The 230,686-nt window shown below is 65.8% G+C and carries 190 protein-coding genes, 2 pseudogenes and 1 riboswitch (1 of these 193 cut by a window edge); of the genes and pseudogenes, 96 read left to right on the plus strand and 96 right to left on the minus strand.

The features are described from left to right. Window positions 1-836, plus strand: a pseudogene (locus tag U5760_RS11110) (hypothetical protein); the annotation flags it as partial. Between the two features lie 200 nt (window positions 837-1,036). Here the strand turns inward: U5760_RS11110 and U5760_RS11115 are convergent. Then, a complete protein-coding gene (locus tag U5760_RS11115) occupies window positions 1,037-1,954 on the minus strand; it encodes a LysR family transcriptional regulator (protein WP_322012241.1) in 918 nt (305 codons plus the stop codon). 212 nt (window positions 1,955-2,166) lie between these two features. Here U5760_RS11115 and U5760_RS11120 point away from each other — a divergent pair, with 212 nt between their 5' ends. Beyond that, window positions 2,167-4,452 (plus strand): NADP-dependent malic enzyme, encoded by a 2,286-nt coding sequence (locus U5760_RS11120; protein ID WP_322011747.1) that lies wholly within the window; start codon window positions 2,167-2,169, stop codon window positions 4,450-4,452. Window positions 4,453-4,554: 102 nt separating this feature from the next. Here U5760_RS11120 and U5760_RS11125 read toward each other — a convergent pair whose 3' ends face one another. Next, window positions 4,555-6,261, minus strand: a complete 1,707-nt coding sequence (locus tag U5760_RS11125) for a hypothetical protein (RefSeq protein WP_322011748.1) — start codon at window positions 6,259-6,261, stop codon at window positions 4,555-4,557. Between U5760_RS11125 and U5760_RS11130 the strand changes: the two genes are divergently transcribed. Both U5760_RS11130 and U5760_RS11135 read left to right on the plus strand, forming a co-directional pair. Further along, on the plus strand, window positions 6,260-6,658 hold the full coding sequence (locus U5760_RS11130) for a hypothetical protein (RefSeq protein WP_322011749.1): 399 nt from the start codon (window positions 6,260-6,262) through the stop codon (window positions 6,656-6,658). The genes U5760_RS11125 and U5760_RS11130 overlap by 2 nt on opposite strands. A gap of 525 nt (window positions 6,659-7,183) precedes the next feature. After that, complete coding sequence (locus U5760_RS11135; RefSeq protein ID WP_322011750.1) at window positions 7,184-7,612, plus strand: MarR family winged helix-turn-helix transcriptional regulator; 429 nt, start codon at window positions 7,184-7,186, stop codon at window positions 7,610-7,612. A 44-nt stretch (window positions 7,613-7,656) separates the two neighbouring features. On the opposite strand, the gene U5760_RS11140 is transcribed toward U5760_RS11135, so the two are convergent. Beyond that, a complete protein-coding gene (locus U5760_RS11140; protein ID WP_322011752.1) occupies window positions 7,657-8,427 on the minus strand; it encodes an enoyl-CoA hydratase in 771 nt (256 codons plus the stop codon). A gap of 237 nt (window positions 8,428-8,664) precedes the next feature. On the opposite strand from U5760_RS11140, the gene U5760_RS11145 reads away from it, so the two are divergent. The 3 genes from U5760_RS11145 (at window position 8,665) to U5760_RS11155 (ending at window position 19,528) form a co-directional block, all read left to right on the plus strand. Next, window positions 8,665-9,864, plus strand: a complete 1,200-nt coding sequence (locus tag U5760_RS11145; protein ID WP_322011753.1) for a DUF1176 domain-containing protein — start codon at window positions 8,665-8,667, stop codon at window positions 9,862-9,864. Window positions 9,865-10,112: 248 nt separating this feature from the next. Beyond that, on the plus strand, window positions 10,113-19,181 hold the full coding sequence (locus U5760_RS11150) for a hemagglutinin repeat-containing protein (protein WP_322011754.1): 9,069 nt from the start codon (window positions 10,113-10,115) through the stop codon (window positions 19,179-19,181). An 11-nt stretch (window positions 19,182-19,192) separates the two neighbouring features. Next, a complete protein-coding gene (locus tag U5760_RS11155; RefSeq protein ID WP_322011756.1) occupies window positions 19,193-19,528 on the plus strand; it encodes a DUF2489 domain-containing protein in 336 nt (111 codons plus the stop codon). 53 nt (window positions 19,529-19,581) lie between these two features. Here the strand turns inward: U5760_RS11155 and U5760_RS11160 are convergent, their stop codons facing one another. After that, the gene (locus U5760_RS11160) at window positions 19,582-19,776 is read right to left on the minus strand and encodes a SymE family type I addiction module toxin (RefSeq protein WP_322011758.1); all 195 of its coding nucleotides are present in this window, start codon (window positions 19,774-19,776) and stop codon (window positions 19,582-19,584) included. A 434-nt stretch (window positions 19,777-20,210) separates the two neighbouring features. Between U5760_RS11160 and U5760_RS11165 the strand changes: the two genes are divergently transcribed. The 5 genes from U5760_RS11165 to U5760_RS11185 all read left to right on the plus strand — a co-directional run bounded on the left by U5760_RS11165 (window position 20,211) and on the right by U5760_RS11185 (window position 24,279). Continuing rightward, window positions 20,211-20,609 (plus strand): DUF6984 family protein, encoded by a 399-nt coding sequence (locus U5760_RS11165; RefSeq protein WP_322011760.1) that lies wholly within the window; start codon window positions 20,211-20,213, stop codon window positions 20,607-20,609. Between the two features lie 134 nt (window positions 20,610-20,743). Then, on the plus strand, window positions 20,744-21,142 hold the full coding sequence (locus U5760_RS11170; protein WP_322011762.1) for a hypothetical protein: 399 nt from the start codon (window positions 20,744-20,746) through the stop codon (window positions 21,140-21,142). An 89-nt stretch (window positions 21,143-21,231) separates the two neighbouring features. Next, a complete protein-coding gene (locus U5760_RS11175) occupies window positions 21,232-21,435 on the plus strand; it encodes a hypothetical protein (RefSeq protein ID WP_322011764.1) in 204 nt (67 codons plus the stop codon). Window positions 21,436-22,021: 586 nt separating this feature from the next. Next, window positions 22,022-23,767 (plus strand): ShlB/FhaC/HecB family hemolysin secretion/activation protein, encoded by a 1,746-nt coding sequence (locus tag U5760_RS11180; RefSeq protein ID WP_322012243.1) that lies wholly within the window; start codon window positions 22,022-22,024, stop codon window positions 23,765-23,767. Between the two features lie 182 nt (window positions 23,768-23,949). Continuing rightward, window positions 23,950-24,279: a DHCW motif cupin fold protein gene (locus tag U5760_RS11185; protein ID WP_322011766.1), complete on the plus strand. Its 330-nt coding sequence runs from the start codon at window positions 23,950-23,952 to the stop codon at window positions 24,277-24,279. A gap of 18 nt (window positions 24,280-24,297) precedes the next feature. Here the strand turns inward: U5760_RS11185 and U5760_RS11190 are convergent, their stop codons facing one another. The 3 genes from U5760_RS11190 to U5760_RS11200 form a co-directional block, all read right to left on the minus strand. Further along, the gene (locus U5760_RS11190; protein ID WP_322011767.1) at window positions 24,298-24,744 is read right to left on the minus strand and encodes a copper chaperone PCu(A)C; all 447 of its coding nucleotides are present in this window, start codon (window positions 24,742-24,744) and stop codon (window positions 24,298-24,300) included. Window positions 24,745-24,900: 156 nt separating this feature from the next. Then, complete coding sequence (locus U5760_RS11195; protein ID WP_322011769.1) at window positions 24,901-25,281, minus strand: DUF2946 domain-containing protein; 381 nt, start codon at window positions 25,279-25,281, stop codon at window positions 24,901-24,903. Window positions 25,282-25,377: 96 nt separating this feature from the next. After that, on the minus strand, window positions 25,378-27,333 hold the full coding sequence (locus tag U5760_RS11200; RefSeq protein ID WP_322011770.1) for a TonB-dependent receptor domain-containing protein: 1,956 nt from the start codon (window positions 27,331-27,333) through the stop codon (window positions 25,378-25,380). Window positions 27,334-27,423: 90 nt separating this feature from the next. Continuing rightward, window positions 27,424-27,624, minus strand: a riboswitch (cobalamin riboswitch). Window positions 27,625-27,890: 266 nt separating this feature from the next. On the opposite strand from U5760_RS11200, the gene U5760_RS11205 reads away from it, so the two are divergent. From U5760_RS11205 to U5760_RS11240, 8 genes are all read left to right on the plus strand, one after another. Next, window positions 27,891-28,439: a DUF2946 domain-containing protein gene (locus U5760_RS11205; RefSeq protein ID WP_322011771.1), complete on the plus strand. Its 549-nt coding sequence runs from the start codon at window positions 27,891-27,893 to the stop codon at window positions 28,437-28,439. 183 nt (window positions 28,440-28,622) lie between these two features. Further along, window positions 28,623-30,110: a cytochrome c gene (locus U5760_RS11210; RefSeq protein ID WP_322011772.1), complete on the plus strand. Its 1,488-nt coding sequence runs from the start codon at window positions 28,623-28,625 to the stop codon at window positions 30,108-30,110. Window positions 30,111-30,112: 2 nt separating this feature from the next. Beyond that, entirely contained in the window at window positions 30,113-31,339 is a 1,227-nt protein-coding gene (locus U5760_RS11215; RefSeq protein ID WP_322011773.1) for a hypothetical protein, read from the plus strand. 16 nt (window positions 31,340-31,355) lie between these two features. Next, a complete protein-coding gene (locus U5760_RS11220; protein ID WP_322011775.1) occupies window positions 31,356-32,054 on the plus strand; it encodes a c-type cytochrome in 699 nt (232 codons plus the stop codon). A 110-nt stretch (window positions 32,055-32,164) separates the two neighbouring features. After that, a complete protein-coding gene (locus U5760_RS11225) occupies window positions 32,165-33,064 on the plus strand; it encodes a DapH/DapD/GlmU-related protein (RefSeq protein ID WP_322011776.1) in 900 nt (299 codons plus the stop codon). 265 nt (window positions 33,065-33,329) lie between these two features. Continuing rightward, window positions 33,330-33,668: a PadR family transcriptional regulator gene (locus U5760_RS11230; RefSeq protein WP_322011778.1), complete on the plus strand. Its 339-nt coding sequence runs from the start codon at window positions 33,330-33,332 to the stop codon at window positions 33,666-33,668. Continuing rightward, a complete protein-coding gene (locus tag U5760_RS11235) occupies window positions 33,665-34,918 on the plus strand; it encodes a DUF1700 domain-containing protein (protein WP_322011780.1) in 1,254 nt (417 codons plus the stop codon). Before U5760_RS11230 ends, U5760_RS11235 begins: the two co-directional genes overlap by 4 nt. Before the next feature lie 83 nt (window positions 34,919-35,001). Continuing rightward, the gene (locus U5760_RS11240; RefSeq protein WP_322011781.1) at window positions 35,002-35,793 is read left to right on the plus strand and encodes a BPSS1780 family membrane protein; all 792 of its coding nucleotides are present in this window, start codon (window positions 35,002-35,004) and stop codon (window positions 35,791-35,793) included. Between the two features lie 57 nt (window positions 35,794-35,850). On the opposite strand, the gene U5760_RS11245 is transcribed toward U5760_RS11240, so the two are convergent. From U5760_RS11245 to U5760_RS11295, 11 genes are all read right to left on the minus strand, one after another. After that, a complete protein-coding gene (locus tag U5760_RS11245) occupies window positions 35,851-36,585 on the minus strand; it encodes a metallophosphoesterase family protein (protein WP_322011783.1) in 735 nt (244 codons plus the stop codon). Window positions 36,586-36,612: 27 nt separating this feature from the next. Next, complete coding sequence (locus tag U5760_RS11250; RefSeq protein ID WP_322011785.1) at window positions 36,613-37,497, minus strand: alpha/beta hydrolase; 885 nt, start codon at window positions 37,495-37,497, stop codon at window positions 36,613-36,615. After that, a complete protein-coding gene (locus U5760_RS11255) occupies window positions 37,494-38,738 on the minus strand; it encodes an MFS transporter (protein WP_322011786.1) in 1,245 nt (414 codons plus the stop codon). Before U5760_RS11255 ends, U5760_RS11250 begins: the two co-directional genes overlap by 4 nt. Before the next feature lie 85 nt (window positions 38,739-38,823). Beyond that, window positions 38,824-39,651, minus strand: a complete 828-nt coding sequence (locus U5760_RS11260; RefSeq protein ID WP_322011787.1) for a M55 family metallopeptidase — start codon at window positions 39,649-39,651, stop codon at window positions 38,824-38,826. Beyond that, the gene (locus U5760_RS11265) at window positions 39,648-40,769 is read right to left on the minus strand and encodes a P1 family peptidase (protein WP_322011788.1); all 1,122 of its coding nucleotides are present in this window, start codon (window positions 40,767-40,769) and stop codon (window positions 39,648-39,650) included. Before U5760_RS11265 ends, U5760_RS11260 begins: the two co-directional genes overlap by 4 nt. After that, window positions 40,766-41,671 (minus strand): glutathione ABC transporter permease GsiD, encoded by a 906-nt coding sequence (gene gsiD / locus U5760_RS11270; RefSeq protein ID WP_322011790.1) that lies wholly within the window; start codon window positions 41,669-41,671, stop codon window positions 40,766-40,768. Before gsiD ends, U5760_RS11265 begins: the two co-directional genes overlap by 4 nt. A gap of 7 nt (window positions 41,672-41,678) precedes the next feature. Continuing rightward, the gene (gene gsiC / locus U5760_RS11275; protein WP_322011791.1) at window positions 41,679-42,599 is read right to left on the minus strand and encodes a glutathione ABC transporter permease GsiC; all 921 of its coding nucleotides are present in this window, start codon (window positions 42,597-42,599) and stop codon (window positions 41,679-41,681) included. A 74-nt stretch (window positions 42,600-42,673) separates the two neighbouring features. Beyond that, window positions 42,674-44,236, minus strand: coding sequence for a glutathione ABC transporter substrate-binding protein GsiB (gene gsiB / locus U5760_RS11280; protein ID WP_415914093.1), 1,563 nt, complete (start codon window positions 44,234-44,236; stop codon window positions 42,674-42,676). Window positions 44,237-44,292: 56 nt separating this feature from the next. Continuing rightward, window positions 44,293-46,218: a dipeptide ABC transporter ATP-binding protein gene (locus U5760_RS11285; protein ID WP_322011792.1), complete on the minus strand. Its 1,926-nt coding sequence runs from the start codon at window positions 46,216-46,218 to the stop codon at window positions 44,293-44,295. Window positions 46,219-46,256: 38 nt separating this feature from the next. After that, the gene (locus U5760_RS11290) at window positions 46,257-47,285 is read right to left on the minus strand and encodes an isoaspartyl peptidase/L-asparaginase (RefSeq protein WP_322011793.1); all 1,029 of its coding nucleotides are present in this window, start codon (window positions 47,283-47,285) and stop codon (window positions 46,257-46,259) included. Beyond that, a complete protein-coding gene (locus U5760_RS11295; protein ID WP_322011795.1) occupies window positions 47,282-48,223 on the minus strand; it encodes a MurR/RpiR family transcriptional regulator in 942 nt (313 codons plus the stop codon). Before U5760_RS11295 ends, U5760_RS11290 begins: the two co-directional genes overlap by 4 nt. A 245-nt stretch (window positions 48,224-48,468) precedes the next feature. Between U5760_RS11295 and U5760_RS11300 the strand changes: the two genes are divergently transcribed. From U5760_RS11300 to pstS, 3 genes are all read left to right on the plus strand, one after another. Then, window positions 48,469-48,864, plus strand: a complete 396-nt coding sequence (locus U5760_RS11300; protein WP_322011796.1) for a nuclear transport factor 2 family protein — start codon at window positions 48,469-48,471, stop codon at window positions 48,862-48,864. Between the two features lie 242 nt (window positions 48,865-49,106). After that, window positions 49,107-50,594 (plus strand): MFS transporter, encoded by a 1,488-nt coding sequence (locus tag U5760_RS11305; protein ID WP_322011797.1) that lies wholly within the window; start codon window positions 49,107-49,109, stop codon window positions 50,592-50,594. Window positions 50,595-50,681: 87 nt separating this feature from the next. Beyond that, complete coding sequence (gene pstS, locus U5760_RS11310; protein ID WP_322011798.1) at window positions 50,682-51,773, plus strand: phosphate ABC transporter substrate-binding protein PstS; 1,092 nt, start codon at window positions 50,682-50,684, stop codon at window positions 51,771-51,773. A gap of 21 nt (window positions 51,774-51,794) precedes the next feature. Here pstS and U5760_RS11315 read toward each other — a convergent pair whose 3' ends face one another. From U5760_RS11315 to U5760_RS11350, 8 genes are all read right to left on the minus strand, one after another. Next, complete coding sequence (locus U5760_RS11315) at window positions 51,795-52,535, minus strand: transporter substrate-binding domain-containing protein (protein ID WP_322011799.1); 741 nt, start codon at window positions 52,533-52,535, stop codon at window positions 51,795-51,797. Window positions 52,536-52,561: 26 nt separating this feature from the next. Then, window positions 52,562-52,858: a hypothetical protein gene (locus U5760_RS11320; RefSeq protein WP_322011800.1), complete on the minus strand. Its 297-nt coding sequence runs from the start codon at window positions 52,856-52,858 to the stop codon at window positions 52,562-52,564. Between the two features lie 76 nt (window positions 52,859-52,934). Beyond that, window positions 52,935-53,081 (minus strand): hypothetical protein, encoded by a 147-nt coding sequence (locus U5760_RS11325; RefSeq protein WP_322011801.1) that lies wholly within the window; start codon window positions 53,079-53,081, stop codon window positions 52,935-52,937. Window positions 53,082-53,182: 101 nt separating this feature from the next. Beyond that, the gene (locus tag U5760_RS11330) at window positions 53,183-53,326 is read right to left on the minus strand and encodes a hypothetical protein (RefSeq protein WP_322011802.1); all 144 of its coding nucleotides are present in this window, start codon (window positions 53,324-53,326) and stop codon (window positions 53,183-53,185) included. A 527-nt stretch (window positions 53,327-53,853) separates the two neighbouring features. Then, a complete protein-coding gene (locus tag U5760_RS11335) occupies window positions 53,854-54,615 on the minus strand; it encodes a GGDEF domain-containing protein (RefSeq protein WP_415914094.1) in 762 nt (253 codons plus the stop codon). An 11-nt stretch (window positions 54,616-54,626) separates the two neighbouring features. Next, window positions 54,627-55,013: a DUF1987 domain-containing protein gene (locus U5760_RS11340; protein ID WP_322011803.1), complete on the minus strand. Its 387-nt coding sequence runs from the start codon at window positions 55,011-55,013 to the stop codon at window positions 54,627-54,629. A gap of 18 nt (window positions 55,014-55,031) precedes the next feature. Further along, window positions 55,032-55,595, minus strand: a complete 564-nt coding sequence (locus U5760_RS11345) for a SiaB family protein kinase (protein WP_322011804.1) — start codon at window positions 55,593-55,595, stop codon at window positions 55,032-55,034. 14 nt (window positions 55,596-55,609) lie between these two features. After that, window positions 55,610-56,842: a SpoIIE family protein phosphatase gene (locus tag U5760_RS11350; protein WP_322011805.1), complete on the minus strand. Its 1,233-nt coding sequence runs from the start codon at window positions 56,840-56,842 to the stop codon at window positions 55,610-55,612. Window positions 56,843-57,145: 303 nt separating this feature from the next. Here U5760_RS11350 and U5760_RS11355 point away from each other — a divergent pair, with 303 nt between their 5' ends. From U5760_RS11355 to U5760_RS11390, 8 genes are all read left to right on the plus strand, one after another. After that, window positions 57,146-57,967, plus strand: coding sequence for a hypothetical protein (locus U5760_RS11355; RefSeq protein ID WP_322011806.1), 822 nt, complete (start codon window positions 57,146-57,148; stop codon window positions 57,965-57,967). Between the two features lie 583 nt (window positions 57,968-58,550). Next, a complete protein-coding gene (locus U5760_RS11360) occupies window positions 58,551-59,939 on the plus strand; it encodes a class I SAM-dependent methyltransferase (protein WP_322011808.1) in 1,389 nt (462 codons plus the stop codon). Window positions 59,940-59,961: 22 nt separating this feature from the next. Then, complete coding sequence (locus U5760_RS11365) at window positions 59,962-61,296, plus strand: sensor histidine kinase (RefSeq protein WP_322011809.1); 1,335 nt, start codon at window positions 59,962-59,964, stop codon at window positions 61,294-61,296. 10 nt (window positions 61,297-61,306) lie between these two features. Then, window positions 61,307-62,428, plus strand: coding sequence for a hybrid sensor histidine kinase/response regulator (locus tag U5760_RS11370; RefSeq protein ID WP_322012247.1), 1,122 nt, complete (start codon window positions 61,307-61,309; stop codon window positions 62,426-62,428). Beyond that, window positions 62,428-63,429 carry a response regulator gene (locus U5760_RS11375; RefSeq protein WP_322011811.1) on the plus strand — a complete coding sequence of 334 codons (1,002 nt, stop codon included), beginning with the start codon at window positions 62,428-62,430 and terminating at the stop codon, window positions 63,427-63,429. The genes U5760_RS11370 and U5760_RS11375 overlap by 1 nt, the downstream gene beginning before the upstream one ends. Window positions 63,430-63,620: 191 nt before the next feature. Further along, entirely contained in the window at window positions 63,621-64,484 is an 864-nt protein-coding gene (locus tag U5760_RS11380; RefSeq protein ID WP_322011812.1) for an alpha/beta hydrolase family protein, read from the plus strand. 233 nt (window positions 64,485-64,717) lie between these two features. Next, a complete protein-coding gene (locus tag U5760_RS11385) occupies window positions 64,718-65,095 on the plus strand; it encodes a hypothetical protein (RefSeq protein ID WP_322011813.1) in 378 nt (125 codons plus the stop codon). A 208-nt stretch (window positions 65,096-65,303) separates the two neighbouring features. Then, the gene (locus U5760_RS11390; protein WP_322011814.1) at window positions 65,304-65,468 is read left to right on the plus strand and encodes a DUF1328 family protein; all 165 of its coding nucleotides are present in this window, start codon (window positions 65,304-65,306) and stop codon (window positions 65,466-65,468) included. A gap of 88 nt (window positions 65,469-65,556) precedes the next feature. Here the strand turns inward: U5760_RS11390 and U5760_RS11395 are convergent, their stop codons facing one another. The 13 genes from U5760_RS11395 to U5760_RS11455 all read right to left on the minus strand — a co-directional run bounded on the left by U5760_RS11395 (window position 65,557) and on the right by U5760_RS11455 (window position 76,342). Beyond that, on the minus strand, window positions 65,557-66,729 hold the full coding sequence (locus U5760_RS11395; protein ID WP_322011815.1) for a porin: 1,173 nt from the start codon (window positions 66,727-66,729) through the stop codon (window positions 65,557-65,559). Between the two features lie 228 nt (window positions 66,730-66,957). Beyond that, window positions 66,958-69,096 (minus strand): phosphocholine-specific phospholipase C, encoded by a 2,139-nt coding sequence (locus U5760_RS11400; RefSeq protein ID WP_322011816.1) that lies wholly within the window; start codon window positions 69,094-69,096, stop codon window positions 66,958-66,960. A gap of 88 nt (window positions 69,097-69,184) precedes the next feature. Continuing rightward, window positions 69,185-69,487 carry a hypothetical protein gene (locus U5760_RS11405; RefSeq protein WP_322011818.1) on the minus strand — a complete coding sequence of 101 codons (303 nt, stop codon included), beginning with the start codon at window positions 69,485-69,487 and terminating at the stop codon, window positions 69,185-69,187. Window positions 69,488-69,498: 11 nt separating this feature from the next. Then, window positions 69,499-71,631, minus strand: a complete 2,133-nt coding sequence (locus U5760_RS11410; RefSeq protein WP_322011819.1) for a LamG-like jellyroll fold domain-containing protein — start codon at window positions 71,629-71,631, stop codon at window positions 69,499-69,501. Window positions 71,632-71,715: 84 nt separating this feature from the next. Then, the gene (locus tag U5760_RS11415; protein ID WP_322011820.1) at window positions 71,716-72,624 is read right to left on the minus strand and encodes a LysR substrate-binding domain-containing protein; all 909 of its coding nucleotides are present in this window, start codon (window positions 72,622-72,624) and stop codon (window positions 71,716-71,718) included. Between the two features lie 150 nt (window positions 72,625-72,774). Next, the gene (locus U5760_RS11420) at window positions 72,775-73,281 is read right to left on the minus strand and encodes a PRC-barrel domain-containing protein (RefSeq protein ID WP_322011822.1); all 507 of its coding nucleotides are present in this window, start codon (window positions 73,279-73,281) and stop codon (window positions 72,775-72,777) included. A gap of 114 nt (window positions 73,282-73,395) precedes the next feature. Continuing rightward, on the minus strand, window positions 73,396-73,611 hold the full coding sequence (locus tag U5760_RS11425; protein ID WP_322011824.1) for a hypothetical protein: 216 nt from the start codon (window positions 73,609-73,611) through the stop codon (window positions 73,396-73,398). A 26-nt stretch (window positions 73,612-73,637) separates the two neighbouring features. Next, on the minus strand, window positions 73,638-73,760 hold the full coding sequence (locus tag U5760_RS11430) for a hypothetical protein (RefSeq protein ID WP_322011825.1): 123 nt from the start codon (window positions 73,758-73,760) through the stop codon (window positions 73,638-73,640). Window positions 73,761-73,919: 159 nt separating this feature from the next. Beyond that, window positions 73,920-74,270, minus strand: coding sequence for a response regulator (locus U5760_RS11435; RefSeq protein WP_322011826.1), 351 nt, complete (start codon window positions 74,268-74,270; stop codon window positions 73,920-73,922). A 164-nt stretch (window positions 74,271-74,434) separates the two neighbouring features. Then, entirely contained in the window at window positions 74,435-74,776 is a 342-nt protein-coding gene (locus U5760_RS11440; RefSeq protein WP_322011828.1) for a DUF3175 domain-containing protein, read from the minus strand. Between the two features lie 23 nt (window positions 74,777-74,799). Continuing rightward, complete coding sequence (locus U5760_RS11445) at window positions 74,800-75,066, minus strand: DUF2795 domain-containing protein (protein WP_322011829.1); 267 nt, start codon at window positions 75,064-75,066, stop codon at window positions 74,800-74,802. Between the two features lie 65 nt (window positions 75,067-75,131). Further along, on the minus strand, window positions 75,132-75,773 hold the full coding sequence (locus tag U5760_RS11450; protein ID WP_322011831.1) for a DUF1109 domain-containing protein: 642 nt from the start codon (window positions 75,771-75,773) through the stop codon (window positions 75,132-75,134). Next, the gene (locus U5760_RS11455) at window positions 75,770-76,342 is read right to left on the minus strand and encodes a sigma-70 family RNA polymerase sigma factor (protein ID WP_322011833.1); all 573 of its coding nucleotides are present in this window, start codon (window positions 76,340-76,342) and stop codon (window positions 75,770-75,772) included. The genes U5760_RS11450 and U5760_RS11455 overlap by 4 nt, the downstream gene beginning before the upstream one ends. Window positions 76,343-77,025: 683 nt before the next feature. On the opposite strand from U5760_RS11455, the gene U5760_RS11460 reads away from it, so the two are divergent. Genes U5760_RS11460 through U5760_RS11470 form a run of 3 tightly spaced genes read left to right on the plus strand, consistent with a single transcriptional unit; the run spans window position 77,026 to window position 78,972 of the window. Then, complete coding sequence (locus U5760_RS11460; protein ID WP_322011834.1) at window positions 77,026-77,292, plus strand: DUF2282 domain-containing protein; 267 nt, start codon at window positions 77,026-77,028, stop codon at window positions 77,290-77,292. A gap of 22 nt (window positions 77,293-77,314) precedes the next feature. Then, entirely contained in the window at window positions 77,315-78,157 is an 843-nt protein-coding gene (locus U5760_RS11465; protein WP_322011835.1) for a DUF692 domain-containing protein, read from the plus strand. After that, a complete protein-coding gene (locus tag U5760_RS11470) occupies window positions 78,154-78,972 on the plus strand; it encodes a DNA-binding domain-containing protein (RefSeq protein WP_322011836.1) in 819 nt (272 codons plus the stop codon). The genes U5760_RS11465 and U5760_RS11470 overlap by 4 nt, the downstream gene beginning before the upstream one ends. Before the next feature lie 226 nt (window positions 78,973-79,198). Here the strand turns inward: U5760_RS11470 and U5760_RS11475 are convergent, their stop codons facing one another. After that, window positions 79,199-79,327 (minus strand): hypothetical protein, encoded by a 129-nt coding sequence (locus U5760_RS11475; RefSeq protein WP_322011837.1) that lies wholly within the window; start codon window positions 79,325-79,327, stop codon window positions 79,199-79,201. A 643-nt stretch (window positions 79,328-79,970) separates the two neighbouring features. On the opposite strand from U5760_RS11475, the gene cqsA reads away from it, so the two are divergent. Next, window positions 79,971-81,272 carry an alpha-hydroxyketone-type quorum-sensing autoinducer synthase gene (gene cqsA, locus U5760_RS11480; protein ID WP_322011839.1) on the plus strand — a complete coding sequence of 434 codons (1,302 nt, stop codon included), beginning with the start codon at window positions 79,971-79,973 and terminating at the stop codon, window positions 81,270-81,272. 46 nt (window positions 81,273-81,318) lie between these two features. On the opposite strand, the gene U5760_RS11485 is transcribed toward cqsA, so the two are convergent. Together U5760_RS11485 and U5760_RS11490 are read right to left on the minus strand one after the other, a co-directional pair. Continuing rightward, a complete protein-coding gene (locus U5760_RS11485; RefSeq protein WP_322011840.1) occupies window positions 81,319-82,344 on the minus strand; it encodes a response regulator in 1,026 nt (341 codons plus the stop codon). Then, entirely contained in the window at window positions 82,341-83,690 is a 1,350-nt protein-coding gene (locus tag U5760_RS11490) for a HAMP domain-containing sensor histidine kinase (protein ID WP_322011841.1), read from the minus strand. Before U5760_RS11490 ends, U5760_RS11485 begins: the two co-directional genes overlap by 4 nt. Before the next feature lie 230 nt (window positions 83,691-83,920). On the opposite strand from U5760_RS11490, the gene U5760_RS11495 reads away from it, so the two are divergent. Further along, on the plus strand, window positions 83,921-84,826 hold the full coding sequence (locus U5760_RS11495; protein WP_322011842.1) for a LysR substrate-binding domain-containing protein: 906 nt from the start codon (window positions 83,921-83,923) through the stop codon (window positions 84,824-84,826). A 111-nt stretch (window positions 84,827-84,937) separates the two neighbouring features. Then, window positions 84,938-86,203: pseudogene (locus tag U5760_RS11500) on the plus strand (MFS transporter). Between the two features lie 14 nt (window positions 86,204-86,217). On the opposite strand, the gene U5760_RS11505 reads toward U5760_RS11500, so the two are convergent. Beyond that, on the minus strand, window positions 86,218-87,048 hold the full coding sequence (locus tag U5760_RS11505) for an alpha/beta fold hydrolase (protein ID WP_322011843.1): 831 nt from the start codon (window positions 87,046-87,048) through the stop codon (window positions 86,218-86,220). 307 nt (window positions 87,049-87,355) lie between these two features. Between U5760_RS11505 and U5760_RS11510 the strand changes: the two genes are divergently transcribed. Continuing rightward, the gene (locus U5760_RS11510; RefSeq protein WP_322011844.1) at window positions 87,356-87,805 is read left to right on the plus strand and encodes a PaaI family thioesterase; all 450 of its coding nucleotides are present in this window, start codon (window positions 87,356-87,358) and stop codon (window positions 87,803-87,805) included. Window positions 87,806-87,809: 4 nt separating this feature from the next. On the opposite strand, the gene U5760_RS11515 is transcribed toward U5760_RS11510, so the two are convergent. The 3 genes from U5760_RS11515 to U5760_RS11525 all read right to left on the minus strand — a co-directional run bounded on the left by U5760_RS11515 (window position 87,810) and on the right by U5760_RS11525 (window position 90,032). After that, the gene (locus U5760_RS11515) at window positions 87,810-88,118 is read right to left on the minus strand and encodes an EthD family reductase (protein WP_322011846.1); all 309 of its coding nucleotides are present in this window, start codon (window positions 88,116-88,118) and stop codon (window positions 87,810-87,812) included. A gap of 117 nt (window positions 88,119-88,235) precedes the next feature. Then, a complete protein-coding gene (locus tag U5760_RS11520) occupies window positions 88,236-89,147 on the minus strand; it encodes a 2-dehydropantoate 2-reductase (protein ID WP_322011848.1) in 912 nt (303 codons plus the stop codon). Window positions 89,148-89,183: 36 nt separating this feature from the next. Continuing rightward, window positions 89,184-90,032 (minus strand): NADPH-dependent oxidoreductase, encoded by an 849-nt coding sequence (locus U5760_RS11525; RefSeq protein WP_322011850.1) that lies wholly within the window; start codon window positions 90,030-90,032, stop codon window positions 89,184-89,186. 258 nt (window positions 90,033-90,290) lie between these two features. Between U5760_RS11525 and U5760_RS11530 the strand changes: the two genes are divergently transcribed. Further along, window positions 90,291-91,169: an oxidoreductase gene (locus U5760_RS11530; protein ID WP_322011851.1), complete on the plus strand. Its 879-nt coding sequence runs from the start codon at window positions 90,291-90,293 to the stop codon at window positions 91,167-91,169. Between the two features lie 28 nt (window positions 91,170-91,197). On the opposite strand, the gene U5760_RS11535 is transcribed toward U5760_RS11530, so the two are convergent. Both U5760_RS11535 and U5760_RS11540 read right to left on the minus strand, forming a co-directional pair. Then, a complete protein-coding gene (locus U5760_RS11535; RefSeq protein WP_322011854.1) occupies window positions 91,198-91,836 on the minus strand; it encodes a hypothetical protein in 639 nt (212 codons plus the stop codon). Between the two features lie 14 nt (window positions 91,837-91,850). Beyond that, entirely contained in the window at window positions 91,851-93,254 is a 1,404-nt protein-coding gene (locus U5760_RS11540) for a selenium-binding family protein (protein ID WP_322011855.1), read from the minus strand. 273 nt (window positions 93,255-93,527) lie between these two features. On the opposite strand from U5760_RS11540, the gene U5760_RS11545 reads away from it, so the two are divergent. Next, window positions 93,528-93,860: a DUF4148 domain-containing protein gene (locus U5760_RS11545; protein ID WP_322011857.1), complete on the plus strand. Its 333-nt coding sequence runs from the start codon at window positions 93,528-93,530 to the stop codon at window positions 93,858-93,860. A gap of 111 nt (window positions 93,861-93,971) precedes the next feature. Here the strand turns inward: U5760_RS11545 and U5760_RS11550 are convergent, their stop codons facing one another. After that, entirely contained in the window at window positions 93,972-94,532 is a 561-nt protein-coding gene (locus U5760_RS11550; protein ID WP_322011859.1) for a helix-turn-helix domain-containing protein, read from the minus strand. Window positions 94,533-94,645: 113 nt separating this feature from the next. Between U5760_RS11550 and U5760_RS11555 the strand changes: the two genes are divergently transcribed. After that, on the plus strand, window positions 94,646-95,437 hold the full coding sequence (locus tag U5760_RS11555) for an SDR family oxidoreductase (RefSeq protein WP_322011861.1): 792 nt from the start codon (window positions 94,646-94,648) through the stop codon (window positions 95,435-95,437). Window positions 95,438-95,488: 51 nt separating this feature from the next. Here the strand turns inward: U5760_RS11555 and U5760_RS11560 are convergent, their stop codons facing one another. After that, window positions 95,489-95,791, minus strand: coding sequence for a hypothetical protein (locus tag U5760_RS11560; protein ID WP_322011862.1), 303 nt, complete (start codon window positions 95,789-95,791; stop codon window positions 95,489-95,491). 298 nt (window positions 95,792-96,089) lie between these two features. On the opposite strand from U5760_RS11560, the gene U5760_RS11565 reads away from it, so the two are divergent. From U5760_RS11565 to pbpC, 4 genes are all read left to right on the plus strand, one after another. Beyond that, window positions 96,090-96,791: a response regulator transcription factor gene (locus tag U5760_RS11565; protein WP_322011864.1), complete on the plus strand. Its 702-nt coding sequence runs from the start codon at window positions 96,090-96,092 to the stop codon at window positions 96,789-96,791. A 173-nt stretch (window positions 96,792-96,964) separates the two neighbouring features. After that, window positions 96,965-98,674, plus strand: coding sequence for a 7TM diverse intracellular signaling domain-containing protein (locus tag U5760_RS11570; RefSeq protein ID WP_322011865.1), 1,710 nt, complete (start codon window positions 96,965-96,967; stop codon window positions 98,672-98,674). 124 nt (window positions 98,675-98,798) lie between these two features. Then, window positions 98,799-104,882, plus strand: a complete 6,084-nt coding sequence (locus U5760_RS11575) for an alpha-2-macroglobulin family protein (RefSeq protein ID WP_322011866.1) — start codon at window positions 98,799-98,801, stop codon at window positions 104,880-104,882. 11 nt (window positions 104,883-104,893) lie between these two features. Then, a complete protein-coding gene (gene pbpC / locus U5760_RS11580) occupies window positions 104,894-107,146 on the plus strand; it encodes a penicillin-binding protein 1C (protein ID WP_322011869.1) in 2,253 nt (750 codons plus the stop codon). 6 nt (window positions 107,147-107,152) lie between these two features. On the opposite strand, the gene U5760_RS11585 is transcribed toward pbpC, so the two are convergent. From U5760_RS11585 to U5760_RS11610, 6 genes are all read right to left on the minus strand, one after another. After that, a complete protein-coding gene (locus U5760_RS11585; RefSeq protein ID WP_322011870.1) occupies window positions 107,153-108,634 on the minus strand; it encodes an efflux transporter outer membrane subunit in 1,482 nt (493 codons plus the stop codon). After that, entirely contained in the window at window positions 108,631-109,623 is a 993-nt protein-coding gene (locus U5760_RS11590) for an HlyD family secretion protein (RefSeq protein WP_322011871.1), read from the minus strand. The genes U5760_RS11585 and U5760_RS11590 overlap by 4 nt, the downstream gene beginning before the upstream one ends. 5 nt (window positions 109,624-109,628) lie before the next feature. Next, entirely contained in the window at window positions 109,629-109,841 is a 213-nt protein-coding gene (locus U5760_RS11595; RefSeq protein ID WP_028225273.1) for a DUF1656 domain-containing protein, read from the minus strand. Between the two features lie 36 nt (window positions 109,842-109,877). Next, a complete protein-coding gene (locus tag U5760_RS11600) occupies window positions 109,878-112,019 on the minus strand; it encodes an FUSC family protein (protein WP_322011872.1) in 2,142 nt (713 codons plus the stop codon). A gap of 8 nt (window positions 112,020-112,027) precedes the next feature. Continuing rightward, complete coding sequence (locus U5760_RS11605; protein WP_322011874.1) at window positions 112,028-112,492, minus strand: MarR family winged helix-turn-helix transcriptional regulator; 465 nt, start codon at window positions 112,490-112,492, stop codon at window positions 112,028-112,030. A gap of 172 nt (window positions 112,493-112,664) precedes the next feature. Continuing rightward, entirely contained in the window at window positions 112,665-113,357 is a 693-nt protein-coding gene (locus tag U5760_RS11610; protein ID WP_322011876.1) for an HAD family phosphatase, read from the minus strand. A gap of 178 nt (window positions 113,358-113,535) precedes the next feature. On the opposite strand from U5760_RS11610, the gene U5760_RS11615 reads away from it, so the two are divergent. Next, window positions 113,536-114,294, plus strand: coding sequence for a class I SAM-dependent methyltransferase (locus tag U5760_RS11615; RefSeq protein WP_322011878.1), 759 nt, complete (start codon window positions 113,536-113,538; stop codon window positions 114,292-114,294). A gap of 54 nt (window positions 114,295-114,348) precedes the next feature. Here U5760_RS11615 and U5760_RS11620 read toward each other — a convergent pair whose 3' ends face one another. Further along, window positions 114,349-115,497, minus strand: coding sequence for an alanine--glyoxylate aminotransferase family protein (locus U5760_RS11620; protein WP_322012249.1), 1,149 nt, complete (start codon window positions 115,495-115,497; stop codon window positions 114,349-114,351). A 557-nt stretch (window positions 115,498-116,054) separates the two neighbouring features. Between U5760_RS11620 and U5760_RS11625 the strand changes: the two genes are divergently transcribed. Next, a complete protein-coding gene (locus tag U5760_RS11625) occupies window positions 116,055-116,642 on the plus strand; it encodes a DUF4337 domain-containing protein (RefSeq protein ID WP_322011880.1) in 588 nt (195 codons plus the stop codon). Between the two features lie 36 nt (window positions 116,643-116,678). Here U5760_RS11625 and U5760_RS11630 read toward each other — a convergent pair whose 3' ends face one another. Then, on the minus strand, window positions 116,679-117,134 hold the full coding sequence (locus U5760_RS11630) for a hypothetical protein (protein ID WP_322011882.1): 456 nt from the start codon (window positions 117,132-117,134) through the stop codon (window positions 116,679-116,681). Between the two features lie 142 nt (window positions 117,135-117,276). Then, window positions 117,277-117,732 carry a DUF2501 domain-containing protein gene (locus U5760_RS11635; RefSeq protein WP_322011883.1) on the minus strand — a complete coding sequence of 152 codons (456 nt, stop codon included), beginning with the start codon at window positions 117,730-117,732 and terminating at the stop codon, window positions 117,277-117,279. Between the two features lie 564 nt (window positions 117,733-118,296). Between U5760_RS11635 and U5760_RS11640 the strand changes: the two genes are divergently transcribed. After that, window positions 118,297-119,433, plus strand: a complete 1,137-nt coding sequence (locus tag U5760_RS11640; protein WP_322011884.1) for a transposase — start codon at window positions 118,297-118,299, stop codon at window positions 119,431-119,433. A gap of 99 nt (window positions 119,434-119,532) precedes the next feature. Here the strand turns inward: U5760_RS11640 and U5760_RS11645 are convergent, their stop codons facing one another. Then, entirely contained in the window at window positions 119,533-121,053 is a 1,521-nt protein-coding gene (locus U5760_RS11645) for a mannose-1-phosphate guanylyltransferase/mannose-6-phosphate isomerase (RefSeq protein WP_322011886.1), read from the minus strand. A 493-nt stretch (window positions 121,054-121,546) separates the two neighbouring features. Here U5760_RS11645 and U5760_RS11650 point away from each other — a divergent pair, with 493 nt between their 5' ends. The 10 genes from U5760_RS11650 (at window position 121,547) to U5760_RS11695 (ending at window position 134,464) form a co-directional block, all read left to right on the plus strand. Continuing rightward, a complete protein-coding gene (locus tag U5760_RS11650; protein WP_322011887.1) occupies window positions 121,547-122,926 on the plus strand; it encodes an undecaprenyl-phosphate glucose phosphotransferase in 1,380 nt (459 codons plus the stop codon). A gap of 57 nt (window positions 122,927-122,983) precedes the next feature. Continuing rightward, window positions 122,984-124,435 carry a UDP-glucose/GDP-mannose dehydrogenase family protein gene (locus U5760_RS11655; RefSeq protein WP_322011889.1) on the plus strand — a complete coding sequence of 484 codons (1,452 nt, stop codon included), beginning with the start codon at window positions 122,984-122,986 and terminating at the stop codon, window positions 124,433-124,435. Between the two features lie 32 nt (window positions 124,436-124,467). Next, on the plus strand, window positions 124,468-124,932 hold the full coding sequence (locus U5760_RS11660; RefSeq protein WP_322011891.1) for a low molecular weight phosphotyrosine protein phosphatase: 465 nt from the start codon (window positions 124,468-124,470) through the stop codon (window positions 124,930-124,932). Continuing rightward, entirely contained in the window at window positions 124,920-126,095 is a 1,176-nt protein-coding gene (locus U5760_RS11665) for a polysaccharide biosynthesis/export family protein (protein ID WP_322011893.1), read from the plus strand. Before U5760_RS11660 ends, U5760_RS11665 begins: the two co-directional genes overlap by 13 nt. Before the next feature lie 61 nt (window positions 126,096-126,156). Continuing rightward, the gene (locus U5760_RS11670; RefSeq protein WP_322011894.1) at window positions 126,157-128,385 is read left to right on the plus strand and encodes a polysaccharide biosynthesis tyrosine autokinase; all 2,229 of its coding nucleotides are present in this window, start codon (window positions 126,157-126,159) and stop codon (window positions 128,383-128,385) included. Between the two features lie 74 nt (window positions 128,386-128,459). Further along, window positions 128,460-129,386, plus strand: coding sequence for a glycosyltransferase family 2 protein (locus tag U5760_RS11675; protein ID WP_322011895.1), 927 nt, complete (start codon window positions 128,460-128,462; stop codon window positions 129,384-129,386). A 33-nt stretch (window positions 129,387-129,419) separates the two neighbouring features. Then, window positions 129,420-130,568 carry a glycosyltransferase gene (locus U5760_RS11680; protein WP_322011897.1) on the plus strand — a complete coding sequence of 383 codons (1,149 nt, stop codon included), beginning with the start codon at window positions 129,420-129,422 and terminating at the stop codon, window positions 130,566-130,568. A gap of 2 nt (window positions 130,569-130,570) precedes the next feature. Beyond that, window positions 130,571-132,070, plus strand: coding sequence for a glucose-6-phosphate isomerase (locus U5760_RS11685; protein WP_322011899.1), 1,500 nt, complete (start codon window positions 130,571-130,573; stop codon window positions 132,068-132,070). Next, window positions 132,067-133,263, plus strand: a complete 1,197-nt coding sequence (locus tag U5760_RS11690) for a glycosyltransferase family 4 protein (protein ID WP_322011901.1) — start codon at window positions 132,067-132,069, stop codon at window positions 133,261-133,263. The genes U5760_RS11685 and U5760_RS11690 overlap by 4 nt, the downstream gene beginning before the upstream one ends. Window positions 133,264-133,294: 31 nt before the next feature. Continuing rightward, window positions 133,295-134,464, plus strand: coding sequence for a glycosyltransferase family 4 protein (locus U5760_RS11695; protein ID WP_322011902.1), 1,170 nt, complete (start codon window positions 133,295-133,297; stop codon window positions 134,462-134,464). A gap of 51 nt (window positions 134,465-134,515) precedes the next feature. Here U5760_RS11695 and U5760_RS11700 read toward each other — a convergent pair whose 3' ends face one another. From U5760_RS11700 to U5760_RS11710, 3 genes are all read right to left on the minus strand, one after another. Further along, entirely contained in the window at window positions 134,516-135,448 is a 933-nt protein-coding gene (locus U5760_RS11700; RefSeq protein ID WP_322011903.1) for an NAD-dependent epimerase/dehydratase family protein, read from the minus strand. Next, the gene (gene gmd / locus U5760_RS11705) at window positions 135,435-136,478 is read right to left on the minus strand and encodes a GDP-mannose 4,6-dehydratase (RefSeq protein WP_322011904.1); all 1,044 of its coding nucleotides are present in this window, start codon (window positions 136,476-136,478) and stop codon (window positions 135,435-135,437) included. Before gmd ends, U5760_RS11700 begins: the two co-directional genes overlap by 14 nt. Before the next feature lie 70 nt (window positions 136,479-136,548). Further along, on the minus strand, window positions 136,549-137,631 hold the full coding sequence (locus U5760_RS11710; RefSeq protein ID WP_322011906.1) for an acyltransferase: 1,083 nt from the start codon (window positions 137,629-137,631) through the stop codon (window positions 136,549-136,551). 418 nt (window positions 137,632-138,049) lie between these two features. On the opposite strand from U5760_RS11710, the gene U5760_RS11715 reads away from it, so the two are divergent. From U5760_RS11715 to U5760_RS11725, 3 genes are read left to right on the plus strand one after another with little or no spacing between them, the layout of a single operon-like run. Next, window positions 138,050-140,209 carry a hypothetical protein gene (locus U5760_RS11715; RefSeq protein WP_415914095.1) on the plus strand — a complete coding sequence of 720 codons (2,160 nt, stop codon included), beginning with the start codon at window positions 138,050-138,052 and terminating at the stop codon, window positions 140,207-140,209. A gap of 46 nt (window positions 140,210-140,255) precedes the next feature. Continuing rightward, the gene (locus tag U5760_RS11720) at window positions 140,256-141,722 is read left to right on the plus strand and encodes a flippase (RefSeq protein WP_322011907.1); all 1,467 of its coding nucleotides are present in this window, start codon (window positions 140,256-140,258) and stop codon (window positions 141,720-141,722) included. Continuing rightward, a complete protein-coding gene (locus U5760_RS11725) occupies window positions 141,719-144,199 on the plus strand; it encodes a glycosyltransferase family 4 protein (protein ID WP_322011908.1) in 2,481 nt (826 codons plus the stop codon). Before U5760_RS11720 ends, U5760_RS11725 begins: the two co-directional genes overlap by 4 nt. Before the next feature lie 91 nt (window positions 144,200-144,290). On the opposite strand, the gene U5760_RS11730 is transcribed toward U5760_RS11725, so the two are convergent. Beyond that, a complete protein-coding gene (locus U5760_RS11730; RefSeq protein ID WP_322011909.1) occupies window positions 144,291-145,472 on the minus strand; it encodes an acyltransferase in 1,182 nt (393 codons plus the stop codon). A gap of 265 nt (window positions 145,473-145,737) precedes the next feature. Here U5760_RS11730 and U5760_RS11735 point away from each other — a divergent pair, with 265 nt between their 5' ends. Continuing rightward, entirely contained in the window at window positions 145,738-145,881 is a 144-nt protein-coding gene (locus U5760_RS11735; protein ID WP_322011910.1) for a hypothetical protein, read from the plus strand. 288 nt (window positions 145,882-146,169) lie between these two features. Further along, entirely contained in the window at window positions 146,170-147,060 is an 891-nt protein-coding gene (gene galU, locus U5760_RS11740) for a UTP--glucose-1-phosphate uridylyltransferase GalU (RefSeq protein ID WP_322011911.1), read from the plus strand. A 70-nt stretch (window positions 147,061-147,130) separates the two neighbouring features. Here the strand turns inward: galU and U5760_RS11745 are convergent, their stop codons facing one another. Next, window positions 147,131-148,240, minus strand: coding sequence for a BMP family ABC transporter substrate-binding protein (locus U5760_RS11745; protein ID WP_322011913.1), 1,110 nt, complete (start codon window positions 148,238-148,240; stop codon window positions 147,131-147,133). 311 nt (window positions 148,241-148,551) lie between these two features. Here U5760_RS11745 and U5760_RS11750 point away from each other — a divergent pair, with 311 nt between their 5' ends. The 3 genes from U5760_RS11750 (at window position 148,552) to U5760_RS11760 (ending at window position 156,064) form a co-directional block, all read left to right on the plus strand. After that, window positions 148,552-150,141: a S53 family peptidase gene (locus U5760_RS11750; RefSeq protein ID WP_322011915.1), complete on the plus strand. Its 1,590-nt coding sequence runs from the start codon at window positions 148,552-148,554 to the stop codon at window positions 150,139-150,141. Window positions 150,142-150,255: 114 nt separating this feature from the next. Continuing rightward, a complete protein-coding gene (locus U5760_RS11755; protein WP_322011916.1) occupies window positions 150,256-151,935 on the plus strand; it encodes a S10 family serine carboxypeptidase-like protein in 1,680 nt (559 codons plus the stop codon). A gap of 1,336 nt (window positions 151,936-153,271) precedes the next feature. Further along, complete coding sequence (locus U5760_RS11760; protein WP_322011918.1) at window positions 153,272-156,064, plus strand: autotransporter outer membrane beta-barrel domain-containing protein; 2,793 nt, start codon at window positions 153,272-153,274, stop codon at window positions 156,062-156,064. A 199-nt stretch (window positions 156,065-156,263) separates the two neighbouring features. On the opposite strand, the gene U5760_RS11765 is transcribed toward U5760_RS11760, so the two are convergent. After that, window positions 156,264-156,797 (minus strand): nucleoside 2-deoxyribosyltransferase, encoded by a 534-nt coding sequence (locus tag U5760_RS11765; RefSeq protein WP_322011920.1) that lies wholly within the window; start codon window positions 156,795-156,797, stop codon window positions 156,264-156,266. 162 nt (window positions 156,798-156,959) lie between these two features. On the opposite strand from U5760_RS11765, the gene U5760_RS11770 reads away from it, so the two are divergent. Then, window positions 156,960-158,267, plus strand: a complete 1,308-nt coding sequence (locus U5760_RS11770) for an MFS transporter (RefSeq protein ID WP_322011922.1) — start codon at window positions 156,960-156,962, stop codon at window positions 158,265-158,267. Window positions 158,268-158,440: 173 nt separating this feature from the next. On the opposite strand, the gene U5760_RS11775 is transcribed toward U5760_RS11770, so the two are convergent. Next, window positions 158,441-159,004 (minus strand): cytochrome b, encoded by a 564-nt coding sequence (locus U5760_RS11775; protein WP_322011924.1) that lies wholly within the window; start codon window positions 159,002-159,004, stop codon window positions 158,441-158,443. A gap of 287 nt (window positions 159,005-159,291) precedes the next feature. Between U5760_RS11775 and U5760_RS11780 the strand changes: the two genes are divergently transcribed. The 4 genes from U5760_RS11780 to U5760_RS11795 all read left to right on the plus strand — a co-directional run bounded on the left by U5760_RS11780 (window position 159,292) and on the right by U5760_RS11795 (window position 163,705). Continuing rightward, window positions 159,292-160,533, plus strand: coding sequence for an NAD(P)/FAD-dependent oxidoreductase (locus tag U5760_RS11780; protein WP_322011926.1), 1,242 nt, complete (start codon window positions 159,292-159,294; stop codon window positions 160,531-160,533). Between the two features lie 247 nt (window positions 160,534-160,780). After that, window positions 160,781-161,662, plus strand: a complete 882-nt coding sequence (gene ugpA, locus U5760_RS11785) for a sn-glycerol-3-phosphate ABC transporter permease UgpA (RefSeq protein WP_322011928.1) — start codon at window positions 160,781-160,783, stop codon at window positions 161,660-161,662. Continuing rightward, a complete protein-coding gene (ugpE, locus tag U5760_RS11790; protein ID WP_322011930.1) occupies window positions 161,662-162,507 on the plus strand; it encodes a sn-glycerol-3-phosphate ABC transporter permease UgpE in 846 nt (281 codons plus the stop codon). The genes ugpA and ugpE overlap by 1 nt, the downstream gene beginning before the upstream one ends. A gap of 115 nt (window positions 162,508-162,622) precedes the next feature. Beyond that, entirely contained in the window at window positions 162,623-163,705 is a 1,083-nt protein-coding gene (locus U5760_RS11795) for a sn-glycerol-3-phosphate import ATP-binding protein UgpC (RefSeq protein ID WP_322011932.1), read from the plus strand. Window positions 163,706-163,750: 45 nt separating this feature from the next. Here the strand turns inward: U5760_RS11795 and U5760_RS11800 are convergent, their stop codons facing one another. Continuing rightward, window positions 163,751-166,555 carry an EAL domain-containing protein gene (locus U5760_RS11800; RefSeq protein WP_322011934.1) on the minus strand — a complete coding sequence of 935 codons (2,805 nt, stop codon included), beginning with the start codon at window positions 166,553-166,555 and terminating at the stop codon, window positions 163,751-163,753. Between the two features lie 446 nt (window positions 166,556-167,001). Between U5760_RS11800 and recC the strand changes: the two genes are divergently transcribed. Genes recC through recD form a run of 3 tightly spaced genes read left to right on the plus strand, consistent with a single transcriptional unit; the run spans window position 167,002 to window position 176,653 of the window. After that, window positions 167,002-170,589 (plus strand): exodeoxyribonuclease V subunit gamma, encoded by a 3,588-nt coding sequence (gene recC / locus U5760_RS11805; RefSeq protein WP_322011936.1) that lies wholly within the window; start codon window positions 167,002-167,004, stop codon window positions 170,587-170,589. Then, window positions 170,586-174,419: an exodeoxyribonuclease V subunit beta gene (gene recB / locus U5760_RS11810; RefSeq protein WP_322011937.1), complete on the plus strand. Its 3,834-nt coding sequence runs from the start codon at window positions 170,586-170,588 to the stop codon at window positions 174,417-174,419. The genes recC and recB overlap by 4 nt, the downstream gene beginning before the upstream one ends. Continuing rightward, a complete protein-coding gene (gene recD, locus U5760_RS11815; RefSeq protein WP_322011938.1) occupies window positions 174,416-176,653 on the plus strand; it encodes an exodeoxyribonuclease V subunit alpha in 2,238 nt (745 codons plus the stop codon). The genes recB and recD overlap by 4 nt, the downstream gene beginning before the upstream one ends. Window positions 176,654-176,744: 91 nt before the next feature. Here the strand turns inward: recD and U5760_RS11820 are convergent, their stop codons facing one another. The 4 genes from U5760_RS11820 to U5760_RS11835 form a co-directional block, all read right to left on the minus strand. Beyond that, window positions 176,745-177,170, minus strand: coding sequence for an organic hydroperoxide resistance protein (locus U5760_RS11820; RefSeq protein ID WP_322011939.1), 426 nt, complete (start codon window positions 177,168-177,170; stop codon window positions 176,745-176,747). A gap of 325 nt (window positions 177,171-177,495) precedes the next feature. Continuing rightward, window positions 177,496-178,065 carry a TetR/AcrR family transcriptional regulator gene (locus tag U5760_RS11825; protein ID WP_322011940.1) on the minus strand — a complete coding sequence of 190 codons (570 nt, stop codon included), beginning with the start codon at window positions 178,063-178,065 and terminating at the stop codon, window positions 177,496-177,498. A gap of 102 nt (window positions 178,066-178,167) precedes the next feature. Continuing rightward, window positions 178,168-178,914, minus strand: coding sequence for a glucose 1-dehydrogenase (locus tag U5760_RS11830; protein ID WP_322011941.1), 747 nt, complete (start codon window positions 178,912-178,914; stop codon window positions 178,168-178,170). A gap of 389 nt (window positions 178,915-179,303) precedes the next feature. Beyond that, a complete protein-coding gene (locus U5760_RS11835) occupies window positions 179,304-179,672 on the minus strand; it encodes a BON domain-containing protein (RefSeq protein ID WP_322011942.1) in 369 nt (122 codons plus the stop codon). 193 nt (window positions 179,673-179,865) lie between these two features. Here U5760_RS11835 and U5760_RS11840 point away from each other — a divergent pair, with 193 nt between their 5' ends. The 5 genes from U5760_RS11840 to U5760_RS11860 all read left to right on the plus strand — a co-directional run bounded on the left by U5760_RS11840 (window position 179,866) and on the right by U5760_RS11860 (window position 183,658). Continuing rightward, entirely contained in the window at window positions 179,866-180,531 is a 666-nt protein-coding gene (locus tag U5760_RS11840; RefSeq protein WP_322011943.1) for a glutathione S-transferase, read from the plus strand. A 50-nt stretch (window positions 180,532-180,581) separates the two neighbouring features. Next, complete coding sequence (locus U5760_RS11845) at window positions 180,582-180,797, plus strand: DUF3820 family protein (RefSeq protein WP_322011944.1); 216 nt, start codon at window positions 180,582-180,584, stop codon at window positions 180,795-180,797. An 89-nt stretch (window positions 180,798-180,886) separates the two neighbouring features. Next, window positions 180,887-181,093 (plus strand): hypothetical protein, encoded by a 207-nt coding sequence (locus tag U5760_RS11850; protein ID WP_322011945.1) that lies wholly within the window; start codon window positions 180,887-180,889, stop codon window positions 181,091-181,093. Window positions 181,094-181,107: 14 nt separating this feature from the next. Then, complete coding sequence (locus U5760_RS11855) at window positions 181,108-182,694, plus strand: serine hydrolase (protein WP_322011947.1); 1,587 nt, start codon at window positions 181,108-181,110, stop codon at window positions 182,692-182,694. A 208-nt stretch (window positions 182,695-182,902) separates the two neighbouring features. After that, the gene (locus U5760_RS11860; protein ID WP_322011948.1) at window positions 182,903-183,658 is read left to right on the plus strand and encodes a hypothetical protein; all 756 of its coding nucleotides are present in this window, start codon (window positions 182,903-182,905) and stop codon (window positions 183,656-183,658) included. A 138-nt stretch (window positions 183,659-183,796) separates the two neighbouring features. Here the strand turns inward: U5760_RS11860 and U5760_RS11865 are convergent, their stop codons facing one another. From U5760_RS11865 to U5760_RS11885, 5 genes are all read right to left on the minus strand, one after another. Further along, window positions 183,797-184,105 (minus strand): hypothetical protein, encoded by a 309-nt coding sequence (locus U5760_RS11865; protein ID WP_322011950.1) that lies wholly within the window; start codon window positions 184,103-184,105, stop codon window positions 183,797-183,799. Between the two features lie 11 nt (window positions 184,106-184,116). Next, complete coding sequence (locus U5760_RS11870) at window positions 184,117-184,293, minus strand: hypothetical protein (protein WP_322011953.1); 177 nt, start codon at window positions 184,291-184,293, stop codon at window positions 184,117-184,119. A gap of 335 nt (window positions 184,294-184,628) precedes the next feature. After that, a complete protein-coding gene (locus tag U5760_RS11875) occupies window positions 184,629-186,179 on the minus strand; it encodes a rhomboid family intramembrane serine protease (protein ID WP_322011954.1) in 1,551 nt (516 codons plus the stop codon). 146 nt (window positions 186,180-186,325) lie between these two features. Beyond that, window positions 186,326-186,961, minus strand: a complete 636-nt coding sequence (locus U5760_RS11880) for a LysE family translocator (protein WP_322011956.1) — start codon at window positions 186,959-186,961, stop codon at window positions 186,326-186,328. A 95-nt stretch (window positions 186,962-187,056) separates the two neighbouring features. Then, window positions 187,057-187,776 (minus strand): CerR family C-terminal domain-containing protein, encoded by a 720-nt coding sequence (locus U5760_RS11885; protein ID WP_322011957.1) that lies wholly within the window; start codon window positions 187,774-187,776, stop codon window positions 187,057-187,059. Between the two features lie 94 nt (window positions 187,777-187,870). Between U5760_RS11885 and U5760_RS11890 the strand changes: the two genes are divergently transcribed. The 4 genes from U5760_RS11890 (at window position 187,871) to kdgT (ending at window position 193,306) form a co-directional block, all read left to right on the plus strand. Then, complete coding sequence (locus U5760_RS11890; protein ID WP_322011958.1) at window positions 187,871-189,007, plus strand: HlyD family secretion protein; 1,137 nt, start codon at window positions 187,871-187,873, stop codon at window positions 189,005-189,007. After that, window positions 189,000-190,610 carry an MDR family MFS transporter gene (locus tag U5760_RS11895; RefSeq protein WP_415914085.1) on the plus strand — a complete coding sequence of 537 codons (1,611 nt, stop codon included), beginning with the start codon at window positions 189,000-189,002 and terminating at the stop codon, window positions 190,608-190,610. Before U5760_RS11890 ends, U5760_RS11895 begins: the two co-directional genes overlap by 8 nt. 17 nt (window positions 190,611-190,627) lie before the next feature. Next, on the plus strand, window positions 190,628-192,115 hold the full coding sequence (locus tag U5760_RS11900; RefSeq protein ID WP_322011959.1) for an efflux transporter outer membrane subunit: 1,488 nt from the start codon (window positions 190,628-190,630) through the stop codon (window positions 192,113-192,115). A gap of 174 nt (window positions 192,116-192,289) precedes the next feature. Beyond that, the gene (gene kdgT, locus U5760_RS11905) at window positions 192,290-193,306 is read left to right on the plus strand and encodes a 2-keto-3-deoxygluconate transporter (protein ID WP_322011960.1); all 1,017 of its coding nucleotides are present in this window, start codon (window positions 192,290-192,292) and stop codon (window positions 193,304-193,306) included. Window positions 193,307-193,354: 48 nt separating this feature from the next. On the opposite strand, the gene U5760_RS11910 is transcribed toward kdgT, so the two are convergent. Continuing rightward, the gene (locus U5760_RS11910) at window positions 193,355-193,900 is read right to left on the minus strand and encodes a cytochrome b (RefSeq protein WP_322011961.1); all 546 of its coding nucleotides are present in this window, start codon (window positions 193,898-193,900) and stop codon (window positions 193,355-193,357) included. Beyond that, on the minus strand, window positions 193,897-194,955 hold the full coding sequence (locus U5760_RS11915; RefSeq protein WP_322011963.1) for a catalase family peroxidase: 1,059 nt from the start codon (window positions 194,953-194,955) through the stop codon (window positions 193,897-193,899). Before U5760_RS11915 ends, U5760_RS11910 begins: the two co-directional genes overlap by 4 nt. A 335-nt stretch (window positions 194,956-195,290) precedes the next feature. On the opposite strand from U5760_RS11915, the gene U5760_RS11920 reads away from it, so the two are divergent. Further along, window positions 195,291-195,689: a GFA family protein gene (locus U5760_RS11920; protein WP_322011965.1), complete on the plus strand. Its 399-nt coding sequence runs from the start codon at window positions 195,291-195,293 to the stop codon at window positions 195,687-195,689. Between the two features lie 48 nt (window positions 195,690-195,737). On the opposite strand, the gene U5760_RS11925 is transcribed toward U5760_RS11920, so the two are convergent. The 3 genes from U5760_RS11925 to U5760_RS11935 all read right to left on the minus strand — a co-directional run bounded on the left by U5760_RS11925 (window position 195,738) and on the right by U5760_RS11935 (window position 200,106). Beyond that, on the minus strand, window positions 195,738-197,180 hold the full coding sequence (locus tag U5760_RS11925) for an NAD-dependent succinate-semialdehyde dehydrogenase (RefSeq protein WP_322011967.1): 1,443 nt from the start codon (window positions 197,178-197,180) through the stop codon (window positions 195,738-195,740). A 248-nt stretch (window positions 197,181-197,428) separates the two neighbouring features. After that, window positions 197,429-199,591 (minus strand): phosphocholine-specific phospholipase C, encoded by a 2,163-nt coding sequence (locus tag U5760_RS11930; protein WP_322011969.1) that lies wholly within the window; start codon window positions 199,589-199,591, stop codon window positions 197,429-197,431. A gap of 74 nt (window positions 199,592-199,665) precedes the next feature. Then, complete coding sequence (locus U5760_RS11935) at window positions 199,666-200,106, minus strand: hypothetical protein (protein ID WP_322011971.1); 441 nt, start codon at window positions 200,104-200,106, stop codon at window positions 199,666-199,668. Window positions 200,107-200,382: 276 nt separating this feature from the next. Here U5760_RS11935 and U5760_RS11940 point away from each other — a divergent pair, with 276 nt between their 5' ends. Next, window positions 200,383-200,847 (plus strand): RbsD/FucU family protein, encoded by a 465-nt coding sequence (locus U5760_RS11940; RefSeq protein WP_322011973.1) that lies wholly within the window; start codon window positions 200,383-200,385, stop codon window positions 200,845-200,847. Window positions 200,848-200,914: 67 nt separating this feature from the next. On the opposite strand, the gene U5760_RS11945 is transcribed toward U5760_RS11940, so the two are convergent. Continuing rightward, window positions 200,915-201,253 carry a DUF1330 domain-containing protein gene (locus tag U5760_RS11945; RefSeq protein WP_322011976.1) on the minus strand — a complete coding sequence of 113 codons (339 nt, stop codon included), beginning with the start codon at window positions 201,251-201,253 and terminating at the stop codon, window positions 200,915-200,917. A 217-nt stretch (window positions 201,254-201,470) separates the two neighbouring features. On the opposite strand from U5760_RS11945, the gene U5760_RS11950 reads away from it, so the two are divergent. Then, window positions 201,471-201,689: a hypothetical protein gene (locus tag U5760_RS11950; protein WP_028225197.1), complete on the plus strand. Its 219-nt coding sequence runs from the start codon at window positions 201,471-201,473 to the stop codon at window positions 201,687-201,689. 19 nt (window positions 201,690-201,708) lie between these two features. On the opposite strand, the gene U5760_RS11955 is transcribed toward U5760_RS11950, so the two are convergent. Next, complete coding sequence (locus tag U5760_RS11955) at window positions 201,709-203,844, minus strand: tetratricopeptide repeat protein (protein ID WP_322011977.1); 2,136 nt, start codon at window positions 203,842-203,844, stop codon at window positions 201,709-201,711. A 288-nt stretch (window positions 203,845-204,132) separates the two neighbouring features. Here U5760_RS11955 and U5760_RS11960 point away from each other — a divergent pair, with 288 nt between their 5' ends. Next, the gene (locus U5760_RS11960; protein WP_322011978.1) at window positions 204,133-205,503 is read left to right on the plus strand and encodes an LLM class flavin-dependent oxidoreductase; all 1,371 of its coding nucleotides are present in this window, start codon (window positions 204,133-204,135) and stop codon (window positions 205,501-205,503) included. 33 nt (window positions 205,504-205,536) lie between these two features. On the opposite strand, the gene U5760_RS11965 is transcribed toward U5760_RS11960, so the two are convergent. After that, window positions 205,537-206,589 (minus strand): alcohol dehydrogenase, encoded by a 1,053-nt coding sequence (locus U5760_RS11965; RefSeq protein WP_322012253.1) that lies wholly within the window; start codon window positions 206,587-206,589, stop codon window positions 205,537-205,539. Window positions 206,590-206,894: 305 nt separating this feature from the next. Between U5760_RS11965 and U5760_RS11970 the strand changes: the two genes are divergently transcribed. Beyond that, window positions 206,895-208,502: a Na/Pi symporter gene (locus U5760_RS11970; RefSeq protein WP_322011980.1), complete on the plus strand. Its 1,608-nt coding sequence runs from the start codon at window positions 206,895-206,897 to the stop codon at window positions 208,500-208,502. 49 nt (window positions 208,503-208,551) lie between these two features. Here U5760_RS11970 and U5760_RS11975 read toward each other — a convergent pair whose 3' ends face one another. From U5760_RS11975 to U5760_RS11995, 5 genes are all read right to left on the minus strand, one after another. Further along, window positions 208,552-209,196 (minus strand): DUF2894 domain-containing protein, encoded by a 645-nt coding sequence (locus U5760_RS11975; protein ID WP_322011982.1) that lies wholly within the window; start codon window positions 209,194-209,196, stop codon window positions 208,552-208,554. Continuing rightward, the gene (locus tag U5760_RS11980) at window positions 209,189-209,836 is read right to left on the minus strand and encodes an OmpA family protein (protein ID WP_322011983.1); all 648 of its coding nucleotides are present in this window, start codon (window positions 209,834-209,836) and stop codon (window positions 209,189-209,191) included. Before U5760_RS11980 ends, U5760_RS11975 begins: the two co-directional genes overlap by 8 nt. Continuing rightward, on the minus strand, window positions 209,833-212,424 hold the full coding sequence (locus U5760_RS11985) for a DUF802 domain-containing protein (protein ID WP_322011985.1): 2,592 nt from the start codon (window positions 212,422-212,424) through the stop codon (window positions 209,833-209,835). Before U5760_RS11985 ends, U5760_RS11980 begins: the two co-directional genes overlap by 4 nt. Before the next feature lie 12 nt (window positions 212,425-212,436). Then, window positions 212,437-213,249 (minus strand): DUF3348 domain-containing protein, encoded by an 813-nt coding sequence (locus U5760_RS11990; RefSeq protein ID WP_322011986.1) that lies wholly within the window; start codon window positions 213,247-213,249, stop codon window positions 212,437-212,439. Between the two features lie 153 nt (window positions 213,250-213,402). Then, on the minus strand, window positions 213,403-215,325 hold the full coding sequence (locus tag U5760_RS11995) for an acetoacetate--CoA ligase (RefSeq protein WP_415914096.1): 1,923 nt from the start codon (window positions 215,323-215,325) through the stop codon (window positions 213,403-213,405). A gap of 296 nt (window positions 215,326-215,621) precedes the next feature. Between U5760_RS11995 and U5760_RS12000 the strand changes: the two genes are divergently transcribed. From U5760_RS12000 to U5760_RS12010, 3 genes are all read left to right on the plus strand, one after another. Beyond that, window positions 215,622-216,038: a MarR family winged helix-turn-helix transcriptional regulator gene (locus U5760_RS12000; protein ID WP_322011988.1), complete on the plus strand. Its 417-nt coding sequence runs from the start codon at window positions 215,622-215,624 to the stop codon at window positions 216,036-216,038. Between the two features lie 105 nt (window positions 216,039-216,143). Then, window positions 216,144-216,278 carry a hypothetical protein gene (locus U5760_RS12005; RefSeq protein ID WP_028225187.1) on the plus strand — a complete coding sequence of 45 codons (135 nt, stop codon included), beginning with the start codon at window positions 216,144-216,146 and terminating at the stop codon, window positions 216,276-216,278. 87 nt (window positions 216,279-216,365) lie between these two features. Further along, window positions 216,366-217,691: a hypothetical protein gene (locus U5760_RS12010; protein ID WP_322011989.1), complete on the plus strand. Its 1,326-nt coding sequence runs from the start codon at window positions 216,366-216,368 to the stop codon at window positions 217,689-217,691. Window positions 217,692-217,763: 72 nt separating this feature from the next. Here U5760_RS12010 and zwf read toward each other — a convergent pair whose 3' ends face one another. Together zwf and U5760_RS12020 are read right to left on the minus strand one after the other, a co-directional pair. Then, entirely contained in the window at window positions 217,764-219,239 is a 1,476-nt protein-coding gene (gene zwf, locus U5760_RS12015; protein ID WP_322011990.1) for a glucose-6-phosphate dehydrogenase, read from the minus strand. 253 nt (window positions 219,240-219,492) lie between these two features. Continuing rightward, complete coding sequence (locus U5760_RS12020) at window positions 219,493-220,809, minus strand: Nramp family divalent metal transporter (RefSeq protein ID WP_322011991.1); 1,317 nt, start codon at window positions 220,807-220,809, stop codon at window positions 219,493-219,495. A gap of 275 nt (window positions 220,810-221,084) precedes the next feature. On the opposite strand from U5760_RS12020, the gene U5760_RS12025 reads away from it, so the two are divergent. The 3 genes from U5760_RS12025 (at window position 221,085) to U5760_RS12035 (ending at window position 224,479) form a co-directional block, all read left to right on the plus strand. Next, window positions 221,085-222,053 (plus strand): YncE family protein, encoded by a 969-nt coding sequence (locus U5760_RS12025; RefSeq protein WP_322012255.1) that lies wholly within the window; start codon window positions 221,085-221,087, stop codon window positions 222,051-222,053. Window positions 222,054-222,103: 50 nt separating this feature from the next. Next, complete coding sequence (locus U5760_RS12030) at window positions 222,104-223,108, plus strand: sterol desaturase family protein (protein WP_322011993.1); 1,005 nt, start codon at window positions 222,104-222,106, stop codon at window positions 223,106-223,108. A 246-nt stretch (window positions 223,109-223,354) separates the two neighbouring features. Then, entirely contained in the window at window positions 223,355-224,479 is a 1,125-nt protein-coding gene (locus U5760_RS12035; RefSeq protein WP_322011995.1) for a 3-deoxy-7-phosphoheptulonate synthase, read from the plus strand. Window positions 224,480-224,508: 29 nt separating this feature from the next. On the opposite strand, the gene U5760_RS12040 is transcribed toward U5760_RS12035, so the two are convergent. Beyond that, entirely contained in the window at window positions 224,509-225,546 is a 1,038-nt protein-coding gene (locus U5760_RS12040; protein WP_322011996.1) for a helix-turn-helix transcriptional regulator, read from the minus strand. A 145-nt stretch (window positions 225,547-225,691) separates the two neighbouring features. Next, entirely contained in the window at window positions 225,692-227,233 is a 1,542-nt protein-coding gene (locus U5760_RS12045) for a methyl-accepting chemotaxis protein (protein ID WP_322011997.1), read from the minus strand. A gap of 409 nt (window positions 227,234-227,642) precedes the next feature. Here U5760_RS12045 and U5760_RS12050 point away from each other — a divergent pair, with 409 nt between their 5' ends. Continuing rightward, complete coding sequence (locus U5760_RS12050) at window positions 227,643-229,031, plus strand: tetratricopeptide repeat protein (RefSeq protein WP_322011998.1); 1,389 nt, start codon at window positions 227,643-227,645, stop codon at window positions 229,029-229,031. 4 nt (window positions 229,032-229,035) lie between these two features. Here the strand turns inward: U5760_RS12050 and dapA are convergent, their stop codons facing one another. Both dapA and U5760_RS12060 read right to left on the minus strand, forming a co-directional pair. After that, window positions 229,036-229,920, minus strand: coding sequence for a 4-hydroxy-tetrahydrodipicolinate synthase (gene dapA, locus U5760_RS12055; RefSeq protein WP_322012000.1), 885 nt, complete (start codon window positions 229,918-229,920; stop codon window positions 229,036-229,038). Further along, entirely contained in the window at window positions 229,921-230,265 is a 345-nt protein-coding gene (locus U5760_RS12060; RefSeq protein ID WP_322012002.1) for a hypothetical protein, read from the minus strand. A 217-nt stretch (window positions 230,266-230,482) separates the two neighbouring features. Between U5760_RS12060 and U5760_RS12065 the strand changes: the two genes are divergently transcribed. Then, window positions 230,483-230,686 carry the 5' portion of a hypothetical protein gene (locus tag U5760_RS12065; RefSeq protein ID WP_322012004.1) on the plus strand. Its footprint extends 15 nt past the window's final position, so only the first 204 of its 219 coding nucleotides appear in the window; the start codon lies at window positions 230,483-230,485; its stop codon lies off the right edge, out of view.

Here is a 230,686-nt window from a genome sequence, read left to right on the forward strand (position 1 = left end):
GCTCGGGAGGCTCGGGAGGCTCAGGCCAGGGTGGCCACGGCGGTTGGGGCGGTTCAGGTGAAGGTGGCCACGGCGGCTGGGGCGGCGGTTCGGGAGGCTCCGGCGGGTCCGGCGGTCAGGGAGGCCAAGGCGGTCAGGGCGGCTCCGGCACCGGTGGCCACAGCGGAGGCACGACGGGTTCCGGCAACGGCAACCAGACCTCGAGCGGCCTGCTGAGCCCGATCGTCGACCTCGTCCTCAACGTGGGCGCGATCAGCGTGCCGATCGTACCGATCACCATCGGCAACAACAGCGGCAGCGGCAATGGGAACGGCGTCGGCAACGGCTCGACGGGCGGTTCGAAGGGCACTGGCGTTTCGTCGGGCAGCCACAGCTCGGGCGGCCTGCTGGCGCCCGTGACGGCATTGCTGGGCGGCACGTCCCTCGGCTCGGTGAGCACCGGTGGCTCGAAGGGCGGTTCGAAGGGTGGTTCGAGCGCTTCGTCCAGCCCGACGGCACCGTTGACCGGCCTCGTGACCACGCTCACCAGCGCGGTCAGCGGATCGAGTAGCGGTTCGTCGCCGCTTGCGCCGGTGACCAGCCTGCTCGGCGGCCTCGCGGGGGCAACCGGCGGCGCGGCGTCGGGCGGTTCGTCGAAGGGCAGCACCGGTTCGGCCGCGAGCCCGGCGGCACCGCTGACGACCCTCGTCAGCACGCTCACCGGCGCGCTCAGCAGCGCGGGCGGCAGTTCGTCGCCGCTCTCGCCGGTGACGAGCCTCCTTGGCGGACTCACGGGTGCGACGGGCGCAACGGGCAGCGGCAGCAACCCGCTGACTTCGCTGCTTCCCAAGCACTAAGCCGCAAGACGGGGTGCCTGCCAGGCAGACTGGCGGGCACCCCGACGGCTACCCCCATGACCATGTGCCGGACCGCGATGAACACAGGGCATTGCAGTCAAGTCCGGCACGAGCATCCCGCGCGGGAACGCAATGGCGAAATCGCCTCGCAATCCTGTTCTTCTGCACTCCAGATCAATTACCTGGCGCCGGGCAGCCGTTCAGCCAATGCTCCGGCTATCCACAGCCTGATAAAGCTCGCGCAGCGACTGTCCGAAGGCCGCATCGACCTCGCGCGAAACGCCGGCGCGCGTGAACATCGCGATAGGCGGCAGGGTCCAGTCGAGCGTATAAGGCACGATCGCCACGCCCGCGAAATGCACGAGTTCCTCCGCGATATCGGCGGGCACGATCGATACTGCATTCTCGTTCGCCACGATCATTTCGCCGATCAGCCGCGAGGTGTAGCTCTCCACGATCGGCACGGGCGGCGCAACGCCGGCCTGCAGGAAGAGGTCGGCGATCTGCTCGCGCATGGGCGTGTGCGGCGCGCCGAGAATCCAGTCGAGCTCCCCCAGTTTGTCCCAGCTGAGGCGCACCCGCGCGAGCCGCGCGGCAAGCCGCCGGCTCGCGATCAGCCGCGGCTTCTGCTGGTACAGCACCTCGAAGCGCAACTGCGCGAGATCGACCGTGGCCGAAGCGCGCCCGATCACGATGTCGAGCGTGTGATCGCGCAGGAGCGGCATGAGCGCGTCGCTCGTGCCTTCGTGAATCGTCATCGTGACGCGCTGGGGCAGGCGCGCCTGCGTGAGTTGGATCGCCGAAGCGAGCGTGCGCCCCGAGATGAACGGAATCACGCCCACGTGCAGCCGCGTGGCGTGCCCCGCGACCACGGCTTCGATGTCGCGGGCGAGGTGGTCGAGGTCGTGCAGCATGGCCTGGGCACGCGTGAGCACGACCTTGCCGAGCGCCGTGGGCGTCATGCCGCGCGACGAACGCTCGAAGAGCGGGCCGCCGAACATGCTCTCCATTTCGGCGAGCGCGTTGGTCACCGCCGGCTGGCTCGTGGCGACGTGCTCGGCCACGCGCGTGAGCGACCCGTACTGGCGGATCTGCAGAAGCAGCACGAGGTGGCGCATCTTCAGGCGCGTGGTCAGGCGCCGGGCGACTTCGTCGGGGTTGATCGTAGACAAAGGGACGGATCATGAGGCCGATTGACCTCAAGGGTATAAGAGAAAAGTGATGGTGCCATACTAAATCAAAATGGGCAGATTATGGCGTCTGCCTAAAATCGCCTCATTCGAACACCGCCGGGCTCTTCCCGGCGCCAAAAGAGGACGAGTGAGGAAACATGAACAAGACCGATCGCGAGGCAGCTCTCGAGTATCACCAGTACCCCACCCCCGGAAAAATCTCGGTGACGGCGAGCAAGCCGCTCGTCACGCAGCGCGATCTGGCGCTCGCCTACACGCCGGGCGTGGCGGTGGCCTGCGAGGAGATCGCTGCCGACCCGCAGAACTCGTTCAAGTACACGAGCCGCGGCAACCTGGTGGGCGTCATCACGAACGGCTCGGCGGTGCTGGGCCTCGGCAACATCGGCGCGCTGGCGTCCAAGCCGGTGATGGAAGGCAAGGCGGTCCTGTTCAAGAAGTTCGCCGGCATCGACGTGTTCGACATCGAAATCACCGAATCCGACCCGGACAAACTCGTCGAGATCATCGCGAGCCTCGAAGCGACCTTCGGCGGCATCAACCTCGAAGACATCAAGGCGCCGGACTGCTTCACGGTCGAGCGCAAGCTGCGCGAGCGCATGAAGATCCCCGTCTTCCACGACGACCAGCATGGCACGGCGATCACGGTCTCGGCCGCGTTCCTCAACGGCCTGAAGGTGGTGGGCAAGGACATCCGCGAGGTGAAGGTCGTGACTTCGGGTGCCGGCGCGGCGGCGCTCGCGTGTCTGGACCTGATCGTCGATCTGGGGCTGCCGCTCGAAAACATCTGGGTGACGGACATCGAAGGCGTGGTCTACAAGGGCCGCAAGGAACTGATGGATCCGGACAAGGCGCGCTTCGCCCAGGATACGTCGGCGCGCACGCTCTCCGACGTGATCGACGGTGCCGACGTGTTCCTCGGCCTTTCCGCGGGCGGCGTGCTCAAGGCCGAGATGGTCAAGACGATGGCCGCGAAGCCGCTGATTCTCGCGCTCGCGAACCCCACGCCCGAAATCTTCCCGGAAGTGGCGCTCGAAGCGCGCGACGACGTAGTGATGGCCACGGGCCGCTCGGATTTCCCGAACCAGGTGAACAACGTCCTGTGTTTCCCGTATATCTTCCGCGGGGCGCTGGACGTGGGCGCGACCACCATCACGCGCAACATGGAAATTGCCGCGGTGCGCGCGATCGCGAAGCTCGCCGAAGAAGAGCCGAACGACTCGGTGGCGGCCGCCTACGGCGCCTATGACCTGCGCTTCGGCCCGAAGTACCTGATTCCGAAGCCCTTCGATTCGCGCCTGATTCTGCGCATCGCGCCGGCGGTGGCGAAGGCCGCAATGGAAGACGGCGTGGCCACACGCGTCATCGACGACTTCGAAGCCTATACGAACGAACTCCAGCAGTTCGTCTATCACTCGGGCGCCTTTATGAAGCCGGTCTTCGCGACGGCCAAGCAATACGTGCGCGAAGGCGGCAAGTCGCGCATCGTGTTCGCCGAGGGCGAAGAAGAGCGCGTGCTGCGCGCGGTGCAGGTGATCGTCGACGAGAAACTCGCGCGCCCCATCCTGATCGGCCGCCCCGAGGTGCTGCTCGCACGCATCGAGAAGTTCGGCCTGCGCCTGCGTCTGGGCGAAGACGTGGAAGTCACGAACCCCGAGTACGACGAGCGCTTTCACCAGTACTGGACCACCTACTGGGAACTGCGTTGCCGCGACGGCATTTCGAAGGAGATGGCGCGCGTGGAAATGCGCCGCCGCCTCACGCTGATCGGCGCGATGATGGTGCGCCTCGGCGACGCGGACGGCATGGTGTGCGGCACCGTGGGCGCGTACCACGACCATCTGCGCTTTGTCGACGAGGCGATCGGCAAGTTGCCGGGCGCGAACCTCTATGCGGCGATGAACATCCTGCTGCTCGACAAGCGCACGGTCGCGCTCGTCGACACGCACGTGAACGACAACCCGGACGCCGGACAGATTGCCGAATTCACGATTGCCGCCGCGAAGCAGATGGCGTGGCTCAATCTTTCGCCGAAGGTGGCGCTGCTCTCGCGTTCGAACTTCGGCTCGGGCAGCTCGGCTTCGGGCACGAAGATGCGCGAGGTGCTCAAGCTCGTTTCGGCGCAGGCGCCGGACCTGGAAATCGACGGTGAAATGCACGGCGACTGCGCGCTCGACGAATCGCTGCGCGAGCGCATCCTGCCGCACTCGCGCCTGAAGGGCGCCGCGAACCTGCTGGTGTGCCCGAACGTGGACGCGGGCAACATTGCCTACAACCTGCTCAAGACGGGCGCGGGCAGCAACGTGGCGGTGGGGCCGTTCCTGCTCGGCGTGAATGCGCCGGTGAACATTCTCACGTCGAGCTCGACGGTGCGCCGGATCGTCAACATGGCCGCGCTGACCGTGCTGCAGGCCAATCGCGACTGATTCAGATTTAACCAGTAGTCTTAACGAAAAAACGGCGGTCCGCGCAAGCGGCCGCCGTTTTTCTATTGCGTGCCCCCGGAGGGCGGCAACGCAGTCAGGGAATCAGTTGGGTACGTAGCCCGCGGGCAGCGTGGAATTCGCGCTGGCGACCGAGGCATTGTGCGAAATCACGTACACCGGCGATTCGGTCAGGCCCAGTGCCACCGTCCCGTTGCTGTAGTTCAGCGTCGAGGGATTGCCCATCTCGTCGAGCATGGTCACCGTGCCGCTCGTGCCCGGCGCATCCACGGCGAGGCTGTACGGCACGCTATACGTCGAGCTGAAGCCGCTGCTCGTGCTCCACACGCTGTTGTTGTGCGTCCACAGCGCGGTAATCACGGCGCCGTTGTTCAACTGCTGGAATGCGTAGGCATAGACGCCGGTGGGCGTGCCGTTCACCGGGCCGAGCGTGTTGGTGCCGTCCAGAATGCGCGTCATCGCGGCGACGGCCATGGCGGCCGGCTTCGGGCTGATGTTCGTGGCGCCGTAGGCGCCCTGCGGATCGGCGAGGTCGAAGAACGTGCCGTAGCCCACCTTGCCGGGGAAGTCCGCGCCATAGAACACCCACGTCTGGTCGGCGCCTTCGCCCAGAATGATCAGGTGAGAGCGCGCGACCACGGCGCCCTGCGCATACAGCACATTGGCCGTGGGGTAAGTGGCGCTATAGGACGTGCCGTTGTCGTACATGATGCCCACTTCGGTCTGGAACAGCTTCATGCCGGGCTTGTACTGCGAGGCCATTTCGCTGCGCAGGCCGCGCATTTCGCCGATCAGCGATTGCGAAATCGTGGACGGATCGCTTGCGAGGCGTTCGGGCGGATACGAAGGCGAGGTCCCGTTGATGTCGTAGTAGCCGTGCGTCGTCACGCCGTCGATGTACTGCCCGTAGCCGAGCGGCTGGAGCGTGGCGAGCTGGCTCGCGGTCGTGTCCGGGCCGGAGTCGGTCGGACCCATCACCACGGCGTCCGGATCGGTCGAATGCAGGCCTTGATAGACGGTCTGATAGAGCTGCACGAACTGCGCGTTGGTGCCGGCCCATTGCGCGTCCGGCTCCCACGTGACCTGGTAGTAGTTGGCCGACTGGTTCGGGAAATACGTGGTGCGAATGAGGTTCGACTCGGTGCCTACGCGGCCCATATATCCCTGGTAGTACGTGAGATTGGTCGGCGGCAGCGTTTCGTCTTCGAACGCGTTCGTCGGGCTGGCCCACGCGGGAATGCCGTCGAGACGGATGAAGCGCATCACGTTGCCCGACGTATAGAACGGGTCGAGGTTGTTGGCGTTCGGGTTGAAGCTGTTGGCGGCATTCGGCTCCATCGTCGCCATCGAGCGGTCGTCGAGCGTCCACGCAATGCCGAGTGCCGAGAGCACGGGTCCGTTGTCGTTCTCGCCCTGCATGCCGAAGCGGTGCAGGTCCTGACGCGCGTAGGCGACGGCAGGCACGATGCCAGCAAGATTCGGTAGTACTCCGAAAGTTGCGTTGCCGGCGGGACGCGTGCCGGCTTCGGGAATCTGTCCGCCGTTGTTCGAGAGCGTGGCGGAGAGCCCGAAATAGCCCGCGAGCGTCGAGGCGCAAGTGAGCGTGGTGGTGACGGCACCCGCTGCGACGGGCAGGCTGCCGCCGGCCACCGCATGGCCGAATTGGTCGGTGATCGACCAGTTCAGCGTATCGGGCGAAGGGGCGTTGGTGACGAAGGCGACAGGGAAGGCGGCGCCCGAGGCGTAGATGCGGCCGCTCGATGCGTTCGGTGTATCGGCCGAGACGAGCATGCTGCTGGCCGTGGCGCTAGAGGTGACCGGGGCATTGCAGGTCAGGGTGCCTGCGAGGGCTGCCGTGTTCGGCGGTGTGCCGTTGCTGTTCGTCGAACCGGGGCTTGCGGAGTTCGACCCCGTGGCGCCGGGCGTGTTGCCGCCCGCATTTTGTGCGGTGGCGGGACTGTTGCCGTTGGCGGCCTCGGTGCCGGCGCTGCCGCTGCTGGAACCACCGCCGCCACAGCCCGCGAGGATCAACAACGAGGACAGTAATAAGGGAATGAGTTTCATCGATCTGGAAAGACAAAGCGACGCCCTGCCGCGGGGCGCCTGGAGCGCCGCCGGCGGGCAGGAAGACGTGAATGTGGGTGACCGGCTGGCGTCGCGCACCGATGCGATGCGTAAAAAGGGTTGACGTCAGAATTGCCGGATCTGTCACTGGAATTGCGATGGGCCGATCGCGAGACCCGGTGCAGTTGACGGCTATAACGGCGAGGCTCGCGCCGTCTGAAGGCCGTCAGGCTGACTTTAATTTCGGGTCGAAGCGCAATGGGTTTCCTCGCGAGACGCGCAATTTTACCGGCTCCGTTTGACCGCTAACTGGGACCGATCCGTTTTCGTTATCGGCTCATGCGTCTTTCGGATTGTTCGGGTATCGGGGCGCACCTATATATAGTCGGCGGGCAGGGCTCGATTCGAAGAAACCAGGAGACACGCCGTATCCGGCGAGGAGGCGCGATGAATCAGCTCGATCTCAGGAACCGCGTGATGGCGGTCACGGGCGGCGCACGCGGCTACCTCGCGGCCCACGCGGCGGCGAATCTGGTCTCGGGGACGGCCGCCGACCACGTTCGGGCGACGATCGATGTTGCGGAAGACCGGACTGCCCATGATATTATTCGCATGCGAAATAAATACTGCGGCATGCCAAAGGCCAAAAATGAACCATCGTCTCGTCTATCTCCTGAACGTCGGGCAGCGCCGGCTGCAGCGCTGGACCCAGGCGCGTACCGCGGTCGGGGGCGTGACCGCGTCGCAGGCCGGGCTGCTGTTTTTCCTGGCGAAGCACGACGGCGCGCTCATGAGCGAGGCGGCTGCGGCGCTCGACGTCGGCGCGTCCGGCATGAGCGGACTCGCGGACCGCACCGAGCGTGCCGGCCTGATCGAACGTTACGCCGACGAAACCGACCGCCGCGCGTCGCGGCTCTGGCTGACCGCCGAAGGGCGCGCCGCAATGAAGCGCTCGCGCTCCGGCCTCACCGAGTTGAACGCACGGCTGACCGAAGGCTTTAGCGAAGAAGAGATCGAAGTGGTCGCCCGCTGGCTGGAGAGCCTGCAGGAGAAGTTCCCGGCGGTGGACGAGGCTTGACATTGCCTCGCCCAGCCCGATAGTGCGACCAGGCGACCAGACGATCAAGCGATCTTCGAGAAGTCCGGCTTGCGCTTTTGCGCGAAAGCCAGAAATGCTTCGCGTGCTTCGGCGCTGGTCAGACGTTGCGCGAAGCTCACGCCTTCGCGGTCCATCTGTGCGGAGAGCGTTTCCGCGTCCCGCATCAGCCGCTTCGTTGCCGTTAACGCCCCGCGCGGTTTCGCGGCGATGGCTTCGGCTATCTGGCGAGCCTGTGCGTGCAACTGCGCGACCGGCACGATCGCGTTGGCGAGTCCCCATGCCAGCGCGGTCTGGGCGGGGAGCGGCTCGCCGAGCGCAAACATCGAAAACGCCCTCACGTAGCCGATGCGCGCAGGCAGCAGCAGGCTGGACGCCGCTTCGGGCACCAGGGCGAGATTCACGAATGGTGTGACGAGTTGCGCATCCTCGCCCAGAATCACGTGGTCGCAGTGCAGCAGCAGCGTGGTGCCGATGCCTACGGCCTTGCCTTGCACGGCGGCCACGATCGGTACCGTCGCTTGCGCGAGGGCTTTGAGAAAGCGCACCACGTGGCGTTCGGCAGGACCGTTGCCGCTGCCTTGCGCAGCGAATTCGCCCATGTCGTTGCCGGCCGTGAACATGTCTCCATCGCCTTGCACCAGCACGACGCGAATCTCGGTGTCGGTCTCGGCGCGCTCGATTGCATCGGCAAGGACGCCGTACATCTCGTTGCTCAGTGCGTTCTTCTTGTCGGGGCGGGATAGCGTGAGGGTCAACACGCCGCCGGTAAGGTCAACCTTGACTTCGGAAATCACGGGTTTGTCTCCTGTATGAGGAAAAGCGAGGTTTTCGCTGACGAAAATTAAGTTCGCATGTGAAGTATATAGATGATTCGCGTGCGAAGTAAACGGTGGTTGTGGAGGAGACTGTCGGTATGGCATGGGGACGGAGCTGCCACCGACGTTGCGTGTGCAGCGGTGCGGTGAGACACTGCCGGGGTCGTGGAATAGCGTGTACACAGCGCCGTGAACAAAACCAAAGGAAGACCCGGCATGGCATGCCTTGAATCGAATCGAGAGAACGTGGACACGAGGGCGCGTTGGCGTATTGCGATTGGCCTGCTTGGTGCCGCTGGGCTAATCATTTCCTCGGTGGCGGCAACGGCGCCCACAGCCACCGCTGCCACCATTAAGAGGCCCTGGTCTTACTACCGCTCGTTCAAGGATTGGGAAGTCGCCTGCGACAACGTCAAGCGCTGTATCGCAGTGGGTGCGCTCGACACCGACACGAATCTCGTGGTCTGGCTGACACGCGAGGCCGGGCCCGACGGTGGCATGAGCTTGCGGATGGCGACGGCCAGGCCGGCGGCTGCGGCGCAAATGCGCATCGACGGGCGGCCGTTCGATGCGACGCCCGCGAAATGGAAGGCACTGCCGAACCAGCCGGATTCGGCCTATCCGTCGCGATTCGCCACCGACGATGTCGCCGTGGTGAGCGCATGGGTCGAGGCCGCGAGGAATGCCACGACCTTGAGCTTCGGCGACCCTGCCGGGGCCGATACGCCGAAGACGTCGCTCGCGGGACTGAGCGCCGCGCTACTTGCGATCGATGCGGCACAGGGCAGGGTGGGCACGGTAACGGCGTGGGTGCGCAAGGGGACTGCGAGCGCCACATCGGTACCGGCGGCGCAGCCCTTGCCGGTTGCGCCGCGTGCGGCGGCGGCTTCGCCGGCTTTGCCGGCTGCGGAAGCGCGGCGCCTCATCGCTGCGACCCGCACCCAGTTTCGCGCCGACATCAAGAAATGCGCGTCCGATGACGATAGCGACCCGGACGCGAAGGCGCAGCGAAGCCGCGACAACTCGGCAGAGGCGCTCTCGGACAAGGAAGCGCTGGTGGCGCTGGCGTGCGACGAGAGTGGCGCGTACAACCACACGTCGCTCTGGTATCGCGTGCAACGGGCCGCGCCGTATAAGGCTGTGCCCGTCGATTTCGGCGCCAATGCGAGTGCCGGTATCGGATCGTCCGATTCGCCAGCGCCCGCGAAGAACGAACTGTCTGATGCGGCCTTCGATTCCAGGTCGGGGCAACTCGAAAGCCTCACGCGCGTGCGCAGTCTTGGCGATTGCGGCGACATTACGCGCTGGATTTTCGACAGTTCGGCATTCGTGCTCAAGGAGGAGCGGACCGAGGGATCGTGTATCGGCCTCGATAACGACGAGTGGCCGTGGTTGTATCGGACGAAGCCGCGATAGTGGCGCAGGATAATGGCGATGTCGAATCGGCCGATTATTGAAATGTCCGTTGCCGGTGCGGCTTTGCGATTTGGGCCGGTGGCAATGGGTTTTGTGGCATCCGATCGGTTTAATATTTGATATATCGCAAGCGGACAGGTCGTATTACCCGCCTTCGTCGTATTCATCCGACAAGTTTACAATCCTTGACTTTATAAAATCCGGTTTGCTAAGAGAATCGGCGGCAGTAAATTCTGCTGACCGAAAAAATGAATAACCGGATGTATCGGCTGGTGTTCAGCCGTGTCAGGGGCATGCTCGTTGCCGTCGAGGAAACTGCCGCCGGCACGGGCAAGGCAGGCCAGGGAGAAACGTCTGCGGCCGGGGGTGCGAGGGGGGTAGGGCGTATCGCGACGCCGACCCTCCGGCTTGCGGCGTTTGCCGCCATGCTGCTGTTCGGGGCGATGCCGGTGCTGGCCGAGGCACAGGTGGTCGCCGGCGGTGCCCACGCGCCCTCCGTCATCCAGACGCCCAATGGCCTCCAGCAGGTGAACATCAACGCGCCGTCGGGCGCGGGCGTTTCGCAAAACACCTATTCCCAGTTCAACGTTCCGGGTTCTGGGGTTGTCCTGAACAATTCGCCGACGATGGTCAGCACGCAGCAGGCGGGCTACATCAACGGCAATCCGAACCTGGGCCCCGGCCAGTCGGCGAAGATCATCGTCAACCAGGTCAATAGTCCCACGGCAAGTTCGATCAACGGCTACATCGAGGTGGCCGGCCCGAGGGCCGAGGTGGTGGTGGCCAACCCCTCCGGGATCTCGGTCAATGGCGGCGGGTTCATCAATACATCGCGTGCGGTTCTGACGACCGGGACACCTAACTATAATCCGGACGGCAGCCTCGCGAACTTCAGTGTCAACGGCGGCGCCATCACGGTCCAGGGCGCGGGCTTCAATGCTGCGAATGTCGACGAGGTCGATCTCCTCGCGCGCGCCGTACAGATCAACGCGGCGCTGTACGCCAATAACCTCAACGTCGTCACCGGCGCAAACCAGGTGGACCACAACACGCTGGCCGCCACGCCGATCGCGGGCAACGGGCCGGCTCCCGGCTACTCGATCGATGTGAGCCAGCTGGGTGGCATGTACGCGGGCAAGATCGTCCTGGTGGGCACCGAGCAGGGCGTCGGCGTGTCGAACGCCGGGGTCGTCGAGGCTCAGGCGGGGGACCTGACGCTGACGAGTTCGGGCCAGCTCGTGCAGAGCGGCCGGATGACGGCGAGCGGCAACCTCGGCATCAACGCGGGCAGCGTGGCGAACAGCGGCACCGTCTACGCGAAGCAGAATACGTCGATCGGTACGTCGGGTGCGCTTACGAACAGCGGCACGCTTGCCGCACAGCAAAATACCAGCGTCACCGCAGCGAGCGTGGCTTCGACCGGCACGCTTGCCGCCGGGGTGAACAACAGCGGCTCGGTCGGTGCTGGCGGCGATCTGTCGGTCGGGGCATCCGGTCAGATCGAGGCGACGGGGGAAAACGTCGCGGGCGGCAACGCGACGCTTTCGGGCAGCGGAGTCAATCTCTCGGGCAGCGAGACCGCGGCTAACGGGAATCTGTCGCTGACGGCGACCGCGGGCAACCTGAATCTCGCGAGTGCGACGACGAGCGCGCACGGGACCCTCAACGCGCAGGCGGCGGGCGCGCTGGTCAACGACCGAGGCACAGTGTCCGGCGGCAACGCCGTCACCCTCACGGGCGCGAGCATTTCGAATCAGGGCGGTAGGATTTCCGCCCAGGGGCCGCTTGTGGCGCAAGCTTCGGGGCAGATCGCGAACCAGGGCGGCGAGGTGGTTTCGCAGGGCTCGATGCAGGTCAACGGCGGTGCCATCGCGAACAACCAGGGCACGCTGCAGAGCGCTGCCGGCATGACGGTGACGGGAGCGTCGCTGGACAATACGGCGGGCCGCATTACGTCGCTCAACGCCGATGGACTCACGGTGAGCACGAGCGGCCAGCTCACGAACGCCGCGGGAACCACCGCGGCCGGCGGGCAGGGCGGCGTGATTGGCGGCAACGGCGCCGTCGCGTTGCAGGGCGGGAGCATCGCCAACCATGGCACGGTCACGGCACAGACGAACCTGCAGGTGACGGGACAATCGGTCGACAACAGTGGCGGATCGCTGAAGGCGGCGGACACGGCAACGATCCATGCCGGCACGCAACTGACCAACAGCGGCGGGACGATTGCGGCGGGCCAGAATGCCACCGTGAGCGCCGCGACGCTCGACAACAGCGGCGGCACGACCCAGGCTGCCCAGCTGTCGCTCAACGCGACGAACCTCGTCAACCACGCGGGAACCATCACGCAGACAGGCAGCGGCCCGATGAACGTGGCGGTGTCGGGCACACTCGACAACTCGGCCGGCGGCACGCTGCAGTCCAATAGCACCAACCTGACGCTTTCCCCCGTTACGCTCGACAACGACGGCGGGACGATCACGCACGCCGGGACCGGCACCCTGACGCTGGCTCCGGGCAGCGGCGCAGGATCGCTGTCGAACGTTGGCGGCACGATTGTCAGCAACGGGCAGATCGTCGCCCACGCCGGCACGTTCGATAACGCGGCGGGTTCCGTGACCGGGCAGGCCGGCTTGACGGCCAGCGTGGCGGGTGCCGTGGACAATGCGAACGGCAAGCTGCTTTCGAATGCGGCCCTGAGCCTGGCCGGCGGTACGCTGAACAACGACGGCGGCCAGCTGGGCGCCGGCTCGAACGAGACCATCCAGACGGGATCGCTGACGAATAGCGGCGGATCGATCGTTGCCCCGAACCTCTCGGTGACGGCCGGCACCACACTCGACAACAGCGGGGGCAAGCTCGAAGCCAACCAGCTCGCGCTGAGCGCATCGAACCTGCTGAACCGCGGCGGCACGATCACGCAGTATGGCGCGGCGCCGATGAGCATCGATGTCGGCGGCATGCTCGACAATTCGGCGGGCGGCACGCTGCAGACGAACAGCACCGACCTGACTCTTGCGCCCGAGACGCTGGACAACGACGGCGGCACGATCACGCACGCCGGAACCGGCACCCTGACGCTGGCTCCGGGCAACGGCGCAGGATCGCTGTCGAATGCCGGCGGCACGATCATCACCGCCGGCCAGCTGGCGGCGCAGGCCGGCAGCCTGAACAACGCGAGCGGCGTGCTCGCGGCGAAGGGCAACCTCAACGCCGCCGTTTCCGGCGATATCGACAATACGCAGGGGGCGATCCGCTCCCTCGCGTCCCTGTCGCTGACGGCCGGTGGCGCACTGACCACGACGAACGGCCAGATCCAGTCGGGCACGGGTACCGTCGGGGGCAATGCCAGCGACACCAGCACGCTCGCCATCCAGGCCGCCTCCATCGACAACACGGGCGGCCTCGTCAGCAACCTCGGCACGGGCAGCGAAACCGTGCAGGGCGCAGGCCAGGTCGTCAACAGCGGCGGCGCGATCACGGGCAACGGCAGCGTGACCGTCAATACCGCTGCGCTCGCGAATACCCAGGGCGCCCAGCTGAGCGGCGCCGACGTTACGGTTCAGGCGGGCACGGTCGATAACACGGGCGGCAAGATCGGCAACCTCGCCGGGTCGAACGGCGACGTCACGATCACTGCGACGGGCGCCGTGACCAGCACGAACGGCGAGATCGGCGCAACGCACGACCTGAGCGTGAGTGCGGCAACGCTCACCGGCGGCGGCGCGTATAGCGCGGCCGACAACGTGACGGTAGCCGTGCAGGGCGATTTTGCGCCGACGCCCGCGTTGCAGTTCAGCGCCGGGAACAACCTGACCTTTACGCTGCCCGGCACGTTCACCAATACCGCCACCCTCGACGCCGCCAACAACCTCAGTGTGAACGCGGGCGACATCGCCAACAGCGGCACGATGATGGCGGGCGGCACGCTCGCCACGCACTCGAATACGCTGGAAAACACGGGCACGATGGTCGGCGGCAGTGTCTCGCTCAACGCCACGCAGACGCTGTCGAACGTGGGCCCGACCGCGCTGATCGGCGCGACCGACAGCAGCGGCACGCTGGAACTGCTCGCGCCCGACATCGAGAACCGCGACGACACCACGGCCACCGACACGCAGGCGACCACCGCGATCTACGGGCTTGGCGCCGTCGTGCTCGCGGGCGGCAAGGATGCGAACGGCAACTACACGAATGCGAACCTGATCGACAACCGGTCGGCGCTGATCCAGTCGGCGGGCAACATGACGCTCGACGCGAATCAGGTCACGAATACGCGCACAACGATGACCACGACCGGCCTGAACCAGCCGGTCGATCCGTCGCTGCTGACGCAGCTCGGCATCAGCCTGTCCGGGTGTACGGCCATCGACATGGCCGCCTGCGGCCCGGGCAATCCGTATGTCGGCTGGACCACGCCGGATAACCCGGCTTTCCTGACCATGATTGGCGGCGTGTACACCACGCCGCCCAGCGGGGGCCAGTGGAACAGCGGTTACCAGTACACGACCTATACGGGCGTGGCGCTGGCGAACCTGATCGCGTCGATCAGCCCGCAGGCGCAGATCATTGCGGGCGGCAACCTGGATGCGTCGAAAGTGGGCCTGTTCCAGAACGACTGGAGCGCGGTCGCGGCGGCGGGCAACATTGCCGCGCCCACGACGCTCGACCAGAACAGCTGGCAGGGGCAGACCGCGCCCGAAGTGCAGGTGACGTACTCCGGCTACTACCACTACACGAACTACGATCACAGCATTGGCGACTGGACGCTGCCGTTCGGCAATGCCACGTTCAGTGGCTCAAATCCGGGCGGCTACACGCAGGCGGCGCCGGCTGATATCCGCACCTACACGCTGCCCAGCTATGAATCGACCTTCGTGGCGGGCGGCACGCTCTCGGGTACGGGCGTCAACATCGAGAACACGGCGGGCAATGCGGGCATTCCATCGCTCGGTCTGGTGCCCGGCCAGTCGCTGGGCGGCGTGACGGTCGGCGGCCTGAACGGCAACGCGAGCGGTGCGAAGTCGGGTGCGGCTTCGGTCAACGGCAGCGCGGGACTGGTCAATCCGGTGATTGCGAGCGCAACGGCGGTCAACGTCCTCAGCAACCTGACGATTCCCCAGGGCGGCCTGTTCAAACCGGACACCGCACCGAATGCGTCGTACCTGATCGAGACGAACCCGGCCTTTACAAGCCAGACATCGTTCATTTCGAGCAACTACTATTTGCAGCAGCTCGGGCTGAATCCGCAGACGGTCGAAAAGCGCCTGGGCGATGGCCTGTACGAACAGCAGCTCGTGCAGAACCAGATTACGTCGTTGACCGGCAAAGCCGTGCTTGGGCCCTATACCGACACCCAGTCGATGTACGAGGCACTGATGGCCGCGGGCGCGTCGCTGGCGCAGTCGCTGGATCTGCCGCTCGGCATGAGCTTGTCGCCGGCCCAGGTGGCGGCGCTCACGACCAACGTCGTCATCATGCAGACGGAGGTGGTCGACGGGCAGTCGGTGCTGGTGCCGGTGGTCTATCTCGCGAAGGCCAGCCAGCAGGACATGAACGGACCGCTGATCGCGGCAAACAATGTCGACCTGCAGAACGCCCAGACCTTCAACAACAGCGGCACGGTGCAGGCGAGCAATACGCTGTCGATCCAGGGGCAGCAGATCGACAATGCGTTCGGCGCGCTGAAGAGCGGCGGACTGATGTCGCTGACGACGACGGGCAATGTCGACCTGACCTCGGCCACGGTGAACGCGGGCAGCCTCGCGCTGAACGCAGGCGGCGACCTGATTCTCAACACGGCGGTCAACACCGTCAATCAGGTCAGCGCGACGGGCGCAACCCGCACCACGACCACGCTCGGGCCCATCGCGAACCTGAACGTGGCCGGTAACGCCTCGATCGCGACGGGCGGCAACGTCGAGCAGAACGGGGCCAATCTCAATGTCGGCGGCAACCTGGGCCTGTCGGTGGGCGGTAACTACGACATCGGTTCCGTGCAGAGCGGCGAGCACAAGGTGGTCGAGCGCGCCAACGGCATTTCGAACACCAATATCAACCAGGCGAGCGGCAGCACGGTGAGTGTCGGCGGGGTGTCGGCAATCGGCGTGGGCGGCAACCTGACGGCGACGGGTGCGAATATCGACCTGGGTGGCGGGGGCGTGATCGCCGCGAAGGGCGACGTCACGCTGCAGGCAGCCACCACGACCTCGACTGTCGACAGCAGCAGCTCGGGCAGCGATCACCACGGCAGTTATTCGGAGTCGTCGCACACGTCCGACGATGTGCTGACTGCGACCACGCTGAACGCCGGGAACTCGCTGACCGTGGCATCGGGCAACGATATTAACATTATCGGCAGCACGGTCAATCTGGATAAAGGGACGGCGACGCTTGCGGCCACGAACGACGTCAATATCGGTGCGGCCACTGCGACTTCGGTCGATAACTCGCAGGAGCAGCATAGCCATAGCAATGTGGTGAGCGGCAAGGAGGTCAGGAGTTCGAGCGATACGACGACCACCGTGAGCCAGGGCAGCACGGTTTCCGCCGATACCGTGTCGATTTCGGGCGGCAACGACATCAACGTGGCGGGCAGCACGATTGTAGGGACGAACGATGTGTCCTTGAGCGCCGGGCACGATGTCAACATCACGACGACGCAGAACACCATGCAGTCGTCGGGCACGTATCAGGAGAAGGATTCGGGCCTGGGGACGAGCGGCCTGAGTGTCACGATCGGCAGCAGCAAGCTTGCGACGACCAGCAACGAATCGAGCGTCACGAACAACGCCAGCACGGTCGGGTCGCTCGACGGCAACCTGTCGATCCAGGCGGGCAACACGCTGCACGTGACGGGCAGCGATCTCGTTGCCGCCCAGAACGTGACGGGTACGGCGGCGAACGTCGTCATCGATTCGGCGACCGATACCAGTTATACGAGCCAGACCCAGCAGACCAGCAGTAGCGGTTTGACGATTGGTTTGTCGGGGAGTTTGGGGGATGCGATCAACGGTGCCTATGCGCAGTCCCAGGCGCTTGCAAGCGGCAACAGCAATGGCCGGGCGGAGGCGTTGCATGCGATTGCGGCGGGGGGCGATGCGGCGATGGCGGGATACGGCGCGTACCAGATGGCGACGGGCGCGGCAACGACTCCGTCAAGTGCGCCGAGCATCGGCGTACAGGTGAGCGTTGGGTCGAGCCACAGCCAGAGCCAGTCGTCCGAGGACCAGACGACCCAGCGCGGCTCGACTGTTCAGGCGGGTGGTACCGCAACTTTCGCGGCGACGGGCGACGGGACGGCGGGCAGCGGCAATCTGACGATTGCGGGCTCGACCGTGAGCGCGAACGATGTCGTGCTGGCTGCGAAGAATCAGGTCAATATCGTCAACACGACGAACACCGATGTTACGCAGAGTTCGAACAGTTCGAGCAGCGCGAGTGTCGGCGTTTCGCTGACCACAAACGGTTTCGGTGTGTCGGCCTCGATGCAGAACGCACACGGCGACGGCAACAGCAGCGCTGCGATCCAGAACGCCTCGAACGTGAACGGCACGAACAGCGTCACCGTGATTTCAGGCGGCGATACGAATATTATTGGCTCGCAGGTCAACGGCGGTCAGGTGAGTGCGAGCGTCGGCGGGGACCTGAATATTGCGAGCGTGCAGGATACGACAGTCAGTACTGCGCATCAGAGTAGTGCGGGCGGAGGTTTCAGCATCAGCGAGGCAGGCGGTAGCGCGAGTTTCAGCGCGCAGAACGGCCATGCTGACGGCACCTATGCGCAGGTCAATGAGCAGGCGGGTATCAATGCTGGCAATGGCGGCTTCGATGTGAGCGTCAAGGGCAATACGGGCCTGACGGGAGCGGTGGTTTCCAGCACGGCGGATGCGTCGAAGAACAGTTTGACAACGGGCACGCTGACCTACTCCGATGTCCAGAACCAGTCACACTACGACGCGACTAGCAACGGGATCAGTGCGGGTGTCGGCGTGGGAAATACCGGCAAGGCTATTGGCCCGGGCTCGGTGAGCGGTACGGGTGGCGTATCGCCGATGATTTCGCAGAACGAGAGCGGCGACCAGAGCTCGACGACGCGTAGTGCGGTCAGCGCAGGCACGATTACTATTACCAAGCCGGACGCGCAGACGCAGGACATGGCGAACCTGAGCCGCGACACGACGAACACCAACGGTACGGTGTCGAATACGCCGGACGTGGACAACCTGCTGTCGCAGCAGGCCGACACGATGCAGGCGGCGCAGGCAGCGGGCCAGGTTGTGGCGCAGGGCATCGGCGCATACGCGACCATGAAGCAGCAGCAAGCCGAAGCTGCAGGCGATACTGCGACGGCTGACGCATGGGATGAGGGTGGGACGGACCGCACCTTGCTGCATATCGCGGGCGGTGCGCTGGTAGCGGGGCTGGGTGGTGGGAGCATAGGCAATGCGGCAGCGGGCGCGGCGGGGGCGGGATTTGCGTCGGCGTTCGCCGGGAAGCTGAACGGATTGGCTGACCAGATCGGTGACGCAACGGGCTCGATGACGCTGGGTAACGTGGTGTCGAACGTGCTGGCGGGAACTGGCGGTGCGCTGGTTGGCGGCAGCGCCGGCGCGTTCACGGCGTCGAATGCCGATCTGTACAATCGCAGCACGGGCAACGGCGATGGCAAGGGCGGCACGGGCAGCGACTTCCTGGATCGTCTGGGCGATGCGCTCGTATCCACGGCGACAGACCCGCTCGGCGCGTTGAATCACGCGCTGAACAGCATCGTTCCTGCGCCGGGACAGCAGCCGGACGCCGACCCCAATCCTCTGGTACAGGCCAATGACAACGGCAAGCCGCCGGCTACGGGCGGGGCGGTCGTGACGCCACCTGCGGTGGTTTGTACGCCGAATGCTGGCTGTGTCATGACGCCTGCTGTGGCGGCGCCGGGAATGCCGGGGTATGCGCCCGGTAATGCGACGCTCAATAGCGGTGGGAACGATGACGGCAACGGACAGGCATCGAGTGGTGGCATGTCAGAGGGTGCTGCTAATGCTGTCAGCGGTCTAAATCTAAATAAATCGCTGGCGAGCCAGCAGCAACTCTCGGATCTGGCTGCAGGAAATGGCACCAATATCGCTGGCAATGGAACAAGTGTTCCTTTGCGTGACGCTTCCCGTTTGGTATCTGAGTATGGGGGCCAGCCAAGTGATTGGAGTAAGGTTAGTAGCTCAAGCTATACAGCTGCCGATGGAACGCAGTTTGAAATCCACGCCTATCGCAACACGGCGACTGGTCAGGTTGTGGAGCCAAAGTCAATTCCCCTGAAATAAGGGTTTCTGAAATGAGCGAAATAGAGATTCGGGCGCGTCACCATCTTGTGGCGGTGGCGCAAGACATGCTGGATGGCAAGTTGTTCTTCCTCGAAGGCGCGGCTCAGGTGCTTGCCATTCGGAGCCAGTTGAGTGAAATAGCAGATCGTGACCCAGACTTCGATGTATTCGTGGTCATTCGATCGGAGACAGATCATCTTCCACTCGAAGAGCAGAGGCCGCTATGGTCGCCAGAGGCGCTTGCTCGTCTTGAACCAGAGCTTACGAATGCAGAAGAATGGGCTGGATCATTTGCGCAGCAAGCGTGTAGGAACCTGATAGACCGATTTGGTAATCGGAAGACATGAAAAACCAAACAACAACAAACCCGGCGTGCCGGGTTTGTTGTTTGTAGAGTTGTTCAGTCCGGCGTGATGACGAGTCTGCCGTGCTGGACCTCGATTCTCACGCGCTGTCCGGGTGGGAAGCCGGCGTGCTCAAGCCACTTGCCGGCAATGCGAAGCCAGGGAAAGAACGTGGGTGTATGCCAGTCCCTGCCGGGTTTGGGCCGAAGGGGGCGATAACTGTGCGATGTTGCATGCTGCGGGCGGTGCAATAATTGGCGGGCTAGGCGGTGGGAGCGTACTTACGGCGATCGGTGGTGCGGCTGGCACGGGCTTTGCCTCGAAAATGGCGAACCAACTGGACAGTCTTTCGAAGAACGTAGCGTCGGGAACGGGCTCGGCCCTACTGGGCAACCTGGCCGCGAACGTAGCGGCAGGTGTGAGCGGTGCGTTGGTTGGCGGGACGACGGGAACTGCCACGGCATCCAATGTCGAGCTCTATAACCAGCAGGTACATTGGGGGCATGGAGATCGTCATGTTTCTGATCCTGCTGCGGCTCGCGCAGAGATTTTGGGAAATTTGCCGCCGCTAAACATTATTTGTAGGCTGTTTTGGGGGCAAACTCAGAATTATCTTTATAGAGCGTATTTGTTACCCAACGGCGACGTGAACATTGGCACGTACTTCTACAAGTAGGCGGATTTTATGTTAGAAAAAAATTTCAGACCTCTTGCCACAATAGAGAAAAATATTGTGATGAAGCTAATTTCGGTGGTGGATGATAGCGAGAATTTAACAAGGCAAGTCGAGTCTGCTTATGTGAAAAAAATTGACGAATACGGTTCCCTTGAGTTTTATGTTTCTGAGGCAGTCTCGTATGGCAACGTTAGCGGCCCGCTGGTAACTGGACAACAAGAAGACATCGACACTGCTGCGATTTCAGGGCCATATATTAATTTCATCCTAATTCTAAAAGCTGGCATGATATCCGAGCTTGATATTTACAAGGATGACGGAGAAAAGGCTGTGGCAACGTACGATCCGGAAAAATTCTTTCTTAGTCGAGGGTTTCCACCTAACAATCAGAAAGACGCGATGGACTAGCAATAAACCCGGCCGTAGCCGGGTTTATCGTTTGTGGTGGACTATCCGTGGTCAGGCGAAATGGTGAGGCGGCGAGTGCGGTAAGCCCTGGCGCACTACAATAATGTCGATCCAAAGAATTGATGGTGATAAAAATGCAGATGAAAGAATCGACTATCGTTGGTTGGCTGTCCGAATCTCAGGTTGCTGAAGATGTAGAGTTTCGGCTCTCCGGTGCATTGTCTGAGTGGCTGTTTGCGACACATTTCTGGCGTGATTTCAATTCGTCACACGGCACGATGTTCGACCAATTTGAAGAGGATGAAGTTGGTCAGAATGTTTTAAAAGAAATCGCCGCATCGATCAATGTAAGGATCGACCAGCTTCGAAGCGGTCACGAACAATCAATCGAGTTCGTTTATCGGCGCTTACGTGACGGTTCTCCGGTTACTGCTACGGTAACCAGGAGTGACGTGATTGAAGAATTGACCAAGCTACATGGATTTTTGCTCGATGTATCGAGAAAATGTACTGTCGTTTCCGTCAATCTATGAGTGCTTAGAGATTGCCGGAGCAGCGGGCGCTAGTCACTTCAACGTCGGCTACGCTGGATCTCGGAACTCGCACGCTCAACAACCTGAGCATGTCGATCAATCTGGCCAATACCAACTATACGTTGACAAATACGCAGGCTCCGCTGAACGGTGTTTCGACCACTGGACAACTGACGATTCAGTCGGTTGTCGTCGGACATGACGCGACGCAGCCTCTTGTGGCGCTCGGCTATTCGGCAACGCTATCGAACGCGCTGGCCATTGGCGGTGTCGTGGTGCTGTCGTGCAAATAGGCACGTAGCGTAGACATAGGCGAGACCGCCGGCAGGGCCGCTTCCATAATGCTTGCGCTTCGTATGAGCAGAGTATTGGTCGGTGATTTGTTACGGCGTTTCTGGCTATTGAATAATATTCAAAACATAAAATATGAGATATAGAACCGGAAACGCCATATTAAATTTAAATAATTCAATATCAATTGTTTGGCGCAAAGCAATAGGAGGAACCATATTCTCCGCATTTGTCGCATTCCCCCGACAACTTCACAATCCTTGACTTTCCCAAACCTGTTTTGCCAAGAAAATCGTCGGCAGTAAATTCTGCTGACCGAAAAAGATGAATAACGGACAAGGCCTGTTTGTAGCGCAGGGCTCCGGGGAAAACGCGAACCAGGGTGGCGAAGCGGTCTCGCAGGTTGCAATGCCAACACCGACGGCGCTCACTAAACGGTCTTCACCTCCAACCAGGGACGGTGCGTGCGATGGGTACGCACAAACCGGCAATACGCTTTCGCACTCAAAAGATTTGCACTTGCCGAAACAGCAAGTGCATCGTGATCTGGCGCCGTACAGACCCAAGCGCCTCACAAAACAGTCCGCATTGGAAAACAAAAAGAGATTTGCCGCATTACCTCTCGCCGTTCTTGCCCCGCTCGTCGTCCACGCGCAGGCCTCGCCCGACATTGCCGCAGCCGCCCGCACAAACGCCGAGCAGCAACAGCAGGTTCAACAGCAACGCGACGCGCAGCAGCGTGCGGCCACCATTGCCGCACCGGTTGTCCGCTCGAGCGTTCCCCAAGTCTCTGGCTGGCCGGTGTTGCCCGCCGAGCAACCGTGTTTCCCGATCCACTCGTTTGCGCTCGACGTCCCGGCCACGTTGCCCGACGTAGCTCGCAAACAAGGCGCATCGGCATTGCCGCAGGATCGCTTTGCGTTCGCGCGGGAATGGCTCGATCACTATCAGGGCGAATGTATCGGCAAGCAGGGGCTCGATATCATCGTCAAGGGCTTGCAGCAGGAAATCCTGAGCCGGGGCTACATCACCACACGCGTGTTATTGCCGCAGCAGGACCTCTCGTCGGGCACGCTGAAGCTGGCGCTGGTCCCGGGCGTGATCCGCCAGTTGAAGTTCGCCGATCCGTCGACACGCGGCACCTGGAAAACAGCGTTTCCCGCCCGCGACGGCGACGTGCTCAACCTGCGGGATCTCGAACAGGGCCTCGACCAGATGAAGCGCGTCAGCAATCAGGATGCCGAAATGAAGGTGGTGCCAGCCGATGTCCCCGGCGAGAGCGACGTCGTGATCACCGTGAAGCGCACGAAGCCGTGGAGTCTCGTCGCTTCGATCGACAACGCCGGCACGCGCGCCACCGGCAAGCTGCAGGGCAATCTGAGCCTCGGCCTCAACAACGCGCTCGGCCTGAATGACATTCTCACCCTCGGCGCGAACCAGGACCTGGAATTCGGCGACAAGGATCTCGGCTCGCACGGCTTCAACGGTTCCTGGTCCGTGCCGTGGGGGTATTGGACAGCAACGCTCTATGGCAATACCAATACGTATTACCAGCAGATCGCCGGCGTGAACCAGACCTTCGTGTCGAGCGGTAATCAGCAGACGGCCGGCATCAAGCTGCAGCGGGTGCTCCGGCGCAGCCAGGACGACATATTCGGGATGGAGTTCCAGCTGTCCAAACGCTGGGGAGCCAGCTTCATTGACGACACGACCATTCCCACGCAGAACTACAACAACACCTTCATCGAGGGCGGCTTCACGGATCGCCATTATTTCGGCACTGCGCAGTTCGACGGTACGCTGGCTTACCGCCAGGGCATCGGCGGTCTGGGTGCGACACCGGATCCGTATAGCACCGGTCCGACCTATCGATTCCACATGGGGGTTCTGGACGCCAACCTGTCCGTGCCTTTTGCGATCGGCACGCAGCCCCTGCAATACGTGACGACGCTGCATGGCCAGTACACCGGCGACACGTTGTTCTACATCGACGACCTCGCTATCGGAGGCCGCTACACGGTACGTGGTTTCGATGGCGAAAAGATGCTTGCTGCCGAGCGCGGGTTCTACTGGCGCAATGAACTGCAATTACCGGTCGGGCATACAGGGCAGACGCTTTATGCCGGGGTCGATTACGGCCACGTGTTTGGGCCGAACACGGCCGCCCTCGCGGGCACGCAACTGGCCGGCGCCGTGATCGGGGTTCGTGGCGGCATTCCTGCGCGCATCGCGGGCCTGTCGTATGACCTGTTTGCCGGCACGCCCATCTACAAACCGGCTGGACTCGATACGTCGCGCGTGACGCTGGGTTTCCAGGTGATGGCGCAATTCTGAGTAGTCTGGTTTGACGAACGTATCCGTGCTTGAAAACAAGAAACGACATATTGGCTCGGCTTTTCGTCTTATCGGAGCCTCATCACGATCTGTAGCGGTCATAGCAAGGCTCAGTTGTATCTGCCAATGCGAATTCAAGTGCTTTATCGTTGCGCTACGCGAGGCACAACGAGGTGGCGGCAATGCAGCTTTCGGGCTTTCCCTTCGGCATAACCGATTGGGACACGATAGAAGAAACGGAGCACCGCGGCGAACAAGGTGTGGCGCGCTGGAAGACGCGCTGCTTCGGCTCGGTCCGCGTCCGGCAGGTGATCTACTCCGCCGGCTATCTGGCGGACCACTGGTGCGTGAAGGGGCACATCCTGCTATGCCTCGAAGGCGAACTGCGCACGGAGCTTCAGGACGGACGCGAGTTCGTCCTGAAGCCCGGCATGAGCTACCAGGTTGCCGACGACGCCGAACCGCATCGCTCGTCCACGCGGACGGGCGCGACGCTCTTCATCGTCGACTAGCGGCACGCTCACGCCCGCTCACTGCCCCGCCGCATTCTTCACGGCACATTGCGCATCGATCTTCTCGCCGTCGCCGAACTTGAACGTGACGGGAATCGTCGAGCCGATGGTGAGCGGTTTCTTCGCCTTTTCGAACATGACGTGATAGCCGCCTGGCGCGAAGGCGAGCGTGCCGTTCGCCGGCACCGTCGCCTTGTCGACCATCACCATCTTCGAGGTGCTGCCGCTGCTCTGCGTTTGATGCAGCATGGCCATGCCGAAGGCTTCCGTGTCGATGCTATCGAGATCGATGGACTTGTTGCTGGCGTTCGCGAGCTTGAAGTAGCCGCCCGAGGGGGTGTCGCCCGGCATCGAGCGGATCCAGCAGTCGGACACCGTGATCGCGCCCGACGAGGCAGCGAAGGCGGACAGCGAGGCGAGGGCGAACGGCGCGGCAACGGCCAGGTGGCGGAAGGTACGGCGCATGAGGTGATCTCCTGGGTTCAGGGTAATGAATGTCGCCTGCGGCGGCGGTCCATACGAGGCCGCGCCGCGAAGTGCGAATACATGACGGTTGCGTATCCGGCGTGTTTCCGGATGCGTGGATCGAGAGGGGCTTGGAGCCGAAAGACCGGTTTGCGCTCAGACCGGCGGGGCCCGCGGGCGCCCCGACGCGAAGGCGCCGAACGGCACGAACCGGGAGAGGAGCGGCGCGACGGCGCTGGGTGCCGTCACGGCGAAGAACAGGAACGGGACCGCCGGCGCGGGCGGCATGACCGCATGATTGATCAGCAGGTCGCAATATCCGCACGCCTGGTCGAGGCCGGCCGCGTCATGCTTGTAATGCCGGTTTTGCAGAAGCGCGCTTGCCGGCTGCTGGATTGCCGAGCACAGCACATCTTCGGCAGGGTTGTCGCGATGCGCCGCTGCGACCGATTGACTCACGAGCGGCGCGAGCACGATCAGCCACATGGCGACGAGGCCAAGCCATGCGGTGAAGTGCTTGCGGGTGTGAGCGGACATGATCGGAGCGGTAACTTGCGCCGTCAGTCTATCACTCGTTGCGGGAAGCGTCGCCGTTCGGCGGCGGGACCTCCGGCCGCGCCGCCATCGGCACGCTCAGAACGTATAGCTGACCTTACCGAACGCCGTCCGCCCGAGGCTGTTATATCCGTACGCCGTCATGTATTGCCGGTTGAACAGGTTCGAAAGCGTCGCCGAAAGCGTGACATGCGGATTGACCTTGTACGCAGCCCGCAGATTCACCGTCGTCCACGAAGGCAGATAGATGGTGTTGAACTGGTCGTCGAAGGTCGAGCCGTTGTAAAGCACCGAAATACCCGTGCTCAGCGCGTGCAGGTGGAATTCGTCCCACGTGTGATCGACACTCAGATTGACGGTCTGACGCGGGCGGCGGTTGAGCCACGTATCGTCGGTTACGTCCTTCGGGTTGATGAGGCCGATTGTCAGGCTGACCGGCGTGGACTGCCCGATCGTGCCTTTATACGAGAGGTCGATCCCCTGGATATGCGCTTCGCCCACGTTCACGGGCAGGAAGGTCTGCGAATCGTAGGTGATCAGATCGTGAACGCGCGTGTCGTAGATCGCCGCGGAGAACGTGCCGTACGAGGTCGTCGCATCGAACGCTGCTTCGATGGAGTCGCTGCGCTCCGGCTGCAGATTCGGGTTCGAGTAGCCGGGATAGTAGAGGTCGTTGAACGTCGGCAGCCGGAATGCGTTGCCGTAAGACACGCGTGCCGTGTAGATCGGCGTGATCGCCCATGCGAGCGCGGCATTGCCTGTGTTGACCGACTGCCCCTGCACGATTTCGTGGCGCCCGGCGAGGAACAGCGTCCAGGGTCCGAGCGTAGCCGATTGATGCATCGACACGGCCGAGTCGTTGCGCGTGGGCACGCCGCTCGGGATGTCGACGGGCAGGAAGGCCTGCTCGCGCGTGAAGTCGTAGGCGAGCTTCGTTTCGCCGTTGAGCGGCATGCCGAACAGCGTGTGCCCTGTCTCCTGATGCGTGAGCGAGGTGGACGTGCTAAAGCGCGTCGAGTCGATTTCGTCGGTGGGAATCGTCGGGTCGTTTGCGTAGAGGAACTGACGATCGTTCGCGTAGCCCACCGACTGGTCGAACTGCGTGGTCGGCGTGATGTCCAGGTGAAACGCAATGCCCGTGGTCAGCTGATGGTCGAGCTGCCGGTCGGCGCCGCCCAGATTGTCGTACGAGAGATCGGCGCGGTGGTACAGCACGAAGGTCGAAATCGACCAGTTGTCGCGCGCGTAGCCGAGGCGTCCGTCCACGTCCTGCGCGTGGTACGGGTTGCGGCCGTCTTCGTGGCCGTAGGCCCACGGCTGGGTCGCGTCGATGCCGGCCGTGTTGTAGTCGTGCAGCCCGAGCGAATAGGTCAGGCCGCCCAGCGCGGCGAGCGGCCCGGTGGAGGGCACCGTGCCCGAGGTGCGCAACTGCGTGTCGAAGGTCTTGTTCGAGCCGCCGCCGAACGATGCCGTGGTCTGGTTCGGCAGGTTGGACGCGTGGCGCGTGAAGAGCTGCACGACGCCGCCCACCGCATCCGCGCCGAACGAGGCCGCAGCCGGTCCCGAGATCACTTCCACGCGGTCGAAGGCTTCGGTGGGCAGGTCGGCCCATTCGGCTTCGCCGGTCGTCGCCGAGCCCACGCGAATGCCGTCGATGAAAACCGCTACCTGGTTGCTCGCCGAGCCGCGAATGCTGACCGAGGCCGAGGTGCCCGGCCCGCCGTTCTGCGAAATGGTGACGCCGGGCAGGGTGGCGAGCGCCTGGGTGATGCTGGGGTCGGCGGGAGAGAGGCGATCGAGATCGGCGCGCGTGAGGACCTGGGTGGTCGCGTAACGCTGGTCGAACGATTGCGGCAGGTGCTGCGTGTCGCCCACCACGAGGATGTTGGGCAGCGCGTTGTCCGGCTGAGCCTGGGACTGCGTTTCCGGTTGAGCCGGGTCTTGCTGGGCGAGCGCGCTGTCGTCGGCGGCTTGTGCGCCATGCCATGCGCAGGCCGTCATGGCCGACGCGACGAGGATAGGTTTGAGTTTCATAGGCGGGGCTGAGGTCGGGGCTGTCCCTGCAACGAGCGGCCGCTTCAGGAAGCGGCGCTGGCGCATCGGGACACCCCGCCCGTTGCGGCTGCATGGACCTCGGTCGATGGCAGGTCTCCTGGCTCGCGGGTTGTCGCCCGTGCCTGCCTTCCCGGATTGACCAGTGGCTTCGTTAGGCACGGACTCGCCGCTCACAGTTGCGGGGGCAGCCGCAGACTCGAGGCGCGTTCGCCTCTTTCACTGCGTTCCCTTTTGATCCCGTTGCCGGGAACCATCAGCGCGAGAGCGTAATGGGCCATGCTCGGCCACGTCAATTGTCCCGTGGCGTTTGATGCAAAAAAGGCACGAAAGAGGGCTTCCGGAGCGGCGCGCGGCCGTCTGTAATGGCGGCGAAAGCCGGCCGATGTTTCGTCTGAGCGATGCCGGACATAACCAGCACGCAGCGTACTTTCGGCGAGCCTTTGCTAGCATGGCCCTCCCTGAAATTCACGTTACGGCCCGAACCGGCCATGGACGCGTCCTGCGCGTCACGCGCCGGCGCAATGCAAAGTTCCTCCATGTCTTTCGTCGTTGCCGGTTCCCTTCGTCTTGCGCAGCCCGCAAAAGCCGGGTTGCAGGCCGGCCTGCGCGCAGGGCGTCGGGCTGTCTCGACACGCGGGCAGCAGGTCGCGGGCCGTCACGGCGGTGCAGGGCGAACCATGAAGCAGGGCGGCTCGCTCTTCAGGCAGTTCACGTGGCTCGCGCTGTTCGGCCTCGTATTCGGTTGCTTCGCGCCGGCCATTTCGGGGCTGCTCGCCTCGGCCGAAGCGGCGCCTTCCGCGGTGATCTGCGGCGCGGGCGGCACGGCCGGCTCGCGCCTTGCCGCGGCGCAGCCGGAAACGAAGCGTTCGCCGATCCCGGCTCCGGCCGATGGCGTGCGCTGCGGCTATTGCCTGCTCGCGCATCACGGGCCCGCACTGCCTTCGATCGCCGCGGCATGGGTCGTTCCCGATGCGGCCGGTGTGTCGGCGTCCGGGGCCGGTTTCGAGCGCGGCTTCATCCAGCCGGTGCACCGGTATGCCCACGGCAGCCGCGCGCCGCCGTTCTCGTTGTCCGCCATCGCCTGAGCGGCGCAACGCAGCGCATGTGTTTCCGTCACAGGCGTTCTGCCGCAGTCATCCGCCAGTCCGGCCGTCCCTTGGGGGATGGCGGGCGCGCGTTCGTTCGTGCCGCGAGGCGCGCGGGCCGCGCTCGTCCGGGCTCGATCCGTAGAAAGTAAAAGAAGGGGGAGACGTATGGACATGCTCGGCATGTATCCGACGTTTTACGTCCCGGGCATCGGCACGGCCTGGGTGATGGGGATCATCGGCGTGATACACGTCGTCGCGTCCCATACATCGGTGGGCGCATCGTTTCTGTTCGCGCTGCTCGAAACGCGCGCGTATCGCGAGAACAAGCCGGAGCTGATGGCGTTCATCAAACGCTATGGCATGTTCCTGCTGGTGTTCTCGTACATCATCGGTTCGATCACCGGGCCGGGGATCTGGTATGCGATCACCGTGGCGAGTCCCCGCGGCGTGAGCGGGCTCATTCATAACTTCGTCTGGATCTGGGCGAGCGAGTGGGTGTACTTCACGGTCGAAGTGATCGGCGTGTATGCACTCGTGTATCTGATCGGCAAAGTGGACGCCCGCACCCATCTGAAGCTCACCTGGTCGTTCGCGCTCGCTTCATGGGCCACGATGCTGCTGATCGTGGGCGTGCTGTCCTTCATGATGTGGCCGGGCCACGACAGCTGGTATCAGACCGGCTCGACGAGCGAGGCCTTCTATAACGTCAACTTCTTCGCGCAGCTCGGCACGCGCACGGGCGGGATGCTCGTGATGGCCGCACTCGTGGGCCTGCTGGTGGCGAGCCGCGTGAAGGACCTCGCGCTGCGCCGCAGCGTCGTGCGCTTCATCGCGCCCGTGGGGCTGATTGGCGGCGCCGTGGCCGTGGTGATGTTCTTCTACTACCTGCGCACGCTGCCGCCCAACGCACTCGTGATGCTCGACACGCATCTGCTGCCGGTCTACGCGAAGGGCATGGTGGCGGTGTTCCTCGTCTCCACGCTCTGGCTCCTGTTCGCGTGGGCCTTTCCGCAGCGCGTGTACACGTCGCTTGCCATTTCGCTCTTTACGTTCATCGCGATCGTGGGCGTATGGCCCGAAGAGCGCATGCGCGAGTCGATGCGCAAGCCGTATGTGGCGGGCCAATACATCTACGGCAATCAGGTGATCGCGCGCGACGTGCCGGGCAAGGGCATTCATTCGGAAGTCGAGCGCATTGCCGAACACGGTCTGCTGCAACTGCATCCGTTCGTGCCCGAGCAACTGAGGACCGTGACCGACGCGAACGAACTGGAAGTGGGGCGTCTGCTCACCAAGGTGGCGTGCGCGAACTGCCACTCGCTCGAACCGGGCGGCCCGTTGCGCAGCCTGCCGGACAAGCTGCACCTCTCCACCGACGAGGACATGATTGCCGCCTTCCTGCGCGGACCGCTCAAGTACGGCACGCAGCCGTACATGCCGCGTATCGACCTGCCCGACAACGAGATCCGCGCGATTGCGCATTACCTCGCGGCCGTTGACAGCGGCAAGAACGTCGATCATCTGATCGCCGAACAGCACGCGGCAGCACAGCAGGCACAAGCCGCCGCGAACGAGGGCAAAGGGGGCAACGACGGCGCCGGCAAGAGCGCCGATCCGCTGATCGCAGAACAACACACGGCGGGGCAACCGGCGCCGTCGAGGAACTAGCCATGGATATTGGTGCCGTGATGAACACGATGCGCGACCCCGCCGGGGTTCCCGCGTATCCCGTAGTGTTTCAGATCCTGATGGTGATCACGTGGGTGGTGCACATCGCCTTCGTGCATCTCGCGCTCGGCTCGGCGGGCCTTGCGATTGTCGCGTTTCATCGGCGCGGGGCGGGGCCTTACTGGGAGCGTCTGTCGATGGCGATGACCAAGGTGGCGAAGGTCTCGGTTTCGCTGCTGATCGTGCTGGGCGTGGCGCCGCTGCTCTTCACCCAGGTGATCTACGACCCGCAGTGGTACACGTCGAACGTGCTGTCCGGGCGTTGGGCCATCGCCTTCATCTTCACGCTGATCGTGGCCTACTGCTGCTGGTTCGCCTTCTATCACGCGAATCACGAAGGCGCGAAGAAGCACGTGGGGCTCTACGCGTGGGTGGCGTTCGGACTTTTCTGTCTCGATGGGCTGATCATGCACGCGCTCTCGTATCAGGCGCTTCTGCCCGGGCAATGGATGAACTGGTACGCGCCCGGCGGTATGGTCGACACGCGCGGCGCGGCGCTGCACGCAATCCAGTGGCCGCGCTATGCCTTCATCATGGGTCTTGCCGTGCCGGCCGTGGGTGTCTTTTTGCTGGCCTATGCCCATTACTTTGCCGGCCGCGAAGACCGCGAGCCCGCCTACCGTGCCTTCGTGGGCGCGCTCGGCAGACGGATCGCACAGTGGGGCTACGGCCTCGCGCTCGTGCCGATGCTCGTCTGGCAATTCGACTTCCCTGCGGGATCGGGCCTCGTGCTGCATCCCGTGGGCTGGTTCATCGTGGGCGCGCTGGCCACCCTGGCGCTGTGGATGCGCCAGCTCGGCGACGATACGCACGGCTATCTGCCCGCTACCTGTGGCTTCGGCTTGCTGGCGGTGCTCGCGGTATGGCGCGAAGTCATACGCATTCACTATCTGCGCCCGTTCGGCTACACCATCCAGACCTACACCGTTCACGCGGACTGGCCTTCGACCGTCCTGTTCTTCGCGACGCTGCTGGGCATCGGCGGCCTGGTTGGCGGTTTCTACCTGACGCTGCTCTACCGCGCAGGCCGCACGCGCGGCGTGTATCAGGCGGACCGCACGGTGTCGCGTCTGGGCACCGGCGCGGTATCGGTGCTGGGCGTGTGGATCGCCGTGTTCTTCGTGTACGGGATTGCGATCTCGATGCACGACAGCTTCAACTTCAACTGATAGAAGAGGACTCCCGATGAATTTCATCATCCGGATCGGACTGGCGATGCTGGCGTTGTTCTATACGGCGGCGCATGCGCAAAGCACGGGACTCGCGCCCGATACCGGCGCGGGCAAGCGGCGCGCGGCTGTCTGTTTCGCATGCCATAACGTGGACGGCGTGGCGAAGATCCCCGGCGTGCCGAATCTGGCCGGGCAGCATCAAGCCTACCTGGAGAATGCGCTGCATGCTTACCGCGACGGCAAGACGCGCCAGAACGCAGCGATGAACGCGATGGCGGCGCCGCTTTCGGATCGCGACATCACCAACATCGCCGCGTACTTCAGCACGCTGAATGGCGTGAACGGTGTGAGCGCGGGCGCGGTGGCGGCGAACGAGGGCGGAGCGACTCCGATTCCTTCGGGCACCGCAGGCGCCGAGCACCAGACGGTGGCGGCCGCCGCGCCCGCGGCACCGGCTGCGGCCAGTCCGGCGCGCTCCGGCGAATCGGTCTATGGTTCGGTCTGCTTCGCCTGTCACGGCACGGGCGCGGCGGGGGCGCCGAAGCTCGGCGACAAGGCGGCCTGGCTGCCCCGGATCTCCGAAGGCGACGCCACGCTGCTCCATCACGCGCTGCTGGGCTTCAAGGCCATGCCGCCGCGCGGCGGCTGTTCGGACTGCTCCGATGCCGATATCAAGGCGGCCGTGGCGTACATGACGGCGAAATCGAAGTAGCCGGTTGCACGAGGGGTTTGTCCGCTGAAAGCGGCTGGCCCCTCGGCTATCATTGACGGCTTCACAGTTCGCCTCACAGACCGCGCTACCTTGCGACAAAGGAGTCTTCGATGACCATTCAGCGATCGGGCCACCGATACAGCGACACGGAAACGGGCAAGACGCTCGATGTCTGGTTTCCCGCCTCCGGTGCCGGCAAGAAGCGCAGTTGCCTTGCCGAGAAAGTCGGCCTCATTCGCGGGGACTTCGTCGAAGTTACGATCGATTCGCTCGATGCGCCGCCGGTTTCCACCGAAGAGGCGTATCTGCGTTTGCATCTGCTCTCCGAACGATCGGTCCAACCGAACGCAATCAATCTCGAAGGCATCTTCGGCCTGCTGCCCAATATCGCGTGGACGTCGGCGGGGCCCGTGCTGCCCGGCAACGTCGATACGCTGAGAGACCGGTTGGCCGCCGAATACCATCACCTCACGGTCTCGTCGGTCGACCGCTTCCCCCGCATGACGGACTACGTGGTGCCCGAGGGCGTGCGTGTGGCCGACGCGGATCGCGTTCGACTCGGCGCGCATCTGGCCGCCGGGACCACCGTGATGCACGAGGGCTTCGTCAACTTCAACGCAGGCACGCTGGGCGAATCGATGGTCGAAGGGCGCGTGACGCCCGGCGTCACGGTCGGCCGGAATTCGGACGTCGGCGCGGGCGCCTCGATCATGGGGACGCTCTCGGGCGGCGGCAAGACCCGCAACGCCATTGGCGAGCGCAGCCTGCTGGGCGCCAATGCGGGCATCGGCATTTCGCTCGGCGACGAGTGCATCGTGGAAGCCGGTCTTTACGTCACGGCGGGCACCAAGGTCAAGCTGCCGGACGGCACTGTCGTGGCGGCCCGGCAGTTGTCCGGCCGCTCCGGCCTCCTGTTTCGCCGCAACAGCCAGACCGGCGCCGTGGAAGTGCTGCCCACCGACGCATCCCGCTGGGGCGGCCTGAACACGAACCTCCACAGCAACGACTGACGTACCCGCAGGTCCCCTGGACCGGCCGCCCGGCCGGTCTGTCCGCCTTCCCGTCTTCCCGCCTTCCCGTCGTAACCCGCCCCATGCAGGCCGCATGACCCTCCAGAACCTTTCGGTTCGTAATGGGAGTCGTGCATAAAACAGTACCTTGCATAAAACAATACCGGCTGCTACAGTTCGCACCATGACGTGACGGCACAAGGTGCGTCCCTCATTCGTGCATAGCAAGGTACTGTGCCATGCATATTAGATAGAACGGATTGGCATGAAAACCCAGCTCAAGAAGGGAACCCTCGATATGTGCGTGCTCGCCGTGCTGGCGCGCGGGGACAGCTACGCCTACGAACTCGTTTCAACACTCTCTGAAACGATGGAGATCAGTGAAGGAACAATCTATCCGCTGATGCGCCGCCTGCAGGCCGAGGCATGGGTCTCGACCTATTTCGTCGAATCGAGCTCGGGGCCGCCGCGCAAGTACTACTCGCTCACGTCGGCGGGGCGGGCGAGTCTCGCGGAGATGGAAGAGGAATGGCGCAGTTTCGTCGATGAAGTCAACGGCGTGCTGGGATTGCCCGGCATGCCCTCCACAGGGGACAAGCAATGACGCAGGACGCATTCATCCAGCAGTTGCGGCATGAACTGCGAAGTTTGCCGAAGCAGGTTGTCGATGAAATCGTGGCCGACTACCGCGAGTACATCGGCGACGCACTGGCGGCCGGCCGCAGCGAGGCCGAGGTGGTCGCCGCGCTGGGCGACCCGGTGCGGCTCGCACGCGAACTGAAGGCGCAGGCCACGTTCCGCCAGTGGGAGACGCGCCGCTCGTTCGGCAACCTGATGCGCGTGTTCCTCTCGATCGCGGGGCTCGGGCTTATGCAATTGCTGCTGCTCGTGCCGTTCATGTTCTATCTGCTGTTCCTCACCATGGGCTACGTGATTTCGGGCGCGCTGGTGGTGACGGGGCTCGCGACCGTGGTGCTGCTCGGCAGCCATCAGCTGTTCGGCTGGCCGTCGGTCGAGCAGATCCCGTTCAGCTTCGAGCACAGCAGCGGACACGGCGTGAGCGCCCAGGCCGGCAGCCGTCCCGACGCCGATAGCGACGATGACGACGACGATGATGACGACGACGGCAAGGCGAAGAAGCCCGCCGCTGCCGCGAACAATCAAGCCGCAAGCGATCAAGCCGCAAGCGACCAGGCCGCCGGCAAGCCGACCCAGCCGGCCCAGGCGGACAGCCAGCTCGCCCAGGTGCACATCCCCGACTTCCGGGTCGACGGCGAACGCTTCGAACTGCGGCCCCAGCCCGGCACGCGCATTTCGATCGTGACTGCGGCGGGCCCGCTCGAAATCCGCAACCGCGACGGCAAGCTGAAGATCGAGTCCGTGGGCGGCGCGCGCGAGCTCTTCACGGTGACGGGCGATACGTGGTCGATCCGGCGTGCCGACGTGGTGGCGCTCGACCTGAAGACGGACAACGGCGACAAGGTGTCGGCGGCCCGCGTCGGCAGCGCGCCGAACGCCATGGCATGGGACATCTCGGACGGCGGCGATCGTCTCTCGTTCGTCGAGGGCGGCAGCGGCGGTCCGCATCTGGCAGTGCACAGCGGCGAGGATTCGGTCGAAGTGGACCGCAACCACGTGTCGATCGCCAGCGGCTCCGACAAGATGCTGATCGTCGGTCCGCACGGTTCGAACATCGGCACGCTGCTGTACGGATTTGCCATGCTGGTGGGAGGCGCGTTCGGCCTGTGGCTGTGCGTGAGGCTCACCTGCATGACGTGGCGTGGGCTCGTGCGCTACGTGCGTCGACAAGCTGAACGGCTCACCGAAAAACTCGAGCTGGGCGGCCTCGGCTGACGCGGTACTCACGAGGCAAATGCAAGGCAAATACAGGACTTTTTCGCGGTTTCGATCGTGGTTTTCACAGTAAGGAAACGGCCATGAATCTGCATCTTCTTTCCACCTCGTCGCCGGCGGCGCGCGGTTTCGAACATACCCAATCCGGCGAGGGCCGCCGCGCGAGTCTTGCGCGACTGCCTGGCTGGCTGGCCGACGGCGTGGCCGTGGCAAGGCTGCACCCGCTGTGGTGGCTCGCCGCGCTGCTCGTGTGCGCCGACTTCGCCACGCTGCTGGAACTCGTGCCGCGTTTTGCGGTGCTGGCGCCGCTTGCCGTGCCCTTTGCGGCAGGCCTGCTCGTGCTGATGCAGGAGCGCGCGAACCGGGCGCGGCCCTGGTCGGCGGGCGAAGCGCTGGCCGCCGTCCAGAGCCATCGCAATGCGCTCGCGGCCATTGGCCTCGGCGCCTGCGCGCTGATGGGGCTCGGCTATCTGGTGCAGGTCGCGGCGTTTCATCTGAGCGTGACGCCGGTGGGCGCGCCGGGCGAACTGCGCGGCGTATGGATCGTTTTCGACGCGCATCGCGAGGCATGGGCCGGGTTCGAGCCGCTCGTCGCCGTGCCGTTCTATGCACTCGGCGTCGCGGCGCTCTGGTTTGCACCGGCGCTCGTCGTCCTGCGCGGTCTCCCGGCGCTCGATGCCATGCTGACGAGTCTGCGCGCCGTGCTGCGCAACTGGCGCGTGGCGCTCGTGTACGCCGTGGCGATTGCGGCCGATCTGCTGCTCGCGCCCGTCGTGCCGATGCTGGTGCGCGGTCTCGTTGTCACGCCGCTCGTCAGCGCGCTGATCGTGCTCTCGATGTACGGCAGCTATCGCGATGTGTTCGGCGAGCGTTGAAGTCTTTTTTGCTGAATCCAGCGATCAGGACTGCAGAGGATAGGCGCCGGTGCCGATTCAGCAGTGCCCGGTGCGTAGCGCGACCGCCCACTCCGGGCGGCCGTTCGCGGCAGCCAGGTTGGCGGCGGTGCTCCAGTCGTAGGCCACGGAGCGAAACTCGACGTCCCAGCCCAGCGCGGTTCGGGTGACGTTGGCATAACGGGCGTGCGGCGAGCCCATTTCCATGCGGTGAGGGAACGGGCGTTCGTCTTCATAGGCCTGCAACCCGACGCTGCCGGGATTGACGACGAGGCGCCCATCGGCCAGTTTCATCGAGCGCTGCAGATGCGTATGGCCGCAGAGGATCAGCGCGGCATCGGTATCGCCGGCACGCCGTCTGACCTCGTCGTGCGTGGCTGTCCGGCATCCGTTCGAGGTGACGGTGTCGAGGAAGTAGGTGAGGTCGTCTTGCGGCGTGCCGTGCACGAGCAACACGTCGTCGTCGAGCTGCAAGGTGGCGGGCAGGGCGTGCAGCCATGCGAACTGGTCGCTGCGCAGCGTGGCATGGGCGAAGCGATCGGATGCGCCCATGCGGGTGGGATCGGTATCGAGCAGTTGCCGTTCGTGATTGCCTTTGATGGTCGGCCATGCGAGCGGGATGAGCAGGTCGGCGGTTTCGGACGCGTGAAGCGGGCCGGAGAGGATATCGCCCAGGTTGACGATGACGTCCGCCCCCTGCCGGCGGATGTCGTCGAGCACCGCGTTCAGCGCGGCCAGATTGCCGTGAATATCGGAGAGGGCTGCGATTTTCATGTCGATGGCGTCCCGCGGGTCTTCAGGTCATGCCGTATTCTGCTTCAGAAACGGCACGACCACACGGGCGACGGCTTCGGCGCGCTCGATATGGCAAAGATGACCTGCTTCGGGGATCACGCTGAGCGGAATGGCGGGCAGCAAACGTGCGAGTCGATGCGCGAGTTCGACGGGGGCAACGCCATCGCGCTCGCCCCACACGAATTGCATGGGTACGCGGGTATCGGGCAATCGCTTGTCGATCATGAAGGCCGCTCGCGCTGCTTCGTCGCGGGCGCGCGCATTGAGCGCAGCGACGAAGGCTTCGGTCGCTTCGCGCACGCCGGGCCGCTGCGCCGCGAGGACGCGCGCTTCCAGCAGGGCTTGCGGCAACGCCGCCGGATCGTTGAATTGCGTGAGCAGGTGTTGCCTAATGCCTTCGCGATGCCAGTCCTCTTCGTCCGGCATCCGCGGCGCGGGCGTGGGCACGAGCCCCAGCGCTGCCGCGAGCGTTCTGCTGCCGATCAGCGTGGCGGCGCGCACCCTGTCCGGATGATCGAGCGCGAGGCGCGCGCTCAGGTACGCGCCCATCGAATTGCCGATGAGCAGCGCCTGATCGATTCGCATCGCGTCGAGAAAGGCGAGCAGGTGCGCGAGCAGGCTCTCGTAGCCCTCGGTGGGCCAGGCGTGCGGCCGCAGATCGGTCCAGCCCATCGAAAGATGGTCGGGCGCATAGGTCCGAAAGCCGGCTGCGGCGAGGCGCGGCAGGAGCCCGTGCCACTCGGTCGCGCCGGACGCGCCGATGCTGCGCCCATGCACGAGAAGCACCGCCGGGCCCTGCGTGCCGGCAGTGGCGTAACGCGTGACGATGCCGCCGGCCAGCACCTCGGCTTCGCGGACCGGCGACTCGTTCGCGCTTGCGCTCGTGCTCACGCGGTGCGGCCCGAAGCGAGCGCCGTGGGCTGCTGCGAGCGCATGAGCGTGTGCAGCAGCAGGAAACACACCGCGGCCACGGCCAGCGCGACGTTCATGAAGATGAAGCCGCCGGTAAACGATGCGGTCTTGCCGACGATCCAGCCCACCACGATCGGCGCGAAGAAGCCGCCGATCTGGCCGCCGCAGTTCACGAAGCCCGAGAACGCGCCGCGGCTCGTTTCGGGCGTGAGATCGAGCACCACGGACCAGAGCGGGCCGAATCCGCCGTACAGGAAGAACCCGGCCGCCGAAAGGCCGATGATGCTGTTGAACGCGCTATCCACGTTGTAGGTCACGTAGAGGCAGACGGCGGTGCACAGATAGATGGCCGCGATCAGCACGCAACGCTGGCGGTACAGCACGGTGCTGCCGAGCCAGCCGAACACGAACATGCCCACGGTGCCCGCGAAGTACGGAATCGAGGCCGCGAAGCCGAGCGTCTTGATGTCGATGTGGCGCGCCATCGAAAGATAGCTCGGCATCCAGCCCAGGTAACCCCAGAACGCGATGTTGAAGGCGAGGTAGGCCGTGAAGATGATCCACGAGCGCGGCAGACGCATGACTTCGCCGAATCCCGATCCCGATCCCGAATGCGAGGCGCTCTCTGCGGAGTCTGCGGCGGCAAAGGGGCGCGGCGCTTTGGCCGAGGGGATCAGGAACACCACGAGGACCGCCATGGCGAGGCCCGGCAGCGCGAGCCAGCGGAACATGCCTTGCCAGCCCGTATGAATCAGGAACCAGACGGCGATCGGTGCCACGAAGGCCGGCCCGAGCGCCAGCGCGGAAAGATAGGCGCCGTTGGCCGTGGAGCGTTCCTGCGGCGGGAAATAGTCGCCGATCGACTTGAAGCTCGCGCCGTTCGAGAGGCCTTCGGAGAAGCCGAACAGCACGCGCACCACGATCAGCGCGAGCACGGTGGAGACGAAACCGGTCGCGCCGGTGAAGAAGCTCCAGAGCACCGGGCTCACGATCAGCATGCATTTCGCGCCGAAGCGGTCGGCCAGTGCGCCGCCCGGAATCTGGGCGACCGCGTAGCCGAAGGTGAAGGCCGCGAGCACGAAGCCGAAGAGACCGGGGCTGATCGACAGCTCCTTCATCATCGTCGGCGCTGCGATCGAGAGGTTGATGCGATCGAGGTAGTTGACGAACTGGAGCAACCAGACCATCAACAGCACCCGGTATTTGTCGGGGAAATTCATCTGTCTCCTCGTTGCCGGTTATTTTTTTGCGGGAAGGGTGCCAGTCTAGCAAAAGCGCGGCACGGCTCCCCGCCGCTCCGGCAACTTAGCGCAGCATGAACGACATCGCGGAGAGACAGTTCAGCATCCGGACCGTGTGCTCCGCGCTGGCGGCCTCGAAACGCAGCGTCACGGCGTCGATCCGTTCGAGTGCCGGCCATTGGCAGAAGAGGTCGGCATAGGCCGGCGTCGTGGTACGGAGCTCGCATAGCACGGGAGAGGGTTTGCCCTGGGAGGCGGGATGGGATGCATCGGCAGCGCGCTGCATGGCTTCCTGCGCGGCATGGCGAATGGCGGCGCAGGCCCGCTCGGGCGAGTCCGAAATGCCGCTCGTCTGCCCCGTGGCCTCCTTGACGACGACGAAGCGCGCGTCGGGAAAGCGCGGCTGCGTTTGCGCGGCGAACACGTCGTCGCCGGAGAGCAGCGCCACGCGTGCGCCGTACTGCCCGGCGACGGCGCCATACAGTTCGGCTTCGCCCACCTCGGCGCCGTCGATGCGTATCTGTGCGAACGCCCCGCTATTGATGGTATGCGCGAGGATGCCGCGGCTCTGCGCTCTCGCGTGATAGCCGATCATGAACACGAGGGCGGCTCCGCATTCGAGGCCCGCCATCATGCCGAGCGTGCGCGGTTTGCCGAGCACGACCCGGGCGCGGGCATCGAGCCGGTCGGGCAGCAGGTTGCGAAAGCCGCCGTGCGAGTCGTTGACCCAGACTTCGCTTGCGCCGCCCGCGAATGCGCCTTCGATGGCGGCGTTGGCTTCGGCCGTCATCCAGCGGCGCGCGCGTTCGTATTCGGCGTTGCCCACGCGTGTCTGCTCGGGGTGGAACACGCCCGCCACGCCTTCGATATCCGTCGAAACGAGGACTTTCATGATTGCCCCGGCGCCAGCCGTTGCGCGAGATCGGGTACGGCTTCGTGCAGCGCGAGACGGGTATGGCCGTCGCGGCCCACAACCGATGTCGCGCGCCATAACGCGTCGAGAACGCTCTGCTCCACACAGTCCGCACAGGCCGCGAACAGGGGATCGAGCCGCGCGTCGGCAAGACGCGGCGGCGCCGCGATGCGCTCGGCGTCGTGCGGGACGAACGAGGCTGTCGAGAAGGCGAGCGCGATATCGCCGCTGCCGTGGCCGTACACCGAGCCCGTGCGTGCGAGTCCGGCGGCCGCGCGCAGTGCGCAGCGTTTGAGCTGGCGCGCATCGAGCGGCGCATCGGTCGCGAGAATCATGATGATGGAGCCTTGCTCCGGGGGCGATTCGTGGCCCGCTTCGTGGTCCGCTTCGTGGCCCGTTTCCCGGTCCACTTCCCGGTTTGCCTGAAAGCGCCTCGCGAGCATGCGCCCGATCGGCCTGCCCGCAATCGTCAGCATCGGCAGGCGGCCGAAGTTGGCCAGCACCAGCGCGCCCACCGTATGGCTTTGCCCGGCGGCCATGACGACGCGCGAGGCAGAGCCGATGCCGCCCTTGAGATCGAACGAGGCCATGCCGCGCCCTGCGCCGATCGATCCGCGCGCGACCTCGGCGCCGGCATCGGCACAGGCGCTGAAGTAATGCGCGTCTTCGACTGCCAGCGCCTGAATGTCGTTCAGGTAGCCGTCGTTGCACTCGAAAACCAGCGGATTCACCGTAGGCCATTCGCGGCCGATCTGCAGATTGGCGGCCACGGCCCCGCGAATCTGCGCACGGGCGACCGCGCTCACGGCGAAAGTATTCGTCAAGGCGATGGGCGTTTCGAGCACGCCAAGTTCTTCGACCTGAACGAGCCCGATGCTCTTGCCGAAGCCGTTGATCACGGCGGCCGCGGCAGGCACCTTGCGGCGGTAGAGGTCGTCGCCGTGCGGCAGGATCGCGGTGACGCCGGTCTGCACCGGCCCGCGGTCGAGTGTGCAATGCCCCACGCGCACGCCGTCCACGTCGGCGATCGTTCCTTTGGGGCCCGAGGGCAGCACGCCGACGTGCGGCATGGGAAATCGTGCGGGAGGCAGGGTCATGGGCGGTCGAGTTTCGGGTCGAGCGCGTCGCGCAGGCCGTCGCCGAGCAGGTTGAAGGCCAGCACGGTGAGGAAGATGGCGAGGCTCGGGAACAGGGCGATGTGCGGCGCCGTCACCATGTCCGCGCGCGCCTCGTTGAGCATGGCGCCCCATTCGGGCGTGGGCGGCTGCGCGCCGAGCCCGAGAAACGACAGGCTCGCCGCCGTAATGATGGAGGTGCCGATGCGCATGGTCAGATAGACGACGACCGAGGACACGGTGCCCGGCAGGATATGACGCATGATGATGGTCCAGTCCGAAGCGCCGATGCTGCGCGCCGCTTCGACGTAGGTGAGATGCTTGAGCATCAGCGTGTTGCCGCGCACGAGCCGGGCGAAGGCCGGGATGCTGAAGATCGCCACGGCGCAGATCACGTTGATCATGCCGTTGCCCAGTATCGCCACCACGCCGATGGCGAGCAGGATGCCGGGAAAGGCGAAGAGCACGTCGGCCACGCGCATGGTGATGCGGTCCCACCCGCCTTCGTAATAGCCCGCGAGCAGGCCGAAGAACGTGCCCACCACGGCGCCGAGCGCGACCGAGAGAAAGCCCGCGGCGAGCGAGATGCGCGTGCCCGCGAGGATGCGGCTGAAGATGTCGCGGCCGAGCGCATCGACACCGAACCAGTGGGCGGCGGAGGGGCCGGCATTGAGCGCATCGTAGTCGAAGTAGTTCTCCGGATCGTAGGGAACGATGTGCGGCGCGAGCAGCGCGAGAATAACGAGCAGGAGTACGAAGAGACCGGCGGCGAGTGCCACGTGCTGCTTGCGGAACTTGCGCCAGAACTCGCTCCAGGGCGAGCGAACCGCTTGCTCGCCGCGCACGGGCGAAGCGGCGCCCGGGTGGCCGGTGGTCGTGTTCATGCGGTCCTCACTTGAAACGGATGGTGGGGTTGATGACGGCATAAAGCACGTCGACGATGAGATTGATGACGATGAATTCCAGCGAGAACAGCAACACTTCCGCCTGGATCACCGGGTAGTCGCGCATCGACACCGAGTCCACGAGCAGCCGCCCGAGCCCCGGCCAGTTGAACACGACCTCGACCACGATCGAGCCGCCGAGCAGGAAGCCGAACTGCAGGCCCATCATCGTGACCACGGGAATCATGGCGTTGCGCAGGCAGTGGCGCAGCACGACGAGCGGTTCCGCCACGCCCTTGGCGCGCGCCGTGCGCACGAAGTTTTCGCCCAGCACCTCGACGAAGGACGCCCGCGTGAAGCGCGCCATCACGGCAGCCACCGCGGCGCCCAGCGTGAGCGAAGGCAGCACGTAACTGCGCCAGGTGCCGTCGCTCACCACCGGCAGCCAGCCGAGCTCGACGGAGAACACCTCCATGAGCACCATGCCGAGCGCAAAAGCCGGAAACGAGATGCCGGACACGGCAATTGCCATGCCGAGACGATCGGGCCAGCGATTGCGCCACACCGCAGAGACGATGCCGATCGTCATTCCGAACACCACGGCCCATGCCATGCTCACGAGCGTCAGCATGAGCGTGGGCATGAAGCGCTCGCCGATTTCGACGGCAACGGGGCGCTTGCTGCGCATCGAGGTGCCGAAGTCGCCTTCGAGAACGCGCGTGAAGAAATGCACGAACTGTTCGGGCAACGGTTTGTCGAGACCGAGGTCCGCCCGCACGAGCGCGACCGTGGCGTCGTCCGCCTCGGGCCCCGCAGCGAGGCGCGCGGGATCGCCCGGCAGCAGATGCACGAACAGAAACACCAGCACCGCGACGATCAGGAGAGTCGGCAGGAGGCCCAGCAGGCGTCTGAGCAGAAAATTCAGCATGGCAGGAAAGTCCGCTTGGTGGCGCAGGGTCCGGTTCGCACTGCTTACGGCTGGGGCGGATCGGACCGGCGCCGTTACTGGAGGGCGATATCGTCGAAGTTGAACGAACCGTCCGGCGCCACGTAGGCGCCGGAAAGACGCTTGCTGTGCGCATAAACGACCTTCTCTTTCACGAGGAAGATCCACGGCGCGTCGGCCCAGACGCGTTTTTGCGCATCGGCATAGAGCGCGGCCTTCTGGGCGCGGTCCGTCGTTTCGAGCGCCTTCGAGAGATCGGTGTCCACGGCGGGGTTCGAGTAGTAGGCCGTATTCATCTGTTTGGGCGGCTGCGAGACCGTCGCCAGCAGCGGGCTGATGCCCCAGTCCGCTTCGCCGGTCGAAGAGGACCAGCCGATGTAGTACATCCGCACGGGCGCCGTGGCCGGATCCTGGGCGCTCTCCACGCGGGCCACGCTCTGGCCCGTTTCGAGCGCTTCGACATTCGCCTTCACGCCCACCTGCGCGAGCTGCTGCTGGACGAACTGGATGACCTTCTGCGAAGTCGAGTTGTTATAGGCCGACCACAAGGTGGTTTCGAAGCCGTTCGGGTAGCCCGCCGCCTTCAGCAGTTCGCGGGCCTTGGCGGGGTCGTAGGGCCATGGGCCGAGCTTGACCGAATAATCGACGCCCTGCGGCAGCACACCGTCGCTCGGGATGGCGTAGCCGGAGAAGGCGACCTTCGCGAGCGCGTCCTTGTTGATGGCGTAGTTCAGCGCTTCGCGTACTCGCAGATCGTCGAACGGCTTCTTCGACATGTTGAGGCTCACGTAGCGCTGGATGATCGACGGCGTGGCCACCACGTCGACTTTCGGGCTCGACTGCAACGCGGCCGCCTGTTCGAACGGAATGCGGAAGGCAAAGTCGGCCTCGCCGGTGCGCATCAGCGCCGAGCGCGTGTTGTTGTCCACCACGGGCTTCCAGTCGATGGCGTCGATCTTCGGATAGCCCTTCTTCCAGTAGCCCGCGAACTTCTTCACGACCAGGTCGCCGGCCGGGTCCCATTTGACGAACGTGAACGGCCCGGTTCCCACCGGATGAAAGCCGATGTCCTTGCCCCAGGTTTTCATGGCGGTGGGCGATATCATCACGGCCGACGGGTGCGCGAGCACGTTGACGAAGGCCGAAAACGGCGTTTTCAGCGTGACCTTCACGGTGTATGGGTCGATCACTTCCGTCTTGTCGATCCGGCTGAACATGTTGTAGCGCTTGAGGTGGTTCGCCGGATTGGTGATGCGGTCGAAGTTGGCCTTGACGGCGGCCGCGTTGAAGTCGGTGCCGTCCTGGAACTTGACGCCGGGGCGCAGCTTGAACGTGTAGACGCGCGCATCGGGGCTGGCTTCGTAGCTCGTGGCCAGCACGTTCACGAGCTTCATGTCCTTGTCGAAACCGAAGAGCCCTTGATAGAACGACTTCGACACCGCCTGCGAAAGCGTGTCGTTGGCGTCGTACGGGTCGAGCGTGGAGAAGGTGGCATCGACGGCCATTACCGCCGTTTGATCGGCGTGCGCCGTGCCGCTCGCGAGCGTGGCGAATACCATGGCGCTGCCGGCGATCCATGTGCGCAGGCCGGGTGGGGAAGACAGCCAAAGCGGGTTCATCATTCAGGACTCCTGGTTGATTGAGCGAAGCTTAAGTTCGAATTTCCGTCGATACGTCAGTAGATGCCGCCTACGCGGTGCCGGGCCACGAAATGCTGCGGGCCGACGGCGACGAGGGGCGCCAGTTCGGGCTCGTCGCCCAGCGCGCGGATCGGGCTGGGCAACTCGTCCACGGCGATCGTGCGCTGCACGTGGCGCCGCGCGGGATCGGCAACCGGCACCGCGCCCATGAGCTTTTTCGTGTAGGGATGCTGCGGCGATTCGAAGATCGAGCGGCGCGGGCCGATCTCGACGATCTGGCCGAGATACATCACGGCCACGCGATGACTCACGCGCTCGACCACGGCCATGTCGTGCGAAATGAACAGATACGCCACCCCCAGTTCGCGTTGCAGATCGAGCATGAGGTTGACGATTTGCGCCTGCACGGAAACGTCGAGCGCGGAGACCGATTCGTCGGCAATCACCACTTTGGGATTCAGTGCGAGGGCGCGCGCAATCGCAATGCGCTGGCGTTGACCGCCGGAAAATTCGTGCGGATAGCGGCGCGCCGCCTCGGCGGGCAGTCCGACTCGCTCGAGCAGCCACCTCACGCGGGCCTGGGCCTGCTCGCCGCTCGCGACACCGTGCACGAGCAGCGGTTCCATGATCGAAAACCCGACGGTCAGCCGCGGATTGAGCGAGGCGAACGGATCCTGGAAGATGAACTGGATATCGCGCCGCAGCGCCTGCAGCGCGCTGCCTTGCAAGGTGCCGATGTCCTTGCCGGCGAACTCGATCGAGCCGCTCTGGCTTTCGACGAGGCGCAGCAGCGAGCGGCCGGTGGTGGACTTGCCGCAACCGGATTCGCCGACGAGGGCGAGCGTTTCGCCCGGATACAGATCGAAGCTCACGCGTTCGACGGCATGCACCTGGCCCGTGACCTTGCCGAACGGGCCGCTCTTGACGGGAAAGCGCGTGATGAGATCGCGCACGCGCAGGACGGGGGTGTCCAATGTGCGCGGTTCGGGGTCCGTGCCGGCGGGGGCGTCGTCATGCGTGGCTTCGTTGGCAACGGGTGCGGCGCCTGCCTGGGTCGCGCCATACGCGAGCACCGGGAATTTCGCGGGAGCGTCGGTGCCCGTCATCGAGCCGAGTCGCGGCACCGCGGCAAGGAGTGCGCGCGTATAAGGATGGGCCGGCGTGTCGAAAATCTGCGCGGAAATGCCTTCCTCGACCTTCTCGCCGCGATACATCACGAGCACACGGTCGGCGACTTCGGCCACCACGCCCATGTCGTGCGTGATGAAGATCACGGCCATGTTCATTTCGTTTTGCAGGCTGCGAATCAATTGAAGAATCTGTGCCTGGATCGTGACGTCGAGGGCGGTGGTCGGCTCGTCGGCGATCAGCAAAGCGGGCTTGCACGAGAGCGCCATGGCGATCATGACCCGCTGCCGCATACCGCCCGAGAGCTGGTGAGGATGGCGCGCCGCCACGCGCCGCGCTTCGGGAATGCGCACGAGATCGAGCAGGCGCAGCGTTTCCGCGTGCGCTTCGCTGCGGCTCTTGCCCTGATGAAGTGCGATGGCTTCGGCAATCTGGTCGCCGACCGTGAACACCGGATTCAGCGAGGTCATCGGCTCCTGGAATATCATTGCGATGTCCGCGCCGCGAATCGAGCGCATCGCGGCAGACGGCGCGCGCACGAGATCGACGACCTGGCCGTTGCGGCGCCGGAAGTCGATGCGGCCGCCTGCGATCGTGCCGCCGCCGTGCTCGACGAGGCGCATCAATGCCAGCGATGTCACGGATTTGCCGGAGCCCGATTCGCCTACGATGGCCAGCGTTTCGCCGCGATCCACCGCGAACGACAGGTTGCGCACCGCTTCGAAGGTCGCACCGGCGCGACGAAAAGACACCGAGAGGCTATCGACGGCCACGATGCGCTGCGCGGGAAGTGTCTCTCCGGAGTTTTTTAAGGATAACTGAGAAATTTGCACGGTGCGGCACTCCTTCCAGTTCGTCCGGCGGCGTATCGCTACCGGTAAATGTCCGTGATGCAGGTTTCGCCGACCCGGGCGTAACCGCGATACATCCCTTCCGTATTGAAGGGCAGGGCGACGTTGCCTTCGCGATCCACGGCGATGAGTCCGCCGCGCCCGTCGATGCGCAACAGCTGGTTCATGACGACGTCGTTGGCGGCGGCTTCGAGCGTCGCGCCGCGATAAGCCATCTGGGCGGAGACGTCGTAGGCGGCCACCATGCGCATGAACATTTCGCCCGCGCCGGTTGCTGCAACGGCGCAGGTGGCGTCGTTGGCGTAGCAGCCCGCGCCGATGAGCGGGGTGTCGCCCACGCGGCCCGGTTGCTTGTAGGTGATGCCGCCCGTCGAGGCGGCCGCGGCCAGGTGGCCCTGCGCATCGAGCGCGACGGCACCGACCGTGCCGAACTTGCGGTTGGGGTCGAGCGGTTCCTGAGGCGTGGGCTCCTGCGCGTCGGCTGCAACTGCGACTGCGACTGCGACTGCGGCTGCGTCAGCGGGGAGCGACGCGCGCGAGGCGCCGTCGTGATCGAGCATGGTTTGCTGCCGGTCGTGGGCAAGCTGCCACTGGCGATAACGGGCGTCGGTGTGGAAGTAATCCGGGTCGACGAGTGCCAGCCCCTGGGCTGCCGCGAAGGCTTCTGCGCCTTCGCCCGTGAACAGGACGTGTTCGCTGCATTCCAGCACGCGGCGGGCCGCGAGAACCGGATTGCGCAGGCGCTTCACGCAACACACCGCGCCGGCTTCGAGCGTGCGCCCATCCATGATCGAGGCGTCGAGTTCGTGCGTCGCATCGGCCGTGAACACCGAGCCGCGCCCGGCATTGAAGAGCGGACAGTCTTCGAGCAGGCGCACGGCTTCGGTCACGGCGTCGAGCGCGTGGCCGCCATCCGCGAGAATGCGCTGGCCAGCCAGCAGTACGTCGTGCAGCGCGGCATGGTACTGGGCTTCGGCTTGCGCCGACATCGACGTGCGCAGGATCGTGCCGGCGCCGCCATGGATTGCAATCACTGCGTTGGACTTCATGAGGTTTTCTTTGCTCGTTTCGATGGGGACGCAGGCCTGGGCGCGGCAGCGGGCCGCTCGGCCGTGAGCCAGGGCAGGACGAATTCGGTCATTTCGGTTGCGGCCTGCACCGAGCGCTTCGTGCGATGCGCGACGGCATCGCACAGGGCTTCGATCACGGTGAGCACGGCGGCATCCGAATTGGCGGCGAGGCGGCGTTCGGAGCGGATGTAGAGCGCGAGGTCGGCGAACTGCGCGAGCGGCGACGCGGGGCTGTCGGTGAGCGCGAGCACGCGTGCGCCGAGGCTCGAGGCGCGGCGCGACAGTTCGATCGTGTCGTCGACGTAGCGGGGAAACGCAATGCCGATCACGAGATCGTCCCTGCCGGCGCTGAACAGGCGTCGCGCGGCATGCGTGGGGCCGCCGACGAGCGCGAGCGATTGCACATTGTCGTGGTAGGGCAGCAAGCCGTGCTCCATCAGGCTCGCCAGGAACGCGCTCGCGCCCGAGCCGATCACGAACACGCGGCGCGCTGCGACGATCGCCTCGACCGCGGCTTCCGCGGCCGCATTGTCGATGGATGCTCGCGTGTGCTGGAGATTGATCTCGGCCTGGGCCAGCGAGGCGCCGAGCAGTTCCCCGCCGCTGGCGGGCGACGCCTGGGCGGAGCGCAGGCGCTCGACCGGCGCAAGCGTTGCCTCGAACCCGCGCACGAGGGCTTCGCGGAAGGTCGGATAGCCGTCGAAGCCGAGGGCGCGCGCAAACCGGTTGGCGGTGGCCACCGAGGTGTCGACGGCCTGGGCCAGTTCGTCGATGCGCATGGTCGCGGCGTGAAAGAGGTTGGCCAGCACGTATTCGGCCATGCGCCGGTGGATGGGCGTCAGCGTGGGCATGGCCGCGGCGATGCGCTCCACGATGAGGGGTCCGGCAGGCGGCGAAGCGGCGGAGTGTCGAGCCATGGTTCGGTTGGGCAACGGGGGGCTGAGTGATGAAAAAATAATTACACGAGGAAATTTACTCGAAAATAAATTTTCACGCCTACAGGGTTTCCCCTGGGCGAGCTAAGAATAACGCGCTTCCACGCGCCGGGACGAGCGACGGCAAATGGACGGGAGGCAGAACCGGCTTCGATTTCGGGGGGTGTCCGCCAAGATGGTCGGTCCGAAACGAGGCGGTACTCGTTTCATCGACCCGATGAGGCAAGATGTCCACTGAACTACCGGTTGCCGATGCCGCAACCTTCCCCGTCCAGCAACAACTCGAGGCCTACAACGCTCGCGACATCGAAGCCTTCATGCAGTGGTGGGCCGATGATTGCGAGTACTACGAATTTCCCGATCGCCTGCTCGCCAGCGGTGCGCAGCAGATTCGCGAACGGCATGTGGCGCGCTTTCGCGAGCCGGATCTGTTCGGGATGTTGCTGCACCGTTGCACGGTCGGCAGCATGGTGGTCGATCATGAACGGGTCACGCGCAACTTTCCCGAAGGGTTGGGCGAAGTCGATGTGATTGCCATCTACGAAATCGCCAACGGGAAGATCGCGAAAGCCTGGTTCAAGATTGGGGTGCCGCAGTTGCGAGCGAGGGCGGCGCGAGGCTGAAAGCCGCGTCGATCGATCCTGAGCGGCGGCCCCCGGCGGCGTGGGCGCTCTTGCACCGTGCCCCGCGGGAGAGTTAGAGTTTTCGTTGCAGATTTCCCCAACGGGTTCTCCCTGGCGCGCACATTTCCTCGCCGCCTGTCATGCGCACGACACCCACGGGTGTCACTCTCCCGTCACGAAATCGCGACCGTTTGCACGCGAATCGCCGCTGCAACGGTATTCATCTGACGAGGAGCTTACATATGCACGACGCAGCGGCTACGGATGACTTGCGAAAGGCAGCGGTCAAGTCGGTACAGGAATACATCGACGAGCGGCCGATGTGGCCGGACGGCACACGGCTACCCACGATTCCGATGACGGGCATGCAGTGGCGCATCTGGTCGCTTGCAGCAGCCGGCAAGTTTTTCGAAGGTTTTGTGGTGTTCATGACCGGCGTGGCACTGCCGCTGATCTCGCGCGAGTTCGGCATCAGTGCGGCGCAGAACGGCTTCATCAGCGCGGCGAGCCTGTGCGGCATTCTCGTGGGTGCCGTGGGTCTCGGTGGGATGTCTGATTACTTCGGGCGCAAACGGATGTTCATCGTCGAGATGATCATCTTCGTTGCGTTCCTCGTGCTGCTGGTTCTGTGCACCAACTTTGTTTCGCTGGTGATCTGCCTGTTCGGTCTGGGCGTGGCGCTCGGCTGCGACTATCCGACGGCCCACATGATCATCTCCGAGAGCATTCCGAGCACGAGCCGCGGCAAGCTGGTGCTCGCGGCGTTCGCGTTCCAGGCGGTGGGCGCACTGGCCGGAACCGGCGTCGGTTTTCTGGTGCTTTCGATCGTGCCGAACCTCGATGCCTGGCGCTGGATGTACGGCACGGCGATCTTTCCGGCCTTGCTCGTCACCATCGGCCGCTTCTTCATCACCGAAAGCCCGAACTGGCTGCACGTGCGCGGCGCGACCGAACGCGCGGAACTGGCGGCGCGCCGCCTGCTGGTTCGTTCTCCGCAATATCCGGCTGAAATCGTGCTGGCGCGCGAGTTCGTGGTGGTGGGCAAGGGCGCGCACGAGAAGGGCAGCTTTCTCGCGCTTTTCGAGCGCAAGAATCTGCGCGCGACGATCTTTGCTTCGGCGCCCTGGTTTTTGCAGGATCTGGGCACGTACGGCATCGGCATCTTCACGCCCACGATTCTGGCCGCGGCGTTCGGCGCCAAGCCCGATCACGTGCGCAGCGTCGCCGACCTGATTCTCAACGACATCCTCGCCGCCAAGGGCGCCGCGCTGATCACTAGCTTGCTCATCATCGGCATTATTTTCGCGGTGATGCTCGCGGACCGGTTCGGGCGGATCTGGCTGCAGGTCATCGGCTTCATTGGCTGCGCGGCCGGGTTGCTGATCGCGTCGCTCTCGGACGGCTTCGATGGCGCGACGAAAACCGCGATGATCTTCGCGGGCTTCATGCTGTTCAATTTCATGACCAACCTCGGGCCGAACGCGCAAACCTATCTGCTGGCCGGCGAAGTGTTCCCCACGTCGATCCGCGGAACGGGTGCGGGTTTCGCCGCGGCGGTGGGCAAGATCGGCGCCGTTGCCACGGCCTTTCTGTTCCCGATCCTGCTCAGCACCATCGGCACGGGTCCGCTGCTCTACATTCTCGTCGGCACGTCGATCCTCGGCGCCGTGGTGACCTGGCTGTTCCGCATCGAGACCAACGGGGTGAACCTCGACGAGATCGGCCGCTGAACGCACGCTGCTTTGCACGCCATTTCGCGGCCGTGATGCGGTACGCGATTCAGACAAGAGCTTCCCAACAAGGGCACGGAGATTCGCATGGCATACCCGCATAAGCGTGAGAGAGTCTGGCTGCGGTGGTGCAGGCTGGTTGCACGAGCGCTAGGCGCAGCAGCGTTCGCGATGCTGGCGAGCGCGCCCGGCTTCGCACAGGAGACCACACTCAGCGAAACCGGTTCGACGCTGCTGTATCCGGTCTTCACGACCTGGGTGGCGCAGTACACGCGCACACATCCCGGTGTTCAGATCAACATCGGCGCGACCGGTTCCGAGGCGGGCATCCAGCAGGTGATCGCCGGCAAGGTGAATATCGGTGCTTCGGATGCCTACATGTCGGATGCGGCGATTCACCAGAATCCGCAGATCATCAACGTGCCGCTGGCCATTGCCGCCCAGACGATCAACTACAACGTCCCCGGGCTGAACGCGATGCATCTGAAGCTGGATGGCCCGACGCTGGCGGGGATCTATTCGGGCACCGTGCGCTCCTGGGATGCGCCGCAGATCGCGGCGCTCAATCCGGGTATCGCGCTGCCTCATCACGCGATCGTGCCCATCCGCCGTGCCGAGGGTTCGGGCGATACCTTCGTGTTCACGCAGTTCCTGACGTTTTCCACGCCTTCGTGGGAGAGCGATCATGGATACGGCACGACCATCGACTGGCCCGGCGTGCCGGCCAGCATGACGGCAGTGGGCAACGCCGGCATGGTGAAGGCGATTCAGTCCACCGACTATTCGATAGGTTACGTGGGGGTGAGCTATAGCGACAGCATCGCAGCGGCGAAACTCGGCACGGCGGCGTTGAAGAACGGGGCAGGGGAATTCGTCCTGCCGACAAGAGAGACGATCATGGCGGGCGCGGCCTCGCTTGGCGCGCGCACGCCGCCCGACGAGCGCCTCACGCTGGTGTTCGCGCCGGCCAGCGGCTCGTATCCGCTCGTGAACTACGAGTACGCCGTGGTTTCGACGAAGCAGCCCGATCCGGCAACGGCCGCGGCCATTCGCCGGTTCCTGCTGTGGGCGATCGTGCCGTCCGAAGACAACGAGGCCTGGTTGACCGCGGCGCATTTCATTCCCTTGCCGCCGCATACCTGGGAACTGAGCCAGGCGCAGATTCAGTCGATCAAGTAGCGGTTGCGCGCCGTTGCGGGTTCATGTCGCGCCCGTGACCGCAATGGCCGGATCGATCTCATTGTCGGTCAGGCCGTACTTCGCCATGCGGCGGCGATGATCGTCGAAGCCCAGGTACGCGCGAAGCTGCGCGTTCACTGCGTTCAACAGGCGGTCATTGCCGCTATTGAACGAAAACGCGCCCACTGGCGGGCGCTGGTTTCCCGGGCCATGTGTTCCATGTTCGACGGCTTCGAATTCCGCATGCCCGAGGCGCGCCGCCAGAATACGATTGCCGAGGGACGTGCTGGCATACGCATCGATCTCACCGGAGCGCAGCGCGGCGATGGCATCGGGCTGTGTCTTGAAGATGACGAATTGCTCCTCGCGCACACCCGATGCCTTCGCCGACTCGTGCTGCACCTGTCCGGCAATGATGCCTAGGCGGGCATCGTCCCTCGCCGCCATGGACGCATAGCTGTCGAGCGTTTTCGGATTTCCTGCGCGAACCAGAAAGCCGTCGTGAATCGCCCAGACAGGCCGGCTGAATGCCACCAGCGCGGCGCGTTCGGCCGTCGCGAATAGCGGAACGTTCATGTCCCACCGACCCGCCTGTACGCCGGGCAGCAATTCGCCGAACGTCGTGAGGTGATACTCGATGCGCGTCACGCCGATTGCCGTGAGGATGCTCTGCGCAAGCTCGATGTCGGCGCCTGTCGCAAGCTCGCCGGTCCCCGTCCAGCCGAACGGCGGTTCTTCTATGTACGCGATCGTGACTTTCATTGCGCTCCCGCGGAAAGGATCCCGACTTATCGAACTGCTTTACCGGCCCTGGAAAGACGCCCCGCGAACGCACGCAGGTTCACCGGCGTATAGCGCGGCCACCAGGCGAGATGATAGAACCACAGGCAGCCGCGGCGCGGGCCTCTGAGCCATCGGCGCGGAATGCCCACGGTCGGAAAGTCGTTCAGTGCGCGGTGGCCGATCGAGCAGACGCCGAGGGTCAGCCAGGTCAAGGCAATGACGAGGGTGGGAATCGAAAGCGCGCAGGCCGCGAGGAATACGGCAAGCGGCAGACAGATATCGAGTGAAGAACGTTGTTTCATTCTGGTTTCTCCCCGTAGCGACGAGACAACTTGGGACACGGAGCGCAGGACTGCAAGCCGGCGCTCCATGCGGGCATTACCGGTGAATGCGCCAGATACGCGGACCGCGTGGCGCAAGCAACCGCTCCCGGAGCGTGCCGGGACGAAAACGGGCGACGATGGGCATGGCCGCAATGGCACAGGCGAACGCGCCCACGAGAAGCCCAACCCAGACTTCAGTCATCGCAATCTCCTTCCGGTTGATCGGGCCGGCTTGCGGATCGATGCAAGCCGAGATGCGAGCCGCGAAGCAAACATCGAAGCAAGCCGGCCGAAACATTGAAATCAGGAAGCGACGAAGCGCTTGAGATTGCGCCAGAACGCGGCGAACCGGTGCGGTTCACGCGTATGCAGCGACAGCATGGTGTCGTAGTAGGGGCGCGATTCTTCGACGTGGGGAAGATTCGAAAGAAGGAGGCCGAAATTCATGGTGTATCTCCGTGCGTCAGGCTTTAACGCGTTACGCGGAAAGCAGGTAGACGGCGGAGTGCGCGCAGCGTGGGCGCGGCAAAAGACGTCTACGCGCTTTCCTCAATGAAATGACTCAAAGGAAAACTCGAGTGGCATAAGGGATAACTGTCGCTGTCCGGCATGTCGGCTCCTTGTTGCGCGTGTCGCGCACGTATGAGTTCATGCGCCGCTGCACGCCGGTCAAAAGTGCGTGAATAGACGCATCCCGCACGCAAGGCGTACGGATTCAAGCCATGCGGGCAACGCGGGCGTGCGGATACCCGGCGGCCACATGGCGCTCGAAAGGTGCACGGGGAGCAACAACACTGCGACGCGCACCGTCTGCCTGCTGGCAAGACGGCGGCAAGGAAAAAAGCGCGGACGTCTTGCGGGGTCAGGCGGTCAAACGGCTCTTAGATCGACTACAGCTACTGTCCAAGGCATGAGCCCCAAAAATGTGAATAATGAAAGGATAGATGACCCGATATTTTGGCGTCAACGTTTTTTCACACAGACGGTGTATTGGCAACGTTGCTGGTCGGGTTGTCCGGATCGAACGCCACCCGGTTGCGGCCGCCCCGTTTTGCTGCATAGAGGGCGGCGTCCGCCATGCCATAAGCCGTGCCGAAGTCCGTGCCCGCGGGATTGTTGCTCACGCCGAAACTGGCCGTGATGTGCCGGCTGACCGGCGCCGGGAACACATGGTTGGCGATGGCCTCGCGCATGCGCTCGGCAAGCGGCAAGGCATCGGCGATATCGGCGCCCGGCAGGACGACCGTAAATTCCTCGCCGCCCACCCGCCCGATGATGCCGGCCGCGCCGAGGATCTGCCGCAGGCAGTTGACGATGCCGAGAATCACGGCGTCGCCGGCAGGGTGGCCGAAGTCGTCGTTGACCTTTTTGAAGTCGTCGATATCGAGCAGGACCATCACGGCCCGGTTCGTGCGCAGCGCCTTGACGGTGCGCTCGATCACGGCGCTGCGGTTGAGCACGCCGGTCAGCGCGTCGTGCGTCGCGCGAAACTGCAGTTGCTGGGTCAGCGCCTGCATGTCGCGCTCGGCGCGATCGCTGCGGCCGATCAGGCGGCGCGTTTCGCGCATCAGGCGTTCGTAGTGGCGAATGAGTTCCCCCAGCGCCTCGCGATAGCTTTCCGCTTCGGCGCCAGGGTCCGCGCACATGGCCCGGGCCCGTTCCAGCGCTTCGCTCTCGTTGCGAAAGAGGTCCGGTGCGTCGTCGGGCGACGCGTTCCGGGGAGTGGCCGGGGTCACCACGGCCGTACTCAAGTTGCAACCGGGCAATCGTTGAACTGGATCGCCGTGAAGTCGGTTTGGAGCTCTTCGCCGAACTCGAGGATCATTTCGTCTTCCTCATCGCGATACCAGTTCACCTGCACCCGGTTGCCGGATGAAGCGGCCCGGTCCAGCGCGTCGAAGATGCTGAAGAGCATCTTGGTGCTGGAGCTGTTGAAGTAGGTGAGCGTGACCTCGACCATGATTTCGGCGGCCGAGCAACCCGCGAGCCACGCGTTGAGCGCCTCCATGACGGGCGCGTAGAACGCAGCCGCATTCTCGGGATAGGACTCGCCTCGCAGCGCAAGCACGTTCTGGTCGAAGCGGAAGTCGATTTCCGGCGACGTGGCCGTGGCGGCAATGAAAAGATTTTCCATTCTGTACGCGGACCCTGGTCAGATAATGGTCTTGAGGCAAAAGAGCGTCGTGCCCGAATCGTCTTCACGCGGATAGAAGGCGAATTCCAGCGGGGCGCTCGCGTCGCGCGCCATCGTCAGGAAGCCGAGGCCCGCGCCCTTGCTGTCGGTCGGCGTCTCGGCGCGCAACGACGTCTTGTAGGCCTGCTTGATTTCCTCGATCGACATATTGCGCAGCGGTTCGAGCTTTTCGCGCAGATCGTCCACGGCATGCGTGGCGATCGGGTTGATGCAGACCATCAGATGACGCTCGCCGTCGCTGGAAATGCACATCGCGCCTTCGCGGATCGCGCCGCCCTGCGCCGTGGCTTCGGGCAGCGAGTCGGACGAATAGTGCACGATATTCTGCGAGAGTTCGATAAAGGACGAGAAGATCTTTCTGCGCCCCGATGTGCTCACGCCGGCCACTTCCAGTTGCAGCTTCACCACCTCGCTCATCGCGGCGACGATGCTGTGCGAGAAATAGCCTTTGTGATAGAAAATCAGGTTGCGCTGCTGGGCAATTTCAAAGAAGCAGCTATGCTGATCCAGAGTGACAGACATAGTCGTGGAGTACCTTAAACACGTGCAAAAAATAGCGTGACGTCGTCACGCCGGGACTGCGTGCCTTGCCACTTCGCGAGCGCTTCGAGCAAGCCGGCGCAAATCGCGGCCGGTGCATTTTCGCGCCGGCCCAGAATGAGTTCGAGCGCGCGGCGCTTGCCGAAGGCGATCTTGCGCGGACCGCCGATCTGGTCGGTCATGCCGTCCGTCGAAACGAACAGCAGGCTGCCGCGCGGAACCTCGACCGTATGCAGCGTCCATGCGTAGTCCGCGAGGCTGTCCACATAACCCACGCCCATGCGCTCGCCGGCAATGATTTCGAATTCGGCTGCGTCGGGCCGCAGCACGTACAGCGCCACGCGCGCACCCGCGAACGACACCTGCTGGCGGGCGGCGTCGAACCAGAAGAAGGCGGCGTCGAGCCCGTCGTTGGACTGCGAGGCGTCGCCGCTGCCGTTGATCTGCCCGAGCAGGCTCTTCACGTTGCGGTTGACGGCGCCAAGCAGCGCCGAAGGATCGCGCGGACCGATCTGCTCGAGCGCCTGGGAGAGCGAGGCCGAGGCGAGCAGGGTCATGAACGCACCCGGCACGCCGTGCCCCGTGCAGTCGGCCACGGCGCCGAACCAGCCGTCGGCGAACGCGGAGAAGTGATAGAAGTCGCCGCCCACCACGTCGCGCGGCTCCCAGAGGAGCGCCGAATCGGGCAGCGTGGTGGTCAGCGTGTCGCGCGAGGCGCGCAGCATGGCCTGCTGGATCACGCTTGCATACTCGATGCTCTGCATGATCTCGCGGTTCTTCTGCGCCTGCATTTCCGCCACGCTGCCAAGCAGGCGCAGGCCGTTGCCGACGCCCGCGAAGCGGCCTTCCCGCGTCACGATGAAACCGTCCACCAGCGCCTTCTCGCCCACCTCGACCGTGCGGAACGTGAGCGCCTCGATGGTCATGTCGGCGTCGACGATCAGCGGCTCCTTGTCCATGAAGGCAATGCAGCTCTTCTTGTCGTAGAGCTCGCGGTGAAACGGCTTGCTCATCTTCGAGAGGAAGATGTCCCGGTTGATCAAGCCGATCGGGCGGTCTTCCTCGACCACGGCGAGACTGACCATATCGGGCCGCGAATAGAAAATCTCCATGACGAGAGAATTCGAATCGGCGGCGTCGATGGCCGGCACTTCCTGAGCCAGATCACCGGCGCTTCGCGGGCCAGCGGATACTCCCGGACGACGAAATTGCGCAAGCGCGGGATGCATGGCGATCCGCTCCTGACCATGAGGAAAACCAGCACGCTAAAGGCTATTTATGTCAGTTTCGTTACGCCGTTAATAGAAATGGTGCGATGGTGCGTTTGCGGTATCCGGTGGCCCGGCCGCTAACGTTTGCGGGGGTTTTAGGGGTCTTTTCGCGGAAAAAACGAGGGTGACGGTGGCGAATTCGCAGGAGGCGGGCGAAATGGCGTACCTTACGATATCGATGCGTCAATATGACAAAATCCCTAAAGTTCTCCGGCAAGGCGCCGTTAAACCGATGGAATTCTTCATATGATTGAGGAGAAGATGAGTCTTTCCATCAGTCCGTCGAGTAATGCGGCGATCGCATCGAATAACGCATCGAATCCCGGCGCCGTCGCGTCGAATCAAAGTTCCGCGACGGCCAACGCCGCCGCGTCATCGATCGTTTCCGTGACCGAAGTCACCGCGCAACTGACCGAAGGCCGGGTCAGCCAGTATCTGGATGCCATGAGCATGAATTTCCGCACGGGCCAGGATGCGCAGGATGTGGCGAATGCGCTGGTTGCGTCGATGCAGGCCGTGGTGCAGCAGCGCCCGGATCTTGCGAATGCCCAGTTCGATTTCCAGTCCGACAACGGTTCGATCAAGGTGACGTCCAATACCTTGAGCGATAGCGACAAGGCGTGGCTGCAAAATCTGCTCAACAGTAACGGCACGCTGGTCCAGGCCGTCAACGCGTTTCATCAGGACGCGGTGGGTGGATATGCGGCGTGGGCCGCTGCGGACGGCACGCCCCTGACCGACGCGCAAACCCAGTCGGTCAGCAACGAGGCCGACGGGATGGTGAGCTTCATGCAGCTCTTCCATCAAATGGGCGAAGCCGGTGCCCAGGGCATGTTCAAGGACGGCCCTTATTATGCGCCGGGCGGAGCGAAAATCGACCTGACCCAGAACCCTGGCAGCGCCACGGGTTTCCTGAGCTTCATGCAAAGCGCGCAGGCGGTGGCATACGGCACGGACACGTACGTGGGGCCGGCCGGCCATACGATAGCGGGCGCCGTGAAGTTCAATGTGTTCGACGGCAGTGCATTGCCGAACTTCTTTCCTTCTCAAGCGACATCGGTCGGGTTGCACGAGACGGCTTGATTGTTGTGGGGCGGGCCGGTACGCGGTCAGGTGCATCCTGGCTCGATCCGCCTCGCGCCTCACTATTGCGGCCTTTGAGAATCGGCATGCGCCGCATCGGCAACCGGGAATCCATGCCTTCCCTTTCCACGACCGATAGCGTGTCTCCGTGAACGGCGATACCCCGCGCGACCGTGACTGTCCCACGGCGCGCGGATGCCGCTTTTTGCCGCGCGTCGCCGCCCACCGCTCCTGGGTTTTCCCCCGAAACGCTTTACTCGACCGTTATATCTTTCCCGGTAGTATTGGACAGCGACATCGCACGCCGGTGCTTCGCCGTCCGGCGCAATGATGAAATGAGCAACAGCGGCGCAGGCACGCGGCCGTGGCCCGTACACGGTTTATGGCGGGGCTAAGGGTTGACCCTATTAATGTTACACTCAAAAAGTGTCGGAGCCGCGCGGGCAAAGGGTAGGGAGCCGGCTTGGCGAGGCTGCCACGAACCCTGTCTACGGCTCGTGTTCGATGTGGCAGACACGCTACCCGCGACCAGGCTGCATTCGATACTCAACTGCGTTTTCCGGATTCCTCAGGTTCCTATACCGTGTACTCTCAGACGCAAATCGATCCGGTAGTCAGCTTCCGCAACTCGCAGCGCGAGCAGGTGCGTGGGACCATCATCAATCTCCAGAGAAAGTCTCTGGTGATGGAGATCTACAACCCGTACTCGATCGTCCAGGTCAGCGAGGTCCTGAGCGACCTGACCGTGCGGATGGGCAGCAAGAATGCCTATCTGGGCAAGGCAGTCGTCGTCAGTCTCGTGAACACGGGTTTGACCGCCGTGGTGTCGCTCGCACTGATCGACGAGTGGCGCGAGCTCAGCGTGTTGCCGGGCGAGCCGAAGTCGGTCGGGCGGGAAGCCGAACTCTTCATCAGCGACTGGGACGCGCGCTTCAATATCCGGCGCGACTATCAGATCGTGGTGAACGAGATGCGCGCGTTTCTCTCGGAAGTGTCGCGCTGGGTCGAGCAGGTCGATTTGACGGAGAGCCTGCCGAAGATCGACGGCAAGCTGCGCGAGGATCTGTTCTACGAGCTGGCCACGCCCATCATGCTCAAGGTCAAGTCCTACCTCGACCGGCTCGAGGGCGAAGCCGAGCGGGTCGATGCCGAGCTGGCGCCCATTCACCGCGCCTATGCGCAATCGGCGCTGCATCCGTTGTTGTTGCGCGCGCCCTTTGTCTACCGCACCTTTACCAAGCCGCTGGGTTATGCCGGCGACTACGAAATGGTCAACCAGATCCTGAGCGATCCGCAACAGGGCCCCACGACCTACTTCCAGATCGTCAATACCGCGTTCCTCCAGGCTGCCGTGGCGACCGCCCACCGCAACCGCATCGCCCTGCTGATCGACTTTCTCACGCGCCAGGCCGAAGCCGCGCGCGCGGCCGGCAGGCCGTTTCGCATACTCAATGTCGGCTGCGGGCCGGCTTTCGAAATTCAGCGCTTCGTGCGCGAATATGCGCAACCCGACCTTCTGTCGTTCCAGTTGATCGACTTCAGCGAGGAAACCCTGGCCTTCACGAAAGCCTCGATCGAACGGGCGGCGAGCGCGGCGGGGCACAAGGTCTCGCTGGAAATGGTGCACCAGTCGGTGCATGATCTGCTCAAGCGCCGGCTCACATCCGACGAGTCGCTGCGCGAATTCGACGCAGTGTATTGCGCAGGCCTCTTCGATTACCTCTCGGACAAGGTCTGCGCGCGGCTCCTTAACTATTTCGCATCACGTACACGATCCGGCGGCCAGTTGCTGGTGACTAACGTACACTCGGCGAACCCCGAGAAGTACGGCATGGAGCATCTGCTCGAGTGGTATCTGATCTACCGGAACGAGAGCGGCATGCGCGCACTGCTGCCCGCACAATCGGCCGAACACAAGCTCTATGTCGACGAGACCGGAGTGAATGTGTTCGCGGAAGCCACGATCCTATAAAACGTCGGCAGACACCTCATTCATGAGTACCGCTCAACTGCACACAGGTTATCAAGCTGAACTGGCCGATTTCCGCGTGACTTTCAGCCGTGGCGGCGCCTATACCGCCATCGTGCTCGTCTTGCTGGGCGTGGGACTGGATTATGCGCAGTATCCCCAACTGCTGACGTCGTTTACCGCCGCGCGTCTGTTCGTCTCGTTGCTGATCGGCGGCATCGTGATCCTGCTGGGCAGCACGGTGGGGCGGCGTTTCGCCCCGTGGCTGACGCTGTCGTGGCTGCTGCTGCCGCAGATCATGATTTCCTGGATGATCTGGAGAACTGACGGTGTTCTGTCGCCGTACTTCATGGGGCTGAACCTCGCCATTTTCGCTTCCGGCATCGCGCTGCCCTTCGGCTTATGGCAGAACCTGGTGTTCGGCGTGCTCTCCTGCGGCCTCTATCTGGCGGCCTGCCTGCTGCATCCCGGCGGTATTGCGTCCACGGGCACGATGACCGTGAACGCCTTGCTCCTGTTGTTCGCCGCTGCCGCGAGCGCGGTCTACACCTTCTTCAACGAGCGGATCCGCTTCTCGCTGTTCCGCCTGAAGGCCGAAGTGTCCGAGAAGAACGGCGAACTCGAAGCGATCAACCGCAAGCTGCTCGACATCAAGGGGCAACTGCTGCAGCAGGAAAAGATGGCGGCCATCGGCACGCTGTCTGCGGGCCTGCTGCATGAGGTCAATAACCCGGTGAACTTCTGCCTGATGGCGATCGAGGTCGCGCTGGAGGAACCCGCGGCCAAGGCGGAACCGGTATTGCAGGAGTGTCTCGTCGATGCGAAGCAGGGCATGCAACGCATCCAGCATATCGTGGCGGACCTGAAGACCTTCGCGTATCGCAAGGCCGACGCCGAGGCCGAAGCCAAAACACCCTTCCTGTTCGAAAGGGCGCTCGATTCGGCGCTCCGGCTGATCGGGCACGAGCTGCGCGGCGTGGCCGTGGTCCGCGAGCTGCCGCCCGATACGCTGGTGCAGGGCGACGAGGCCGCCATCGTCGGCGTGCTGATCAACCTGTTCTCCAATGCCGCGCTGGCCATGCGCAAGGCGGGGACGGCCGAGCCGGCCATCCGCATCGCCGCCCGCTGGGAGGAGCATCGGCTGCACGTGACGGTGCGCGACAACGGGCCGGGCATCGCCGACGAGCACCTCGCACGCGTGTTCGAGCCGTTCTTTACGACCCGCGACGTCGGGCAGGGCCTGGGCCTCGGGCTGTCGATCAGCTATGCCGTGATCGAGCGCCATGGCGGCCTGCTGTACGCCGAGAGCGAACTGGGTAGCTGGGCCGCGTTCAGTTTCGATCTGTCGCGGGCGACGTGAGACGATCATGATGAACGACCTCAGGCTGACACCGCGCACGCTGCTCTACGTGGACGACGAAGAGCTGGCCTGTAAATATTTCGCGCGCATGGTCGGCGCGGACTATGAGGTGCTGCTTGCCACGAGCACGGACGAGGCGATCGAGGTCCTCGGCCGGGACAGCGCCCGCATCGCCGTGCTGGTGACGGACTTCCGCATGCCCGGGCGCGACGGCGGCAACCTGCTGCGCCACGTGGCGCAGGCGCATCCGCACATCGTCCGCATCATGGTCACGGCTTATGCGGACGTGGATGTGCTGCTGCGAACCGTCAACACCGGCGAGGTGTTCCGCATCCTGGAGAAGCCGCTCACGGCGGATGCCGTGCGCGACGTGCTGCGCCTCGCATTCGAGCGTTACCAGGAACGCGCCATCCAGGATCATCGCCTGAAAGCCGTCGACGAGACCCTGGCCTTCCTTGCGCACGAACTGAACACGCCGCTTGCGGCCATTGCCCTGAACGCGCTCAGCATCGAAGATCGCGCGGACGGCGACCCCGACTCGCAACAGGAAATTGCCGGAACGGCCCGCTCCATGCGCGAGGGCGCGCAGTATTGCATGGCCGTGGTGTCGTCGTTCTGGCGCTCGGTTCACAATGGACGCCGGAAAGCGACCGGAGACGACGCCCGCAGCGAAGCAACGGCGCACGGCCTGATCTCCGCCTTGCTCGACACCTATCCGTTCGCGGGGGCACAGCGCTCGTGGGTCCAGGTCGAAGTGCACGGCGACTTTGCCGTGACCACGCAGCCCAATTGCGTGGCCCTCGTGCTCTCGTCGCTCCTGTCCAACGCGCTGCGCGCGCTGGCCGATGCGCCGGCGCCGTCGGTGCGCTTCACCGTGGTGGCGCAACCCCAGCCGCGCATCACCGTCAGCGACAACGGGCCGGGCATTGCGCCCGAGATCCGGGCGCGCCTGTTGAAGGATCCGGTGACCACCTACGCGGAATCGGGCGGAAACGGGTTGGGGCTGATGCTGTGCAATCGCGTCATGCAGTCCTGCCGCGGCGCACTGCATATCGAATCGACATTGGGAGCCGGCACCACCGTAGTGCTGGAATTTTCTAATACCAGAAGTCAATCGCTCAGGAGTTCTTGATGAACGAAGTGAAAGCCAAAGAGGAGTCGTCACCGGCGATTATCTTCGTTGATGACGAGGCCACCGCTGTGAAGTATTTCCAGCGGGCCATTGGGAGCCTGGCGCCGGTCTTTACCGGCGGCTCGGTGGAAGAGGGCAAAGCACTTCTGGATGCGCATGGCGACAGGGTGGGGGTGCTGGTTTCCGATCAGCGCATGCCGGGTGAGTTCGGCAACGAATTGCTTCGTTATGCCAGCGAGCGCTATCCGCATATCGTGCGGATATTGACCACCGCCTATTCGGAGATCGACCAGACCGTTGCGGCCATCAATCTCGGCCATATCCATCGCTACATCAAAAAGCCGTGGGACATTACGGCTTTGCGAATGGAGTTGAAGCAGGCGCTGGAACTCTCCGAACTGCGCAAGGAGCGCGACCAGCTGGTCCGCGAAAAGCTGGGCGTGCTGCACAAGCAGATGCTGGCCACGCGCATCGGCCAGGTCCAGATGCTGTCTGCCGCGCTGGTCGGGCCGGAACGCTTCCAGCCGGTGGAAACCTACCTGGCCGCGGCTGCCATTGCCGAGGTGCACTGCCCCGAGCCGGACTGGCTGCTGGTGGACTATTCCGATGTGGTCGCGGCCGAGAGCCAGCGCAGCGGGACGTTTGCGCATACGGTGGCGGAGAACTTCACGGCGCTGCGCAACCGGCGTTTTAGCTCGAGCGTCGCCGATGCGGTGGCGGCCATGGCTGAGACGCTCGAGGCGGCAGGCGTGCCGGTGCGGCGCGAAGACGATGGCTTCGTGGTGGAAGAGCGGGCCGCACTGGTCGAATATCTCGGCGAGCCGGCGGGCAAGGCGGTGTCGATCCGGCACGCCGTCTGGCTGGCCAGCCTGCTATGGCTGGACGTGAATGGCTTCGCGCTGGGCGCGGGACGTAAGGGCGAGGCCATCGCGTTCCAGCCGGCGCATCCGAAGTCGGACTTCCCGGCCGACCGGCTCGCGACCTGGATCGAGCAGTTCTGAGTCTCGCGCGCAGGGGCACGGCGGGCGTGAGAGGGTGTCCCTGCCGTGCCCGATTTTCGTTGGGGGGCGGCGCGCTTTTCCTTGCAGTTCGTAGGGTTTGCTGAAATTTGACTGTAAGTGCCCATTGCTAGAGTCGGCTGGAGCGTTTTACCGGCCGCCGCAAGGTGCCACTACAACAAGAGCGACCCCTCATGAACACGGCCCGCGCACTTCGGCTTGCACTCTGGTTCGTTTCGACGTTGCTCTTTGCCGGACCCGCCTGGGCTTTCCAGTCGCAGGTCGTGAGCATTCCCAGTGCCGCCATGCGGCAAACCTTCGAGGCCACGGTCGTCTTGCCCGACGACTACGGGCGCGGCGACCCCACGCAGCGCTTTCCCGTGATCTACGTGCTGCACGGCTCGGGTGGCGACCATACGGACTGGACTGCGAATTCCCCCATCGCGAAGCTGGCGGACCGTTATCACGTGATACTCGTGATGCCGGACGGCGGGCATGAGAGCTGGTACATCGACAGTCCGTTCGATGCGCAGAGCCGCTACGAAACCTACATCGGCACGGAAGTGGTGAGCTGGATGGACGCACACTTCCGGACCCTCGCCACGAAGGAAGCCCGCGCGATCACGGGGCTCAGCATGGGCGGCTTCGGCGCGCTGCGCATCGCGCTCGACAAGCCCGGCACCTTCGGCGCGGCGGGCAGCATGAGCGGGGCCGTGGACCCGCGCGCCTGCGAAGACGAGCCCGGCATCGACCGCGTGTTCGGCAACCCCGCGCGGCACGCGGCGTTCTGGAACCGCAACGCGATCATTGCCGGCGCGCGCGAATTCGAACATGCCCATATCGACCTGACGATCGATTGCGGCGTGAGCGACTATTTCGTCAAGTCGAACCGGGTGCTGCATGAACGGCTCATCGCGCTCGGCATACCGCACGACTATGCGGAGCGGCCCGGCGGCCATACGTGGGCCTACTGGTCCAACGCGATTCGCTACCAGGTGCTGTTTTTCTCGACTTCGTTCAGGCACAACGGCTGGCATCCGCCTTCCACGCAGGCGTAACGCGGAACGATTTACCTGGCAATGCTGAGCAATAGCCAAAAAAATCCTTGTAATCGCACGCAAAGCCCGGGCCCAACTTTGCGCCGATCGAGCAACCGTTCAGATCCTCCGTTCTCCTTTCCTCCATGGCCGTTCGTGGCACATCGCTTGCGCGACCGAAGACGCAGGCGCGGCGTCGTCCGCAAGACGCACGCTGCTTTCCTCGAACCCACTGGAAACCAAGGAGATCGACGATGAACCGGACGAAAAAACACACCGTTGCTGTAGCGTTGATGATGGCACTTTCGGGCGCGGCATGGGCCGCCGGTAGCGCGGGCGGCGCCGGCGGCGGCGGCAACGCAGGCGGGATGGGTGGCAATGCGGGCGGCGGTTCGGCAGGCGTGGGCGCGGGCGGCGGGAACACGCCGGGCGCGGCCGGCGTGGTGCCCGGCAATGCGCCGGACAGCGGCTATGGTTCGCCGGGCACGACAGGTATGGGTGGCGGCGCGGGCACCGGTACAGGGGCCACCCCGAACGCGGCGCCGGGTACATCGGGCTACAACAACGGCAGCAACGGCTCGCAGGGCGGCAACGCCACCACGCCGGGCATGCCGCCGAACTCGACGCAATAGCCACCGTAGCCACCGCAGCGCAGCACATGGGCCGGGCACCCGGCTTGCTCACTGAGTGACACGTGCCGGGCGCGGGTATCACACAAAGTAGTCGCGTAAGGGAGGAAGCGCCAGGCGCGGGGTTGGGGCCGGATTATCCGGCCCCGGCGAACGCAACGCCGCCCGAACGGCGCACACTTGCCCGGCACAACCGGGTCTGGAGGACGTCATGCTTCAGTACGCGATCATCTTCTTCATCATCGCGATCGTCGCCGCCGTGTTCGGCTTCGGCGGCATTGCGGCGGGCGCGGCCGCCATCGCGAAGATCCTCTTCTACATCTTCCTGGTGATCTTCCTCGTCACGCTCGTCATGGGCATCGCAAGGCGCGGCTAGTCGCATCGCGCTCTGCAAACTGCCGTGCAAAAAGCAGAACGGCCGCGCATTGCTGCGCGGCCGTTCCGTGCTGCCGTGCGGCAGGCGATCAGAACTTGTGGCGGATGCCCACCGTCACGATGTCCTGCACCGTGTACGCCGACGAGTAGCCATACGAGCCGACCGACGCTTCGGCCTGCACCGCGCCGCCCTTGCCGTTGCCCTGTTCGCCGCTGGCGTGCTGCCATGCGCCCATCAGGTAGACGTCGGTGCGCTTCGAGAGCGAGTAGTCCGCGCCCAGCGAGACCTGGTTATAGGTCGCCGACGTGTCGCCGCTCGACTTCGTGTAGATGTAGCCGAGACCCAGCAGCAGCGCAGGCGTGGCCTGGTAGCCGAGGTAGGCGCCGCCCACGTTGTAGCGCTCGGTGTTGAAGAACGCCGATTCCGCGTCCGGACGGTATTGCGCGTTGCTGTAGCGCAGGTTCGCCGTGAACGGGCCGAACACGTATTGCGCGGCCACCGAGGCGATGCCGATCGACTTCGCCGTGATGTAGCCGTTGTTGAGCGGCGTGTCCGGATCGAAGTTGCCGTCGAACGTGCCGTCCGAGGTGCCGCTCCAGCCCGTGCGCTTCGTGGCCGACGCCGAGTTGGCCGCGTAGAAGTAGCCCGCAGCCGCGCTGAACGAGCCGATCGAGTAGGTGGCCGCACCCGACCACGTCTGGCCCGAGCCCGTTTGACCGGCCACGCCGCCCAAGGCGTAGAGGCCTTCGAACTGGAAGCCCGAGAACACCGGCGAGACGTACTTTACGGCGTTGCTCGTGCGCGAGCTGTTGTCGTTGTTGTCGACGTCGCCTGGCGTTGCGAACATGCTGCTGAAATAGTTGTCGGCCGTGAGCGGCTGGATCATGTCGACGAGCGGGTCGTACTGGCGGCCCAGCGTGACCGTGCCCCACTGGTCGCCCGTGAGACCCACGAACGCCTGGCGGCCGAACATCTTGCCGCCCTGGTGGAAGGCGCCCGTGTTCGGGTTGAAGCCGTTTTCGAGCTGGAAGATCGCCTTCAGGCCGCCGCCCAGATCTTCGGTGCCCTTGAGGCCCCAGCGGCTACCCGAGAGGTTGCCGTCCTGCATGCCCCAGCGGTGGTCGCCCTCGGAGTTCGCGTGGTTCACGTACTGGATGGAGGTGTCGATGACGCCGTAGAGCGTGACGCTGTCCGCGGCGTGGGCGCCCGAGCTGGCGCCCACGAGCGCGAGGGCGATACCGGAAAGTCGTAGCTTGTTCATCTGTTTAAGGTAGGTGTGAGTTGTTGGTGTCATGCTTCGGTGCATCCCCGCACAAGCATGTGGACATCACGGCCTCGTATCCGCGCGCACGGCTGCGGCCTTTCCCGCGGATACGGGGCCGGTGAATCGCTTTTCGCGGGGCTGACCATGCCCCGCGCTGTGACGCCGCAGTGACGGCGCAGTGACGATTTAGTGCCTTGACTTTGCTTTCGCACCGCTTTGGCCTTTTCAGGCCGGGGTGCCCATCGCGGGATCGCTGACGCTGTCCTTGCCCGTTTCCACGCGCCCTGCAAAGCGGCGGGTGACGCCGTTTTCCGCCGAGAGCGTGAAGTCGTACCAGCCGCTCGACCCCGTGAGCGACCAGTAGGGCTCGACCTGCATGCCGGCCGGGACCGTATACGTCCAGGGGCCGTCCGCACGATACGCGTTCGATGTGACAGTCGTGTTGCTGGCGGCCACGCCGGTGTTCATGATGGTCAGATAGACCGCGTCGTTGGTCGTGTCGTAGCACACGCGCACTTCGGGATTCGGGCCGCTCGCCGCTGCCGTGACGTTGCCTGTGAATTCGCGGTGAAAACCGTTCGGCCCGAGCACCCAGAGGTTGTATGCGCCCGCATCGGCCGTGGTGGGCGTCCAGATGTCCGAGAGCTCCTTGCCCGCTTCCACGGTGTAGCGGCGCGGCGGCAGGTCCAGATGCAGTTTGTCGTATACATGGAACACGGCGCCCACGGTGCCCGTGTTGCTGAAAACGAGCCACACGTTGCCGCTGTGCGCATCTACGTTCGCGCTCGTATGCAACTGATAGGGCAGTGCGCGCGAAGGGCGCGCCAGCAGTGCCTGCTGCGGCATGGCCTGGCTTGCGACCGACGGCACCGGCACCGCGCCGAGCGCGCCCTGCTGTGCGTTCTGCGCATCGGCCACGGCCTTGGTCGGCGCGGGCATGGTGCCGACCGGCGTATCGTTCGGGGTGCTGAAGTTAAAGCATGAAGTCAGGTCGCCGAACACGGTGCGGCGCCACGGGCTGATGTTCGGTTCGAGCACGCCAAAGCGCTGTTCGAGAAAGCGCAGCACCGAGGTGTGATCGAAGACCTGTGAGTTCACGAAGCCGCCCGTGCTCCACGGCGAGACCACGAACATCGGCACGCGCGGGCCCGGGCCGTAAGGCTGGCCGTCGGGCGGCAGCGGCGAGGAGTCGCCGGGCGCGTTCGGCACCGTGAAGTACTCGTACTGCGTCGTGACCGTCGATTTGCCGGCATAGCTGCCGTCGCCGTTGGGCGAGGGTGCGTCGGGCGGCGGCATGTGGTCGAAGAAGCAGTCGTTCTCGTCGTAGTTCACGATGAGCACGGTCTTGCTCCACACGTCCGGATTGGCCGTGAGCGTGTCGAGCAGCAGTTGCAGGTAGTACGCGCCCTGGCCCGGCGTGGAGGCGCCGGGGTGCTCGCAGTAGGCCTGCGGCGAGACAATCCAGCTCACCTGCGGCAGTTGCCCGGCGGCGATGTCGTCGGCGAGCGCCTGCAGAAAGCCGCCGTCGGGCATGGTGTTGCCGATGCCCTTGTAGAGCGGCGAGAGCGCTTCCATGGCGGGCGTATAAGGCGCGTTCGGCGAGCCCGGAATGGTCTCGTTGACCTTGCGGAACGTGGCGAAGCCCGCGAGCGGGTTGTCGGTGTAGTTATCGGGCTGGTTCTCGTAGACCTTCCAGCTCACGCCCGCCGCCTGCAGGCGCTCCGCGTAGGTGGTCCACGTGAGGCCCGTGGCCGAGGCGCCCAGGCCATCCCAGCCGTCGTTGTTCACCACGGCGTAGTTCGAGCCGGTGGGGCCGTTCGTGCCGGTCCACATGAAAATGCGGTTCGAGTTGGTGCCGCCGTGCAGCGAGCAGTGGTACGCGTCGCAGATCGTGAACGCGTTGGCGAGCGCGAAATGGAACGGCAGGTCCGAGGCCTGCAGATAGCCCATCGACACATCGCCCTTCGATTTCGGCCACTGCGTCATGCGGCCGTTGTCCCAGGCGCTGTGCGCGTCGGTCCACGAGTGCGCGCCGCCCGCGAGCAGCGCATTGCCCTTGGTGCTGTCGAGATAGAACGGTAGCACGGTGCGGCTGCCGTCGCTTTGCTGCCAGACGTTCGTGCCGCCCGGCTGCGGGATCGTCAAGCGGTCGGCGAAACCGCGCACGCCGGGCAGCGTGCCGAAGTAGTGGTCAAACGAGCGGTTTTCCTGCATGAAGATCACGACGTGCTGCACGTCGTTGATCGTGCCGGTCGTGTTGTTCGCGGGAATCGCGAGCGCACGCCGGATCGCGGGCGGAAACAGGCTGAGCGTCGCGCCGGCCGCGGCGGCACGCAGGAAGTGACGGCGATCCATTGAAGTCATGATGGGCGGGTATTTCTGGATTCGTTGTTCGGGCGCGCACAGGCATGGCGTGACCGCCATCTCGATGCGCGCGCAACAGGTTGACCGCTCAGGGCGCGCAATTGAGCTGCGTGTTGAGCAGCGGCGGCTGGGTGGCGACGGTGCCGGACGCGGCGCAGACCCCCGAGGTGGGTGCCGCGACGATCGCGACCGGCGCGCTCGCGCCGCCTGCCCCGGCGGGGGCCGCGTTCGCGATCGCGGCGGCGCCGCCCGAGGTGCTGCCGGCGTTGTTGCTCGAACCGTCGCCGCAGGCCGCAAGCAGCGCGCACAGCAGGGCCGTGAGGAGGGCCGCAAGGAGGGCACCGCCGGCGGCGCGCATGCCGTTCGCTTCGTGATGAACAGGTCGACTCATGGCGGGGCCTCTCATGGCAGGAGCGTGGAGAGGGGCTTGCCCGATCCGAAGACCGACTGCAGCTCGCTTTCGGTGACCGTGCGGTTCCACAGCGCAAGGTCGCTGAACGACTGCACGTCCGGCGGCGAGGCCGCGCACTCGCCCGCGGTGTAAGGCGCCTTGTCGTTGCACGCGTTCATGTAGTACTGGCCGGTACCGTCCTCGTTCAGGCCGAATGCGCCCAGACCCGGCAGCTTCGCCACGTTCACCGTGACCGAGGCCGTGTACTTCTCTTCGCCGAGCGTCGGGTCGAACACATAGCCCGTCATCGTCTTGCCCACGGTGTCGATCGTGAGCGCCACGTAGACCCACTTGTTCGCGGTCACAGTCGCGCTGTTCATGTCGTTGCGCGTGCTGCCGTCGCCGATGTTGAAGCGCAGGTTGCAGCTCGTGGTCGAACCCGCGAACAGGCCGATCGCAATGCCGGGATTGCCACCCGTGTAGTAGTTCTTGTTCGAGAACACCGGCGTGCCGTTGCCCGTGAGGTTCTGACACGACGTCATGAACCAGAAGCCCAGCGTGAACTGCGGCTGCTTCGTCACGTCGTTGTTCTGCACGAGCTTGTAGCCGTCGAAGCCGTTGGTATCGACGATGCTGGTGTCGACCTTCAGACCCTGGCCGCCGAACGGATCGGGCGTGAGCGAGCCGCCGTTCGCATCCGCGGCCCACGGGCCCAGCGTGCTTGCGCTCATCTTGTCGACGGCGGGCAGCGCGCCGAACGGGTAGTAGGTGGACAGACCGTTCGTGAGCGTCGTCGCAAGCGGCGGCGGAGGAGGCGGGGGCGGCGGCGGCGCGACGTACTGCACCTGCACGAGCGAGGCGATGGGCGCGGTGCCCGCGGCCACCGCGTAGTTGAACGTATAGGCGCCGGTGGTGGTCACGCCGAGCTGGTTGTCCGTGTAGGTGGTCGTGCCGGCGGGCAGCGAGGCGATCTGCTGGCCGTTGCGCAACACCGTGATGGCGCCCGTCGAAGGCGCGCCCCAGGTGAGCACCGTGCTCGTGTTGTTGCTGCCCGTCACGCCGATGAGTTGCGACACGGGCTGCTGGCCGATCAGTTCGCCGCCGTCGAGCGCATACGAAGCCGCGGCGGGCAGCGCGCTCTGGTAGGCGAGCAGCGTGGGTGCGAGGTCGGCGATGCTGGCGCGCGTATAGAGGTCGGCGAGCGAGGTGGGCGCGGCCGGATTCGAGAGGCGCCCGTTGGCTTGCTGGTTGATGCCGATGAAGCTCGTCGATTCGGGCGCGAGCGGCAGGCCGTCGGTGCCGCCCGCGGCGTTCAGGCCGTGGCTTGCGGTCACGAGCACGAGCCAGCGTTCGCCGTTGCGCTGCGCGGTGGCGTTCACGAGCGTGCCCACGGCGCTATCGAGTTGCGCGAGCGTGTTCGAGTAGTTCGACGAATTGAGGCCCCAGTTGAGCGCGGCATCCTGGGCCGAATGATATTGCGCGAGTACGAGCGAGTAGCCGTTGTTGATGAGGCTCGTGCCCTGGTTCGTCACGCAGCTGTCCACCGAGGCGCAGCCCGTCACGCTGTCGAGGTTGCCTGCGTTTTGATCGGGCGCGAGGATCGCGGCGAAGCCCGCGGAATCCACGGCAGCGCCCAGCTTGCCCGCGCCGGCGGACTTGAGCATCGAGAAGACGGTAGGCGCGTGCAGTGCCTGGTTCGGCGCGTCCGAGTTGATCTGATGGCGATCGGCCCACGTGCCGGTGACGAGGGTGGCCCAGCCCGGCGTGTCGAGATTGGGCTGCTGGCTGAGCGTGCTGTTCACGCCGCCGCTATAGGCGGGCGCGAACGTGAGCTTCGCGAGATTGGGCAGCTTGCCTGCGGAGATGCCTGAGGTGAGCGCGCTGTAGGTCACGCCGTCCAGCTCGATCACGAGCATCTTGTTGACGGGCGTGGTACTCGTCTGGTTGTTCGACGAACCGTTGTTGCCGGTCGATCCGCCGGCGGCATTCGATGCGGCGGTGGGTGCGCTCGCACCCGATCCGCTGTCTGCAGCGCTCGAATTGTGCGCGCTGGCTGAAGGTTGCGTCGATTCCCCGCCGCAGCCGCCGAGTATGGCGACGAGCGCGAGGCCGCAAGCGGCCTGCACGGCTGCCTGTCTTGTCATTGATTGTCCCCTGCCAGATTCCGCCGGCCTGTCCGGCGAATTGCAGGAGATCTTAGGGTCGAGTCAAGACGCCGATATTTCGTTTTACGAAAGATTGCCTATAGGCGTATCAGCGGTTTTTTTGGGGAGGGCGATGGTGTCTTCGAGCGTGGCCATGAACGCCGTGATGAGACGGGCGCTCGATCGGCTGCGCAGGTGGTAGAGATATTCGTGGACCACGGGGCCGTCCGGCGCGATCGGCACCGAGGTCAGCGAGGCGCCGCGCGGCACTTCGCCCACCGGCATGAGCGCCACGCCCAGGCCGTGGCGGATCGCTTCGCAGATGGCTTCGCGGCTGCCGATCTCGATGAGCGCGGCGGGCGTCACGCCGCGCCGCTTGAGCGAAGCCTCGGTGGCGTCGCGCGTGCGCGAACCGGGTTCGCGCAGCAGCAGGGTTTCGGTGACCAGTACATTCAGATCGACATGGTGCCGCCCGGCGAGCGGGTGGTCCGACTCGACCACGAGCACGAGCGGGTCGCCCGCAATGCGGTGGCAGGCCAGGTTCGGGTCGTCCACGCGATTGGACGAGACGGCGACATCGACGCGAAATTCCACCAGCGCTTCGAGCACGGCCTGCGAGTTGCCGACCTCGATGCCGATCTGCACGTTCGGATAGCGGCGTCGAAACGCGGCGACGGTGGGAAGAATGTAGTAGGGACCTGTGGTGCCGAGCCGAAAACTGCCCGCATACAACTCGCGCTCGTTGCGCAGCGCGAAGTCGATATCGTTTTCGGTCTGCATCATCCGGTCGATGAGCGGCATGAGCGCCGCGCCGGTCTGCGTGAGGTCGAGCCGGCTGCCGCGCCGATGGAAAAGCTCCACGCCGTATTGCTTTTCGAGTTGCTGGATGCGCGCGGTCACGGTGGGTTGGCTGACCTCCAGCCGCCGCGCGGCCGCGGTGACGCTGCCTTGTCGAACCGTTTCGTAGAATGCAGCGAGTAGTGGGGCGAGCATGTTCTGTTTGCGGCAAATGGGTTCGACTTTACTTCAGAATTAAGACAGTTTTGTTACGGATGATTGACCGGGCATCGCGCTTGCTTCGGGGATGGGGTTGCTGGTGAGGTGAGCGGCATTGAATGCGTCGGCCGCCGGCATGGGTATGTTTTAAAGCTTCACGCTGCCCGCTTCCGGCGGTTCGCGACGCGCAGGCTCGCCGGGCAATGCCGTCCTGATGCTCCAGTACGGCTCGCGCCCGTAGAACTGATGGACCGAACTGGCCCAGGTGCGGTCCGCCATCGAAGGCCAGTGGTCCTTGTCGAAGCCCGGGGCATTCTTCACCTGCTCGGCCGGCAGCGCAAGAACGAAACACTTGCGGCTCGCGTCGAGCGTGAGCGCGTTCCAGGGAATCGCCAGCAGCTTGTCGCCCATGCCGAGAAAGCCGCCGCTCGACATCACCAGGTAGGCGACGCGGCCGCTTTGCACGTCGATCATGATCTCCTTGACCTTGCCGATTTCATCGCCGTCCACGCTCAACACGCGATCGCTGCCTAGCGTGCTCGCGGCCATGACGTAGGGGCCGGGGCCGATCGAGTCGTCGCGGTCGTGCCCGACGATGCGGGCGCCGCGGCCATCGGGAGTACGAAGACCGGAGGAGGGAATCGAGTGGGGCATGATGGACTCCTTATGAGTATGCGGCGCGGGCGGCAGCGCCACGTGGGTTGTGTTGCCTGCCTGTGCTTGCGCATCGGCCGTACCCATCGATAGCGCAAGCCGGTGGGTTCGATCTCAGTCGGCCTTGCCGCCGCCGTCCAGTCCTGCGCCGCGACGCCAGACGGCTTTGCCGCGCGGGGAAAGTTCGCCGCAGCTATGGTCGCGGTCCGGTTCGGTGCCGTAGACGGCCATCTCGCCGCCCGGCGGCTCCTGGGCACGCTGGATTTCGCGGTTGCGCCGCGCCACGCGCTCGTCGTGCGAGCGGCCTGCATATACGTTCGTCGGGTTCATCGTCGTTCTCCTGTAAAAAGGCGCGGCTACATCGGGTCGATGTGCAGGGCGAGCAGCACGCCGGCCACGAGAGCGCATTCGATGGCGATGAGTCCGGTCAGCGAAATCGCGCTCTTGAGTGCGCGATGGGGTCTGTGCAGAATGTCCATGTTTCGATCCTGTCATGAGTTACCCCCTGTTCGAAGCATTGCGCATGCCTCGCCTGGGTATCGCGTTTCGAAAAGTGTTTCGAAAAATGATCAGGATATCGAAATGAATGACGGGAATCGAACCGGCTCTGTGATGGATTCCGGTCCGGGTTCGACCCTCTACGGTGCCCGCACGCGGCGCAGGATGGCGAGTAACTGGGCGATTGCGAAGGGCTTGCGCAGGAAGCCCGCCACGTTGGCGTCGGCGGGCGGCGTGACCATCGCGGAGACGAGCACGAGCGGCACATGAGCCAGCGCCCGGTTGTGGCGCATCGCGTGCATGAGGGCCAGCCCGTCCATGTGCGGCATCATGCAGTCCGAAATCACGACGTCCGGTGGATCGGCGAGCGCGCAGCGCAGCGCGTCGGTCCCATCCGCGGCGGTGGTGACACGGTAGCCTTCCTGGCCGACCAGCTCTTTCAGCGCGTTCAGCGCGTTGGGGTCGTCGTCAACGAGCAATACTGTAGCCATACGTCTTTACCCGTGCGGCGTGGCGCCAAGCCGCGCCTTTGGTCTTCGCATTTTCTTCAGGTTCGGTGCCGGTGCCGGCGCGCACAGGGGCGAGGTGCGCCAGGTCCGGCTTTGGTCTGACGATGCGCACGTTTCGTACCCGGTATGCTGCGAGTTCCGGCAATTCAGGGCGCGCGGCCGAAGGCCACGCGCAACTGCCGTTTTGCGCGCTGCAGGGTGTCGCGCCGCGTCTTGGGCAGGTTGCGCCCGGCGCGATTGATGTAAAAGTTCAACATCGACATGGCCGACTGGAACGGCGTGCCCTTGCGGCGGCGGCTCTGTTCGGCGGCACGCTTGAGCGCGCCGGCAATCTCGGTTGCGCTGCCGTCGCGAAAGACGTGGGGTTCGATGTCCATCGCGTCGCTGGTCTCGTTCACGGTCTGCGACCAGCGGCGCGTACTGGCGGTGCGTGCCTGTGCGCTTCGCTTGCGGCCGCGGGCGGAAGTGCTGCGTGGCGGTGCGCTCATACCGTCCTCCCTGTGCGTCAGCGTCATGGCCGCGACGGGCTGCGCGAGCCATGTCCGAGCTGGCGCGCCGCCGTGATGGAGGCGGCCACTTCGGGGAAGCTGCCGTAGGCTTCGTCGGGGAGCAGGCGTAGTGCTGCGATCACGTCCGGGGCCGCGCCATTGTGTTCGGCGGATTCGATCAGCACGGGCGGATGGGCCGGATAGCTCACCTGCACCACGGCCGATTCGATGCGGCGATCGAGCGGATCCTCCGGGCTGGCCTTGCGCGGGATGGGGGGAGCGGGGGGCATCGACGTCTCCTTCGGTTCGTTCAGAACCTCACGGAGCAGACCCCATGCCCGAGCCGGCGACCCCCTTACCAGCGCAGCAGGCGCGGGCCGAACCAGGCGCCGAGCGCCGCGGGGATGGCCATGCCGAGCAGGTACCAGATGGCCCAGAACGGCACGCCCATTTCGGGGCAATGCAGGCAGTAGGCGAGCGTGGCGGTGGCGCTGGCGAGCAGGCCGCCCGCGAAGCCGGTCGCGCGCAGGCGCGTGGGCGCGAGGCCGCGCAGGGCCCAGAACACGGCGGCGAACGACGGGATCGAGAGGAACGCGATGGCGAACGGACACACCCGCCAGGTTTGCCCCATGACGAGCGGCAGGCGCGCCTCGGGCGGCGCGAGCCAGACGAGCGCGATGGCCGCGAGCCACACGGCGGCGACGGGCCAGGCGATGGCGGCCCACGCCATGCGCGGCGCCACGCCGGGGCGCGCGAGCCGCACGGTGGCGAGGAGCGCGCCCAGCGCGACGAAGAAGGGCAGCGCGACCTTGAGCCAGAAAAGCGGTGTCGCCGCCACCGTCGCGAGGTCGCGACGCACGCCGAACGCAAGCGCCATCAGGAGCGTCGAGCCCAGCGCGCCCGCGATCAGCGCCCAGCTGAAGCGGCGCGCGACCACGTGCGGGTCCACGGGCGCCGCGCCCGTGGCGAGCAGGGAAATGAGGTCCTCTGTTTTCATGATGCACTCTGAAACTTCATCGCAAGGGCCTTCAGGCCGCGATGTACACCCACTTTCACCGCCGACTCCGAGAGTCCGGTGAGCTTTGCCGTTTCCGTGACCGACAGCCCCTGCAGCTTCACGTGCAGGATCGGCAGGCGCTGGCGGTCGGGCAGCTCGTCGAGCAGCTTGCCCAGATCGCGGCGGGCGTCGGCGGCTTCGCCGTCGCTGGTCGCGAAGATTTCGAGTTCGTCGTCGAGCGGCGTCTGTAACGCTTCGCGCCGCGAGCGCGCCCGGAAGAAGTCGGTCAGCTTGTAGCGCGCGATCGCATGCACCCAGGCGGTGAGCGGCTCCTCGGGGCGGTAGGTGGCGCGGCCGTTGTGCACGGCCAGCAGGATTTCCTGCACGAGATCCTCCACGTCGTCCTGCATTCCATATAGCCGCTTGCGCAGGAAGCCGCGCAGATGCGCGCCGAGATCCGAGAGAAACGCGTGATAGGCCGCCGTGTCGCCGGCGAGGCCGCGCACGAACAAGGCCTTGAGCCGTTCCTCGGTCCCGCGATGAGGCTCATTACCGGTAGTTCGGTTCATCGTGAACTCCGGTTACAGCGCGGACGAAACAAAACGCGCGTGGGCAAAGGCGCACGCATCAGGCGGGTAGCGCGCGTGCGGGGGCCGCGGCGCGACGGAGGCCGGCACGCGACGGCGGCGGGGCTTCGGCCAGCACGCCGAGGCTTGCGGCGCCCGAGGGACGGGCGTTGTGCCCGGCGTTGGGGGCGTGGCGGCGGGTCATGCGGTGGCTCCGGTGGCAGGGGGATGGGCCTGGGTTGAACGGGACTGGGCTCAATAGTCGCGGGCCTGCCGGACATTCGTCAAGGGCCGGGGCAGGAAATTGGGTGCGTAACCGGGTGGGTAACGACGCGCACAACGGGATGCAAGGCAGGGCGCAAAACGGGTCGAGCAGCGCAGTCGGCATGTTTTCTTTCTGATGGCTTTCGATTGCGCCACGCTTACGCGCGGCGTGTCAGCCAGCGTATACGAACGGGCGAGCCCGCTGGTTACAGCATCTGGCAAAAAAATATTCCGGTGAATTTGCGCGCCGGTCTGTAACCGCTGCCTTCGTCGCTTCGTATATACAGGCAGATCGCGCGTGCATCGATCCCGAAGCCGCAGGCGATCCGGACACCGTCCGAATTCCTGGTCGAGTTTTAACGTGTCGTTCTTTCGTTCCAGTCGTCATTCAACGCAGCAGTCCAATCGATGGAGCCCCTATCATGAGTACTCTTAAGTTTTCCGCTGCCGCCCTGATCCTCGCCTCGCTCGCTTCGGGCGCCACGGTCGCGCAGGCCCAGAGCATGGAGAAGTGTTACGGCGTCGCCATGGCCGGCCACAACGACTGCAAGGCGGGTGCGGGCACCACCTGCGCCGGCTCGCAAAAGATGGACTACGACGGTGCGCACTGGAAAAACGTCCCGGCCGGCACCTGCACGTCGATCAAGACGCCGAACGGCCACGGCTCGCTCACGCCGATGGGCTCCTGATGAGCCCGGCCGCCCTGCGATCATGAATACGCCAGCCGAATGCGGCGCCGGCCTCGGCCTCAAGCCGCAACACTACGAGCAGGCGCGCAACTGCGAGGCGCGCGCACTCTGGTTCGAAGTTCATCCGGAAAATTACATGGTCGAGGGCGGCCCGCGTCTCGCGTGGCTCGAAGCCGTGCGCGAGCGGCACGCGCTTTCGCTGCACGGTGTTTCGCTGTCGCTGGCGGCCGACCGCGTACCGGACGCCGCGCATTTGAGGCGGCTGCGTGCGCTCGCGGACCGCGTGCAGCCGGCGCTCGTTTCGGAGCATCTGGCGTGGTCCGCGTGGGGTGGCCGCTATCACCCCGATTTGTTGCCGTTTCCGCGCGATGCGGTTGCACTTTCCCGCATCGCGGAGAACATTGCCTGTGCGCAGGAAGCACTCGGCCGACGCATCGCCATTGAAAATCCATCGCACTACGTAAGGATAGATGGCCACGCGTGGAGCGAGCAGGATTTTCTCGCCGAACTGGTGAGGCGCACTGGTTGTGGCCTGCTGCTCGACGTGAACAACGTCTATGTGAGCGCGTGCAACATGGGTTTCGATGCCCGCGCCTGGCTCGACGCATTTCCCGGGGAGGCGGTGATGGAGATTCACCTCGCCGGATACAGCATCGATGCAGAAACACAGCCGCCGCTCCTGATCGATTCGCACGACGCGCCGGTTGCCGATGCCGTGTGGTCGCTCTATCGCCACGCGATCGAACGTTTCGGCCCGAGGCCCACGTTGATCGAGCGCGACGATCATATTCCCGCGTTCGACACGCTGCTGGCCGAACGCCACGAAGCGCAGGCGATACTGGAACGGGCGGAGGTGATCGCATGAAGCCCACGCTCGCCGCTTTTCAGAACGAGTTCGTGCGCGCGCTGCACGGCGCCGTCGCGAACGACTCGCGCGTGGCGGCGCTCGCCGCGCAACCGGGGTTCGCGGTTTATCGCAATACGGTGTTCAAGGGCTGCGTCGATGCCCTGCGGGCGAACTTTCCCACCGTCGAGCGTCTGGTGGGGAGCGACTGGTTCCGCTCCGCGGCGCGCATCTATGCTCAGGACGAGCCTCCCGAAGATGCGCGGCTGTTGCTCTACGGCAGCGGCTTCCCGGTTTTCCTTGCCGGGTTCGAGCCCGCGCGCGAGTTGCCCTGGCTTGCGGACGTCGCGCGGCTCGACCGGTTCTGGACCGAGGCGCACGCGGCGGCGGACGACACCGTACTCGGCGCGGCAACGATGGCGGCGTTTTCGCCCGAAGACTTCATGCGCACGGTGCTGCGCCCGCACGCGAGCGCGCGCTGGACGTGGTTCGGCACGCATCCCGTCTATACGATCTGGCGCGCGAACCGCGAAGAGGTTGCGCTGCCCGAAGATCTCGCGTGGCATGGCGAGGGCGCCTTGCTCTCGCGCGCGGGCGGTAGCGTGACGTGGCGCGCGCTGGGCGAGGGCGGTTGTGCGCTGCTCGACGCCTGCGCGGCGGGCCGCGCAATGGAAGAGGCGATGGCGTGCGCGCTCGAAGCCGACCCCGATCTCGATCTTGGGGTTCTGTTCGCCGGTCTTTTTGCGGATGGTGCGTTCGGCGCGGCGCAGTTTCCGGCGGACGCAGCCGACCCCGCATCTCCGGCTCGCAAGCAGTCCAAAACGGCTGGAGCATGAAATGGAAACGATTCAAATCGCTCCAACGTCCGTCCCCATGCGCCTTAGTGCAGGCTGGAAAATGCCGCCGCCGATCTAGTTTGCCGCGCATATGGCCGCGTATTCCGGGCACTTTTTCCGTGGTGCTCGTGCCCGGCTTGTGTACGCGGGGCGGTGGTGCTCTGTCGCTAGATCGGCGTTTCGACATCAAATAGAAGAACATATCTCCGGTCGCTGAACCGGTCAGTCATTCTTCCGCTTTCATCCCGCGCAGTCGCCAGTCCGGCGGCTGCGCTTTTTTGCCTTTTAGCATTACACGTATTTTTTTAAAGCGATTCTGCATGCCGTTGCAATATGCACAGCGAATCATTTTCACTGGGAATCGTGGTGCGAATGCCTCGAAAGTCGAAATTGAAATTCACTGCGCATAGTTATGCTTTGGAAGTTCATGGCGATGCAGTTTTTACTGGATAATTATCAAACATGCATTTCGCGTGTTGCGCCGCGTTCCCTCCCGTTCCCTTGCGGGCACCGCGCTTCGCGCATGGGCGGCGCAGGAGCCCATTCACCATGCGGGCACCTCTTCCTTCATAACCGGTAGCGATCGCGCGAGGCAGGAATCTTGCGGATGTCGGGGCGTCCGTTCTGGGGCGGCCAGCGGCCGCAAACGATATCGCCGGCGCCGTCGCGCTGCCGGCCGGCATGGATCGCGTCGCAATGCGGCCGCGCGTACGTGCGCGGCGCGCCCAGAAACCCACACTGGCGAAGCGGGCCGATTCCGGCTCGCACGCCGGTTCGTGTCCGCGCTGGCGTTCCTCGCGGTTGTATTCCATTGCGCATCGCCACGGACACATCGGTCCACCATCGTATTACCCGCATTCACATGTCTGTTGCAGGCGCACCGGGTAGGACCACGCCCGGTGTGCCTGCGCGGGCAAATCACTGGCCGGTCTCTCGCAAGGATTCCTGACGCGACGAGTCGCCTTCGGGAGGCGGCCTATAACCGCAAGGAGCCTGAGATGAAAGTTGGTAGCAACTGGCGTGACGCCCACCAGAACGATGCGGCATTGCCGCCTTTTCTTGCCGCGCGCGTGGATCGTTATTACCAGGCGCGTGTGCATGAAACCTGGGCCGGCGGCCACATCATGCAGGGCCGCACGCCCGGCGCCGATGCGCTGCATCTGTCGAGCAACGACTATCTTTCGATCGCACGCCATCCCGAGATTCTCGACGCCGTGTGCCGCAGCATTCGCGACGAAGGCAACGGCCTGTTGATGTCCGGCATTTTTCTGCACGGCGACGATTGTCCGCAGTTGCAGCTCGAAGACCGCTTCGCCGCCTGGATGCACGCGGAATCGAGCGTGCTGTGCCAGTCGGGTTTCGCGGCGAATACGGGGCTCATCCAGTCGATCGCGAATGACCAGACGCCCGTCTACGTGGACATGATGGCCCACATGTCGCTCTGGGAAGGCATACGCAGTGCGGGCGCGCGCGCCGTCAGTTTCCTGCACAACGATGTCGATCATCTCGAGCAGCGCATCGAGCGCAACGGCCCGGGCGTCGTGATCGTCGATTCGGTGTACAGCACGAACGGCAGCGTGGCGCCTCTCGAAGCGATTGCCGAGGTGTGCGAGCAACATGGCTGCGTGCTGGTGGTGGACGAATCGCATTCGCTCGGCACGCACGGACCCAAAGGTGCAGGGCTCGTGGTCGAACTGGGCCTGACCGACCGCGTGCATTTCCGCACCGCGAGTCTCGCCAAGGCATTCGCGGGACGCGCGGGCATCATCGGCTGTTCGCGGCGCTTTCAGGAATACTTCAAGTTCGAGGCGCTGCCCGCCATCTTCAGCTCGACGCTGTTGCCGCACGAGGTGATGGGGCTCGCGGCCACGCTCGACGTGATCGAACGCGAAGACTGGCGCCGCACGCGGCTCCACGCGAACGCGCGTTATCTGCGCACGCGGCTTGCCGAATTCGGCTACAACCTGAACGGCAGCGAGGCGCAGATCATCGCGCTCGAAGCGGGCCCGGAGCAGCAGACCATCGTGTTGCGCGACGCGCTGGAAGCGCGCGGCATCTTCGGCTCGGTGTTTTGCGCGCCGGCGACGGCGCAGAATCGCTCGCTCGTGCGGATCTCGGTGAACGCGGCGCTTTCGGAGCGGGAGCTCGCGCACCTCGTGGACGTGTGTGAGGCGATTCGCGACGAGGTGGATATGTGGAACTGGCCTTCCACCCGGCGCATGGCCCACCGCGGCGCGAGTCGTTCGCGTACGCGCGGGGCGCAGCCGGCAGCGCTGACGCTGGAGGCCGTTGCCGCCTGAGGAAGTCGATGGAGGAGACAGGCCGGCGTGGCGCCCAGTCAGACGATTACTGAGGGTTCCACGCCGCCTGGAATTCGCCGTCCAGCTGATGCAGGAAGGTGTCGTAAGGGATCACGGTGTCGAGCGCGAGGCCAGCCGGTTTCTTCACGATCGCGTAGGTGTAGCGGCGCTCGCCGTGAAAGACCGATGCCGGGTGCATGTACGGCTGCCACTCTACGCACTGCGCGGGGTAGTAGCCTTCCGTGCGCCAGAAGTAGGGCAGGCTGCGGTGCGAATCGAGCTCGCTGAGGAAGCCCGTCGGCGCGCCCTGTTCGACGGCGATCTCGCGCACGCCGCGCAGGGTCTCGTCGGTATGGATCACGAGCAGGTAGGCGGTGCCCGCGCCATCGACCATGAGAATGCCGTGCGGCTGGTACGAGAGGTAGTGCTCGACGATGCCGAGCTCCTCGAAAATGCTGTTCACGTGTTCCGCGAGCGCGCCGTCCTTGAGAAACGCGTATTCGGAAACCGAGAGTGCGTCGCGCACCGAGGCGCCGGCCTGGTCCAGATACGCATCCTGCATATCGCGGATCGCATGGTTTAACGTATCGACCGCATCCATCTCGTGCTTGCGGATGAAGCGGTCGATCAAGCCCTCGTTGAAGCTGCGCACGGCGACGTGCTCGTCGGCCTTGCCCGTGAGCACGATCTTCTTGACCGACGAATCGGCAATGCGCCGGCAGAATTCCATGCCGTTCAGTTCGGGCATGTCGTAATCGACCACCACGACCGACACCGACTCGAAGCGCGTGGCGTGGTGCACGAGGCTGCGGATCGCATCGACGCGCATGGCCACGACCTGATGCGCATCGTTTTCTTCGGTGCGGTCGAGATAGGGGCTGAAGATGGGCTCGCTGCCCTGGTCCGGCGCCGGGCGGCTGTTCAGGAACCGCAGCGCGTGAGAGGGCGAATTGAACATCCGGAACGCCAGCTGCGGATCGAGCTGCAGGCTCAGGTTCGACAGGAACGCGGCGCTGTCGTCGACGAAGGCGACGGTGGTCGGGTATGCGAACGGCTTGAGGGCTTTCGTCATGGCGCAGGGAATGTCAAAACGAACTCGGTGTACTCGCCTTTCACCGAAGAGCAGGTTATCGCCCCCCCTATCGCCTGCATGACATCGTGGCAGAACGCTAGTCCGATACCGGCTCCTAACGAGACGTCATCGGTGGTGGTGGTCGAAGTATAAAAGCGGGTAAAGATATGCGGCAAGATTTCCGCTGAAATACCGGTGCCAGTATCGCTGAAAATGAGCCGGTTGGCGCGCGTTCCGGTTTCGAGTTTGATTGAAATATATGCGCCTTCCATATTGCCCATATGCCGGAACGCATTTTTGAGCAAATTGAATAGCACGTGAACGGTGAGCATTTCCGAACCCTGAAATGTAAAATCGGGCCGCAGATTGCAGTGCACGCGCCGCCGGTCGCCTTCGCGGAACGGAAAACGCGCCAGCGCCGTTTCCACGCACTGGGCGATCGAGCAGGATGTTGCGTTTTGCATGTTCCCGCCCGTAAAGCGCGCGGTGGCGAGCAGCATGTCGATGATGGCGTTGGAATAGAGCGCTTCCTGTTCGATTCTGCCCACTACGCCTTGCAGCGAATGCAGGTGCGCCGCGCGGATGCGCGAGACCGGCAGGCGGTGGCGCTGGGCGAGCAGGTAGGTGTCGAGCAGGGTGGGCAGGTAGCGCATGATCCCCGCCGCGCCCACGCGGATCGCCACGAGCGGCGTGCGCAACTCGTGCGCCACGCTGCCCGCGGTGGCGAGCATGGCGCGCTCCTGTTCGATCTGGATGCGGTCCTGGTCGTAATTCGCCACGGCGCCAATGGCCACGGCAAACGAAAAGATCGCGAGGTGGGTCAGGTAATTCGTGCCGAATACGATGGGGTCGCTCGTCGCCCAGTAAGCGATTATGGCAAGACCAATGCCCACGACGAACTGGAGCACGAGCATGAGCCAGTCGTGCAGGAGCACCATGACGAATGCCGCGATCAGCGCGCTTTCCACCCAGACTTCATTGCCGTGATTTTTCAGCAACATGAAGGTGAAGAAAAACGGCAGCGCGTAAAGCGAAATGCCATACCAATACCAGGGCAGCAGTTTTTTGGCGCGCGCGGGCCAGCGATCGTAGATCACCACGGGAAAAAACAGCGCCGCACCAATCAGGCGCAGCGTGAGATTTTCGTAAGGCTGGGGAAACAGGACCTTCCAGACGTAGTAGTAAAGCGGGAAACCGACACAGGCCACGACCGCGAAGGGCTGCATGCGGCGCTTCGCATACTGCAGATTGCGCAGCGCGGGTGCGAAGGCGCGGACGAAGAACGGTCGCAGCGGCGCCCACGCATGCCGCAGCCTCGTCCCGAGCGAGGTTCTCGATGCAGTCATCTGGATGAAATCGCTTGTCGTTGTTGCCGGGCGGCTCGAGGCGTGGCGGCACGCCTGCGCCGCAGCCCGTGCAAGACGATATCATCAATGCGCGGCTCCGACCCCAACCCGCCGGCGTACCGGCCCGGCTAGCGTGTTTTCTGCCTTTTTCTGCATGGATTCGATGCGCAATGCATCGAAATCCGGATGGCTCGGCGCCGTTTCCTCACCGCTCACACCGAGGTCTTACGATGCCGCTTCGTCTTCCCCCGCTGTCCGCGCTGCGCTTTTTCGAGGCGGCGGCCCGGCTCAGGAGCTTCAAGGGCGCGGCGGCGGAACTCAACGTGACGCCGAGCGCCGTGAGCCACGGCATTGTGGCGCTGGAAGAGGCACTGGGCGTCGATCTGTTCGTGCGCGAGCCGCGCGGACTCTCGCTCACGCCCGAGGGCGAGCTGTATCTGCCTTACGTAGCCGAAGCGTTTTCGCTGATCGCCATCGGCACGCAGCGATTGCCTGACGGCCGCGCGAACCGCACCATCGCCGTGAGCTGTGCGCCCACCTTCGCCGCGCGCTGGCTGCTACCGCGCCTTGCCCGCTTTCGCGCGCGCTGGCCGCAGCTCGCGGTGACGGTGGAGACCTCGCCGCGCCAGGTAGCGTTTCCCGTGGACGGCTTCGATTTCGCCATCCGCCGCAGCCTGGGGCCGGTGGGCGGCGCCGCCTGGGAGCGGCTCTTTGGCGAAGAACTCGTGCCGGTGTGCAGCCCGGACTGCCACGCGGCACTGGCGGACGCCGAAGGCCATGCCGATTTGAGCCGCGCCTCGCTGATCCACGTGAACACGGCAAGCGAGGACTGGGACTTCTGGCTCGAAGCGACCGGCACGCAAGGCGTGGCGGTGCAGGGCGGCCTGCGCTTCGACACGATCCATCTGGCCTTCGAGGCCGCCGCGATGGGGCTGGGCGTGGCGATGGGCCGGCGGCCTTTCATCGATGCCGATCTCGCCTCGGGCGCGCTCGTGGCGGCTGCCGGGGCCAGCGTGCCGTCGCGCTCGGGCTACTGGCTGGTGAGCGGGCCGGGCGCCGACGTGCGGTCCGATCTGCAGGCCTTTCGCCAGTGGCTGCTGGAGGAGGCAGAGGTGCCCGAGCGTGCCGCGGTGTGATGCACCCGGCCGCCGTGCGCGATTGAATTTTGCTCATGCGTTGCTGAAATCTTTTCGTTTGCCGCCGAGGCGGCGGCGCTGCAACCATCTGCGTCAAGGAGGATCGACGCGATGTCCGCAACCCGGCAGCCCCTGCCCACTCAGCCTACCCGCAAGCCCCTCGTGCCGCGCGCGGTCCTCGTGATCGTTGCGGGCGCACTGATCCTGAGCGCCGCGATGGGCGCGCGGCAGACCTTTGGCCTGTTCATCGGGCCGTTCTCGTTCGACCGCGGCCTGCCCGTCACGCTGATCGCTTTCGCCATCGCGTTGCACAACCTCGTCTGGGGTTTTGCGCAGCCGTTCGCGGGCGCCGCAGCCGACCGCTACGGCGCCGCGCCCGTGGTCGCCTTCGGCGCCGCCGCGTTCGCCGCGGGTCTCGCGCTCGCGGCCGTGGCGCCGAACGGCTGGCTGCTCGTGCTGGGTCTCGGCGTGCTGGTGGGGATCGGTATCAGCTGCACGAGCTTCGGCGTGGTGCTGGCGGCGGTGAGCCGCGACGCCGGCCCCGAGCGGCGCAGCATGGCGATGGGCCTTGCCAGCGCAGGCGGCTCGCTCGGCTAGGTGCTGATGGTGCCGTTCGCACAGGTGATTCGCGAGCAGGCGGGCGTTTCGATGTCGCTCTTCGCGCTCGCGTTCGTGCTGTTGCTCGCGGCGCCGCTGGGCGTGCTGCTCGACCGCCGCGCGGGCGGCGTCGTGCCGGCTGCGGAGCCGGCCGCGGCGCACACGCTGCGCGACGCGCTCGCGCAGGCCATGCGCCATCGCGGCTACCGGTTGCTCACACTGGGCTTTTTCACCTGCGGTTTCCAGCTCGCGTTCATCGCCACCCATCTGCCGGGCTACCTCTTCCTCTGCCATATGCCGATGGGGCTCGGCGCGACGGCGCTGGCGCTGATCGGCCTCTTCAACATGGCGGGCAGCTGGGCGTGCGGGTGGCTGGGCGGCCGCTATCGCCAGCATCTCGTGCTGGGCTGGCTCTACCTCGTGCGGGGCGTGGCGATTGCGGCCTTCTTCCTGCTGCCGAAAACGACGCTTTCGGTCGTGCTGTTCGCCGCCGCGATGGGGCTCACATGGCTCGGCACCGTGCCGCTCACGAGCGGCCTCGTGGCGAAGGTGTTCGGCGTGCGCCACCTGGGCACGCTCTTCGGCGTGTGTTTCCTGAGTCACCAGCTAGGCTCGTTCCTGGGCGCCTGGCTGGGCGGCTTCGTCTTCGATGTGACGGGCTCGTATTCGCTGATCTGGGGCGCGACGGCCATCGCGGGGCTGGTCGCCGCGCTGCTGCACTTCGCCATCGACGACAGCGTGGCGCCGGGCACGGCGCGCCCGGCGGCGCGCGCGGGCTAGGCGCTTGGGTCGACTCAGGCCGAAACGGCCTGCTGCCGTTGTTCGAGCACGAACTGGGCGATGGCGTCGTTGAGCGATTGCGGCGCGTCGCGATGCGGCGAATGCCCGCCTTCGGCGAGCGCCACGACGCGCGCATGCGGCACCGCCTCGCCGATGGTCTCGATCTGCGCCATCGTACCGTAGTGGTCGTCGAGGGCTTGCACGGCGAGCAGCGGCGCGCGGATCGCGCCGAGTTGATCGACGATATTCCAGGTGCGGAACGCGGGTGCGAGCCAGATATCGGCCCAGCCGTAGAAGGCCGAATCGACGTCGTCGTGGTAGCGCGCGAGGCGCTCGCGCAGACCCGTGGACTGTTCGTAGGCGGCTTTCGTCGCCACGATGCCTGCCACCGAAACATCTTCGACGAACACGTGCGGCGCGATCGCCACGGCGCCCGCGAGCGCGTGCGGGAAGCGCGCGGCGTAGTGCAGGGCGATGGTGCCGCCGTCGCTATGGCCCACGAGCCACATGCGTTCGCGCTGCGCGGCGCTCACATCGAGCGCGTCGAGCAGGGCGGGCAGCACGTCGCACGCCTGGCGTTCGAGGTAATCGACGGGCCACTTCACCTCGTGCGGGCGCGGCGTGGAGCGTCCATAGCCGGGCCGCGAATAGACGAGTCCGCGCATGCCGAGGCGTTCGCACAGCGCCTGCGGCCAGTCCTTCCAGATGGCGATCGAACCGAGCCCCTCGTGCAGAAACACGGCGAGCGGCGCGTCGGCGCGTTCGACGCCGATCCAGCGATATTCGATGGAGAGGGCCCCGCGTGCAGCGGTGGCGGGCAGGATGGCGAATGCGCTGGTATTCATGGGCCGGGCGGGGTCGCTATGGAAGCTGGGCGAAGAGGAACGGCGAATTTTAACTGGTACGGGGTGGGGACACATGAGACGGCGTTTGCGAAACGACCCGGTCTTCGAGATCCAGTTGTTTCGGATTGCATAATAAATAAAGGCGCTCCGATGCTGGAATACTTCCTCGAATCGGCATCGATTTACGCACGATCGTTCGCAAAACGGTAGGATGCGGTTCATGGCGAGCGCGCTTGTGTATATGCATTTGATCCGCATTGCGCTCGCATTGCGCCAGACGCGCCCACCCTATGGAGACCCCTCCCCCATGAATCTCGTTGCGGAAATGCCGGCCGGCCTGACCGGCCTTGAACAGTTGCGGCACATGATCAAGCTGGGCGGCCGCCCGCCGATTGCCGACACGCTCGACTTCGAGCTCGTGGAGGTGGAGGAAGGGCGCGCGGTGTTCGAAGCCGTGCCGGGGCTGCGCGTGTACAACCCCATCGGCTCGGTGCACGGCGGCTACGCGGCCACGCTGCTCGATTCCGCGTGCGGTTGCGCGGGCCACACGAAGCTCGGCCCCAACCAGGGCTACACCACGCTCGAACTGAAAGTGTCGTATCTCCGCGCCATGACGGCCGACACCGGACGGGTGCGCGCCGAGGGCCGCGTGCTGACGATGGGCCGCCGCGCGGCCTTCACCGAGGCCACGCTCACCGACGCCGCCGGCAAGGTCTACGCCACGGCCACGTCCACGCTGCTCGTCTTCGAGCGCTGAGGTCTCAGACGTCTTTCGTGTCGAACAGCAGCAGGTCGGCGCCGGCCTGCGCGAAGTTGCCGACGTCTTCGGCGGCTGCCCGGCCTTCGGGCGAGCCGAGGCCGGCGCGCAGGGCGTCGAAGCTGTCGAAGCTCAGCACGGCTGCGAGATGATAGGGCGAGGGGCCTTGCGGCGTCGCAACCGGCCCCGTGCTGATCTCGTAGCGCGTGAGGCCGGGAATCTTCCTGGCGAGCGGGATGTGTGTCGCGGCGTAGTGGGCGTCGAACGCAGCGGGGTCGGCGGGGGTCTTGTAAAGCACGACAAGCTTGGCCATGGCGAAGTCTCCGTGTAGAGGGTGTTCGCGGATTCTACGCCCGGGCGCGTGCGGTTTCAGGCGGCGCGCCCGTCACGGGCCCCGGTGTTTGTCCACACGCGCCCGACTGCCCGACCGCTAGACCGTGCCGCTTGCCTTGTCTTCGATGAGGCGCACGAGCGTATGCAGCAGCCGGTTCGCGGGCGTGGCCACGCCCAGCGCCTCGCCGCGCCTCACCACGAGGCCGTTCAGATGATCGATCTCGCTGCGCTTGCCGCGCGCCACGTCCTGCGCCGTGGACGAGTACTGTCCCGGCATGGTTTCGGCGATGCGGCGCACGGCGAGGTCGACGTCGGGCGGCAGGCTCACGCCGTCGGCCTGCGCGACCGCGATGCATTCGGCCACGATGTCGCGCATCGACGCGCGCACGCCTTCGCCTTCGACGAGGCGCCCATACGGCAGTTGCGTGATAGCCGAAAGCGCGTTGTACGCGCAGTTCAGGATCAGCTTGGCCCAGAGCGCGCCGCGTACGTTCGCGGAGATCTGGGTGGGAATGCCCGCTTCGACGAGCGTTTGCGCCACGGCCTCGCTCTGCGAGGAGGGTTCGATCACGAGTTCGCCGCGACCGTGATGGCGCACGTGCCCCGGTCCCGCCATTTCGGTGGCGACGTACACCACGGCCGCCGCGACTTCCTGCGCAATCGCACCGCGCAGACGCTCGGCGTTGTCCACGCCGTTTTGCAGCGTGAGCACGAGCGTATCGGCGGCGAGACGCGAGCCGATGTAGGCGCCCGCGCGTTCGGTGTCGGTCGATTTCACGCAGAAGAGCACGAGCTGCGCGCCCTCCACGGCGGCCGGATCGGTGCTGGCCGTGAGATGCGGCCGGCCGATGCGTTCGTCGAACTGCTGCGTTTCGAGGCGCAGGCCGTCCCGCCCGATGGCTTCGACATGCTGTGCCCGGCCGATCAGCACGACATCGTGCCCCGCGCGCGCGAGCATACCACCGTAATAGCAGCCCACCGCACCCGCGCCCATGACGGCGATTCTCATGACGTTTTCTCCCTGCCGATCCGTGGTCGATACGCTTTACCGCAATTCGAAGCCGAGCGCGTTGAGCGCTTCGCGCAGACGATCGCGCCCGTGCAGCGATTCGCGGCTCTTCCAGCGCGCGAGCGAGCGCGAGGTCCAGCCGGCCGCACGTTGGCCCTGCGCGGTCTGGAAGGCGCCCATCACGCTTTCGTAGTCGTTGATGCCGTCTTCTTGCGAAACGGCGTCGTACTGCTCGCGATGCAGCACCACCGATTGCGGCAGGCGCGGCTTGACCTGGGCGGCCCGCTCTAGATCCTCGTAGCCCACGCACAGTCCGAACACGGGCATCACGCGCGGCGGCAGTCCGAGTTCGGCCGCCACCTGTTCGGGACGATTGCGGATCGCGCCGATATAGACGGAACTCAGGCCGAGCGATTCGAGCGCCACCACGGCGTTCTGCGCCGCGAGCGCCGCGTCGATCACGCCGACGAGCATCGTTTCCATATAGCCGAGGCCACCGACGGGCGCGCCGCTGCGCCGGGCCGCCCCTTCGAGGCGCGCGAGGTCGGCGAGCCACACGAGAAAGAGCGGCGCTTCGCGGATCTGCGACTGGTCGCCGGCGAGCGTGGCGAGGCGGTCCTTGCGCGCGGGGTCTTCCACGGCCACCACGCTCCAGGTTTGCAGGTTCGACGACGTGGAGGCCGACTGGGCCGCGGCGATCAGCGTTTCGAGCGTGCCGGCGGGCAGGGCGCGGTTGGCGTAGGCGCGCACCGAGCGGTGGGCGAGCAGCGTGTCGAGCGTCGCGTTCCAGGCGGGCAGCGGCGCCGACCAGGGCGTGCCGTAGCGCGCTTCGAGCGCGGTGTCGGGGGAGGCGGCCAGGCGGTCGGGCGAGGGGGCGGTGGACATCGTATCTCCGGCAGAATGCTTGAAGTGGTGCAGGGGCGTCGCGGGTTTCCCGGGTATCGCAGCAGGTATCGCGGGTATCGCAGGTATCGCGCACGCCAGGCGCCGTATGGTACACGTGCCGGCGGTCTCGCGCTGGCATGACCCCGCCTGGCCGGCTTTCGGCAGCCCGAGGGCGATGTGGCTATGATCGGAAGAACGGTTGCGCCTGACAGGCGCAGGCCCTGCTGCATTGCCGCCCATTTCCCTGCGAGGCCACTCATGTCTGCCGATACCCACGCGACTCCCACCCATGCCTCATCGCCGGTATGGTTCATCACCGGCTGCTCGACCGGCTTCGGCCGCGAACTCGTGCTGGCGGTGCTCGCGCGCGGCTGGCGCTGCGTCGCGACGGCGCGCAACAAGGCCGCGCTCGACGACCTCGCGCCCGAAGTGGGTGGCGAGCGCCTGCTGCGCGTGGCGCTCGACGTTACCGATCCCGCGCAGGTCGAAGCGGCCGTGGAGGCCGCGCACGTGCGCTTCGGCGCGATCGACGTGCTCGTGAACAACGCGGGCTACGGCTATCAGAGCTCGATCGAAGAAGGCGACGAACGCGAGATCCGCGCGCAGTTCGACGTGAACGCGTTCGGCCTCTTTGCGATGACGCGCGCGGTGCTGCCCGGCATGCGCGCGCGCCGCCGGGGGCATGTGATCAACATTACGTCGGTGGCGGGGCTCGTGGGGTTTCCGGGTTCGGGCTATTACGCAGCCACCAAGCACGCCGTGGAAGGTTTCTCCGATGCACTGCTCGCCGAAGTGGGGCCGCTCGGCATCAAGGTGACCTGCGTGGAGCCCGGGCCGTTTCGCACCGACTGGGCGGGGCGTTCGCTCATCCAGACGCCGAGCCGGATCGACGATTATGCGCAGACGGCCGGCGCCCGCATGAAACGCACGGCCGAAGGTACGGGCCATCAGCCGGGCGACCCGGTGCGCGCCGCCCAGGCGATGATCCGCGTGACCGAGGTGGGCACGGCGCCGCGCCATCTGGTGCTGGGGGCGTTTGGCGTGGGGGCGGTGGCCGAGCGTTTGCGCGCGGCGCTGGCCGAGGTCGAGGCGTGGCGCGAAGTGAGCGTGGCGGCCGATTTTCCTGCGGATAACTAACTGAATCTCGCGTCACGCAATGCAGGTATCAACCGGCCGCCATCACCAGCGTGCCGGTTGCCACGAGCGCACCGCGCCAGAGCCAGTCGAAGTTGATCCAGCCGCGCCGCAGCAGCCCGAGCCCGAGATACTGGTAGGCGGCGAGCGCGATCAGGGCCGTCGTGGCGAGCGTCACGAGCGTGTGCAGCACGGCGAGCTGCAGCGAAACCGAGAGCGTCCCGGCCACCCCTGTGCCAGGCGCGCCGCTGCACAAGGGCAGCATGACGGGCATCAGCATGAGGCCCGCGCCGTGCAGCGTCGCCATCAGCGCCGACCACGCGGCGAGTCCGGCGAACCCCGCCGTCATGCCCACGCGTACGCGGTGCCGGTGCCCATAGATCTGCTGCCACGCAGCCCAGCCGATCAGCAGCGCACCGAGCAGCCAGTGCAGGCCGCCGGTCGGCAGCCACGTGCCCAGTATCGCCGCCGAACTCGTGAATAGCAGGATCGACGCCGCGTGCCCGAGCGCAATGGGCGGCAGCGCCATCAGGAGCGCCGGGCGGCTGCCGCGCTGCAGGCCGATCGCGGTGGCGAAGAGCCAGCCCATCGCCGGATTGGCGCCGTGAAAGACGCCGCTTGCGATCACGGCGGCCCAGGTCTGCCAGTGCGCGTCGAAGAAGTCGTTCATGCCGCGCCCCGGACTTATGGATAGCAGTACGAATCGGATGAGCAATCGCCGCCTTCGAGCCGCACCTGATGCGGGCGATGCGATTTCGGCCACTCGATCAGGAAGCGCTCGTCGAACGCGAGGCCGCCTTCGGGCGCGGCGTCGAGCTTCACCATCCAGCCGTCGATGCCGTCGGGGTAGAACTGCCCGTCGATTGCGCCATAGAGCGAGTTGGTGAAATAGACGCGCTCGCCGTCGCGGCTCACCTCCACCATCTGCGGGCCGCCATTGAGCGGTTTGCCCGGCGCGCCGGGATGCGCCGCGCGCGCCACGATCCCGCCGATGCGCACGCTGCCGGTGAGGCGCGCATGCTCCGGGTCCGACACGTCGTACTGGCGCAGCTCGCCCGTGCCCCAGCAGGCCACGTAGAGGAAACGGTCGTCGAGCGAGAGCGCGATGTCGGTGACGAGCGGCGGCACGGCGCCGAATCCCTTGAGCAGCGGGGGCAGCAGGTCGGGGTCGGCAGGCTCGGCGGGGATCTCGATGATCTTGCGCGCGGCCCATTGGTTGCCATCGTCGCCGTCCAGATACCACTGCCAGATGGATGCGGAGAGGTCCTTCAGGCTGATCACCGAATTCACGAAGCCATAGGGCCGCGTGGGGTTGTGCGCGGGCCGCAGTTCGAACACCAGCTGGTTTTCGGCGCCGAAATCGAGCGTCTGTTTGTGGCGGCGCGTATGCAGGTCCCAGAAGTGCAGCCGGTGTCCGTACTGGCCGCCCAGCAGCACTTCGGGCACGAGTCCGTTTTCGAAGTCGGCCGGCAGGCCCCATTCGCTCGTGACCACAGTGTCGAAGCCCAGATGCCACCAGCCGTCGTACGCGAGCTGCTGCGGGCCGCGCTCGATTTCCCACTGGCCGAGGATGTCGAAGCTTTCGTGGTCCATCAGAAAGATGCCGCCGGGCGCCTCGCCCTCGGCGTTGGCGAGCGCCGTGACGTAGATACCCTCGGGCCCGCAATGCACCGTGTGCGGGCGCGTGTAGCCCGCGCGCTGCGCGACCGTTTCGGGCTCGTGCACGCGCACGATGCGTGGAGCGCGCGGATCGGGTTTCGTATCGACGATATGGATGCGCGACGAGCGCAGCCCCGGCACGACGAGGTAACGGCGCTCCGAATGCGGATGCGGCGCATTGGGACACAGGCACGAACTGCAGGCGTTCCAGCCGAAGTGATGCAGTTCGTCGCCGGCGTTGGGCATGGGCAGGCGGTGGACGATCTGCCCGTAGCGGGCGGAAGCGGGGTCGAGATCGACCACGTCGAGCGTATCCGGAACCTGGCGGGTGGGGTCGAAGCTCGCGACGTACGCGAGCGTTTCTTTCGGCGCGCCGCCCGCCATGCGGGCGGACGGGTAAAAGGTTGGATCGGGCTTCCAGGTGGCCATGAGCAATCCCCCTCGTCGGTGAGCCCCTATGATGCACCCGGCGCGTGCATCGCGTACGGATTATGTCCCTTATTCCAAGGCGAAATAACGATATGAATGAAAGGGATAAGTGAGCGGGCAGTCGGGTGCTGTTTCGGGCAGCCGATTATCCGTTCTACGAAAACAGTGATTTCATGGAGTCGACATTTATCTGCGGGCCGCGCCTCTCTACACTGTATTCAACGGATGCAGAAAAGAACTGCACCGGCAATTCAAGTTCTCGGAGGTAGTGTCATGAAATCGCTCATCAAAGCTGTTGCTCTTGCCGCCGTACTGGCAGTGCCGGCCGTCTCGTTTGCCCAGGCGCAATCCAGCAATGGTCCGGTCACGCGCGAGCAGGTTCGCAACGAACTGATCCAGCTCGAACAAGCCGGCTATCACCCGGAAGCCAACGACCGTTATTACCCAGAGGATATCCAGGCCGCGCAAGCGCGCGTGGATGCCCAGAACGGCGTTCAAACCAGTGGTTATGGTGCGGCCACGGCGGGTTCGTCGCAAAGCGGCGGCCCGAGCGACGGTGCGGTCAGCACTTATTCGCCGCCGCTGCGCATATATAACCCGCATTAACGAGGGTTGGCCCTGCAAAAGGGCTTGAAGAAAGGCAATGACGCCGCGCGAATCACGATGGTTCGCGCGGCGTTTGTCTTTTGCACCCTTGCACTTTTGCGCTGCAACGATTCACGAGCCGTTGCCAACGCCATGATCGCCAATCCAGGCGCGTGTTTCTTCGAGCACTTCATCCGATAGCGCCGGATCGTCGATCAGGCGCGCGAGGATGACCGCGCCCACCATGGCCGACCACGCGCCAATGGCCTTTCTGCGCGCTTCGCCGGCGGCTTCGTCCGCGAGACCTGCGCTGAAGCGCTCGATCGTCTTTTTCAAACCCTCCGCCATGACCGCGCGCGCTTCGGGCGTCTGCCGCACCGTTTCCGCGCCCAGCGCCGCCGTGGGGCAGCCTGCCGCCACGTTGTCGCGGTGCGCCGGAGACAGGTAGCCGGCCGCGAAGCGTGCGAGATCGGCGCTGCCCGTTTCGCCCTGCGAGAACACGTGCGCGAGCGTCCGGGCGATCAACTCGTCCTTCGACTTGAAATAGCCATAGAAGCCGCCGTGCGTGAGCCCGGCGGCGTTCATGACGTCGGCCACAGTGACCGCGTCGTAGCCGCGCGCGCGGAACAGCTCGCTGGCGGCTTCCAGAATCCTGGCGCGGTTGGCCGCGACCTGCTCCCGGCTGACTCTCATCGTCTGCTCCCATTCGTTCCAACACGTGCTTGACATTATACATGATGACCATCATTATCCCGATATACATGATGAATGTCATGTAAAAGACCGATTCCCCAAGGAGATTCCAGATGTCCGCTCGTCCTGCAGTGTTGATTACCGGTGCATCCACCGGCATTGGTGCCGTGTATGCCGACCGTTTCGCGCAACGCGGCCACGATCTCGTGCTTGTTGCACGCGACCTCGCCCGCATGGAAGAACTCGCCGCGCGGCTGGCCGCCCGCGACGGGGTGAAAGTCGAAGTGGTGCGCGCCGACCTGACCGATCGCGCCGATCTCGCGCGCGTCGAACAACGTCTTGCCGAAGACGAACGTATCGGTATCCTGATCAATAACGCGGGCGCGAGCCTGCCGGGTACGTTCGTCGAGCAGGGCGCGGAGGCGGTGGGCAAGCTCATCGATCTGAACGTCACGGCGCTCGCGCGTCTGGCCGCCGCGGCGGCCCCGCGCTTCGCGCGCGAAGGCAAGGGCGCAATCGTCAACATCGCCTCGGTGCTGGGGCTCCTGCCGGAATACCGCACGAGCGTCTACAGCGCGACGAAGGCCTTCGTGCTGTCGCTGTCTCAAGGTCTGCACATCGAGCTCGGCGAGCGGGGCGTGTACGTGCAGGCCGTGCTGCCGGCCGCCACGCGTACCGAGATCTGGGCGCGTTCCGGCAAGGACATCAATACGCTCAAGGGCGTGATGGAAGTGGGCGATCTCGTGGATGCGGCGCTGGTGGGCTACGACCGCCGCGAAACGGTGACGATTCCGCCGCTGCCCGACGACCGTCAATGGGCCGACTTCGACGCGGCGCGCCTCGCCATGGCGGCGAATTTCACCCAGTCGCAGCCGGCCGGGCGCTATCGCGGCGCGGCGCGCTAAGACTCACCGGACAGACGCACCGGACGCCGCGCTGGAGCGTCAGCCGCTTGCTCAGGCGTTGCGTTTCTTCGTGCTGGCGCCGCCACTGCGCGGGCCGGCGCCGGCGACGGCCGTGGCAGCCTCGAGCGCTCCGCGCCGGGTGAGGCGGTCGGCCAGCACTTCGAGGAAAACGGCGAGATCGGTTTCGCCGTACCGCAGCACGAAGCCCTCGACGACTTCGGCGATGGCACTGGCGCGGCTCTGCTCCGAAAGCGTACTCGCGATATGCGAGCCGCCGCGCGCCAGCTCGAGGCTGTACTGCTCTTCGCACCATCCCGTGCCGGCGGCGCGCCGGCTCTTTCTTGCCTGGTCCATGGTTTCTCACTGGCCGGCCATACCGGTGCGGGCGCCCCTGTTTCCTTTCGCCCGCACCGGATCACCGCCCCCGCGCCCGTAGAAGATTGCGTGTTCGCGCGGCCGCCGGACTCTTCGCTGACGGTGCCTCGTTCTGCGGCCGCGGCGATCCTTTTTCCCATGCTTTCTGGATTGTCGGACCATTTGACCCGCTGGCCGCAGGGGCGGCAATACCTGGAATCAGGTAATCCACCGGCAAAAGGCCGCGCGGCCTGCGCAATTGTGCGAAGCTAGCGCCATCGCCCGGCTCCCTGGACACATGACTCAAGCGCTGCCCGACCCGCCCGAATCCGTACTGCCCGGCCCGCTGCTGATCGTCGAAGACGAAGCGCTGACGCAGCGGCGCCTGTGCGCCATCCTCACCGGGCTCGGCTACCAGGCCGAAGCCATGCAGTTCGCCGGCAACCTCGCCGAGGCGCGCAGCCTGCTCGCCGAGCAGCCGTTCGCCATGGTGCTCGCCGATGTCGGCTTGCCGGACGGCAACGGCATCGACCTGATCCGCGAGCTTTCCCGGAGGGATCCGGCGCTGCCGATTCTGGTAATCTCGGCCTGGAGTACGGAGCAGATCATCGTCACGGCACTGCAGGCCGGGGCGACGGGGTATCTCCTCAAGGAACGCGACGATATCGAAATCGCCTTGTCGATTCGCAGCGCGCTGCGTGGCGGCGCGCCGATCGATCCGTTCGTGGCGAGGCGCATTCTCGATCTCGCCGGAGCGGGTCAGGCGGCGAGGACCGGCGGCGGGGCGCCGGCCGCGCCGCTCGCTTCGTCGCTCAGTCCGCGGGAGATCGAGATTCTCGGGCTGGTGGGGAAGGGGCTGACCAACCGCGAGATATCGGAGGTGCTGTCCTTGTCGAGGCTAACGGTCGAATGCCACATCAAGAACATCTACAAGAAGCTGGCCGTGAACTCGCGCACGCAAGCCGTTTTCGAGGCGCGCACGCATGGCTGGTTGCCCTGATCTGCTGCTTCTGCGGCCTGTATGCGCAGGCAGTTTTTTCAGGCACAGCCCCCGCTTCATCGACGTCCTCCCGCGTTTCCTTTAATCCCGCGTTCACCCCCGTTTTTTCCCGCATCGAAGCCGCACGCAGCGACTGGAGCGCCCAGGCGCCGCCGGTTGCCGGCTGGGTGCCGGTGCGGCTGCCCGATAGCTGGGCCACGCGCTGGCCGGACTTCGACGGCGTGGTCTGGTATCGCCTCGTGTGGCAGGCGCCGGCGAACGCGCCGCCGCTGGCTGTCGCGATCGATTATCTGAACATGGCGGGCGCCGTCTATTTGAACGGCACGCTGCTCGAGCGCGACGCCTCGCTGGTGGAGCCGCTCACGCGCGCCTGGAACACGCCGCGCTACCGACTGCTGCCGGCGCCGCTCGTCCATCCAGGCGAAAACACGCTGCTCGTGCGGGTCTCGGGGCTGGCGCGCTATCAGCCGGGTCTAGGCGGCGTGGTGGCGGGCGAGCCCGCCGCGCTCGCCGCTTCCCACGCGAGCGCGCGTCTCGTGCGGCTCGATTTGCAGATGTTCAGCCTCGCCGTTTCGGCCACGCTCGGCTGCTTTTTCTTCGCGCTCTGGTTCATGCGCCGCGACGAGGCGGCCTACGGCTGGTTCGGCCTGATGACGCTCGCATGGTGCTGGGTGGCGCTCAACCAGGTGGTGACCACACCCTGGCCGTTCGCGGACACGGACGGCTGGGAACGCGCGAATTCGATCGCGCTGATCGTCTATAGCGCGGCCTACACGATGTTCATCCTGCGCTACGCCGAGCGCCGTCTGCCGCGTTACGAACCGATGCTGTGGGCCGCGGTGCTCGTGGGCGCGCTCGTCATGCTCGCGGTGCCGGTGCGGCTCATCGCCGAGACGCGCAACGTCCTCACGATCGCGCAGGCCTGCAACTTCTTCGTGACCTCGGGCGCGTTCGTGTGGTTTGCCGCGCGGCGCGGGCGGACCGACCAGCGCATCGTGGCCGTGAGCGTGGCGGTTTTCTTCGCGGCGGGTGTGCACGATCTGCTCACGTTCGTCGGCGTGCTCGACGACAACTTCTACTACGGGGCACTGACCGCTCAGTTGCAGATGATCGCGATGGCGCTGATGCTCGCATGGCGTTTCGTCGTCACGCTGCGCCGCGTGGAGCGCTTCAACGACGACCTCAATCTCGGCATCGCGGCCGCACGCGCGGAGCTCGGACAGACGCTCACACGCCAGCACGAACTGGAAGTGGCGAACGCGCGGCTCGCGGAGCGCGTGCGGCTCGCGCACGATCTGCACGACGGCCTGGGCGGCACGATCGTGAGCGCCATTGCGGAGCACGAATACGCGCCCGGCACGCTGCCGGAAGGGCGCGCGCTCGCGATTCTCAAGGAGTTGCGCGACGACCTGCGCATCATCATCGATGCGGCTTCGAGCCAGGAGCTCGGCGAATATGCGCTGGCGGGGCAGTTCGGATCGCTGCGGCACCGGCTCATGCGGCTCTTCGAGCGCCAGCGTGTGGCCTGCCACTGGACGCTCGACGGTATCGAAGGCTTGCGTCTACCCGGTGCGCGCGGCCTCGACTTGCTGCGTATCGTGCAGGAGGCGCTCACGAATGTGCTCAAGCATAGTCAGGCATCCCAGGCAAGCGTGGAGCTGCGCCGCCATGGCGACACGCTCTGGCTCGCCGTAACGGACAACGGCATCGGCTTCGATTCCGCCGAACCCTCGCATGGCGGCGCAGGCATGCGCAGCATGCGGGCGCGCGCGGCGCGGCTGGGCGGCGTGCTCGTGGTGGAATCGACGCCGGGCGCGACGCGCATCCTGCTCGACATGCCGCTCGCACCCGGTGCGTCGGCGCCGGCGGCCGGCGTGGTTTGATCTCGCGCATCTGCGCCGCGCACATTCGGCGCGTCCGCTGGGGCTGCGCGCTACCATGCTGCCCACGCCGCGCGGCAGGCCGCCGGTAACGTACGCGAAAGAGACGTGAGAACAGGGACGGGCGATGCAAACCCACAGGGCGAAAAAGATCGGGTGGTGGATGGCGGCGTTAGCCGTCATGGTGGGCGCTTCGGCGCTCTTCGGCTGGCGTGCGGATGCCGCGCGCACGCTGAGCGTATCGCCCCAGGGGACGGTCGCGCAGGTGCGCGAGGTGGTGATCAAGTTCGACGAGCCGATGGTGGCCTTCGGCGCCGCGGATGCAGCGGCTCCCGCACACGTCACGTGCACCGGCACTGCCGCAGGCGCGAGTCAGAGCCAGGGTCAGAGCCAATGGGTCGACGAGAAGACCTGGAAGTGGAATTTCAAGGATACGCTGCCTCCCGACATGCGGTGCACCATCGCGCTCAACGACGCGCTGAAGTCGGTGGCGGGCAACGCGGTGACGGGCGCGCGGCGCTATGCGTTTTCGACCGGCGGCCCGTTCCCCGTGGACCGCGCGCCCTACGCCGGCGAGATCGAAGAGAACCAGGTGTTCGTCCTCACGCTCAACGGTCCGGCCACCGACGCATCGGTGCACGAGCACGTCTGGTGCGAGTCGGAGGGGCTCGGCAACCGCATCCCGGTGCGCAACGTCGATGCCGCCACGCGCGCGACGCTCCTCAAGCACTTCCAGCTCCAGAAAGACAGTGCGCGCGTGCTCACGATCGCGTGCCAGCAGACGCTGCCTTCGAGCGCGAAAATGCAGCTGGTCTATGGCAAGGGCGTGATGGGTCCGAACGGCACGCCGAACGATGCCGAGACCCGGTTCGACTATACGGTGCGCGAGCCGTTCACGGCGAAGGTGAGCTGCCAGCGCGAGAACGCGAAGGCGCCGTGCTCGCCGCTTCTGCCGCTGCGCGTAGAGCTGAGCGCGGACGTCGCGCGCACCGACGCCCAGCGCTTCCGGATTCGCGGCCCCAACGGCGAGATCGCGCCGTCCGCGGAGAAGGACGACATAGGCGATACCACGGACAACGAAGTGAGGACGATCGAATTCGCCGCGCCGCTGCCCGACCACGCGATGCTCACGGTGCTCGCGCCCGCGGGGCTCAAGGATTCGAGCGGCCGGCCGCTCGCGAACGCCGATCTGTTCCCGTTGCAGATGGCCACGGCGCCCATGCCGCCGCTCGCGAAGTTCTCGTCGTCCACTTTCGGCATCATCGAACGCTACGCCGAACCGGGCATGCCGCCGATCGTGCCGGTCACGCTGCGCAACGTCGAAGCCGATCTGCACATCCGGGGGCTCAACGCGGGCGAGGCGCGCTTCTCGAAGCTCTCCCTGGATTCGGATACGGACATGCGGCGCTGGATGCGCCTGGTGGAGCAGTTCGACACCTATGGCATGAGCGAATCGTCCATCGAAAAGCAGATGCCGGGGTTGCTCGCACGCTCGAAATCGCCGGTTGTCGTGCAGCCGGTGGCGAGTGACAGCGATGGCGGCGACGCAAACTCCGATGCGGATGCGAACACGGACAACAGCCGGAAAGAACGCATGATCGACGTGCGTTCGCTCTCGCTGCTCGCCGGCCAGCCGGGCGTACAGACTCTTGCCTTGCCCAAGGCCGATCCGAAGGCGCTGCGGCCATTCGAAGTGGTGGGCATACCGGTGCAGAAGCCGGGTTTCTATGTGATCGAACTGGCATCGCCTTCGCTCGGTGCTTCGCTGCTTGGCAAGTCGGTGCCGATGTACGTGCGCACGGCGGTGCTCATCACCAACCTGGGCGTGCATTTCAAGCAGGGCCGCGAAAACAGCCTGGTGTGGGTGACGACGCTCGACAAGGGCGAGCCGGTGCCGGGCGCCGACGTGCGCGTTTCAGACTGCAACGGCGAACAGGTGGCCGTGGGCAAGACCGACGCGCATGGCCTGATGACCATCGACGGTCCGCTCGCGAGTCGGCATCCATGCGGCGAAAACAGCTATAGCGGGTTCTTCGTTTCGGCGCGCATCGACGATCCGAAGACCGGCCCCGACATGGCGTTCGTGCAGTCGGACTGGAACCGCGGGATCGAAGCGTGGCGCTTCGACGTGCCGACCGATACAAGCGTCACGCCCACCGTGATCGCGCATACCGTGTTCGACCGGCCGCTCTTCCGTGCGGGGGAGACGGTGTCGATGAAGCACTTCATCCGTGCGCAAAACATGCATGGCCTGTCGTTTCCCGACTCGTATCCGAGGCGCGTGACGATCCGCCATACGGGGAGCGGGCAGACCTACCATCTGCCGCTCACCTGGTCCGCCGATCACACGGCTGTCTCCACGTTCAGGATTCCTGCGGAAGCCAAGCTGGGCGAATACGACGTTTCGCTCGATGACGGCGACCCGGGTGCACAGAGCGACGATAGCGGTGACAACAGCGACGACACCGTCCACATGAACTACGACAGCGGCAGCTTCCGCGTGGAAGCGTTCCGCGTGCCGGTGTTCACGGGCACCGTTGCCGTGCGCAACGAAAAGACCTCGCCGCTCGTGGCGGCGAAGGAAGCGCCGGTTTCTGTACAGATCGGCTACGTCTCGGGCGGCGCGGCGTCGAACCTGCCCGTGCAGGTTTCGGCGCTCGTAAAGGACTACACGCCCGCCTTCACGGACGATTTCGGCGACTTCAGCTTCACGCCCTACGTGCCCGAAAGCACGAACGCCAAGACCGGCGACGGCGAAGCGGACAACGAAGACGGCACGCCTCAAGACGCCGCCGAAACGGCGAAGCTCGTGGCCGACAAGGAGCCGCTCACGCTCGACCGCAATGGCGCGGGCTCGCTCGTGCTGAAGAACCTGCCCGACGTGACGGCGCCCAAACGTCTCGCGCTCGAAACGACCTTCGCGGACCCCAACGGCGAGGTGCAGACGATAGGCGGCAGCGCCACGCTGTGGCCCGCTGCCGTCGTGGGGGGCATCAAGTCGGGGCGCTGGGTATCGGTGGGCGACACGGTGCCGGTCACGGCATTGGCGCTCGACCTTCAGGGCAAGCCGCGCGCGGGCGTGAAGCTCGAAGTGCGCGGCGTGTTCCGTACCACCATCACGTCGCGCAAGCGCATGGTGGGTGGCTTCTATGCCTACGACAACCACACGCAAACGCACGATCTGGGCGTGCTGTGCAGCGGCAGGAGCGACGACCACGGGCTCCTCACCTGCGAAGCGAAGCTCGGCGAGGCGGGCAATATCGATCTCATCGCCACGGCGACGGACGGCGACGGCCACGCCTCCACTGCGACGACCTCGGTTTGGGTCACGCGCGAAGACGAACTTTGGTTCGGCAGCGACAACACCGACCGCATCGACGTGCTGCCCGAAAAGACCCACTACGAACCGGGTGAAACCGCGCGCTTCCAGGTGCGCATGCCGTTCCGCTTCGCTACGGCGCTCGTGGCCGTGGAGCGCGAGGGCACCATCGAAACGCACGTCGTGCATCTGGACGGGCGCGATCCCACCGTCGAGCTCAAGGTGAGCGACCAGTGGGGGCCGAACGTGTATGTGTCCGTGCTCGCATTGCGCGGGCGCATTCACGAGGTGCCGTGGTATTCGTTCTTTACCTGGGGCTGGAAGGCGCCGCTCGAATGGGCGCGGGCGTTCTGGTACGAGGGGCGCCAGTACGAACCGCCCACGCCGCTCGTCGATCTCTCGAAGCCCGCCTACCGCTACGGGCTCGCGCAGATTCGCGTGGGCACCGCCGCGCACCGGCTCGACGTGACGGTGACGCCCGACGCGAAGCGCTATGCCGTGCGCGGCAAGGCACACGTGGCGCTGCGCGTGCAGTTGCCCAATGGCCAGCCGGTGCCGGCCGGCACGCAGGTCGCCGTGGCGGCAGTGGACGAAGCGCTGCTCGAACTGATGCAGAACGACAGCTGGAATCTGCTCGATGCGATGCTCCAGCAACGTGCCTATGGCGTGGAAACCTCGACGGCGCAGATGGAGATCGTGGGCCGCCGCCACTTCGGCCGCAAGGCGGTGCCCGCGGGCGGCGGCGGTGGACATGCCGCCACGCGCGAGCTCTTCGACACCTTGCTGTACTGGAACCCGAACGTGACGCTCGACGCGAAGGGCGAAGCCCAGGTGGACGTGCCGCTGAACGATTCGCTCACGCGCTTCAGGATCGTCGCGGTGGCGGCGAGCGGCGCGCAGCGCTTCGGTACGGGTAGCGCGACGATCGAAAGTACTCAGGACCTCCAACTGATTTCCGGTCTGCCGCCGCTCGTGCGCGAAGGCGACGCGTTCCGCGCGCAGTTCACGCTGCGCAACACCACCTCGCGTGCGATGAAGGTGGTGGTCACGCCGAACGTGCCGCCGCTCGCGCTGGCACCGCAGACCGTGGATCTCGCGCCCGATTCGTCGCGCGAGATCGCGTGGACGGCCACGGTGCCCGACGGCCTGGCCGATGCCGACCTTCCCGCGCTGGTCTGGAACGTGAGCGCGGCGGAGCAGGGCGGCGCGCACGCGAGCGACGCGGTGAAGCTCACGCAGCGCGTGAGCGCAGCGGTGCCGGTGACGGTCCAGCAGGCCACGCTCGCCCAGCTGGACGGCACGCTCTCGGTGCCGGTGGCGCCGCCCGCGAACGCAAGCGCTACGAAGGACGGCCGCGTGCGCGGCGGCATTGCGGTGTCGCTGCAGCCGAAGCTTGCCGATGGCCTGCCGGGTGTGACGCGCTGGCTCGAACGCTATCCGTACGGCTGTCTCGAACAGCAGACCTCGGTGGCGCTGGGCCTGCGCGACTCGGCGCGCTGGCAGGCGGTGCTCGCGCGTATGCCGGTCTATCTGGATAGCGACGGCCTTGCCAATTACTTCCCGCCTTCCGACGACAGTCCGAGCCGCGGCAGCCCCACGCTCACCGCTTATCTGCTCGCCGTGACGGACGAAGCCTCGAAGCTCGATGCGCACTTCGCACTGAGCGACGCGCTGCGCACGAAGATGGAGGACGGCCTCACGCGCTTCGTCGAAGGTCGCCTCCAGCGCAACACCTGGGCGCCGCGCCGCGACCTCGACCTGCGCAAGCTCGCGGCCATCGACGCGCTCTCGCGCTACGGCGCCGCGAACGCGCGGCTCTTCGGCTCGATCGAGATCGCGCCGAACCAGTGGCCCACTTCGGCGGTGATCGACTATTACGCGAGCCTCACGCGCATGCGCGACGTGCCCGATCGCGACGCGAAGCTCGCCCAGCTCGAACAGATCCTGCGCGCGCGCCTCAGCTACCAGGGCACGCAGCTCACGTTCTCGACGGCAGACGGCGACAACCTCTGGTGGCTCATGACGAACACCCAGGTGAATGCGGCACGGCTCGCGCTCACGTTCGTCGATAACCCCGCATGGAAGGACGAGATGCCGCGCCTCGTGGCAGGCCTCCTCGCCATGCAGAACAACGGCGCGTGGGACACGACGACAGCCAACGCGTATGGTGCGATTGCCGTCGAGCGCTTCTCGCAGGCCTTTGAACGCGAAGGCGTGACGGGTGCGACGAAGATCGCGCTGGGCGACACGCAGCGCTCCGTTTCGTGGAGCGCTGCGCCCGCGGGTGCCGCTTCCGGCGCGACCGCGGCCACGCGTTCGGTTGCGGTGCGCGGCGTGCTGCTCGGCTGGCCGGCGCAGCACCAGGGCGGAACGCTCGCGCTCACGCAGGAGGGGACCGGCAAGCCGTGGGCGACCGTGGAAAGTCTCGCCGCCGTGCCGCTGCAAGCGCCGTTCGCCGCGGGGTATCGCATCACGAAGACGGTGACGCCGGTCGAGCCGGCCGTGAAGGGCGTCTATACGCGCGGCGACGTGCTGCGGGTTCACCTCGACATCGATGCGCAAAGCGACATGACGTGGGTGGTCGTCAACGATCCCGTGCCGGCGGGCGCGACGATCCTGGGCTCCGGGCTCGGACGCGATTCGGCAGTGGCGACGCAAGGCGAGAAGCACGGTGAGGACGAACCGTGGCCCGCTTTCATCGAACGCGGCTTCGATGGCTATCGCGCGTATTACGATTATCTGCCGAAGGGGAAGGTGTCGATCGAGTACACGGTGCGGCTCAACAACGTGGGCACGTTCGGCCTGCCGCCCACGCGCGTGGAGGCGCTCTACGCGCCCGCGATCTTCGGTGCCGTGCCCAACGCGCCGGTGGTCGTGAAGCCGGCGCCGTGAGCGGAGCGGTCATGCAAGCGCGCGTGAGAGTCTGGGCCGCCGTCGCTATCGTGGCGTGGGCCGCACTGTTGCCCGTTACGGCGTCTGCGCTGCCGGCCTACGACGAGGTCCGCGCGCAATGGCGCAGTTCCGACTGGGTTCTGCTCGCGCGTGACGGCACGCCGCTGCAGCGCACTCGCATCGAGCATGCGGCGCGGCGCGGCGACTGGGTCGCGCTCGACGATGTTTCGCCTGCGCTGCGTGCGGCGATCGTCGTTTCGGAGGACAAACGATTTTACGAGCATAGCGGCGTGGATTGGCGCGGCGCTGCTGCCGCCGCGTGGGCGAACCTGTGGAATACGCGCACACGCGGTGCATCGACGGTGACGATGCAACTGGCGGGCCTGCTCGACGACGATCCGAAGCGCTCGGGCCAGCGCTCGTTCGGCCAGAAGGCGGTGCAGGCCGTGGATGCGCTGCGGCTCGAACGTAGCTGGCGCAAGGACCAGATACTCGAAGCTTATTTGAATCTCGTACCGTTTCGCGGCGAGACCGTGGGCCTCGCCGCGATCTCGCAGACGCTCTTCGGCAAGGCGCCCTCCGGCCTCGACGACCGCGAGGCCGCCGTGACCGCCGCGTTGATTCGCGCGCCGAACGCGCCCTGGCAGAAGGTGGCCGCGCGCGCCTGCCGCATCCTGCGCGATCTGAACGACGCGGGCGACTGTACGAACCTCGACGGCTTCGTGCAGATGGCCTTCGCGCGGCCGGCATCGGCGGGGGAGCATGCCGGCTTCGACGGCGCCGACGCGTTGGCGCCGCACTTCGCACGCCAGATCGCGGGCGCGGCGCATCCTGTTGCGGGCCAGCGCGTGCGCTCGACGCTGGATGCGAATCTGCAGCGCTTCGTGCGCGATACGCTCACCCGCACGTTGATCGAACTGAACCAGCCCGCGCATCCGCGCAACGTGAGGGACGGCGCGGCCATCGTGCTGGATAACGCGACGGGCGAAGTGCTGGCGTGGGTGGGGTCTTCGGGCGGCCTTTCGGGCGCGCGCGAAGTGGATGCGGCGCTTTCGCTGCGTCAGCCGGGCTCCACGCTCAAACCGTTTCTTTACGCCGAGGCGATCGACGAAAAGCGCGTGACGACGGCTTCGCTGCTGGACGACGCACCGCTCGATCTTGCCACGGGCGGCGGCCTCTACATGCCGCAGAACTACGACAAGGGTTTCAAGGGCTGGGTGAGCGTGCGCACGGCGCTGGGTTCGTCGCTGAACGTGCCGGCCGTGCGCACGCTCGTGATGGTCACGCCGCACCGCTTCGCGAAGACGCTCAAGACGCTCGGCCTGCCGCTCACCGAAACCGGCGACTACTACGGCTACAGCCTCGCGCTCGGCAGCGCGGACGTGACGCTCGTTTCGCTCACGAACGCGTATCGCGCGCTCGCCAACGGCGGGGTGGCGAGTCCGATCGTCGAACTGCCGGCGGGCGCGTCGCCTGCTTCGTCTTCGGCGACGCAGCCCGGCACGCGCGTTTTCAGCCGCGACGCGTCGTTCATCGTCACGGACGTGCTCGCCGACAACAACGCGCGCACGCGCACCTTCGGCTTCGACAGCCCGCTCGCCACGCGCATGTTTTCGGCGGTGAAAACCGGCACGAGCAAGGACATGCGCGACAACTGGACGGTGGGCTACACCTCGCGTTATACGGTGGGCGTGTGGGTGGGCAATGCGGACGGCTCGCCGATGTGGGACGTCTCCGGCGTGAGCGGGGCGGCGCCGGTGTGGGCCGCGATCGTCGGTTATCTGCATCGCCGTACGCCGAGCGTGGCGCCCGCACCGCCGCCTGGCGTCGAACGCGTGCGCGTGACGTTTGCCGATGCGGTGGAGCCCGCGCGCAACGAGTGGTTCCTGGCGGGCACGGCCACGCCGGTTGTCGGCCTCGCCGCCAATGCCTCCGATCTTGCGCGCGGCCCGGCCCAGATCGGCAGCCCGGTGGACGGCACCATCTTCGCGGTCGATCCCGACATTCCGCCCGCGCAGCAGCGCGTGTGGTTTGAGCGCGCCACGGGATCGACCACGCGCGTTATGTGGCGGCTCGACGGCAAGCCGCTCGGAGCGGCAGCACGTGTGGCGTGGCTGCCGTGGCCGGGTAAGCACGTGCTCGAACTTGTCGATGCGCGCGGCCAGGTCACGGACTCCGTGCGGTTCGAAGTGCGCGGGGCGATGGCGAAGGCGGGGGTGCCGGCAAGCGCCCGCATGCCGCCGGTCGCCGGGGCCACGCGTTAGAGTCGATTACTTCGCGGTGGCGGTCGCGTTCGTGTTGCCGTTGCCCTGTGGCTCGGCAGCCTCTTGCTTCCAGCCGCCGCCCAGCGCGAGGAACAGCTTCACCTGATCGACCGCCACCTGCCCTTCGGCCGCTGCCACCTGGGCGTGCACGTTCGTGAGCGTGCGCGTGGCGTCGAGATCGGAGAGGAACGATTCGCGTCCCGCTGCGTACAGGCGATGCGTTTCGTCGGCCGATTGCTGCGCGGAAACGTAGGCCGCGCGCAGTGCCTCGGTGCGCTGGTCGTCCGCCGCGTAGGTCGCGAGGCTCGTCTGCGTTTCGCGCAGCGCGTTGAGCACCACGCCGTCGAAGTGGGCGAGCGCGCCGCTCGTTGCGGCCTGGGCCTCCTGCACGCGCGCGCGCTGGCCATTGACCGGGAAAGTCCAGTTGATCAGTGGTCCGAACGACCAGCTATTCGTTGCCGGCGTGAACAGATCGCCCGTTACCCCGACCGAACCCACGCCCGCGCCGAAGCTGATCGACGGATAGAGCTCCGCCGTCGCCACGCCGATGCGCGCCGTGGCGGCCGCGAGTTGCCGCTCGGCTTCGCGCACGTCGGGGCGGCGCTTGAGCAGGGCGGCGCCGTCGCCGACCGGGATCGGCTGACTGAGCTTCGGCAACTGCGCGCACGAGAGCGCTGCGGGCGGCAGGTCGGACGGCGAGCGGGCCAGCAGCATGGCGAGCTGGTACTGCGCGATGCGGCGCTGGCCTTCGAAGCGCGGGATATCGGCCGCCACCGTTGCGGCCTGGGTCTGGCCGCTCGTCACGTCCGGCTGGTTGCCGCGGCCTGCGTCGCGCAGCCGTTTCGTGAGCGCGAGGCGCTCCTGTTGCAGCTTCAGCGATTCCCTCGCGACCGCGAGTTCTTCGGCGGCCGAGCACGATTGCACGTAGGCCTGCACCACGTCCGCAACGACGGTGATGCGCGCGAGGTCGGTGGCGGCGAGCACGGCTTCGTCGTCGGCGTTCGCCGCTTCGACGCCGCGCCGCAGCTTGCCGAACAGGTCGATCTCATACGAAACGTTCAGGCCGAGGTCGCCCAGCGTGGCGACAGGTATCTTTTCGAATAGCAGATACTGCTCGCCCGATACCTGCGCGCGCTGGAAGCCGGCGCTCGCGCCGCCCGAGAAGCCGCCCTGTTCTTTCGCCACCTCGACGGCTGCGCGCGAGCGCGCGAGATTGGCGGCCGCCACGCGCAGGCTCGTATTCGACTTCAGCGCTTGTTCGACGAGATCGTTCAGCACGGGGTCGTCGTAGAGGCGCCACCAGTCGTCGGGGACATCGGCTTGCGTGACAGGCGCGCCCTGGGTGCCCGCAATCGGTCCCTGCGCGAGCGGTGCGTTCACGAGTGCGTTGCCCGGCAGCTTGTAGTTCGGCCCGACGTTCATGCATGCGCCGAGCGCCAGCGCCATGGGCGCCAGCGCGAAGGCACGCCACAGGCTGCGGCGCTTCATTGCGAGGCTCCTGCCGCGCTGGCGGGGGCGGCGTTGCCAGTCGTCGCGGGCTGCGAAGCCACCGCGCCGCTTGCAGCGCCGGCACCCGCGGCGGCCGGCTTTTTCTTGTCCTTCTTGTCGTCTTCGGGCGTATGCACGGCAACGGTCGCCGTGCGGCCCGCGATCATGCGGAAATCGTCGGGCACTTCGTCAAGCGCCACGCGCACCGGAATGCGCTGGGCGAGCCGCACCCAGCTGAAGGCCGGGTTCACGTTGGGCAGCAGGTTCGGGCTCGGCGTGAGGTCGCGGTCCTCGATCGCGGCGACAATGCTCTTCACGTGGCCGCGCAGCGCGTGCGGTTCGCCCATCACCATGATGTCCACGGGCTCGCCGATATGGATGCCGGAGAGCTTGGTTTCCTCGAAGTAACCGTCCACGCGGAACGAATGCATATCGACCACGGAGAGCACGGCGCGCCCGGCCGAAACGTATTCGCCCACGCGCGGCGCGCGGTCGTTCAGGTAGCCGTCCACGGGGCTCACGATGGTCGTGCGCTGCAGGTTCAGGCGCGCGGTATCCACCTGGACCTGGGCGTCGGCGACCGAGGCTTCGTCCTGATCCACGCGCGTGCGGCTTTCTTCGAGCGTTTCGCTCGCCACGAGGTTGCCGAGCGCGAGATTGCGCGCGTACTCGCGTTTGGCCTGGGCCAGCGTCGCCTGACGCTGTTCGAGCGTGGCCTGCGCGAGGCGCAGCGCGAGCGTATAGCGCGCCTGGTCGATCACGAACAACACCTGGCCCTGCTTGACCTGCTGGCTGTCCACCACTTCCACGCCGGTGATGAGGCCGCCCACGTCGGGCGCGACCTGGATCACGTCGGCGCGCACATGGCCGTCGCGCGTCCACGGCGCGAACATGTAGTAGTTGACGATGCGCCACAGCACGAGCGCGGCGACCACGACGACGATGAGCGTCAGCAGGATCTGTCCTGCGGAGAACCAGGTTTTTTTCACGTTAGTCAGTAAGGCATGAAGCGGTGCGAGACGATGATGACGCCGGCGAGCACGAACACGTAGATGCCGAGGTCGAAAATGGAGCGGTGCCAGACGAGCCGGTAGAAACCGATGCGCACGAGCACCTTGCCGATCACGACGTTGATGAGGTACGCGATCAGCATCAGCACGAGGACGGCGGGCACGAACACGCCGAAGATGTCGACTTCACCGATCATGGTGCGGTTCCCGGAAGAGAGTGCGAAAAGACGGACTCATGCCTTGGCCTCGGTGGCGGTATGGGGCGCTTGCCCCGCGTTGTTCGGAAAGAGCGAGAGCCGCATGCCCACGAGTGCGTGCAGCGTGTCGCGCAGCCAGCGCTGCGAGGCATGGGCGCGGCGCGCCTCGCCTGCGGGTGTGTTGCCCGGCGCGGGCGTGGCGGGCGAGGACGGGAGGTTGTGGGACACGATGCGGCCGAACGCGTCGTCGATGGTGTCGAGCAGCGCCTGCGGCGCGGGCTCGCGGATGCTCGCGTTCGCACAGCGCTGGTAGTAGGCGCTGACGCCGGCCAGCACGCGGTCGATCGCGTCGGGCAGCTCGCCGCTGAGCCTGCGGCGCGAGCGGCGCAGATCGAGCGCGTTCAGCGCGATGCGCAGGTCGCGGAAACTCTCGATCGACGGATGGCGATGCTCGTCGGAGGCCCCGAGACGCGGCAGCAGCTGCATCAGGCGGTCGAGCATGCGCGAGGCGAGATTGCGCTGGTTGTCGAGCGGCGCGGACGAGGCGCTCATCGCCACGTCGTACCAGCTCGAACGCAACAGGCGCCGCGCGGCCAGCTCCGCGCCGAAGGGGCGCGTGGCGCGCGTCCAGAGGAAGGCGAACAAGAGGCCCGCCACACCCGCGAGATTGCTGTTCAGGAAGACGAGGAAGTCGGCCTCGTAAGCGCTCTGGATGCTGATGAAGGTGGCCGTGTTCACGGCGACCAGCATCGTCACCATGTTGAAGGCCGGCCGCGGGATCAGCGTGCCGATCAGGATGAACGGTCCGGCGAACAGGATCACCAGCATCTCGAAGTCGTGCACGTGCGGCAGCACCACGAAGAGATAGAGGCCCGCGAACACCACGCTCGCGCAGGTGGCGGCGAAGAAGCGGAACACCATGGGCGCGGGTTCGTCGAGCGCGGCGAAGAAGCTGCACGCCACGGCCGCGAGCGAGACGGCGCCGGCGCCGTCGTGCCAGCCCGAGCTGATCCAGAGCGCGCTCGCCACCACGATCGCGCTCACCGGCACGAGACAGGAAATGAGCATCATGCCGCGGTCGAAGAAGCGTTCCGTGCCCCCCAGCCGCCAGTGGCGGTAACGCGGCAGCCAGCTGCCTTCCTCGCAGGCGATCAGCGCGCGCAATGTTCTGCAGTCCTGCCAGACGTCGATCACCTGGCCAAGGCGCCACAGCGCGTTCGAGAGCACCGCGCCTTCCCAGCTGGCGAGCGCTTCGCGCGAGGGCTGCAGGGCTGCCAGGCGCGCGCGCAGCGCCTCGGCCGCGGGGTCGCCGGCGCCGGCTTCGCCTTGCATCTCGGAGACTCGCGTGGGCAACGGCGAGTCGAACCATTTGGCGGCGTCGGCGAGCAGCGCGTCGAGCCCTTCGGGCCGCGAATTGAGGCGCAGCAGTGCGACGAGCGGATCGGCGAGCGCCGACATCATCGGCAGGAAGAGCTGCATGCGGCCGCGCAGCGACTCGGCGCGCGAGAGGATTTCCGGGTGCGTGTGGTCGTAGCTCAGCTGGCTCAGCAGGAACTCGAGGCCGTTGACCGTGATCGCGAGGCGCTGGCGGCAGGCCGAAATCGCCGTGCCCGCGAGGTGGCCCGAGAGCGTTTCGCGGCCGTAGAACGCGGCGTCGCGAAACCAGGTATCCGCGCGTTCGATGAGCGTGGGCGCAAGGCGGCTGGGCAGAATGACGCTGCCCACCACGCTCGCGCAGACGATGCCGAGCGTGATCTCTTCGGTTCGCGTGATCGCCACGTCGAAGATAGTGGTGGGATCGGTCACGGTGGGCAGCGCGATGAGCGGCATCGTGTAGCCCGCGAGCATGAACACGTAGCTGCGCGCCGTGCGGTCGGAGATCGCGAAGAACAGCAGCGTGCCGGTCCACAGCGCGACGATCACGCTGAAGATGTACGGCATTTCCACGAACGGCGGCACGAGCACGATCGCGGCGAACGCGCCCAGCGCCGTGCCGAGCGCGCGATAGAGCGCCTTCGAGCGGGTCGCGCCGACGAACGGATTCGAGACGATATAGACCGTTGCCATCGCCCAGTAGGGGCGCGGCAGTTCGAAGTAGAGCGCGAGATACAGCGCCAGCATCGCGGCCGCGAAGGTCTTGACCGAGAAGAGCCAGTCGCGCACGGTGGGGTAGGTCATGACGCCGTTCATTCGCGATGGGTGGCGTCGGCGGCCTCGGCCGCTTCGGACGCGTTGAACGCATTGAGGACGCGCAGCGTCGCTTCGAGGTCGGCGCGCGTCACGCCCTTGAGCACGCGGCCCCGCAGCGCACGCAGATCCTCTTCCATTTTTTCGGTGACGGCGTGGCCGGCATCCGTGAGCGTGATGGTCTTGGCGCGGCGGTCGTCGGGGTCTTCGTCGCGGCGCACGAGGCCCGCGGCGCAGAGCTGGTCGAGCAGGCGCACGAGCGAGGGCCCTTCTATGCCCACGTGCTCGGCGAGCGTGACCTGGCGCACGGCCTCGCCCAGGCGCCCCGCGATCAGGAGCGGCGTGGAGCAGGCTTCGGAGACGTTGTACGTGCTGAGCACGCTGTCGCTCGTGCGCCGCCATTTGCGCGCGGCCACGACGAGCGTGCTGCTGACGGCCAGACGTAAGGTATGAAGATTCGACATCGGCGGGATGATAGCTGAATGCGATTTGGTAGCAAACTATCTTTTCCGGCTAACGACGCCATCACGCGATGGTAATCGAGTCGCCAGAACGGTGCTACGGAAGTGAGCGGCGTGTCGGATTTGCGCGACTTTCGCGGCATCAAGGTGTCCGATTGTTAAGGTCGCCCAAAGGCTACGCGGTGGGAGGGCGCCAGCTTGCGAGCAGGCCCGGCAGCTCCGCCATGTCGGTGAAAACGCGGGCCACGCCGGCTTCCCGCAGCGCTTGCGCGCTGCTGTGGCCCGGTGCAGGCGGACTGTAACCGAATACCGTCGCGCCGGCGGCGAGACCGGCGCGGGCGCCCGTCACGGTGTCCTCGATCACGGCGCAGCGCGCGGGGGCGGCGTTCAGCCCGGCTGCGGCGGCCAGATAGACGTCGGGATGCGGCTTGCTGCGCGGCGTTTCGTGGCCGCTGAAAATGCGCCCGTCGAAGCAGTCGAAGAGCTTCACCTTGCGCAGCTGCAATTCCACCTTGCGGCGGTCGGCGCCCGAGGCGACCGCAATGCGCCCGCCGAAGGCCGCATGGACCGCACGCACGGCCGCGGGAGCCCCCGGGATTTCCACCAGGTCGCGCTCCAGCGCTTCGTTGCGGCGCGCACGGAAGCCGGCCAGCCAGGCTTCGTCGATGGTGTAGCCCGTGTGAGCCTTGATGCGCGCGGCCTCGTCGATCACCATCTTGCCCACGAAGATCTGCATGGCTTCGTCCACGGCCAGCGTCCAGCCCAGTTCGCCCAGCAACTGCACCAGTACCTGGTGGGTGATGCGTTCGGAATCGACGAGCACGCCGTCGCAGTCGAAGAGCACGGCGTCGAAGGAGGAATGGGACATCGTCGGTCTGGGTCGGTGAGAATGGGATGGCGGTTTATGCCGGGCGCAGGAGGGCGATGATACCCGGAGCGCGCGCAGGATGCGACGCTCGCCGGCAGGTACCCGGGCGGGTGCGGACTGGAGCAAAGCCCCGGAAACGCGGGACAATGGCGTTTTTCTCACTCCGTTTGCCCAGCCGATGTCCTCCGAAAAAACGACGCCTCCCGCCGATCCGAACGAACTCCCCGGCCGCGCGAACTACACGCAGTTCGCCGACCGTTATGCGCAACGCGTGCCCGAAAAGCCGCACAACGCGCTCTACGAGCGCCCCGCTACGGCGGCGCTGCTCGGCGAGGTGGCGGGGCTGACCGTTCTCGACGCCGGTTGCGGTCCGGGCATCCTGAGCGCGAAGCTGGCCCGCGCGGGCGCGCGCGTGCAGGGGTTCGACGTGACGCCGGCCATGATCGAGCTGGCGAAGGCGCATTGCGAGGGGTTGCCCGTGGACGTGGTGCTGGGCGACCTGGGGCGGCCGCTCGACTGGCTTGCCGATGGCACGTTCGAGCGCATCGTGTGTTCGCTCGCGCTTGATTATGTGGAGACGCTGGAGCCCGTGTTCGCGGAGTTTCACCGCGTGGCGAAACCCGGCGCGCAACTGGTCTTTTCGATGGCGCACCCCATGCGCGACTGGATCGACACGCGCACGCGCGGCGAGCGCAGCTACTTCGAGACGACGCGCTTCGGCCTGCACTGGGGCGGCTTCGGCGAGCCGAAGCCGTATATCGAGGCGTTCCGGCGCCCGCTTGCGGATATCGTCAATGGCCTGAGCGCGGCGGGCTGGGTCCTGGACCGGCTGGTGGAGCCTCGGCCCGCGCCGGAAATGAAAGCGGTGGCCCCGGCGCTGCATACCGAACTCGAACTGGCGCCGGCTTTCCTCTGCATTCGCGCGCGACGGGCGTAAACACGTTAAGCCCGTTCTCCTTGCGGACGCCGCGCGCGAGGCCCGTACAACGCGCTAGCCGCGGCGCGTCTCGCGCACGGCTGCCGAGAGCGATTCTTCGAGCGCGGCCACGCCCGCGGGCAGATCGACCTTGCCGCCGAGATCGCGGATCGTGCGGCCGAGCGCGTGCACGGTGCGAAACAGGTTGTGCTCGCGGCACTGTTCGCCCATCTGGCCGATGCGAACGATAGGCAGACCGAATGATCCGGCGATCTCCACCTGATACTGCTGCGAAATGTGATCGCATACGGCGCGCGGCGTGATCCCGTCCGGCAGCCCGATGCCCACCACGGAATTCAGGCGGCAGTCTTCGGGGGTATAGAGCGCGAGGCCGAGCGCGGCCACGCCGCTCTGAAGCGCGAGCGAGCAGCGCTGATGGCGCGCGAAGCGTTTTTCCAGCGTTTCCATGCAGACGAGCCGCAGCGCCTCGTGCAGCGCGAGCACGCCCGAAACCGGCGCGGTGTAGTGGTAGCCCGCCTTGTGCCAGAAGTTTTCGGCGAGGGTGGCGTCGAGGCACCAGTGCGTGTTCGGGGCGGTGCGCTCGCGCACGCGTGCCCAGGCTGCGTCCGAGAACGCGATCAGCGAAACCCCCGGGATCGACGACAGTCCTTTCTGGCCGCCCGTGATGACCACGTCGATGCCCCATGCGTCCATGTCGAGCGGCATCGTGCTCAGCGTGCACACCGCATCCACCACGACAAGCGCGCCCGCCGCCCTGGCGATCTGCACGATCTCCTGCAACTGGCGGTTCCACACCGTGTTCGACGTTTCGCCGTGCACGATCGTGACGATCGCGGGCCGCGTGCGCGCGATGGCTTCGGCCACGGCTTCGAGCGAGGCGATTTCGCGGTCGGGAATTTCGAGCGTTTCGACGTCGGCGCCCACGCGCCGCGCCATTTCCGCCATGCGATGGCTGAAGAAGCCATTCACGATGGAGAGCACGCGCGTGCCAGGCCATGCGAGGTTCGAGACGGCCATTTCCATGGCGGCCGAGCCCGGGCCCGCCACGCCCAGCACCCAGTTCGAGCGCGTCTGGAACACATAGCGCGCCATGGCCTTCACCTGGTGGATCACGCGCGCCATGGTGTCGCCCAGGTGGTTGATCACCACCGAGTTGGCCTTGGCCACCGCCGCCGGAATCGGCACGGGGCCGGCGCCCATCATGAGGAGCGGCTCGTCGGGCAGGATGCCGTCGAGCGCTTCGACTGCGGGGCAGGGCACTGCCGTGGCGGACCCGGACCCGGACGCGGCCCAGGCCGCCGCCGCTGCAACCGTGAGGTGGCGTTCTGTGTCGACGGGCGTGGGGCGAAGCGTGGTGTCGTTCATGGCATACCTTGCAGACGGGGTTGATGCAGCCCGGGCAGTGTGCGCGGGCAAGAAGGGAATCGTGCAGTGTTGTCTCGCGCGCCCGGTCTGGCCATGTACAGTTGCGGCGATTTTCTGTGAACAGTCGCAGCGTCGTGCCGCGAGTTTCCGAAAGGAAAAGCCCGCCGGCTGTTCAGGCTCGGCAGTCTCGCGGGCCGTTTTCGTTTCGGACCGCCTGCCTCATGCGTTAAATCATACGATTCGCTTTCTGTTTCATAACCGCGGTATTTCGCGCTGCGTCGATGCATATTGCCTACTGGACAAGCCGGCTGCGCTCACGATAATTGACGCTCCCGAAAGAAGGGAGCGCGCCCGGAAGGCGCGCGCCTGATCGGGTGTTATCGGAGAGTTCTGGGATGTCTGAAGAGTACGAAGTGCACGGGCCGCACGATCATGCGGTCGAGCATGCAGGCCACGGTGGGCATGGCGACGGCGATTCGTTCGCGAGCCGCATGGCGGTGATGACGGCGATCCTCGCGTCGGTCGGCGCGATCTTTGCCTACCAGAGCGGCACGAGCGAAAATCTCGCGCTCTATTACAAGAACGAGGCGGCCATCCGCAAGACGGAGGCCGCGAATCAGTGGGCGTACTATCAGGCGAAGGGCGAGAAGGAAAATCTCGCGGAACTGGGCGCGGCGTTATCGGCGAACAACCCCGAAGCGCGTAGCCGCTTCGCCGCCGACGTCGATAAATATCGCCAGCAGAAGGAGCCGATCCGCGCCAACGCCGAGGCGCTGGAAAAGGCCGTGGCGCAGGACGACGCGCGCAGCGAGGCGCTCATGCACGGCCATCACCGCTGGGCGCAGGCCACCACGGCGATCCAGATTTCGATCGCGCTCACGGCCATTACGCTGCTCACGCGGCGCCGCTGGCTGCTCTATGCTTCCATCGGCATTGCCGTGGTTGGCGTGGTGCTGGGCGCGCTGGCCTTTTTCGCGCCCTGAAAAGCGCCATGGCCGCCGGCTGACTTCAATCGGCCGCTAGCCGCCGCAGACGATGGCGGTCAGCAATAACGGCACGACGGTTTTCACCGTCGCGCCGCTATTGCCTTCGGAAAGGCGCAGGCGCACCGAGTCCGCGGGCGCCGATACCACCACGCCGTACAGCGGCGCTTCGATCTCTTTTCCCGAGCCGTGGTGAAACAGCGTGTCGTCGCGCTCGTAGCCGATCACGACATAGATGGGAAAACCGAACGCGCTGAGCTGATTGCCGTGTACCGGGCGAAACGCGTTGACCGAATTGGCTTCGACCCGGCTGGGTTGCGGATCGATCGACTTTTCGTCGATTAGCGACGAAATGAAGGTATGGGGATTCGAGCGGCAGTCGAACTGCTCGTCGTGAGCGTCCGCATGTGCGAACAGCGGCGCGAGGAGGGCAGCGAGGCCCGCGAAGAGCCGGACCAGAAACCCGATGACGAAGGGGCGGCGCGCAAACATGGTGGTAACGACTGCAACACCCGGATAACCCATTCGACACCCGAACGCCGTTCATGTTCAAGGGGCGCGGCACAAAAATTGCGCGGCAATGCGCGCTGCGCCACATGCCGCCCGCGCTGGCGGGCGGCTTTGACTTCGTCGATTACAGCATCGACTTCGCCTGGCTCAGTATCTTGTCGCACACCTGGCGCGTGGCCGCTTCCTTGAGGCCGCCGCCGGAGAGATCCACCTGCGAGCCGTTGCTTGCGCTGAGAATACCGTTGCTGCCCTGCGTGTAGCCGCTATCGGTGGTGTTCTCGCCGCCGGGCAGCTTGCTGAGCAGCGAGTCTTTCACGCCGCCCGCGCTGGATCCGCTGAGGTAGTTGTTCTTGATGCAATACTGGAGCAGTCCTGTGACATTGCCGAGGCTGTTCGAACTGAGCGAGGCGCCCGGCACCGCACCGCCGAGTCCACCCAGGTTGCCGAGTGCATTGCCGGCCGAACCCGAGCTGCCGCCGCCCTGGTTCAGCAGGTTGCCGAGCTGCGCATAGGCGGCGCTCCAGGGCAGAACGAGAGCGATGGCCACGGCGGCAGCGACGCGAGGGACAGATGCTTGCATACCTCTTCCTCCAGAGTGACAGGACGCCTCAGCACTATAGAGGGATTCGCATGCGCGCCGCGTGAACATGGCCGGAATATGCAAGGTGCAACCCGGCGCCCGGCGTGGTCATCATCGTGTCATTTGTTGCATGCACAACATCAGATGAGAAAAATGTGCTGTGCGCAGGCATCGCGAAGGGCATACGGGGCATGCCACTCGCATACCGCACGAGACGGGTCACGAATGACGCTGAAGCAAGAAATCACGCGCTTACACGGGTTTTTCGACAATATTCACGCCGTCCGGCGCGCGACTTTGTTTCTAACCGTAACACTTATTACGACCCTCCTCGTGGCTGGTTTCAGGTGGTATGCTTCCTGCACAAATTCTCCCATGCACGAGTGAGACCACGTTCTTTGCGTCAATAACGTGAACATCTGCACAGCCCGAGTGCAGCGATGAGCGCAAATGAACCAGGTAGATAAGCATATGGTGCAACCGGGTATTCCAACGCGGACAACCACGATCCGCGAGTGAAAGACTCAGTCACTGCAGCCCCGGTCCGGCTGCGTGGAGAACAGCATGAATTTCGAAGAACTGAGCGATGACGAATGGACGTTGGTGTCTACGCTCGTGGCCGATGAACCGCCCATCAGGCTCAATCGTCGCGGCCGCCCCCGCGCCGAGCCGAGGGTGGTGGCCAATGCCGTCCTGTGGATCTTGAGCACAGGCGAATCGTGGTCGCGCCTGCCCGCGCGATATCCGTCCGGTCCCACGTGCCGTCGCCGTTTCGACGAATGGCACATGAACGGCACGCTGATCGAGATCGTCAAGCGCCTCAGTGTGGTGGGGCGCAACTTCGTCTACGTGCCGGAGCCTGCCGTGCCGCGTGTGCCGGCTGCTGCGCAAGCCATGGAAGCCGTCGCTGTCGAGGCGGTGGAAGACGATGGCTTGCCGGCGGTTTACTGGAAGAGTCCCGAAGCCTGGCAGGCACCCGCTCAGGCACCGGCTTGTGCGGTGGCTGCCGTGCTTGCCGATCCCATCGAGAGCATGACGCGCCAGCTCGCGCGCACGGATCCTCCCGATCCGGGCAGGACGGAACGCGCGCATGCCGTGCGCGCACGCACACAGGCTTCCGCATCTTCTGCCAACGCTGCCGCGCAAACGTTAGCGGGGCCGCGCGACGAGAGTCCGGCGGCCGCGCGCCGCGTACCGGGCCGGGACGGCGGCGGTGCGCCGCAGTCCGCGCAGTCGGTCCAGGTGGCCGAGTGGCACGGCTACGTGATGCATCTCACGGTGCAGCCGGTGCGCAACCGCATGTATCGCGCGGCGGTGGAGATCCACAAGGACGGCAAGCGCCTCGAGCGCTCGGGCCTGATCGGGCCGCCGTTCCAGGATCGCGATGGCGCCAAGCATTTCGCCTTCGACTGGGCGCGCTCCTGGATCGAGCATGAGTGTCATGGCGAGCCGGGCGTCGCGCCTGTCTCGCAAGCTAACCACGGCGCTGCGCGTGTGTCCGGTGGCGTCGTCACGCGTCCCGTGCCGGGCAGTGTCGCGGCGCCGGGCAACGTCCGGCATGCGCCGTTGCAGCGCTATTCCGCTTCAGGCGCGCTGTTGCCGCCTGCTGATGGCCGCGATGCGAATGCGTCGGCATGCAGTGGCGAACGCCGTACTGCCGAAGCGCATTTCAGGCCGCTTGCCGGGTCGCGCGCAAGCTGAGCGACGCGTCGTAAGACCAACACGCGTTGGGGAAAACCGGATTGAGCAAAACCGCGGGAGACGCGCAAGGCGATGAGCCAGGCGCGTCTCCCACGTTGCTCACTGTCGCCCGTACTGATCGTCGAGGCGCACGATATCGTCCTCGCCGAGATACGAGCCCGATTGCACTTCGATGATTTCGAGCGGCATCTTGCCGGGGTTTTCCAGCCGGTGCGCGACGCCGAGCGGGATATAGGCCGACTCGTTTTCGGAGACGATGAAGCGTTCCTCGCCGCGCGTGACGAGCGCGGTGCCGCGCACGACCACCCAGTGCTCGGCGCGATGATGATGCATCTGCAGCGAGAGGCGCGCGCCCGGTTCGACCACGATGCGTTTCACCTGGAAGCGCTCGCCGCCGTCGACGCAATCGTAGTGGCCCCACGGGCGATGCACGAGGCGGTGCGTGACGGCCTCGCTGCCGCGTGCTTCGCGCAGGCGCTGCACGACTTTTTTCACGTCCTGTGCACGCGAGCGGTCGGCCACCAGCACGGCGTCCGCCGTTTCCACCACGACGAGATCCTGCGTGCCGAGGCACGCAATCAGCCGTCCGTCCGAGTGGGCGAACGTGTCGCTCGCACCTTCGAACATCACGCGGCCCTGCGCCACGTTGCCTTCGTCGTCCTTCGGCGAGACCTGCCACACGGTGTCCCACGAGCCGAGGTCGGTCCAGCCCGCCGCGAGTGGCACTACCACGCCGTGCGCTACCGAGGGGTCGCCCGCGAGCGACTCCATGACCGCATAGTCGATGGAGTTCGACGGCGTGTGCGCGAACGCTTCGCGATCCACGCGGAAAAAGTCGCCGTCCTGGGTGCCGCGTTCGGTGGCCGCGGCGCAGGCGTCGTAGATGGCGGGCTGGAAGTGGCGGATGGCCTTGAGCCACGTCGAGGCGCGCATGATGAAGATGCCGCTGTTCCACCAGTAGCGCTGCGATGCTACGTACTGCTGTGCAAGTTCGAAGTAGGGTTTTTCGACGAAGCCATTCAGGCGCCGCGCGCCGCCGGGTTCCGTGGAAGAGATGGGCTCGCCCACGTGGATGTAGCCGTAGCCCACTTCGGGGCGGGTGGGCACGATGCCCATCGTGACGATATGGCCGGCCGCCGCCTGGCGCACGCCTTCGGCAACGGCGGCCTGGAATGCGTCGAGGTCGGCGAGCGCATGGTCCGCGGGCATGACGACGAGGATGCCGTCCTGATGCTCGGCCACGATCGACAGCGCGGCCAGCGTGAGCGCCGGCGCGGTGTCGCGCCCTACGGGTTCGAGAATCAGGCGGGCGCGCTTGCCGGCCTGGCGGACCTGGTCGGCCGTCGTGAAGCGATGCTCTTCATTGCAGACGATCAGCAACTGGTCGGCGAGCGCCACGCGCCCGGAGAGGGCGTCGAGCCGCATCGCCGTTTCCGCGAGCAGCGAATGCTCGCCCACCAGATTGATCATCTGCTTGGGGTATTGCTCGCGTGACAGGGGCCACAGCCGCGAGCCCGCGCCGCCCGCAAGCACCACGGGGCACACCTGCAGCGCGCTGCGCGATTCTGCGCGCACTTCGGTCGCACGCGCCGGCACTGTTGCGGAACCCGTATCCGTCATCTCGATCTCCTGAAAGGGGGTTTCGGTGATGCGATTTGTAGCATGCTTAAAATCGGTAATAAACCGGAATGCAAATAAGAAATCGGAAAATATTCTCTTCAAATAAAAGTCGAATTTTTATTCGCACATCCATTCGATAAAAAATCCAGGAAAAATGACCGGATGAGCCTCTGCTGGCGCTTCGAAATTCGCGTCAGAGGAAGCAAAGTGCGGAAAAATGTGCCGGAAATGCATGCTCGGGAATGGCTGTGCAGTGCGCGTTCGCGCAAAACTTGCCGAAAAAATTCGACGAAAAACCTCCGGGAATACCCGAAACATTTCGAGATACTTTTGTGCCTTGCGGAATCAATTTTTATCGCGCTTTATTAGGGTTTATTCGGATCCGATTTAGCGGCGCCGGCGGGACCAGGTGCCGTATTCCCAGAATGACGAGGAGACGGCCACCGCACAGGTGCGGGGCTGCGATCCACTTTTTCAAACCGAGGTGCCGGACATGCTCAGCGTTCTTGCCAGAATCATCGACGTTGCCGCCATTGCTGTCGGCGCCCTGGTGGCGGCCGCCTTGCATCGCGGCCATTTAGCGCCGCTCGGCGACGTGGAGAGCGTGGCGCTCGCGTTCAACTGCCTGCTCGCAATCTGGATGTTCCCCGCGTTCGGCATCTACCAGTCGTGGCGCGGCAAGTCGCTCTACGACCTGTTTGCGCGCGTGAGCGCCGCGTGGCTCGCGGTGGAGGCCACCGGCATCCTGCTCAGCTTCAGCGTGCACCGCGCCGATTCGCTTTCGCGCGTCTGGCTCGTCTTGTGGGCCGTGGCGACGGTCGCATTCCTGATCGTTTCGAAGGCGCTGGTGTACATGGTGCTCAAGGGCCTGCGCCGCGAAGGGTATAACCAGCGCGACGTGGCCGTGGCGGGCGGTCATCGCTATGGCCGCTTTCTCATCGAGCAGATGAAGAGCCGCCCGGATGCCGGCTTCCGCCCGGCACTGCTGTTCGATGAGGACAGCGACGCTGATGGCGAGGCCGACGTGGATGGCGTGCCGGTGGAGCGCAATCTGCAGGCCATGCTCCAGCAGGTGCGCGAGCGCGGCATTCGCGAGCTCTGGCTCGCGCTGCCGATCTCGAAGGAACGCACGATTCACCGCATCGTGACGGAGCTGCGCCACGACTTCGTGAATATCCGCTTCATTCCAGACGTGCGCGCGCTCTCGCTCTTCAACCAGCCCGTGGTGGACCTGCTCGGCGTGCCGGCCATCAATCTTGCGGCTTCGCCGATCACGGACCTGCGCGTGCTGCCCAAGCGCGCCTTCGACTGCCTGTTCGCTGCCTGCGTGCTCGCCGCGCTCGCGCCGCTCTTCGCCGTGATCGCGATTGCCGTGAAGTGCGATTCGCGCGGTCCCGTGATGTTTCGTCAGCGCCGCAAGGGGCTCGACGGCAACGAGTTCGAGATCTACAAGTTCCGCTCGATGAAGGCGCATGCGGAAACGCAGGGGCAGGTCACGCAGGCGCGCCGCAACGATCCGCGCGTGACGCGCGTGGGCGCCTTCCTGCGCCGCACGAGCCTCGACGAGCTGCCGCAGTTCATCAACGTGCTCAAGGGCGAGATGTCGGTGGTGGGACCGCGCCCGCACGCGCTCGAACACGACGACATCTACAAGAACCTCGTGCGCGGCTACATGCACCGCTATCGCATCAAGCCGGGCATCACGGGCTGGGCCCAGGTCAACGGCTTTCGCGGCGAAACCGACCGCGTGGAAAAGATGCGCGACCGCGTGCGCTTCGATCTGCACTACATGCAGAACTGGAGCTTCACGCTCGACCTGAAGATCGTCGCGATGACGATGTGGAAGGGCTTCGCAGGACAAAACGCCTATTGAGGCGAAGCGCCTCGCGCCGCGCGCGAGGACAACGGGTAATCACACTTTGAGGTGGTCATGAATCTGACGATCATAGGCAGCGGTTATGTGGGTCTCGTCACGGGCGCGTGTCTTGCCGACATCGGTAACGACGTGTTTTGCCTCGACGTGGATGCACGCAAGATCGACCTGCTCAACGAAGGCGTCGTGCCGATTCACGAGCCGGGCCTGCAGGAGATCATCGAACGCAACCGGCGCGCGCGGCGCCTCACGTTTTCCACCGATGTCGCGGCGGCGGTGGCGCACGGCGACATCCTGTTCGTCGCGGTGGGCACGCCGCCCGACGAAGACGGCTCTGCCGACCTGCAATACGTGCTCGCGGCCGCGCGCAACATCGGCCGGCACATGAGCGGCTTCAAGGTGATCGTCGACAAATCGACGGTACCGGTGGGCACGGCGGCGCTCGTGCACGACGCCATCGCGGGCGAGCTGCGCCGGCGCGGCGAGACGCACATGTTTTCGGTGGTCTCGAACCCCGAGTTCCTCAAGGAAGGCGCGGCGGTGGAAGACTTCGCGCGGCCCGACCGCATCGTGCTGGGCTGCGCCGACGACGTACCGGGCGAGCGCGCGAAAGACCTGATGAAGCGTCTCTACGCGCCGTTCAACCGCAATCACGAACGCACGCTCTACATGGACGTGCCCTCCGCCGAATTCACGAAATACGCGGCGAACGCCATGCTCGCCACGCGTATTTCGTTCATGAACGAACTGGCCAACCTGGCGGACCGCGTGGGCGCCGACATCGAGGCCGTGCGCCGCGGCGTGGGCTCCGATCCGCGCATCGGCTACGACTTTCTCTACGCGGGCTGCGGCTACGGCGGCTCGTGCTTCCCGAAGGACGTGAAGGCGCTGATGCGCACGGCCGAAGACTTTGGCGAGCCGCTGCAGATCCTGCGCGCGGTGGAGTCCGTCAACGAGGCGCAAAAGCTCGTGCTCGCGCAGAAGATCGTCACGCGCTTCGGCTCCGATCTCACGGGCCGCACCTTCGGCGTCTGGGGGCTCGCATTCAAGCCGAATACCGACGACATGCGCGAAGCGCCGAGCCGCACGCTGATCGCCGAACTGCTTGCGCGCGGAGCCCGCGTGCGCGCCTACGATCCGGTGGCGACCGAGGAGGCGCAGCGCGTGCTCGCGTTCGATCTCGCCGCCGTGCCCGAACACCGCGAGCGGCTGACCTTCGTCACGGACGCGATGGAGGCCGCGAGCGGCGCCGATGCGGTGGTGGTCGTCACGGAATGGAAGGTGTTCAAGGCACCGGACTTCGAAACGCTGAAAACGCGTCTCAAGGCCCCGATCGTGTTCGACGGCCGCAATCTCTACGATCCGCCCGCGCTGCAGGAGCTCGGTATCGAGTACCACGCGGTGGGCCGAGCGAGCGCTGCGCAGTCGAGCCGCGCGCGGGCCGAAATCGCCGCGCGCGCGGGATCGCCGGCAGCGGCGGCGCCGGTGGTGCCGGCAGGTGCGGCCTGAGCGCGGCCGCTAGCAGGAATGAGGGAGGTGCCATGGTCAACGACGTGCTGATCGTCTGTCATGCCAACGTCTGCCGTTCGCCGGCGGCGGAGCAGCTGTTTCGCGCCGCTGCCCGCCAGGCAGCGGGCAAACATGCGCTCGCCCGGGAGGGAGCGATCCACTCGGCGGGTCTGCGTGCCCGCGAAGGCGACGACATGGATCCGGTGATGCAGCGCCTGCTCGCCGAGCGCGGCGTGGAGGTGGGCCCGCATCGCGCAAGAAGGCTCACGAGCCGGCTCGTGCGCGCGGCGGACCTCGTGCTCGTCACGGAATACCGGCAGGTGCTGGCCGTCGAGCGCATGGTGCCGACCGCGCGCGGCAAGGTCTATGCGCTCGGCAACTGGGAGAAATCGGACGTTGTGGATCCGCACGGCCTGCACGAGGGTGCGTATCTGGAGAGTCTCGAATTGATGGATCGAATGGTGAAGGGATGGTTGAGCCGCATATGCCAAGGATGAAACTCGCTTGTGTACTGGCGCTCTGCGCCTTCGTGTCGGCGTGCGCGACGGCGCCCGGCAATTATCTCGACACCTCGAACCTGCAGGAGCAGCCGTCCACCCAGACGCAGCAGCCGTACCCGGTGCGTGTGATCGATGCGCAGCTCATCGTGCAGCAGGCGCAGGCCGCTGCGTCGGCGCCGCCGCAACCGCTGCCGCCGTCGCGTTACGCGAGCCCCGCCGACTACGTCTATCACATCGCGCCGCAGGACATTCTGGGCGTGACGGTGTACGACCATCCCGAGCTCTCGACGCCGCAGGGATCGACCTTCTCGACGGGTGGCAACACCACGCAGACGCTCGGCCAGACGCTCACGCAGCCGTACACCAACGCGCTGCCGGGCGAGGCCGACCCCTATGGGCAGACCGTCGCCTCGGACGGCACGATCTATTTCCCGTTCGTGGGCCGCGTGATGGCGGCGGGCAAGACGCCCAGCCAGCTGCGCGACCAGATCGCGGCGCGGCTCGGCCCCTACGTGAAGAATCCGCAGGTGGACGTGCGTGTGCTCGCCTACCGCAGCCAGAAGGTGCAGGTGGCGGGCGACGTGAAGACGCCGGGGCCGCTCGCGATGAGCGACGTGCCGCTCACGTTGACGGACGCGATCACGCGTTCGGGCGGCGCGACCGATAACGCCGACATCAACCGCGTGCGCCTCACGCGCGACCACAAGCTCTATGTGCTCGACGCGAACCGCATGCTCCAGCAGGGCGACACGAGCCAGGACGTGATGCTGCAAAGCGGCGACACGGTCTACGTGCCGGATCGTTCGGACAGCAGAGTGTTCGTGATGGGCGAAGTGAAGACGCCGACCCAGGCGGGCCTCATCCGCGGCAGCTTCACGATTGCCGACGCGATCACGGCGGCGGGCGGCATTCTCGACACCGACGCGAATCCGCGCCAGGTGTTCGTGATGCGCGGCATGAAGGACAACCCCACGCATCCCGAGATTTACCGCCTCGACATGACGAAGCCGGACGCGATCATGCTGTCCTCCCATTTCGACCTGCAGCCGATGGACGTCGTGTATGTCGGCACCGCGGCTTCGACCACCTTCAACCGCCTGTTGCAGCAGGTTCTGCCCACCATCCAGTCCGTTTTCTACCTGAAGGAGATCGTGCAATGACGCGCGCGACACTCCGGATTCAGGCTGAACTGACGCAACACGAGACATGGGGAAACGTAACGTGAGCACGCAATTCACCCAGCAGGCGGCCCCCGCGGCCCGCACCGAAGAAGAGGACGTGGTCCTCGGCCAGTTGCTGCGCGTCATCCTCGACGACATCGGCTGGCTCATCGCCATCGCAGCGGCCGTGGTGGCCATCGCGGTGTTCTACTGCTATGTGGCCAAGCCTGTCTATTCGGCGGACACCCAGGTGCGCGTCGAGCCCTCCGACTACACGTCGCAGGCGCTCACGCAAACGCAGACGGGTGCCTCGGTCAACAGCGGCTCCTCCACCTCGCTGCCCACCGACGCCGAGATGGAGATGATCAAGAGCCGCAGCGTGATCGAGCCGGTCGTCAAGCAGTTCAAGCTGAACTTCTCGGTTGTGCCGGCAACGATCCCGGTGCTGGGCAGCCTCGCCAGCCGTCTCGCTACGCCGGGCGAACCCGCGAAGCCCTGGCTCGGCCTGTCCTCGTTCGCCTGGGGCGGCGAGGTGGCCGACGTGGATTCGGTGGAGGTGCCGCCTTCGCTCGAAGGCCAGAAGCTCACGCTCACCGCGCTCCCGAACGGGCGCTACGCGCTCACCGGCCCGAGCGGCGAACGCCTGCTGGAAGGCGCGGTGGGCGAGCCCGCCCAGGGCGACGGCGTGTCGATGCTGGTGAACAAGCTGGTCGCGCGGCCCGGCACGCGCTTCACGGTGGTGCGCATGAACGATCTGGATGCCGTGACGGCGTTCCAGAACGCGATCACGGTGCAGGAGCAGGGCAAGCAGACGGGCATAATCGACATCTCGCTCGAAAACACCGATGCGCAAGGCGCCGCCGATATCGCCAATGCGCTCGCGCAGTCCTATCTGCGCGAGCACGTGGCAACCAAGCAGGCCGACGCGGGCAAGATGCTCGACTTCCTGAGGAGCGAGCAGCCGCGCCTGAAGTCGGACCTCGAAAACGCCGAGGCCGCGCTCACGGCGTATCAAAGCAAGTCCGGCTCGATCGACGCCAGCGACGAAGCGAAAATCTATCTGGAAGGCAGCGTGCAGTACGAGCAGCAGATTTCGGCGATGAAGCTGCAGATCGCCTCGCTCGAACAGCGCTTTGGCGACCAGCATCCGGTTCTCGTCGCCGCACGCCAGCAACTGGCGCAGCTCGAAGGCGAGCAGCAGAAGTACGACACGCGCTTTCGCGATCTGCCCGCGACCGAAGTGAAGGCCGTGCAGCTCCAGCGCGATGCCAAGGTGGCCGAAGACATCTACGTGCTGCTGCTCAACCGCATTCAGGAGCTTTCGGTGCAGCGCGTGGGCACGGGCGGCAACGTGCATATCGTCGATGCGGCCATGCGCCCGGGCAAGCCCTCGAAGCCGAAGAAGCTGCTCATCATCTCGGCGGCGACGCTGCTCGGTTTGATCGTCGGCACCGGTTTCGTGCTGATGCGCCGCAATCTGTTCAAGGGCATCGTGGATGCCGACCAGATCGAGCGCACTTTCCATCTGCCCGTGTACGGCATCGTGCCGCTCTCGGCGGAGCAGTTGGCGCTGGAGAAGCGCGGTCCCGTGCGCGGCGGCACGCGCCTGCGCGAAGTGCTCGCCAATGCCTGCCCGAAGGATCTTACGGTGGAGAGCCTGCGCAGCCTGCGGACTTCGCTGCAGTTCAGCCTGATGGATGCGCGCAACCGCGTGGTCATGCTGACGGGTTCGGTGCCCGGCGTGGGCAAGAGCTTCCTCACGGCCAATCTGGCCGTGCTGCTCGCGCATTCCGGCAAGCGCGTGCTGATGATCGACGGCGACATGCGGCGCGGCGCGCTGGAGCGTTATCTGGGCGGCTCGCAGGAAAACGGCTTCTCGGAACTGCTTTCCGGCCAGATTTCGCTGGACGAAGCGATTCGCGCGACCGAAGTGGACAACCTGCATTTCATCTCGTGCGGCCGCCGCCCGCCCAATCCTTCCGAGCTGCTGATGTCGCCGCGACTCGATCAGTACATCGAAGGACTGTCGAAACGCTATGACGCACTCCTGATCGATACGCCCCCGGTGCTGGCCGTGACGGATGCGGCCATCATCGGCGGCCACGCGGGATCGACCTTCCTCGTGCTGCGCTCGGGCGTGCATTCGGAAGGGGAGATCGCCGATACGCTCAAGCGGCTGCGCACGGCGGGCGTGCGCGTGCAGGGCGGCATCTTCAATGCCGTGCCGCAGCGCGCACGCGGCAACTATGGCTACGGCTATGCGGGCGTGCAGGAATACCTGAGCGCCTGATGTCCGGCCTGATGTCTGCACGGATCGATCCGATCCTGAAGAACCCGGCGAAAGAACTACGCGGAGAACATGCAATGAGAGTGACCGTGCTCGTGCCCACTTACCGGCGCCCCGACGATCTGGCGCGCTGCCTGTCCGCGCTGCTGCGCCAGGCGCGCGTACCCGAGCAGATTGTCGTGGTGGCACGCGCCGACGACGCCGCCACCCACGCGTGCCTTGCCGACCACGTCACGCCGCGCGTGCTGAACGTGGACGTGGCGATCGTCGAAGAGCCGGGGCAGGTGGCCGCGCTCAACCGCGGACTCGAAGCCGCGACGGGCGACGTGGTCGCCATCACCGACGACGACGCCGCGCCGCGCGCGGACTGGGTGGAGCGCATCGCTGCCGCGTTCGAGGCCGATGCGCGCCTCGGCGCCCTGGGCGGGCGCGACTGGGTGCACGAAGACGGCCGCGTGCTGGACGGCGAGCGGGAACTGGTGGGCAAGCTCCAGCGCTCGGGCCGCATCGTCGGCAATCATCACCTGGGCGTGGGCGACGCGCGCGAAGTCGATCTGCTCAAGGGCGCCAACATGAGCTACCGGCGCGACGCGATTGCCGGACTGCGTTTCGACCGCCGCCTGCGCGGCACGGGCGCGCAGACCCATAACGACATGGCGTTCAGCATGAGCGTGAAGCGCGCGGGCTGGAAGCTCGTGTACGACCCGCACGTTGCAGTGGATCACTACCCGGCGCCGCGTCCCGGCGAGGACCCGCGCAATGCGCAGACACTCGCTTCCATGCGCAACGCGGCGTTCAACCTGCACCTGATCCTGCGCGGCCATCTGCCGCCACTGCATCGCGAGACTGCGTGGTGGTGGTACGCGCTCGTCGGCACGCGCGTCTATCCGGGCGTGCTGCTGGCGGCGCTGAGCGCTGCGGGCGGCACGCCACCGGGCGCCGCGCTGGCCCGCTGGCGCGCGGTGCGCGGCGGCGCGCGCGAAGCACGCCGCACGCACGCGTAAGCGGCGGCTGACGAATTTTACGGAGGACACCGAATGAGCAGAATGCAAGTCCACGTCCATCTTTTCTACGGGGCGGATCCGCGCCGTTATCGCAAAGGCGAGAATATCGGCTGCCTGTACGGCTACCATCACGCCGAGTCGGACGAGTTCGCGCTCGACTACTCCGAGGACGCGGACGAACGCGCTCCGATGCGCTTCCTGCGCCGCGCATTGAAAGCCACGCTCGGCTTCGATTTCATCCACACCTGGCGCAACCGCCGGGCGCTGCTGCGCTCGGACGTGATCTGGACGCATACGGAGCAGGAGCATCTGGCCGTGGCGTTGCTGTTGCTCCTGCACGCGAAGAAGGGGGGCGACCGGCCGCTTTTGCTCGCGCAGAGCGTGTGGCTGCTCGACCGCTGGGCGGGCTACGGCGCATTACGCCGTGCGCTCTATCGCCGCCTGCTGGCACGTGCCGATCTGCTTACCACGCTCGCGAGTGAAAACGCCGCACTGTGTGGCCGCTATTTCGGGCGCCACGCGCGCACGGTGCTCTACGGCCTCAATACCCACGACTTTCCGCTGTGCCCGCCTGCGCAGTGGCGGCCGCATGAACCCGTGCGCGTGGCCGCGATCGGCAACGACCGCGACCGCGACTGGACCACGCTCGTCGAGGCGCTCGGCCACGACGCGCGCTACGCGGTGCGTATCGCCACGCGGCGGCGCATGCCGTCTTCGGCGCGCGCGCCGAACGTGGAGATCGTGCGCGTTTCCGGCCTCCAGCAGCAGCGCGCGCTCTACGAGTGGGCCGACCTGATCGTCGTGCCGCTGCGGCCCAATACGCACGCTTCGGGTATTACCGTGATGCTCGAAGCCGCGGCGCTCGGCAAGCCGATGATCGCCACGAAGGTGGGCGCGCTCGACGACTACTTCGACGAGAAGGCCGTTTCGTGGGTCGCGCCGTTCGATCCGCAGCAGTTGCGCGAAGCGGTGAATGCGCTCGTTTCGCAGCCGGCGCGCGCGCTCGCTCAGGCGCGCGAAGCCTGCGACCAATTGCGCGAGCGCGATCTCACGACACAGCATTACGCGCAGCAGCACGTGCAGTTGACGCGCGAGATGCTGCTGGAGAACGAGGCTCGCCATGCGCGCGCCGCGTCGGCGGGCGGGACGCCTTCGGCTCGCCAGCTGCCGCGAGGGATGTGACGATGAGTACGCCAGGCACGGTTTCCAGCGTACTGCCGGGCGCATCTTCCGGAGCGCCCGCGCAAGGACCGCGCGCCTCGGGCCTGCGCCGCGCGCTGGGCCGCGACACGCTGCCGCCTCTGGCGCTGTGGCTGATTACGGCGCTCTTGATCGGGGCGCACCAGGGCACGGTGCTCACGCTCGCGTTTCCCGTGCTTTCGGTGGCGGTCGGTTTATGGCTCTACTTCGTGAACCCGGTGCGCTACATCGGCTTCATGTGGTGGCTGTGGTTCCTGAGCCCCGAAGTGCGCCGTCTGGCCGACTACGGCAAGGGCGCCTTCACGCCCACGAGCCTTATTCAGGTGGCGCCGCTCGCGGTCACGATGATCAGCGGCATCTCGCTCCTGCGCTACTACCCGCTGCTCGCGCAGCGCCGCGGCTTGCCGCTGCTGCTCGCGCTCCTCGGCATCGCCTACGCGTTCGTGGTGGGCGTCGTGGCGAACGGGCCGGCTGCGGCGGCATACGATCTCGCGAACTGGGTTTATCCGCTCCTGATCGGCTTTCACATCATGGTGCTTACGCGCCAGTATCCCGAGTGCCGCGACACCATCGTCAACACCTTCATCTACGGCATGCTCGTGATGGGCGCCTATGGCCTCGTGCAGTTCTTCGTGATGCCGCCGTGGGACGCCATGTGGATGATCGGCTCGGACATGAACTCGCAGGGCGATCCCGTACCGTACGGCGTGCGCGTATTCAGTACGATGAATTCGTCGGGGCCGTTCGCCTTCGCGATGATGGGGGCCATGGTGTTCGTGATGGCGGCGAAGCATCGCGTGCGCTGGGTGGCGGCCGCATTCGGCTTCTTCTCGTTCGCGCTCTCGCTCGTGCGCTCGACCTGGGGCGGCTGGGCCATCGCCATGCTGATCCAGCTGATGAAGTCCAGCAATCGCGTGCGCATTCGCATCGTCGCGAGCGCGTTCGTGCTGGCGGCGGTGTGCGTGCCGCTCCTGATGGTCGGCCCGGTGGCGGATCGCATGCAGCAGCGCCTCAATACCCTCACCAATCTCAGCGACGACCAGAGCTACGAGGCGCGTAACCAGTTCTATGCCGAGTTCGCGAAGACGGCGTTCACCGACGTCACCGGCGAGGGCCTGGGCGCCACGGGCGCTTCCACCAAGCTCTCCAGCAACAACGGCGAGCTTGGCAAGTACGGCAGTTTCGATAGTGGCGTGATGAATATTCCGTTCGTGCTCGGCTGGCCCGGCACGCTGCTTTACCTCTGCGGCGTGCTGTGGCTCATGGTGCGTGCGGTGCGCGCTGCGCTGCGCATGCCGGAAGACCGCTACGCCTGCGCGTGCCTGAGTCTCGCGCTGTCGATCTTCGCCATGCTCGTCTTTACCAACTCGCTCGTCGGCACGGGCGGGCTCTTGCTGTTTTCCAGCGTTTTTTCCCTACTCAGCGCGGGTCACTGGCGCAATCTGGCGCGCCGCCAGGCCGGCATCACGGAGGTTCCCGATTGAGAATCGCAATCGTCACGCATGTCGTGCGCCATAACGACGGCCAGGGGCGCGTCAATCACGAAATCGCGCGCGCGGCGCTCGAGGAGGGGTTCGACGTCACGCTCATCGCCTCGCACGTCGCGCCCGAGCTGCTTGCGCATCCGCGTGTGAAGTGGGTGCCGGTGCAGCCCTCGCGCGCATGGCCGACCAACCTGCTGCGCCAGCAGGTGTTCGCGCTCAGAAGTGCGCTGTGGCTGCGTCGACACAGAAGCGAGTACGACGTGCTGCACGTGAACGGTTTCATCACCTGGGCCCATGCGGACGTCAACACCGCCCACTTCGTGCACGGCGGCTGGGCCCGCAGCAAGTATTACCCGTTCGGGCTCACGCGCGGCGTGTGGTCGGCCTACCAGTACGTCTATACGCGTGCGAATGCCGTGCTCGAGCGCTGGGCTTACCGGCGCTCGCGCGTGATTGCCGCCGTATCCCGCAAGGTGGCGGACGAGATTCGCGCCTCGGGAGGCGATCCGGTGGAGCGCCTGGACGTGATCTACAACGGTGTCGACACGCGTGCTTTCGCAGCAGCCGGCGCCGACCGCGCGAACTTCAAGCTGCCGGCCGATGCGTTCCTGCTGCTCTTCGTGGGCGACCTGCGCACACCGCGCAAGAATCTCGGCACGGTGCTGCATGCCCTGCAGTCGCTGCCGGAGCGCGTGCACCTTGCGGTGGCGGGTTATCTGCCGGGCAGCCCCTATCCGGCGCTCGCGCAGTCGCTGGGGATTGCTTCGCGCGTGCACTTTCTCGGCCTCGTGCGCGAAATGCCCAAGCTCATGCGTTCCGTGGATGCCTACGTTTTTCCTTCGCGCTACGAAGCAATGAGCCTCTCGCTGCTGGAAGCGATGGCGGCGGGCCTGCCGGTCGTGACGGCCAGCACGGCCGGCGGCGCGGAGATTATCACGCCGGATTGCGGCATCGTGCTGGCCGATCCCGACGACGTGCCCGCGCTGGCGCACGCCGTGCAGCAACTCGCCGACGATACCCCGCGCCGCCGCGCGATGGGCGAAGCCGCGGCGCAACTGGCCGGCTCGTTCGGCTGGGCGCGCATGGCGGCGCAATACATTGCGCTTTACCGTCAACTGGCCGGCGATGCGAACGAGGAAGCGGTCGACCGCGGTTTCGCGGCTGCCGTACTGCCGAGCGCAGAAGCTCCCTGAAAAAAACTCCAGCAGAACAAGGACACACGCGATGACGACTCAATCCATTCATTCGTTGCAGATCGGCATGCACTGGTTCCCCGAACGCGCGGGCGGACTCGATCGCATGTATTACTCGCTCGTGGGCGCGCTGCCCGGCGCCGGCGTACACGTGCGCGGCGTGGTGGCCGGCTCGCCGAAGGTCGCGCAGGATAGCGGCGGGGCGATTCATGGTTTCGGCTCCGCGTCGCGCGCGCTGCCGCTGCGCCTGATCGCGGCGCGCCACGCGCTGCGGCGCGAGATCGAGCGCTATCGGCCCGACGTGATTTCCTCGCACTTCGCGCTCTACACCTTTCCGGGGCTCGACGTGACGCGGGGCATTCCGCAGGTCTCGCATTTCCAGGGGCCGTGGGCCGACGAAAGCTTCGTCGAAGGCGCGGCAACGCTTAGCCAGCGCATCAAGCATTATCTGGAGCAGTCGGTGTACGAGCGCTCTTCGCGTCTCATCGTGCTCTCGCGCGCATTCGGCGACATTCTCACGAAGCGTTATGCGATCTCGCCCGAGCGGGTGCGGGTCGTGCCGGGCTGCGTGGATACGGCGCAGTTCGATCCGCCTTGCACGCCTTCGGAGGCGCGCCTGAAGCTGCAACTGCCGCAAGGGCGCCCCATCGTGCTGGCCGTGCGGCGCCTCGTGCGGCGCATGGGGTTGGAGGACCTGATCGATGCAATCGCACAGATCCGCTCGCGCCATCCCGATGTGCTGCTGCTGATCGCCGGGCGCGGGCGCCTGGAAGCGGAGTTGCAGCAACGCATCGACGATGCGGGTCTCACCGACAACGTGAAGCTGCTCGGTTTCGTGCCCGACGCGCATCTGCCTTCGCTTTATCGCGCGGCCACGCTGAGCGTGGTGCCGACGGTGGCGCTGGAGGGCTTCGGGCTCATCACGGTGGAATCGCTCGCGGCGGGCACGCCGGTGCTGGTGACGCCGGTGGGCGGCCTGCCGGAAGCCGTGGCCGGTCTTTCCCCCGATCTCGTGCTGCCTTCCACGGGGGCGGCGGCGATTGCGGATGGGATCGACGGCGCGCTATCGGGGCGCATCAAGCTGCCCGACGCCGAGACCTGTCGCGACTACGCGCGCAATCACTTCGATAACGCGGTGATCGCGAAGCGCGTGGCGGCCGTGTATGCGGAAGCGATTGGCGCTGCGAACGGCGTGCACTGAACGAGGGGCGGTCTGGAGCCGGCGCCACGGCACCGACTTCGGAACCGCTCGTTAGAGGGGATGGCGGCGCGCGTCTTCGTACATCCAGCGCAGCGTGTCTTCGAGCCGCACGCGCTCCGTGTCTCCAATCGCGGCGGCGAGCTTCGCGTTCGATCCCACGAGCTTGCGCACCTCGTTAGCGCGCACGAAACGCGGATCGACCTCCACGTCGATGACGTAGCCGGCGATCTTCGAGAGCGTGTCGAGCACCGAGTGCAGCGTCCAGCCCTTGCCGGAGCAGACGTTGAAAGTCTCGCCGCGCGGCACGGCTTCGACCAGGCGCGCGTAGGCATCGACCACGTCGCGCACGTCGGAGAAGTCGCGGCTCACGTCGAGATTGTCGAGCGAGATCGAGCGCGCACCGCGTGCGTAGTGCGAAACGATCTTGGGCAGCAGGAAATCGCCGTCCTGGCCCACGCCCGTGTAGTTGAACGGCCGCGCGATCACGATGGGCAGTTTCGACAGCCAGTGCTTCGCCACGTACTCCATCGCAAGCTTGCTGACCGCATAGTCGTTGGCGGGCTGCGGCGAAACGTTTTCGTCGATCACGCCCTGGGTGGCGTTGCCATAAACGTTCGCACTACTGGCGATGAGGACGGCGCGCGGTGCCTGCGTCATGCGCGAAAGGGCATCGAGCAGATTGCGCGTGCCGACCACGTTCACCACGTAGGTGCGGGCAATATCGGCATTCGTGACGTTCGCCACGGCCGCGAGATGCACGACGATTTCGGGCTGCACAGCCTCCACGGCGTCGGCGAGCGCGCGTTCGTCGAGCAGGTCGGCGGCAATGGGCGTGGTGTCGGCCGGCACGCGCTCCTGGCTGCGCACCGTGCCCCAGACGCGATACCCGGCGGCGGCGAGGCGTGCAGCCATATAGCGCCCCGTGAAGCCGCCCATGCCGGTAATCAGCGCGCGGGGCGCGCGGCGGGTGTCAGAACGTGTCATGGGTTTCGTTGCGTGCAAGATCGGCGGCCACCATCATCTGGCACAGCTGTTCCAGCGTGGTCTGCGGCTGCCAGCCCAGTTCGGTGCGGGCCTTGCCGGCGTCGCCGATCAGGAGGTCCACTTCGGCCGGGCGGTAGAAGCGCGGGTTCACGCGCACGAGCGTGCGGCCGTTCGAAATGTCGATGCCGGTCTCGCGTTCGCCGCGGCCCGACCATTCGAGCTGGTAGCCCGCTGCCGAGAAGGCCATCGTGACGAAGTCGCGCACCGTTTCCGTGCGACCCGTGGCGAGCACGTAGGTGTCGGGGCGGTCGGCCTGGAGCATGCGCCACATGCCTTCCACGTACTCGGAGGCGAAGCCCCAGTCTCGTTTCGCGTCGAGATTGCCGAGTTCGAGCACGGACTGCTTGTCGAGCTTGATCTTGGCCACGGAGTCGGTAATTTTGCGCGTCACGAACTCGCGGCCGCGCAGCGGCGATTCGTGATTGAAGAGGATGCCGCTCGTGGCGAAGATGTCGTAAGACTCGCGATAGTTCACGGTGGACCAGTGCGCGAACAGCTTGGCGATGCCGTAAGGGCTGCGCGGATAAAACGCGGTCTCTTCGCATTGGGGCACGGCGCGCACCTTGCCGAACATTTCGGAGGTGGAGGCCTGGTAGAAGCGCATGCGCGGATTCACCACGCGAATCGCCTCGAGCAGATTGAGTGCGCCGATGCCGGTGACTTCGGCGGTCGTGACGGGCTGGTCGAACGAGACGCCCACGAAGCTTTGCGCCGCGAGGTTGTAGACCTCGTGTGCATGGGTACGCTCGAGCAGGCGCAGGGTGGAACCCGCGTCGGTGAGATCGTGCTCGACGAGTTCGAGCCCGGGGTGGTCGAGGATGCCGAGTTCGCCCATGCGCCAGAAGTTCACCGAACTCGTGCGCCGGTAGGTGCCGGTGACGCGATAGCCCTTGTCGAGCAGCAGACGCGTGAGGTAGGCGCCGTCCTGGCCGGACACGCCGGTAATGATGGCTTTACGTTGTTCGTTCATGGAGTCTGCCTTGGTTGGGTGAAACGACGAGAAGTCGAAGGGCCGGAATGCATGGCGCGTTCGGGGGCATTCAGGGGCGCGGGCCGGACGCACGCGCGGCGGCCAGGGTGTCGTGCATGGCGGCGGGTTTGGTGCGGGGGCCGCGCGTGAGGCGTTTTTCGAACAGGAACCAGCTCGCGCTCGCATAGGCCAGCGTGAGGGCGAGCGCAATGGCGGCGCTTGCATAGCGCCCGTGACCGAGCGGCCACACCGCATAGAGGAAGGTGAGGTGGATCAGGTAGATCGTGTAGCTGATCGTACCGATATACACCAGCACGGGATGGCTCAGCATGCGCAGCACGAGGCCTTTGGCCTGCAGCGCGATCACGACGGTCGAGGTGCACAGCACGAGCGAGACGCTATAAAGCAGCGCGTTGGAGAGCGGCGTATTGGTGGCGCGAAAGCGCGGATAGTGCAGATGCAGCCAGGCGAGCGTGGCGAGCGCCGCGAAGAAGAAAACCACGGCGACGGGCTTGAACGGTTCGAGCGCGTGGCGATCGCGCCGCACGAGCACGGCCAGGAGTGCGCCGGCCGCGAGCAGATCCATGCGGAACGGCGTGAGGTAGTAGATCGGCCAGTAGCTGTCGAACCACGGAGTCGCCACGGCGCGCAGGACGGGCACCAGCAAGATCAGCGCGGCGGCTACGAGGGCCAGCAGGCGCTCGGGCAGAAGCAGCACCACGAAGGGCCAGAAAATATAGAACTGCTCTTCCACCGCGAGCGACCAGAGGATGTTCAGGCTGTCGTGGCCGCTTTGGCCCAGCGCGTCGCCGATATTGGTGGCGAAGAACGCATACCAGGGCCAGTAGTGGGCCCAGCCGAAGCCGAACAGCGCCGAGGAGACGGCGAGCAGCAGCACGTAGGGCGGCAGGATGCGGCGCGCCCGGCGCGCGTAGAAGTAGCTGAAATACGATTGCCCGCGGGCCTTGCGTTCGAGCAGGATGCCGGTAATCAGAAAGCCGCTCAGCACGAAGAAAAGATCGACGCCCATCCATAACGGCGCGCGCAGCGCATGCTGCGCGAATACGGCCATCACGGCGATCGCGCGCAGCCCGTCGAGCTGGACGATGCGATGGGAAGACGGTGAGGGATTTGCGAAGCTCGTAACGGTCATCGGGTATCCGGTGGATGCAGGCTCAGACAGTCCGGATCATTCTAGGAAGAATTAAATTCGCAAAAATCGGCGAAATATATTCGGAATGTAATAGGCAATAAAAATCGCCATGGATGGAAATTGTCGCTATTGAGGAAGCGCCGAAGGGAAGAAGGAAAGAATGACCTGTACGGATCGAAACGTGAATTTCTGACCGGCAAGATCAACGCGATATCGATGCAATATCGGTGAGAAGGGAATGCCGATGCATCGAAATAGCACTGAATTTTTTTGAATTATTTTCGCTTTTTTCGGGGCGATTTTTCTTCGTGGTTGTACGGCATGATCCGGACAGATTGCCGTAAACCCGAACGGAGGAATTGCCTTGCCCGCATCGAGTCCCGGTCGCCGCATCAAGAGGCCGTTGGCGCTAGCCGCACTGTGTGCGTTCGTCTGCACGTCGTCGGTTCAGACCATCGCCGCGCCGCAACTGAACGTGACCACCTCGTGGATCGGCAATACCTACGGCTATGGCCAGGGCACGTGGACGCAGATCAATATCACCGCGATCGCCGTGACGCCCGAAGGCAAAGTCTATACAGACGCGCCGTGGGACGAGAGCGGCGGCGAGATCAGCGCGTACCAGAACGGTAAGGCGCTGGGCTTCGCGGGCGGCACGCATGGGTGGGGCGGCACGGGCGGCAACGCGGTCGCAGTGAACCGCCACTATCTCTATGCGGCCGTGGGCGTGGGCAATGAGAAGGGCAAGCTCGTCGGCAACGGCATCTGGCCGGCGAAGGGGCATCAATGGATCGGCGTCACGCGGCGGCCCATCGACGAACCCAAACGCGCCGCGGCGTTTGCGGCTTCGCCCGAGCCGCTCAATCCGCATGCACAGCTTGCGGGCGCATTTCTGCGCATCAACGACGTGACAGGCGATGCACATGCCGACATCGGCGGACTCGCCGCCACCGATTCGACGCTCTATGTGAGCAACACGGCGATGAACCGCATCGAGGTGTACGACGCCAATACGATGCAGCGCGAGGCGCAGTGGGACGTGCACGAGCCGGGACACATCGCGATTGCCGGCGATGGATCGCTGTGGGTGCTCACCGGCACGCTGACCGATCGTGCACCGCGCGTCGCGCACCTGACGGCCCAGGGCAAGCCGATTGCCCCGGACACGCTGGCGCTGCCGGCCGATACGGTGGCCGTCGATCTCGCCGTCGATCCCCAACAACGCCTGCTCGTTGCCGACAATGGGCCGCGGCAGCAGATCCTCATCTATACGCGCAACGGCGGTGCATATGCGCAAAGCAGCACGCTGGGCGAGCGCGGCGGAATTTTTTCGGGTGTCGCGGGACGGCCTGGACCTGGGCGCTTCAACGGACTGACCGGTGTGGCGACGGATGCACGCGGCAATATCTACGTCTCGACCAATGGGATTGGGCCGCGTCACGACACCATTGGCGCGGGGCTGGGCGCCACGCTCGAGAGCTATACGCCCGAGGGCAAGCGCAACTGGATCGTAGAGGGCCTGCTGTTCGTGGATGGCGCGTGGATGGACCCGCAGCGTCCCAATAGCGTCTATACGGGCAATAAGCGCTTCGAACTGGACCTCTCGAAGCCGCCCGGCCAGGACTGGCGTTACGCAGGTTTCCTTTCCAATCGCTTCCGTTATCCCGACGACCCGGTTTTCCATACGGACCAGTGGCCCGGATTGCCCACGGCGCGCGCGCTGAACGGCCACACGTTCCTCTACCTCACCGACATGTATGCGGATCACCTGAAGATCTACCGCTTCGATCCGCAACACGACGGCGAGGTGGCGATTCCTTCGGGTTTCATCGCAGGGCGCGAGCGGCCGGTGCTGCGCGTGCCGAACGCACCGCCGGGCGGCGACTGGATCTGGCGCGACACCAACGGCAACGGTGCCTTCGATGCCGCCGAATTCGCGCGCAATCCCGGACCGGACCGGTTGGGCGGCGGCTGGGGCTGGTGGATCGACACGCGCGGCGACATCTGGCGCGCCCGCGACGACAAGGGTATCTGGCGCCTTCGTTTCGGCGGCCTCGATGCGAAAGGCAATCCCATCTACGGCTACGACAAGCTCGACAAATACGCGGTGCCGGCGCCGTTCACGGAGGTGCACCGCGCCATCTACGAACCGGAAACCGACTCGCTCTACGTGACCGGCTACACGGCCGATGCGCCGCACGATCCGGGCTTCTGGAAAGAAGCGGGCCGTGTGCTGGTGCGTTACGACCACTGGTCGGGCGGGCACCCCGATCAGCGTTACCTGTTGCGGTTGCCGTGGGATCCCGGTGCGAAGCCGCCCGTCACGCCGGCAGGCCTCACGGTCGAAGGGCGCTACGTGTTCGTGGTCGAGCCCGCGGGCAACGTGCATGTGTACGACAAGGAGAGCGCGAAGGAGATCGGCACCTTCGGGCCGGGGCAGGAAGTGGGCAACGCCTCGGGATGGGTCGACGTGCCGTTCGGCATCAGCGCGCACCGGCAACCCGATGGCGAGTACCTGATCTTCGTGGAGGAAGATGCGCGCGGCAAGGTGCTCATGTATCGCTGGAAGCCGGCCTGACGGCAGCCGCTACGGCAGTTGCTACGGAAACCGCCACGGAAACACCATGGATAAACGCATACTGCGCAACGTCGCGATCAACCTGTTTGGCCTCGTGCTGCCGACCTTCGTGTCGCTCGTCACGGTGCCTTCGTATATCCGTCTGCTCGGGGTCGAGCGCTATGGCGTGATCGCGCTCGTCTGGACGCTGATCGGCTACTTCAGCGTGCTCGATCTGGGCATGAGCATGGCCGCGCAGAATCACATTTCGAAGGCGCATGCCTCGGGCGATGCCGAGGCATGCGAGCGCGTGTTCTGGAGCGCCTTCTGGCTCAATCTCACGACGGGCGCGATCGGCGGGGTGCTGATCTATTCGGGCGGCGCGCTCTATACGGCCTATTTCACGCATGTTTCCGCCGAGCTGCGCCACGAGGTCTATCGCGCGCTGCCGTGGCTCGCGGTGGCGATACCGATCGCCAATGTCTCGTGGGTGTTCGCGGGCGCCATCAACGGCGCCGAGCGCTTCGGCATCTACAACACCAACCAGACCATCGGCACCTTCCTGTTCCAGTTGTTGCCGCTGGCCGCCGCCTGGGCCGTCGCGCCGAACCTGCAGACCGTGCTGGCCGCCGCCGTGTTCGCGCGGTTCGTGGCGGCCGTGCTGCTGGGGCGCTCGGCGCTGCGCGTGCTCTCCATTCGCACGCTGCGCGGGCCGCGCTTCGACACCTCGAAGGCGCTCTTCAACTTCGGCGGCTGGATGCTGATTGCGAGCATCACGGGCATGGTGGCCGACTCGCTCGACCGCATGATGCTGGGCGCCGGGCTGGGTGCGCGCTTCGTGACCTACTACACCGTGCCGCAGAACCTCGTCACGCGCCTGAATCTCGTGCCGAACGCGCTCGTGCGCACGCTCTTTCCGCGTCTCTCAGCGCTGGGCCGCGATCATGCCGACGAGATCGCGGCCCAGTCGCTCCAGTTCCTCAACGCGGTGTTCACGCCGGTTGCCATCGGTGCGATCGTCGTGCTCGAGCCGTTCCTGCGCGCGTGGGTGGGCCCCGATCTGGCGGCGCACGGTGCGCCGGTGGGCCGCGTGCTGATCGTGGCGGTGTGGCTGATCGGTCAGGCGAGCGTCACGCGCGTGCTGATCCAGGCACAAAACAATCCGGCCGCGACAGCGCGCGTCGGGCTGATCGAGTTGCCGCTCTTCGCGGGTCTGCTGTGGCTGTGCATCGCGCGCTACGGCTTGCCGGGCGCCGCGGCCGCCGTGCTCGCGCGTTCGCTGTTCGACTACCTGGTGCTGCTGTACCTCTCGCGCATTCATGGCCGCCTGATTCTGGTGGACATGTTCGCACACCTGAGTTTTCTGGCCGCTGCGCTCGCCTGCGCGTGGTGGCTGCCGGGCGCCGCGTTCGCGATTGGCGCGGGCGTCGTGCTGGCACTGGCGAATGCTCTCTGGTCGGTCGCGACCACGCCGGTGCTGCGCGGCTATGTCCGTTCCCTCCTGTTTCGCCTGAATCTACGGAAAAGCGCATGAGTCACGAACTGATCGACGAAGCGGCGCGCACCGAAAGCGCGGCCGCACCTGCCTTGCGGCGCGAGCAGATTGCGAGCAAGGTCATCAAGAAACGCGGCGAGTCCGGGGCCGCCATCGTGCCAAGGGCGGCACGCGCGCCGCGCGTGGCGATCGTGCACGACTGGCTCGTCACCTATGCCGGCGCCGAGCGGGTGCTGGAGCAGATCATCGCCTGCTTTCCCGAGGCCGATCTCTTTGCGGTGGTCGATTTCGTCGAGGAAAAGGATCGCGCCTTTCTGCACGGCAAGCGCGTCACGACCTCGTTCATCCAGCGGCTGCCGCTCGCGCGCAAGAAGTACCGCACGTGGCTGCCGCTCATGCCGCTCGCCATCGAGCAACTGGACGTTTCGGCTTACGACGTGGTGATCTCCAGCAGCCATGCCGTGGCCAAAGGCGTGCTGACCGGGCCCGACCAGTTTCACTTGAGCTACGTTCACTCGCCCATTCGCTATGCGTGGGACCTGCAGCACCAGTATCTGCAGGAGTCGCAACTCACGCGCGGCACGAAGTCCGTGCTGGCGCGGCTCATCCTGCACTACATCCGCAACTGGGACGTGCGCACGGCCAACTCGGTCGATCAGTTCGTGGCGAACTCGGAATTCATCGCGCGGCGCATTCACAAGGTGTATCAGCGCGACGCCGCCGTGGTGTATCCGCCCGTCGATATCGAGGCCTTCGCGCTCGAAACGCGCAAGGACGACTTCTATCTGACCGCCTCGCGGCTCGTGCCGTACAAGAAGATCGATCTGATCGTCGAAGCGTTCGCGCGCATGCCCGAGCGCAAGCTGGTGGTGATCGGCGACGGGCCCGACATGCAGAAGGTGCGCGCCAAGGCTACGCCGAACGTGGAGGTCATGGGCTACCAGCCGTTCGCAGTGCTGCACGATCGCATGCGCCGGGCGAAGGCCTTTGTGTTCGCAGCCGAGGAGGACTTCGGCATTTCCGTGGTCGAAGCCCAGGCATGCGGCACGCCGGTGATTGCATACGGCAAGGGCGGTGCGCTGGAAACCGTGCGCGAAGGCACGCGGCCCACGGGACTTTTCTTCGAAGAGCAGCGCGCGGAAGCGATCATCGCGGCTGTCGAAGCGTTCGAACGCGAACCGGGTTACTTTCGGCCCGAGGATTGCCGTGCGAACGCCGAGCGTTTTTCCGCGGCCCGGTTTCGCGAGCAATTGTTCGCGCGCGTGGCGCAGGCCGTGCCCGAGATCGGGTATCGGGATACGGCACGGCCGCAAGCGGTGCCGGATGCGCAGAATGAAGTCGATGCACCCGACGCACCGCGCGTGCTCGCCATCGACCAGAGCGGCGTGCTGGGCGGCGCGGAACTCTCCCTGCTCGAAGTGGTGAAGGGGTTGCGCTCGCGCATCGAGGTGCTGCTCTTCAACGACGGCCCGTTTCGCGAGGCGCTGGCAGCAGCCGGCGCGCGCGTGGACGTGCTCGATTCGGGTGCGCTGCGCAACGTGCGCCGCGACGGCGGCGCGGCCCCGCGACTCGGCGTGATCGCGGGAATTGCCGCGCTCGTGCGCGAGACTCGCCGCCGTGCCCGCACGGTCGACGTGCTCTATGCCAATACCCAGCGCGCCATGGTGATCGGCGTGCTGGCGGGGCGGCTCTCGCGCAAGCCTGTGGTCTGGCATCTGCGCGATATCGTGAGCCCCGAGCACTTCGGCCGCGTGCAGCGTATGGTCATCAAGGGCTGCGCGAAACTCGGCCTGGCGCATGTGATTGCCAACTCGCACGCTTCGGCGCGAGAGTTCGTGCAACTGACGAATTTCGACGAGCGCCGTATCGACGTCGTGCACAACGGCGTGGACGAGGCGCCGTTCCGCGCGCTCGACCGTGTTTCGCAAGGAACGCTGCGCGCGCAGATCGGCCTGCCGGTCGACGCCTTTCTCGTGGGGGCGTTCAGCCGGCTCGCGCACTGGAAGGGCCAGCATGTGCTGCTCGAAGCACTGCGTCACGATACGCGCTTTCATGCCGTGCTGGTGGGCGCGCCGCTGTTCGGCGAAGACGCTTATGCCGAGGAGCTGCACGCGTTCGTCAAGACACACGGGCTGGAAAGTCGCGTCCACTTCCTCGGCTTTCGTCACGATATCGCCGCATGCATGCGGGCGATGGACGTGATTGCCCACACGTCGATCACGCCCGAACCGTTCGGGCGCGTGATAGTGGAGGGCATGCTGGCCGAACGGCCCGTCGTGGCTTCGCGCGACGGCGGCGTTACGGAGATCGTGGAGCACGGCGCGAACGGACTGCTTTGCACGCCCGCCGACGCTGCCGAACTGGCCGCTACGCTGGTTTCGCTCCACGACGATGCGGCTCTGCGCGAGCGGCTCGCCGCCGCTGGCCTTGCCGTCGCGCGTGCGCGCTTCGGCAAGGCCCAGTACGTGGAAACGGTGGATCGCGTGCTGGGGGAAGTGGTGAAGCGCGGCCGCTAACGCGGTTGTCCGGGAAGTCCGTGGGCGCCCGTTGCGACGGGCGCTTGTCGTTTCCGCGGCCTTACCTTGCTTTACGAAGTCTTTTGCAGTCCTATGCGGCCCGGCGCCGCAGCCGCCCCGCGGCATTGAGCGCGGGACGCTCGAAGAGCCGGTAGAAGACCCAGGCCACCGGCAGTACTGCAAGCGTAAAGCCGAAGGACGGCCAGATGGAAGGTTGCAAGGCCGAGCGGTACAGCAGCGAGCCGAGCAGCACGAAGAGCGGCAGATGGATCAGATACAGCGAGTAGCTGAAGTCGCCGATCTTCGCAAACACGGGAGCGACGATCCCGCCGCCGCTGCCCCGATGCGGGCGCGCCAGGGCCTTCACGAGATAGCAGGCGAACGCGCCGGACCAGAGCTGGAACGCACCGTACTGGCCGAAGTGGAACGCAGCGCAACCGGCTGCCGCGAGCAAACCCGCCGCCACGTAGGCGAACGGGAAGCCTTCGGAGCCACGCAGGCGCGCTTCGGCAATCCAGGCACCGAGGATCCACGAGAACCAGTACGACGTGAAGACGATGATGTCATGACGCTGCAGCGTAAGCGCGGACACCACGTTGACTAGGGCAATGCCCGCTACGACCGCAGAAAGGCCGAAGCGGCGGCGCAGCGCGAAGACGAGCGGGTAGAGCAGATAGAACTGCACTTCGAGCGAGAGCGTCCACAGCGCGCCGTTCGAGCCATAAGTCTTGCCGGCCAGGCCTTGCAACGAGAACAGATTGACGAGGAACGCGCGCGGCCCGATGTCGAGGATCTTGTGGCTGACCGGTTGCAGCGTGAGGCTGATCGAATCGGCGGCGAAGGTGAGCACGAGCGCGGCCAGCAGCACGGGATAGATGCGCACGAAGCGGCGCAGCCAGAACTGGTGCGCGTCCAGCCGGAAGTCCGGATTGGCGAAGAGCTTTGCCGCGCCGCTGCGGTGGATGCAATAGCCGCTGATCACGAAGAAGATCGGCACGCCTGCCGATCCCCACGCGACCGGCAGCGTGAGCCACGCGGCGAGCGTGCCGGGCTGCGCGAGGCTGGGATGCGAGGCATGAAAGGCCTCCATGCCGATCCACGTCACCTGGCGGCAATGAAAGTAGGCCACGAGCAACGCCGCAAAGCCGCGCAGGGCCTCGATCAGATGGTCTGACGCGATGGCGGCCGGCTGGGCGATGGCATGCCTCGTGCCTTTCGTCACGAGGGCGGGAGCAGCTGGCGGCAGGGCGGTATCGAGTGCGGGGTCGCTCATCGGGGTGCGCAAGGTTGGGTGTCCTCGCGATCATAGGTGCGCGATGGGGCGAAATTATGCGAAAGATTTTCAAAATGTATTCCTGCTTGCATTCCGGATGGGTATTTGAAAAATATCGAAAAGCATAAAAAAATCGGAATACGGGTAAACCAGTTTATTTGTGGAATTTGTGATGCTAGTTTGGATACGCCTGCGTGTTGCTGCCTGTTGCTCCCTGTTGGCTCCCCGTTGCATCCGGTTGTTTTCATAGGCGCTGGAGATTTCGATGAACCTGCACTTGCTAGCCGGCGTTGCCGTGCTGTTGATCCTGGTCGCCGTGTCGGCCTACCGCGAGGCCTTGCGCAATGAGCCTATCCGGCGCGTGCGTGCGCGCTCGGGCAAGTTGCCCACGGTCGAAGATGTCGAGTAGACTGCCGTCGCCGGCAGGCATCCCGCATTCGCGCGCATCGTGGGATGCGCGTGACGAGGGTCCGAATATTTCAGGAAATTCATGCCGAATATCCTCAATGAATGGCAATAATTTCCGCCGATTCTTTTCAATACCGTTTTACAGAATTACGCTGCCTTTCACTCTTGCCGATGGCGGCGCAGACCTGTCACCTTCCATATAAAAAACTGCACTGTCGAACCCTCGGGGCCGCCGGCCTTGCGTTGCCGCGAGGCCGTCACTCAAACGATCGATCTGGGAATGAACATCATGCTGAAAGTAACCAAAGCGGTATTTCCTGTGGCGGGCCTCGGTACGCGCTTCCTGCCGGCGACCAAGGCCAGCCCGAAGGAAATGCTGCCGATCGTCGACAAGCCGCTCATTCAGTACGCGGTGGAAGAGGCGATCGCGGCCGGCATCACGGAGATGATATTCGTGACCGGCCGCAGCAAGCGGGCGATCGAAGATCATTTCGACAAGTCCTACGAGATCGAGGCCGAACTCGAAGCGCGCCGCAAGGACAAGCTGCTCGATCTCGTGCGCAGCATCAAGCCGAGCCATGTGGACTGCTTCTACGTGCGCCAGGCCGAAGCGCTGGGGCTCGGTCATGCCGTGCTATGTGCAGAAAAACTCGTGGGCGGCGGTCCGTTCGCCGTGATTCTCGCCGACGACCTGCTCTACAGCCCCAAGCCCGTCATGCGGCAACTCGTGGACGTGTTCAACCACTATCACAGCTCGGTGGTGGGCGTGGAGACCATTGCGCGCGAGAACAGCGCGTCGTATGGCGTGGTCGATGGGCGCGAGTGGGAAGAGGACGTGTTCAAGCTCGCGGGCATCATCGAAAAGCCGGCGCCCGACGTGGCGCCTTCGAATCTGGGCGTGGTGGGGCGCTACGTGCTGATGCCCACCATCTTCGATCATCTGCGCTCGATCAAACCCGGCGCGGGCGGCGAACTGCAGCTGACCGACGCGCTGCAGTCGCTTCTCACCGAGGAGCAGGTACTGGCCTATCGCTACATGGGTACGCGTTTCGATTGCGGCAGCAAGCTCGGCTACCTGAAGGCGACAGTGGAGTTCGCGCTGCGCCACCCCGAGGTGAAGGACGAGTTCGAAGCGTATTTGCAGAACCATCTGCCTGCGGCATTGCCCGCAGCGGCATGATGCAATAGCGACGGCGGCGCCTTATTGCGGTGCCGCCGCGCTACCGCGCGAGGGTCGAGCCGTGCCGCCGTTATTTAGGCACGGTGCCGTCCACGCCTTCCACGAACCAGTTGAGCCGCTGCAGTTCAGGGTCGGAGAGCGATTTGCCCGCCGCCACGCGAATCGTGCCGCTCTGGTCGGCGATCGGGCCGGCGAACGGGTCGAAGGTCCCGTCCACGATGGCCTGGCGCTTCGCCGCGAGTGCCTTGAGCGCGGCGGGCGGGACCGCTTCGGTGTTGATGTCGGCGAGGTCGATCGCTTTTTCTTTCAAGCCCCACCACACGGGCGCGTTGGTCCACGTACCCGACATCACCTGCTGGACCAGATGGGCGTAATACACGCCCCAGTAGCTCACGCAGGCGCCCAGTTGCGCATCGGGGCCGAACTTCTTCATGTCCGAATCCCAGCCGAACGCGTGAACCTTTTTCTGCTCGGCCGTCTGCATGGTGGCGGTGGAGTCGGTGTTCTGGATCAGCACGTCGGCGCCCTGGCCGATCAGCGTTTCCGCAGCCTGTTTTTCGAGGCCCGGGTCGAACCAGCTATTGATCCAGATGACCTTCACGCGTGCCTTGGGATTCACCGAGCGCGCGCCCATGGTGAACGCGTTGATGTTGCGCACCACCTCGGGCACGGGCACCGAGCCCACGAAACCGAGCGTGCCCGTCTTCGACGTATAACCGGCCACGAGGCCCGCGAGGTACGCGCTCTGATAGGTCCGCACGTCGTAGGTCGCGAAGTTCGGCGCCTTCTTGAAGCCGGTGGCGTGCATGAAGACGCTATCGGGGTAGTCCTTCGCCACTTTCAGTTCGAAGTCCTGAAAACCGAAACTCGTGCCCACGACGATCTTGTTGCCCTTCGCGGCGAGGTCGCGGAACACGCGTTCGGAATCGGCCGATTCGGGCACGTTCTCCACGCGCGTGACCTTGATCTTGTCGCCGAACTGCGCCTCGACGGCCTTCACGCCTTGCTCGTGGGCATAGGTCCAGCCGGCGTCGCCGGGGTTGCCGAGGTAGACGAAGGCGACGCCCATCGGCTCGGCGTGCGCTGCCGCGGTGCCGAACGAGAGGGCCGCACCGAGTGTGGCGAGCGCGGCGAGTGCGGCGGAAGAGGCGCGCAGGGCGCGGGCCATGCGTTGTTTCATGAGATCTCCGGTAAAAGGGCAGGGTGGATCACGCATGGTCGGGAGCCAAATACTCCGGAAATATTTCGGCACGTTATCGTCGGTATAACAAAAGTCATATGTATGCCGAGGCGTGCGCCGGCGAGGCGCGAAGCCCGGGAATGCGGGTTGCTGCGCGCGATTCGTTTGCCTGCATGAACGCGCGAACGCGTACGCCCCGACCCGCTCCGGGGCGTGTCATGCGCAATGAATCGATGGAACCCGATGTGAGGGTTGCGTGTCGGACGGCCAGCAGGCACGCACCGCAAACGCGAAGCAAAGGAGAACGAGCCATGACCAGGCATGCCCAGACAGGCAGCGATCATCCCGTGCCGGCCGGCGCGAAATGCGTCGGCGCATGCGATCTGGGGGAGCGCTTCGAGATCGTGCTGGTGCTGCGGCGCCAGCAGCAGGCGGCGTTTCGCGCGCTGGTGGACCGCTTGACTGCGCGCGATCCGTCCGCCCAACCGGTGTCGCGCGAGGAATACGGCCAGCGCTTCGGCGCCGCACCTGAGGATATCGCGCAGGTGAAGCGCTTCGCCGCGGCGCACGGCTTGAATGTGGTGCAGGCCGATGCGGCTGCGCGCCGCGTGGTGCTGTCCGGCACCGTGCAGCAGTACGACGCGGCGTTCGGCGTCGATCTCAAGCGTTTCCAGCATCAGGTCGGCCAGTCCACCTATCACTACCGGCAGCCGGGCAATCCGGTGCAGGTGCCCGAGGGCATGCGCGACGTCGTGACCGCCGTGCTCGGTTTCGACAACCGCGCGAAGGCGCAGCCGCACTTTCGCCTGGGCGTGCCGATCCGTCCACCCCTGCGCGCGGCGCGCGCCGCGGCCGCTTCGTTCACGCCGCTGCAGATCGCCGGGCTCTACGACTTTCCGCCCGGCGACGGCAAGGGCGAATGCATCGCGCTGATCGAAATGGGCGGCGGCTACAGCGAGTCCGATCTTGCGAGCTACTTCAGCGCGCTCGGCGTGCCGATGCCGACGGTGCAAGCCGTGCCGGTGGACGGCGCGAACAACGCCCCTACGGGCGACCCCAACGGCCCGGACGGCGAAGTCACGCTCGACGTGGAGATCGCCGGCGCGCTCGCGCCCGCCGCGCTGATCGCCGTGTACTTTTCGCCGAACAGCGAAGCAGGTTTCGTCGACGGCGTGAGCGCCGCGCTGCACGACAACACGCGCAAGCCTTCGGTCATTTCGATCAGCTGGGGCGCGCCGGAATCGTCGTGGTCGCAGCAGACCCTCTCCGCGCTCAACGACGCACTGGAGACGGCGGTGGCGCTCGGCGTGACGGTCTGCGCGGCCGCCGGCGACAGCGGTTCGTCGGACGGCGTTTCCGATGGCGCCGATCACGTGGACTTCCCGGCATCGAGCCCGTATGCGCTGGGTTGCGGCGGCACGCATGTGACGGCCTCGAACGGCCGGATCGTGCGCGAGGCGGTGTGGAACGGCGGCGCCGAGGACGGCGCGACGGGCGGCGGCGTGAGCGCGACCTTTGCGCTGCCCGCGTGGCAGAAGGGGCTCTCGGTCGTGCATCGCAACGGCGGCACCGGGGCGCTCGTGCGCCGTGGGGTGCCCGACGTGGCGGCCGACGCCGATCCGGAATCGGGCTACTCGGTACGCATCGGCGGCACGGACACCGTGGTGGGCGGAACGAGCGCGGTGGCGCCGCTGTGGGCCGCGCTGATCGCGCGCGTGAACGCCACGCGCGGCAAGCCCGTGGGTTTCGTGAATGCGCTGCTCTACGCGCAGCCCGGCGCGTTCAACGACGTGACGAGCGGCAACAACGGCGACTACTCGGCGGCGCCGGGATGGGACGCCTGCACGGGACTCGGCACGCCGGTGGGCAGCAAGGTGGCTGCGGTGCTCGCATCGGCGTAGGATGGTCGGCGCGCGGGTTGAGATTGACCCGCGCGCAGGGTTGGGAAGCAGCACGGTGGGGATGTCAAAGGCGTGTCAGCGGTCAGGCAAAAGAGCAACGCGCAAGGAGAAGACATGAACGATCCCGCTTCGTCCACGCACGGCAACGACCATGGCGACGGCAACGGCCACCCGCCCGCCGCCGGCAACGGCAAGCATCGCAGCCCGGCGGACGTGCCGTGCTTCGATCCCACGGCCTACGGCATGGGCCCCGACGACTTCGTCACCGACATGACCGAGAATGCCGCGATCACGCACCACACCATGGAGCTGGGCGGCAAGGCCATTACCTATACGGCGACGGCGGGGCACCTCGTGACGGTGGATCCGAGCAGTTCGCAGCCCAACGCGAAGCTCTTCTACGTGGCGTTCACGAAAGACGGCGAGAGCGCGCAGGAGCGGCCCGTCACGTTCTTCTACAACGGCGGGCCGGGCTCGTCATCCGTGTTCGTGTTGCTGGGCTCGTTCGCGCCCAAGCGCATCAAGACCTCGATGCCGGGCTTCACGCCGCCCGCGCCCTATACGCTCGAAGACAATCCGGACAGCCTGCTGGACCGCAGCGACCTTGTCTTCATCAATCCGGTGGGCACGGGTTATTCGGCGGCCGTCGCACCGCATCACAACCGCGACTTCTGGGGCGTCGATCAGGACGCCGATTCGCTCAAGCAGTTCATCAAGCGCTACCTCACGGCGAACGATCGCTGGAATTCGCCGAAGTTTCTGTATGGCGAGTCGTACGGCACGGCACGCAGCTGCGTGCTGGCCTACCGTCTGCACGAGGACGGGGTGGACCTGAACGGCGTCACGCTGCAATCGTCGATACTCGATTACACGCAAAGCGGCAATCCGGTGGGCGCGTTGCCCACGGCCGCGGCGGATGCGTGGTATCACGACCGCCTGGGCGTCAGCCCGAAGCCGAAGGATCTGCAGGCGTTCGCGGCGCAGGTCGCGCAGTTCTCGCGCACGGATTACCGCGAGGCGCTCGCGAAGTTTCCCGATGCGAAGGATCCGGCGGTGACGGCGGCGCTCAAGACGCTCTCGCAGTACACGGGCATCGATACGGAAACGCTGTCGTCCTGGAGCCTGAACATCGCCGCATACGACAACCGCGGCAACTCGCTTTTCCTCACCACGCTGCTCAAGAGCAAGGGCGTGGCGCTGGGCGCTTACGACGGCCGCGTGACGGCCATCGATACCGGCATTGCCGGCAAGATCGATCCGAACTCGGGCGGCAACGACCCCACCATGACGGCCGTGACCGGGGTCTATACGGCGATGTGGAACAGCTACCTCAACGAGCAGCTCAAGTTCCGCACCAATTCGTCGTTCACGGACCTCAACGATCAGGCGTTCCAGAACTGGAACTTCAGCCACATCGATCCCACGGGCGCGCAAAAGGGCATCGACGCGCAGGGTAACGTGATCCTCTACACGGCCGGCGACCTGGCCGCGGTCATGGCGCTGAACCCGGATTTGCGGGTGTTGTCGGCAAATGGCTATTACGATTTCGTCACGCCGTTCTACCAGACCGTGATCGATCTGCAGAAGATGCCGCTTGCCGACCAGAAGGTGCGCGACAACCTGAGCGCGCGTTTTTATCCTTCGGGACATATGGTTTATCTCGACAACGCTTCGCGCACTGCGCTCAAAGGCGATCTGGCGAAGCTCTATCAGAGTGCGGTGGCGGATCGGCCGGCTATTGCCCGTATTCGCGCGCTGCAGCGCATGAATACGATGAGCGCGATGCATCATTGAGGTGTTTCATGGTATTTATGAGGAATGCGAATGTATTTGTGAGGAAGCCATTCTTGCTGCCCCGTATTCACTGACTTTCGGTCTCACTATGACCGCGAAAGACGTTAAAGATTTTTGAAGGGATGACAACGTTATCTGGCATGAAAACGGAGACGTATTTTTCCGCGGGAACGGGATCGATAACATGCGCAATTACTGATATGGGATAATTCGATTGAATTAATGTCAATGAGTATTCGCTTCGTTCAAAATTTCGGGCGATATGGTACGGACGATGTTTTGGACAAGATATTTCGTTTTATCTCCCGATATTGCAATTACTAAAGACGATTCAGTTAAAAGCGCGACGGCAAAAACCGTGCGCTGGCACGTCGAATTGGTATATGAAGCATCCTAAGCTCGACATATTCGAGCGATTCTCTTGAACCTCACTTTCGCCATTTGATCGAGCGCCTGACTTTGCCGCGTTCCGATCTTCGCGAGTCTTCGGCTCCTTGTGCTTATTTCCCGGGTGAAAGAACCCATCCAGTCAGCGCGTGCGCTTGCGTTCATCGCAGATCGCGCATGCTGAGGGAATCCACGCGACTTTCAAAACAAAAGAACCCGCATTCCGTGGGCATTCGAGGCCATCGATAGCAAGGTGGCGTCCTGATCAACGGCCATATTGGGCAATGTTGCAGAAAATCAAATTCTGGGAGCGCTATTCATTATTAATAATCCCGACGTTATTTGATGTCCCGCTTCCCCTTTATTGACCAGTCTGATTGAGTGGCGAGCCAAAATGCTGAAACTGCGGGGTGGGCGCAAGGCGGCATAAGCATAATTTTCCCGCGCCGCACGTTGCCCCAGTAATTCTCCCCTCGAAGGGAGACGGAAGAACCCGTAACGGGACCCGATTCCGGACTCCCTTTTTCCGGCTGGTACAAAAGAAGAAAGGAAGAAGATGAGCAGTAGAGATTACACCTCCTCACGTCGATCGTTTCAGCGCGCTCGATATCCCTCGCGACGCTGTTGCGCAAACGGAGCACTTCCCCCAGCATTTCCCCTTTTTCCCCGGCGCGGCGCCGCTATTGCCGTGGCGCTGCTGATTTCTCCATTGGTCCATGCGCAGCTTTGGGTCCAGGATGGTTCGACACAGACTGCCTCCGGGACCTACGCGACCTCGAACCCCGGGCAGTACGCACTGCTTGCGCAGAACGGCAGCGTGGTCAGTGGCTCACAGCTGACCTTGCTGACAACGGGCCAGAATGCACATGGCGCGAACGCAGCGGATGGCGGAAGCATTTCGCTGACCAACAGCGTTATCAGTACGACCGGTTACCAGGCAAACGGCGCCATGGCTTCCCGAAACAATGCGACCCTGTCGCTTGACAATACCTCGGTACAGACGAAGGGCGACTGGGCCGCCGCCATCGAGGCCAACAACAACAGCAGCGTAACGGTTCAGGGCGGCAGCGCTACGACCGGCGGACAGTATGCCTACGGGCTGTATAACATCGGTACGGGCAGCAACCTGTCGGCAACGGGCACCGTGGTTCTGACCTCGGGGAATGCAAGCGCGGGCGCTTACAATCAGGCGGGTGGCCTGATGACCCTCGATAGCGTTTCAATCAGTACGACCGGCGCTCAATCCCCGGGTGTGCTGATCGGCTCGCAGGGTGTCATTGGAGACGGCTCGACGTCCGATACCACGGTCATATCCAACAGCGCCGTCACCACACTGGGCAGCAACTCGGCTGGTCTGCTGGCATCGGACAATGCGACGCTGAACGCCACCAATGTCAACGTCAATACGGCAGGTGCGGGCAGCTTCGGCGCCGAATCGATCTTCGGCGCCCAGACCGCCATTCAGGGCGGTTCCATCAAGACTTCGGGCGATGACGCTGCGGCCCTGCTGGTGGCGGGCATGCCCGCAACGGCCGGCGATCCCGGCACGAATGCTCCTGCCATCGTTGCGAGCGGACTGCATGCAAGCACCAGCGGCGCGGCTGCTCCTGCCGCTTATCTCGCCGGCGGCGCCAGCCTTTCCTTCTCGAACGGTACGCTCTCGGCAAGCGGCGCAGGCTCGGATGCCCTCTACGCGACCTTGTTCGACACCACAGCTCCTGCCACCGCGAACATCAGCGATAGCGCACTGGTGTCGGCGCAGGCCGACGGTTTGCTGGCCGACAATGCGACGCTCAATGCCACGCTGACCGGATCGACCGTGGTGGCGGGAACAAACGCACTGGAAGCCGTGAATGGAGGTGTCCTGAATGTCGTTGCGGATGCCTCGACCCTGACCGGTACGACGAATGCCGATTCGTCTTCCACGCTCAACGCCGCATTGCAGAACGGATCGGTCTGGAACGTGTCCGGGTCGTCGAATCTGACTGCCCTGACGCTGGACAACGGGACGCTTCATTTCCTGTCGCCCGCGCTGGTCAATGCGGGCGGCGCGACGCTGGCTGCCGGTGGCGGCACGTTCGACACGAACGGCTTTGACGCAACGTTTGACGCTCCCCTGAGCGGTTCCGGCTCGCTGACCAAGGCCGGCAGCGGGGTATTGACGCTCGTGGGCTCCGGCAGCTACCTGGGTGCCACCAACGTCGACGCGGGCACGCTGCAGGCAGGAGCGGCCGACGTCTTTAGCCCGGCCTCGAACTTTAACGTGAATGCGGGTGCCGTGCTGGACCTGAACGGGTTCGGGCAGACCGTCGGCTCACTGGCCAATGGCGGCACGATCCGCTTCGGGCAGGCGGCGGGAACGACCATGAACGTGACGGGCGACTACGTGGGGAATGGCGGCCTGCTGGCGATGAATACGGATCTGGGCGATTCGTCGTCGGTAACGGACCTCCTGCATGTGTCGGGTTCGACTTCCGGCAGTACCGGTGTGCAGGTGAACAACACGGGCGGCCTTGGCGCACAGACCACGGGTGACGGCATCAAGGTGGTTCAGGTGGACGGCGCATCGAACGGCCAGTTCAACCAGGTTGGCAAGGTCCAGGCGGGGGCATACGAGTACACCCTCTACAAGGGCGGCGTGGGCGCGGATGCATCGAGCGGCAACTGGTATCTGCGTTCGACCCTCGAAAGCGAGCCGTCGCAGGCGCCGGACGAGGATAGCGGTTCGACGTCGCCCGCTGCGAACGTGTTGCCGCCTGCCGCTGCACCCGTGGCCTACCGTCCTGGCACCGTCGGCTACGTCATGACGCCGCAACTCGACGCGAATTACGGCTTTGCGACGCTGGGCCGTCTCGATCAGCGTGTCGGCGACGTGCCGGACGCGGAGCGCCAGTCGGGTTCGAATGCTAATGGCGTATGGGGCCGCGTCTATGCCTGGAATACGGAAAGCGACGCGCTGGGCCGTTTTTCCGCAGATGCCCGTAGCGCCTTCGTGCAGTTCGGCAAGGACTGGACATTGAGCACTCCCGCAACGGAAGGCAGTGCGCATGCGGGTATCACGGCCACCTTCGGCAACGCTTCCGCGAACTTTTCGGACGCGCTGCGCAGCGATGCGGGGCTCGATACGGCGACGGGTTCTGTCGAGACGCAGGTTCAGGCGCTGGGCGGCTACTTCACGCGTTATCTGGCAAACGGGCTCTATTCGGACAGCGTGGCGCAGGTTTCGCACTATCACAACCGTTACGACGACAACGGCGGCAATACGCCTCGCCAGGATGGCTTTTCTCTCGCGGTCTCCGAGGAAGTCGGCAGGCCGTTCCAGATTGCCGGCTTGCCGGTGGCGATCGAGCCGCAGGCGCAACTCGTGTATCAGTACATGCACCTCGGTGCATTCAGCGACGACGTTTCGTCGATTTCATCGACGGTGACCAATGCGCTGCGCGGACGGATCGGGTTTCGCATCTTCACGGATGCCATGGCGAATGCGAGCGGCACGAGTACGGTCAGGCCCTATGTGACCGCCAATGTGCTGCACGACTTCCTGGTTCCGGGGCAGACGGTTGTCGGAGGGACGCCGTTCAACGCGAACTTCACCCGCACCTGGATGGAGATGGGGCTGGGGATTGCCGCGACGTTCGGCAAGCGTGGAGCGCTGTATTCCGCTGTCGACTATAACCACAATCTCGGCGGACAGACGGCTCACGGCGTGACCGGAAACGTGGGCTACCGGTACGGCTGGTAACCATCAGGAGACCTGTCGCGTTGGGCTGACGGAGTTGTGCCGTTAGCGCATCGGGCAGGTCGATCCGCGTGGGAATACCCATCGACGAATAGTGACTGGATGCCGTTGGCGTTGTCGCGGGCCCGGGCCATCATGCGCGCCACGCGGGGCAACTGCATGATCGCGCTGGCCTTCCGACGGTTACGCCGGTTATGCACGGTCATCCCTGGCACACCTCGCGGCCTTCCGCCATGGCCGCGAGGCATGCACGCGCATCGCCGTTCACGATCCGGGCAGAACACGCGATCATCAGATTCTTCTGCAGTCCGAAGTCTTCCACGAGAAAACCTCTCGCGCATTCGCGTCCTTGCGGGATGGCGCGCGAGGGCACGCGATCGATCAGCGCGCCGGCATCGGTCGTATAGGCCCAAACCTCCTTACCCAGCGCCGCAGCAAAGCCGATCTCGAACGCCGTGCCCGAGTCCGGCTCGCCGGGTCCGCGAAAGTCGTCGACGTTGGCCATGACGATATCGGCGCCGCGGATCGCGTCGATGTTCGAGCGGTAGATCCAGGCCGCCGCGCGCGGGCCGTCGAGGTCGGCGGGCACTTCGGCATCGAGCGGATAGACGCCTTCGAAGCCGTACTCGGCGCAGGCTTCGCGCAGGCGTTCGCCGAATGCGCGCGCGTCGAGGCGGAACACGTCGAAGCCGGCGAGATAGACGCGCGGGCGGCGGGGCAGCGTGGCGTTCGTCATGGCGATGTTCCTCGTGAGGTTGGGCGTCGAGCGGGCCGGGTGAGAGGGGGATTCTAGTCCTCGACGGCCATTCGCGCGGCTTCACTTACATTTTGTTGACAGCGAATGTTTTAAGTAGCTAGTATCATGCGCCTTGCATTACACCCGAATCATGTGGAGACCATGAATACCATCGCCAGCGGCCAGTCCAGAGCCGAACTTCTCAATCTGGAAGCGCGCGCCTATTCGAAGGCGACGCTGCGGCTTCTGCCGTTCCTCTTTCTTTGCTACGTCGCGGCCTATCTGGACCGCGTGAACGTGGGTTTCGCCAAGCTCCAGATGCTGAACGACCTGCAGTTCAGCGAGACCGTTTATGGCCTCGGCGCCGGCATCTTCTTCATCGGGTACTTTTTCTTCGAAGTCCCAAGCAATATTCTCATGCATCGCGTGGGCGCCCGCGTGTGGATCGCGCGGATCATGCTCACGTGGGCCGTGATTTCCGCAGCCTCGCTGCTCGTGAAGACGCCCACGCAGTTCTACATCGTGCGCTTTTTGCTGGGCGTGGCCGAGGCGGGCTTCTTTCCCGGCATCGTTCTCTATCTGACCTACTGGTTCCCCGCCACGCGGCGCAGCCGCATGAATGCGCTCTTCATGATCGGCATCCCCATTGCGGGCGTGCTGGGTGGCCCGCTTTCCGGCTGGATTCTCTCGGCGTTCGAAGGCGTGGGCGGCTGGTCGAACTGGCAATGGCTCTTCCTGATCGAGGCCGTGCCTTCCGCCGTGCTCGGCGTGGTCACGCTGTTCTATCTGCCCAACAGCATTCGCGCCGCGAAGTGGCTCTCGAACGAAGAAAAGCTCGTGCTGGAGCGCAATATCGAGCAGGACCAGGCCGGCAAGGGCCACGCATCCATCGGTTCGGTGTTCAGCAATGGCCGCGTGTGGCTCATGGCCGCGATCTACTTCTGCTGCATGATGGGCCTGTACGGCATCAGCTTCTATCTTCCCACGCTCATCAAGGCAAGCGGCGTGAAGAGCGCGCTCGACGTGGGCCTGCTTACCGCCGTGCCATACGCGTGCGCCGTGGTCAGCATGCTCGCGGTGGCGAAGCGCGCCGACCGCACGGGCGAGCGCCGCTGGCACTTCGCCCTCGCGGCGATTGCGGCCGCCTTCGGCTTCTTCTTCAGCACCGTGTTCGCTTCGAACGTGGCGCTCGCGCTGCTGGCGCTTTCGGTCGCGACGGCCGGCATGCTCGCCACGATGCCGGTGTTCTGGACCTATCCGAGTGCGATGCTCGCGGGCGGTTCGGCCGCGGCGGCCATCGGCATGATCAACTCGATCGGCAATCTCGCCGGTTTCGTGAGCCCTTCGATCATCGGCTGGCTGAAGGACGTCACGCACAGCACGAACGCGGGCATGTACTTCGTGGCGGCGGCGATGCTGCTGGGCGCGGTGCTCGCACTGCGTCAGCCGAAGGAACTCGTGAACGGCTGAGCGGAATCGGCGCGGGCGCCCTGGCTCGCGCCGCTCATGGTCTCGCCACGCTGCCGTCTTCGTGGGGGCCGTCGTGGGCGGCGCTATCCTTTGATGGGGTTAAAGACTAGTCGGTCGCGGCGCGATACGAAAGATCGGCTCACATAATGGAACGCGGCACGGCTGGAGGAGACTCAGAGCATTCGGCGCAGGACGTCGTTGCGGGCGATCAGCTGATGCTTGACCACGGCGAGCACATGAAGCACGACCAGCGCCGCGAGCAGCGCGCAACCGATGCGATGCACGATGAAGAGCGTGTCCGTGAGCGGGCCTTTCGCGAAGGGTGTGGGAATGTCGACGAGGCCGAAGAACGCGTAGCCGTTCGGCACCATCAGAAAGCCGCTCGCGAGCACGATGAAGATCACCGCATAGATTAGCGTGTGGACCCCGTGCGCCAGCACCCGTTGCAGTCGCGGGATGCCAGGCAGCGCACGCGGCGCGGTGCGCACCAGGGTCCAGCCGAGACGCAGCGGAAAGAGCGCGATGAGCACCGTGGCGATCGACATGTTCAGGCGCGACAGGAGATCGCGTTCGGCGCCGGCGGGAAGCTGCGCGAGCGCGTAGCCCGCAATGCTCGTGTAGAGGATGCCGGCCGCGAACACCCAGTGGAAGAATCGCGCGATCGCGTCGTAGCGGGCCGGGTTCGGAGCCTCGGCAGCGTGGGCCGGTTGCGGCATCGGGTTCACAGACACATTCATGTCCTGACTCGTCGATCAGAATGGATCAGCACGTGCGCCGGCGTGCGGGGGAGGCGCGGGAACCGGCGAGCGTCGGATCGTACGCATCCGGCATCGCTCAGTCAATGAAAGCGCTAATGGTAATCAAACTCATTTACGAATAACTTGCACGAATAACTTGCAGGGCTTTCATTGGGTTAAAAGGGTGCCGGCGCATCCCCGGCTATGCGCCCCGAACCCACTACGGCGCTCGCGCCAAGGCATGAGATGATCTCGTTCCTGAATCGAATACACGCAAGGGAGCGGATATGGAAGGGGCGGGCAGCACGGTGGTGATCGTCGGGGCGGGGCATGCGGGCGGCAATGCCGCGGCGCTGTTGCGGCAGTACGGTTTCGAAGGGCGGGTCGTGCTGGTGGGCGCCGAGCCGGTGCCGCCGTATCATCGTCCGCCGCTCAGCAAGGCCTACCTGAAGGGCGAGACCGACGTGGAGCGGCTCTGGCTCAAGCCGCGCGCGTTCTACGACGAGAACCGCATCGAGCTCGTGCTCGGCGCGGCGGCCACGGCGCTGGATGCCGCGGGCAAGACGCTCACGCTTGCCGACGGCCGCCAGATCGCCTGGGACAAGCTGATTCTCGCCACGGGTTCGGTGCCGCGCGCGCTCGCCATACCCGGACACGACCTGCACGGCGTGGTGGCGTTGCGCTCGCTGGCGGACGCCGACGTGCTGCGCGAGCGCGTGCAGCCGGGCGAAAAGCTGGTGGTGATCGGCGCGGGTTATATCGGCCTCGAAGCGGCGGCGGCCGCGCGCCAGCTCGGCCATGACGTGACTGTGCTCGAAGCGGCGCCGCGCGTGCTGGGCCGCGTGACGGGCGAAGCCGTTTCGGCGTTCTATGCCGGGGAGCACCGCGCGAAAGGCGTCGATCTGCGGCTGGGCGCCCAGATCGCGGCCTTCGTGGGCGAGGCCGGCAAGCTGAGGGGCGTGCAGCTCGCGGACGGCGAAATCGTGCCGGCCACGCTCGCGCTGGTGGGCATCGGCATCGCGCCCGATGTCGCGCTGGCGCAGCAGGCGGGTCTCGTCTGCACCAACGGCGTGCAGGTGGACGACGACGCGCGCACCTCCGACCCCGACATCTACGCGATCGGCGACTGCGCGAGCCGGCCGCTCGCGCACTACGGCCGCACGGGCCGGCTCGAAAGCGTGCACAACGCCGTGGAGCAGGCGAAGCTGGCGGCGGCGGCCATCGTGGGCAAGCCTCGCCCGGCCTGCGACGCGCCGTGGTTCTGGTCCGATCAGTACGACCTCAAGCTGCAGACGGTGGGCCTGCTCGAAGGCTACGACGAAACCGTCGTGCGCGGCGATCCGGCGGCGCGCCGCTTCGCGGTCTATTACCTCAAGGGCCGCACGCTGCTCGCCGTCGATGCGGTGAATGCCATGCCCGACTTCCTCTGCGGCAAGAAACTCGTGGGCTCGGGCAAGCCGCTCGACCTCGACGCCTTGCGCGATCCGGCCACGGATATCGGCAAGTTCGCGGCAGCGACGCTGGCGTAAGGCGGATCGAAGCGGCGGCGGGGCTTCGGCGAGCCCCGGCGCCGCTTCTTTGCACGGCATCGGAAACGTTTACATAACCGTCACACGACTCGGCTAGAATGCGGTCGCCGCAACGCGGGAAGGCCCGCGGCTGGCGGCGCATCGCCTGGAAAACCGCCGAGGAGAGACCGGATGTCGAAAGCCACACCGCCCGCTGGCGGCCGATTCGTCGCGCGCCCGTGCGCCGCGCACAGGGAGGGTTGACGCAATGGAACAACGCTCCCGTTTCGGGCCGGGCCTGCTGCCGTACCTGCTCGTCGGTCCGCAGCTCGCCGTTACCGTGATCTTCTTCCTGTGGCCCGCCGGCGTGGCGCTGCTGCAGTCCACCCAGGCGCAGGACGCCTTCGGCACTTCGACGGAGTTCGTCGGCTTCGCGAACTTCGCGCGGCTCTTTCAGGATCCGCTCTACCTCGACTCGGTCAAGACCACGGTCGTGTTCAGCGTGCTCGTCGCCGTGAGCGGGCTTGCGGTGTCGCTGCTGCTCGCCGCCATGGCGCATCACGTCACGCGCGGCAAGCGCATCTACCAGACGCTGCTCATCTGGCCGTATGCCGTCGCGCCGGTGATCGCCGCGGTGCTGTGGGGCTTCCTGTTCAATCCGAGCATCGGCCTCGTGACCTTCGCGCTCGCACGCGTGGGCGTGACCTGGAACCACGCGCTCAACCCGGGCCAGGCCATGGCGCTCGTGGTGATGGCTTCGGTGTGGAAGCAGATCAGCTACAACTTCCTGTTCTTCTACGCGGGCCTGCAGTCGATTCCGCAGTCGCTCTTCGAGGCTGCCGCCATCGACGGCGCGGGACCGGTGCGGCGCTTCTTCGGCATTGCGTTCCCGCTGCTTTCGCCCACGAGCTTCTTCCTGCTCGTGGTGAACGTGGTCTATGCGCTTTTCGACACCTTCCCGGTGATCGACGCGGCCACGGGCGGCGGCCCGGGCCAGGCCACGCGCACGCTCGTCTACAAGATCTTCGACGAAGGCTTTCGCGGCCTCGACATCGGCAGCTCCGGCGCCCAGTCCGTGGTGCTCATGCTGATCGTGACGGGTCTCACAATCTTCCAGTTCCGCTTCATCGAGCGAAAGGTGCAGTACTGATGATCGAAAATCGCAAGTACTTCAACCTGTTCTGCCACGCCATGCTGATCCTCGGCGTGGCGGTGGTGGCCTTTCCGGTCTATGTCGCGTTCTGCGCCGCGACCATGAACGAGAAAGAGGTCTTCACGGTGCCGCTCTCGCTCGTGCCGGGCACGCACCTCTTCGAGAACGCTGCGCGCATCTGGAACCTGGGCACCGGCAACGCCGCGAGCCCGTTTGGCCAGATGCTCATGAACAGCGTGCTGACGGCGTTGGTCATCGCGGTGGGCAAGATCGCCATTTCGATTCTCTCGGCCTATGCGATCGTGTTCTTCCGTTTTCCGTTTCGCAAGCTGTCGTTCTGGCTGATCTTCGCGACGCTCATGCTGCCTGTGGAAGTGCGCATCTTCCCGACGGTCCAGGTGGTCGCCACGCTGCATCTCACGAACACGTATATGGGTCTCACGCTGCCGCTCATCGCGTCGGCCACGGCCACGTTCCTGTTCCGCCAGTTCTTTCTCACGCTGCCGGGCGAACTCGTCGAAGCCGCGCGCATCGACGGCGCGGGGCCGCTGCGATTCTTCTGGGACGTGGTGCTGCCGCTCTCGAAGACCAACATCGCCTCGCTTTTCGTCATCACGTTCATCTACGGCTGGAATCAGTACCTCTGGCCGATCCTCATTTCGAGCACGGCTTCGATGACGACCGCCGTGGTGGGGATCAAAGGCATGATCGCGAGCGGCGACGCGGCCACGCAGTGGCACCTCGTGATGTGCGCGACGATGATCGCGATGCTGCCGCCGCTCGTGGTGGTGCTCGCCATGCAGCGCTGGTTCGTGCGCGGTCTCGTGGACGTCGAAAAATGAACGCGAATTCTTTTAACGGGCCGTTTTGCGGCACGGCGCGCCTCGCGGCGCGCCAACGGGTGACGGGGATCTCGATGAAGAGCAAGACGAACGTGAACACTGAGGGGAAGACGGCATGGCAGCGCTGACCATACGCGGGGTGACGAAATCGTACGACGGCGGGCAGCAGGTGCTGCACGGCATCGACGTGGACGTGCAGGACGGCGAGTTCCTCGTGCTCGTGGGCCCTTCGGGCTGCGGGAAATCGACGCTGCTGCGCATGGTGGCGGGCCTCGAGAGCATCACCTCGGGCGAGATCGCGATCGGCGGCAAGGTGGTCAACCGCATGGAACCGAAGGATCGCGACATTGCGATGGTGTTCCAGAACTACGCGCTCTATCCGCACATGACGGTGGCGCGCAACATGGGTTACAGCCTCAAGCTGCAAGGGCTCGACAAAAACCTCATCGACGCGCGCGTGGCGGCTGCCGCCGGGATCCTCGAACTGGGCAAGCTGCTCGAGCGCAAGCCGCGCGAGCTGTCCGGCGGCCAGCGTCAGCGCGTGGCGATGGGGCGCGCGATCGTGCGCGAGCCTTCGGTGTTTCTCTTCGACGAACCGCTTTCGAATCTGGACGCGAAGCTGCGCGTGCAGATGCGCCTCGAAATCCAGCGGCTGCACGCGCGGCTCTCCACCACGAGCCTTTACGTGACGCACGACCAGATCGAGGCGATGACGCTCGCGCAGCGCGTGATGGTGCTCAACGGCGGGCGGGCGGAGCAGATCGGCACACCGGTCGAGGTGTACGAGCGTCCGGCCACGATGTTCGTGGCAAGCTTCATCGGCTCGCCGGCCATGAATCTGCTGCGCGGGCGCGTGAGCGAGGACGGCAGTCGCTTTGAGCCGGCCGGCAACGGCCCGCATCTGCCGCTACCCGTGCAAGGTTTCGAGGTCGCGGTGCCGAGGGGCCGCGAGTGCGTGCTGGGCGTGCGGCCCGAGCACATGCACGCGGGCGGGCTGGCCGGCGCGGCGACGCTGGAAGTGGAGACCTGCGAGCTGCTGGGCGCGGACAATCTCGTGCATGGGCGCTGGGGCAGCAACGACGTGGTGGTGCGCCTGCCGCACGAGCAGCGGCCCGCACGCGGCGAGCGGATTCCGGTTCAGTTGCCGGGGGCGCGGCTGCACTTCTTCGATCCGCAGACGGGGTTGCGGATCGAGTGAGGGTGCCGGGTAACGGGAAAACCCCGGCAACGTCAGCAGAACAGACTACGCACAAGGAATATCGTCGAGTTCAGGAAAGGGCGGCGACGCGGTAATCGGTACGGGAAAGCCCACGCCGTAACCCTGTGCGTAGTCGACGCCCATCTCGCGCAGGCACTCGATAATCGTCTCGCTTTCGGCGAATTCCGCAATGGTTTGCTTGTCCGCCGCATGCGCGACCTGGGTAATCGATCTCACGATGGCGCGGTCAAGCGCACTGGTGAGCAGTTGCTTGATGAAAATGCCGTCGATCTTCAGGTAGTCGACCCGCAGATGTTTCAGGTAATTGAACGAGGACATGCCCACGCCGAAGTCGTCGAGCGCGAACCGGCAGCCCGAGGCGCGCAATTTTTCGATCAGGGCCGTCGCCTTCTGAAGATTTGAAATCGCGGCGGTTTCGGTAATTTCGAAGCAGACCTGCCGCAGCGATATGCCGTGACGCTCGCGCTGCTCGTCGATGTAGTCGGCCAGCCGCTCGTCGCCGACCGACGTGCCGGAGAGGTTGATCGACCAGGTCATCGTCTTGTCCGCGTGTTTCGCGATTTCCGAAAAGGCTCTCGCGATCACCCAGCGATCGATTGCGGGCATCAGATTGAAGCGCTCCGCGGCGCCGATGAACGATGCGGGAGCAATGATCGCGCCGGACTCGTCGCGCATTCTCAAGAGCAACTCGACGTGTTGGCCGCTTCCCTGGACGCGAGCGGACTTCAGCGGCAGGATTTTCTGCGAGTAAAGGCAGAAGCGGTCGTGCTCGAGCGCGGTTTTTACCCGGGATACCCATACCATCTGGGTGTGAGCCAACGTCAGTTCGCGGTCGTCGTGACTGAACAGGTGCACGCGATTGCGGCCTTTCTCCTTCGCCATGTAGCAGGCGGCGTCCGCCGCCTTCATGATTTCCTTCGTCTGCGTGAGCCGCGCTCCGGCCGCCACGACGCCGATGCTCACGCCGGTCGTCAGGATGCCGTCCGACCACGGAAGACGAATGTTTTCGACAGCGTGGCGTAAATGATTGGCAATGCGAAGCGAATCTTCGGCGGTGCAGCGCGGCAACACCACGCCGAACTCGTCGCCGCCTAGCCGCGCCAGAATGTCGCCGCGCCGCAGGTGTGCCCTCAATGTCGTGCCGACGTGACGGATCAGATCGTCGCCCGCGGCATGGCCGCAGGTGTCGTTGATGACCTTGAACTGGTCCAGGTCGAGAAACATCACCGCATGTTCGCTGTGGTCGCCGCCGTCGTCGCGAAGCAGTCCGCCGAGGCGCCGCTCGAATTCGCGGCGGTTCAGGAGATCCGTCAACTCGTCGTGGGTCGCCTGATACGACAGTTGCGCGGCATGTTTGCGCTCGGCGCTCACATCGCGCAGCACCACCACGACGCCGATGGCCGCGCCCTCCACGTCGTGCATGGCCGCCGCGGCATAGTGGACCGGCAGCCGCGTGCCGTTCGCGCGAATGAGGTGCAGGCTGTTCGACGGGTCGCGATGGGTTTCGAGTTGCGGTGCCGGAAGACAGCCCGGACAATCGCTTGCGCGTGTGCAGGTGGCTTCGTCGCAGAGCGCGCACACCGAGGCAAACGGTTGCCCGTACAGGTCGGCGGCGCTGCGGCCCAGGATCTGCTCGGCCATGGCGTTGCAATAGGCCACGCGGCCGGATTCGTCGATTCTGATGACCGCGTCGCCAATCGAAGCAAGCGTCACTTCCGCGATTTCCCGCGCCTTGTGGGCTTCCAGCTGGGCCTGTTTCCGATCGGAAATATCGAATAGACACCCTACCATCCGCACCGCGCGACCTTGGGCGTTCAGCATGGATTTACCGCTGGAGCGGCACCACACGTAGTTTCCCGCTCTCGTTCTCAGGCGCAATTCGACGTCGTACACGGCCCCGGTTGCAAGATGATTGCGCAGCGCATCGCGCACACGGGGCAGGTCGTCGGGGTGGGTGAGCAAAAAGAAGGTTTCGGTATCGAGTTGCAGTTCATCGGCACTGTAGCCAAATCGCCCATACAGATTGGGCGAATAGTAGGCGCGATCGTGTTCGAGATCGAAGTCCCACAGCCCGGCATTCATGCCCTCGAATCCCAGACTGAAGCGTTCCTCGCTTTGGCGCAACTGGGCGCTCAGTCGTTCGCGGTGGAAAAACAGGCGCCGGATGTACAGCGTGAAGCCGCCCACCAGAAGCAGTGTCGAGCTCACGAGCGTCAGGATCAGGGCGTTCCGGGTCTCGCGGGTCGCCACGCCGAGGGAGACCGAAAAACCGCGTTCTATGGGGGCGAGCTGCTGGTCGACGACGGCCAGCCTTTCCACCAGCGCGACGGCGGCCGGATCGCCGATGCGCCCTTCGTCGGCGTACACGCGAAGTTTCGCACCGATGTCACGCAGTTCCAGAATATATCGATCCCCGAGGTCCCAATAGGCCAACGCATGCCTGAAAAGCATGGTGTTCTTGAAGTTGCGGTACAGCCAGATCATTCCCTCGATATCGGGCTGCGCAATCTGCCCCTTCAGGAATTCCCGCGTAATGACGGCATGGTCGGGGTTCGCCTTGTTCATTTCCAGCTTGGCGGCCCGGTCGCCGAGCGGAATGGCGATGCTGTCGAGAAACTGCTGGTAGTCGGCGCCGGATTCCGTCACGGCGAAGCGCTGAAGCGCGTGCGCGGCGTCTTTCTGCCCCTTCGACCATTGACTCTCGCCGGCCACGTAGGCCTGCAGGAACGACATGCCCGTCACGCAGAGCGAAGCGACAGTCGTGATCGCGGCGGCCACGAGCCACAAAGGCAGTACGACGGGAGTGGAGCGTTCCGTTCTCTTCGTCATCTTTCGGGTGTCCTTCGGCGGCGTTCTGCGGGCTGCGGCGGCCGCCGATTCCATTTATTCTGCCTTCGGCATTCGCCACGGCCGGCCGCTTTGCGTCGACCGACGAACCTGTGACGGATCGCCCGATTTCTGCATCGTTCCAATATGGATATCGGCTGGGCCAGGAAGAGCTTTAGCCGGTGATAGCTCCGCGTCTTGGGAGGCTTCGTTGCCTATGCCATAATGACCAGGGTCAGATGCCCATGGGGGCGTCGCCGGCGGCCGCGGTACGGTCGAGCCGAACGGCGCAGCGCAGTTCGTCCCGTGGCCATTGAAATCGGCTTGAAATCCCGCCTGGCAGGCATGGCAAGACGATCCGGTAACAGCGCACGAACAAGCCGCATGGTTGCACTTCCCACACACCCGTTTTCGCGTCCGGTTCTCCTCGCGCCGCGCCGGAGGTGCGCTTGAGCACCCGCGAGCTTCCCACCGGCCTCATGCTCGCCCACGGCAACCAGCCGGAGCGGCTGCGCGACCTCATCGTGCAGTGGATCCGCGAAAATCCCGTCGGCCCGCTCGAAAAAGAAGTGATGCTGGTGCAGAGCAACGGCATCGCGCAGTGGCTCAAGCTCGCGTTCGCCGCCGATCCCGAAGAGGGCGGCTGCGGCATTGCGGCGGCGCTCGAAATGTCGCTGCCTTCGCGCTTTCTCTGGCAGGTCTATCGCGCGGTGCTCGGCCCCGAGGCGGTGCCGGCCGTTTCCCCATTCGACAAGTCGCGCCTCACGTGGCGCCTCATGCGCATGTTGCCCGCGCTGCTCGATGCGCCCGGTTACGAGCCGCTCAAGCGCTTCATGGCGCGCGACGACGACCAGAAAAAGCGCTTTCAGCTCGCGCAGCGCGTGGCCGATTTGTTCGACCAGTACCAGGTCTATCGCGCGGACTGGCTGGCCGCCTGGGCGGCGAACGACGATGTGGTGATCGACGCGCGCAACCAGCGCACGCCGCTGCCCGACGACGCGCGCTGGCAGGCGGCGCTGTGGCGCGCATTGCTCGACGACGTGGGCGCGCATGACGAGGGCAGCGTGGATGCGCGCGAGACCGGCCGCGCGGCCGTGCACGAGGCCTTCATGCAGGTTGCGCAGAACTGGCGCGAGGGCGATCCGCGGCCGAAGGGGCTGCCGCGCCGCATCGTGGTGTTCGGCATTTCGAGCCTGCCGCGCCAGTCGGTGGAAGTGCTTGCGGCGCTCGCGCGCTGGACCCAGGTGCTGATGTGCGTGCACAACCCGTGCATGCACTACTGGGCCGATATCGTCGCCGACCAGGATCTCCTGCGCGCGCGTCATGCGCGCCAGCGGCGCCGCCCGAATGCGCCGGCCGTGCTCGACGACTCGCTCCTGCATCTGCACGCGCAGCCCTTGCTCGCGGCATGGGGTAAGCAGGGCCGCGACTTCATCGGCCTGCTCGACGAATACGACAGCGACGAAGCGCGCGAGAGCTACGCGCCGCACTTCACGCGCATCGGCCAGCGCATCGATCTGTTCGACGGCGACGACGCGCTTACGCTGCTCGCGCAGTTGCAGGACGACATTCGCGATCTGCGCCCGCTCGACGAGACGCAAACGCACTGGGACGCGGTCGATCCGCACCGCGACGAGTCGATCCGCTTTCACGTGGCGCACAGCGCGCAGCGCGAGGTGGAGATCCTGCACGACCGGCTGCTCGCGGCCTTCGCCGCCGACCCCACGCTGCGTCCGCGCGACGTGATCGTGATGGTGCCCGACATCGAAGTCTATACGCCGCACATTCAGGCCGTGTTCGGCCTCTTCGACGCCGACGATCCGCGCTCCATCTCGTTCAGCATTGCCGACCGCGCGCAGCGCGCGTTCGATCCGCTGATCGGCGCGCTAGAGATGCTGCTTTCGCTGCCGTACTCGCGCGTGACCGTGAGCGACGTGCTCGACCTGCTCGAAGTGCCGGCGGTGCGCGCGCGCTTTGGCATCGACGTCGAGGATTTGCCGGTGCTGCACCACTGGATCGACGGCGCGAATATCCGCTGGGGTCTGCATGCCGAACAGCGCGCGAGCCTCGGTTTGCCGCAGGCCGACGAATCCGGTGCGCCCAATAGCTGGGCCTTCGGTTTGCGGCGCATGCTGCTCGGCTATGCGGCGGGCGACCGCGCGGGGGCCTGGCGCGGCATCGAGCCGTATGCGGAGATCGGCGGGCTCGACGCCGCGCTGCTCGGCCCGCTCACGCGCCTCGTGGATGCGCTCGACGCCGCCTGGCAGACGCTGCGCGAACCGGCAACGGTCGAAGTGTGGTGCGAGCGCCTGCGCGCGCTCAAGACCACGTTCTTCGACGCGGGCGATGGCGAGGACGCCTACACATTGGAGCGCCTCGACACGGCGCTCGAAACCTGGCGCGACGCGTGCGACGAAGCCGCGCTCGCCGACCCGCTGCCGCTGGCCATCGTCGCGGAAAACTGGCTGGGCGAGCTCGAAGGCGGCGGTTTGCAGCAGCGCTTCTTTGCGGGCGCCGTGACCTTCGCGACGCTCATGCCGATGCGCGCGATTCCGTTTCGCCACGTGTGCCTGCTCGGCATGAACGACGGCGACTATCCGCGCAGCCGCACGCCGCTCGACTTCGACCTCATGCGTCGCGACTATCGTCCGGGCGATCGCTCGCGCCGCGAAGACGACCGCTATCTGTTTCTGGAAGCACTGCTTTCGGCGCGCGACCATCTGCATATTTCGTGGATCGGGCGCAGCGTGACCGACAACACCGAGCGGCCGCCTTCGGTTCTGGTGGCGCAACTGCGCGATCATCTCGAAGACGGCTGGCGGCTCGAAGGAGCGCAGGAGGGCCAGCGCGGCGCGCTGCTCGACGCCCTGACGATCGAGCACCGTCTGCAGCCGTTCAACGCCGATTATTTTCCGCCGCAAGGGCAGACTTCGCGGCTTTACACCTATGCGCGCGAGTGGAGCCGCACGGCGCCCGTCGCCGGTGCTCCTGCGCAGGCGCTCGCGCCGCCCGAGCGCGACGAGCCGCTCACGATCGCGGAACTGGGCGAGTTTCTGCGCGATCCCGTGCGCAGTTTTTTCCGGCAGCGGTTGCGCGTGGCGTTCGAAACGGCGGATGCGGCGAGCGAGAATCACGAGCCGTTCGAAGTGGATGCCCTGGAAGCCTGGCGCCTGCAGGGCGAGTTGATTCGCGCGCAGATCGCGGCGATGGAGCGCGGCGAGGACGATCTTCAGCCCGCGGCGCTCGCGCGGCTCGAACGTATGCATCGCAGCGGCGACCTGGCGGCGGGCGGTTTTGGCGAGGTGATCGGCGCGGAACTGCTCGCGCCCATGGACGAGCTCTTCACGGAATATCGCAAGGCGCTCGCGCGCTGGCCGGAGCTGCTCGAACATCAATACGAAGTGCGCCTCGATGCCGTGGAGGGCGATCCCTCGGGCCTGGCATTGACGGACTGGATCGACGACCTGCGCGCCGGGCCGGATGGATCGCGCGGCCGCGTGATTCTCGACGCCGGCACGCTCGTGAAGGACAACAAGTATCGCGGCGACCGGCTCGTCGCGTACTGGGTGGCACACGTGGCTGCACAACTGGCGGCGGGTGAGGTAACGACCGTCATCGTGAGCAAGGTGGGCGTGGCCGAATTCGCGCCGGTCGCGCCGGAAGCGGCGCGCGAGTATCTCGCCACGCTCGTGCGCGCCTTTGGCGAGGGCGCGTGCCGGCCGTTGCCGCTGGCGGTCAAGACGGCGTTCGCGTGGCTGCGCAGGCTGCCCGAGACGTTCGACGGCAGCCGGGCTTCGGTGCCGGCCGAAGCGTGGGATGCGGCGCGCACTGCTTTCGAAGGCGCGGCGCGCGCGCCGGGCGAGTGCGAGACGAATCCGTACCTGCGTCGCGCGTTTCCCGACTTCGACGCCCTGATCGCTCACGACGAGTTCATCACGCTGGCGACCTCGCTGCTTCTGCCCGTGCAGCGCGCGCCGCTGGCCGGCTCGCGCGCAAAGCGCGAGAGTGCGCCAACCCCCGCAGGAGAGACCGCATGACCCCGGCGCACGACATCGCCGCCGAGGTGCAGGACCTCGAGCCGCTGCGTTTTCCGCTGCATGGCAGCCGCCTGATCGAGGCAAGCGCGGGCACCGGCAAGACCTTCACGATCGCCATGCTCTACGTGCGTCTCGTGCTCGGCCACGCAGGGAGCGACGACGAGGGCGATGGCACGGCCGAAGGCGTGCGCGCCTTCACGCCGCCCGAAATTCTCGTCGTCACGTTCACGGATGCGGCTACCAAGGAACTGCGCGAACGTATCCGCACGCGCCTGGCCGAAGCCGCCGAGGCCTTCCGCGCCGATCCGGACGATCTGCCGCTGCCCGCAGCGGGCGGCGATCTGCTGTACGACCTGCGCGAAGACTATCCACCGGAACAGTGGGCCGCGTGCGCGCGGCGCCTGCAACTGGCGGCCGAGTGGATGGACGAGGCCGCCGTTTCGACGATCCACGGTTGGTGCAATCGCATGCTGAGCGAGCACGCGTTCGACAGCGACAGCCTGTTTTCGCAAACGCTCGAAACCGATCAGACCGAATTGCGCGCGGAGGTGGTGCGCGATTACTGGCGCACCTTCATGGCGCCGCTCGATGCGCAGTGCGCGCAAGAGGTGCGCACGTGGTTCGCGAGCCCCGACGCGCTGCATACGGCCATCCGTGGCCTGCTTGGCCACGCGGACCTGCTGCCCGATGCGCCGGAGCCCGTGGTGGCGCTGCTCGACGCCCGCACGCAGGCCAAGGAAGCGCTCGAAGCGCTGAAGGCGCCGTGGCGAGTATGGGTCGACGAGGTGAAGGCGTTGCTCGATGCGGCGCGCGCGAAGAACCAGTTCGACGCCCGCAAGCTGAACACGCGCAACTGCGAGGGTTGGCTCGACAAGCTGCGCGCGTGGGCGAACGACCCTGAAATCGGGCATCCGGGCTTCGACGAGAAAGCTGCCGTGTGGACGCGCCTCACGCCCGCAGGTCTCAAGGAAATCTGGAAGGCAGGCAGCGAGCCGCCTGCTCATCCGGCCTTCGTCGCAATGGAAACGCTGCGCGAGGCGCTCGGCTCGCAGCCCGAGGCCCGCCAGGATCTGTTGTGCCACGCCGCGCGCTGGGTGGCACGCCGCTTCGAGGAGGAAGAGGCGCGCCGCTCGCAGATGGGTTTCGACGATCTGCTTACGCGCCTGCTCGCGGCGCTGAAAAAGGAGAACGGCCCGCGCCTCGCGGAAATCATTCGCAAGCAGTACCCGGTGGCGTTGATCGACGAGTTTCAGGACACGGACCCGGTTCAGTACGAGATTTTCGACCGGGTCTATCGCATCGAAGCCAGCGACCCGGCCACGGCGATCATCCTGATCGGCGACCCGAAGCAGGCCATCTACGCGTTTCGCGGCGCCGATATCTATACCTATCTGCGCGCGCGGCGCGCGTGCGAAGGGCGTCTTTATACGCTCAAGAAGAACTTTCGTTCGACGCGCGCGATGGTGGCGGCCGTCAACCGGTGCTTCGACGCCGCCGAGCGGCGCCCCGAAGGGAGTGGTGCGTTTTTGTTTCGGAGTACGGAGGAAGGCGCGAATGCGTTGCCGTTCGTGCCCGCCGATGCCAAGGGCCTGCCGGACAAGCTGGTAGCGAATGGCATCGAGCTGCCCGCGCTGACGGTGTGGGGGTTGCCGCCCGCAGAAGACGGCAAGCCAATGAGCAAGACCGCGTACTTTGCCGGCATGGCGGAAAGCTGTGCGACCGAGATGGCGCGCCTGCTCAATCTCGGGCAGGCGGGGGCGGCGGGGTTCGAAGGAGAGCGAGGCAAGCAGGCGCTGCAACCGTCGGACATGGCGGTGCTCGTGAACAACCGCGACGAGGCGCGTGCCATTCGCGAGGCGCTCGCCGCGCGGGGCGTGCGCAGCGTCTATCTCTCCGATCGCGACTCGGTGTACCAGACCCCCGAGGCTGTCGAGCTGCGCTACTGGCTCGCCGCGTGCGCCGAGCCCGACGACGGCCGCCTCGTGCGCACGGCGCTCGCGAGCCCGGTGCTGGGTCTCGGCTGGGACGAACTCGACGCGCTGGGCCGCGACGAGATCGCGTGGGAAGCGCGCGTGCTGCAATTCCGCGGCTATCGCGACGACTGGCGCAGGAAGGGCGTTCTGCCGATGCTGCGGCGTCTCTTCAACGACTTCCATGTACCCCAGCGGCTGCTGGGCGAAGGGCGCACATCGTATGAAGGCGCGGGCGGCGAGCGTGCGCTCACGAATCTGCTGCACCTGGCCGAACTGTTGCAACAGGCGAGCACGCAACTCGACGGCGAACACGCGCTGATCCGCTACCTCGACGAGCAGCGCGAGGACGAGAGCGCAGGCGGAGGCGGCGACGCGCGCCAGTTGCGGCTGGAAAGCGACGCGGCGCTCGTGCAGGTGGTCACGATCCACAAGTCGAAGGGCCTCGAATATCCGCTCGTGTTCCTGCCGTTCGCGTGCGCGTATCGCGCGGTCAAGCCCGACGACGTGCCCTTCAAGTGGCACGACGAAGCGGGCAACCTGCACGTGACGCTCGCAGCCGACGCGCACGTGCTGCATCAGGCCGACCGTGAGCGGCTGGGCGAAGACCTGCGCAAGCTCTACGTTGCGCTCACGCGCGCCTGCTACGCCACCTGGATCGGCTATGCGCCGCTGGCCGGCGTGGAGTCGAGCGCCATCGGATATCTGGCCGGCGGCGGTGCGCCGCTGCCGGCTGAAGAGAGCGAAACACGGCTCGAAGCGCTGCGCGGCGATTGCCGCGATATCGAAGTCGCGCTGGCGCCGCAGCCCACGCGCGAAGTGTTTGCGATGCGGGGGCCCAGAACGGCTCGCGGTCCGGCGCGCGTGTTCCCGTATCGCGAGCGCGAGCGCTGGTGGGTCGCGAGCTATTCGAGCCTGAAGACCGTGGAGGCGGCGCCGGGCGCGGGTGCCGCGCGCGGCCCGGTCAGCGCAGATAATGCTGACGGCACGCGCCTCGCGCCCGATACGCCCGGCGAGGACGTGTTCCTCGAACTGCTCGACGCGAGCACGCCGCGCGAAGACGAGGACGACGGCGTGCAGAGCGTGGCCCCGGCAGGCGCCACGATGCACGGCTTCGAGCGCGGCGCGGACGCGGGCAGCTTCCTGCACGACCTGATGGAGTGGGCGGCCAACGAAGGATTCGGTGTAATCGCACAGGACCCCGAACGGGTTCGCGACATGGTCGCGCGCCGCTGCAGCGTGCGCGGCTGGTCGCACTGGGTCGAGCCGCTTACGCAATGGCTGCTGGACCTGGTGAAGTTGCCGCTGCGCCTGCCGCTGCACGAGGGCGAGGACGTTCCGCCGGCTGCCTTCGACAAGCTCGGCGCGTACATGGCCGAAATGGAGTTCTGGGTCGCGGCGCATCGCGTGGATACGCTCGAACTCGATGCACTCGTGACCGCGATGACGCTCGACGGCGAGGCGCGCCCCGCGCTCGACGCCACGCGCCTGAACGGCATGCTCAAGGGCTTCATGGACCTCGTGTTCGAGCACGAGGGCCGCTACTACGTGGCCGACTACAAGTCGAACTGGCTCGGCCCCGACGACGCCTCGTATACCGCCGAAAAAATGCGCGCGCAGATCCTGCATTCGCGCTACGAGCTGCAATACGTTCTCTATCTGTTCGCGTTGCACCGGTTGCTGAAAGCCCGCTTGCCCGACTACGACTACGACCGCCATGTGGGCGGCGCGGTATATCTGTTCCTGCGGGGCATCCACGCGCCGGGGCAGGGGCTGCATTTCGAACGGCCGCCACGAGCACTGATCGAACGACTCGATGCGCTCTTCGCGCAACACGACGCGATAGAGGATGCGGCATGACGAAGCGGCGCACGAAGAACACGGACGGCTTGACCGGCGACCTGTTCGCGCAACTCGAACTCGAAGCGGTCACGCCTGCCGTGCCGCAGCCCGTGTCGAACGGTGCGGGCAAGACCCATGCGGCGCGCGAATCGGCGGCACAGATGCTGGCCGTGCTGGACCGCTGGGTGGAGCGCGGCTGGCTGCGTACGCTCGACGCCGCGTTTGCACGCTTCCTCTGGAGCGAAGCACGGGAGTCCTCACCACTTCTCCTGCTGGCGGCCGGCCTTGCCAGCCATCAGCTGGGTCGCGGCCATGTGTGTCTCGATCTGCAGGCGACGCTGCACGACCCCGCGTTCGCGCTCTCGCTGCCGCCCGACGGGCCGCAGCCGGTAACGACCGAGCCGCCGCCTTCGCCCGCCGAGGTGCTGGCGGGCGTGACGCTCGAACAATGGCGCGCGGCGCTCGACCTGCCCGGCGTGGTGGGCTCGGCGCCCGGCGATACGCCGCTCGTGCTGGCGGATTCGCGCCTCTATCTGCGACGCTACTGGCAGTACGAACAGGACGTGCGCGTGGGCATCGAAAAGCGGCTCGCCCGCAGCGCGCAACTCGAAGCGGCGTTGCCGCCCGACGCGGTACGTGGCGCGCTCGACGCGCTGTTTGGCCCAGGCGATGGATTCCGCGATGGCCCACGCGATGCGCAGGCGCGGCCGTCATCGCGCGCCGACTGGCAGAAACTCGCGTGCGCGCTCGCGGCTCGCAGCGCCTTCAGCATCGTCACGGGCGGTCCCGGCACCGGCAAGACCACGACGGTCGTGAAGCTGCTCGCGCTGCTGCAAACGCTGGCACTCGGGGAGGCCGGCGCGCGGCCGCTGCGCATTCGCCTCGCCGCTCCCACGGGCAAGGCCGCAGCGCGGCTCAACGAATCGATCGCGGGCGCGGTGGACAGGCTGCCGTTCGGTGCGCTGCCGCAAGGCGAGGCGCTGCGTGCCGCGATTCCCAAGGTCGTGGCGACGCTGCACCGCGTGCTGGGCACCCGGCCCGGCAGCCGGCGCTTTCGCCACGATGCCGCCAATCCGCTGCCCATCGACGTGCTCGTGATCGACGAAGCCTCGATGGTCGATCTGGAGATGATGGCGGCCGTGCTCGATGCGTTGCCGCCGAACGCACGCCTCATCCTGCTCGGCGACAAGGACCAGCTCGCATCGGTGGAGGCGGGTGCCGTGCTCGGCGAGTTGTGCGATCGCGCGCGCGAAGGCCACTATACGGACGCCACGCGCGCGTGGCTCGAAGCGGCGACGGGCGAGCGCATCGACGCGGCCATGCTCGACGCAGGTGGCCTGCCGCTCGATCAGGCTGTGGCGATGCTGCGCGAGAGCCATCGCTTCGCTTCCGATAGCGGCATCGGCGCGCTGGCCGACTTCGTCAACGCGGGCGATGCGGTGAGCGTCGCGAAGATCTGGACGCGCGGGTACGGCGATCTCGCCCGGATTGCCTGCTCGACGGCCGACGATGCGCCGTGGCGCGCATTGATCGTGGATGGCGTCGCCGGTGGGGAGGGGAGTGTCCCCGCGACGAAACCGGGTGTCGCGCGTCGCGGCTATCGGCACTACCTGGAGACGATGCGCGATTCGCAGCCGGCGCCCGGCGCATCGCCCGAAGCGCTCGCGGAGTGGGCGGCGGGCGTGCTCAAAGCACACGGCGAATTCCAGCTGCTGTGCGCGTTGCGGCGCGGGCCGTGGGGTGTCGAGGGATTGAACCGGCGTATTGCGCACCTGCTGCACGCTGAGAATCTCATCGATCCGCGCGGCGACTGGTACGCGGGGCGCCCCGTGCTGGTCACGCACAACGACTACGACCTGGGGCTGATGAACGGCGACATCGGCATCGCGCTCGCGTTGCCGGTGCAGGCGGGCGAGGCGCCGGTCCTGCGCGTGGCGTTTCCTGCCGGCGATGGGTCGGGGGGCGTGAAGTGGGTGTCGCCGAGCCGCCTGCAAGGAGTGGAGACGGTGTTCGCGCTGACCGTGCACAAGTCGCAGGGCTCGGAGTTCATGCACGCGGCGCTCGTGCTGCCCGATACGTGGAGCCCCATTCTCACGCGCGAACTCGTGTACACCGGCATCACGCGCGCGCGGGCGTTTTTCACGCTGGCGGTGCCCGAGGGCCGCTCGGTCATGGAGCGTGCGGTGAACGCGAAAGTGCAGCGTGCGAGCGGGCTGATGGCAGGGCTCGCGCGAGATGCCGCGGCGGCATAGTAACGCTCGAACCTGAGCCGGAAAGCAGACGGCCCGCAACGAGCGGGCCGTTTGTTGCAGGCTTACCGGTGTATCAGCGACGCAATCGCTTTTAGACCACCGTCAGCGTCACATCGATGTTGCCGCGCGTCGCGTTCGAATACGGGCACACGACATGGGCCTTCTTCACGAGATCTTCGGCGGCGGCGCGCTCGAGGCCCGGCAGCGAGATCTTCAGTTCGACTTCAATGCCGAAACCGTTGGGGATCTGGCCGATGCCCACGCTGCCGTCCACGGAGGCGTCGGCGGGGAAGGCGATCTTGTCGCGCGCGGCGACGAACTTCATCGCGCCGATGAAACATGCGCTGTAGCCCGCTGCGAACAGTTGCTCGGGGTTCGTGCCGTCGCCGCCCGCACCGCCCAGTTCGCGCGGCGTGGTCAGCTTGAGGTCGAGGTTGCTTGCCGGCACGACAGCGCGGCCATCGCGGCCTCCGGTGACGTGAGCGTGGGCGGTGTAGAGAACTTTTTCGATCGACATGACAGACTCCGGTTGGGTGATACCGCTAAGGTGTACGGCGTGAGAAATTCGTTAGCCATGCAGATCGAATCCGATCTCATGGGAAATGCGGGGAAATGCGAGACGTTGCGAGGCAACGCCTGGGTCGTGCGGACTTCCTGGCACGTGCGCGGGTTGGCCGGTACGGCGGCACCCTCTCGTGAAGAGTAGTCGCCCGGCGTGAAACTCGCGAGTCGTCGTGCTTTCTGCGATTCCCTGCGTTGATTCTAATACTATCTATTAGAAGATAGATAGTATATCCTCAAAAAAGGCGGTGATCCGCCTTGCTGCGAAACTTCGACGGCGATCAGGCCGCCGCCTTCATCCACATCGCGCTCACGTCTTCGAGGCGCGACTTCGTATGGAACAACCGGCTCGCCACAACGCTGCCCTGCAGCGCTGCGAACAGCGTGCGTGCCGCGCTTTCCGCGCTGCCGTTGACCACCAGCGTGCCTTGCGCCGCGCCTTCGGCCAGCACTTTCGCCAGCCAGCTTTCGTTGGCGCGGAAAAACGCCTGGATCGCTTCGCGGATGTTCTCGGGCAGCGACTCGATATCGGCGGCGAGCATGCCGCACAGGCAGATCTGGTTGCCGTCGCCCAGCGTCTTGCCGAACAGCTTCGTGTAGGCGGCGAGCCTCGCCTCGGCCGGCTGGTCGGCGTCGATCGCTTTCAGGCCGGCCATGACTTCGCCGCTGTACTGGTGCACCGCTTCGAGCACCAGATCGTCCTTCGACGGGAAATAATAATGGATGCTCGACGTCTTCACGCCCACCAGTTCGGAGAGGTCGCGATAGCTGAACCCGTTGTAGCCGCGCAGCATCATCAGCGTGATGGCGTGGTCGAGGATCTGCTCGCGGACGGTCGATTTCGTTTCCATGAGCTTAACTTTATCTACTGGAAGGTAGATTGTCAAGGGGAAGCGGAAAATATTTGCGGGTGGGCCGGTCCCGACTCCCTGCGCGACCGGCCCAACGAACCCTTAGCGCATGCCGCCAGTCGCGAGCAGATGCTCGCCGGTCAACCAGCGCGCGTCGTCCGATGCAAGGAACGCGGCAATGTCGCCGATGTCGTCCGGTTGTCCGGCACGCCCGAGCGGTGTTCTCGCGACGAAACCGGCTTCCATTTCGGACCCCGAAATACCGGCGCTATGCGTGCCCTCGGTTTCGACGTAGCCCGGATTGATCGCATTGACGCGGATCTTGCGCGGCGCCAGCTCGAGTGCCAGCACCCCGGTGATCGCATCGACGGCCCCCTTGGTGCCCGTGTAGATCGCGGTGGTGGGAGGTGTGACGGTTGTGGCGCCGGAGCTGATATTGATGATGCTCGCCCCCTCGCCGAGGTGTTTGACCGCGGCCTGGGTCACGAGAAGCAAGCCGAGAACATTGGTGTTGAACTGCCGATGAAACTGTTCTTCCGTGAAGTCCTCGATCGATGAGAATTCGTACACGCCGGAATTGTTGACCACGATATCGAGGCGGCCGAACTGCTCGATTGCCGTCTGCACGAGCCTGGCGGCGTCGGCTGCCTTCGCCACGTCGCCGCCTGCCGTCGCGGCGCGGCCGCCGGCCTCCCTGATCTGCGCGGCCACAGCGTTCGCGCCCGACTTGCTGCTTGCATACGTGACGACTACCGCTGCACCTTCTGCGGCGAGTGCCTTTGCGATTGCTGCGCCGATACCTTTCGATGCGCCGGTGACGAGCGCTACTTTTCCTTCAAGCCTGGCCATGAGAACCTCAAATGTGGGTTGACCCGCGTTGCCGCTCAACCGCGATGAACACGGGCGACAACCAGCAATCTAGACGGAGAGAACCCGGCGAAAAAGCGTCTGCGCCAGAATGGAGAAGCCGCTTTGGCCGAACAATCGCGCGGCGCAGGCGCGTACCGGCTCAAGGCGTGGGGTCGGTGGGTAGCGCGTGACGTTGTGCCCGTCGCGCAGCGAACGGGCACAACGAACGAGTCGAGCGCGCGAAGGGAAACCGGGCCGGCCTACGATTTCGGTCCTGGCCGCTGGCGTGAGGCTATTCAAGCGTTGGGAGGTCCGTCAACGCCAACTTGAAATGCCGGCGTGTGCGACTCCAGAACCAGAGCTCGCACACAACGCCGGCAACGAACAGATCAGCCATTTCCCCCATGAAAGAGCGTGAGCCGGTTCGACACCGAACTGACGCCCTGCACCGAGCGGGTGACTTCCTCCGCCTGTCTTAGCTGGTCTCCGTTGCGTACCGTGCCGCTCAGCGTCACGACCCCGCCCCGGGCCCGCACGAATACCCCTGACACATCGAATCCGGGTGTCTTTGCGAGCGCCCGACGCACCGAGTGCGAGAGTGCGCGATCGGCTTGTTTCTGGCTCGTGCCAGTCGGGCCCGGGGTGGCCGACATCGTCGTGTCCATGGGAGCGCTTGCGGACTGGGCATGAGAGACGCCCGCGCCAAGCATCATCAGAAAGGCGGCCGGTACGGCAAGTAACGCGTTTGCTTTCATCATTGCCTCCTTAAGGCATGAATTGAGGGTGCGCATACATTGGCTAGTACGTTTTCCAGGCCGCTGCGGTTTCACGGGGCATGAAATATTTTTCGGCCCGCGCCCGCGGCTGTCCGTTGCACGGCAGGTTATCGTCATTTGACGGCGCCGCTGCCTTGCCGCATAGTGCGACGATTATCTTGCCCCCTGCGCTATCGTGCTCACTGTCCATCATTTGAATAATTCGCGCTCGCAGCGCGTCCTCTGGTTCCTCGAAGAACTCGGCGTCAGCTACGAGATCAAGCGCTACGAGCGCGATCCGAAAACAATGCTCGCGCCACCTGAATTGCGCGCCGTGCATCCGCTGGGAAAGTCGCCGGTCATCGTCGATAACGGTCGGACCGTGGCCGAGTCGGGCGCCATCATCGAATATCTGCTGCACGAGTACGGCGAGGGCAGGCTGGCGCCGTTGCCCGGCTCGCCGGACTGGCTGAGCTTTCGCTACTGGATGCACTATGCGGAGGGATCGGCCATGCCGCCGCTCTTGCTCAAGCTCGTCGCATTGCGTATCGCCAGCGCGCCCATGCCGTTCTTCGCCAGACCGGTTGCACGGAAAATTTCGGAAACCCTGCAATCGAGTTTTATCGATCCGCAGCTCAAGACCCATCTCGGCTTTATCAACGATGAATTGAAAAAGACGGGCTGGTTCGTTGGCGATGCATTTAGTGCGGCTGATATTCAAATGAGCTTTCCGCTTGAAGCGGCGAGTTCCCGCAGCGCCGATCCGGCGCATACGGCCATTCGCGATTTCCTCGAACGCATTCATGCACGGCCCGCGTATCGTCGCGCGCTCGAACGCGGCGGCGAATATCTCTACGCCTGATGGGAACAAGAGCCGGGCGATGAAAACAAACAGCGCGGCATAATAAGCCCATGCAAGTTCAAGACCTTGAACGCCTCGTCACCGTCGCCATGCCCTTCGGCAAATACAAAGGCCGGCTCATTGCCGACCTGCCCGGGCATTACCTCACCTGGTTCGCCCGCGAAGGGTTTCCGCGTGGCGAAATCGGGCGCTTGCTCGCGCTGATACACGAGATGGACCACAACGGCCTGAGGGGCCTGCTCGAACCGCTGCGCAAACGCGAATAGCGCAGCGAGGCTTCGCCGGCAGAGACCCAAATCGATTCACGTTCCGGTTCTGCCCATCGTTGCAAGCGTTGCAAGACCAGGGAGGCACGATGTCGACCTCGACGGCAGCAAAGAGAACGCTGGTATTGAAGATGTCCGTCTCGCTGAATGGTTTTGTCGGCGGCCCGAATGGCGAGCTGGCGCAGACAAAACCGGATCGCGTTGCGCAGGGGCTGCATACTCCGGCCGATACTCGGCTCGTCAGCGCGATTCCCTTCAGTTCGGGTGTCGTCGCAACCATCTACCGGCCCGCATGAACCGGCCCGTTGCCATGTCGCATATCAAAGCGCCCGTAAACCGGCTTTTCCATCTGGGTGCGATACTCGGCCTGGCGATTCTGTTGAGCTCGACTCACAGCGAAGCCCTTCGCGCAGAGGACGCCGTCCAGCCAGTTTGGCCGACCCAGACGTGGCTGACGTCCACGCCGGAAGAGCAGGGCATGGATTCGGCCGCGCTTGCCCAACTTGTCGCGTATGGCGCGAGCCACGACTTCGATAGTCTGCTCGTCGTGCGTCACGGACGCCTTGTTACCGAGGCCTATTACGCTCCCTACACCGGGGACGTTCCGCACGAAATATTCTCCTCGACGAAAGCGATCACCGGCACGCTTCTCGGCATGGTCTACAAGGAGGGCCTGCTCGACCGTCTCGATCATCCCGTGCTCGATTTTTTCGCCGATCGCCAGATTGCGCATGTCGACGATAGAAAGAAGGCGATCACCGTTCAGAATCTGCTGGACATGACGTCCGGGCTCGATTGGGACCAGGGGTTCGAGGGCGGCAAGCAGCAAACCATGCAGGATCTGGAGCGCGCTTCCAATTGGACCCAGTTCATTCTCGATCGCCCGATGGCGCATCCACCGGGAGAGGTCTTCAACTATGGCAACGGCGGCCCGGATCTCGTGTCGGCCATTATCACGAGGCTGACGGGCAAACCTGCCGAGGATTACGCGCGGGAAAAGCTTTTTGCTCCGCTAGGCATCGTCGACTGGCACTGGGACCGGGATCCCCAGGGCCTGACGATCGGGCACGGGATGCTGTTCTTGCTGCCGCGCGACATGGCGAAGATCGGCTATCTGTATTTGCGCCGCGGCGAATGGGAGGGACGGCAGCTTCTTCCATCCGGCTGGGCGGATGTCTTGAGCCATCGTCTCGTGACCATGCACGCTTCGCACGATCCCAACCAGCGCTACACGAACTTCTTCTGGGTGTTTCCCGATAAACACGTCTACATGGCCAACGGCAAGGACGGCCAGTTGATCACCGTGTTTCCCGATCTGGATAGCGTGGTGGTGACCACGGCCAGAAAGCAGGTCCGTTATCGAACCCTGATCGATGCTGTGGCGGGCGCGGTCAAGTCGGATTCGGCGCTGGCGCCGAATCCGGGTGCCGTCGAACAGCTTTCCCGTGCGATCCATGACGCCGCAGTCGAAAAGCCCACACCGGTCGGCCCCACACCTGAGATTGCCTCTGCTATCTCGGGGAAGCGCTACATATTCCCGGACAACGACCTCGCGCTGAGGTCGCTTACCCTGTTTCTCAACGATCCGCGGCCGCATTTCGAATACGAACAGTATTTGCGCGATCCGGCCGGCGCTTCCATCAGCTATGACATGCCGATCGGACTCGACGGGCTCTATCGCAAAGGCTCTCCTGCGCTCTTCGGCGCCTACCCGGGTCACATCCCGGCGGCCAAAGGGACGTGGCTGGATGCGTCGACATTCGTGATCGACTCGCAGGATATCGGCTACGGGACGCAGATCAAATATGTCCTGTCGTTCAGCGGCAAGAAGCTGAATATTCGCCGTATCGACGAAGAGGGCTGGGAAGTGTCGGTCAACGGCGAACAAGGCAATTGACGCTTCGAAACGAGTTATTTGGCGACGCGCGCCTGCAAATGCCAGGGTATCGCTCGCCTTGCACGGCGATGTTCGCAAGCTGTGCGTCGATGTCGTCCCGATCGTCGGGTGTCAGTTCGATGGCGGCCCCGCTAGAAGCAAAGCTGGACGTGTCCGTGATAGCGTGTTCTCTGGATCGTCGTTTGAACCCGGATACCGAGGTGCAGCAATGAAGAAGATACTGATGAGCCTCAGCAGCAGCTTGATCCTCGTTGCCTGCAGCACGGGCACGCCGCCGGGTGCGCCAGGCCCGCAAGCCCAGTCGGCAACCAATCTGGAAGTCTCTTCCGCGGGTATTTACAGCGGCACGTTCTCTACGCAGGCCCCCGTCACGCTGCTTTCGCTCTACGACGGGTCGGCCTATCTCTTCTATCAAAAGCCGGTGGCCGGCGTCATTGTCGTGATGCACGGCCAACAGACGCCAAACGGCCATTTCTCGGGCGGGTCCGCCACCGAGTACCGTTTTGCGCCGAACGCGGCAGCGTCACCCGTGCAGGTGCAGATCGATTTCTCGCGAGCGCCGAATGTGAGCGGAACGGTCGTCGCTTCCGAAAAGGGGGCGACGCCCATGACGTTCGACGCAACCGCGGAGCCGTCTCTGGGACAAGGACCGGGTCTCGGGGCGATTGCGGGCGAGTACAGCGGGCAGATGAGCTCGTTGCAGGGCAACGGTGCCGCGCAACTGCTGATCGCACGCGACGGATTGCTCGCAGGCACCACATCGGCAGGCTGCGAGTTTCGCGGCAGCGTGTCGCCCGATAGCGGTGTGAATGCCTACCGGGCCTCGTTCACGTTCGGCGCGGCGCCCTGTGCGGTCCCGAATGCCACGGTCACGGGGCGCGCGTTGCTCCAGGAAAACCGTCTGCTGATTGCATTGCCGAAGCCGGATCGCTCGGACGTCGTGGTGTTCGACGGCACCCGATGATCGTCCGCGCGTTGTGATGCGGTGTAGTAAAAAGCGAGCGTAAAAAAAGCCGCTGCTCTTACGAGCAGCGGCTTTTCTTTATAAGGTCAACGAACGACGTCCGCGAACTTCAGATCGCATCGTTGTCCTCAATGGCCGTTATTGGGTAGCCGGCGAAGCGACGCTCGGGGTGGCGAGCGTGTTGTGGCTTCCGTAAGAGCCGGCGCCCGGCGCCGGGCTGACGTTCATGCTCTTGTCCGCGGTCTTGTCCAGCGAACCGGCGGCCATGCCGCTATCCGAGCCGGTCGCGCCGGGGGTGCCGTAGCCGCTGTTGGCTGTCGTGGCAGCGGCGGCGGCGACCGGCGACTTGACGCTCGGGGTGGCCAGCGTGTTGTTCTGGGCATAAGCGCCGCCACACAGCGCGAGTGCGGCCGTAGCCGCGATGAGTGTTTTGAGTGCCTTCTCCATGTTTCGCTCCTTTATGACTGGGCTGGAATATCGACGCAGCCGATCGCCGCCTGCTTGACCATGAATTGAGCAATCAGCGCGGCCGGTGCCGATTCGCACTCGCCGCCGGCCGACTGCCCGATGCCAGGGACAGTGGAAAACATCAAAAGGGACAGATTTACTGAAGTATTTCCTACAGTATAGGTCAAGCCTCAAATGCCCGCTGGCGGGCACCCAGGTCTGTCGGAGGACGGTGTTGGCCCCGGGCTGGCTATGCCCGGCGCGGGTCGGGCGAGCTTTCACCGGCAGTCAGCCAAGGGGCTCAGGGAGCGTGGAATAACAAAGTCGGAAGACGTCGCCCATGAATCTGCCGACCCGCGTTAGGCGACTTGTAGACGGCGAGCCCGTTCGCGAATCGAAAGATCACCCGCACTGGAGGAATAGGCCAGGTGGATTCACTCGCGGCCCGGAATACCGTGACCGCCAGGCCATCACGTCCCGCGCGTTTTTCTTGTCTTCGTTACGCGGAACGTCTCTGCCCGATTCAGGGCGCCTTGATCGCGCGCACGGCCATGGCGCGCTCCCGCTGCGCATCGGCAACGAGGATCTTGAGCTTGTCGACCACAGCCGGGTCCGGTTTCTCGCGCAGCGAGGCAAGATCGGCGATCCCAAGCATGCTGCGCTGGACATCGTCGTAATAGCGCAGCTTCGCGTCGCGCCACGCGGCGGGCGGCGAGCCGGGCGGCAGCAGCGCGCCGGCCAGGCGCGTTTGCAGCGCATGCCACTCCGGCCAGATTTCGGTGCGAATCCGGGCCGCCAGTTCGGCGGGTTTCGCGGGCAGCCGGCCCGGTTCCAGGAAGCCGCGCAGGTCATTCACGGCGTGGTGTTCGTCGATGGCGTCCTGCTGTATCAAGGCCGCAAACGTTAGCTCCGTCCGCGCTTCAAAACCCGCGTTGACGCGCACGGCCTGCAGCCAGAGGGCCGCGCACGCGAAGACCGCGAGCCCGGTGGCGAGATAGAGCGCGTCGCGCGGGTCGCGTCCCCGCTGCTCGCGCTCGTCGAACGGCCGCGCCAGCACCCAGCCCAGCGCGAAGCCCGCGAGCAGGCCGCCCACGTGCGCGGCGTTGTCCACGCGCTGCTCGCGCAGGCCGTTGAAGAGCCCGTAGCCGACCACGGTCAGCGCCATCGCGAGCCGCTGGCGGTACACCGTGCGCGGCAGGCTCGACGGGTAATGCAGCACGTGGGCGAGCAGGGCGCCCAGCACGCCGAAGATCGCCCCCGAGGCACCGGCGCTGTCGAGCGTGGCGTGCCAGCACAGACTCGCGAGGCTCGCGACGATGCCCGCGCACAGGTAGAGCGCCGCGTATCGCGTGTGCCCATAGAGCCGTTCGACCACGCGGCCCGCCTGCGCCAGCACGACCATGTTGAAGAGCAGGTGCAGGAAGCTCCAGTGGATGAAGAGCGCCGTCGCGAGGCGCCACCACTGGCCGCCGAGCGTGTCCGGGCCGAAGTTCGAACCGAACGCAATGGCGGTGCGCGCGCCGGTGTTGGGAAAGCCGCCGCCCGCGGCGACCATGGCCGCGTACACCACGACGTTCAGCGCGACGAGCGCCCATGTCACGCCGGCGTGCCCGGCGCGCGCTTCGATGCCGTCGAGGTAGCGGTCGAGCGTGGCGGCTTCGGCGGCGAACGCGGGCGTGGTGAGGGCGGGCAGGCGCGCGGCCAGCGCGCGGGCTTCGGCGCGCGAGGCGGCGCGCAGCACGAGAGTCCAGGGTTCGCGCCCGGGCGGCGCGACGTCGAAGCCGATGATCCGTCCATCGACCACCACGTCGCGCACGTCGGCGCGCGCAAAACGCAGGTCGGTTTCGCGCACCCCGCCGAGCGGCCCGGTTTCGAGCGCGACGAGGTGGAGGTTGCCGCCGTCGAACAGCATCGCGCCGCGTGCCTTGAACGAGCGCGCGGCGCGGGCACGGGCTTCGCCGGCGCGGCGGTAGGCCCGGGTGCCGAGTGCGATTTCGAATCGTTCGGGAGGCGCGCCGGCGCGCTCCGTCGAGTGGGAAGCAGGCGGGAACGTCGGGGATTCCGGTTGATTCATGCACGCATTTCCGTGGATTGGGACGGGCGTCGTGATGCGGCGCAGCACGACGGTCTTGCGCTGTTCTGTCCCAATAACGGCAAATGGCATGCGGGGCTTGAGGGCGCCAGAAGGGCCCCCTCAAGCCCCGCCAGACCCCGGAAGAATCAAAGGCCGCGGTGGCCCGCCGTGAAAATGAGCCGCAGGCCCAGCGCGGCGATGGCGCCGGCGGCGACCCGGTCGATCCAGCGCCTGGCGCGCAGATAGAGGTCGCGCGGGCGCTGGCTCGAGAAGCAGAGCGCGACGACGGTGTACCAGCCCGTTTCGATGGCGAACACGAAGGGCGGCAGGACGAAGTAGCACCAGAGCGGCGGATGCTGGGGCAGGAGCGCCACGAAGATGCTGCCGTAGGCGATGGCGGTCTTCGGGTTGCTCAGCTGCGTGGTGAGGCCGACCCAGAACGATTTGGCCGGCCGGCTCGCGGCGCTTGCGGTGTTGCCCATCGTGACGGGCTGGCCCGCGCCGCGCCAGATGCGCGAAGCGATATAGAGCAGGTAGGCGCCGCCCGCGATCTTGAGGATGGCGTACAGCCACGCGACGGTGGCGAGCACGGTGTAGAGGCCGGCGAGCGCGACGCCCGCGAAGCAGATCGCGCCTGCACCCATGCCGAACGCGGTGGCCACGCCGTCGCGGCGCGACAGGCCGATGGCGTTGCGGGCGACCAGCACGAAGCTGGGTCCCGGGCTCATGGCGCCGAGCAGCAGGGCAACGAGGATACTGACGACGGCGGCGAAGGGCGACATGGCAGAGGCTCCCGGCGGGCACGAAACGCGTACGGTAGCACGGTGCGGCGGGGTGCGCGCACCGCCAACCGGCCGCGTATCGGACAAGCCCGCGTTCAGGCGGACTTGTTTGCGTCGCGTTCGCGCATCCAGTGCGCGAGCAAGAGCCGCGTCTGATCGCGCACGGTCTCTTTGATGAACTCGGTCCGCTCCGGGTCGATGTCGTCCCATTGAAGCATCGAAAGCGCCGAGCGTCGCGCGATGTGAAAAAGCAGGAACTGTCCGTAGAGGGTCAGGAGGCGCACGCCCGTGCGCGGGTCGTCGGCGCCGCAGCCCGTCATGCGCTCCAGCAGTTCCAGATTGATCCGGTTGAGCGGTTCGCGCACGCGCTCGCGCAGGACCAGCGAGCCGATCTCGGGCTCGCTGCCGCTTTGCTCGCGCGCGAAGAAGAGCCGCGCGTCCGGTTCGTGGTGCTTGATGAAGGTCCGGTTGGCCACGGCCATCTGGATGCCGATGAACGCTTCGACGAGCGCTGCGTCGCTGGCAACGCCCGCGAGCACCTCGCGCGCGTGCAGCACGGCCGGCTCCATCGTCTGCCACGACTCGTCGGCAATCCATTCCGCGCAGGCGCGGTAAAGCCCTTCCTTGTTCTCGAAGTAGTACTGCAGCGCCGGCGCGTTGACGCCCGCTTTCGCGGCGATCTCGCGCGTCGAGGCGCCTTCGAAGCCGTGCTGGCCGAACAGGCCGATCGCCGCTTCGACGATCTTGCGGCGGGTTTCTTCGCCGCGCGCATAGCCACCCGCCGAGGGGCGACGCGGCCGTTTGCTCTCGCTCATAGGTCTCCTTGCATCGCGTTCGGAAATATATCACTTGACACAAATCTTCCGGGTGGAATAATTCTTCCGGCTGGAATAAATTGAGATCGAGAACATGTCAACGACGGCAGGTGCACCGGGTAGCGCGGTGGCGGACAAAGACGCAACGTCCTCGCGCGGCGGGGCGAAGCGGATGTTTCTGGTGGGACTGGCATTGGTCGCGCTCGCGGCCGGTGCGGTGTGGCTCGGGCACTGGTGGCTCGTGGGGCGCTTCATCGAATCGACCGACGACGCCTATCTTCAGGCCGACAGTGTCACGATTGCCCCGAAGGTGAACGGTTACGTGACCGACGTGTACGTGGCCGACAATCAGACGGTGAAGGCGGGCGACCCGCTCGTGAAGCTCGACGCGCGGCAGTACCAGGTGTCGCTCGACCAGGCCGTGGCCACGGTGGATGCGCGCGAAGCCGACATCCAGCACGCCGAGGCGCAGATCGACCAGCAGCACGCGAACATTGCGCAGGCCGAGGCGCAGGAAGACGTGGCGCGCGTGAGCCTGCGCCATGCACGCGACGAGGTCGCGCGCTATACGCCGCTCGCCGCCACGGGTGCGGAAACCGCGGAGCGCCTCGCCGAACTCACGAGCACGCGCGACCAGGCCCAGGCGACGCTCGCGGCGGACGCCGCCGCCGTGGAGGCGGCGCGCTCGCAAACCTCGGCGCTCACCGCGCAGCTCGCGCAGGCGCGCGCGCAACTCGAGGCGGCGAAGGCGAACGCGGCCCAGGCCCAGCTCGATCTGGACAACACGGTGGTGAAGAGCGCGCTCGACGGCCGCGTGGGCGACCGCACGGTGCGCGTGGGCCAGTACGTGCAGCCGGGCACGCGCATGCTCACGGTCGTGCCGGTGCAAAGCACCTATCTGGAAGCGAACTTCAAGGAAACGCAGATCGGCCGCATGCGCGTGGGCCAGCCTGTCGAGCTGCATGTGGACGCGCTGCCGGGGCATACGCTGCACGGCGTGGTGGACAGCTTCTCGCCGGGCACGGGCGCGCAGTTCGCGCTGCTGCCGCCCGAGAACGCCACCGGCAACTTCACGAAGATCGTGCAGCGCGTGCCCGTGCGCATCCGCATCGATACCGGCCCGCAAACGCGTCATGTGCTGCTGCCGGGCATGTCGGTGACCGTGGACGTGGACACGCGCTCCGCCCGCGACGACGACCGCCGCATCGACGTCGAGAACCATCGTGGCTGATACCCCCGCTTCCGGCGCGTCGTCCGCCGCCGCGCACGGGCACGGCGAGCGCGCGAGCGCGGCCGACTGGATCGCCGTGGCCGCGGGCGCGCTCGGCGCGCTGATGGCCACGCTCGACATCTCGATCACGAACTCGGCGCTGCCGCAGATCCAGGGCGAGATCGGCGCGACGGGCACCGAGGGCACGTGGATCTCCACGGGCTACCTGATGTCCGAGATCGTGATGATTCCGCTCGCCGCATGGCTCACGCGCGTGTTCGGACTGCGAAATTTCCTGCTGGCGAACTCGGCGCTCTTCATCGGCTTTTCGATGATGTGCGGCTGGTCGCACACGCTGCCCGCGATGATCGCCGGGCGTATCGGCCAGGGGTTCACCGGCGGCGCGATGATTCCCACCGGGCAGACCATCATCCGCACGCGGCTGCCGCTCTCGCAGTTGCCGGTGGGCATGACGGTGTTCGGGCTGATCGTGCTGCTCGGTCCGCTGCTCGGGCCCGTGGTGGGCGGGTGGCTCGCCGAGAACATCAGCTGGAGCTGGTGCTTCTTCATCAACCTGCCCGTGTGCCTCGCGCTGATCACGCTGCTCGTGGTGGGGCTCGAGCCCGACCGGCCGCATTGGGACGCCTTTTTCAAGGCCGACTGGCTCGGCATCGTGGGTCTCGCCATCGGCCTCTCGTCGCTCACCGTCGTGCTCGAAGAAGGGCAGCGCGAGCGCTGGTTCGAGTCGAGCCTGATCGTGACGCTCACCTGGATCACGCTCGCGGGCATGGCGCTGATCGCGCTCTCGCAGTTCACGGCGAAAAAGCCCATCTTGCGCCTTTCGCTCATGCGCAACCTGCGTTACGCGAGCGTCATCGTCATCGTGTTCGCCGTGGGGGCTGGCCTGTACGGGATCTCCTACCTGCTGCCGCAGTTCCTGAGCCTCGTGGCGGGCTACAACGCGGAGCAGTCGGGCGCGATCATGCTGCTCTCGGGGCTGCCTGCGTTCCTCATGATGCCGATTCTGCCGCGCCTGCTCGGCAAGATGGATTTTCGCGTGCTGGTGGTGGGCGGCCTGCTGCTGTTCTCGTTCAGCTGCATGCTCGATATTTCGCTCACCGCGCAGAGCGTGGGCCACGATTTCGTCTGGTCGCAGCTCATCCGCGGCTGCGCCCAGGTGCTGGCGATGATGCCGCTCAATCAGGCTTCGATGGCGGCCGTCGCGCGCGAGGACTCGGGCGACGCCGCCGGGCTCTACAACATGGCGCGCAACCTGGGCGGGTCGGTGGGGCTGGCGATCATCGGCACGCTGATCGACCGGCGCGAGACTTTTCATACGGCCGTGCTGCGCGAGTCCCTCAGCGCGAATTCGCTGATCGGGCAGGAGCGCATCGCCTCCGGCGCCGCGAACTGGTTCGCGCAGACGGGCGACATGGCCTACGCGCAGATGCAGTCGCTCGGACAGATCGCGGCGCAGATCCAGCAGCAGTCGATGGTCATCACGTACTCCGAAACGTTCTGGGTGCTCGGCATCGCGCTTGCCGCCTGCATTCCGCTCGCGCTCCTGCTCAAGAAGCCCCAGCAGCCCCAGCCCGGCGCCAAGGCGCCGTCCGCCGGCCATTGACGTTCCCTTTTGCTCTCATGACGGCAATTCGTTTCTTCCGCTCCTCTCTGGTCCCGCTCACGGCGCTTGCAGCCGCTTGCGCGCTCGCGGCCTGCACCGTCGGCCCCGACTATCGCGGCGCGCCCGCCGTGGCGCCCGAAGCGGCCAGCGCCGCCTCCTTCGTGCGCACGCCCCCGAAGGGCATCGTGCCCACGCCGGCCCCGAGCGAGTGGTGGCTCGCGCTGAGCGACCCGCAACTCGACGCGCTGATCGACGCTGCCTTTGCGCACAATCCCGACCTGCGCGCCGCGCAGGCGCGCCTGCGCGAATCGCGCGCGCAGCTTGCGCAGCAACGCGCGGCGGAACTGCCGAAGGTCTCCGCATCCGCGGCGGCGGTGCGCATGCGCGAGCCGAATCTCGGCGCCTTCACCTCGTCGCAGACCCAGGGGGGCGATAGCGGCAGCAGCGCGGTTTCGAGCGGCGGCGGTCCGTTGCAGTTCTACACGGCGGGCTTCGACGCTTCGTGGGAAATCGACCTTTTCGGCGGCACGCGCCGCGCGATCGAGGCGGCGAGCGACGAGGCCGACGCAGTGAATGCCGATCTCGCCGATGCGCAGGTGTCGCTCGCGGCAGAAGTGGCGCAGGCCTATATCGACCTGCGCGACCAGCAGCAGCGCCTCGCCATCGCGCAGCACACCGCGCAATTGCAGCAGCAGATGCTCACGCTCACCGAGCAGCGCCGCGCCGGCGGCACGGCGGCGGATGTCGATGTCGAGCGGCTGACCACCCAGGTCGAGAACACGCGCTCGACGATCACGCCGCTCGCGGCCCAGGTGGAGATCTCGCTCGATCAACTGGCGGTGCTGACCGGCAAGGCGCCGGGCGCGCTCGACGCGGAGCTGGCGGCGCCGAAACCGCTGCCGGCCATGCCGGAGTCGGTACCGGTGAGCAACCCGACGACCCTGCTCGCGCAACGTCCCGATATCCGCGCGGCGGAGCGCCGGCTCGCGTCGAGCAATGCGCAGATCGGCGAGCATATTGCCGACTTCCTGCCCAAGCTCACGCTGTTCGGCGACCTGGGCTTCACGGCGGCCGACCCGGGCCACCTCATGCGCAAGAGCAACTTCAGCTGGGTGGGCGCGCCGTATCTGCAATGGAACGTGTTCGACTTCGGCCGCACGCTCGGTGCGGTGCACGGTGCCGAAGCCTCGCGCGACGAAGCCGAAGCGCGCTATGAAAAGGCCGTGCTTGCTGCACTGCAGGATGCCAATGCGTCGCTCTCGCGTTATGGCTATCAGCGCGAGCATCTCGTGACGCTGCAGAAGGTGCAGGAATCGGCGGAGCGCTCGGCCACGCTGATGCGCCAGCGTTATCGCGCGGGGGCGTCGAGCCTCGTCGATCTGCTCGACACGCAGCGCGCCGAGTTTCTCTCGCAACAGGACGTGATCTCGGGCCAGGCGGAACTGCTCAAGGACTTCGTTTCGTTGCAGAAGAGTCTTGGGCTCGGCTGGCAGCCTGCCAGCTGATATTGGCCCGAAACGGCCGCCTTAAAACCGCCTCCTCCTTCCCGGCGCCGCCGGATCCGCGCGAGCGGTGTTCCCTGCACGATGCTATATTTTTCGGCAGGGAGCATCCCGACACAAAGCCGGACACCGTGAAGCGCCGATCCGGCCACAGGACATCACGTCCACGGAGGAGGCATGAAGCTGAAGAAGGCCATAGACCGCATACCCGGCGGCCTGATGCTGGTGCCGTTGCTGCTGGGCGCCTGCGTGCATACGTTCGCGCCGGGCGCAGGCAAGTACTTCGGTTCGTTCACCAATGGATTGATCACCGGCACCGTGCCGATACTCGCGGTGTGGTTCTTCTGCATGGGCGCGACTATCGACCTGCGCGCGACCGGCACGGTCCTGCGCAAGTCGGGCACGCTGCTCCTCACGAAGATGGCGGTGGCGTGGATCGCGACGCTTCTCGCGGCGCGCTTCATTCCGGTCGATGGCGTCAAGGCCGGGCTCTTCGCGGGCCTTTCGGTGCTGGCCATCACGACCTCGATGGACATGACCAACGGCGGCCTCTACGCCGCCGTGATGCAGCAGTACGGCACCAAAGAGGAAGCGGGCGCCTTCGTGCTGATGTCGATCGAGTCGGGGCCGCTCGTGAGCATGATCATCCTCGGCGCGACCGGCGTGGCGTTCTTCGAGCCGCGGCTCTTCGCGGGGGCGGTGCTGCCGTTTCTGGTGGGCTTCGTGCTCGGCAATCTCGACCGCGATCTGCGCGACCTGTTCGGCCGCTGCGTGCATCCGCTGATTCCGTTCTTCGGCTTCGCGCTCGGCAACGGCATCGACCTCAACGTGATCGTGACGAGCGGCCTAGGCGGCGTCATGCTGGGTCTCGCCGTGATCGTCGTGACGGGCATTCCGCTCATCCTCGCCGATCGCCTGATTGCGGGCGGCAACGGCGCGGCGGGGCTTGCCGCCTCGTCCACGGCGGGTGCGGCGGTGGCGAACCCCGCGATCATCGGCGAGATGATTCCGCGCTTCAAGCCGCTCGTGCCGGCCGCCACAGCGATGGTGGCGACCTCCTGCCTCGTCACGGCCATTCTTGTGCCCATTCTCACCGCCCTCTGGGTGCGCCGCCGCGAGGCGCGCGACGCCTTGCTCCAGGAGTTCGCGGAGCCGCCGGTGCCGCCCGTGGCCGGCCGCGACGCCCACGTGTAGCGGCACACGCACGGCGTATCGGGTGACAGGGCGTGCGGCGGGCAGCTTTTAGCTGCGCGCTTCCCCGCGCGCCATGCTCGCGAACACGCTGTCACGCCGGATCCACGCGTGAAAGAGCGCAGCGGCGAGGTGCATCAGCACCACGGCGAAGAGTGCGAACGCGAGCCACGAGTGCGCCGCGCGCAGCGCCGCATAGAGCGCCACGTTGTGCGGGGCGATCGGCGGCAGATGCACGCTGCCGAACATCACCACGGGGTAGCCGCCGGCCGAGAGCATGGACCAGCCGATCAGCGGCATGGCCGCCATCAGCGCATAGAGCGCGAGGTGCGAGGCGTGAGCGCCCGCGCGCTGCCAGCCCGGCAGGTCGGCGGGCAGCGGCGGCGCGCCGCAGGTGAGGCGCAGCACCGCGCGCACGATCACGAGCACGAGGATCGCGATGCCGAGCGGGCGATGCAGCGCGAGCAGCGTGAGGTGCAGTCTCGATACCGTGGAGACCATGCCCACACCGACGAACAGCATGGCGATGATCAGGACTGCCATCGTCCAGTGCAAGAGGCGCGAGGGCGCGCTGAAATGGCGTCGGGGCGCGTTCATGGCTGGGTCTCTCCCTGCGATTGCGCGAATTTCGCGACTTCTCGCGTGCGGCGGTTGAAGGAAACGGCATAAGCGGCCGAGCGCGCGGCGAGCAGCGGGTCGTCGGAGGGGGCGAGGCCGGCCGGGAGAATGGTCGGGTCGAAGTTGACGTCGCGGCAGACGCCTTCGCTTTGCGGCGAGGCGCTTTGCAGGACCAGTGTGCCCGCATCGATCTGCGTGCGCTCGGCGGGCCATGCCGCGGTGGCGTCGTTGGTGGGGTCGCCCGGTTGCGCGACGGTGATCACGAGATGCCAGCGCAGCGGGCCTTGTGCGAGACGTGCATCGAGGTCGGTCGAGAGGAAGTTGGGCTGGGTCTTCTGATCCGGCGTTTGCGGTGTGTACGGCGTTTCCGGCACCGTCTGCCAGCGGATGGCCTGGCGCCGCCCGTTCGCGTCCGTCGCGACGAAGGCGTTGATGCTGTAAAAGCCGGTATTCGCGAAGCTCGACGAAGGCGGGTGCGCCTTCACCCATTGACGGAACGGCAGCGTTTCCGGATTCGCGCGATAGAACGCGTCGAGTTTCTCCGGATCCGGCTTGCCCGTGGCAGGGTCGGGTCGCGAGGCGACGAGTTGCTTGAAGAACTGCAACGGCGTCTGCACCGCGAAGACGGGCGTCGAATTCATGCCCGTGCGCCACTGTTCGCCGTCCTGCAACTGGAACAGCAGCGCCATGCTGCGCACGGGTACGCTGGCGTCGGGCGCCGAAGGATTGCTGCCGGGAATCGCGAAACGTCCGATCACGGGCGTGCGGCCTGGCGCGAACACGGCTGCGCGCGATACGCTGGCGCCGTTGCCGTTGCTCTCGAACCAGCCCTCCACGCACAGGCCCTTCGCATGATTGCGCCGGAAGCCGGGGTGGACGCCGTAGTTGGTTTCGAAGGTATTGATGATGTGGGGGGCGTTCACGCGGTGCGGCGTGAGCCAGCCCGCGGTCCACGCGAAGGTGGCCGCTGCGCCGCCCAGGATGGCGGCAATGGCCGCGAGGCGGCAGGGCAAGCAGATCGTCGCGCGGTTCATGGCCGGGCTCCATGCCGCCGCACGCGCAGCGGCGCGGGGTGCGGGGAGGCCGGGAAATCCGGTTCGGGTTGGGCGATGGGCATGGTGAGTCCTGTTGGCTCCAGTTGTGTCCGGTCGTATCCGGTCGAAGGCCGCGGTGGCTGATACTGGCGTCAACAGTGTGTTCCTGCGATCTATTCCATTCGCGCGGTCCGTATCGTCCGCGCGCGGCATGGCGCTTGCGGTCGAGGAGGGGTGGGGGCGTCGCAGCTAATGTGAATCAAGGCGCTTCGCCACCTTTCAACGGCTTTCGCCGGGCGAGCGTGCGGGCGCCCGGTTCGGTCAGGGAGAACCTTATGCTGAAGGGCGGTTGCTTATGCGGACAGATCCGCTACGAGATCGAGGGCGAACCCGAGGACTGCACGGTGTGCCATTGCGCCGATTGCCGGCATGCGTCGGGGGCGCCGTGTACGGCGTGGCTCAGCGTGCGGCTCAGCAGCTTCCGGTTCATCGTGGGGGTGCCGCGCGTGGTGGCGTCGAGCCCGGGAGTCGAGCGGTCGTTCTGCGGTGTGTGCGGAACGCCGCTGACCTACCGGCATGCGTCGTTCGAGAACGAAGTGGATGTGAGCGCGGGCAGTCTCGACGACCCCGAAGCGGTGTCGCCCGCGCATCACACGTGGACTTCCCAGAAACTCGGCTGGGTGGTGCTCGCGGATGGGTTGCCGCAGCATCCGCGGGCATGGCCGGAGCCTTGATGCGGTGACGAAGCCGGGAGCGCCCTTGCGGCGCTCCCGGCTCGCGCATCAACGATGCTCGGTGACGAACTTCGTGACCAGATACGCTTCCATCGCTTCGGTGCCGCCTTCGGAGCCGTAGCCCGAGTCCTTCACGCCGCCGAACGGCGTTTCGGGCAGCGCGAGGCCGTGGTGGTTGATCGACAGCATGCCCGCTTCGATGTCGTCCGAGAGCGCAGCGGAGGTCGCGCTCGAGCGCGTGTACGCATACGAGGCGAGGCCCCACGGCAGGCGGTTGGCTTCCTGGATGGCTTCTTCGTAGCTCGAGAAGCGCGAGACCGGGGCGAGCGGACCGAACGGCTCTTCGTTCAGGATGCGCGCCGAAAGCGGCACGTCGGTCAGCACGGTCGGTGCGAAGAAATAGCCTTCGCGGCCCACGCGTTCGCCGCCCGTCAGCACCTTCGCGCCGTGTTCGCGCGCGTCGGCCACGAGCCGTTCCATGGCGGCGAGGCGCCGGTCGTTCGCGAGCGGCCCCATTTGCACGCCTTCTTCGAGGCCGTTGCCCACTTTCACGCCGCGCAGGGTCGTGACGAAATGCTCGACGAATTCGTCGTAAGCCGAGTCTTCCACCATGAAGCGCGTGGGCGAGATGCAGACCTGGCCCGCATTGCGGATCTTCGCGAGGGCCAGCAGCTTCGCTGCGCGCGGCACGTCCGCATCGGCGAAGACGATGGCCGGGGCGTGGCCGCCCAGCTCCATCGTGACGCGCTTCATGTGCTCGCCGGCCTTCGCGGCCAGCAGCTTGCCCACCGGCGTCGAACCCGTGAACGAGATCTTGCGGATGGCCGGATGCGCGATCAGGTACGACGACACTTCGGCAGGCACGCCGAACACGAGGCTCAGCGCGCCGGCGGGCAGGCCCGCGTCGACGAACACCTGCACGAGCGCCGCGCAGCTCGCGGGCGTTTCCTCCGGTCCCTTGAGCACGACGGTACAGCCCGAGGCGAGCGCGGCCGAAACCTTGCGCACGGCCTGATTGAGCGGGAAGTTCCACGGCGTGAAGGCGGCGACCGGGCCCACGGGTTCGCGCGTGACGACCTGGCGGACCGCTTCGGCACGCGAGGGGATCACGCGGCCATAAGTGCGGCGGCCTTCTTCGGCGAACCAGTCGATGATGTCGGCGCCCGCGAGCGTTTCCACCTTCGCTTCGGCGAGCGGCTTGCCTTGCTCGCGCGTCATGATCGCGGCGATGTCGTCGGCGCGCTCGCGCAGCAGTTGCGCCGCGCGGCGCATGAGCTTGCTGCGCTCGTAGGGCGAGACCTTGCGCCATTCGCGGAATGCGCGCGCCGCCGCTTCGGCGGCGTCGGAGAGATCCTGCTCGCTGGCCACGGCGAGGCGCCCGATTTCGGCTTCGGTGGCCGGGTCGATCACGGGAATCGTTCTGGCACCGGCGCGCCAGGCGCCGTCGACATAGATCTGGGTATCCGGATAGGGCTTCACGCTGGACGTCATGGGGCGATCCTCTTCAACTTTGGGGAAAAGCGGCCGCGTGCGGGAGGGGCTGTCCTCCTGTCTGCACGCGGGCTGGAAGATTAGATCGTCCATTGTGCCACTGCTCGACGCGTGCTGCTGGCGGCGGGCAGGGCCTCTTCGGCCGGCGCCTTGCGGCACTCGCGGCCGAAGCCGCGCATACCGCAGAGCGGGACGGCAGAGCAGGACGGCACAGCGGGGCGAGCGCCCCGCGTGCCTTGCTGCCTTACTCAGCTCAACTGCGTGACGGGCGCCACGGCGGCCGGGTCGCTGATGCTCGGGCGGCCGTTTTCGATATGACCGGCGAAACGGCGCTGGAAGCTTGCGTCGTCGTTGCTGGTCACGGTCAGGTCGTACCAGTGATGGCTCGATGCGAGGATCCACGCTTCCTCGATCCGCGCGCCCGCCGGAACCGGCACGGAGCGCTCGCGCGCGCCGTAGGCGTTGTCGGTCACGTTCAGGTGAGCCACGCCGCCGCCCGTGTTCGCAAAGCGCAGGAACAGGTTGCCGTTGGCGATGTCGTAGTGCGCCGTGACTTCGGGCGCCGGCGTGCCGCCGTGATGACCGAAGGCGTCTTGCTGCGACGACTGCTGAGCCTGTGAGGCAGCCGTGGCCACCGTGCCCGTGAAGCGGCGCACGAAACCGTTCGGCCCATGCACCTCGAACGCATACGCGCCGTTCGTCGCGGTGAGGTCCCACGTATCGGAGAGCGACTTGCCCGCTTCCACCGTATAGCGCCATGGGCCGTCGCTGCGGTTCGCGGCGTACACGTAGAAGTGCGCACCCTGGCGGCCCGTGTTGGCGAAGGTGATTTCCAGCGTGTTCTGCGTGGCGTCCACCTTGCCGTTCACGTGCAGCTCGTAGGGCAGCGCGCGGGCGAAGCGCACGCCCGGCTCCTGCGGATCGATCGGGCCCGGCGTGGCGGGCACGGTCGGCGCCGGATTGGCCGAGCACTGGTTATTGGCCATCGTGATGTAGTTGCTCGTGTCGGGCAGCGCCGGCATGGTCGCGTCCGGCGTGCGGAAGTCGAATGCCGAAACGAGGTCGCCCGACACGGCGCGGCGCCATGCCGTGATGTTCGGCTCGTGCACGCCGAAACGCGTTTCGATGAAGCGGATCACCGAGGTGTGGTCGAACACCTGCGAGCACACGAAGCCGCCCTTGGTCCACGGCGAGACGACGGTCATCGGCACGCGCGGCCCGAGGCCGTAAGGCAGGCCGTCGGCCGTGTAGCTGCCGCCGCGGTAAGGGTTCACGACGTTGTGGATCTCGCCTTCCACGCTCACCGTCGACTTGCCCTGTGCGGCCGTCGTGGGCGGCTGCGGCGGCACGATATGGTCGAAGAAGCCATCGTTCTCGTCGTACATGATGAAGAGCACCGTCTTGCTCCACACCTCGGGGTTCGACGTGAGCGCGTCGAGAATCTGCGAGGTGTACTCGGCGCCATAGGCCGGCGTGTACTTCGGGTGCTCCGAGTACGCGGCGGGCGGCAGCAGCCATGAGACCTGCGGCAGGTTGTTCGCGAGCACGTCGTTCTTCAGGTCCGCGATCGTGCGCACGGTTTGCGCGCGCTGATAGAGCGCCGAGCCCGGCTGCGCGTTGATGAAGTTCACGAAGTTCTGCAGGATGTTCGTGCCGTAGTTGCCGTTCAGCGGATCGTTGCCGTTGGTGCCCTGCTGATAGATCTGCCACGAGATGCCGGCGGCCTGCAGGCGCTCGGGATAGGTCGTCCACGAGAGCAGCTGGTAGGCGGGCGGCACGTCGCCGTCCACGTAGTCGTTGTTGTCGAGCAGCGGGCCGCCCATCGTGCCGCTCGGATCGACCATGCCCGTCATCAGATAGGCGCGGTTCGGGTGGGTGGGGCCGGCCAGCGAGCAGAAGTACTGGTCGCAGACGGTGAACGCATCGGCCAGCGCGTAGTGGAACGGAATGTCCGCGCGCAGGTAGTAGCCCATCGTCATGTCGGTCTTGTACTGCGGCCACTGGTTGTAGAGGCCGTTGTTGATCGCGTAGTGCGTGGGGTACCAGTTGTGGTCCAGGTCGCCCACGCATTGCGCGCTCGTGGTCTGCGTGTTGAGGTGGAACGGCAGCACGGGCTGCGCCGCGTTTTCCTTCGAAGGCTGATACCAGACCGGCCGGCCGCCGGGCAGCGGGATCGGCAGGCGGTCGTTATAGCCGCGCACGCCGCGCAGGTGCCCGAAGTAATGGTCAAACGAACGGTTCTCCTGCATGAACACGACGATATGCTCCACGTCGCGGATCGAGCCGGTGCGCGAGAAGGCCGGAATGGCGAGCGCGTTGCGGATCGACTCGGGAAACACGGTCATCGCGGCGGCGGCAGCGCCCGACTGCGCGACAGTCTGCAGGAAACGGCGACGGCTGGTTGACGTCATTGTTAATCACCTTTCTGCTTGTGCTTGCTTGGGGGATGAAGGTGTGTGCATACGCACACTACGATACGACGGGATTACTGGCTTGTCGTTGCGGTACGGCGGGAATCGTTGCCGGGGTTGCCGGAGTTACCGGGATCGTCGGCGTCGCCGGGGGCGTAGCTGAGGACCGGCGTGACCTGCTGGCTGTCGGCGGCGAGGCTCGCCTGTGCGCTTTGCACGGGGCCGGCGGCGGGCGGGGTCGCGTCGTCGTACGCCGCCGTGCCGTTCGCGATGCCGTTTGCGCCGTTGCCGGCTTGCGCCGACGCCCAGGCCGTTTGCGGCAGCGGCGCGGCGCTCGTGGGCGCGGCGTTGGCCGGCGCGGGTGTCTGGACCGAGGCGACGGAACCGCCGGCATCGGACCCAGCGTCGGACCCGGCATCGGGGCCGCACGCGGCAAGGGAAATCGTTGCGAGAACAACGGCAAACGCAAGGGCATACGCGCTCGCCTGCGAGGCGGCGCGGGGGCGTATTCTCATGTGTGCGTCCATTCTGATGGATGGGTCGCGCACAGTTTCCTTGCTGACGAAGAAAGAATTATGAAACGCAGGAAAACGTTTGCGAGAGACAGATATTGCTTTGCAAACGTTTCTGACGGCATTCAGGACGGCTTGCACGGCAAGTCCGTGGAATAAGGCGCCGTCGATGCACTGCGCATCCAGCCGCTCTTGTGACGCGAGCGCCGCACACGGTACGATGTCGCCGCGACGCGCGCGCTGCGCCGTCTTTTTGCCATCAAGTCAAGAGGAGACACCGTGCTGAAAAATCTCGATCCGCTGCTCAACGCCGACGTACTGCACGCACTGGCATCGATGGGGCACGGCGACGAAGTCGTGATCTGCGACGCCAATTTCCCCGCCGACTCGGTCGCGCGCGCCACCGTGACCGGCCGCCTGCTGCGTCTGGACGGCGTGGATGCGCCGCGTGCGATCCGCGCGGTGCTCTCGGTCATGCCGCTCGACAGCTTTGTCGACGACCCGGCGCTGCGCATGGAGGTGGTGGGCGACCCGCATGCGTTGCCCGCTGTGCAGCGCGAGGCACAGCACGAGGTCAACGCAGGCGAGGGCCGCGAGGTGCCGTTCGCGCCGCTCGAACGCTTCGCGTTCTACGAGCGTGCGAAGCGGGCGTACTGCGTGATTGCCACGGGCGAGCCGCGCGGCTACGGCTGTTTCGTCTTCAAGAAGGGCGTGCTGCTGGCGGCCGACGAACCGCGCGCGTAAGTGGCAAATGCGGCACATGCGGCACATGTGGCGTGCGCGGCCCGCCGCACGCGGGTCGCGTGCGGCGTCAGCGCGGGTCGAGCGCGTGCATGAGCACGTCGGTCGCGCGATGCGGTTGCGGCACCTGGTCGATCAGGAACGCTTCGCCCGTGGCGTGCTCCGTGCGCAGCGGCAGGATGGCCTGATAGGCGGGCGAGCGATACCACTCGCGTGCGCGTTCGCGGTCGTCGAACTCGATCACGATCAGGTCGCCCCGGAACGCGCCTTCGATGTGCTCGACGGGGCCGCCGTGGACCAGAAAGCGGCCGCCGTAGGGCGCGAGTGTGGCGTCGATCTTCTCCAGATACTCGACGATGGCGGGGCACATTTCGACGTCACGCAGATGGGCGATGGCATAGGCGGTCATGGCTTCGTTCCTCGTTGGCTGACTACGGCACACAACGGTGTGCAGGCAGGAACGAGGATAGGGCGGCGCGCACGGAGGATCGATTACCTCGGAGGTCAAGCTGCCGGGTTTTCGGCAATGCGCAGTGCGCGAGGCGTGCGGAGTAAAATGCCTCGCATCGAAGTCTCGACTGAATTTTCACCCGAATTTCCACTTGCCAGCCGCGCTTGCCGATCCGATGAAACCCGCCCCGACCGAAGAACGTAAGCGCAAGCGCCCGCCCACCTGGGTTCTGAATACCCTCACGGCGCTGGTGGGGGTGGCCACGCTGGGCGCCGGCATCGGCTGGCTCGTTTATAGCTGGGTCGTCGATCTGGAGATTCCGTACTTCGCCATCCCGCTCATTCTCTGCGTGCCCGTGATCGCGGCCGTGGCGTTCCGCAATCTCTGGGACTGAGCGCGCGCCCGTTTTTTCCTCACGCGGCGAAATGCAGTTCGCACGCTTGCCGCACCCGTTCCACTACCTCCGGCCAGGCTTCGTCCAGCCGCCGCCTGAAGAGCCGCACCGTGCCCGGATACCACGGCGAGTCGTCGCGGCCGTGCAGCCAGCGCCAGTCCACGTCGTAACCCGGCAGCAGCACCCAGCAGGGCTTGCCGAGCGAAGCGGCCAGATGGGCCGTCGAGGTATCGACGCAGATCACGAGGTCGAGTTGCGAGACCACCGCGGCCGTATCGGCGAAGTCGTCGAGTTCGGGGCCGAGCGGCACGATGGGCAGGTGCGGCAGACCGGCGTCGAGCGCCTCGTCTTCGCCCGCGCCCTTTTGCAGGCTCACGAACTGTGCGCCCGGCACCTGCCAGAGCGGCGCGAGCGTGCGCAGCGAGGGCAGCGAGCGGTGCAGGTCGTTTTTATGTTTGGGGTTGCCTTTCCACACGAGACCCACGCGCGGACCGGGGCCGAGATCGGCGAGGCGCCCGCGCCAGCGCCCGACCCGCGCGGCATCGGGCGTGAAGCGCATGGGCGGCGGAATCGTATCGAGCGTCGTGCCGAGGTGCAGCGGCGCGCTGATCGCGCTGATCCACCCGTCGAAGTTTTCCGCCTGCGCCGCCGCTTCGAAGTGGGTGAGCACGGTATCCACGCCCTCGACATTCGCGAAAATCGGCACGAGCGGCGTGCCGCAGGCCAGTACGATGCGCGCTGCGCCCCGAGCCTTCAAAAGTCCCAGAAAGCGGCCGAACTGCAGCATGTCGCCCAGGCCGTCTTCCTGCCACACGAGCAGGGACCGCCCCTGCAGCGCTTCGCCTTGCCACTTCGGACACTTGAGCAGCGCCTGCGTCGCGTGATGCACGAAGCCCGGCATTTCGTAGCGGCATTCGTAACGCGCCCAGCCTTCTTCGAATCGTCCCATCGTAAGGAGCAGCGTGGCGAGGCGGAACTGCGCGTCGCCGTAGCCCGGGCGCAGTTCGAGCGCGCGCCGGTAGCAGGCTTCCGCTTCGTCCAGATCGCCCAGTTCCTTCATGATGCTGCCGATGCTGTAGTGCGCCTCGGCCATGTCGGGCCGCACGGCGAGCGCGGCGCGAAACGCCGCCAGCGCTTCGGGCAGGCGCAACTGGTCGAGCAGCACGCAACCGAGGTTGTTGAGCGCTTCGATGCGGGCGGGCGCAAGCTGGAGCGCCGTGCGGAAGGCCGCCTCGGAATCGGTCAGGAGGCCGCGCGCGTGCAGCACGCAGCCGAGGTTGTAATGCGCGTCGGCATAGTCGGGGCGCAGAGCCAGAGCCTCGCGGTAAGCGGCTTCGGCTTCCACGAGCCGCCCGAGATCGGAGAGCACGCAGCCGAGGTTGTTGTGCGCTTCGAGGTAGTCCGGCTGCACGGCGAGCGCGAGACGGCAGGCGAGTTCGGCTTCGGTGGAGCGGCCGAGCGCTCTTTGCAGCGCGCCGAGGTTGTTGAGCGCTTCGGGGTAGCGCGGCTGCGCGCGCACGGCTTCGCTATAGGCCAGTTCGGCTTCCACGAGCCGGCCGCTTTCGCGCAGCAGGTTGCCCAGACCGTTGTGAGTGCGCGCGTGTTGCGGCTGTACCGCGAGCGCCGCGCGGTATGCCGCTTCGGCTTCGTCGCTCCGCTTCGCCTCATGGAGCACCGCGCCGAGGTTGCAGAGCGCCTCCACGTGGCCCGGCTCGCGCGCGAGGGCGCGGCGGCACGCGGCTTCGGCCTCGTCGAGGCGGCCGAGCCGATGCAGCACCACGCCGTGCTGGCTATGCACCTCGGTGCGCTCGGGGGCGAGGCGGGCGAGGTGTGCGTAGATCGCCTGCGCTTCGGCGAGCTGCCCGCGCGCGGCAAGCAGCGCGCCCAGGCCCAGGTAGGGCTCGGTGAATGCCGGCCGTGCATGGATGCAGCGCACCCACAGCGACTGCGCGGCGTCGGGCTGGCCTATGCTCACTGCGCAGGCCGCCGCGAGATTGAGCACGTCGATGCGGTTTGCGTCTTCGGTCGCGGCCTCGTGGCCGGCGAGCGGCACGAGTAGCGCGAGCGCTTCGGCAAAGCGCTGGCTCGCGGCAAGCGTGGCGGCTTCGCGCAGGATGTCGGCGGCGGTGGGTGCGGCGGTCGTCGTGGCGGTCACAGTGGACGGTTGGGGGCTAGGTGACGTTGGCGCGGAGAAAACGAGGGCAGGTTTGCACTTTACGGCAGGCGGGGCGCCCCCGGCGGGTGGAATAGAGCGCATGCCGCGCCTCAATTCGGGCCATGGTGCGCTGCGCCCGTGCTGGCTTGCAGCGCCGTAAGGCGTGCCGATCCACGCCGTTTGCGGCGCTGCGCATATCGATGTGCGGATTTCTTCGTGGCGGCCCGCCGGGCGGCGGCCCAGAATGATCCGTTTCGTTCCTCTTCGCGCTGCGCGTTTTGCCACCCCATGAGCCAACGTTCCGGACACCTGCGCCTTGGCGCCTTTCTTTACCCGACGGGCCACCACATTGCCGCATGGCGGCACCCGCATGCGCTTGCCGATGCGGGCAGCCGTTTTCGTCATTACGTCGAGCTGGCGCGTGCCGCCGAAGCCGCGAAGTTCGACCTGATCTTTCTCGCGGACGGCTCCGGCACGCGCGGCGACAACGTCGAATACCTGAGCCGCACGGCGCACAGCTACGTCGCCCAGTTCGAGCCGCTCACGCTGCTTTCCGCGCTGGCTGCGGTGACGGAGCGCATCGGTCTCGTGGGCACGGCTTCGACCACGTTCAACGAGCCGTATCACATCGCGCGCAAGTTCGCGTCGCTCGACCATATCAGCGGCGGGCGTGCCGGATGGAATCTCGTGACGTCGTCGAACGAGCACGAGGCGAAGAACTTCGGCTTCGACCAGCATCTCGCGCATGCGCGCCGTTACGAGCGCGCCGAAGAATTCGCCGCAGTCGTGACGGGTCTGTGGGACAGCTGGGACGAAGACGCCTTCGTGCACGACAAGGCCACGGGCCGCTTCTTCGATCCGGCGAAGCGCCACGTGCTCGACCATCGCGGCGAGTTCTTCAACGTGCGCGGACCGCTGAACGTGGCGCGCGCGCCGCAGGGGCATCCGGTGGTGGTGCAGGCGGGGTCGTCGGAGGCGGGCAAGGCGCTGGCGGCGCGCACGGCCGAAGTGATCTTCACGGCGCAGCAGCGGCTGGAAGATGCCGTGGCCTTCTACGCCGACGTGAAAGGGCGGCTTGCCGCGCATGGCCGCGATCCCGACGACCTCAAGATCATGCCGGGCGTCATGCCGATCGTGGGGCGCACCGAAAGCGAGGCGCGCGAGAAGTTCGAGGCGCTGCAGGCGCTGATCGATCCCGTGGTGGGGCTCGCGATGGTCTCGACCTTGACGGGCGGCATCGACCTTTCGGGTTATCCGCTCGACGGGCCGATTCCTGAATTGCCCGAAACCAACGCGAGCAAGAGCCGCCAGTCGCTCACGCTTGCGCTCGCGCGGCGCGAGAACCTGACGATCCGCGAGCTGTCGCTGCGCGTGGCGGGCGCACGCGGCCACTGGCAACTGGTGGGCACGGCGGAGCAGATCGTGGACGCCCTGGAAGAGCGTTTCGTGAATTACGGCGCGGACGGGTTCAACGTGATGCCTGCGCTGCTGCCCGACGGGCTCGACGATTTCATCGCGCTGGTGCTGCCCGAACTGCGTCGCCGGGGGTTGTTCCGCAGCGACTACGAGGGACGCACGCTGCGGGATCATCTTGGGTTGAAGCGGCCGTCCCTGCGCGGCGACCTCGCAGAACACGCCACGACCGCCGTCGCCGATTGATACGGAATGCGAAAAATATTCGCGCGGGAGTGCTTACGGAATGAGCACCTGCCGTCCCACGACCTTGCCCTGATGCAGCGCTTGCAGCGCCTCGTTGACTTCGTTTAGCGGACGCGGCGAAACAGGCGCGGGGCGGATCTTGCCGTCGCGCATGAGCGAGACGAGCTCGCGCAATTCGGGCAGCGTGCCGACATAGCTGCCTTCGATGCGCAGCGGCCGCATCGGAATGATCGGCAGCGCGAGCGTGATGTCGCCGCCCATCAGGCCGACGATCACCACATGGCCGCCGCGCGCGCAGGAATCGAGCGCGAGCGTCACCGTGGAGGTCGCGCCGACCAGATCGAGCACGGCGCGCGCGCCGCCGCCTGCGGCCTGGGCGATCTGCGTGGCGGCATCGGGTGCGCGCGCATCGATCGCGGCCAGCGCGCCTTCCTTGAGCGCGGCTTCGCGCCTCGTCGCATCCACGTCGACGACGATCGCGCCTTTGCCGCCCAGCGCCTTGAGCACCTCGATGGCCATGAGCCCGAGGCCGCCCGCGCCGATCACTACCAGCGGCGCTTCGTGAATGCGCTCGCCGAACTTGCGGATGGCCGAATACGTGGTCACGCCCGCGCACGCGAGCGGCGCGGCCTTGACGGGATCGAGCCCGCCGAGCTCCACCAGATAACGCGGATGCGGCACGATCACGTAATCGGCGAAACCGCCGTTGCGCATCACCCCGAGCGATTGCGGCTTGATGCACAGATTCTCCTCGCCGCGCAGGCAGGCGGCGCATTCGCCGCAACCGATCCACGGGTGCACGATGGCCGCCATGCCCGTTTGCACCGCACCGGCATCGGGGCCGGCCGCGACGACTTCGCCGCAGATTTCATGGGAGAGGGTGAGCGGCAGCTTGATGCCGCGGTCGGCGAGCGAGAGCTTCTTGCCGCCGCCGAGATCGTAGTAGCCCTCCCAGATGTGCAGGTCGGAGTGGCACAGGCCGGCGGCTTTCACGCGTACCAGCACCTCGGTGCCCTTCGGTTGCGGAACTTCCTGGTGCTTCAGTTCGAGCGGCTGACCGTGGCCGGTCACGCAATAACAACGCATCTGCATCGATGTCTCCGTTATCGGTTGGGCACTGCTGGACGTAGGCGGTTGCTTTGCATGATAGCGGATATGCCCGATTTTCGTACGGTCGTTCGGGTCGTCCGCCATGCCTGCGTCCGCGCAGGCGTCACGAAAAACAGGGCTCGCGTACCATGAATCGTGCCCATGCCGCGAGAGAGGCCGAGTCCGCCGATGAACGCCGCAGTGCTTTCCGTTTTGCTCTTCGTACGCTGCCCGGTGCGCCTGCGTGACGTCGCACGGCCTCCATCGGCTTTCGGCCGCGCTTGCGCGCGAGGCGGGCGGCGATGAACGGCGGCCTGATCGAAGGGCTGGGCGTCCTGATCGGCGGCATCGGCCTGTTCCTGCTGGGCATCACGATGATGACCAACGGCCTGAAGCTCGCCGCCGGGCCGGCGCTGGAGCACATCCTGAGCCGCGCCACGCGCACGCCGGTTTCGGGCCTCGCTTCGGGCGTGCTCGTCACTGCGCTCGTGCAGTCGTCTACCGCCGTTACGGTTGCCGTGATCGGCTTCGTCAACGCGGGCCTGCTCGATCTGGGCGGCGCGCTCTGGGTGCTGTTCGGCGCCAACCTCGGCATGACGACCACGGGCTGGATCGTCTCGCTGCTCGGCCTGAAGATGAAGATCGATGCGCTCGCGCTGCCGCTCGTCGGCATCGGCGTGGCGCTGCGCCTGACCGGCGTGGGCCAGCGGCGCGGAGCGCTCGGCGATGCGCTGGCCGGCTTCGGCGTGCTGTTCATCGGCATCGCCACCTTGCAGGGGGCGTTCACCGAACTCGTCGCGCAATACCAGTTGCCGCAGGGCGAGGGCGTGCTCGCCGTGGTCGCCCAGGTGGCCGTGGGGCTCGTGCTCACGCTGCTCGTGCAGTCGTCTTCGGCCACCATGACCATCACGCTCGCGGCCGCGCAGGGCGGCATGCTGAGCACCCAGGGCGGGGCGGCCGTGATCATCGGCGCGAATATCGGCACGACGGCCACGGCGCTGCTCGCGTCCATCGGCGCCACGCCCAATGCGCGCCGCGCGGCGCTCGCCCAGGTGATCTTCAACGTGGTGACCGGGCTCGTGGCGATGGCGCTCCTGCCCTGGCTCATCGGTTTCATCGTGCGCGTGGGCGACTTTTTCCATTTGCCGCACGATCCGGCGATCACGCTCGCGCTTTTTCACACCGCGTTCAACGTGCTTGGCCTCGTCATCATGGTGCCGCTCGCGGGGCGGCTCACGCGCTGGCTGCAGCGGCGCTTTCGCGAGCGCGAGGGCGACGAGGGCGCGCCGCAATTTCTCGACGATACGGTGCTGGTGGTGCCCGAACTCGCCGTGGATGCGTTGCGCAACGAGGTGCAGCGCATCGGCGCAATCGTGCGGCGCATGCTGCGCATGACGCTGGCGGGCGCCGATGCGAACGCACTCGCACAGGAGCAGGGCGCGCTCACGCGGCTTTTCGCGGCGGCGCAGAAGTTCGTGCAGAGCATGAACCGCCAGGAGATGGCGCCCGCCACCGGCGCGAATCTCGCGGAAGTGCTGCGCACGCTGCACTACTACGAGAGCGCCGAGGAGCAGGCCATGCAGGCGGCGTCGCTGCCGGGCGCGATGGACGATGCAGCGATTGCCGACGCCTACGGGCTCTTCGAGCGCCGCGCGCTCGCGCTCATCGACCAGACCGAGTCCGCGGGACGCAACGACGCCGAAGCCGGCGACGGCAAGCTGATCGAAACGCTGGGTCAGTCGATGGAGGCCGCCTATGGTGCGCTGAAGGCGCGTCTGCTGGCCGAGGGGGCGGCCGGGGCATTGGGGATTCCCGCCATGGAAGAACTTTTGCGCAGGCAGAGCGCCTTGCGGCGCGCGTTGCAGCAGGTGGCCAAGGCGCATTCGCGTTCGCTGGCTTTTGCCGATTGACGCGCGGGGCGGCGTGCGTGCTTATCGCAACGCTCCGTGCAGCCCTGGATCAGCGCGTCTTGCCGCGTGTGCTTTTCTTCGTGCTCGGCGCGCGCGGCGCTTCCTTGCTGCTGGCGGGTGCGTCGACGGCATTCAACTGCTCCAGCCACGAGAGCGCATCGGCGTAGGCCAGAAAGTTCTGCAGATAACCCGGCGAAAGCTCGCGCATGAGCGAAAGCGAGCGGTGCACGAGGCTCATCGAATTGAGCGGGCCGGCGTTCTGCGGCACCTGGAACTGCGCTTCGCGCAACTGCTGACCGGCGCGCACGCGTGCCCAGGTCGCACGAAAATAATCGGTCAGTTCGGGCGAGACCGTCCAGGTGCTGCCGTCGCCGCTGCGTACCTTGGCACCGTTTCCGGCGTTCGCGTGGTGGGCGAGGCGCTCCACGAGGGCGCCCAGCGCGCTTTGTGCGTCCGCCGGCGCGGTGTTGTGCGGCCCCGGCCCGTCCTGCGCAGCGTTCCCGGCTATGATCGAGTACTGCGCAATCAGTTCGGACAGCCTGGCATCGAGCAGGCGACGTGCTTCGCCGCCATGGTTTTGCGCACGCTGCTCCAGCGCTTCGATCAGGCGAAAGCGCGGGGGATCGAGCCGGTCAGCGCCGCGCTCGCGCCAGGCGTCAAGTTGCGCCCGCACGGGCATTGCGTGCTCACTCACCGTGGTCTCCGCCCGCGGCGCTCGAACGCGGCACCGGCGCGATTTCGACGCGCCGGTTCCTGGCGCGTCCCGCGGGATCGGCGTTCGAACTCACGGGTTGCTCCGAACCGAAGGCCGCCGCGAACACCGAGGAAGCGGGCACGCCTTCGTCGACGAACGCGCGCGTGACCGTCAGCGCGCGCTGGGCGGACAGCTCCCAGTTGTCGGCGAAGCGCCGGTTGCCCGCGCGTACCTGCTGGTCGTCGGCGAAGCCGCTCACCATGAGGATTTCGTCGTGCGCCTTCAGATAAGCCGCAAGCGGTCCGGCGAGGCTTTGCAGCAGTTGCCGGCCCTCGGGCTGCAACTGATCGGAGTTGAGCGCGAAGAGCACGTTGCCGCTAATGCCGATGCGCCCGTTCACGAGCGTGATGCGCCCCGCCGCGAGCGGCCCGGCCAGCGCCTCTTCGAGCGTCTTGCGGCGCTGGGCTTCCGCCTGGCGCTCCTTGACCGCCTGATCGAGCTTCGTCGAGAGTTCGAGCTGCACGCCGATCACGCTCACGAGGATCAGCACGAACGCACCCAGCAGCACCGACATCAGATCGCTGAAGGCCGCCCAGACGGGCGTGGTCGGCTCCGTGCCGCCGTCGATCTCCTCGCTCATGCGGCGTCGGCTCCTGCTTCGGCGCGCTGGCCCGCAAGCTGCTGCAGTTCTTCCATGATCTGCTTTTGCGAGAGCAGGCTCAGATCGATCACTTCACGCGCCTGGGCGACGTAGTAGGCGAGCTGTTCGTCGCTGCGCGCGAGCGACTTGTCGAGCGCGCCCTCGATGCGCTGGAGTTGCGCGACGAGCGTTTCGTTCGAGGCGCCGAACGACTGCACGGCGGCGCCGAACGCGTCGCCGAGGCTCGCCACTTCGGCGCCGCCGCTCGCGACCTGCGCGGCAATGCCGTCGAGCTTGCGCGTTTCGGTTTCGACGCGCTCGGTGAAGCGCGTGCCCACGCGATCGAGCAGTTCCGCCGAGGTGGAGACGAGCGCATCGACGGCGCTGCGCTGTTCGGTGGACGCGTGATTCACGGCGTCGAGCAGCGTTTCGAGCGTGGCCAGCAAACGGCTGCGCTCTTCGAGCATCGCCGTGTCGCGGACCATGCTTTCCGAGAGCTTCTGGCGCAGTTCGGCGACGACTTCGGCCGCGGCGAGCGGCGCCTCCGAGGCGGCTTGCACGAGGCGCGCGATTTCGGCGATCGTCTCGCGCGAGTGCGCCGACGTGGTGGCCGCGACTTCGCCGGCAGTGCGTTCTAGCGTTTCGCAGATGGCCTGCTGGCGGGCCGCCGTTTGCGCGAGCGCCTCGTTCCATTGAGCCTGCAGCGCAGCCGTCATGGCGGTGACGGTGTCGCGCCACGCGTCGAGCCTTTGCTGCTCGCGCGCCGTGAGTTCGGTTTGCAGCGCGGCATGCGATTCGTCCGCTGCGTGCAGCAGCGCGGCCGTGTGTTCGTCGAACTTCCCGGCCGCTGCGTCGAGCGCGTGCTGATGGGCAAGGGCCAGTTGCTCGCTAACCTGCGCGTGTTGTGCGTGCGCGCTGGTCCAGGTTTGCGAGACCGTGTCCGCCGTGGTGTCGAGGCGCGCGGCGACGTTGGACAGCAATTCGGCCGAGCGTTGCGCGAAGGTTTCGGCGTAGCGCTCGAGCGAGGCGCGCAGGTCGGCGGCGAGCGTATCGTTTTGCGCGCGCTGCTGGGCAAGTGCGTCGCGCCATTGCTCCGAGAGGCCGGCCGAGGTGGCTTCGAGACCCGTCGTGATGCCGCTCAGCTGGCGCTCCACGGCTTGCGTCACCGTTTCGTGCAGTGCGGCCGTGCTGGCGTCCAGCGCCGCTGTCGTGGCTTCGAAGCCGGCGGTGAACGCGCTCAACTGGCGCTCGACCGTTTGCGTGACGGTCTCGTGGAGCGAGACGGTTTCCGTCTTGAGGGTGGTCGTCGAGGCTTCGAGATTCGCCGAGATCGCGCTCAACTGGTTGTGCACCGCCTCGGTGACGGTCCGATGCAGCGTAGCCGTTTCTGCCGTGAGCGTTGCCGTCGAAGCTTCGAGCTTCGCCGTCACGCCATTCAACTGGCGCTCCACCGCCTGGGTCACCGTTTCGTGCAACGAGATCGTCTCGGTCTTGAGCGTTGCGGTGGACGCATCGAGCTTCTCCGCGACGGCGCTCAGTTGGCGCTCCACCGCCTGCGCCACGGTGTCGTGCAGGCGCGTGGTTTCGTGCCTCACGTTTGCCGTAGTCGCTTCGAACCCTTCGCTAATGCCGTTCAACTGCCTCTCGACGGCCTGCGTTACCGTGCCGTGCAGCGCGGCGGCTTCGTCCTTGAGCTTCGCGAGCGTGGCTTCCACGGCCGGCAAGACCGCCGCGCTGGCGGCGCGTGCGCTGCTCGCGGCATTGTCCTGGAGCGAGCGCGCCACCGACGCGGCGAGCGCCGTCCACGTGGCCTCGGCCTTGCCGAGGAAGGCCGTCTGGCTCGCGATCTGCCGCTCGTTCATGGCGACGCTCTGCTGCTCGATGGCCGCGATGACCGTCTGCAACCGCTCGACGATCACCGGCATCGCCTCGGCCTGGCGGCGCACCAGCGCGAAGCCCGCCTCGCGCTGGTGCGTTTGCGAAAAACCGCGCAGGGTGGTCGCGATTTTCGCGTCGAGCCGTTGCGCGGCTTCGGCGCGCGCGCGCCGGCACAGCGCCGAAAGCAGGCCGAGCATGGCCGAGGTGGCCACGCCCGCAATCGAGGTGCCGAACGCGAACGCGAGTCCCTTGACGGGCGCGGCGAGCGAGGCGCGGATCGCGATCAGGTCGGTCGAGCCCTCCAGCGCGGCGCCGGTGCCCTTGAGCGTCGCGGCCATGCCGAGCAGCGTGCCGAACATGCCGAGCAGCACCAGCAGGCCAACCAGATACGGCGTGAGCGCCGGGCCGGGCAGCGCTGCGCGCTCGCTTTCCACGCGCAGGCGCACGGCGCCGCGCAGGCCGGCGGGCACACGGTCGAGCCACGCGTTGAGCGTGGCGGGCGGGGCGGCCAGTTCCGTCACGGCGGCATCGAGCGCGGCCGTGTCCTGATTGAAGCGCCACAGTTCGAGCGCGCCGACCACATAGCACGCGCCGATCAGCAGCGTGACGGCGAGCGCGAGCGGGTTCGAGACGATATAGCCGATGCCGATCCAGAGAACGGCGGCGAGACCGGCGAGAAATACGAGGAAGTCGATACGAAATCGGGACATGGGGTGTCTGGATTAGCGGGCGCGCAGGGCGGCGAGCAGCCCTTGCACCGGTTGGAACCGGATGTCGAGTTCGGCGAGCAGCACGCTCTGCATGTCCTTGCGGAATGCGGCGAGCCATGCGCCCGGCATGATGGCGGTATTTGCGGCGTTGTTTGCCGCGTCAGTTTCCGCGCGAATTTCCATATTGTCTCCCGAGGCTTCGGCGTCGGCCAACGCTTGCTGCCCGGCGCGGCGCAGGCGCTCGAAGTGCGTGCCGAGCAGCGCGGGAATCGTGGCCAGCACGCGCTGCTCGCGCGCGCCGAGCGAGCGCTCCATGATGGCGTCCACGGCCGCGAGGCGCGCGAGCGCCGGCGTCTGTGCCGCGAGCAGGGCGCGCAGGCGGCCGCGCAACTGGCCCACCTCGGTTTCCATCATCTGCTGGATCGAGAGATAGTCCTGGCGGAGCTCCGCATAGTCGGCCGGAGCATCCGGATCCGTGCCGGGGTTCGGGTGGGCGTTCGCGCGCGCGCCGCGCCGCGTGTCGGGCGGGGCGCATGCGCGCGTGATCGCCTTCGTGAGCGCGCTGCGCGCATTCACGACCAACGCGGCGTCCTCGCGGTCGAATGAGGGCGCCATCGCCGGGCGCGCCGCACCCTCGCGCGGCTGCGCGTTCAGCGGGGCGTTGAGCGCCGTGGAGAGCCCGATCGCGTCGGTCCAGCCCAGCCACTGGCTCAGGCGGTCGGCGAGCGGCTGTTGCGGTCCGGAAACGTCGGCTTCGGCCAGACGAGCAAGCAGGCGAACGAGGGTCGGACCGCTCAGCGCCGCTTGCAGGGGGGCTTGCACCATACCTGCGGGAGACAAAAAGGCAGCAGTTTACACGCTGGCGCGCTTCGCGCCGCCTCTCTGTGAGCGGATTGGCCTTGCGTGGGCCGCTTACGGGCCCGAAATGGGCCTCAAGCTGGGCTTCAGGCGGACGGGGAAGCGCGCTCTAAATCGCCCTCAGGCCGGCTTGCCGCGCGCCGCCAGTTCGCGCGCGAAGTCGCTGAACCAGGCAAGCGATTCGGGGTTGGCCATGGTCCCCGGGTTCGCCACCTTCTCCAGCGGCTGGCCCAGCAGCAGCTTCTTGATGGGCAGCTCCATCTTCTTGCCCGAGAGCGTGCGCGGCACCGCGTCGATCTGGAACACGTCGTCGGGCACGTGGCGCGCGGAGAGCGCGACCTTGATGCGCTCGCGTATCGTCGCCTTGAGTTCGGGCGTGAGCACGGCGCCGTCGCGCAGCACCACGAAGAGCGGCATATACGATTCGCGGCCCAGATATTCGAGGTCGGTCACGAGGCTGTCGAGGATCTCGGGCAGGTCCTCCACCGCGCGGTACAGCTCGCTCGTGCCCATGCGGATGCCGTGGCGGTTGATCGTCGCGTCGGAGCGACCGTAGATGACGGCGCCGCCGCGCCCGGTGATGCGCACCCAGTCGCCGTGGCGCCAGATGCCGGGCCAGACGTCGAAGTAGCTGTCGCGATAGCGCGTGTTGCCCGCGTCGTTCCAGAAGTAGAGCGGCATGGAGGGGAGGGGTGCCGTGCAGACCAGCTCGCCCACTTCGTCGACGATGGGCTTGCCGTGGTCGTCGAACGCCTCGACGCGCGCGCCCAGGCACCGGCACTGCATCTCGCCGAGCCACACGGGCAGCGTGGGCACGCCGGCGAGGAAGCAGCCGGCGAAGTCGGTGCCGCCGGAAATCACGTCGATCCATACGTCGCCGACATGATCGAGAATCCAGCGATAACCTTCGGGCGGCAGCGGCGAACCCGTCGAGCCGACGGCCCGCAACGCCGATAGTTCGGAGACCTGACGAGGCTCCACGCCCGACTTCAGGCAAGCCTGGAAGAAGGCAGCGCCTGCGCCGAAGAAGTTCACCCGCGCATCGCCGACGAAGCGCCACAGCGCGCCCATGTCGGGGTAGCCGGGGTTGCCGTCGTAGAGGCACAGCGTGGCGCCCGCGAGCAGGCCGGCTGCCTGGCAGTTCCACATGATCCAGCCGGTGCTCGAGAACCAGTTGAAGCGGTCGCCGGGGCGCAGATCGAGGTGCAGCGCGGCGAGCTTGACGTGTTCGAGCACGATGCCGCCGTGCGAATGAACGATGGGCTTGGGCAGCCCGGTCGTGCCCGACGAATAGACGATCCACAACGGATGGTCGAACGGCACGGGGTCGGCGGCGAGCGGCGCCGTGCCCGCGATGGCTGCGCTCCACGCGGTACCTTGCGTGCCGTCGGGCACCACGGTCGACGCATCGGCGTGCGCATCGAGATACGGCACGAGCACGAGATGCCGCACGCTGGGCAATTCGCCGAGCAGTTCCCGCAGCAGCGCGCGGCGGTCGTGCGATTTGCCGCCGTATCGATAGCCGTCCACGGCGATCATCGCGGTGGGCTCGATCTGGCGGAAGCGGTCGAGCACGGCGAGCCGGCCCATGTCGGGCGAGCACACCGACCAGATGGCGCCGATGCTGGCCGCCGCGAGAAACGCAACCAGCGTCTGCGGGATGTTGGGCATGAAGGCCGCGACGCGGTCGCCGCGTTTCACGCCCATGCGGCGCAATGTGGCCGCGAGCGCGCCCACCTGGCGCTCGAGTTCGGCCCAGCTCATCTCCCCCTGCGCACCGGCCTCGTTGCGCCAGACGATGGCGGGGTACGCGGGTGTGGCGTGGCGAAAGACCTGTCCGACGTAGTTGACCGTGGCGTCCGGAAACCAGCGTGCGCCCGGCATGGCGGCGCTCTCCAGCGCCTTGCCGCGGGGCGTGGCCGAGCGCAGGTCGGCCCAGTCCCAGAGCGCGGTCCAGAAGGCGTCGAGGTCTTCCACGGACCACTGCCAGAGCGCGGCGTAGCTATCGAAGGCGAGGCCGCGCTCGCGCGCGAGCCATTGCATGAATTCGGTGATGCGCGCGCGGGCGACGGTCTTGGGCGAGGGGGTCCACGCGGGCGGGTCGGCGGCTTCGAGAGGCGGATTCACGGTAGTGGGTGTCCTTGAGGCAGAAGGCGCGGAGGCGTGAGGCCGGGGCCGCAGTTATCGTCCGCCGTTCTCCTCCGCAGGGGTCTTCATTGAGTACCATTTTTAGCGGTTCTCACGCTACCCGGTGAAACGCCGAGCATCCCGCCCGATCCCTGTTTCCTCTTTGCGCGATGATCGTTGCATAGCTAACGATATCGGGTTATGCTGTGGCCATGTTCGATCAATGTCTTTACTTCAACACGTCGGCGCTCGCGCGGCGGCTGGAGCGCGAATGGACCGATGCTTTCGGGCCGTTCGATCTCACGCCGCCCCAAGGCTTCATGCTGCGCGCGGTGATGGAGCGTCCAGGCCTGCTTCAGCGCGAGTTGGCCGATGCGCTGTCGATCGCGCGGCCCACGGCCACGCGCGTGCTCGACGGGCTCGAGGCGCGCGGCTACGTTGAGCGCCATCGCACCGAAGGCGACGGCCGGGAAGTGGCCATCGTCCCCACAGCGGCGGCGCTCGCGATACGCGACGCGCTCAACGGTGCGAGCGCGGCCGTCACGGGGCGCCTCAAGCGGAGTCTTGGCGGCGAGGCGTTCGTGGACACCGTTGCGCGCCTGCGCACGGCGCGCGAGACCTTGGGCTGAAGAGCACGGCCGCGCCTCGCGGTCGTATTTTTTCGAGGGACGCGGTGTCGGCGGCGCTTCAGGTCCCTCGCGCAACAGCACATTTCAACAGTACGGAGCGGCATCATGCGGCGCATCGGCGCTTTCTTCATTTCGAGCTGGCTCGCGGCAGCCATTCTTTTTCTCGGCCGGCATTCGGTGCCGATGATCGCCTTGAGCGGCGTGGTCGCGCTCGCGGGGTTCGACCTCTTTCGGCCGTAACGCACGCCCGCTTTTGCACGCGCGTCGCCGGTCCCGTTAGACTTCACGCTTCGCCCACTGCCGGCCCGCCAGAGGCGGACCCCGCCGATGACCGACGCTTTGCTCCCCGTGATGACCGACACGCCCGCGCAGCATCGCGACGCGGCCCAACGCGCACGCGAGGCCGGCGACGAACTGGGCGCGCTCGCGCATCTGATCGCAGCCGAAGCGCTTGAGGCGCATGAGACGCTTGAGACGCGCGAGGGCGCCGAACGCATCGGCACGGTCGCCACGGGTTACTTCATGAAGGGCGACCACGCACGCGCACAGCGCTGGTACGAACTCGCGCTCAACCTCGACCCCGCTCAGGCGGCCGCCTGGCAAAATCTCGCCGCGATCCATGCGAAGGCGGGGCGCCCCACGCTCGCGGACGGTTGCCGCGAACGGGCATATGCCCTGCAACGCGTGTATGTGGAGATGTCGGGGCAGCCGTCGCGCCGGGTGCTGCTGCTGTGCGCCGGCCGCTCGGCCGGCAACGTGCCGTTCGATCTGCTCGTGCCGGTGCCGCAGAACGGCCGCATCAAATACGCCATCGACTACGCCGCGCCCGAAGAGGACGCGAGCCTGCCGCCTTTCGATCTTGTCTTCAACGCCGTGGGCGATCCCGACATCGCCGGGCCGCTTGGCGAGCGTCTCGCGCAGTTCGCGCGGGCGTGCTCGCATCCCTTGCTCAATGCGCCCGAACGCGTGGAGGCCACGCGGCGCGACCGGCTGCCCGCACTTCTGGGCGGCCTCGCGGATGTGCGGTGCGCGCCGTGCATCCGCATCGAGGACGCCGGGGAAAGCGCCGCGCGGGTGTGGGATCGTGCTCACGCAGCGGAGATGAACCTGCCGCTCCTGGTGCGTCCCGTGGCGACTCACGGCGGCGCAGGGCTCGTGCGCTGCGATACGCGGGCGCAATTCGACGCCGCGCTCGCCGCGCAATCCGGCCCGTACTACGTGAGCGCCTTTCACGACACGCGCGACGCCGACGGCGCCTGCCGCAAGTACCGCATGGCCTTCGTGGACCGCGTGCCGTATCCCTACCATCTCGCGATCTCGCCGCACTGGATGGTGCATTACTTCTCGGCGGGCATGGAGGGCGTGCGCTGGAAGCTCGAGGAAGAGGCGCGCTTTCTCGCCGATCCCGCCGCGGCGCTCGGCGCGCGCGGCGCGGCCGCGATTGCGGCCATCGGCCGGCGGCTCGATCTCGACTACGCGGGGGTGGATTTCACGGTGCTGCCGGACGGCAGCATGTTCGTGTTCGAAGCGAACGCGACGATGCTCGTGCATCGCGAGCGGCCCGATGGTGAACTCGCGCACAAGAACGCCTACGTGCAGCGCATTGGCGACGCGTTCGAGGCGATGATGCGCGCGCGAACCGCCGCGGCCTGAGCAGGTTCGCAAGCGTTCGTCGCGCGCAGTCTGCACCGCCCCCGCGTGACGCGAGGGCGGCGTTTCAGAGGCTCAGGCCTCTTCGGCCCACGACATGCCTTCGCGCGCGAGCAGCGCCGACGAAGCCGCCGGGCCGTAGGTGCCCGCCGTGTAGGGGCGCGGCCGGTCGTGCAGCTCCTGCCAGCCCGAGAGAATCGGCTCGACCCACTGCCATGCCGCTTCCAGCTCGTCGCGGCGCATGAAGTGCGTGAGGCGGCCGCGGATCACGTCGATCAGGAGCCGCTCGTAGGCTTCCGCGCGGCGCTCGGGAATGGCCTGCTGCAAGTCCAGGTTGAGGTTCACCGGCAGCATGTTCATGCCGCTGCCCGGCTCTTTCGCGAGCATTTGCAGCTGGATCGACTCTTCCGGCTGGAGCTGGATCACGAGGCGGTTGCCGTAGTTGCGCGGGCCGCTCGGGAAGATCGAGAACGGCAGGTCGGCGAACTCGATCACGATCTCCGACTGGCGCTTCTGCATGCGCTTGCCCGTGCGCAGGAAGAACGGCACGTTGGCCCAGCGCCAGTTGTTGATGTGCGCGCGCAGCGCCACGAAGGTCTCGGCGCGGCTGTCGGCCGGCACGTTGTCTTCTTCGATGTAGCCCTGCACCGGCTTGCCGTCCACGGCGCCTGCCGCGTACTGGCCGCGCACCGTGTCGCGCGCGATGTCGGCCAGCGTCATGGGCCGCAGCGAGCGCAGCACCTTGAGCTTTTCGTCGCGCACCGCGTCGGCGTCGAGCGAGACGGGCGGCTCCATCGCCACGATGCACAGCAGTTGCAGCAGGTGGTTCTGCACCATGTCGCGCAGCGCGCCCGTGTGATCGTAGAAACCGGCGCGGCTGCCCACGCCTACCGTCTCGGCCACCGTGATCTGCACGCTGCGGATGTACGGCGCCTGCCACAGCGGCCCGAAGATCGGATTGCCGAAGCGCAGCACCATCAGGTTCTGCACCGTTTCCTTGCCGAGATAGTGGTCGATGCGATAGATCTGCGGCTCGGCGAAGTGCCGGCCCACCGACTCGTTGATCTCGCGCGCCGAGGCGAGATCGTGGCCGAGCGGCTTTTCCAGCACGACCCGCGAATGCTCGTCCACGAGGCCCGCCGCCGAGAGGTTGTCGCAGATGGTCGTGAAGAGCTCGGGCGAGGTCGAGAGATAAAACACGCGTATCGCTTCCTGGCGCGAGGCCTCCTTGAGGCGGGCGTAGTCTTCGGCCGCGTTGACGTCGATCACCACGTACTGGAAGAGGCCGAGGAAGCGGTCCCAGGCGGTGGCGTCGAAGGCCTGCTGGTCGATGAATGGACGCGACTGCTCGTTCATGAACGTGCGGTAGTCGTCGATCGTCCAGTTCTTGCGGCCCACCGCGATGATGCGCGTTTCGGGCGGCAGGTTGCGGTGCAGGTGCGCCATATAGAGCGCGGGCAGCAGTTTGCGTGCGGCCAGATCGCCTCCGCCGCCGAAGATGATCATATCGACGGGTTGTTCGGGCGCGGCTTGGGCAGGCTGGTTCGTCATGGCAGGTCGCTAGTCGGTGGATCGCAGGTTGGACAAGGCGCAAAGCGGCGCTGGGCGGCGCGCGGGGTGCCCGCGGAATGCCGGACAGGCGCGCCGGTTGGGAAAAGCCACGCCGGCTTTCGGGGCCGGGCAGGGCGAAAAAAGCTAATGGTGCATGGTTTCGCGCGATTTTGCACGCCGACGATCGGCTTGCGCCGGATGCGGGGCGCCCGCTGCTTCCATGTCAGGGGTTTGCTGCGGTTCGCAGCGTCCACTAGCCGAGCCCCGGCACCGCCACGCCGAAGGTCTGCAGCAGCAGGAGCGCGTTCAGCGCGAGCACCGCGCTCGCGCCGGCCAATGCCAGCCCCGCTGTCCACGGCCGGTTCCGATGCGGCCCCATCACGTCGGCGCGGCTCGTGAACGCGACGAGCGCGATCATCGGCACGGGCAGCGCGAGGCTCAGCACCACCTGGCTCACCACGAGCGCCTGGGTGGCGTTCACGCCCAGCCCCACGACGACGAAGCTCGGCACCATCGTCACGACCCGGCGCAGCCACAGCGGAATCTGGAAGCCGACGAAACCCTGCATGATCATCTGCCCCGCGAGCGTACCCACCACCGAACTGGAGATGCCCGAGGCGATCAGCGAAAGCAGGAAGATTCCCGCCGCGCCGATGCCGAGCAGCGGCGCGAGCGTATGGTAGGCGCTCCCGATCTCGGCTACGTCCGGATAGCCCTGGTGAAAGGCGCCCGAAGCCATGATGACCATGGCCATGTTGATGAGCCCGGCGATGGAGAGCGCAATCACGACCTCGATGTTCGAGAAGCGCACGAGGCGGGTGCGCTCGATGTCGTTGCGCGGCGCCACGCGCGCCTGGGTGAGGCCCGAGTGCAGGAAAAGGGCGTGCGGCATGACGGTCGCGCCGATGATGCCCACGGCGATCGTCACGCCCTGGGCGTCGGGCAGGCGGGGCGTGGCGAGGTGGCTGAACACGCCGTGCCACGCGATGGGCGCGATGAAGAGTTCGAGCAGATAACACAGCCCGATGATGCCGACGAGCGCCCCGATCACGAGCTCGAGCGGCCTGAAACCCGCGCGCTCGAAAAGCAGCAGGACGTAGGTGACGACCGCCGTCACGCCCATGCCGACGATGAGCGGCAGGTGAAACAGCAAGGAGAGCCCGATCGCGCCGCCGAGAAACTCGGCCAGATCGGTGGCCATCGCGGCGATTTCGCTCACGCCCCACATCGCCCAGACGAGCGGGACGGGCAGGCGCTCGCGGCACAGTTCGGCGAGGTTGCGCCCGGTGACGATGCCGAGTTTCGCCGAAAGCCCCTGGAACAGCATGGCCACCCCGTTCGCGAGCACCACCACCCACAGGAGCGCGTAGCCGTAGCGCGCGCCCGCCTGGATGTTGGTCGCGAAGTTGCCGGGGTCCATGTACGCCACGGAGACGACCACGGCCGGCCCCGCCAGCGGCAGCAGCAGGGCGACGCCGCGCCGGCGCCCTTCGAGCGCCTCGCGCACCGCGGCGGCCGTGCTCTTCGTGAGGCCGTCGGGGAGATTTTCTTCGCGGGTGCGGTGGTCCATGCCCATGCCTCGAAGTTGGGGGCGGAACAGGCCGGCGGCCCGGTCGGGCCGCATCGGCCGTCTACATTGCTACGGAGTGCCGCACGCGCGTCATCGGATTGCGGTATTCACGCGTTAAGCAGACAATCTCTCGCGCGCGAGCGGCCGGCGTATGGCCTTATCTCAGCACAAACCGGTCCGGCGCGCTTTCATCAGCCCCTATCGCTTACGAAATGCCTGAATTCCCGATCATTGCCATTACGAAGGCCCATTTCAGGTCCCGCTGCGCCACCGCCATGCTGATGGGCGGTCTCGCGTGGGGCACGCTCGCCCATGCCGCCGACGACAACCGGGTCATCGTGCTCGATTCCGGCGAGGCGCAACTCTCGCTCATCGACGAGGCGAGCCGCACCGTGGTGGGCACCGAGCCCACCGGCAAGGAACCGCACCACCTGATGATCACGCCCGACGGCAAGTCGCTGATCGTCGCCGATTCGGTGTCGAACGACCTGATGTTCCTCGACCCGCACACGGGCAAGGTGCAGCGCCGCGTGGAAGGCATCGAGGATCCGTACCAGCTCGGCTTCTCGCCCGACCACAAGTGGTTCGTGACGGCGGGCCTGCGCCTCGACCGCGTGGACATCTACAGCTACAACGGCCAGGACGTGACGCTCGTCAAGCGCATTCCGCTTGCGAAGACGCCCAGCCACATCACCTTCGCCTCGGACAACAAGACGGTTTTCGTGACCTTGCAGGACACGGGTGAAGTCGCGGCGATCGACCTGCCCACGCAGACCGTGCTCTGGAAGCTGCATATCGGCGACACGCCCGCGGGCCTGTGGATGACGCCCGGCGACAAGTACCTGCTCATCGGCATGACGGGCGAGGACGACGTGGCCGTGGTGGACTGGCACAACCACACGCTCGTGAAGAAGATCCAGACCGGGCGCGGTGCGCACAACTTCCGCAACCTCGACGACGGCAAGCACGTGGCCGTGACGAACCGCGTGGAAAGCACGATCAGCATTCTCGATTACACGACGCTCACGAAAGTCGCCGACATCACGGGCCTGCGCCCCGGTCCGGACGACATGGAACTTTCTGCCGACAAACGGTATCTGTGGGTAACGTTCCGCTTCGCGAAGCACGTGGGGGTCATCGACCTCACCACGCACAAGCTGATCGACACGATTGCCGTGGGCCGCTCGCCGCACGGCATCTACTTCGCGAACCGTGCGCCGGTGTATGCGCCGAATCCAGATTGACTGCGCTGGACTGACCGCACTGGTTTTAAAGGATTCACCAGAGAGACCCGATGATTGACACCTTGATCTCGCAGCTCGACAACGCCGTTTCCTGGCTGCAGACGCTGGTCTATGTGGACGTGGTCCAGCCGATCTTCTACAAGGTCGGCCTGATGGGCTACGACGAGGACACCTACGACGCCCTCTACTGGGTGATCGTGGGCGTGCTCGAAATTCTCGTGACCTATGCGCTGCTGCGGCCGCTCGAAGCGCTGCGGCCGATCGAGCAGTGGCAGGACCGCAAGGCGCTGCGCTCCGACGTCTGGTACACGTGGATCGCCAAGCTCGGCATTCTGAATCTCGCGTTCTTCTTCATGTTTCAGCCACTGTTCAATCACTGGCAGAGCCTGATGACGATCTACGACATTCCGAATATCGACGTGGACAGCATCTGGCCCGGCGTGACGGACAAGCCCATCGTCTCGTTCCTGATCTACTTCATCGTGCTCGACTTCGCGGGCTACTGGTATCACCGCTGGCAGCATCGCTTCGGCGTGTGGTGGGAGCTGCATGCGGTCCATCATAGCCAGCAGCAGATGTCGCTGTGGTGCGACGACCGCAACCACTTCGTCGACGACATCATCAATGCGGCGTTTTTCGCGGCCATCTCGCTCGGCATCGGCGTGCAGCCCGCGCAGTACGTCGTGCTCGTCGCGCTCGGCAATTTCATGCAGAGCGTGCAGCACGTGAACGCGCGGCTGCCGTTCGGCTCGGTGCTCGAGCGCATTGTCGTGAGCCCGGCCTTCCATCGCCGCCACCACGCGGTGGGCTACGGCCACGAAGGCACGCGCTACGGCTGCAATTTCGGCGTGGTGTTTCCCTGGTGGGACATGATCTTCCGCACGGCTTCGTGGAACAAGGCAGCCGAGCCCACCGGCATCCGCGATCAGCTGCCCGTGCCGCAGGGGCAGGGCCTCGAGTACGGCGGCGGCGTGTGGGCCCAGCAGTGGTACGGCCTCGTGCGCATCGTCCAGCGGCTGCGCGGCAAGCGTTATCCGATGGGCGCAGCTTCCTGAGCCAGTTTCACGAGCGGTTTCATGAGCGGCTTCCCCAGCCGCTTTCCGCCGGCCGCCGCGCCGGGCCGGCGGATGCGATAATCCTGCCTGTCCCCGTATAGAAACGCGACTGTCGCCGGGCACGTGCCCGGCGACAGCTTTGCATGGGACCAGAGTAAGTGCTAAAGCACTAACTCTGGTCGACAGCTTTGCATGGGACCGGAGTAAGTGCTAAAGCACTAACTCCGGTCGACAGAGGAGAACATCTTGAGCCGCATCGACAATCCCCAACACGACCAGGAAGTCGGCTACGCCGACGCCACCGAGGATTCCACCCGCATCGACGACGTGCGCATCGGCGCCGTGCGTCCGCTCATCTCGCCGGCGCTCCTGCTCGACGAACTGCCGGTGCCCTCGCGTACCCAGACGCTCGTGGAAACGAGTCGCGCGCAGATTGCCGAGGTCCTCAAGGAACGCGACGACCGTCTCGTGATCGTCGTCGGGCCGTGCTCGATTCACGACCACGACCAGGCGCTCGAATACGCGAAGCTCCTCAAGGCCCGTGCCGACGCGCTGAAAGACGATCTGCTCGTGGTGATGCGCGTGTACTTCGAAAAGCCGCGCACGACCGTGGGCTGGAAGGGCTATATCAACGACCCGCGCCTCGACGGCAGCTTCCGCATCAACGAGGGTCTGCGCGCCGCGCGGCAACTGCTGCTCGACATCAACGCGCTCGGGTTGCCCACGGCCACCGAATTTCTCGACCTGCTGAGCCCGCAATACATCGCGGATCTCGTCGCGTGGGGCGCCATCGGCGCGCGCACGACCGAGAGCCAGAGCCACCGGCAACTGGCCTCGGGGCTGTCGTGCCCGATCGGCTTCAAGAACGGCACGGACGGCGGCGTGCAGGTGGCCGCCGACGCCGTCGTCGCCGCGCGCGCGAGCCACGCCTTCATGGGCATGACGAAGATGGGCATGGCCGCGATCTTCGAAACGCGCGGCAACGACGACTGCCACGTGATCCTGCGCGGCGGCAAGACGGGGCCGAACTACGATCGCGCGTCGGTGGCCGCGTGCTGCGAAGCGCTCGCGAAGGCGGGCTTGCGCGAGCAGGTGATGATCGACTGCTCGCATGCGAATTCGAACAAGGCGCATCAACGCCAGATCGACGTGTCGCAGGATATCGCCTCGCAACTGGCCGAAGGCGAGCGGCGCATCGTGGGCGTCATGATCGAGAGCCACCTCGAAGAGGGGCGTCAGGATCTCAAGCCGGGCGTGCCGCTCAAGCGCGGCGTGTCGATCACCGATGCCTGCATCAGCTGGGCGCAGACCGAACCGGTGCTGGAGACGCTGGCCGAAGCCGTGCGCGCGCGCCGGGCGCGGCGCGGCTGATCTACGGCCGATCCGCCGCGGGTCGAGGGTTATTGGGCGGCGGCGCGCAGGCCGTCGGCCGGCTGGCGGATATCCTGGGGCGCCATGCCATAGGCACGCCGGAACGCGCGCGTGAAGTCCGAGGCGCTCTTGAAGCCGAGCGACCAGGCGATGTCCTGCACCGCAATGCCGGGCCACGCGACGAGTTCCTCGGCGGCGCTGCGCAAACGCAGATGGCGGATATAGGCGCCCAGCCCCCCTTCATGCTGGAAGAGGCGATAGATCGTCGGCCGCGAGAGGCCGAGCGTTTCCACCACGCGTTCGGGTGACAGGTCGCTGTCGTGCAGATTCGCGTGCACGTAGCGGCGCGCCGCGTCGAACGCCATCGCCCGCGCGAGCGCACGCGGGCTGCCCTTCAAACCCGCGTCTTCGGCAAATGCGTCCGCAATCAGCAGCACGATTTCGCGCAGCGTGCGGTGGGCGCTCTCGGGCGTCATCCAGGGGATCTGCGCCGAAAACGACATCACGCGGCCCACCAGATAGCGCACCGCCGGCAGGTACGGCGAAAGCTTGCGCCCATGCAGGGCGGAAGCGTCGGGAAACACGTCGCGCAGCATGTCGCGCGGCAGGAAGATCGTGACGTGCCGGCACGGCTTGCGCTTGAAGCGCACGGGCTGATCCAGGTCGACCGCGAAAATGCCGCCTTCGAGCGCGGTATCGGCGCGCTTGCCGGGAAACTCGAGTTCGCTGCCGGGCGCGGCCTCGAAAAACACATGAAAAACGATGCTGCGCGCGTTGTCCTGCGAAATCCGCGCGATCGTGCGGTCCTGCGTGATGCGGTCGGTATGGCAGTCCGCGAAGAGGAATTCGCCCACGGCATAGCGATCGATCCAGCCGCGAAACGGCCTGCCGAATTCGTCGCGCGTGGGCAGGAGATCGACCACGCCCACCATGCGGTCGAGCCAGGCGTGAAGCTGGCGGTCGACGGGCAGGGCGCACACGTCGAAACGCTGGTGCGCGATTTCGAGGCGCGGGATCCCGTCGAGAGCAACCGGCAAATCCTGAAAGTGCGTCTTGACGGTGGCCATGGTGAAAATTCGGTGGATCGGGGGGCGGAGCGAATACGTCTTGCAGTAAATAATATGACGAAATTGCGCGCCGTCAGAAAGCCCGGCGGCTCTCCGTGGCGTGCGCGACACACGCCGAAACACGCCAACCCCGGCCCCGGGGGCGTCAGCGCACGGCGTGATCGCGCAGTCGGAATGCCGCCACGGCTTCGCGCAAGGCACCGGCCTGCTCGGCGAGCGCGTGGGCGGCGGCCGAGGCTTCCTCCACCAGCGCCGCGTTCTGCTGCGTGACTTCGTCCATCTGCGTGACGGCAATGCCGACCTGCTCGATGCCCGCCGTCTGCTCGCGCGAGGCGGTGGAAATTTCCCCGACGATGGCCGTCACGCGATGCACCGACTGCACGATCTCGTCGATGATCTGTCCCGCGCCGGAGACGAGCGACGAGCCCGTTTCCACGCGCTGCGTCGACTGGACGATCAGCTCCTTGATCTCGCGTGCGGCCGAAGCGCTGCGTTGCGCGAGCGTGCGGACTTCGCCCGCCACCACCGCGAAACCGCGGCCCTGTTCGCCTGCGCGCGCCGCTTCCACGGCGGCGTTCAACGCGAGGATGTTGGTCTGGAACGCAATGCCGTCGATCAGGCTGATGATTTCGCCGACCTTGTGCGAGCTGTCCGCGATGGCCTGCATGTTCTCGACGACTTCGCGCATCACGGCGCCGCCGCGCGTGGCGGTGTCGGCGGCCGTGCCGGCGAGCGACGAGGCGTGTTCCGCGTTCTCGGCATTCATGCGCACGATGGAGGTGAGTTCCTCCATGCTGGCGGCGGTTTGTTCGAGCGAGGCGGCCTGTCCTTCGGTGCGCGCCGAAAGGTTCAGGTTGCCGGCGGCGATCTGCGCGCTTGCCGACGCCACGCCCACCGCGTTGCCGCGCACTTCGCTCACCACGTGCGCGAGGCTCGTCTGCATCTGCGAAAGCGCTTCGAGCAGTTCGGCGGTTTCGTCGTCGCCGCTCGAATGGAGGTCGGTGGAGAGATCGCCTTGCGCCACTTCGCGCGCGAAACGCACCGCGCGGGCGAGCGGCCGCGTGACCGTGCGGCTGAACATCACGCCGCCGGCCAGCGCGAGCGCGAACACGCACACCATGAGCGCGGCGCTGATCTGCGTGGCGCGCTCGGCCTCGATGGCGGCCTCGCCTGCGACCCGCGCGTTGTCGGCGGCGATCTTCTGCGCTGCGCGGTCGAGCAGATCGGCGGGCGCGCGGTCCACGCCCGCCACCTGGGCGTCGCCGGCGGTCGGGTCGAAGCCCGCGGCCTTGAACGCATCGAAACCCTTGCGATACCCCTGACCCATCACGGCGTGCGCATCGGCAAACTGTTCGATCAGGGTGCGGGCTTCGCCCGGCGGGAGTTTCTGTTCGAGCGTGGCGGTGAGCTCGTCGACCGTATGCTCGCGCGTCTGGAACGCGCTCCAGTAGTGATCGAGCTTTTGCGGATCCTTGCCGCGCAGCAGAGTGTCTTTCCACTCCTGCACCTGCAGCTTGAACGCAACGAGCGTTGCCGACGCCATGCGCTCGTTCGCGGCGGCATCCTGCACGGAGGTGCGATACGTATCGACGGCGTGATTCAGCATGTGAATGCCGTAGAAGGCACCCGCCGACATCAACGTAAGTGCGGCGCCGAAGGCGAGAGGAATCTTGCGACTAAGCTTCATGGGGGCAGATGCTAAGGAGGGGAATGGCGAACGACTTATCGATTCAGCATATCGGCCTGAGGCGGAGATTCTGAAGGGTTGGGGGCAAGATGTCGGCCGGCGCACGAGCGCCGCCTTCGGCAAAGGCAAACTCGTTCGCAGACCGGATCAAGTCTGGGAAATCTGAGAAATGGGGTCGGCAGGGGGCGGCAGCCGGATTGTGTCAGGCGTGTGAATCTGCGTCCGCCTTTGCGCAATCGTGCGCATCCGCATCGCGCCGGCGGCTGCTCGCGGGGCTTCGTGTTACGCGGTATTACGCCAGGGCCCTCTGGTAACGCCCCGTAAGCGGCAGGATCGAGGTCGCGATCTGGGCGGCGGCGTGCTCTGCTATGGTTCACGCGCATCCGTACTGTCGTTGCACCTTGCCATCATGTCCGTCGATCGTCTGTTTGACCTGGCCTCTTCGCATCATCGCGAAGGACGTCTCGATCTTGCCGAGAGCCACTATCGCGAAGTCCTCGGGAACGATCCCGAGCACTGGGGCGCGCGCTACGGGCTTGCGCAGGTGCTGATCCGCCGCGATCGCTTCGACGAGGCCATCTCGTGGCTCACGCCGCTTCTCAAACGGGAGGCGGGCGAGGGCGGCGAAGGCGACATCGCTGCGGTGTATCGGCAACTGGGGCTCGCCGAGGCGTGCGCGGGCCGCCCGGTGCGCGCGCTCGCGCATTTCGAGCGCGTGCTCGAACACGAACCGGACGATGCCGCCATCGTTCACCTCGTCGCCAATCTTCAGCAGGCGCTGGGTCTCGACCAGGCCGCCGATGCGAGCTACCGCCGCGCGCTTGCGCTCAAGCCGCTCATCCTGATTCCCGCCTCGGTCACGCCGCCCGACTTTCGGGTGCTGTTCGTGTTCGCGCCCGGCGCGGGCAATACGCCCATCGAATACCTCGTATCGAACGCGCGTTTCGAGAGCAACGTGGTAACAGTGCTGCCGGACATGGACTACGACTTCGAACGGCTGCGGGGTTATGCCGACGTGGTGGTCAATCTCGTTTCCGATGTCGATCGCGGACAAACCTCGCTGGGGCTGGCGGAGTCGTTCATCGACGGGTTGGGACGCATTGCCGTCAATCCGCCGCAACAGATCGCGCAAACGAGCCGCGAGGCCGTGGCGCGGCGCCTCGCCGCCGTGCCGGGCTGCCGCGTGCCGCAGACACGCCTGCATCCGGCCGGCGATCTGCACGCGATGACCGCCCAGGCCGCAGCGCTGCCGCCGTTCCCGGTGCTCGTGAGACCGGCGGGTACGCACGGCGGCGAAGCGTTCGAGAAGATCGAGGATCTCCCGCAACTCGAGGCGTTTCTGGCGAAGCACGTCGCCGGGCACTACTACCTCACGCCGTACGTGGACTATCGCTCGAACGACGGGTACTTCCGCAAGTACCGTTTCTTTTACGTCGACGACGAGATCCTGCCTTACCACCTGGCCATCGATCATCGATGGAAGGTGCACCACACCACGACGGGCATGGCCGATCAGCCGTGGATGCAGGCCGAAGAGCAAGCGTTCCTCGACGATCCCTGGCAAGTGTTCGGCGCGGCGCCGCGCGAGGCGCTGCGGGCCGTGCGCGATACGATCGGGCTCGACTATTTCGGCATCGATTGCGCGCTGGGCGACGACGGCACCCTCGTCGTGTTCGAGGTCAATGCGAGCATGCTGGTCCACGGCAACAACGCGCAGTTTCCGTACAAGACGGAAGCGGTGGAGCGCATCAAGCGCGCATTTCATGCCATGCTCGAAAAGCGGGTGCCGTCGCGCTAGTCGTTCAGTTCACGGCCATGGGCATGGCCGAGCGCAACGTTTCCAGCACTTCGCGCGCCTGCGCCAGTTGAGGGCGCAACGTGTCGCGAATCGGCGCAATCGGCATGCGCGTTTCTTCGGCGATGTGGCCGTCGAGCGCCAGCATCGCCTTGATGACCGAAGGGTTCGGCGCCGCGAAGAGCAGCTTCAGCACGGGGCGCAGGTCCGCGAAGATGCGGCAGGCCGTGGCGGCCTTGCCCGCCCGCATGAGCGTCGCTACTTCGACCAGCAGATCCGCGCAGACGTGTGCGCTCGCCAGAATGCCTCCCTGACCGCCCGCGGCGAGGCAATCGAGAAACGCTTCATCGGTGCCGCATAGCAGATCGATGGCGATGTTGCCGAGCGCGTCGAAGCGCTGGCTCACGCAGGCCTTGATGGCGACCACGTTGTCGAGTTCGGCGAGCCGGCGCACGGTGTCGGTTTCAATGGGCACGCCGGTTCGATGCGGCACGTCGTAGAGCACGACGGGGCGCCGCGTCGCTTTTGCGATCTGCCTGAAATGCCATTCGACGCCTTCCTGGTTCGGACAGAGATAAGCCGGCGCCGAAACGAGAAAACCGGCCACGTCCCAATGTTCGAACCGTTGCACCTCGTGCACGAACTCGCGCGTATTCATGCCGCCGACGCCGGCGAGCACGGGCAGGCGTCCCGCCACGACATCGGTGATCGCCTGCAACACGCTCGCGCGCTCGACATCGGAGAGCAACGCAGCTTCGCCCGTGGTGCCGAGCGCCACGATGCCGGCGATACCGCTTTCGACATAGTGCTCCGTGAGCGCCTGCAGCGCCGTCACGTCGACCTTGCCCGAACGGAACGGGGTGACGATCGGAAGCCAGATTCCTGAATACATTCAGTGTGCCTCTTCGCATTCGTGATAGTGGACGGCGCCGATGGTGGCCTCGGGCACGATGGAAAGCAGCGTGTGCAGGGTGAAGGTGAGGTCTTCGGGGGCGATGTCGAAACGCACGCGCACGCTTTCGCGAAAGACTTCGGTGTGGACGACATAGACGCCGAGTGGCGAGCGCAGAAGCGTGGCGAGATTGGCGCGGGGGACTTCGGGGGTGAGTCCCGTGAGGGCGATATCGAGGGTGGCGCGGGAGGCAGGGGAGGGTCGCGCCGGAAAGGCCTGCACACGCCGCGGACTGCCGGGATCCGGAATGACGTCGCGAAGGGCGACGATTTGCGCTGGGTTCATGCTACGCATGTTTTTTCGAAATGAGTCGAGGTAATGGCAGCGTATTCCGAACGGCGTAAATGCGGTGCAAAAAAACAGGCCATTGCGATATAGGCTTTCTCATTGCCCGGCCATTTACGTCTCATTGCGCTTTCTTTACGAAATTTTTGGACGGCCCCCGATATCATCGATAAACAGTTGAAACGCTGTCGTTGAAACGTTGTAGCGGGGCTGTGTCATGTCTACTTTTGCGTGCTTTACCCATCGATCCGATCTGCGCAAGCCGCACGACATCGGGTCGAAAATCGATCGCAGGCGCCATCGCATGCTGCGTATGCAGATACTCGTCATCGCGGCGACGCTCGTTGCCGGTATCGGCATTGCGTCGGGCTGGGCCGTGGTGGCGCTCGCTGCCTACGTGGCTTCGCTCGCGCCGCTGGTC

The sequence above is a fragment of the Paraburkholderia sp. J12 genome (genome assembly GCF_905220215.1).
Classification (GTDB): Bacteria; Pseudomonadota; Gammaproteobacteria; order Burkholderiales; family Burkholderiaceae; genus Paraburkholderia.

Excerpts from the sequence above, each read along its gene's own strand:
- U5760_RS11115 (WP_322012241.1), bottom strand. The coding sequence starts at position 1,954 with ATGCGCCACCTCGTGCTGCTTCTGCAGATCCGCCAGTACGGGTCGCTC.
- U5760_RS11120 (WP_322011747.1), top strand. The coding sequence starts at position 2,167 with ATGAACAAGACCGATCGCGAGGCAGCTCTCGAGTATCACCAGTACCCC.
- U5760_RS11130 (WP_322011749.1), top strand. The coding sequence starts at position 6,260 with ATGCTGCTGGCCGTGGCGCTAGAGGTGACCGGGGCATTGCAGGTCAGG.
- U5760_RS11125 (WP_322011748.1), bottom strand. The coding sequence starts at position 6,261 with ATGCTCGTCTCGGCCGATACACCGAACGCATCGAGCGGCCGCATCTAC.
- U5760_RS11135 (WP_322011750.1), top strand. The coding sequence starts at position 7,184 with ATGAACCATCGTCTCGTCTATCTCCTGAACGTCGGGCAGCGCCGGCTG.
- U5760_RS11145 (WP_322011753.1), top strand. The coding sequence starts at position 8,665 with ATGGCATGCCTTGAATCGAATCGAGAGAACGTGGACACGAGGGCGCGT.
- U5760_RS11150 (WP_322011754.1), top strand. The coding sequence starts at position 10,113 with ATGAATAACCGGATGTATCGGCTGGTGTTCAGCCGTGTCAGGGGCATG.
- U5760_RS11155 (WP_322011756.1), top strand. The coding sequence starts at position 19,193 with ATGAGCGAAATAGAGATTCGGGCGCGTCACCATCTTGTGGCGGTGGCG.
- U5760_RS11165 (WP_322011760.1), top strand. The coding sequence starts at position 20,211 with ATGTTAGAAAAAAATTTCAGACCTCTTGCCACAATAGAGAAAAATATT.
- U5760_RS11170 (WP_322011762.1), top strand. The coding sequence starts at position 20,744 with ATGCAGATGAAAGAATCGACTATCGTTGGTTGGCTGTCCGAATCTCAG.
- U5760_RS11175 (WP_322011764.1), top strand. The coding sequence starts at position 21,232 with ATGTCGATCAATCTGGCCAATACCAACTATACGTTGACAAATACGCAG.
- U5760_RS11185 (WP_322011766.1), top strand. The coding sequence starts at position 23,950 with ATGCAGCTTTCGGGCTTTCCCTTCGGCATAACCGATTGGGACACGATA.
- U5760_RS11190 (WP_322011767.1), bottom strand. The coding sequence starts at position 24,744 with ATGCGCCGTACCTTCCGCCACCTGGCCGTTGCCGCGCCGTTCGCCCTC.
- U5760_RS11195 (WP_322011769.1), bottom strand. The coding sequence starts at position 25,281 with ATGTCCGCTCACACCCGCAAGCACTTCACCGCATGGCTTGGCCTCGTC.
- U5760_RS11200 (WP_322011770.1), bottom strand. The coding sequence starts at position 27,333 with ATGAAACTCAAACCTATCCTCGTCGCGTCGGCCATGACGGCCTGCGCA.
- U5760_RS11205 (WP_322011771.1), top strand. The coding sequence starts at position 27,891 with ATGTCTTTCGTCGTTGCCGGTTCCCTTCGTCTTGCGCAGCCCGCAAAA.
- U5760_RS11210 (WP_322011772.1), top strand. The coding sequence starts at position 28,623 with ATGTATCCGACGTTTTACGTCCCGGGCATCGGCACGGCCTGGGTGATG.
- U5760_RS11215 (WP_322011773.1), top strand. The coding sequence starts at position 30,113 with ATGGATATTGGTGCCGTGATGAACACGATGCGCGACCCCGCCGGGGTT.
- U5760_RS11220 (WP_322011775.1), top strand. The coding sequence starts at position 31,356 with ATGAATTTCATCATCCGGATCGGACTGGCGATGCTGGCGTTGTTCTAT.
- U5760_RS11225 (WP_322011776.1), top strand. The coding sequence starts at position 32,165 with ATGACCATTCAGCGATCGGGCCACCGATACAGCGACACGGAAACGGGC.
- U5760_RS11230 (WP_322011778.1), top strand. The coding sequence starts at position 33,330 with ATGAAAACCCAGCTCAAGAAGGGAACCCTCGATATGTGCGTGCTCGCC.
- U5760_RS11235 (WP_322011780.1), top strand. The coding sequence starts at position 33,665 with ATGACGCAGGACGCATTCATCCAGCAGTTGCGGCATGAACTGCGAAGT.
- U5760_RS11240 (WP_322011781.1), top strand. The coding sequence starts at position 35,002 with ATGAATCTGCATCTTCTTTCCACCTCGTCGCCGGCGGCGCGCGGTTTC.
- U5760_RS11245 (WP_322011783.1), bottom strand. The coding sequence starts at position 36,585 with ATGAAAATCGCAGCCCTCTCCGATATTCACGGCAATCTGGCCGCGCTG.
- U5760_RS11255 (WP_322011786.1), bottom strand. The coding sequence starts at position 38,738 with ATGAATTTCCCCGACAAATACCGGGTGCTGTTGATGGTCTGGTTGCTC.
- U5760_RS11260 (WP_322011787.1), bottom strand. The coding sequence starts at position 39,651 with ATGAAAGTCCTCGTTTCGACGGATATCGAAGGCGTGGCGGGCGTGTTC.
- U5760_RS11265 (WP_322011788.1), bottom strand. The coding sequence starts at position 40,769 with ATGACCCTGCCTCCCGCACGATTTCCCATGCCGCACGTCGGCGTGCTG.
- gsiD (WP_322011790.1), bottom strand. The coding sequence starts at position 41,671 with ATGAACACGACCACCGGCCACCCGGGCGCCGCTTCGCCCGTGCGCGGC.
- gsiC (WP_322011791.1), bottom strand. The coding sequence starts at position 42,599 with ATGCTGAATTTTCTGCTCAGACGCCTGCTGGGCCTCCTGCCGACTCTC.
- gsiB (WP_415914093.1), bottom strand. The coding sequence starts at position 44,236 with ATGAACCCGCTTTGGCTGTCTTCCCCACCCGGCCTGCGCACATGGATC.
- U5760_RS11290 (WP_322011793.1), bottom strand. The coding sequence starts at position 47,285 with ATGAAGTCCAACGCAGTGATTGCAATCCATGGCGGCGCCGGCACGATC.
- U5760_RS11295 (WP_322011795.1), bottom strand. The coding sequence starts at position 48,223 with ATGGCTCGACACTCCGCCGCTTCGCCGCCTGCCGGACCCCTCATCGTG.
- U5760_RS11300 (WP_322011796.1), top strand. The coding sequence starts at position 48,469 with ATGTCCACTGAACTACCGGTTGCCGATGCCGCAACCTTCCCCGTCCAG.
- U5760_RS11305 (WP_322011797.1), top strand. The coding sequence starts at position 49,107 with ATGCACGACGCAGCGGCTACGGATGACTTGCGAAAGGCAGCGGTCAAG.
- pstS (WP_322011798.1), top strand. The coding sequence starts at position 50,682 with ATGGCATACCCGCATAAGCGTGAGAGAGTCTGGCTGCGGTGGTGCAGG.
- U5760_RS11315 (WP_322011799.1), bottom strand. The coding sequence starts at position 52,535 with ATGAAAGTCACGATCGCGTACATAGAAGAACCGCCGTTCGGCTGGACG.
- U5760_RS11320 (WP_322011800.1), bottom strand. The coding sequence starts at position 52,858 with ATGAAACAACGTTCTTCACTCGATATCTGTCTGCCGCTTGCCGTATTC.
- U5760_RS11325 (WP_322011801.1), bottom strand. The coding sequence starts at position 53,081 with ATGACTGAAGTCTGGGTTGGGCTTCTCGTGGGCGCGTTCGCCTGTGCC.
- U5760_RS11330 (WP_322011802.1), bottom strand. The coding sequence starts at position 53,326 with ATGAATTTCGGCCTCCTTCTTTCGAATCTTCCCCACGTCGAAGAATCG.
- U5760_RS11340 (WP_322011803.1), bottom strand. The coding sequence starts at position 55,013 with ATGGAAAATCTTTTCATTGCCGCCACGGCCACGTCGCCGGAAATCGAC.
- U5760_RS11345 (WP_322011804.1), bottom strand. The coding sequence starts at position 55,595 with ATGTCTGTCACTCTGGATCAGCATAGCTGCTTCTTTGAAATTGCCCAG.
- U5760_RS11350 (WP_322011805.1), bottom strand. The coding sequence starts at position 56,842 with ATGCATCCCGCGCTTGCGCAATTTCGTCGTCCGGGAGTATCCGCTGGC.
- U5760_RS11355 (WP_322011806.1), top strand. The coding sequence starts at position 57,146 with ATGAGTCTTTCCATCAGTCCGTCGAGTAATGCGGCGATCGCATCGAAT.
- U5760_RS11365 (WP_322011809.1), top strand. The coding sequence starts at position 59,962 with ATGAGTACCGCTCAACTGCACACAGGTTATCAAGCTGAACTGGCCGAT.
- U5760_RS11370 (WP_322012247.1), top strand. The coding sequence starts at position 61,307 with ATGAACGACCTCAGGCTGACACCGCGCACGCTGCTCTACGTGGACGAC.
- U5760_RS11375 (WP_322011811.1), top strand. The coding sequence starts at position 62,428 with ATGAACGAAGTGAAAGCCAAAGAGGAGTCGTCACCGGCGATTATCTTC.
- U5760_RS11380 (WP_322011812.1), top strand. The coding sequence starts at position 63,621 with ATGAACACGGCCCGCGCACTTCGGCTTGCACTCTGGTTCGTTTCGACG.
- U5760_RS11385 (WP_322011813.1), top strand. The coding sequence starts at position 64,718 with ATGAACCGGACGAAAAAACACACCGTTGCTGTAGCGTTGATGATGGCA.
- U5760_RS11390 (WP_322011814.1), top strand. The coding sequence starts at position 65,304 with ATGCTTCAGTACGCGATCATCTTCTTCATCATCGCGATCGTCGCCGCC.
- U5760_RS11395 (WP_322011815.1), bottom strand. The coding sequence starts at position 66,729 with ATGAACAAGCTACGACTTTCCGGTATCGCCCTCGCGCTCGTGGGCGCC.
- U5760_RS11400 (WP_322011816.1), bottom strand. The coding sequence starts at position 69,096 with ATGACTTCAATGGATCGCCGTCACTTCCTGCGTGCCGCCGCGGCCGGC.
- U5760_RS11405 (WP_322011818.1), bottom strand. The coding sequence starts at position 69,487 with ATGAGTCGACCTGTTCATCACGAAGCGAACGGCATGCGCGCCGCCGGC.
- U5760_RS11410 (WP_322011819.1), bottom strand. The coding sequence starts at position 71,631 with ATGACAAGACAGGCAGCCGTGCAGGCCGCTTGCGGCCTCGCGCTCGTC.
- U5760_RS11415 (WP_322011820.1), bottom strand. The coding sequence starts at position 72,624 with ATGCTCGCCCCACTACTCGCTGCATTCTACGAAACGGTTCGACAAGGC.
- U5760_RS11420 (WP_322011822.1), bottom strand. The coding sequence starts at position 73,281 with ATGCCCCACTCGATTCCCTCCTCCGGTCTTCGTACTCCCGATGGCCGC.
- U5760_RS11425 (WP_322011824.1), bottom strand. The coding sequence starts at position 73,611 with ATGAACCCGACGAACGTATATGCAGGCCGCTCGCACGACGAGCGCGTG.
- U5760_RS11430 (WP_322011825.1), bottom strand. The coding sequence starts at position 73,760 with ATGGACATTCTGCACAGACCCCATCGCGCACTCAAGAGCGCGATTTCG.
- U5760_RS11435 (WP_322011826.1), bottom strand. The coding sequence starts at position 74,270 with ATGGCTACAGTATTGCTCGTTGACGACGACCCCAACGCGCTGAACGCG.
- U5760_RS11440 (WP_322011828.1), bottom strand. The coding sequence starts at position 74,776 with ATGAGCGCACCGCCACGCAGCACTTCCGCCCGCGGCCGCAAGCGAAGC.
- U5760_RS11445 (WP_322011829.1), bottom strand. The coding sequence starts at position 75,066 with ATGCCCCCCGCTCCCCCCATCCCGCGCAAGGCCAGCCCGGAGGATCCG.
- U5760_RS11450 (WP_322011831.1), bottom strand. The coding sequence starts at position 75,773 with ATGAAAACAGAGGACCTCATTTCCCTGCTCGCCACGGGCGCGGCGCCC.
- U5760_RS11455 (WP_322011833.1), bottom strand. The coding sequence starts at position 76,342 with ATGAACCGAACTACCGGTAATGAGCCTCATCGCGGGACCGAGGAACGG.
- U5760_RS11460 (WP_322011834.1), top strand. The coding sequence starts at position 77,026 with ATGAGTACTCTTAAGTTTTCCGCTGCCGCCCTGATCCTCGCCTCGCTC.
- U5760_RS11465 (WP_322011835.1), top strand. The coding sequence starts at position 77,315 with ATGAATACGCCAGCCGAATGCGGCGCCGGCCTCGGCCTCAAGCCGCAA.
- U5760_RS11470 (WP_322011836.1), top strand. The coding sequence starts at position 78,154 with ATGAAGCCCACGCTCGCCGCTTTTCAGAACGAGTTCGTGCGCGCGCTG.
- cqsA (WP_322011839.1), top strand. The coding sequence starts at position 79,971 with ATGAAAGTTGGTAGCAACTGGCGTGACGCCCACCAGAACGATGCGGCA.
- U5760_RS11485 (WP_322011840.1), bottom strand. The coding sequence starts at position 82,344 with ATGACGAAAGCCCTCAAGCCGTTCGCATACCCGACCACCGTCGCCTTC.
- U5760_RS11490 (WP_322011841.1), bottom strand. The coding sequence starts at position 83,690 with ATGACTGCATCGAGAACCTCGCTCGGGACGAGGCTGCGGCATGCGTGG.
- U5760_RS11495 (WP_322011842.1), top strand. The coding sequence starts at position 83,921 with ATGCCGCTTCGTCTTCCCCCGCTGTCCGCGCTGCGCTTTTTCGAGGCG.
- U5760_RS11505 (WP_322011843.1), bottom strand. The coding sequence starts at position 87,048 with ATGAATACCAGCGCATTCGCCATCCTGCCCGCCACCGCTGCACGCGGG.
- U5760_RS11510 (WP_322011844.1), top strand. The coding sequence starts at position 87,356 with ATGAATCTCGTTGCGGAAATGCCGGCCGGCCTGACCGGCCTTGAACAG.
- U5760_RS11515 (WP_322011846.1), bottom strand. The coding sequence starts at position 88,118 with ATGGCCAAGCTTGTCGTGCTTTACAAGACCCCCGCCGACCCCGCTGCG.
- U5760_RS11520 (WP_322011848.1), bottom strand. The coding sequence starts at position 89,147 with ATGAGAATCGCCGTCATGGGCGCGGGTGCGGTGGGCTGCTATTACGGT.
- U5760_RS11525 (WP_322011850.1), bottom strand. The coding sequence starts at position 90,032 with ATGTCCACCGCCCCCTCGCCCGACCGCCTGGCCGCCTCCCCCGACACC.
- U5760_RS11530 (WP_322011851.1), top strand. The coding sequence starts at position 90,291 with ATGTCTGCCGATACCCACGCGACTCCCACCCATGCCTCATCGCCGGTA.
- U5760_RS11535 (WP_322011854.1), bottom strand. The coding sequence starts at position 91,836 with ATGAACGACTTCTTCGACGCGCACTGGCAGACCTGGGCCGCCGTGATC.
- U5760_RS11540 (WP_322011855.1), bottom strand. The coding sequence starts at position 93,254 with ATGGCCACCTGGAAGCCCGATCCAACCTTTTACCCGTCCGCCCGCATG.
- U5760_RS11545 (WP_322011857.1), top strand. The coding sequence starts at position 93,528 with ATGAAATCGCTCATCAAAGCTGTTGCTCTTGCCGCCGTACTGGCAGTG.
- U5760_RS11550 (WP_322011859.1), bottom strand. The coding sequence starts at position 94,532 with ATGAGAGTCAGCCGGGAGCAGGTCGCGGCCAACCGCGCCAGGATTCTG.
- U5760_RS11555 (WP_322011861.1), top strand. The coding sequence starts at position 94,646 with ATGTCCGCTCGTCCTGCAGTGTTGATTACCGGTGCATCCACCGGCATT.
- U5760_RS11560 (WP_322011862.1), bottom strand. The coding sequence starts at position 95,791 with ATGGACCAGGCAAGAAAGAGCCGGCGCGCCGCCGGCACGGGATGGTGC.
- U5760_RS11565 (WP_322011864.1), top strand. The coding sequence starts at position 96,090 with ATGACTCAAGCGCTGCCCGACCCGCCCGAATCCGTACTGCCCGGCCCG.
- U5760_RS11575 (WP_322011866.1), top strand. The coding sequence starts at position 98,799 with ATGCAAACCCACAGGGCGAAAAAGATCGGGTGGTGGATGGCGGCGTTA.
- pbpC (WP_322011869.1), top strand. The coding sequence starts at position 104,894 with ATGCAAGCGCGCGTGAGAGTCTGGGCCGCCGTCGCTATCGTGGCGTGG.
- U5760_RS11585 (WP_322011870.1), bottom strand. The coding sequence starts at position 108,634 with ATGAAGCGCCGCAGCCTGTGGCGTGCCTTCGCGCTGGCGCCCATGGCG.
- U5760_RS11595 (WP_028225273.1), bottom strand. The coding sequence starts at position 109,841 with ATGATCGGTGAAGTCGACATCTTCGGCGTGTTCGTGCCCGCCGTCCTC.
- U5760_RS11600 (WP_322011872.1), bottom strand. The coding sequence starts at position 112,019 with ATGACCTACCCCACCGTGCGCGACTGGCTCTTCTCGGTCAAGACCTTC.
- U5760_RS11605 (WP_322011874.1), bottom strand. The coding sequence starts at position 112,492 with ATGTCGAATCTTCATACCTTACGTCTGGCCGTCAGCAGCACGCTCGTC.
- U5760_RS11610 (WP_322011876.1), bottom strand. The coding sequence starts at position 113,357 with ATGTCCCATTCCTCCTTCGACGCCGTGCTCTTCGACTGCGACGGCGTG.
- U5760_RS11615 (WP_322011878.1), top strand. The coding sequence starts at position 113,536 with ATGTCCTCCGAAAAAACGACGCCTCCCGCCGATCCGAACGAACTCCCC.
- U5760_RS11620 (WP_322012249.1), bottom strand. The coding sequence starts at position 115,497 with ATGATGGGCGCCGGCCCCGTGCCGATTCCGGCGGCGGTGGCCAAGGCC.
- U5760_RS11625 (WP_322011880.1), top strand. The coding sequence starts at position 116,055 with ATGTCTGAAGAGTACGAAGTGCACGGGCCGCACGATCATGCGGTCGAG.
- U5760_RS11630 (WP_322011882.1), bottom strand. The coding sequence starts at position 117,134 with ATGTTTGCGCGCCGCCCCTTCGTCATCGGGTTTCTGGTCCGGCTCTTC.
- U5760_RS11635 (WP_322011883.1), bottom strand. The coding sequence starts at position 117,732 with ATGCAAGCATCTGTCCCTCGCGTCGCTGCCGCCGTGGCCATCGCTCTC.
- U5760_RS11640 (WP_322011884.1), top strand. The coding sequence starts at position 118,297 with ATGAATTTCGAAGAACTGAGCGATGACGAATGGACGTTGGTGTCTACG.
- U5760_RS11645 (WP_322011886.1), bottom strand. The coding sequence starts at position 121,053 with ATGACGGATACGGGTTCCGCAACAGTGCCGGCGCGTGCGACCGAAGTG.
- U5760_RS11650 (WP_322011887.1), top strand. The coding sequence starts at position 121,547 with ATGCTCAGCGTTCTTGCCAGAATCATCGACGTTGCCGCCATTGCTGTC.
- U5760_RS11655 (WP_322011889.1), top strand. The coding sequence starts at position 122,984 with ATGAATCTGACGATCATAGGCAGCGGTTATGTGGGTCTCGTCACGGGC.
- U5760_RS11660 (WP_322011891.1), top strand. The coding sequence starts at position 124,468 with ATGGTCAACGACGTGCTGATCGTCTGTCATGCCAACGTCTGCCGTTCG.
- U5760_RS11665 (WP_322011893.1), top strand. The coding sequence starts at position 124,920 with ATGCCAAGGATGAAACTCGCTTGTGTACTGGCGCTCTGCGCCTTCGTG.
- U5760_RS11675 (WP_322011895.1), top strand. The coding sequence starts at position 128,460 with ATGAGAGTGACCGTGCTCGTGCCCACTTACCGGCGCCCCGACGATCTG.
- U5760_RS11680 (WP_322011897.1), top strand. The coding sequence starts at position 129,420 with ATGAGCAGAATGCAAGTCCACGTCCATCTTTTCTACGGGGCGGATCCG.
- U5760_RS11685 (WP_322011899.1), top strand. The coding sequence starts at position 130,571 with ATGAGTACGCCAGGCACGGTTTCCAGCGTACTGCCGGGCGCATCTTCC.
- U5760_RS11695 (WP_322011902.1), top strand. The coding sequence starts at position 133,295 with ATGACGACTCAATCCATTCATTCGTTGCAGATCGGCATGCACTGGTTC.
- U5760_RS11700 (WP_322011903.1), bottom strand. The coding sequence starts at position 135,448 with ATGACACGTTCTGACACCCGCCGCGCGCCCCGCGCGCTGATTACCGGC.
- gmd (WP_322011904.1), bottom strand. The coding sequence starts at position 136,478 with ATGAACGAACAACGTAAAGCCATCATTACCGGCGTGTCCGGCCAGGAC.
- U5760_RS11710 (WP_322011906.1), bottom strand. The coding sequence starts at position 137,631 with ATGACCGTTACGAGCTTCGCAAATCCCTCACCGTCTTCCCATCGCATC.
- U5760_RS11720 (WP_322011907.1), top strand. The coding sequence starts at position 140,256 with ATGGATAAACGCATACTGCGCAACGTCGCGATCAACCTGTTTGGCCTC.
- U5760_RS11725 (WP_322011908.1), top strand. The coding sequence starts at position 141,719 with ATGAGTCACGAACTGATCGACGAAGCGGCGCGCACCGAAAGCGCGGCC.
- U5760_RS11730 (WP_322011909.1), bottom strand. The coding sequence starts at position 145,472 with ATGAGCGACCCCGCACTCGATACCGCCCTGCCGCCAGCTGCTCCCGCC.
- U5760_RS11735 (WP_322011910.1), top strand. The coding sequence starts at position 145,738 with ATGAACCTGCACTTGCTAGCCGGCGTTGCCGTGCTGTTGATCCTGGTC.
- galU (WP_322011911.1), top strand. The coding sequence starts at position 146,170 with ATGCTGAAAGTAACCAAAGCGGTATTTCCTGTGGCGGGCCTCGGTACG.
- U5760_RS11745 (WP_322011913.1), bottom strand. The coding sequence starts at position 148,240 with ATGAAACAACGCATGGCCCGCGCCCTGCGCGCCTCTTCCGCCGCACTC.
- U5760_RS11750 (WP_322011915.1), top strand. The coding sequence starts at position 148,552 with ATGACCAGGCATGCCCAGACAGGCAGCGATCATCCCGTGCCGGCCGGC.
- U5760_RS11755 (WP_322011916.1), top strand. The coding sequence starts at position 150,256 with ATGAACGATCCCGCTTCGTCCACGCACGGCAACGACCATGGCGACGGC.
- U5760_RS11760 (WP_322011918.1), top strand. The coding sequence starts at position 153,272 with ATGGCTTCCCGAAACAATGCGACCCTGTCGCTTGACAATACCTCGGTA.
- U5760_RS11765 (WP_322011920.1), bottom strand. The coding sequence starts at position 156,797 with ATGACGAACGCCACGCTGCCCCGCCGCCCGCGCGTCTATCTCGCCGGC.
- U5760_RS11770 (WP_322011922.1), top strand. The coding sequence starts at position 156,960 with ATGAATACCATCGCCAGCGGCCAGTCCAGAGCCGAACTTCTCAATCTG.
- U5760_RS11775 (WP_322011924.1), bottom strand. The coding sequence starts at position 159,004 with ATGAATGTGTCTGTGAACCCGATGCCGCAACCGGCCCACGCTGCCGAG.
- U5760_RS11780 (WP_322011926.1), top strand. The coding sequence starts at position 159,292 with ATGGAAGGGGCGGGCAGCACGGTGGTGATCGTCGGGGCGGGGCATGCG.
- ugpA (WP_322011928.1), top strand. The coding sequence starts at position 160,781 with ATGGAACAACGCTCCCGTTTCGGGCCGGGCCTGCTGCCGTACCTGCTC.
- ugpE (WP_322011930.1), top strand. The coding sequence starts at position 161,662 with ATGATCGAAAATCGCAAGTACTTCAACCTGTTCTGCCACGCCATGCTG.
- U5760_RS11795 (WP_322011932.1), top strand. The coding sequence starts at position 162,623 with ATGGCAGCGCTGACCATACGCGGGGTGACGAAATCGTACGACGGCGGG.
- U5760_RS11800 (WP_322011934.1), bottom strand. The coding sequence starts at position 166,555 with ATGACGAAGAGAACGGAACGCTCCACTCCCGTCGTACTGCCTTTGTGG.
- recB (WP_322011937.1), top strand. The coding sequence starts at position 170,586 with ATGACCCCGGCGCACGACATCGCCGCCGAGGTGCAGGACCTCGAGCCG.
- recD (WP_322011938.1), top strand. The coding sequence starts at position 174,416 with ATGACGAAGCGGCGCACGAAGAACACGGACGGCTTGACCGGCGACCTG.
- U5760_RS11820 (WP_322011939.1), bottom strand. The coding sequence starts at position 177,170 with ATGTCGATCGAAAAAGTTCTCTACACCGCCCACGCTCACGTCACCGGA.
- U5760_RS11825 (WP_322011940.1), bottom strand. The coding sequence starts at position 178,065 with ATGGAAACGAAATCGACCGTCCGCGAGCAGATCCTCGACCACGCCATC.
- U5760_RS11830 (WP_322011941.1), bottom strand. The coding sequence starts at position 178,914 with ATGGCCAGGCTTGAAGGAAAAGTAGCGCTCGTCACCGGCGCATCGAAA.
- U5760_RS11835 (WP_322011942.1), bottom strand. The coding sequence starts at position 179,672 with ATGATGAAAGCAAACGCGTTACTTGCCGTACCGGCCGCCTTTCTGATG.
- U5760_RS11845 (WP_322011944.1), top strand. The coding sequence starts at position 180,582 with ATGCAAGTTCAAGACCTTGAACGCCTCGTCACCGTCGCCATGCCCTTC.
- U5760_RS11850 (WP_322011945.1), top strand. The coding sequence starts at position 180,887 with ATGTCGACCTCGACGGCAGCAAAGAGAACGCTGGTATTGAAGATGTCC.
- U5760_RS11855 (WP_322011947.1), top strand. The coding sequence starts at position 181,108 with ATGTCGCATATCAAAGCGCCCGTAAACCGGCTTTTCCATCTGGGTGCG.
- U5760_RS11860 (WP_322011948.1), top strand. The coding sequence starts at position 182,903 with ATGAAGAAGATACTGATGAGCCTCAGCAGCAGCTTGATCCTCGTTGCC.
- U5760_RS11865 (WP_322011950.1), bottom strand. The coding sequence starts at position 184,105 with ATGGAGAAGGCACTCAAAACACTCATCGCGGCTACGGCCGCACTCGCG.
- U5760_RS11875 (WP_322011954.1), bottom strand. The coding sequence starts at position 186,179 with ATGAATCAACCGGAATCCCCGACGTTCCCGCCTGCTTCCCACTCGACG.
- U5760_RS11880 (WP_322011956.1), bottom strand. The coding sequence starts at position 186,961 with ATGTCGCCCTTCGCCGCCGTCGTCAGTATCCTCGTTGCCCTGCTGCTC.
- U5760_RS11885 (WP_322011957.1), bottom strand. The coding sequence starts at position 187,776 with ATGAGCGAGAGCAAACGGCCGCGTCGCCCCTCGGCGGGTGGCTATGCG.
- U5760_RS11890 (WP_322011958.1), top strand. The coding sequence starts at position 187,871 with ATGTCAACGACGGCAGGTGCACCGGGTAGCGCGGTGGCGGACAAAGAC.
- U5760_RS11900 (WP_322011959.1), top strand. The coding sequence starts at position 190,628 with ATGACGGCAATTCGTTTCTTCCGCTCCTCTCTGGTCCCGCTCACGGCG.
- kdgT (WP_322011960.1), top strand. The coding sequence starts at position 192,290 with ATGAAGCTGAAGAAGGCCATAGACCGCATACCCGGCGGCCTGATGCTG.
- U5760_RS11910 (WP_322011961.1), bottom strand. The coding sequence starts at position 193,900 with ATGAACGCGCCCCGACGCCATTTCAGCGCGCCCTCGCGCCTCTTGCAC.
- U5760_RS11915 (WP_322011963.1), bottom strand. The coding sequence starts at position 194,955 with ATGAACCGCGCGACGATCTGCTTGCCCTGCCGCCTCGCGGCCATTGCC.
- U5760_RS11920 (WP_322011965.1), top strand. The coding sequence starts at position 195,291 with ATGCTGAAGGGCGGTTGCTTATGCGGACAGATCCGCTACGAGATCGAG.
- U5760_RS11925 (WP_322011967.1), bottom strand. The coding sequence starts at position 197,180 with ATGACGTCCAGCGTGAAGCCCTATCCGGATACCCAGATCTATGTCGAC.
- U5760_RS11930 (WP_322011969.1), bottom strand. The coding sequence starts at position 199,591 with ATGACGTCAACCAGCCGTCGCCGTTTCCTGCAGACTGTCGCGCAGTCG.
- U5760_RS11935 (WP_322011971.1), bottom strand. The coding sequence starts at position 200,106 with ATGAGAATACGCCCCCGCGCCGCCTCGCAGGCGAGCGCGTATGCCCTT.
- U5760_RS11945 (WP_322011976.1), bottom strand. The coding sequence starts at position 201,253 with ATGACCGCCTATGCCATCGCCCATCTGCGTGACGTCGAAATGTGCCCC.
- U5760_RS11950 (WP_028225197.1), top strand. The coding sequence starts at position 201,471 with ATGAAACCCGCCCCGACCGAAGAACGTAAGCGCAAGCGCCCGCCCACC.
- U5760_RS11960 (WP_322011978.1), top strand. The coding sequence starts at position 204,133 with ATGAGCCAACGTTCCGGACACCTGCGCCTTGGCGCCTTTCTTTACCCG.
- U5760_RS11965 (WP_322012253.1), bottom strand. The coding sequence starts at position 206,589 with ATGCGTTGTTATTGCGTGACCGGCCACGGTCAGCCGCTCGAACTGAAG.
- U5760_RS11970 (WP_322011980.1), top strand. The coding sequence starts at position 206,895 with ATGAACGGCGGCCTGATCGAAGGGCTGGGCGTCCTGATCGGCGGCATC.
- U5760_RS11980 (WP_322011983.1), bottom strand. The coding sequence starts at position 209,836 with ATGAGCGAGGAGATCGACGGCGGCACGGAGCCGACCACGCCCGTCTGG.
- U5760_RS11985 (WP_322011985.1), bottom strand. The coding sequence starts at position 212,424 with ATGTCCCGATTTCGTATCGACTTCCTCGTATTTCTCGCCGGTCTCGCC.
- U5760_RS11990 (WP_322011986.1), bottom strand. The coding sequence starts at position 213,249 with ATGGTGCAAGCCCCCCTGCAAGCGGCGCTGAGCGGTCCGACCCTCGTT.
- U5760_RS11995 (WP_415914096.1), bottom strand. The coding sequence starts at position 215,325 with ATGCAATGGCTCGCGCGCGAGCGCGGCCTCGCCTTCGATAGCTACGCC.
- U5760_RS12000 (WP_322011988.1), top strand. The coding sequence starts at position 215,622 with ATGTTCGATCAATGTCTTTACTTCAACACGTCGGCGCTCGCGCGGCGG.
- U5760_RS12005 (WP_028225187.1), top strand. The coding sequence starts at position 216,144 with ATGCGGCGCATCGGCGCTTTCTTCATTTCGAGCTGGCTCGCGGCAGCC.
- U5760_RS12010 (WP_322011989.1), top strand. The coding sequence starts at position 216,366 with ATGACCGACGCTTTGCTCCCCGTGATGACCGACACGCCCGCGCAGCAT.
- zwf (WP_322011990.1), bottom strand. The coding sequence starts at position 219,239 with ATGACGAACCAGCCTGCCCAAGCCGCGCCCGAACAACCCGTCGATATG.
- U5760_RS12020 (WP_322011991.1), bottom strand. The coding sequence starts at position 220,809 with ATGGACCACCGCACCCGCGAAGAAAATCTCCCCGACGGCCTCACGAAG.
- U5760_RS12025 (WP_322012255.1), top strand. The coding sequence starts at position 221,085 with ATGCTGATGGGCGGTCTCGCGTGGGGCACGCTCGCCCATGCCGCCGAC.
- U5760_RS12030 (WP_322011993.1), top strand. The coding sequence starts at position 222,104 with ATGATTGACACCTTGATCTCGCAGCTCGACAACGCCGTTTCCTGGCTG.
- U5760_RS12040 (WP_322011996.1), bottom strand. The coding sequence starts at position 225,546 with ATGGCCACCGTCAAGACGCACTTTCAGGATTTGCCGGTTGCTCTCGAC.
- U5760_RS12045 (WP_322011997.1), bottom strand. The coding sequence starts at position 227,233 with ATGAAGCTTAGTCGCAAGATTCCTCTCGCCTTCGGCGCCGCACTTACG.
- U5760_RS12050 (WP_322011998.1), top strand. The coding sequence starts at position 227,643 with ATGTCCGTCGATCGTCTGTTTGACCTGGCCTCTTCGCATCATCGCGAA.
- dapA (WP_322012000.1), bottom strand. The coding sequence starts at position 229,920 with ATGTATTCAGGAATCTGGCTTCCGATCGTCACCCCGTTCCGTTCGGGC.
- U5760_RS12060 (WP_322012002.1), bottom strand. The coding sequence starts at position 230,265 with ATGAACCCAGCGCAAATCGTCGCCCTTCGCGACGTCATTCCGGATCCC.